Annotated in this window: 214 protein-coding genes, 3 tRNA genes, 3 pseudogenes and 1 CRISPR repeat array (2 of these 221 only partly in view); of the genes and pseudogenes, 116 read left to right on the top strand and 104 right to left on the bottom strand. The window is 64.8% G+C overall.

The window, feature by feature from the left end:
• The 5 genes from NO363_RS08880 to NO363_RS08860 form a co-directional block, all read right to left on the bottom strand.
• Positions 1–626, bottom strand: partial view of a PLP-dependent cysteine synthase family protein gene (locus NO363_RS08880; RefSeq protein WP_256684487.1) — the 5' portion only. It extends 307 nt beyond the left edge of the window; the window shows 626 of its 933 coding nt (coding positions 1–626); the start codon lies at positions 624–626; the stop codon falls past the left edge of the window.
• 40 nt (positions 627–666) lie between these two features.
• A complete protein-coding gene (locus NO363_RS08875) occupies positions 667–1701 on the bottom strand; it encodes a phosphate signaling complex PhoU family protein (RefSeq protein ID WP_256684486.1) in 1035 nt (344 codons plus the stop codon).
• A 79-nt stretch (positions 1702–1780) separates the two neighbouring features.
• Positions 1781–2857, bottom strand: coding sequence for an ATP-NAD kinase family protein (locus tag NO363_RS08870; RefSeq protein WP_256684485.1), 1077 nt, complete (start codon positions 2855–2857; stop codon positions 1781–1783).
• 191 nt (positions 2858–3048) lie between these two features.
• Positions 3049–3741, bottom strand: a complete 693-nt coding sequence (locus tag NO363_RS08865; RefSeq protein WP_256684484.1) for a competence/damage-inducible protein A — start codon at positions 3739–3741, stop codon at positions 3049–3051.
• A gap of 51 nt (positions 3742–3792) precedes the next feature.
• Positions 3793–4947, bottom strand: a complete 1155-nt coding sequence (locus NO363_RS08860; protein ID WP_256684482.1) for an NAD(P)/FAD-dependent oxidoreductase — start codon at positions 4945–4947, stop codon at positions 3793–3795.
• A gap of 141 nt (positions 4948–5088) precedes the next feature.
• Between NO363_RS08860 and NO363_RS08855 the strand changes: the two genes are divergently transcribed.
• The 4 genes from NO363_RS08855 to acs all read left to right on the top strand — a co-directional run bounded on the left by NO363_RS08855 (position 5089) and on the right by acs (position 11243).
• Positions 5089–6561: a DHH family phosphoesterase gene (locus tag NO363_RS08855; RefSeq protein ID WP_256684480.1), complete on the top strand. Its 1473-nt coding sequence runs from the start codon at positions 5089–5091 to the stop codon at positions 6559–6561.
• Between the two features lie 38 nt (positions 6562–6599).
• The gene (locus tag NO363_RS08850) at positions 6600–7403 is read left to right on the top strand and encodes a CBS pair associated ParBc domain-containing protein (RefSeq protein WP_256684479.1); all 804 of its coding nucleotides are present in this window, start codon (positions 6600–6602) and stop codon (positions 7401–7403) included.
• A 55-nt stretch (positions 7404–7458) separates the two neighbouring features.
• On the top strand, positions 7459–9159 hold the full coding sequence (locus NO363_RS08845) for an acyl-CoA mutase large subunit family protein (RefSeq protein WP_256684478.1): 1701 nt from the start codon (positions 7459–7461) through the stop codon (positions 9157–9159).
• Between the two features lie 104 nt (positions 9160–9263).
• Complete coding sequence (gene acs / locus NO363_RS08840; RefSeq protein WP_256684477.1) at positions 9264–11243, top strand: acetate--CoA ligase; 1980 nt, start codon at positions 9264–9266, stop codon at positions 11241–11243.
• A 168-nt stretch (positions 11244–11411) separates the two neighbouring features.
• Here acs and NO363_RS08835 read toward each other — a convergent pair whose 3' ends face one another.
• The 5 genes from NO363_RS08835 to NO363_RS08815 all read right to left on the bottom strand — a co-directional run bounded on the left by NO363_RS08835 (position 11412) and on the right by NO363_RS08815 (position 15233).
• Positions 11412–11783: a universal stress protein gene (locus NO363_RS08835; protein WP_256684476.1), complete on the bottom strand. Its 372-nt coding sequence runs from the start codon at positions 11781–11783 to the stop codon at positions 11412–11414.
• Between the two features lie 24 nt (positions 11784–11807).
• The gene (locus NO363_RS08830; protein ID WP_256684474.1) at positions 11808–12092 is read right to left on the bottom strand and encodes a DUF7520 family protein; all 285 of its coding nucleotides are present in this window, start codon (positions 12090–12092) and stop codon (positions 11808–11810) included.
• A 347-nt stretch (positions 12093–12439) separates the two neighbouring features.
• Entirely contained in the window at positions 12440–14221 is a 1782-nt protein-coding gene (locus NO363_RS08825; RefSeq protein ID WP_256687945.1) for a cbb3-type cytochrome c oxidase subunit I, read from the bottom strand.
• A gap of 130 nt (positions 14222–14351) precedes the next feature.
• Positions 14352–14759, bottom strand: a complete 408-nt coding sequence (locus tag NO363_RS08820; protein WP_256684473.1) for a DUF6684 family protein — start codon at positions 14757–14759, stop codon at positions 14352–14354.
• A gap of 69 nt (positions 14760–14828) precedes the next feature.
• Entirely contained in the window at positions 14829–15233 is a 405-nt protein-coding gene (locus tag NO363_RS08815) for a DUF7541 family protein (RefSeq protein ID WP_256684472.1), read from the bottom strand.
• 124 nt (positions 15234–15357) lie between these two features.
• Between NO363_RS08815 and NO363_RS08810 the strand changes: the two genes are divergently transcribed.
• A complete protein-coding gene (locus tag NO363_RS08810) occupies positions 15358–16209 on the top strand; it encodes a cytochrome c oxidase subunit 3 (RefSeq protein WP_256684471.1) in 852 nt (283 codons plus the stop codon).
• Positions 16210–16311: 102 nt separating this feature from the next.
• On the opposite strand, the gene NO363_RS08805 is transcribed toward NO363_RS08810, so the two are convergent.
• Positions 16312–17454: a CBS domain-containing protein gene (locus NO363_RS08805; protein ID WP_256684469.1), complete on the bottom strand. Its 1143-nt coding sequence runs from the start codon at positions 17452–17454 to the stop codon at positions 16312–16314.
• A 136-nt stretch (positions 17455–17590) separates the two neighbouring features.
• Here NO363_RS08805 and NO363_RS08800 point away from each other — a divergent pair, with 136 nt between their 5' ends.
• Both NO363_RS08800 and NO363_RS14195 read left to right on the top strand, forming a co-directional pair.
• Complete coding sequence (locus tag NO363_RS08800; protein WP_256687943.1) at positions 17591–17944, top strand: lycopene cyclase domain-containing protein; 354 nt, start codon at positions 17591–17593, stop codon at positions 17942–17944.
• Complete coding sequence (locus tag NO363_RS14195) at positions 17945–18241, top strand: hypothetical protein (RefSeq protein ID WP_440939883.1); 297 nt, start codon at positions 17945–17947, stop codon at positions 18239–18241.
• 291 nt (positions 18242–18532) lie between these two features.
• Here NO363_RS14195 and NO363_RS08790 read toward each other — a convergent pair whose 3' ends face one another.
• Positions 18533–19306 carry a lipoate--protein ligase family protein gene (locus NO363_RS08790; protein WP_256684467.1) on the bottom strand — a complete coding sequence of 258 codons (774 nt, stop codon included), beginning with the start codon at positions 19304–19306 and terminating at the stop codon, positions 18533–18535.
• Positions 19303–19575 (bottom strand): lipoate-protein ligase small subunit, encoded by a 273-nt coding sequence (gene lplB / locus NO363_RS08785; protein WP_256684465.1) that lies wholly within the window; start codon positions 19573–19575, stop codon positions 19303–19305. Before lplB ends, NO363_RS08790 begins: the two co-directional genes overlap by 4 nt.
• A gap of 236 nt (positions 19576–19811) precedes the next feature.
• Between lplB and NO363_RS08780 the strand changes: the two genes are divergently transcribed.
• Together NO363_RS08780 and NO363_RS08775 are read left to right on the top strand one after the other, a co-directional pair.
• Complete coding sequence (locus NO363_RS08780) at positions 19812–19991, top strand: cold-shock protein (protein ID WP_256684463.1); 180 nt, start codon at positions 19812–19814, stop codon at positions 19989–19991.
• A 133-nt stretch (positions 19992–20124) separates the two neighbouring features.
• Positions 20125–21342 carry an acyl-CoA dehydrogenase family protein gene (locus NO363_RS08775; protein WP_256684462.1) on the top strand — a complete coding sequence of 406 codons (1218 nt, stop codon included), beginning with the start codon at positions 20125–20127 and terminating at the stop codon, positions 21340–21342.
• Positions 21343–21454: 112 nt separating this feature from the next.
• On the opposite strand, the gene NO363_RS08770 is transcribed toward NO363_RS08775, so the two are convergent.
• Both NO363_RS08770 and NO363_RS08765 read right to left on the bottom strand, forming a co-directional pair.
• Positions 21455–22606, bottom strand: coding sequence for a thiolase family protein (locus tag NO363_RS08770; RefSeq protein ID WP_256684461.1), 1152 nt, complete (start codon positions 22604–22606; stop codon positions 21455–21457).
• A 231-nt stretch (positions 22607–22837) separates the two neighbouring features.
• Positions 22838–22912 (bottom strand) — tRNA-Val (locus NO363_RS08765).
• A 132-nt stretch (positions 22913–23044) separates the two neighbouring features.
• On the opposite strand from NO363_RS08765, the gene trpD reads away from it, so the two are divergent.
• From trpD to NO363_RS08735, 6 genes are all read left to right on the top strand, one after another.
• Entirely contained in the window at positions 23045–24064 is a 1020-nt protein-coding gene (gene trpD, locus NO363_RS08760) for an anthranilate phosphoribosyltransferase (RefSeq protein ID WP_256684460.1), read from the top strand.
• A complete protein-coding gene (locus NO363_RS08755; protein WP_256684459.1) occupies positions 24061–24705 on the top strand; it encodes a phosphoribosylanthranilate isomerase in 645 nt (214 codons plus the stop codon). The genes trpD and NO363_RS08755 overlap by 4 nt, the downstream gene beginning before the upstream one ends.
• A complete protein-coding gene (trpE, locus tag NO363_RS08750; RefSeq protein ID WP_256684457.1) occupies positions 24702–26303 on the top strand; it encodes an anthranilate synthase component I in 1602 nt (533 codons plus the stop codon). Before NO363_RS08755 ends, trpE begins: the two co-directional genes overlap by 4 nt.
• A complete protein-coding gene (gene trpG / locus NO363_RS08745; RefSeq protein WP_256684456.1) occupies positions 26300–26938 on the top strand; it encodes an anthranilate synthase component II in 639 nt (212 codons plus the stop codon). Before trpE ends, trpG begins: the two co-directional genes overlap by 4 nt.
• Positions 26939–26973: 35 nt before the next feature.
• A complete protein-coding gene (locus NO363_RS08740; RefSeq protein ID WP_256684454.1) occupies positions 26974–28287 on the top strand; it encodes an arylsulfotransferase family protein in 1314 nt (437 codons plus the stop codon).
• Between the two features lie 324 nt (positions 28288–28611).
• Positions 28612–31683, top strand: a complete 3072-nt coding sequence (locus tag NO363_RS08735; RefSeq protein ID WP_256684453.1) for an adenosylcobalamin-dependent ribonucleoside-diphosphate reductase — start codon at positions 28612–28614, stop codon at positions 31681–31683.
• A gap of 27 nt (positions 31684–31710) precedes the next feature.
• Here the strand turns inward: NO363_RS08735 and NO363_RS08730 are convergent, their stop codons facing one another.
• Positions 31711–33306 carry a molybdopterin-dependent oxidoreductase gene (locus tag NO363_RS08730; protein WP_256684452.1) on the bottom strand — a complete coding sequence of 532 codons (1596 nt, stop codon included), beginning with the start codon at positions 33304–33306 and terminating at the stop codon, positions 31711–31713.
• 99 nt (positions 33307–33405) lie between these two features.
• Here NO363_RS08730 and NO363_RS08725 point away from each other — a divergent pair, with 99 nt between their 5' ends.
• Entirely contained in the window at positions 33406–33528 is a 123-nt protein-coding gene (locus tag NO363_RS08725) for an HVO_2523 family zinc finger protein (protein WP_256684450.1), read from the top strand.
• Here NO363_RS08725 and NO363_RS08720 read toward each other — a convergent pair.
• Positions 33501–34169 carry a TVP38/TMEM64 family protein gene (locus NO363_RS08720; protein ID WP_256684449.1) on the bottom strand — a complete coding sequence of 223 codons (669 nt, stop codon included), beginning with the start codon at positions 34167–34169 and terminating at the stop codon, positions 33501–33503. The genes NO363_RS08725 and NO363_RS08720 overlap by 28 nt on opposite strands.
• 80 nt (positions 34170–34249) lie before the next feature.
• Between NO363_RS08720 and NO363_RS08715 the strand changes: the two genes are divergently transcribed.
• A complete protein-coding gene (locus NO363_RS08715; protein WP_256684448.1) occupies positions 34250–34603 on the top strand; it encodes a DUF5830 family protein in 354 nt (117 codons plus the stop codon).
• On the opposite strand, the gene NO363_RS08710 is transcribed toward NO363_RS08715, so the two are convergent.
• Positions 34587–35786, bottom strand: a complete 1200-nt coding sequence (locus tag NO363_RS08710) for a DUF7115 domain-containing protein (protein WP_256684447.1) — start codon at positions 35784–35786, stop codon at positions 34587–34589. The genes NO363_RS08715 and NO363_RS08710 overlap by 17 nt on opposite strands.
• Before the next feature lie 84 nt (positions 35787–35870).
• Between NO363_RS08710 and NO363_RS08705 the strand changes: the two genes are divergently transcribed.
• Positions 35871–35993, top strand: a tRNA-Met gene (locus tag NO363_RS08705).
• A gap of 148 nt (positions 35994–36141) precedes the next feature.
• On the opposite strand, the gene NO363_RS08700 is transcribed toward NO363_RS08705, so the two are convergent.
• From NO363_RS08700 to NO363_RS08690, 3 genes are all read right to left on the bottom strand, one after another.
• Complete coding sequence (locus NO363_RS08700) at positions 36142–37008, bottom strand: FxLYD domain-containing protein (protein WP_256684446.1); 867 nt, start codon at positions 37006–37008, stop codon at positions 36142–36144.
• A gap of 105 nt (positions 37009–37113) precedes the next feature.
• Entirely contained in the window at positions 37114–39321 is a 2208-nt protein-coding gene (locus tag NO363_RS08695) for an LUD domain-containing protein (protein WP_256684445.1), read from the bottom strand.
• Positions 39318–39821, bottom strand: a complete 504-nt coding sequence (locus NO363_RS08690; RefSeq protein WP_256684444.1) for an LUD domain-containing protein — start codon at positions 39819–39821, stop codon at positions 39318–39320. The genes NO363_RS08695 and NO363_RS08690 overlap by 4 nt, the downstream gene beginning before the upstream one ends.
• Before the next feature lie 168 nt (positions 39822–39989).
• Here NO363_RS08690 and NO363_RS08685 point away from each other — a divergent pair, with 168 nt between their 5' ends.
• The 4 genes from NO363_RS08685 to NO363_RS08670 all read left to right on the top strand — a co-directional run bounded on the left by NO363_RS08685 (position 39990) and on the right by NO363_RS08670 (position 45978).
• Positions 39990–43118 (top strand): FAD-binding and (Fe-S)-binding domain-containing protein, encoded by a 3129-nt coding sequence (locus tag NO363_RS08685; protein ID WP_256684443.1) that lies wholly within the window; start codon positions 39990–39992, stop codon positions 43116–43118.
• 152 nt (positions 43119–43270) lie between these two features.
• Positions 43271–45016, top strand: coding sequence for an Nramp family divalent metal transporter (locus NO363_RS08680; RefSeq protein WP_256684441.1), 1746 nt, complete (start codon positions 43271–43273; stop codon positions 45014–45016).
• Positions 45017–45055: 39 nt separating this feature from the next.
• Entirely contained in the window at positions 45056–45469 is a 414-nt protein-coding gene (locus NO363_RS08675) for a hypothetical protein (protein ID WP_256684439.1), read from the top strand.
• Positions 45466–45978, top strand: coding sequence for a hypothetical protein (locus tag NO363_RS08670; protein ID WP_256684438.1), 513 nt, complete (start codon positions 45466–45468; stop codon positions 45976–45978). Before NO363_RS08675 ends, NO363_RS08670 begins: the two co-directional genes overlap by 4 nt.
• Here the strand turns inward: NO363_RS08670 and NO363_RS08665 are convergent.
• Both NO363_RS08665 and NO363_RS08660 read right to left on the bottom strand, forming a co-directional pair.
• A complete protein-coding gene (locus NO363_RS08665) occupies positions 45975–46625 on the bottom strand; it encodes a CFI-box-CTERM domain-containing protein (protein ID WP_256684437.1) in 651 nt (216 codons plus the stop codon). The two genes, NO363_RS08670 and NO363_RS08665, sit on opposite strands and share 4 nt — an antisense overlap.
• A gap of 98 nt (positions 46626–46723) precedes the next feature.
• A complete protein-coding gene (locus tag NO363_RS08660) occupies positions 46724–46918 on the bottom strand; it encodes a hypothetical protein (protein WP_256684436.1) in 195 nt (64 codons plus the stop codon).
• Positions 46919–47029: 111 nt separating this feature from the next.
• On the opposite strand from NO363_RS08660, the gene NO363_RS08655 reads away from it, so the two are divergent.
• The 5 genes from NO363_RS08655 (at position 47030) to NO363_RS08635 (ending at position 52969) form a co-directional block, all read left to right on the top strand.
• Positions 47030–47731 (top strand): SDR family oxidoreductase, encoded by a 702-nt coding sequence (locus NO363_RS08655; RefSeq protein ID WP_256684435.1) that lies wholly within the window; start codon positions 47030–47032, stop codon positions 47729–47731.
• 65 nt (positions 47732–47796) lie between these two features.
• Positions 47797–49155 carry a sodium-dependent transporter gene (locus NO363_RS08650; protein WP_256684434.1) on the top strand — a complete coding sequence of 453 codons (1359 nt, stop codon included), beginning with the start codon at positions 47797–47799 and terminating at the stop codon, positions 49153–49155.
• Positions 49156–49227: 72 nt separating this feature from the next.
• A complete protein-coding gene (locus tag NO363_RS08645; RefSeq protein ID WP_256684433.1) occupies positions 49228–50787 on the top strand; it encodes an acyl-CoA carboxylase subunit beta in 1560 nt (519 codons plus the stop codon).
• Positions 50787–51062, top strand: a complete 276-nt coding sequence (locus NO363_RS08640; RefSeq protein ID WP_256684432.1) for a DUF8022 family protein — start codon at positions 50787–50789, stop codon at positions 51060–51062. Before NO363_RS08645 ends, NO363_RS08640 begins: the two co-directional genes overlap by 1 nt.
• A 65-nt stretch (positions 51063–51127) precedes the next feature.
• Positions 51128–52969, top strand: a complete 1842-nt coding sequence (locus NO363_RS08635) for an acetyl/propionyl/methylcrotonyl-CoA carboxylase subunit alpha (protein WP_256684431.1) — start codon at positions 51128–51130, stop codon at positions 52967–52969.
• Between the two features lie 51 nt (positions 52970–53020).
• Here the strand turns inward: NO363_RS08635 and NO363_RS08630 are convergent, their stop codons facing one another.
• On the bottom strand, positions 53021–55285 hold the full coding sequence (locus NO363_RS08630; RefSeq protein WP_256684430.1) for an NADP-dependent malic enzyme: 2265 nt from the start codon (positions 55283–55285) through the stop codon (positions 53021–53023).
• Between the two features lie 71 nt (positions 55286–55356).
• Entirely contained in the window at positions 55357–56430 is a 1074-nt protein-coding gene (locus NO363_RS08625; RefSeq protein WP_256684428.1) for a M24 family metallopeptidase, read from the bottom strand.
• 86 nt (positions 56431–56516) lie between these two features.
• Here NO363_RS08625 and NO363_RS08620 point away from each other — a divergent pair, with 86 nt between their 5' ends.
• Positions 56517–56996, top strand: coding sequence for a COX15/CtaA family protein (locus tag NO363_RS08620; RefSeq protein WP_256684427.1), 480 nt, complete (start codon positions 56517–56519; stop codon positions 56994–56996).
• Positions 56997–57116: 120 nt separating this feature from the next.
• Here NO363_RS08620 and NO363_RS08615 read toward each other — a convergent pair whose 3' ends face one another.
• Positions 57117–58589, bottom strand: a complete 1473-nt coding sequence (locus tag NO363_RS08615) for a replication factor C large subunit (RefSeq protein ID WP_256684426.1) — start codon at positions 58587–58589, stop codon at positions 57117–57119.
• 81 nt (positions 58590–58670) lie between these two features.
• Here NO363_RS08615 and NO363_RS08610 point away from each other — a divergent pair, with 81 nt between their 5' ends.
• Positions 58671–59270, top strand: a complete 600-nt coding sequence (locus tag NO363_RS08610) for a GNAT family N-acetyltransferase (protein WP_256684423.1) — start codon at positions 58671–58673, stop codon at positions 59268–59270.
• A 55-nt stretch (positions 59271–59325) separates the two neighbouring features.
• Positions 59326–59943 carry a DUF7978 family protein gene (locus NO363_RS08605; RefSeq protein WP_256684422.1) on the top strand — a complete coding sequence of 206 codons (618 nt, stop codon included), beginning with the start codon at positions 59326–59328 and terminating at the stop codon, positions 59941–59943.
• On the opposite strand, the gene NO363_RS08600 is transcribed toward NO363_RS08605, so the two are convergent.
• From NO363_RS08600 to NO363_RS08585, 4 genes are all read right to left on the bottom strand, one after another.
• A complete protein-coding gene (locus tag NO363_RS08600; RefSeq protein ID WP_256684420.1) occupies positions 59898–60383 on the bottom strand; it encodes a GNAT family N-acetyltransferase in 486 nt (161 codons plus the stop codon). The two genes, NO363_RS08605 and NO363_RS08600, sit on opposite strands and share 46 nt — an antisense overlap.
• 155 nt (positions 60384–60538) lie before the next feature.
• A complete protein-coding gene (locus tag NO363_RS08595) occupies positions 60539–61174 on the bottom strand; it encodes a PH domain-containing protein (RefSeq protein WP_256684419.1) in 636 nt (211 codons plus the stop codon).
• A gap of 2 nt (positions 61175–61176) precedes the next feature.
• Positions 61177–62505, bottom strand: a complete 1329-nt coding sequence (locus tag NO363_RS08590) for a PKD domain-containing protein (protein ID WP_256684418.1) — start codon at positions 62503–62505, stop codon at positions 61177–61179.
• Between the two features lie 131 nt (positions 62506–62636).
• Positions 62637–63269 (bottom strand): metal-dependent hydrolase, encoded by a 633-nt coding sequence (locus tag NO363_RS08585; RefSeq protein ID WP_256684417.1) that lies wholly within the window; start codon positions 63267–63269, stop codon positions 62637–62639.
• Between the two features lie 80 nt (positions 63270–63349).
• Between NO363_RS08585 and NO363_RS08580 the strand changes: the two genes are divergently transcribed.
• Positions 63350–64057: a helix-turn-helix domain-containing protein gene (locus NO363_RS08580; RefSeq protein WP_256684415.1), complete on the top strand. Its 708-nt coding sequence runs from the start codon at positions 63350–63352 to the stop codon at positions 64055–64057.
• 281 nt (positions 64058–64338) lie between these two features.
• Here NO363_RS08580 and NO363_RS08575 read toward each other — a convergent pair whose 3' ends face one another.
• The 5 genes from NO363_RS08575 to NO363_RS08555 all read right to left on the bottom strand — a co-directional run bounded on the left by NO363_RS08575 (position 64339) and on the right by NO363_RS08555 (position 74044).
• Positions 64339–65505, bottom strand: coding sequence for an ISH3 family transposase (locus tag NO363_RS08575; RefSeq protein ID WP_256684413.1), 1167 nt, complete (start codon positions 65503–65505; stop codon positions 64339–64341).
• 690 nt (positions 65506–66195) lie between these two features.
• Entirely contained in the window at positions 66196–67530 is a 1335-nt protein-coding gene (gene hmgB, locus NO363_RS08570; protein WP_256684412.1) for a hydroxymethylglutaryl-CoA synthase, read from the bottom strand.
• Positions 67531–67625: 95 nt separating this feature from the next.
• The gene (ilvA, locus tag NO363_RS08565; RefSeq protein ID WP_256684411.1) at positions 67626–68849 is read right to left on the bottom strand and encodes a threonine ammonia-lyase; all 1224 of its coding nucleotides are present in this window, start codon (positions 68847–68849) and stop codon (positions 67626–67628) included.
• 4 nt (positions 68850–68853) lie between these two features.
• On the bottom strand, positions 68854–71358 hold the full coding sequence (locus tag NO363_RS08560) for a GcvT family protein (protein ID WP_256684409.1): 2505 nt from the start codon (positions 71356–71358) through the stop codon (positions 68854–68856).
• 109 nt (positions 71359–71467) lie between these two features.
• Positions 71468–74044, bottom strand: coding sequence for a GcvT family protein (locus NO363_RS08555; RefSeq protein WP_256684408.1), 2577 nt, complete (start codon positions 74042–74044; stop codon positions 71468–71470).
• 265 nt (positions 74045–74309) lie between these two features.
• Between NO363_RS08555 and NO363_RS08550 the strand changes: the two genes are divergently transcribed.
• Positions 74310–75167, top strand: coding sequence for a methylenetetrahydrofolate reductase (locus NO363_RS08550; RefSeq protein ID WP_256684407.1), 858 nt, complete (start codon positions 74310–74312; stop codon positions 75165–75167).
• An 18-nt stretch (positions 75168–75185) separates the two neighbouring features.
• On the opposite strand, the gene NO363_RS08545 is transcribed toward NO363_RS08550, so the two are convergent.
• The gene (locus NO363_RS08545; protein ID WP_256684405.1) at positions 75186–76898 is read right to left on the bottom strand and encodes a formate--tetrahydrofolate ligase; all 1713 of its coding nucleotides are present in this window, start codon (positions 76896–76898) and stop codon (positions 75186–75188) included.
• Between the two features lie 186 nt (positions 76899–77084).
• Between NO363_RS08545 and NO363_RS08540 the strand changes: the two genes are divergently transcribed.
• The 3 genes from NO363_RS08540 to NO363_RS08530 all read left to right on the top strand — a co-directional run bounded on the left by NO363_RS08540 (position 77085) and on the right by NO363_RS08530 (position 79634).
• Positions 77085–78470, top strand: a complete 1386-nt coding sequence (locus tag NO363_RS08540) for a glycine cleavage T C-terminal barrel domain-containing protein (RefSeq protein WP_256684404.1) — start codon at positions 77085–77087, stop codon at positions 78468–78470.
• A gap of 178 nt (positions 78471–78648) precedes the next feature.
• On the top strand, positions 78649–79443 hold the full coding sequence (cas6, locus tag NO363_RS08535; RefSeq protein WP_256684403.1) for a CRISPR-associated endoribonuclease Cas6: 795 nt from the start codon (positions 78649–78651) through the stop codon (positions 79441–79443).
• Positions 79440–79634 carry a hypothetical protein gene (locus NO363_RS08530; protein ID WP_256684401.1) on the top strand — a complete coding sequence of 65 codons (195 nt, stop codon included), beginning with the start codon at positions 79440–79442 and terminating at the stop codon, positions 79632–79634. Before cas6 ends, NO363_RS08530 begins: the two co-directional genes overlap by 4 nt.
• Here NO363_RS08530 and NO363_RS08525 read toward each other — a convergent pair.
• Positions 79612–80442 (bottom strand): IS5 family transposase, encoded by an 831-nt coding sequence (locus NO363_RS08525; protein WP_256684399.1) that lies wholly within the window; start codon positions 80440–80442, stop codon positions 79612–79614. The genes NO363_RS08530 and NO363_RS08525 overlap by 23 nt on opposite strands.
• Positions 80443–80951: 509 nt before the next feature.
• On the opposite strand from NO363_RS08525, the gene cas8b reads away from it, so the two are divergent.
• A complete protein-coding gene (cas8b, locus tag NO363_RS08520; protein ID WP_256684397.1) occupies positions 80952–82535 on the top strand; it encodes a type I-B CRISPR-associated protein Cas8b/Csh1 in 1584 nt (527 codons plus the stop codon).
• A gap of 21 nt (positions 82536–82556) precedes the next feature.
• Positions 82557–83300, top strand: a pseudogene (gene cas7b, locus NO363_RS08515) (type I-B CRISPR-associated protein Cas7/Csh2); the annotation flags it as partial.
• 32 nt (positions 83301–83332) lie between these two features.
• On the opposite strand, the gene NO363_RS08510 reads toward cas7b, so the two are convergent.
• A complete protein-coding gene (locus NO363_RS08510) occupies positions 83333–84157 on the bottom strand; it encodes a transposase (protein WP_256684396.1) in 825 nt (274 codons plus the stop codon).
• Between the two features lie 95 nt (positions 84158–84252).
• Here NO363_RS08510 and NO363_RS08505 point away from each other — a divergent pair, with 95 nt between their 5' ends.
• From NO363_RS08505 to NO363_RS08475, 7 genes are all read left to right on the top strand, one after another.
• Positions 84253–84519 carry a hypothetical protein gene (locus tag NO363_RS08505; RefSeq protein WP_256684394.1) on the top strand — a complete coding sequence of 89 codons (267 nt, stop codon included), beginning with the start codon at positions 84253–84255 and terminating at the stop codon, positions 84517–84519.
• 27 nt (positions 84520–84546) lie between these two features.
• The gene (gene cas5b, locus NO363_RS08500) at positions 84547–85344 is read left to right on the top strand and encodes a type I-B CRISPR-associated protein Cas5b (RefSeq protein ID WP_256684392.1); all 798 of its coding nucleotides are present in this window, start codon (positions 84547–84549) and stop codon (positions 85342–85344) included.
• A 14-nt stretch (positions 85345–85358) separates the two neighbouring features.
• Positions 85359–88187, top strand: a complete 2829-nt coding sequence (locus NO363_RS08495; RefSeq protein WP_256684390.1) for a CRISPR-associated endonuclease Cas3'' — start codon at positions 85359–85361, stop codon at positions 88185–88187.
• A gap of 114 nt (positions 88188–88301) precedes the next feature.
• On the top strand, positions 88302–88880 hold the full coding sequence (cas4, locus tag NO363_RS08490; RefSeq protein WP_256684389.1) for a CRISPR-associated protein Cas4: 579 nt from the start codon (positions 88302–88304) through the stop codon (positions 88878–88880).
• Positions 88881–88882: 2 nt separating this feature from the next.
• Positions 88883–89878, top strand: coding sequence for a type I-B CRISPR-associated endonuclease Cas1b (gene cas1b / locus NO363_RS08485; RefSeq protein ID WP_256684388.1), 996 nt, complete (start codon positions 88883–88885; stop codon positions 89876–89878).
• Between the two features lies 1 nt (position 89879).
• A complete protein-coding gene (gene cas2 / locus NO363_RS08480) occupies positions 89880–90140 on the top strand; it encodes a CRISPR-associated endonuclease Cas2 (protein WP_256684387.1) in 261 nt (86 codons plus the stop codon).
• Between the two features lie 101 nt (positions 90141–90241).
• Positions 90242–91262: direct repeats of the CRISPR family, unit length 30 nt; unit sequence GTTTCAGACGAACCCTTGTGGGGTTGAAGC.
• A gap of 73 nt (positions 91263–91335) precedes the next feature.
• Positions 91336–92196 carry an IS5 family transposase gene (locus NO363_RS08475; protein WP_256684385.1) on the top strand — a complete coding sequence of 287 codons (861 nt, stop codon included), beginning with the start codon at positions 91336–91338 and terminating at the stop codon, positions 92194–92196.
• 109 nt (positions 92197–92305) lie between these two features.
• On the opposite strand, the gene NO363_RS08470 is transcribed toward NO363_RS08475, so the two are convergent.
• Positions 92306–94207, bottom strand: a complete 1902-nt coding sequence (locus NO363_RS08470) for a BCCT family transporter (protein ID WP_256684384.1) — start codon at positions 94205–94207, stop codon at positions 92306–92308.
• Between the two features lie 145 nt (positions 94208–94352).
• Between NO363_RS08470 and NO363_RS08465 the strand changes: the two genes are divergently transcribed.
• Both NO363_RS08465 and NO363_RS08460 read left to right on the top strand, forming a co-directional pair.
• Entirely contained in the window at positions 94353–95591 is a 1239-nt protein-coding gene (locus NO363_RS08465; protein WP_256684383.1) for an NAD-binding protein, read from the top strand.
• Between the two features lie 111 nt (positions 95592–95702).
• On the top strand, positions 95703–96152 hold the full coding sequence (locus tag NO363_RS08460) for a universal stress protein (RefSeq protein WP_256684382.1): 450 nt from the start codon (positions 95703–95705) through the stop codon (positions 96150–96152).
• Between the two features lie 43 nt (positions 96153–96195).
• Here the strand turns inward: NO363_RS08460 and NO363_RS08455 are convergent, their stop codons facing one another.
• The 5 genes from NO363_RS08455 to NO363_RS08435 all read right to left on the bottom strand — a co-directional run bounded on the left by NO363_RS08455 (position 96196) and on the right by NO363_RS08435 (position 100110).
• Positions 96196–96438 carry a hypothetical protein gene (locus NO363_RS08455; protein WP_256684380.1) on the bottom strand — a complete coding sequence of 81 codons (243 nt, stop codon included), beginning with the start codon at positions 96436–96438 and terminating at the stop codon, positions 96196–96198.
• Between the two features lie 65 nt (positions 96439–96503).
• Positions 96504–96653, bottom strand: a complete 150-nt coding sequence (locus NO363_RS08450; RefSeq protein WP_256684378.1) for a hypothetical protein — start codon at positions 96651–96653, stop codon at positions 96504–96506.
• Between the two features lie 67 nt (positions 96654–96720).
• Complete coding sequence (locus NO363_RS08445) at positions 96721–97137, bottom strand: transposase (protein WP_256684376.1); 417 nt, start codon at positions 97135–97137, stop codon at positions 96721–96723.
• 100 nt (positions 97138–97237) lie between these two features.
• Positions 97238–99022: a BCCT family transporter gene (locus tag NO363_RS08440; RefSeq protein WP_256684374.1), complete on the bottom strand. Its 1785-nt coding sequence runs from the start codon at positions 99020–99022 to the stop codon at positions 97238–97240.
• 443 nt (positions 99023–99465) lie between these two features.
• Positions 99466–100110: a helix-turn-helix domain-containing protein gene (locus tag NO363_RS08435; protein ID WP_256684372.1), complete on the bottom strand. Its 645-nt coding sequence runs from the start codon at positions 100108–100110 to the stop codon at positions 99466–99468.
• Positions 100111–100385: 275 nt separating this feature from the next.
• On the opposite strand from NO363_RS08435, the gene NO363_RS08430 reads away from it, so the two are divergent.
• Both NO363_RS08430 and NO363_RS08425 read left to right on the top strand, forming a co-directional pair.
• Positions 100386–101399, top strand: coding sequence for an ATP-binding cassette domain-containing protein (locus tag NO363_RS08430; RefSeq protein WP_256684370.1), 1014 nt, complete (start codon positions 100386–100388; stop codon positions 101397–101399).
• The gene (locus NO363_RS08425; RefSeq protein WP_256684368.1) at positions 101396–102166 is read left to right on the top strand and encodes an ABC transporter permease; all 771 of its coding nucleotides are present in this window, start codon (positions 101396–101398) and stop codon (positions 102164–102166) included. Before NO363_RS08430 ends, NO363_RS08425 begins: the two co-directional genes overlap by 4 nt.
• Before the next feature lie 77 nt (positions 102167–102243).
• Here NO363_RS08425 and NO363_RS08420 read toward each other — a convergent pair whose 3' ends face one another.
• A complete protein-coding gene (locus NO363_RS08420; protein WP_256684366.1) occupies positions 102244–104154 on the bottom strand; it encodes an ABC transporter ATP-binding protein in 1911 nt (636 codons plus the stop codon).
• A 229-nt stretch (positions 104155–104383) separates the two neighbouring features.
• Here NO363_RS08420 and NO363_RS08415 point away from each other — a divergent pair, with 229 nt between their 5' ends.
• Positions 104384–104809 carry a helix-turn-helix domain-containing protein gene (locus tag NO363_RS08415; RefSeq protein ID WP_256684364.1) on the top strand — a complete coding sequence of 142 codons (426 nt, stop codon included), beginning with the start codon at positions 104384–104386 and terminating at the stop codon, positions 104807–104809.
• A gap of 230 nt (positions 104810–105039) precedes the next feature.
• Here NO363_RS08415 and NO363_RS08410 read toward each other — a convergent pair whose 3' ends face one another.
• Positions 105040–106992: an archaea-specific SMC-related protein gene (locus tag NO363_RS08410; protein WP_256684362.1), complete on the bottom strand. Its 1953-nt coding sequence runs from the start codon at positions 106990–106992 to the stop codon at positions 105040–105042.
• A 172-nt stretch (positions 106993–107164) separates the two neighbouring features.
• Positions 107165–107821, bottom strand: a complete 657-nt coding sequence (rdfA, locus tag NO363_RS08405; RefSeq protein ID WP_256684360.1) for a rod-determining factor RdfA — start codon at positions 107819–107821, stop codon at positions 107165–107167.
• Positions 107822–108158: 337 nt separating this feature from the next.
• Here rdfA and NO363_RS08400 point away from each other — a divergent pair, with 337 nt between their 5' ends.
• A complete protein-coding gene (locus NO363_RS08400; protein ID WP_256684358.1) occupies positions 108159–108926 on the top strand; it encodes an IclR family transcriptional regulator in 768 nt (255 codons plus the stop codon).
• 171 nt (positions 108927–109097) lie between these two features.
• Here NO363_RS08400 and NO363_RS08395 read toward each other — a convergent pair whose 3' ends face one another.
• Positions 109098–110435 (bottom strand): glycerate kinase type-2 family protein, encoded by a 1338-nt coding sequence (locus NO363_RS08395; protein WP_256684356.1) that lies wholly within the window; start codon positions 110433–110435, stop codon positions 109098–109100.
• A 214-nt stretch (positions 110436–110649) separates the two neighbouring features.
• Positions 110650–112248, bottom strand: coding sequence for a thiamine pyrophosphate-requiring protein (locus NO363_RS08390; RefSeq protein ID WP_256684354.1), 1599 nt, complete (start codon positions 112246–112248; stop codon positions 110650–110652).
• Between the two features lie 146 nt (positions 112249–112394).
• Here NO363_RS08390 and ddh point away from each other — a divergent pair, with 146 nt between their 5' ends.
• Positions 112395–113333, top strand: coding sequence for a D-2-hydroxyacid dehydrogenase (gene ddh / locus NO363_RS08385; protein WP_256684352.1), 939 nt, complete (start codon positions 112395–112397; stop codon positions 113331–113333).
• A 135-nt stretch (positions 113334–113468) separates the two neighbouring features.
• Here the strand turns inward: ddh and NO363_RS08380 are convergent, their stop codons facing one another.
• Both NO363_RS08380 and NO363_RS08375 read right to left on the bottom strand, forming a co-directional pair.
• The gene (locus NO363_RS08380) at positions 113469–114533 is read right to left on the bottom strand and encodes an isocitrate/isopropylmalate dehydrogenase family protein (protein WP_256684350.1); all 1065 of its coding nucleotides are present in this window, start codon (positions 114531–114533) and stop codon (positions 113469–113471) included.
• Between the two features lie 126 nt (positions 114534–114659).
• Positions 114660–116924: an NADP-dependent malic enzyme gene (locus NO363_RS08375; RefSeq protein ID WP_256684349.1), complete on the bottom strand. Its 2265-nt coding sequence runs from the start codon at positions 116922–116924 to the stop codon at positions 114660–114662.
• A gap of 181 nt (positions 116925–117105) precedes the next feature.
• On the opposite strand from NO363_RS08375, the gene NO363_RS08370 reads away from it, so the two are divergent.
• Genes NO363_RS08370 through pyk form a run of 3 tightly spaced genes read left to right on the top strand, consistent with a single transcriptional unit; the run spans position 117106 to position 121759 of the window.
• Positions 117106–119001 carry a 2-oxoacid:acceptor oxidoreductase subunit alpha gene (locus tag NO363_RS08370; protein WP_256684348.1) on the top strand — a complete coding sequence of 632 codons (1896 nt, stop codon included), beginning with the start codon at positions 117106–117108 and terminating at the stop codon, positions 118999–119001.
• A 3-nt stretch (positions 119002–119004) separates the two neighbouring features.
• Entirely contained in the window at positions 119005–119952 is a 948-nt protein-coding gene (locus NO363_RS08365; protein ID WP_256684346.1) for a thiamine pyrophosphate-dependent enzyme, read from the top strand.
• A 52-nt stretch (positions 119953–120004) separates the two neighbouring features.
• Positions 120005–121759 carry a pyruvate kinase gene (gene pyk / locus NO363_RS08360; protein WP_256684344.1) on the top strand — a complete coding sequence of 585 codons (1755 nt, stop codon included), beginning with the start codon at positions 120005–120007 and terminating at the stop codon, positions 121757–121759.
• Between the two features lie 105 nt (positions 121760–121864).
• Here the strand turns inward: pyk and NO363_RS08355 are convergent, their stop codons facing one another.
• Positions 121865–122758 (bottom strand): NAD(P)-dependent oxidoreductase, encoded by an 894-nt coding sequence (locus tag NO363_RS08355; RefSeq protein ID WP_256684343.1) that lies wholly within the window; start codon positions 122756–122758, stop codon positions 121865–121867.
• A 171-nt stretch (positions 122759–122929) separates the two neighbouring features.
• Between NO363_RS08355 and NO363_RS08350 the strand changes: the two genes are divergently transcribed.
• Together NO363_RS08350 and NO363_RS08345 are read left to right on the top strand one after the other, a co-directional pair.
• The gene (locus NO363_RS08350; RefSeq protein WP_256684342.1) at positions 122930–124126 is read left to right on the top strand and encodes a glycosyltransferase family 2 protein; all 1197 of its coding nucleotides are present in this window, start codon (positions 122930–122932) and stop codon (positions 124124–124126) included.
• Between the two features lie 32 nt (positions 124127–124158).
• Positions 124159–124605 (top strand): peroxiredoxin, encoded by a 447-nt coding sequence (locus NO363_RS08345; protein WP_256684340.1) that lies wholly within the window; start codon positions 124159–124161, stop codon positions 124603–124605.
• 364 nt (positions 124606–124969) lie between these two features.
• Here NO363_RS08345 and NO363_RS08340 read toward each other — a convergent pair whose 3' ends face one another.
• Positions 124970–126247 carry a M20 family metallo-hydrolase gene (locus NO363_RS08340; RefSeq protein WP_256684339.1) on the bottom strand — a complete coding sequence of 426 codons (1278 nt, stop codon included), beginning with the start codon at positions 126245–126247 and terminating at the stop codon, positions 124970–124972.
• Positions 126248–126366: 119 nt separating this feature from the next.
• Entirely contained in the window at positions 126367–127731 is a 1365-nt protein-coding gene (locus NO363_RS08335; protein WP_256684338.1) for a cytosine permease, read from the bottom strand.
• Positions 127732–127922: 191 nt separating this feature from the next.
• On the opposite strand from NO363_RS08335, the gene NO363_RS08330 reads away from it, so the two are divergent.
• Positions 127923–129299, top strand: coding sequence for a dihydroorotase (locus NO363_RS08330; protein ID WP_256684337.1), 1377 nt, complete (start codon positions 127923–127925; stop codon positions 129297–129299).
• Positions 129300–129441: 142 nt separating this feature from the next.
• Here NO363_RS08330 and NO363_RS08325 read toward each other — a convergent pair whose 3' ends face one another.
• Positions 129442–129858, bottom strand: coding sequence for a DUF3830 family protein (locus tag NO363_RS08325; protein WP_256684335.1), 417 nt, complete (start codon positions 129856–129858; stop codon positions 129442–129444).
• Between the two features lie 237 nt (positions 129859–130095).
• On the opposite strand from NO363_RS08325, the gene aceB reads away from it, so the two are divergent.
• Entirely contained in the window at positions 130096–131412 is a 1317-nt protein-coding gene (aceB, locus tag NO363_RS08320; protein WP_256684333.1) for a malate synthase AceB, read from the top strand.
• A gap of 139 nt (positions 131413–131551) precedes the next feature.
• On the opposite strand, the gene NO363_RS08315 is transcribed toward aceB, so the two are convergent.
• The 6 genes from NO363_RS08315 to NO363_RS08290 form a co-directional block, all read right to left on the bottom strand.
• Positions 131552–131998 (bottom strand): universal stress protein, encoded by a 447-nt coding sequence (locus NO363_RS08315; protein WP_256684331.1) that lies wholly within the window; start codon positions 131996–131998, stop codon positions 131552–131554.
• A gap of 95 nt (positions 131999–132093) precedes the next feature.
• A complete protein-coding gene (locus NO363_RS08310) occupies positions 132094–133464 on the bottom strand; it encodes a uracil-xanthine permease family protein (RefSeq protein ID WP_256684329.1) in 1371 nt (456 codons plus the stop codon).
• A 212-nt stretch (positions 133465–133676) separates the two neighbouring features.
• The gene (gene uraH / locus NO363_RS08305; protein WP_256684326.1) at positions 133677–134027 is read right to left on the bottom strand and encodes a hydroxyisourate hydrolase; all 351 of its coding nucleotides are present in this window, start codon (positions 134025–134027) and stop codon (positions 133677–133679) included.
• A 4-nt stretch (positions 134028–134031) separates the two neighbouring features.
• Complete coding sequence (gene pucL, locus NO363_RS08300; protein ID WP_256684324.1) at positions 134032–135012, bottom strand: factor-independent urate hydroxylase; 981 nt, start codon at positions 135010–135012, stop codon at positions 134032–134034.
• 262 nt (positions 135013–135274) lie between these two features.
• A complete protein-coding gene (gene uraD, locus NO363_RS08295; RefSeq protein ID WP_256684322.1) occupies positions 135275–135778 on the bottom strand; it encodes a 2-oxo-4-hydroxy-4-carboxy-5-ureidoimidazoline decarboxylase in 504 nt (167 codons plus the stop codon).
• 849 nt (positions 135779–136627) lie between these two features.
• Entirely contained in the window at positions 136628–137386 is a 759-nt protein-coding gene (locus NO363_RS08290; protein ID WP_256684320.1) for an IclR family transcriptional regulator, read from the bottom strand.
• A 296-nt stretch (positions 137387–137682) separates the two neighbouring features.
• Between NO363_RS08290 and NO363_RS08285 the strand changes: the two genes are divergently transcribed.
• On the top strand, positions 137683–139383 hold the full coding sequence (locus tag NO363_RS08285) for a thiamine pyrophosphate-binding protein (protein ID WP_256684319.1): 1701 nt from the start codon (positions 137683–137685) through the stop codon (positions 139381–139383).
• A 49-nt stretch (positions 139384–139432) separates the two neighbouring features.
• Positions 139433–140404, top strand: coding sequence for an NAD-dependent epimerase/dehydratase family protein (locus tag NO363_RS08280; RefSeq protein WP_256684318.1), 972 nt, complete (start codon positions 139433–139435; stop codon positions 140402–140404).
• An 18-nt stretch (positions 140405–140422) separates the two neighbouring features.
• Here the strand turns inward: NO363_RS08280 and NO363_RS08275 are convergent, their stop codons facing one another.
• Complete coding sequence (locus tag NO363_RS08275; RefSeq protein ID WP_256684317.1) at positions 140423–141022, bottom strand: HD domain-containing protein; 600 nt, start codon at positions 141020–141022, stop codon at positions 140423–140425.
• Between the two features lies 1 nt (position 141023).
• Positions 141024–141758: an EthD domain-containing protein gene (locus tag NO363_RS08270; protein WP_256684316.1), complete on the bottom strand. Its 735-nt coding sequence runs from the start codon at positions 141756–141758 to the stop codon at positions 141024–141026.
• Between the two features lie 142 nt (positions 141759–141900).
• Between NO363_RS08270 and NO363_RS08265 the strand changes: the two genes are divergently transcribed.
• The gene (locus NO363_RS08265) at positions 141901–143169 is read left to right on the top strand and encodes a M24 family metallopeptidase (protein WP_256684315.1); all 1269 of its coding nucleotides are present in this window, start codon (positions 141901–141903) and stop codon (positions 143167–143169) included.
• On the opposite strand, the gene NO363_RS08260 is transcribed toward NO363_RS08265, so the two are convergent.
• Positions 143163–143849: a DNA methyltransferase gene (locus NO363_RS08260; RefSeq protein WP_256684314.1), complete on the bottom strand. Its 687-nt coding sequence runs from the start codon at positions 143847–143849 to the stop codon at positions 143163–143165. The genes NO363_RS08265 and NO363_RS08260 overlap by 7 nt on opposite strands.
• 100 nt (positions 143850–143949) lie before the next feature.
• Between NO363_RS08260 and NO363_RS08255 the strand changes: the two genes are divergently transcribed.
• The 4 genes from NO363_RS08255 (at position 143950) to NO363_RS08240 (ending at position 147966) form a co-directional block, all read left to right on the top strand.
• The gene (locus NO363_RS08255; protein ID WP_256684313.1) at positions 143950–144954 is read left to right on the top strand and encodes an LLM class flavin-dependent oxidoreductase; all 1005 of its coding nucleotides are present in this window, start codon (positions 143950–143952) and stop codon (positions 144952–144954) included.
• Positions 144955–145941: 987 nt separating this feature from the next.
• Entirely contained in the window at positions 145942–146094 is a 153-nt protein-coding gene (locus NO363_RS08250; RefSeq protein WP_256684312.1) for a hypothetical protein, read from the top strand.
• 85 nt (positions 146095–146179) lie between these two features.
• On the top strand, positions 146180–146653 hold the full coding sequence (locus tag NO363_RS08245; RefSeq protein ID WP_256684310.1) for a VOC family protein: 474 nt from the start codon (positions 146180–146182) through the stop codon (positions 146651–146653).
• A gap of 83 nt (positions 146654–146736) precedes the next feature.
• Positions 146737–147966 (top strand): amidohydrolase family protein, encoded by a 1230-nt coding sequence (locus NO363_RS08240; RefSeq protein WP_256684308.1) that lies wholly within the window; start codon positions 146737–146739, stop codon positions 147964–147966.
• Here NO363_RS08240 and NO363_RS08235 read toward each other — a convergent pair.
• A complete protein-coding gene (locus tag NO363_RS08235) occupies positions 147960–149276 on the bottom strand; it encodes a polysaccharide deacetylase family protein (RefSeq protein WP_256684307.1) in 1317 nt (438 codons plus the stop codon). The two genes, NO363_RS08240 and NO363_RS08235, sit on opposite strands and share 7 nt — an antisense overlap.
• A gap of 199 nt (positions 149277–149475) precedes the next feature.
• On the opposite strand from NO363_RS08235, the gene NO363_RS08230 reads away from it, so the two are divergent.
• Positions 149476–150399 carry a thiamine-phosphate synthase family protein gene (locus NO363_RS08230; protein ID WP_256684305.1) on the top strand — a complete coding sequence of 308 codons (924 nt, stop codon included), beginning with the start codon at positions 149476–149478 and terminating at the stop codon, positions 150397–150399.
• Positions 150400–150518: 119 nt separating this feature from the next.
• On the opposite strand, the gene NO363_RS08225 is transcribed toward NO363_RS08230, so the two are convergent.
• Positions 150519–151232 carry a ferredoxin--NADP reductase gene (locus NO363_RS08225; RefSeq protein ID WP_256684303.1) on the bottom strand — a complete coding sequence of 238 codons (714 nt, stop codon included), beginning with the start codon at positions 151230–151232 and terminating at the stop codon, positions 150519–150521.
• A gap of 160 nt (positions 151233–151392) precedes the next feature.
• On the opposite strand from NO363_RS08225, the gene NO363_RS08220 reads away from it, so the two are divergent.
• From NO363_RS08220 to NO363_RS08175, 10 genes are all read left to right on the top strand, one after another.
• Positions 151393–152001, top strand: a complete 609-nt coding sequence (locus NO363_RS08220) for a hypothetical protein (protein ID WP_256684302.1) — start codon at positions 151393–151395, stop codon at positions 151999–152001.
• A gap of 510 nt (positions 152002–152511) precedes the next feature.
• Positions 152512–152913: a high-potential iron-sulfur protein gene (locus NO363_RS08215; protein WP_256684301.1), complete on the top strand. Its 402-nt coding sequence runs from the start codon at positions 152512–152514 to the stop codon at positions 152911–152913.
• A gap of 75 nt (positions 152914–152988) precedes the next feature.
• A complete protein-coding gene (locus tag NO363_RS08210) occupies positions 152989–154275 on the top strand; it encodes a right-handed parallel beta-helix repeat-containing protein (RefSeq protein WP_256684300.1) in 1287 nt (428 codons plus the stop codon).
• A 1-nt stretch (position 154276) separates the two neighbouring features.
• Positions 154277–154768: a hypothetical protein gene (locus NO363_RS08205; RefSeq protein WP_256684297.1), complete on the top strand. Its 492-nt coding sequence runs from the start codon at positions 154277–154279 to the stop codon at positions 154766–154768.
• Positions 154769–154992: 224 nt separating this feature from the next.
• Positions 154993–155895, top strand: a complete 903-nt coding sequence (cbiB, locus tag NO363_RS08200; RefSeq protein WP_256684295.1) for an adenosylcobinamide-phosphate synthase CbiB — start codon at positions 154993–154995, stop codon at positions 155893–155895.
• Positions 155886–156632 carry an adenosylcobinamide-GDP ribazoletransferase gene (cobS, locus tag NO363_RS08195; protein WP_256684293.1) on the top strand — a complete coding sequence of 249 codons (747 nt, stop codon included), beginning with the start codon at positions 155886–155888 and terminating at the stop codon, positions 156630–156632. Before cbiB ends, cobS begins: the two co-directional genes overlap by 10 nt.
• Complete coding sequence (locus NO363_RS08190) at positions 156632–157168, top strand: NTP transferase domain-containing protein (RefSeq protein ID WP_256687940.1); 537 nt, start codon at positions 156632–156634, stop codon at positions 157166–157168. Before cobS ends, NO363_RS08190 begins: the two co-directional genes overlap by 1 nt.
• A 117-nt stretch (positions 157169–157285) precedes the next feature.
• Positions 157286–158293 (top strand): aminotransferase class I/II-fold pyridoxal phosphate-dependent enzyme, encoded by a 1008-nt coding sequence (locus tag NO363_RS08185; RefSeq protein ID WP_256684291.1) that lies wholly within the window; start codon positions 157286–157288, stop codon positions 158291–158293.
• Positions 158286–159008 (top strand): adenosylcobinamide amidohydrolase, encoded by a 723-nt coding sequence (locus NO363_RS08180; RefSeq protein ID WP_256684290.1) that lies wholly within the window; start codon positions 158286–158288, stop codon positions 159006–159008. The genes NO363_RS08185 and NO363_RS08180 overlap by 8 nt, the downstream gene beginning before the upstream one ends.
• A 47-nt stretch (positions 159009–159055) precedes the next feature.
• A complete protein-coding gene (locus tag NO363_RS08175) occupies positions 159056–159757 on the top strand; it encodes a cob(I)yrinic acid a,c-diamide adenosyltransferase (protein WP_256684289.1) in 702 nt (233 codons plus the stop codon).
• A 41-nt stretch (positions 159758–159798) separates the two neighbouring features.
• Here NO363_RS08175 and NO363_RS08170 read toward each other — a convergent pair whose 3' ends face one another.
• Complete coding sequence (locus NO363_RS08170; RefSeq protein WP_256684288.1) at positions 159799–160767, bottom strand: M48 family metallopeptidase; 969 nt, start codon at positions 160765–160767, stop codon at positions 159799–159801.
• Between the two features lie 129 nt (positions 160768–160896).
• Here NO363_RS08170 and NO363_RS08165 point away from each other — a divergent pair, with 129 nt between their 5' ends.
• From NO363_RS08165 to NO363_RS08155, 3 genes are all read left to right on the top strand, one after another.
• On the top strand, positions 160897–161481 hold the full coding sequence (locus NO363_RS08165) for an LOG family protein (protein ID WP_256684286.1): 585 nt from the start codon (positions 160897–160899) through the stop codon (positions 161479–161481).
• Positions 161482–161563: 82 nt separating this feature from the next.
• Positions 161564–161746: a hypothetical protein gene (locus tag NO363_RS08160; protein ID WP_256684284.1), complete on the top strand. Its 183-nt coding sequence runs from the start codon at positions 161564–161566 to the stop codon at positions 161744–161746.
• A gap of 2 nt (positions 161747–161748) precedes the next feature.
• Positions 161749–162861 carry a FecCD family ABC transporter permease gene (locus tag NO363_RS08155; protein ID WP_256684282.1) on the top strand — a complete coding sequence of 371 codons (1113 nt, stop codon included), beginning with the start codon at positions 161749–161751 and terminating at the stop codon, positions 162859–162861.
• Between the two features lie 53 nt (positions 162862–162914).
• Here NO363_RS08155 and NO363_RS08150 read toward each other — a convergent pair whose 3' ends face one another.
• Together NO363_RS08150 and NO363_RS08145 are read right to left on the bottom strand one after the other, a co-directional pair.
• Complete coding sequence (locus NO363_RS08150; protein WP_256684280.1) at positions 162915–163193, bottom strand: DUF7521 family protein; 279 nt, start codon at positions 163191–163193, stop codon at positions 162915–162917.
• Positions 163190–163561: a winged helix-turn-helix domain-containing protein gene (locus NO363_RS08145; RefSeq protein WP_256684278.1), complete on the bottom strand. Its 372-nt coding sequence runs from the start codon at positions 163559–163561 to the stop codon at positions 163190–163192. The genes NO363_RS08150 and NO363_RS08145 overlap by 4 nt, the downstream gene beginning before the upstream one ends.
• A 281-nt stretch (positions 163562–163842) precedes the next feature.
• Between NO363_RS08145 and NO363_RS08140 the strand changes: the two genes are divergently transcribed.
• The 3 genes from NO363_RS08140 to NO363_RS08130 are packed head-to-tail and all read left to right on the top strand — an operon-like array spanning position 163843 to position 166530.
• On the top strand, positions 163843–165264 hold the full coding sequence (locus tag NO363_RS08140) for a cytochrome ubiquinol oxidase subunit I (protein WP_256684277.1): 1422 nt from the start codon (positions 163843–163845) through the stop codon (positions 165262–165264).
• Positions 165257–166258 (top strand): cytochrome d ubiquinol oxidase subunit II, encoded by a 1002-nt coding sequence (locus tag NO363_RS08135; protein WP_256684276.1) that lies wholly within the window; start codon positions 165257–165259, stop codon positions 166256–166258. Before NO363_RS08140 ends, NO363_RS08135 begins: the two co-directional genes overlap by 8 nt.
• Entirely contained in the window at positions 166258–166530 is a 273-nt protein-coding gene (locus NO363_RS08130) for a hypothetical protein (protein ID WP_256684275.1), read from the top strand. Before NO363_RS08135 ends, NO363_RS08130 begins: the two co-directional genes overlap by 1 nt.
• A gap of 25 nt (positions 166531–166555) precedes the next feature.
• Here the strand turns inward: NO363_RS08130 and NO363_RS08125 are convergent, their stop codons facing one another.
• Complete coding sequence (locus tag NO363_RS08125) at positions 166556–167680, bottom strand: ferritin-like domain-containing protein (protein ID WP_256684274.1); 1125 nt, start codon at positions 167678–167680, stop codon at positions 166556–166558.
• A gap of 241 nt (positions 167681–167921) precedes the next feature.
• On the opposite strand from NO363_RS08125, the gene NO363_RS08120 reads away from it, so the two are divergent.
• The 4 genes from NO363_RS08120 (at position 167922) to artA (ending at position 172350) form a co-directional block, all read left to right on the top strand.
• Positions 167922–168758, top strand: a complete 837-nt coding sequence (locus NO363_RS08120; RefSeq protein ID WP_256684273.1) for an NOP5/NOP56 family protein — start codon at positions 167922–167924, stop codon at positions 168756–168758.
• Positions 168745–169374, top strand: a complete 630-nt coding sequence (locus NO363_RS08115) for a fibrillarin-like rRNA/tRNA 2'-O-methyltransferase (protein ID WP_256684272.1) — start codon at positions 168745–168747, stop codon at positions 169372–169374. The genes NO363_RS08120 and NO363_RS08115 overlap by 14 nt, the downstream gene beginning before the upstream one ends.
• 180 nt (positions 169375–169554) lie before the next feature.
• A complete protein-coding gene (locus NO363_RS08110) occupies positions 169555–171330 on the top strand; it encodes a DUF7282 domain-containing protein (protein ID WP_256684271.1) in 1776 nt (591 codons plus the stop codon).
• Between the two features lie 45 nt (positions 171331–171375).
• On the top strand, positions 171376–172350 hold the full coding sequence (artA, locus tag NO363_RS08105; protein ID WP_256684269.1) for an archaeosortase A: 975 nt from the start codon (positions 171376–171378) through the stop codon (positions 172348–172350).
• Here artA and dph5 read toward each other — a convergent pair.
• Complete coding sequence (dph5, locus tag NO363_RS08100; RefSeq protein ID WP_256684268.1) at positions 172342–173097, bottom strand: diphthine synthase; 756 nt, start codon at positions 173095–173097, stop codon at positions 172342–172344. The genes artA and dph5 overlap by 9 nt on opposite strands.
• 95 nt (positions 173098–173192) lie before the next feature.
• Between dph5 and NO363_RS08095 the strand changes: the two genes are divergently transcribed.
• Both NO363_RS08095 and NO363_RS08090 read left to right on the top strand, forming a co-directional pair.
• The gene (locus tag NO363_RS08095; protein ID WP_256684266.1) at positions 173193–174170 is read left to right on the top strand and encodes a class I SAM-dependent methyltransferase; all 978 of its coding nucleotides are present in this window, start codon (positions 173193–173195) and stop codon (positions 174168–174170) included.
• A gap of 64 nt (positions 174171–174234) precedes the next feature.
• Positions 174235–174309 (top strand) — tRNA-Thr (locus NO363_RS08090).
• 10 nt (positions 174310–174319) lie between these two features.
• Here the strand turns inward: NO363_RS08090 and NO363_RS08085 are convergent.
• Genes NO363_RS08085 through NO363_RS08065 form a run of 5 tightly spaced genes read right to left on the bottom strand, consistent with a single transcriptional unit; the run spans position 174320 to position 181356 of the window.
• Positions 174320–175738, bottom strand: coding sequence for an HPP family protein (locus NO363_RS08085; RefSeq protein ID WP_256684264.1), 1419 nt, complete (start codon positions 175736–175738; stop codon positions 174320–174322).
• 57 nt (positions 175739–175795) lie between these two features.
• Complete coding sequence (locus tag NO363_RS08080; protein WP_256684262.1) at positions 175796–177799, bottom strand: DUF2079 domain-containing protein; 2004 nt, start codon at positions 177797–177799, stop codon at positions 175796–175798.
• On the bottom strand, positions 177796–179829 hold the full coding sequence (locus NO363_RS08075) for a DUF2079 domain-containing protein (RefSeq protein ID WP_256684260.1): 2034 nt from the start codon (positions 179827–179829) through the stop codon (positions 177796–177798). Before NO363_RS08075 ends, NO363_RS08080 begins: the two co-directional genes overlap by 4 nt.
• Positions 179822–180313: a GtrA family protein gene (locus tag NO363_RS08070; protein ID WP_256684259.1), complete on the bottom strand. Its 492-nt coding sequence runs from the start codon at positions 180311–180313 to the stop codon at positions 179822–179824. Before NO363_RS08070 ends, NO363_RS08075 begins: the two co-directional genes overlap by 8 nt.
• A complete protein-coding gene (locus tag NO363_RS08065) occupies positions 180310–181356 on the bottom strand; it encodes a glycosyltransferase family 4 protein (RefSeq protein WP_256684258.1) in 1047 nt (348 codons plus the stop codon). Before NO363_RS08065 ends, NO363_RS08070 begins: the two co-directional genes overlap by 4 nt.
• Before the next feature lie 553 nt (positions 181357–181909).
• Here NO363_RS08065 and NO363_RS08060 point away from each other — a divergent pair.
• Positions 181910–183406 (top strand): MATE family efflux transporter, encoded by a 1497-nt coding sequence (locus NO363_RS08060; protein ID WP_256684256.1) that lies wholly within the window; start codon positions 181910–181912, stop codon positions 183404–183406.
• A gap of 109 nt (positions 183407–183515) precedes the next feature.
• Positions 183516–183962 (top strand): universal stress protein, encoded by a 447-nt coding sequence (locus NO363_RS08055; protein ID WP_007741681.1) that lies wholly within the window; start codon positions 183516–183518, stop codon positions 183960–183962.
• 57 nt (positions 183963–184019) lie between these two features.
• Here NO363_RS08055 and NO363_RS08050 read toward each other — a convergent pair whose 3' ends face one another.
• Complete coding sequence (locus NO363_RS08050; protein ID WP_256684255.1) at positions 184020–185354, bottom strand: MFS transporter; 1335 nt, start codon at positions 185352–185354, stop codon at positions 184020–184022.
• 536 nt (positions 185355–185890) lie between these two features.
• On the opposite strand from NO363_RS08050, the gene NO363_RS08045 reads away from it, so the two are divergent.
• The gene (locus tag NO363_RS08045) at positions 185891–187240 is read left to right on the top strand and encodes a sulfatase (RefSeq protein ID WP_256684253.1); all 1350 of its coding nucleotides are present in this window, start codon (positions 185891–185893) and stop codon (positions 187238–187240) included.
• Positions 187241–187550: 310 nt separating this feature from the next.
• Here NO363_RS08045 and NO363_RS08040 read toward each other — a convergent pair whose 3' ends face one another.
• Together NO363_RS08040 and NO363_RS08035 are read right to left on the bottom strand one after the other, a co-directional pair.
• Positions 187551–187733 carry a hypothetical protein gene (locus NO363_RS08040; RefSeq protein ID WP_256684251.1) on the bottom strand — a complete coding sequence of 61 codons (183 nt, stop codon included), beginning with the start codon at positions 187731–187733 and terminating at the stop codon, positions 187551–187553.
• A 124-nt stretch (positions 187734–187857) separates the two neighbouring features.
• Positions 187858–188658 carry a polyprenol monophosphomannose synthase gene (locus NO363_RS08035; RefSeq protein WP_256684249.1) on the bottom strand — a complete coding sequence of 267 codons (801 nt, stop codon included), beginning with the start codon at positions 188656–188658 and terminating at the stop codon, positions 187858–187860.
• Positions 188659–188786: 128 nt separating this feature from the next.
• Between NO363_RS08035 and NO363_RS08030 the strand changes: the two genes are divergently transcribed.
• Positions 188787–189326 (top strand): PH domain-containing protein, encoded by a 540-nt coding sequence (locus tag NO363_RS08030; RefSeq protein WP_256684247.1) that lies wholly within the window; start codon positions 188787–188789, stop codon positions 189324–189326.
• 1 nt (position 189327) lies between these two features.
• On the top strand, positions 189328–189570 hold the full coding sequence (locus NO363_RS08025; protein ID WP_256684245.1) for a hypothetical protein: 243 nt from the start codon (positions 189328–189330) through the stop codon (positions 189568–189570).
• A 1-nt stretch (position 189571) separates the two neighbouring features.
• On the opposite strand, the gene NO363_RS08020 is transcribed toward NO363_RS08025, so the two are convergent.
• Positions 189572–190792, bottom strand: a complete 1221-nt coding sequence (locus NO363_RS08020; protein ID WP_256684243.1) for a heme ABC transporter ATP-binding protein — start codon at positions 190790–190792, stop codon at positions 189572–189574.
• Positions 190789–191850, bottom strand: coding sequence for a vitamin B12 ABC transporter permease BtuC (gene btuC / locus NO363_RS08015; protein ID WP_256684241.1), 1062 nt, complete (start codon positions 191848–191850; stop codon positions 190789–190791). The genes NO363_RS08020 and btuC overlap by 4 nt, the downstream gene beginning before the upstream one ends.
• A gap of 61 nt (positions 191851–191911) precedes the next feature.
• On the opposite strand from btuC, the gene NO363_RS08010 reads away from it, so the two are divergent.
• The 3 genes from NO363_RS08010 to NO363_RS08000 all read left to right on the top strand — a co-directional run bounded on the left by NO363_RS08010 (position 191912) and on the right by NO363_RS08000 (position 193727).
• The gene (locus NO363_RS08010) at positions 191912–193165 is read left to right on the top strand and encodes a PGF-CTERM-anchored ABC transporter substrate-binding protein (RefSeq protein WP_256684239.1); all 1254 of its coding nucleotides are present in this window, start codon (positions 191912–191914) and stop codon (positions 193163–193165) included.
• 65 nt (positions 193166–193230) lie between these two features.
• Complete coding sequence (gene srp19, locus NO363_RS08005; protein WP_256684237.1) at positions 193231–193509, top strand: signal recognition particle subunit SRP19; 279 nt, start codon at positions 193231–193233, stop codon at positions 193507–193509.
• On the top strand, positions 193506–193727 hold the full coding sequence (locus tag NO363_RS08000) for an H/ACA ribonucleoprotein complex subunit GAR1 (protein ID WP_256684235.1): 222 nt from the start codon (positions 193506–193508) through the stop codon (positions 193725–193727). The genes srp19 and NO363_RS08000 overlap by 4 nt, the downstream gene beginning before the upstream one ends.
• Positions 193728–193729: 2 nt before the next feature.
• Here the strand turns inward: NO363_RS08000 and NO363_RS07995 are convergent, their stop codons facing one another.
• Positions 193730–194596, bottom strand: coding sequence for a YihY/virulence factor BrkB family protein (locus NO363_RS07995; protein ID WP_256684233.1), 867 nt, complete (start codon positions 194594–194596; stop codon positions 193730–193732).
• A gap of 95 nt (positions 194597–194691) precedes the next feature.
• Here NO363_RS07995 and NO363_RS07990 point away from each other — a divergent pair, with 95 nt between their 5' ends.
• Entirely contained in the window at positions 194692–195702 is a 1011-nt protein-coding gene (locus NO363_RS07990; RefSeq protein ID WP_256684231.1) for a presenilin family intramembrane aspartyl protease PSH, read from the top strand.
• Here NO363_RS07990 and NO363_RS07985 read toward each other — a convergent pair.
• The 5 genes from NO363_RS07985 to NO363_RS07965 all read right to left on the bottom strand — a co-directional run bounded on the left by NO363_RS07985 (position 195699) and on the right by NO363_RS07965 (position 199721).
• Positions 195699–197153, bottom strand: a complete 1455-nt coding sequence (locus NO363_RS07985; RefSeq protein WP_256684229.1) for an amidase — start codon at positions 197151–197153, stop codon at positions 195699–195701. The two genes, NO363_RS07990 and NO363_RS07985, sit on opposite strands and share 4 nt — an antisense overlap.
• Positions 197154–197212: 59 nt before the next feature.
• Positions 197213–198223, bottom strand: a complete 1011-nt coding sequence (locus NO363_RS07980; protein WP_256684227.1) for an ornithine cyclodeaminase family protein — start codon at positions 198221–198223, stop codon at positions 197213–197215.
• Between the two features lie 72 nt (positions 198224–198295).
• The gene (locus NO363_RS07975; protein ID WP_256684226.1) at positions 198296–198535 is read right to left on the bottom strand and encodes a DUF8015 family protein; all 240 of its coding nucleotides are present in this window, start codon (positions 198533–198535) and stop codon (positions 198296–198298) included.
• A gap of 156 nt (positions 198536–198691) precedes the next feature.
• A complete protein-coding gene (locus NO363_RS07970; RefSeq protein ID WP_256684225.1) occupies positions 198692–199108 on the bottom strand; it encodes a DUF3054 domain-containing protein in 417 nt (138 codons plus the stop codon).
• Between the two features lie 40 nt (positions 199109–199148).
• Complete coding sequence (locus NO363_RS07965; RefSeq protein WP_256684223.1) at positions 199149–199721, bottom strand: class I SAM-dependent methyltransferase; 573 nt, start codon at positions 199719–199721, stop codon at positions 199149–199151.
• A gap of 74 nt (positions 199722–199795) precedes the next feature.
• Between NO363_RS07965 and NO363_RS07960 the strand changes: the two genes are divergently transcribed.
• From NO363_RS07960 to NO363_RS07940, 5 genes are all read left to right on the top strand, one after another.
• Positions 199796–200350, top strand: coding sequence for a GNAT family N-acetyltransferase (locus NO363_RS07960; RefSeq protein ID WP_256684221.1), 555 nt, complete (start codon positions 199796–199798; stop codon positions 200348–200350).
• 356 nt (positions 200351–200706) lie between these two features.
• Positions 200707–200928: a hypothetical protein gene (locus tag NO363_RS07955; RefSeq protein WP_256684219.1), complete on the top strand. Its 222-nt coding sequence runs from the start codon at positions 200707–200709 to the stop codon at positions 200926–200928.
• A gap of 81 nt (positions 200929–201009) precedes the next feature.
• Positions 201010–201987 carry a flap endonuclease-1 gene (fen, locus tag NO363_RS07950; RefSeq protein ID WP_256684217.1) on the top strand — a complete coding sequence of 326 codons (978 nt, stop codon included), beginning with the start codon at positions 201010–201012 and terminating at the stop codon, positions 201985–201987.
• Between the two features lie 31 nt (positions 201988–202018).
• On the top strand, positions 202019–202267 hold the full coding sequence (locus tag NO363_RS07945; protein ID WP_256684215.1) for a BolA/IbaG family iron-sulfur metabolism protein: 249 nt from the start codon (positions 202019–202021) through the stop codon (positions 202265–202267).
• A gap of 53 nt (positions 202268–202320) precedes the next feature.
• A complete protein-coding gene (locus NO363_RS07940) occupies positions 202321–203730 on the top strand; it encodes a class II fumarate hydratase (RefSeq protein WP_256684213.1) in 1410 nt (469 codons plus the stop codon).
• Position 203731: 1 nt separating this feature from the next.
• Here NO363_RS07940 and NO363_RS07935 read toward each other — a convergent pair whose 3' ends face one another.
• A complete protein-coding gene (locus tag NO363_RS07935; protein WP_256684211.1) occupies positions 203732–204364 on the bottom strand; it encodes a nitroreductase family protein in 633 nt (210 codons plus the stop codon).
• A 126-nt stretch (positions 204365–204490) separates the two neighbouring features.
• Between NO363_RS07935 and NO363_RS07930 the strand changes: the two genes are divergently transcribed.
• The 9 genes from NO363_RS07930 (at position 204491) to NO363_RS07890 (ending at position 215506) form a co-directional block, all read left to right on the top strand.
• Entirely contained in the window at positions 204491–204961 is a 471-nt protein-coding gene (locus NO363_RS07930; protein ID WP_256684209.1) for a PH domain-containing protein, read from the top strand.
• The gene (locus NO363_RS07925) at positions 204958–206526 is read left to right on the top strand and encodes a PH domain-containing protein (protein WP_256684207.1); all 1569 of its coding nucleotides are present in this window, start codon (positions 204958–204960) and stop codon (positions 206524–206526) included. The genes NO363_RS07930 and NO363_RS07925 overlap by 4 nt, the downstream gene beginning before the upstream one ends.
• A gap of 358 nt (positions 206527–206884) precedes the next feature.
• Complete coding sequence (locus NO363_RS07920) at positions 206885–208570, top strand: DUF7282 domain-containing protein (protein WP_256684206.1); 1686 nt, start codon at positions 206885–206887, stop codon at positions 208568–208570.
• A gap of 113 nt (positions 208571–208683) precedes the next feature.
• On the top strand, positions 208684–210318 hold the full coding sequence (locus NO363_RS07915) for a DUF7282 domain-containing protein (RefSeq protein WP_256684205.1): 1635 nt from the start codon (positions 208684–208686) through the stop codon (positions 210316–210318).
• A gap of 433 nt (positions 210319–210751) precedes the next feature.
• Positions 210752–211345, top strand: a complete 594-nt coding sequence (locus tag NO363_RS07910) for a DUF7344 domain-containing protein (RefSeq protein ID WP_256684203.1) — start codon at positions 210752–210754, stop codon at positions 211343–211345.
• Positions 211342–211923: a hypothetical protein gene (locus tag NO363_RS07905; protein WP_256684201.1), complete on the top strand. Its 582-nt coding sequence runs from the start codon at positions 211342–211344 to the stop codon at positions 211921–211923. Before NO363_RS07910 ends, NO363_RS07905 begins: the two co-directional genes overlap by 4 nt.
• Before the next feature lie 124 nt (positions 211924–212047).
• Positions 212048–213223: a signal peptidase I gene (locus NO363_RS07900; RefSeq protein WP_256684199.1), complete on the top strand. Its 1176-nt coding sequence runs from the start codon at positions 212048–212050 to the stop codon at positions 213221–213223.
• Positions 213224–213231: 8 nt separating this feature from the next.
• Positions 213232–214764, top strand: coding sequence for a DUF5305 domain-containing protein (locus NO363_RS07895; protein WP_256684198.1), 1533 nt, complete (start codon positions 213232–213234; stop codon positions 214762–214764).
• A 334-nt stretch (positions 214765–215098) separates the two neighbouring features.
• A complete protein-coding gene (locus NO363_RS07890) occupies positions 215099–215506 on the top strand; it encodes a YqaA family protein (protein ID WP_256684197.1) in 408 nt (135 codons plus the stop codon).
• Between the two features lie 59 nt (positions 215507–215565).
• Here NO363_RS07890 and NO363_RS14155 read toward each other — a convergent pair whose 3' ends face one another.
• Positions 215566–215727, bottom strand: coding sequence for a helix-turn-helix domain-containing protein (locus tag NO363_RS14155; protein ID WP_370525593.1), 162 nt, complete (start codon positions 215725–215727; stop codon positions 215566–215568).
• 52 nt (positions 215728–215779) lie between these two features.
• Here NO363_RS14155 and NO363_RS07880 point away from each other — a divergent pair.
• A pseudogene (locus tag NO363_RS07880) lies at positions 215780–216286 on the top strand (cytochrome P450); the annotation flags it as partial.
• A gap of 99 nt (positions 216287–216385) precedes the next feature.
• Here NO363_RS07880 and NO363_RS07875 read toward each other — a convergent pair.
• The 7 genes and pseudogenes from NO363_RS07875 to NO363_RS07845 all read right to left on the bottom strand — a co-directional run bounded on the left by NO363_RS07875 (position 216386) and on the right by NO363_RS07845 (position 220033).
• Positions 216386–217276 carry a DMT family transporter gene (locus tag NO363_RS07875; protein ID WP_256684192.1) on the bottom strand — a complete coding sequence of 297 codons (891 nt, stop codon included), beginning with the start codon at positions 217274–217276 and terminating at the stop codon, positions 216386–216388.
• 42 nt (positions 217277–217318) lie between these two features.
• Positions 217319–217882 carry an FAD-dependent oxidoreductase gene (locus NO363_RS07870; protein ID WP_256684191.1) on the bottom strand — a complete coding sequence of 188 codons (564 nt, stop codon included), beginning with the start codon at positions 217880–217882 and terminating at the stop codon, positions 217319–217321.
• 65 nt (positions 217883–217947) lie between these two features.
• Positions 217948–218022 (bottom strand): annotated as a pseudogene (locus NO363_RS07865) (chorismate mutase); the annotation flags it as partial.
• 106 nt (positions 218023–218128) lie between these two features.
• Complete coding sequence (locus tag NO363_RS07860) at positions 218129–218410, bottom strand: type II toxin-antitoxin system RelE family toxin (RefSeq protein ID WP_256684189.1); 282 nt, start codon at positions 218408–218410, stop codon at positions 218129–218131.
• Positions 218403–218684, bottom strand: a complete 282-nt coding sequence (locus tag NO363_RS07855) for a ribbon-helix-helix domain-containing protein (protein ID WP_256684187.1) — start codon at positions 218682–218684, stop codon at positions 218403–218405. The genes NO363_RS07860 and NO363_RS07855 overlap by 8 nt, the downstream gene beginning before the upstream one ends.
• A 222-nt stretch (positions 218685–218906) precedes the next feature.
• Entirely contained in the window at positions 218907–219212 is a 306-nt protein-coding gene (locus NO363_RS07850) for a chorismate mutase (RefSeq protein WP_256684186.1), read from the bottom strand.
• Entirely contained in the window at positions 219170–220033 is an 864-nt protein-coding gene (locus NO363_RS07845) for a shikimate kinase (protein WP_256684185.1), read from the bottom strand. Before NO363_RS07845 ends, NO363_RS07850 begins: the two co-directional genes overlap by 43 nt.
• Before the next feature lie 84 nt (positions 220034–220117).
• Between NO363_RS07845 and NO363_RS07840 the strand changes: the two genes are divergently transcribed.
• A complete protein-coding gene (locus NO363_RS07840; RefSeq protein ID WP_256684183.1) occupies positions 220118–220537 on the top strand; it encodes a DUF5796 family protein in 420 nt (139 codons plus the stop codon).
• Here the strand turns inward: NO363_RS07840 and NO363_RS07835 are convergent.
• From NO363_RS07835 to NO363_RS07800, 8 genes are all read right to left on the bottom strand, one after another.
• Positions 220534–220896 (bottom strand): hypothetical protein, encoded by a 363-nt coding sequence (locus NO363_RS07835; RefSeq protein ID WP_256684181.1) that lies wholly within the window; start codon positions 220894–220896, stop codon positions 220534–220536. The genes NO363_RS07840 and NO363_RS07835 overlap by 4 nt on opposite strands.
• A complete protein-coding gene (locus tag NO363_RS07830) occupies positions 220896–221135 on the bottom strand; it encodes an amphi-Trp domain-containing protein (RefSeq protein WP_256684179.1) in 240 nt (79 codons plus the stop codon). The genes NO363_RS07835 and NO363_RS07830 overlap by 1 nt, the downstream gene beginning before the upstream one ends.
• A gap of 80 nt (positions 221136–221215) precedes the next feature.
• Positions 221216–222016: an enoyl-CoA hydratase/isomerase family protein gene (locus tag NO363_RS07825; RefSeq protein WP_370525592.1), complete on the bottom strand. Its 801-nt coding sequence runs from the start codon at positions 222014–222016 to the stop codon at positions 221216–221218.
• A gap of 48 nt (positions 222017–222064) precedes the next feature.
• Positions 222065–222943 (bottom strand): aminotransferase class IV, encoded by an 879-nt coding sequence (locus NO363_RS07820; RefSeq protein ID WP_256684176.1) that lies wholly within the window; start codon positions 222941–222943, stop codon positions 222065–222067.
• A complete protein-coding gene (locus NO363_RS07815; RefSeq protein WP_256684175.1) occupies positions 222940–223521 on the bottom strand; it encodes an anthranilate synthase component II in 582 nt (193 codons plus the stop codon). Before NO363_RS07815 ends, NO363_RS07820 begins: the two co-directional genes overlap by 4 nt.
• Complete coding sequence (gene pabB, locus NO363_RS07810; protein ID WP_256684174.1) at positions 223518–225008, bottom strand: aminodeoxychorismate synthase, component I; 1491 nt, start codon at positions 225006–225008, stop codon at positions 223518–223520. The genes NO363_RS07815 and pabB overlap by 4 nt, the downstream gene beginning before the upstream one ends.
• Before the next feature lie 74 nt (positions 225009–225082).
• Positions 225083–225895 carry a helix-hairpin-helix domain-containing protein gene (locus tag NO363_RS07805; RefSeq protein ID WP_256684172.1) on the bottom strand — a complete coding sequence of 271 codons (813 nt, stop codon included), beginning with the start codon at positions 225893–225895 and terminating at the stop codon, positions 225083–225085.
• Between the two features lie 98 nt (positions 225896–225993).
• Entirely contained in the window at positions 225994–226815 is an 822-nt protein-coding gene (locus NO363_RS07800) for a shikimate dehydrogenase (RefSeq protein ID WP_256684169.1), read from the bottom strand.
• Positions 226816–226905: 90 nt separating this feature from the next.
• Here NO363_RS07800 and NO363_RS07795 point away from each other — a divergent pair, with 90 nt between their 5' ends.
• The 3 genes in view from NO363_RS07795 to ftsZ are tightly spaced (at most 24 nt apart) and all read left to right on the top strand, a layout consistent with a single transcriptional unit that may run on beyond the window.
• Positions 226906–228255: a calcium:cation antiporter family protein gene (locus tag NO363_RS07795; protein ID WP_256684167.1), complete on the top strand. Its 1350-nt coding sequence runs from the start codon at positions 226906–226908 to the stop codon at positions 228253–228255.
• The gene (locus NO363_RS07790; protein WP_256684165.1) at positions 228255–229616 is read left to right on the top strand and encodes a D-aminoacyl-tRNA deacylase; all 1362 of its coding nucleotides are present in this window, start codon (positions 228255–228257) and stop codon (positions 229614–229616) included. Before NO363_RS07795 ends, NO363_RS07790 begins: the two co-directional genes overlap by 1 nt.
• A 24-nt stretch (positions 229617–229640) precedes the next feature.
• Positions 229641–230686, top strand: partial view of a cell division protein FtsZ gene (gene ftsZ / locus NO363_RS07785; protein WP_256684163.1) — the 5' portion only. Its footprint extends 82 nt past the window's final position; the window shows 1046 of its 1128 coding nt (coding positions 1–1046); its start codon is at positions 229641–229643; its stop codon lies off the right edge, out of view.

The following is a 230686-nucleotide window of genomic DNA, read 5'->3' as shown; positions in this document are numbered from 1 at the left end:
TCGACGCCGGCTTCACCGGTCGAGAGCACGGCGTTGGTGTCGGGTTCGACCGCGACGACCTCCATCTCGGGGAACTCCTCGTGCAGTCGGCTGCCGATGCCGGTGATCGTCCCGCCGGTGCCGACCCCGGCGACGAGCGCGTCCACGGTGCGCCCCTCGATCTGATCGAGGATCTCCTCGGCTGTCGTCTCGTAGTGTGCGCGCGCGTTGGCGGGGTTCTCGAACTGGCGGAGCTGGACCATCCCTTCGGCCTCGAGTTCGTCGGCACGCTCCCTCGCTTCCTCCATCTCCCCGTCGACGAGGTCGACGTCCGCGCCGTAGGCGCGCATGAGGTTGCGCCGCTCCTCGGATTTCGAGGCCGGCATCACGACCGTGAGATCGTATCCTTTCGCCGCCGCGACGACCGCGAGCCCGATGCCCGTGTTGCCGCTCGTCGGCTCGACCATGCGGTCGCCCGGTTCTAGCAAACCCTCCTCCTCGGCGGCCGCGATCATTGCCTTTGCGGGACGATCCTTCGCCGACCCGCCCGGGTTCTTCGATTCGATCTTCGCGGCGACGGTCGCGCCGGCCGGTGCGGCGACTTCCACCAGCGGCGATCCGATGGTGTCGAGAACGCTGTCGTCCATCGACCGTGATATGACGCCGGAGCCTAAACCGGTGACGGGACTATTCGATGGTCGTGTGGATCGACTCCTCGTCGAGCGCGAGGTTGGTGACGATCTCGGCGTTGCGGACGGCGTACTCGGCGGTCTTGGCGAGGCTGACGAGTACCTCGCGCACGCGCAGTAATGCCTCGTTGCTCATCTGTGGCAGGTCGTCGAGGATCTCGCTCTCGCGGTCGTTGAGCTCGGCGAACCGTTCGCGCACCTCGACGGTGCGTTCGAAGTCGCGTTCGACGGCGGCCCGCACCGCCAGTTCGGAGATCTCGTCGACGTCGTCGGTGAACTCCCTGATGCGCCGCGTCGTCGCGTCGTCGATGTCGAGCGTGTGGCCCGGCGACTCCATCGCGATCGTGGCGATGTCCTCGGCGTTGTCGGCGGTCAGCTCCAGGTTCTTGGCGATCGAGCGGTAGCCGATGAGCGGGAACCCGTCGTCCAGCCCCACCGCCCGCGCGAGCGTCGGGTTCTGGTAGGCGGTGAAGATCAGCCGCAAGAGGAGGACGAAGATCTTGTTCGCCTGTCGCTCGCGATTCAGCGCGCGCTCGGCGAAGTCGGGGTTGCCGAGCGCGAGCGCCTTCATCGCCTCGTCGCGCATCGTACTTCCCGTCGATTCGAGCCGTTCGAGCAGGTTGTCGAGCGTGAAATCCTCCGGATCGACCGAACAGCGGATGGCGATGCGCTCCGGCGTCTCCTCGATGACGCCGAGGCCCATCAGCTGGGTTTCGGCGTTGTAGACGGCGTTGATGTGCGCCGAGTCGAGGGTCCCTTCCTCGACCTCGACGTGGATGACCCGACGACCGAGGACGTACTGGGAAACGATGGCGCGTTCGAGCACGTCCGCGTCCATGTTCTCGGCGTGGATCGTCGCCCGCGACTCCTCGGTCTGTGAGGATTCGGGCATCACGGTGAGCGTCCCCTTCCCTCCAGCGCGCAGCGACACCTCGTCTCCCTTCTCGACGTCGTGTGAGCGCGCCCATTCGGCGGGCAGCGTCATCGCCAGCGTCGACGGACCGAGCCGCTGGACTTTTCGCGTTTCGACCATGCGGTCATGGTGTCCTCAATCACCTTAATCTTCACCATACCCCACTAAACAGCCCGCCGAGCCTACTAGCGATACACCCTTACACGATCTCCAGCAATCGCTGCTCGACGCGCCCGATCCTGACCTTCCGCCAGCCACGCAGTTCCTCGTCAAGCTCCCCATCCCCGGTGTCGACACGCAACACGCCGATATCGTCGAGTTTGGCTCGCGAGGCGACGATCTCGATCTCGGACGCCCGGAGCACGGCCGGCGAGAGCTGCTGGTTGCCCCGCCCGAAGACGAACCCCTGACCGCCGATCGGCGAGACCATCACGACGTTTCGCTCGCCGAGACTCCCCTCGATCTCGTCGGCGCTCCCATCGCGAACGAGCAGTTCGCCACCCTCCTCGTTCGCTCGCCAGACGTCGACGCCGAGCGGGCTGCCGTCGAAGCCGAGTTCGCGTTTGATCGCGCCGAGCGTGCTCCCCGGTCCGAGCACGTAGGTCGTGCCCGCCTCGACGTCGGCGGCGATCCCCGCCGCGAGCGTCTCGACGCTCCCTCCCGAGAGCTGTTTGCTCGACTGGAGTTCCTCGGCGACGGGAACCTCGGCGAGCCCCTTCAGTTCGCTCATCACCTCGCCCGCACGATAGGCCTCCTCGTCGATGTCGTTGACCTCGCGGGTCTCGGTGCGCTCGAAGGTCGCCGCGATCCGTCCGGCCGCGCGCGGCGAGACCGCGAACACCGACGAATAGATCTTGACGCCGGCGGGCACGCCGAGCATCGGGATTTCGTCGTCGTGCTCGTCGAGCGTCTCGGCGACGTCGACCGCGGTGCCGTCGCCGCCGACGAAGAGAACGAGATCGACGCCCGCATCGGCGAACGCCGCGACGGCGTCGCGCGTGTCGGCAGCGCTCGTCTCTCCCGAGGATTGGGTGCAAACGTCGGGCTCGAACCCGGCGTCGACGGCGATCGTCTCGCCCATCTCGCCGCCGGCGACGAGAAGTTCGACGTCCGGATCGGCGGCCAGCAGTCCGTCGAGCGCCTCGCGGGCGCGTTCCGGAGCCCGCTGTTCCGCCCCGCGCTCGCGTGCCTCCTCGACCTTGCCGTCGGTCCCTTTCAGTCCGACTCGACCGCCCATCCCGGCGATCGGGTTCACCACGAAGCCGACACGTCGCATACCGGTTCTACCGGGGTCGCCGGCAAAAGCCGTCCGACTCGAACGACCTATAGGGACGGGCCGGAAAACACGACCATGAACGCGGTGCTCCTCCAGGAAGGCGTGCAGACGGGTATCATCAACGGGGCCGGCGCGCTCGTTACGATCGCGGGACTGGTCATCGTCGCCGCGTGGTGGGCGTATCTCTACCGTTAGTCCTCGACGAGCGTGACGTGCTCGGCGAGCCAGTCGGCCGCCGCCGTGACCTCGTCCTGACTCGCGCTCTGGACCTTGAGACGGACGTGTTCGCCGGGATAGCTTCCCACGCTCACGTCGAAGCGCTCGCGTACTTCTTCGATCCTGTCGAGCAGCGCGCTCTCGGGCTCGTCGGCGTAGACGAACTCGACGGCCTCGACGGTGCCCGTGAACTCCTCGGCGACCGACGCGAACATCGCCTTCATCTCGTCGGGCACGCCCGGGAAGACGTACACCCCTTCGACGACACAGCCCGGCGCGACGCCCTCCTCGTTGTGGAGCACGCGCGCACCGCTCGGGAGATCGGTCGTGCCGGTCGCGAGATCGTCGCGCTCGTAGCCACCGTGTGCTTCGAGCCACTCGACGGCCTCGTTGTTCTCTTCGAGATCACGATCGAACGCCCGCGCGACGGCGTCCATCGTCATGTCGTCGTGGGTCGGCCCGAGCCCACCGGTGACGAGGACGGCGTCGTAGCGATCGTGGAGGCTGGCGATGGTGGCGGCGATCTCGTCGATATCGTCGGGGACGACGACCGCGCGCTCGACGTCGGCCCCTCGCTCGGTGAGGCGCGTGCCGAGCCACGAGGCATTGGTGTTGACCGTATCGCCGGCTAACAGTTCGTCACCGACGGAAACCAGCGCGACGCGCATGCCACAGGCTGGGTGGCGCGCAGTGAAAAACAGTCGGTTGATCGCCGATAGCTACATGTTCGGCCACGCGCGCGCCGCACGCAGCGTGCCGCCGACGTCACGGATCCAGCGCGTGGCGATCCCTTTCTTCAGGATCTCCGCCGCCGGCCCGCCGAAGGTGTTCATCGGAACGCCGACGACGTCGTGGGCGACGGCCTTGTCGCCGACCGAGATGACGGTGCCCTTGTCCTCGTGGGTCCACTCGGCCAGAGGCTGGCCGTGGAGCGCGCGCGCGACGTTCTCGCCGGCGACCTCGGCGGCCTGCCAGGCGGCCTGTGCGGTCGGCGGACACGGCCCGTCGGGCTGGTCGACGATCGCCGAGTCGCCGAGCGCGAACACGTGATCGTCGCTCGTTTCGAACGTCGCGTCGGCGTTGACGCGGTTGTGTTCGTTGTCGAGCTCCGCATCGTCCATCGCGTCCCGTCCGGTGATGCCACCGGTCCAGACGAACACGTCGTGGGCGAGCGACTCGCCGGATTCGAAGTGGATCTCGCCCGCTTCGGCCTGGGTGATCGGGTCGCCGGTCGCGATCTCGATGTCGAGATCGAGCAGGCGCTTTCTGAGCGCCCCTTGGAGCTCGGGATCGTTGCCCGGGAAGATCTCGTCGAGCGCCTCGACGAGCGTGATCTCGATCGGTGCGTGATGCATGTCGCGGAACTCGGCGACCTCGCCGGCGGTCTGGATGCCGGAGAGCCCGGCCCCGCCGATGGCGACCTGTGCGGGATCGTCCTCTGTCGCCTCGCGGGCGGCCTCCTTGACCTGATCGTGGATCTCGAAGGCGTCGTCGAGGCTCTTGAGCGTCAGCGAGTGCTCTTCGAGCCCGTCGATGCCGTAGTAGGCGGTCTGTGAACCGAGCGTGACGAGCGCGTAGTCGTAGGAAACCGTCGACCCGTCGTCGAGGGAGACCTCCTGGTCGTCGCAGTCGAGACCAGTGACCTCGCCCTGAATGAAGCGCGTGCTGGGCGATTTGATCGAATCGACGGGGATCGTCACGTTCTGTTGGACGCTCGGATCACGGATACAGCGATGGCTCTCGTGAAGAACGAGATGGTAATCGTTGTCGGAGACCCACACGAGATCGGTCTCCTCGTCGAGGGCGTCTTCGAGGCTCAGTATCGCGCCGGCCCCGGCATACCCAGCGCCGAGGACGACGACGGTTGCCGTCATGGCCATAATTCCGCGGTCGATCGTTACAAAGGCTTTGAAACACGATGCGACGGTGAATGGGTGTCGTATGTCGACACTCCGTCCGACAGTGTATCATCCCGCTTGCGGGGGTTTTAATCGTCGTGGCACCCAGCGGTGGGCATGGTCTCGCGGCTCGTGCTCGGCTGCGGCTCCGTCGGTCGGACGCTCGTGAGCGAGCTCGCCGACCGGCCGGGGACGGTGCTGGTCTGTTGTGCGGACGAACATCGCATCGAGACCCTTCGCAGCGACCGCGTCACGGCCCGTCTGGCCGACCCGACCGATCCCGAAACCCTCGAAGAGGTGGAGCGACCGGTCGACATCGTCGTCGTGGCCGCCGACGACCCGGCCACTAACCGAGTGGCCGCCGAACTCGCCCGCGAACACTACCCCGACGCCTTCGTCCTCGCGTACGTGGGCGAGGAACCCGCTGTCGAAACACGGTTACAGATCGAATCGATCGTCGACCGGCTCGTCGATAGGGAAGCGACCGTCGCCAGCGATCTCGTCGAGCGCATCGGCGAGGCGAGTATGCGTCCCCGACGGCTCCGGCGCGTGCTCCGCTCGATCGACGGGTCGCTCGCGGTCGTCACCCACGACAACCCTGATCCCGACGCGATCGCGAGCGCGCTCGCGCTCTGTAAGGTCGCACGGACGGTCGGCCGTGAGGCGGAGATCTGCTATTTCGGCGAGATCACCCATCAGGAGAACCGCGCGCTGATCAACGTTCTGGACGTCGAGCTCCACGAGCTCGAACCGGGTGACATCGACGACTACGGCGGGATCGCGCTCGTCGATCACTCCCGACCGGGCGTCAACGACCAACTGCCTGAGAACACTCCCGTGGACGTACTGATCGACCACCATCCACCGCGCGCGCCGGTTGAGGCACGGTTCGTCGATCTCCGGAGCGACGTGGGCGCGACGAGCACGCTGCTCGTCGAGTATCTCCGCCAGCTCGGCATCGAGATCGACGAGACCGTCGCGACCGCGCTGCTCTACGGGATCCGCGTCGACACGGACGACTTCCGACGCGAGGCTTCGACGGTGGACTTCGATGCCGCGGCCTACCTGCTCCCCTTTACCGACGAATCGGTGCTCGAACGGATCGCGACGCCGAGCATGAGTGCCGAGACGCTCGAAACGATGGCACGGGCGATCACCAACCGCGAGGTCCGCGGCTCGGTGCTCGTGAGCCACATCGAGGAGCTCCACGAACGCGATGCGCTCGCCCAATCGGCCGATCAGCTGCTCGACATCGAAGGTGTGCGGACCACGCTGGTGTACGGCATCATCGACGGGACGGTCTACTGTTCGGGGCGGACCCGCGGGGCGACCCTCGACATCGGCGAGACCTTGCGGGACGCCTTCGATCAGATCGGCAGCGGCGGCGGCCACGCCGACATGGCCGGCGCACAGATCCCGCTCGGGCTGCTCGGCGAGAACGAGGAGGCGGAGCTCTCGTCGATCGTCCACGACCTCATCGTCGAGCGCTTCTTCACCGCCATCGAATCGCGTCCCAACGCGCGCTCGGTCGGCCCGTTCGCCGACGACGAGGATGGCGACGCTGACGATGAGGAGTCGTCACGCGACTGAACGAGACGTTTTTGTCCGCTCGCGGCGACGGCTTCGCAATGAACGAAGGCAGCGACAAGCCACGGGTCGCCGACTACATGACCCGCGAGGTCGCGACCGTCTCGCCGGACGACACGGTCGCAGCGGTCGCCCGCCGCATCGCCGAAAGCGAAGAGCACAGCGGCCTGCCGGTCTGTGAGGGTCGCAACTGTATCGGCTTCGTCAGCGCCCGCGATCTCCTGCTCGCCGACGACAGCGCGCTCGTCTTCACCGTCATGAGCGACGATCTCGTCGTCGCACACCCCGACATGGCGCTCTCGGACGCCGCACGGGTCATCCTGCGATCGGGCATCCAGAAACTGCCGGTCGTCGACGACGCCGGCAACCTCACGGGGATCATCGCCAACACTGACGTCGTCCGCAGCCAGATCGAGCGCGCCACGCCCGAGAAGGTGGGCAAGCTCTCGCGCACGCTCGAGAACATCCACGGCGTCGAGACGGTCGAGGAGCGCCGGCGCGTCGCGCTCGCCGACCTGACACCCACCCAGTCGAAGGTCTATGGAGATGAACTCGAAGGCCGGAGCTACGAACTCGACCACGGGCTGACCGAACCGCTCGTCGTCATCGACAACGGGGGTGCGAAACTGCTGCTCGCCGACGGCCATCATCGGGTGAAGGCCGCCGCGCAGTCGGGGATCGAGGAGATGGACGCCTACGTGATCGTGGTCGACGAACGCGTCGAGCTCGGGATGGTTCAGACCGCACGCAACGAGGGGCTCTCGACGATCGACGACATCGCGGTCGTCGACTACGCCCACCATCCGCTCATCGAGAGCGTCGAGCGTCTCCAGAACCCCGAATGAGGCCACGTCTTCCTGCCCGGAACCTTCATTGACGACCCACGCAAAAACTGCGAGCATGTACGACGAGGAGGATCTCGAAGCGATCCGCGAGGGGAAGGACCGATGGGCCGAGGAGACCCTCGATCCCGTTCTGGAGCACCACGGCGAACGCCAGGAGAACTTCGCCACGGTCTCGAACCTCGACGTCGATCGGCTCTACACGCCCGACGACGTCGCCGACGTCGACTACGACGAGGATCTGGGCTACCCCGGCGAGGAGCCGTACACCAGGGGGGTTTACCCGACGATGTACCGTGGGCGGACGTGGACGATGCGCCAGTTCGCCGGCTTCGGCACCGCCGAAGAGACCAACGAGCGCTTTCATTACCTCGTCGACGAGGGTCAGACGGGACTGTCGACGGCGTTCGACATGCCGACGCTGATGGGGATCGACTCCGACGACGCGATGGCCGACGGCGAAGTGGGGAAAGAAGGCGTCGCGGTCGATACGCTCAGAGACATGGAGATCCTCTTCGACGGCATCGATTTGGAAGAAGTTTCGACGTCGTTCACGATCAACCCGAGCGCGCCCGTGATCTTTGCGATGTACGTCGCCCTCGCCGACAAGCGCGGGGTGCCCCGCGAGAAACTCCGGGGCACGATGCAAAACGACATGCTGAAGGAGTTCATCGCGCAGAAGGAGTGGGTCATCCCGCCCGATCCGTCGCTCGATCTCGTCACCGACACGATCGAGTTCGCCGTCGCGGAGACGCCGAAGATCAAACCCGTCTCGATCTCGGGTTACCACATCCGCGAGGCAGGTTCGACGGCGATCCAGGAGCTCGCCTTCACCCTGGCCGACGGGTTCGCCTACGTCGAGGACGCGCTCGACAGGGGATTGGACATCGACGAGTTCGCGCCGCAGCTCTCATTTTTCTTCAACTCGCACAACTCGCTGTTCGAGGAGGTCGCCAAGTTCCGGGCCGCGCGGCGCATCTACGCGAACGTGATGGACGAGTGGTACGACGCCGAGGATCCGAAATCGAAGCAGCTCAAGTTCCACACCCAGACCGCCGGCCAGAGCCTCACCGCCCAGCAACCGCTCAACAACGTCGCCCGGGTGACGGTCCAGGCGCTCGCCGGGGTGTTGGGAGGGACCCAGAGCCTCCACACCAACAGCTACGACGAGGCGCTCGCGCTCCCCTCCGAACAGGCGGTACGCGTCGCGCTCAGAACCCAGCAGATCATCGCCGAGGAGTCGGGTGCGGCGGACATCGTCGACCCTCTCGGCGGGAGTTTCGCGGTCGAGAGCCTCACCGACGAAACGGAAGAAAAGGCGATGGCCTACATCGAGGAGATCCGCGAGATGGGCGACGGCTCGGTGCGCGACGGCGTGCTCGCGGGTATCGAACAGGGCTACTTCCACCGCGAGATTCAGGACGCTTCCTTCGAGTATCAGGAGCGCGTCGAGACGGGCGAGGAAACAGTTGTGGGGGTCAACAAGTACGAGTCGGACGAGGACACCAAACCGGAGATGCTCCACGTCGACGAGGAGGTCCAGGAACGTCAGCGCGATCGCCTCGCCGAGGTGAAAGAAGAGCGCGACGACGCGGCCGTCGAGGACGCACTCGAAACGCTCGGCGAAGCGGTCGAGAGCGGTGACAACGCCATGCCGGCCATCGTCGAAGCGGTGAAGGTGGGAACGACGATGGGTGAGATCATGGAGCTGTTCGAGCGCCGTCACGGCTCCTACCGCGAGACCGTCGGTGTGACCTGATTCCGTCGCCCGATCGCCCCGCCAGCAGCCGGTTCGGCTCCGTCGCTCTCGGGATAACAATTATGTATCGTCGCGCCGTCGGCCATATTTGGGTACGACAATTTATGACAACCGATGACGAGTTGACGATCGAATCACGGCTGGCCGAACAGGAATACTTCGAGCCGCCGACCGAGTTCGTCGGACAGGCCAACATGGCTGATCCTGCGGTCTACGACCGGTTCGACGAGTTCCCCGAGGGGTTCGAGGAGTACGCCGCAATGCTCGACTGGGACGAACACTGGGACGAGGTGCTCGACGACTCGAACCCGCCCTTTTACGAGTGGTTCGTCGGCGGGAAACTGAACGCCAGCCACAACTGCATCGACCGCCATCTCGACGAGCGCAAGAACCAGACCGCACTGCTCTGGGAGGGCGAGGACGGCGAACAGCGCAACGTCAGCTATCAGGACCTCTATCGCGAGGTCAACGAGATGGCCGCCGCGCTGCGCTCGGCCGGCGTCGAGGAGGACGACATCGTCACGATCCATCTCCCGATGGTGCCGGCGCTGCCGATCACGATGCTCGCGTGCGCGCGTATCGGTGCGCCCCACAGCGTCGTCTTCGCCGGCTTCTCGGCGAGCGCGCTCGCTGAACGGGTCGACGACGCCGACTCCGATCACGTCGTCACCATCGACGGCTACTACCGCCGTGGCGACTTCCTCGACCACATCGAGAAGGCCGACGAGGCGATGGCCGAGGTCGACGGCGATCCCGACGTGCTCGCGTGGACGCGCCACGACGAGCCACAGGTCGACGTCAGCGACGGCTACACGCTCGTTTCGGAGCTTCTCGACGACCACCGTGGTGAGCGCGTCGAACCGGTCAGCCGCGACGCCGAGGACCCGCTCTTTCTCATGTACACCTCGGGAACGACGGGCCAGCCGAAGGGCTGCCAGCATCGGACGGGTGGCTATCTCGCCTACGCGACGGGCACCGCAAAGTACGACGAGGACATCAAGCCGAGCGACACCTACTGGTGTTCGGCGGATATCGGCTGGATCACCGGTCACAGCTACATCGTCTACGGGCCGCTCTCGCTCGGTACCACCTCGGTGATGTACGAGGGGACGCCCGACTATCCGCACAAGGGGCGGACGTGGGAGATCGCCGAGAAGTACGACGTGGATATCTTCCACACCTCGCCGACGGCTGTCCGCCAGTTCATGAAGTGGGGTGAGGAGGAAGTGGAGGGCTACGACTTCGACTTCCGGCACATGACGACCGTCGGCGAGCCGATCCAGCCCGAGGCGTGGCTCTGGTACTACAAGCACATCGGCGACGAGAGCGCCGTCATCGTCGACACCTGGTGGCAGACCGAAAACGGCGGGCACATGATCACGAACCTGCCGGCGATCCAGGACATGAAACCCGGCAGCGCCGGCCATCCGGCTCCCGGAATCGAACCGGCCATCCTCGACGACGCGGGCGAGGAGATCGCGCCCGAATCCGGCGAGGCGGGCAACCTCGCCATTACGCGGCCGTGGCCGGGCATGCTTCAAACCGTACACGGCGACGACGAACGGTTCATCGAGGAATACTGGGAGCGATTCTCCGATACTGACTCCGACGACCCCGCGGACTGGATCTACGAGGCGGGCGACGCGGCCGTCCAGGGAACGGATGGCTACTACCGGATCCTCGGCCGGCTCGACGACGTGATGAACGTCGCTGGCCACCGGCTGGGAACGATGGAGCTCGAAAGCGCGATCGCGGAGGTCGAGGACGTCGCCGAGGCGGCCGTCGCCGCGCGTGACGACGCCGAGAAGGGCGAGGTGCCCGATGTCTACGTCACCGTCAGGGAGGGCGTCGAGGAAACCGAAGAGCTGCGCGGGCGCATCGTCGAATCCGTCGAGGAGGGTATCGGCAAGTTCGCCCGGCCGTCGAACGTGCTCTTTGTCGACGAACTGCCGAAGACCCGCTCGGGGAAGATCATGCGTCGACTCCTCGAGGACATCTCCAACGACGAGGAGCTCGGCAACACGAGCACGCTCGCCGATCCGAGCGTGCCCGAGACGATCCGCGATCAGCTCCAGGCGGACTAAAACGACCCCACGCCACCCGATAGAGTGCGGGAATCCGGCACCGCTCGATCTCGCGGGATTCGGCCTCATGATCGACTTCCAGAGTCTCGTCGACGCTGACCTCCTTCCGGGCGAAGGCGAGGCGGCCGTACTGTCGCTCGCGTTCGGCGTCCGCGACGCGTGATTGAATCAGTGATCCGGCTCGCCCGCGACCAACACGGGCCGGTCGGCGTTGATCAGCACCGACTGTGCACCGCTGCGCAGCTGTGCCTTCCCGGCCGGCGAGCGCGTCCGACCACCGACACAGATGAGATCGGCCTCGCGCTCGGCCGCCACTTCGACGAGCGCGGTCGGTGGATCGCTGCTCACGGTCTCGACGGTGGTGTCGATATCGTGTTCGTCGAAAAACGCAGTGATCTCCGACGGGTCGGCGGAGCCATCGCCCGCCCGTACCAGCACGACAGCGAGGGAGTCCGTGGCCGCGGGCAGATCGACGATCGCGCGAGCTTTCCGCAGCGTGCGTTCGTGGTCAGTACCAGCACCCACGACGACGGTGTACATGGTCAGTGAACGAGTCGCGCCGCCTTACCGGTCTCGGTCGCCGTAGCGTCGGGAGACGAACCGAACCGCGAGCAAGAGCACGCCGAGGATGGTCGCGAGCGTCACCATCCCGTAGATCGCCAGCCCGAGCGGCGTCGGTGGCATCTCGATGAGGAAAAACAGTTTCACCGAGCGGAGCGCGTCCGGCCCGATCATCCCGAGGAGAAAGCCCATCACTCCGGCGACGCCGATAGCGACGCAGTAGATGGCGAACACGACGCTGCGGCCGCTGTAATCCGCCCGCCGTCCGTGCGTTGGGGTCTCGGACACACGACTGCTACCGCTCGCCGGAAGATTAGCCTTTTGTCCGCGTGTCCGCTATGCGCTCTATGAGCGAAAAGGAGATCCTGCTGGCGGTCCTCTCGGGCATCGCACTGTTGATGGCGGTCATGGCCGTCGTTCTCGTCGCCACCAGCTGAACCACTCCAAGCCGCCGTCGATCTCTTTTCCACGACCTGTCCATCCAAAAAAAAAAGGGTATTCGAGACGTCGCCAGTGGTGCCAGCGGACGGACGCGGCGATGGCGGCTCTCTCGATCGATAGTCGACCTTATTCAATCGTTCTGTAACATCGAAAATCACGACGACGGTCGAACGTTCGATCGGCGTGTCGAACGCCTACTCGGTGTCGGCCGACTCGTCGACGGGGTCGCCGCCATCGGTCATCGCTGTCTCCTCTTCCTCGCCGCCGTCGGCGATGGCCGTTTCGAGGCGACGTTCGTTCCAGCCCCACTCGTTGGTGAACTGGCCGGTCTCCTTGAGATCCCACGGGTCGTTGTCCTGAAGCGTCGGCGCTTCGTACCACGACTGGATCATGTTCCAGACCCAGATGATCTGGCCGACCAGTAGGATGAACGCCCCGAGCGTCGTCACCTGGTGGAGAACCTCGATTATCTGCTGGGGACCGACGCCGAAGGTGTAGGTCGCGTATCGGCGGGGCATGCCGAGATAGCCCAGCAGGAGCATGGCGAAGAAGGTGATGTTCGTCCCGATCATCGTCAGCCAGAAGTGCCACTTCGCGAGGCGTTTCTGGTACATCTTGCCGGTGATGATGGGGAACCAGTAGTAGATCCCGGCGAACACCGTGAAGGCGAGCAGTCCCATGAGGATGTAGTGGAAGTGGCCGACGATGTAGTAGGTGTCGTGCAGCACGAGGTCGATCGGGATCGCTGCGGTGAACACGCCGGTGACGCCGCCGAAGATGAAGTTCGAGACCGCACCGACACAGAACAGCATCGGTGCGGTGAGTCTGAGATTGCCGCCCCAGAGCGTCGTCGTCCAGTTGAACACCTTGACGGCGCTCGGGATGGCGATCGCGAGCGAGACGGCCTCGAAGCTCGCGCGGATGCGCGGGTCGATACCGGTCGCGAACATGTGGTGTGCCCAGACGCCGAAGGAGAGCACGCCGATGGCCAGCGTCGAGTAGACGACGAACTTGAAGCCGAACAGCTTGCGTCCGGAGAACTTCGGGAGGATGAAACTGACCAGCCCCATCGGCGGGAGCGCGAGGATATAGACCTCCGGATGGCCGAAGAACCAGAACAGATGTTGCCAGAGGATCGGCCCACCACCCTCCGCGAGGAAGAACGTCGTCCCGAAGTTACGGTCGAGCAGCAGCATGATGAGCGCGCTGCCAAGCAGCGGGAACGCGAAGAGGATCAGCCCCGACTGGGTGAGCATCGTCCAGCTGAAGATGTCGAGATTCGCCCAGTTGACGTCGCTACCACGATCGGTGAAGATGGTCGCGATGAAGTTGATCGCGCCCATCGTCGCCGAAAGCCCGGTGAAATGCAGTCCCAACAGCATGAAGTCGATACCGAGCCCGGAGACGCCGGCCTGCGTCCCGGTGCCGACACCGGCCGACAGCGGCGTGTACATGGTCCAGGCGGTCTGTGCGGGCTGAATATCGGTAAACGGCACGACGAGGAAGCCGGCCCAGACCAGCAGCGCCCCCGGCGGCAGCATCCAGAACGCGATGGCGTTGATACGTGGGAACGCCATGTCCTCGGCGTTGACGAGCAGCGGAATGAAGTAGTTCCCGAAGGCCGCGATCATCGGCGTGCCGAACAGGAACAGCATCGTGATGCCGTGGCTGGTCAGCAGTGAGTTGTAGAACTGCGAACCGATGATGGCCTCGTCGGGCGTGAGCAGCTCGGTCCGCATCAGAATGACCATGATACCACCGACGGCGAACGCGATGATGGAGTAGGTCCCGTAGAGAATCCCGATGTCCTTGTGATCGACGGTCGTCAGCCATCGGATGAGACCACTCGGCTTTTCGTTGTGCGCGTAGCCGCTCTCCTCGCCGACGGCACCACCACCGCCGGCAAGCGGCGTGTACGAACGCCAGTCCTCGATGCGGCTGAGCCAGACGGCCACGCCCGCCAGGAACAGCCCCATCAACGCTGTCAACACCAACTGCGCTTCTACCATGTCCGACCCTGTGACCTACGGGGTAAAGAATCCTTAGATTCCGGCTGCCCACACGCCGATCGCTGGACGGAAGCGGCGTCGGGCACCGACGATGGCATCAGTTCTCGTCGTCCTCGTCGCCGCCAGCGTCGTCGCGTTCCGCGTCGCTGCTCTCGTCGTTCTCGGCATCGCTTTCGGATTGGTCGTCATCGCTTTCGGGATGATCGTCGCTCACCAGCTCCTCCTCGACGCCGCTATCGAGGGTTGCGTCGCTCGCCGAGAGTTCGCCGGCGGCGGCAGCGCTCTGTTCGTCCTGTGCGACCGCCCGTCCGGAGACGAACGTGACCAGCACGAGGACGGCGAACGGGACGACCAACAGCCCGATGCTGATGGCGGTCACGAACGGGTCGAGCTCCCACGGGCTGGCGAACAGGAAGACGAGGATGAAGAACGTGAGGATCCCGAGCGGAACGATATTGACCGTGAGGTCGAGGAGCGTCTCGCGGTCGAACGTGCGCTCTGACATGATTGACCCCTTCACCCGGCCGGATAAATAGGTTGTCGGTTCCTCGGTGTCTCGTTCGGCTCTGTATCGTCAGATGGACTCGCTCTCGGCGAACCGTCCGCCCGCCCCGATGGCGATCGAGACGACGCCTGCGATCAGCAGCTCGACACCACGACCGACGATCCCGTTGGGTTGGCCGACGACGGTGGCGATCGCATCGAGCGTGACGCTGTCGAGTTGGGTCACGGTGACGAGCGCGCCGAGCACACAGAGCGCGACGCCGAGTCCCGCGAGCAGGTTCCACGGTCGGTCAGCGTAGCCCGATTCGAGCACGATGCCGGCGATGGCTCCGACGAACAGGAGCAGTCCGCCGACGGCGACCGGAAACACGTTGAACAGCAGGCCGAGCTCCGAAAACAGGAGGCCGAGCACGACGATGAGCGGCCACGGACTCGACATCCGATACTGGTCGCTCAACCCTGGCTGGTCGTCCATACCGCTCCGTGGGCTGCGACCGTAACAAACCCATCGAAACGACCGCCAGCCGTGGCGAGCAGCCGGCGGCTGGCTGCCGAGCGGTGTAAGAGGGTTTTTAATCATCGGTGTGCAACCGGCGCGTATGGGAACCGCCGACGACACGAACGAGGGGGAGGGACACCACCTCCCGGCGACCGAGGACTGGCCGCGCGGGTTCGGCGAGGCGAGCTGGTGGCCGTTCATCAGCGCTGCGGGCGCTGCCGGGCTCTATCTCGGCGCGGCGCTGTTCTTCCTTGGACACGGCGATATCGAACTCGTCCCGCCATCGGCCGGCCCGATCGTCTTCATCGCCAGCGCCGGCCTCTTTCTGTTCGGGCTGTTCGGCTGGCTCTATCACGCCTTCGTCGCCGACTACTGGTCACGCGGCACCGACAGCCACGGCGCGGGCTCGCTGCGCTTCGGCATGCTGCTGTTTCTGGGTACCGAGATCGCCACCTTCGGTGCCGGCTTCATCTACTTCTTCTTCATCCGCGTGGGCACGTGGCCACCCGGTGAACTCCCCCATCTCCTCAGTTCACTGGTACTGATCAACACGGCGCTGCTGGTCGCCAGCAGTTTCACCATCCACTTCGCCGAGATCTCGCTGCGCAAGGACAATCGCAAGGGGTTCCTCGGGCTGCTCGGCGTCACCCTTCTCCTGGGGATCGTCTTCATCGGCGGCCAGGTCTTCGAGTACTACACCTTCATCATCGAGGAAGGGTTTACCCTCACCGACGGCATCTTCGCCAGCGCCTTCTTCAGCCTCACCGGACTGCACGGGCTCCACGTCACGATGGGTGCGATCCTCCTCGGAATCGTCTTCGTGCGCGGACTCGCCGGCCAGTACACCGCCGAGCGTCACACCTCCGTGAGCACCGTCTCGATGTACTGGCACTTCGTCGACGTCGTGTGGCTGTTCCTCGTCGTCGTGCTGTACGTCGGCGGTGCGGCCTGATCGGATCGGCCAGCCGAATCGCGGTACGATCCGACGCGATACGACCGAACCACTGCTCGTTTCGTTCGATGAAAAAGAGTCGCACCGTCCGCGAGTCACCGATCAGATCTCGTTGAGCTTTCTGAGGATCTGCCCGCGGCGCTGCTCGTCGGCCCTGATCCCCTTTCGTTCGAGGACGTTGCGTTCGAGTTTGTCGAGTGCGACCCGGAAGGCGCTCTCGGCCCCGTAGCCCTCGCCGGTGCCGGCGACCTGGCCCTGGCTCGTGCGCAGGCGGATCTGACACTGGATCAACGGCGTGCCACGGAGTTTCTCCTTGTGTTTGTGGAATCGCACGTGGGCGTGGTGGACCTGCATCTCCTGGAACTTGTCGGCGACCTGCGTCACGGATTCACGGAGATCCCCACGAGTGATCGTGTCGAGCAGGTCGATGTTGGTGATCTGGACGTCCATGTGGTCCTCTTCGGTGAACGTCAGCGCCCGGAGCACGTCGGTCTTGGTGAGCACGCCGTCGATGGTGCGGTCGTCCTCGGGTGGCGTGACGACCAGCCCGTTGTAGTCGTTGTCGAGCATTCGCGACACCGCTTCGCGAACGGATTCGTCGCCCGAGATCGTCTCGACGGGCGCGCTCATCAGGTCGTAGACGGGGATATCGAGCATGCGATCGGAGTCACCCGATCGCTCGCCCTCGGTCGGCTGGTCCATGTTGCGCACGACGAAATCGACGAGATCGTGGGTCGTCGCCACGCCCGTGAGGTAGCCCGCCTCGTTCTCGACGGGGAGTCGGGAGACGCCGTGTTCGCGCAGGCGGTTGATCGCCTGGCCGACGCTGGCGTCCTCGGCGATGGTGATGACGTCGTCGGTGTGGATCTGCGAGACGACGAGCGCGTCGAGGTTGTCGAGGACGGCCTCCAGGATGGCGTCGGCGGTGACGATTCCCCAGAGGCTGTCGCCCTCGACGACCGGCGCGACTTTCGTGTTGCCCTCGACGAGCATCCGCGCGACGTCTCGCACGTCGCTCGTCCGTTTGACCTGCGGGGCCGAGCTCATCAGCGCGTTCGCCTTCGTCGAGTCCTCGACATGAGATTGCATTAGCGAGCGCTGGGTGATCACGCCGGCGTACTCGCCATCGTTGGTGACGATGAGCCCACGCGGGTTCTCCTCCTCGAAAAGCGCTCGAACCTTCCCGAGGCGCTGGTCGGCGCTCACTTCGGCGTGGTCGGTGGTTGCGATGTCGGCGATGTTCATGCTCTCACCCTCACCAGTTCAACGGCGGGGCTAATCAACACTTTGCTCATTCACACGATTTCGTGTCGTCGCCCATCGCCACAGCGCCCCAACAGTCCGACAGTTCTTGATCCCCGCGCACGTAGTGCAGGGGATGATGCTACCGGACATCGGCGTGTTCGGCCCGTACACCTATCTCGTGACCGAAGTGGTCTTCGGGACGGCCGCGCTCCTGCTGCTGGCCTACACCGGGTCGCTCAGACGGGCTGCCCGAACGGTGGTGGCGCTCTACCCGATCGCATACGTCTGGGACTGGTACACCCTCCGTGTGGGTGTCTTCGAGATCCAGCTCCGCACCGGCGTCGAGCTGTTGGGCATCCCGATCGAGGAACACATCTTCATGATCGTCGTGCCGGCGCTCGTCGTCGGTATCCACGAACTCGTCAACGAGGTGGCGACGACCGGGGAGGCGACGATGTCGGACGAACGGCGAACCGATCGCGCCGATTGAGTGAGGGGGGGGGGGGACCACGGCGAACAGGTCACGACATACGAACGCTCTCTACCACGCCGCCGCCAGCACCGCTTCGATCTCCTCGCTCGTCGGGTTCAGTTCGGCGGGCACGTTCGCCATGAAGCCGTCGTCGAGAACGGCCTCGGCGACCGCCGGGAACTCGTCCTATTCGGGACCATCGACGTCACGGAGTCGAGTCGGCAACCCGAGCGCGTCCCGGACGTCCGCGACGGCGGTCGTGATCGCGTCGGCCGTGTCGTCGGCATCGACCATGCCGAGCGCGTCGGCCAGTAAACCCCGCCGGCCGTCGACGTGCTCGAAGAGATAGTCGAGGGCGTGGGACGCGACGATGCCGTGGGCCGTCCCCTGCTGGATGGGGTTGCCTCGTGTCAGGCCGTGGCTGAGTGAATGGATCAGCGAGAGCGTGCCCGCGTCCGGCCGCGAGATGCCGTACTGGACGAGCAGGCTGCCACGAGCGAGCGCGCTTCTAATGTCACCGCTCTCGATGCATGAGCGACCGCTTCGGGTTTTACTCTCCGATTCAGGAAGTTACGGCGGTGCTGCACCGATTCTGTGCCACGAAACCTACAGACGCTTGTTCCACTCGTCCGTCCGGAACGTCGTCTCGGCACGTCGCTTCGCCGTCGTCAGTTCGTCGTCGGTCAACGATCCCTCTTCGCCACCGTAGGTGGTGCGGAACTCGTCTTTGAGGTGGTCGATGACGGCTTCACGATCCTCGGCAACGTAGTCCGCGATACGGGTGACGCGCTTCTCGGCGGACGTGACCGCTTTGTCCGAGAGTTTCTCTTCACCGATACGAAGCGTTCGGAGCATCGCCTCGATATCGAGTGCGTAGCTCATCGTGACGTGGTGAAGCACCGCGTTCGAGCGCCGGAGCTGGGCCGCACCGCCGATCTTGCCGTCTTCGTGGGCGATATCGTTGAGCGGTTCGTGAACGGCTGCCAGTCCGAGATCACGGAGTGCGTCGATCGCCCATCGGTTGAGTCGTTCGTAGCTCCGTTCGATATCGTCCGAGACTGCCGCGCGCGGGAGATAGATCGAGTAGGTGATCACCGCGCCGGGTTCGGCGTACATCGCACCGCCGCCGGTGATCCGTCGCACGACGTCGATATCGTGGTCGCGGACGTACTCGTCGGCTACCTCGTCGGCATAGGCCTGAAACCGACCGATCGGCACCGCCGGTCCCGTCCGATACCAGAAGCGGATCGTCGGTGCCATCTCGCCGTCGTCGAGACGCTCGATCAACACGTCATCGAGCGCGTGATGGGTCGGTTCGTCGTGGACGCCGTCGTCGATGATCCGCCAGTTTTCGTCGGGTGTGACTCCGGGACCGGTCATCGGTCGATCGCCTCCCGGACCGCCTCGGCGAGATGGTCGGCCGAAAAGCCGATCAGCTCTGCGTCGACCGTCTCGATCGCGTCGACCAGCTCCTGTTTCGGGACGTCCGTCGGTCGTCCCTCGATCACCCGTTCGAGCTTCTCCAGTGCCTCCGGCGGTTCGAGGAAGAAATCGCCGGTGATCGTGACCGATTCGATGGTGTCCTCGTAGGTCGCGGTCACGGTGACGAGTTTCCCGTCCGGCACTTTCACCGACCCGGTGTGTTCCATAGCTGCTCGTACGGTCGGGCATGCCGAATATCTGACCCTGATCGACACTCCGCGTTCAGAACGAGCTGTATCAGGTCCACTGCTCCGACCTTTGCCGGGTCGAACTCGTCGTTGTTCTCGTTCTGTCACTCAGAATCTACGTTCTCCATCATTCTTCATTACACCAACATCTATTTGAGGATCGGTACCATGGCTATGTACAACCAATGAATCACGAATCGCTGACAAAAGGAACGGTGAGTCACGTGAATGTCGCCAGTCAATCGGGGTTCATCGAAACTGAGGCGACGGCGAAGGACGTCCTGTTCCTTCCGAACGCTGTGCGGGATCACGTGCCCGAACTCGGGGAAGAGGTCACGTTCGAGATGGTCGAAACGAGAAACGGACCGCGTGCAGCAAAGCTTTCGCGGACGTAGTTCGCTCACCGTTCTGGATCGCACGAGTTCGTTGCTAATACCGTCGGACAGAGGCCGATCAGGTCGCGCTCCGAGCAGTGAGTCGTCGGTAGCAAGGTCTTATGTGGGATGTCGACGAACCACGTGGATACTCATGGGACGATCAGCGAGCGATTCCGGTGTCGCGTTCGATATCGACGAGGAAACCCAGCTCGTTCTCCGGAGTCTCGACGAGTTCGTGGAGCAGGAGGTCGAACCGATCGCCGAGGAGCTCGGGGAGACGCTCACGAACCCGCGACTCGGCCACGAGCCCGATGGGCGATTGACCGACGAGGTACTCGATGCGATCGGGCGCGTCCGCAAACGGAGCGCCGAGGCGGGCTACTACGCCATGAACATGCCGAGCGACGCCGGCGGTGAGGACGTGTCGGCGGTGACGTGGTATCGCGCGAACAAACGCCTCGCCGAATCCGCCGTCCCCCTGTCGAACGAGGTCCTCGCAGGGCCGGCGGGCCCGAAGCCGCTGCTCGCGGCGGCCGAGGGCGACCAGATCGAAGAGTACCTCGAACCGGCGATGTGCGCCGAGAAGACGACGGCGTTCGCTCAGACCGAACCGGGTGTGGGATCCGATTCGCCGAACATGGACACCCACGCCGACAAGGACGGTGACGAGTGGGTTCTCGACGGCACGAAACAGTGGATCACGAACGCGCCCTACGCCGACTTCATCGAGGTGTTCGCACGGACCACCCCACAGGCGGAGGCGGGCCGTCACGGCGGGATCACCTGTTTCATCGTCGAGGACGACGAGTTCGAGCTCGGACCACTCAACAACGCCGTCGGATCGGTGGGTCGACAGGCCGAGGTCCGACTCGACGACGTCCGAATCCCCGACGACCGCGTGCTCGGCGATGTCGATGCGGCGTTTTACGATGCGATGGGCTTTCTCGGCCTCGGCCGGCTAGAGATCGGTGCCCAAGCGGTCGGCAGCGCCGAGTGGCTGCTCGATCGTGCCACCGAGTTCGCCACCGACCGCGAGGCGTTCGACCGTTCGATCGGCGATTTTCAGGCGATCTCACACAAGATCGCTCGCGGGCGTGCCAACGTCTACGCCGCCGACGCTGCCGGGTTGCGATGTGCGTGGACGCTCGATGGGGGCGATCCCGCCATCGCCGAGTCGTCGATCCTGAAGTGGTTCGCAACCAACACGTTCTGGGAGATCGCCGACGACGTGGTGCAGGTCCACGGCAGCAGCGGCCTCGCGGAAGAGAACCCGTTCATGGACCGTCTCCATCAGGCACGGATCTTCCGAATCGTCGAGGGGACCGACGAGATCCAGCTCAACACCATCGCGAGCCAGTACGGCCTCTGAGTCACCGAACGGATTCGCGATTTCGGGCCGACTGTAAACACTCGGCCCGACGCCATCTCACGGGCGTCATCGTCCGTCGCCGCGTCTCCGTTTTCGATCGGAACGGACCATCTCAGACCCGTTCGATTAGCGTGGCGATCCCCTGGCCGAAGCCGATACACATCGTACACAGTCCGTACCGGCCGTCACACGCGTCGAGCTGGTAGGGCAGTTTGCCGAGGAGTGCCGCACCGGTCGCGCCGAGCGGATGGCCGTGGGCGATCGCGCCGCCCCAGACGTTCGTCCGGTTCCAGTCGGCACCCGTCTCGTCGAGCCACGCCGCGACGACCGACGCGAACGCCTCGTTGACCTCGAAGCGGTCGATGTCGGACACCGCCATGTCGTTCGCGTCGAGCAGTTCGTTCGTGGCCGGGATCGGTCCCGTGAGCATCGTCACGGGATCGACGCCGACGACGTGGCTGTCGACGATTCTGGCCATCGGCTCCCAGCCGAACCGCTCGCACGCCTCGCCGCTTGCGACCAACGTCGCCGCCGCACCATCGACGATCCCCGAGGAGTTGCCGGCGTGGATCACTCCCTCACCCTCCTCGCGAAACGCCAGCGGGAGATCGCCGAGCGTCTCGATGTCCGTCCCAGGACGCGGGTGTTCGTCCGTCTCGACGTGGGTCGTTTCCCCGTCGGGTCCCACCTCGACGGGCACTACCTGGTCGTCGTAGTGGCCGGCAGCCGCGGCGTCGGCCCAGCGGTTCTGCGAATCGACGGCGATCCCGTCGAGATCGTTTCGGGAGAACCCCCACTCCTCGGCGATCCGTTCGGCACCCTCGCCCTGGGTGGTGAGCTCGTCGAAATGCTCGAAGTAGCTGTCGGTGAGACTGCTACCGGCCGAACCCATCGGAACCCGGGTCATGTGCTCGACACCGCCTGCGACGAGAACGTCGTGGAAGCCCGCACGGATCTGGCCCGCCGCGAAGTTGATCGACTGCTGGCCCGACCCGCACATCCGGTCGAGCTGCACACCCGGCACGTCGTCGCCCCAACCGGCCACCATCGGGGCGATCCGTGCGATGTTGTTGGCCTGTTCGTCCACCGGGTCCACACAGCCGTAGATCACGTCCTCGATGTCGTCGGGTCCGGAGAACCCGTTGCGCTCTTCGAGCCGTTCCAGCGGTATCGCCGCGAGGTCCTGTGGATGGGTGTCTCGAAACGAGCCACCGTGCTTGCCGAACGGGGTCCGCACTGCGTCGACGATGTACGCTTCTTGCATGGTCTCCACTCGTTCCAAACGGGCTTATCGTTTTGGACGGTCGAACGTTACATTTCGAGGTGTGGTCGCGCCTGTCTGGATTGGGCGTCAAGCACTACACCGCCGCAACGCTCGCACAGCGATATCTCGTCGAACTTCATGGTCGGGTTCGTGGAACACATCGAGGAATTCGAACTCATCAGGAAGCTATCTATCCAGAAATCGTTCATCGAGATGTTCGCGGGAAAATAGTGGGTTCGGGCGGATTTGAACCGCCGGCCTCCTCCATGTCAAGGAGGTGTCATAACCAGCCTAGACCACGAACCCTTGCTCTACCCACTATTCCGCCGCGGGCCTAATTGAAGGTTTCGGAACGAAGGCAGGGTGTGGAATCGCCGACGGTAGATTTAAGCCGATGTACGAACTTGTGCATTACAACGCGAATCAGTACATCCTCACATGCAAGAGTACATCGCACGGGTGGCCGACGGCGAGGATCTCTCGCGATCGGCCGCGCGCACGGCGGCCACGGAGATCTTCGAAGGGGCGACCGAGGCACAGATGGGAGCGCTGCTCGCGGCGCTACGGACCAAAGGCGAAACCGAGACCGAGATCGCTGGCTTCGCCCAGGGCATGAGCGCGGCCGCACGCACGATCGAACCCGACTGCCGGCCGCTCGTCGACACCTGCGGGACGGGCGGCGACGACCACGACACGATCAACGTCTCGACGGCGAGCGCGGTCGTCGCCGCCGGCGCGGGCGTCAACGTCGCCAAACATGGCAACTACTCGGTCTCTTCCTCGTCGGGTAGCGCCGACGTGCTCCACGAGCTCGGCGTGGATATCGACGCCGAACCCACGGACGTCGAGGCGGCCATCGAGCGCCAGGGGATCGGGTTCATGCTCGCGCCGGTGTTCCACCCCGCGATGAAGGCGGTCATCGGCCCGCGCAAGGAGCTCGGCACGCGGACGATCTTCAACGTGCTCGGCCCGCTGACGAACCCGGCGGGAGCCGACGCACAGGTCGTCGGCGTCTACGATCCCGATCTCGTCCCCGTGCTCGCCCGTGCACTCGCCCAGCTCGGCGTCGATCGCGCGCTCGTCGTCCACGGCTCCGGCATGGACGAGATCTGCATCCACGGCGAGACGCGCGTTGCCGAGGTCCGGGGCACGGAGATCGAGGAGTACACGCTGACGCCCGAGAAGTTGGGTCTCGACACGGCCCCCGTCGCGGCGGTCGCTGGCGGCACGCCCCCCGAGAACGCCGCCGACCTCCGGGGGATCGTCACCGGCGAGATCGAGGGCTCAAAGCGCGGTATCGTGCTCGCGAACGCCGGCGCGGCGGTATACGTTGCCGGCATCGCCGACAGTATTCAGGACGGTGTCGAACGCGCCCGCAAGGCGATCGACGCCGGTCGCGCTCGCGAGAAACTCGCCGCGCTGCGCACGGCCGAGGCGGTCGCGGGCGAGGGACGATGACTCGTACGAAACTTTGCGGGCTGACACGCGAGCGCGATCTCGACGTCGCCATCGACGCCGGCGCGGACATGGTCGGGGTCATCTCGCGAGTCCCGATCGAGACGCCGCGCGAACTCGCGCCCGATCGCGCCGCCGCGCTCGTCGATCGGGTTCCCGAGTCGGTCACGAGCGTGCTCGTCACGATGCCCGAAACGCCGGACGAGGGCGCGGCGCTCGTCGAGCGAGTCGCGCCCGATGCGATCCAGGTCCACGGCTGCTCGCCGGCCGAGATCGAGGATCTCTCGGCACGCATCGCGGTCCCGATGATCGCCGGTGTCGATGCGGCCGACGACGGTCTCGAGGAGTACGCGACCGTCGCGGACGCGCTCGTGCTCGATTCGACCGACGAGCAGGGTGCAGGTGGTACCGGTGAGACGCACGACTGGGCACGTGCCCGGGAGATCGTCGCGAATCTCGACGCTCCCGTCCTGCTCGCCGGCGGCCTCACGCCCGAGAACGTCGCCAGCGCGGTCGAGACGGTCGCACCGTTCGGCGTGGACGTATCGAGCGGGATCGAGGACCAGCAGGGTATGGGCACCAAAGACCACGCGAAGCTCCAGAGATTCGTCGCGCGTGTCCGCGGGGAGCCGCTGCGCGTATGAGTGACGCCGCTCTGTCGCCGGGTCGCGAGCGATTCGTCGATCTGGCGAGCGATCGAGATCGTCCGGCGGTCGTACGCGCGGTCGCCCGGCTCGACGTCGACAGCGAACCGCTCGCGGCGTACGCGACGCTCGCCGACGATACTGACCACACATTCCTGCTCGAAAGCGCCGAGAAGGTCGCCTCCAGCGACCCCGACGGGGCGTTCGCGCCCACCGAAGCCGACGGCCACGCGCGCTACTCGTTCGTCGGCTACGATCCGGCGGCACTCGTCACCGTTGGCCCGGACGGCACTGAGATCGAGTGTTTCACCGAGCGATATCGGGGCGCGTTCGATAGCGACGGAGGCGACGTCCTCGACCGGCTTCGCGGCGCGCTGCCCGACGCCGACCGGGTGAACTTCCCCGACACCGATCGCCAGCAGCTCGACGGTGGACTCGTCGGCTATCTGGCCTACGATTCGGTTTACGATCTACAACTCGACGAGGTCGGGATCGATCGGCCCGATTCGTCGGTGCCCGACGCGCAGTTCGTCCTGACCACGAAAACCGTGGCGTTCGATCACGCATCCGGGGAAGTCTCGCTCGTGTTCACACCGCTCGTCCGCCCCGACGACGATCCGGCCGCCATCCACGACGCGATGGCCGCCGAGGTCGCACGCGTCCACGAGGAACTCACCGCTGCGACGGTCGATGTGGGCGGGTTCGAGCGCCGTGGGGAGACTGCTGGCTCGCGCGAAGAGTACGAGGAGTCCGTTCGGCGGGCGAAGGAACACGTCCTCGATGGCGACAGCTACCAAGTGGTGCTCTCGCGCGCCCGCGAACTGGTTGGCGAGATCGACCCACGCGGGCTGTACGCCGCCCTGCGCGAGATCAACCCCTCGCCGTACATGTATCTGCTCGAATACGGCGATCGCTCGGTGGTGGGTGCGAGCCCCGAAACGCTGGTCTCCATCCGCGGGGACGAGGTCGTCTCGAACCCGCTGGCGGGCACCTGTCCCCGGGGATCGAGCCCGGTCGAGGACCGCCGGCTCGCGGGCGAACTGCTCGCCGACGAGAAGGAGCGCGCCGAGCACACGATGCTCGTCGATCTGGCGCGCAACGACGTGCGCCGGGTGAGTCAGCCCGGCTCCGTGCGAGTCGCGGAGTTCATGACCGTGCTGAAATACTCCCACGTCCAGCATATCGAATCGACGGTCACAGGGAAGATGACGGAGGCAAACGACGCGTTCGACGCGGTGCGCGCGGCCTTCCCGATGGGCACGCTCTCGGGTGCGCCGAAGGTCCGTGCGATGGAGCTCATCGACGAGCTCGAAGCCTCCCCGCGGGGGCTGTACGGCGGCGGTGTCGGCTACTTCTCGTGGGACGGCGACGCCGACATCGCCATCACGATCCGGACGGCGCTGATCGAGCACGCCACGGAGCCGTCGGCGGTCGGTGGGGTGGGTGAAGATCGGATCACCGTGCGTGCGGGCGCGGGCGTCGTCGCCGATTCGGAGCCGGCGAGCGAGTACGACGAGACCGAGCAGAAGATCGAGGGCGTGCTCGCCGCGCTCGAACGCATCGAACGGCCGTCGATGACGCCGGAGCCCTCGCGATGACCACCGAACCGACGATCCCCACCGATGCCGCCGACCGCCCGGACGTCATGTTCGTCGACAACTTCGATTCGTTCACCTACAACCTCGTCGAGTACGTGAGCGAGCACGCGAACACCCACGTCGTGCGCAACACGGCCTCGCTCGAAGAGGTTCGCGCCGCCGACCCGGACGGGATCGTCATCAGTCCCGGGCCGGGCCATCCCGAGAATGATCGCGACGTGGGCGTCACGCTCGACGTGCTCCGGGAAGTGAGCCCCGAGATACCGACACTTGGCGTCTGTCTCGGGCTGGAAGCCGCGATCTACGCGTACGGGGGGTCGGTGGGGCGTGCGCCGGAACCGGTCCATGGAAAGGCCGTCTCGATCGATCACGACGGTCGCGGCGTGTTCGCCGATCTCGATCAGGGGTTCCAGGCAGGGCGCTATCACTCGCTGGTCGCCACCGACGTGCCCGACTGTTTCGCCGTGAGCGCGCGCACCGCCGACGGGCTCGTGATGGGGATTCGCCACGGTGAGCATCCGATCGAGTGCGTACAGTTCCACCCCGAGAGCGTACTCACGAGCGTCGGTCACGACGTCCTTCAGAACTTTGTCTCCGTGCTCGACGGCGATCGCGTTCCGAGCGCGAATCAGTAGCGTTAACCCGACCAGCCACGCAGTCGGCACAACCAATGCGTTCGCCCTCTCGCCAGCGCCTCGGTGCGCTCCTGGTGGTTCTGGCCGTCATCGTCGTCGTCGGGCCACTCGCCGTGAGCGCGGCGACCACACCGACTGCCAGCGCGGCCGACAACGATTCGACGCGCGGTGCGACGCTCGTCGGAATGCAGTCCGAAGGGGCCGTCACACAGTACGACGCGAACGGCGACGAGGTCTGGACCGAGAGCGGCGAGAACGTCGACTACTTCGACGTGACGAAACTCGACAACGGCACGGTGCTCGCGGGCTTCATCGTCGAAGGTGAGCAATCCTGCGGCGAGTACGAAGCGCCCTGCTCGCGGACGGGCTATCGACTCATCGAACCCACGCCCGAGCCACACGTCGTCAACGAGTGGTCGTTCCCGGTGTCGACGAAGCTGAACAGCGAGGTCCACGACGCGAACATCCTCCCCTCGGGCGAAGTGATCATGACCGACATGGACGCCGAGCGCGTGTTCACCATCGCGCCGAACGGCACGACCACCTGGCAGTGGAACGCCAGCAACTTCTACGACGCGCCGCCGGACGCCACCCAGACCGACTGGCTCCACATCAACGACGTCGATCCGATCGGCGGGGACAGATACATGGTCTCGGTCCGGAACGCGAACCAGCTGCTCGTCATCGAGCGCGGTGAGGGCGTCGTCGACGTGATCAACGAGGACACCGAGCGCGGCAACGACCAGAACTGCAAGGCGAACAACGGGCTCGCCGACTACAGCAACGACAGCGGTGGCGACGTGCGCTGTGGCGATCCGGAGATCATGAACCACCAGCACAACCCCCAGTATCTCGGGTCGGGAGCGATTCTCGTCGCCGACAGCGAGAACGACCGCGTGGTCGAACTCCACGAGCGCAACGGGAGCTGGGAGGTCGCGTGGGGTGTCGATTCGGCCAACGGCGTCCGCTTCGACTGGCCGCGCGACGCCGACCGCCTGCCCAACGGCAACACGCTCATCACCGATAGCCGCAACAACCGCGTCGTCGAGGTCACACCCGAGGGCGAGACCGTCTGGCACACCGACACCGGCATCTGGCCCTACGAGGCCGAACGACTCCCCTACAACGAACTGCTCAACGACGACCGGCTCCCGCGGATGAACGGCACCGGCGACACACCGACGACGAGCGGGGAGTCGCTCCCGCTGCTCGGACAGGCCCACGCCGGCCTCTCCTACGTGGTGTCGCTGCCGGTCTGGTTCCAGCCGTGGCACATCGGCGCGCTCGCCCTCGGCGTGATATTCGCGCTCGTCGGCGGCGTGCTGGTCTGGAGCGGTCGGCGACGGTAACACCCCGATCTCGAACGCACCCCTTCACGCTTCGTCTGGAACCCACCTACCATCGGCTGGTTTTTCGTGATACGACCACTTCCGCTCCGCTCTAGATACGTTTATGACCCTCCGGAAAGTAACTATGGCTGCAACCCACAACCGGTGATACCCGAGTAGTACCAACAGTATGTTCAACTGAATTTGCAAAAGATAAACTGAAGGCGGACAATTTATTTGGATGGCCATTGAACAAGGAGTTCGTCACCGAATGACCGATTTTACACCACACCGAAAGGGGAGTTTCGCCCGTCAGCGCCCGCACGCTGCCGGAGGGGACGGTCGATGAGCCGCGCGGACCGGTCGGCCGACGAGGTCGTTTTGCCCGTGAAGCGCACCGACGGCGACACGCTCGACGAGCGCCTGACCGCGAACGCCTACGAGAACATCCTGCCGGCGCGCTATCTCCGGAAGGATTCGGACGGCGAGCTCGTCGAGACCCAGGAGGATCTCTTCGAGCGCGTCGCGAAGAACGTCGCGCTGGCCGAGGCGGTCTTCGAGGCCGAGCGCACCGACACCGAGATCACTGTCACGCCCGACCAGCTGAAACCCGACCACCCGCGCCGCGACGACCTCGCGAGCGAGGTGTTCGGCAAGGGGACGACGGCCGACGACGAGGCCGCAACGGCGCTGTCGGCGTACAACGTCAACAAGTTCGCCTACGAGACCGTGGTGCCCGAGCTGCCGGCGGAGATCCGGGACCACGTCGAGGCGACCGCGCAGTCGTTCCAGGAGTCGATGGAGGAGCTGTCGTTCATCCCGAACTCGCCGACGCTGATGAACGCCGGCGACGAGCTCCAGCAGCTCTCGGCGTGTTTCGTCGATTCCCCGGCCGACGACATCGACGACATCCACGAGACCGCCAAGGAGGCCGCACAGGTCTTCCAGTCCGGCGGCGGGATGGGCTACGCGTTCTGGAAGCTCCGGCCGTACGGCGACGCCGTGGGTTCCACGGGCGGGATCGCCTCGGGGCCGATCACGTTCATGCGCACGTACGACCAGATGTGCGAGACGATCGCGCAGGGCGGCGCGCGCCGTGGCGCACAGATGGGCGTCATGCGCGTCTCGCATCCCGACGTGATCCAGTTCATCCACGCGAAGAACAAGGACGTCTCGCTGGCGCACTCGCTGCGACTCAACGATCCCGACGACTTCACGCACACGCAGTTCGTCGATGCCCTCGAAGAGGCCCGCGAGCTCATCGACGACGAGGGGAAGGTGCCCGAACACCTGCGCAACGCCGTCGAGGGCCATCTCTCGAACTTCAACATCTCCGTGGGCGTCACCGACGCCTTCATGGAGGCGCTCGAAAACGGCGAGGAGTTCACCTTCACCAATCCCCGAACCGAGGAACCGCACGTCGCCACCGCCGAGACGAAGGAGCTCTACGACTGCTACGATCTCGGCGAGCACGTCGAGGTCGGCGAGGAACTGTCGATCCCGGCCGCCGCGCTCTGGGAGCACATCGTCGACGGGGCCTATCAAAACGGTGAGCCTGGCGTCATCTATCTCGAACGAGTGAACAAGGAGCACTCCTTCGACGTCGAGGAACATCCCGACCACGAGATCCTGGCCACAAATCCCTGCGGCGAACAGCCGTTGGAGGAGTACGAAGCCTGTAACCTCGGCCACATCAACCTCTCGACGCTCGCCGCGACCGATGCACCCGACTGGCGGGTCTGGTCCGACGAGCACGCCGACGAGTACGGCAGTCAGGAGGAAGCGATGAGCGCCTACCTCGACGAGGCCATCGACTTCGACGCGTTCGATCATCGCATCGAATTAGGGACTCGGTTCCTCGAGAACGTCGTCACGATGAGCGACTTCCCGGTCGAGAAGATCGAGCAGAAAGTGCGAGAAATGCGGAAGATCGGGCTCGGCATCATGGGGCTCGCCCAGCTCTACATCCAGCTCGGCGTGCGCTACGGCTCCGAAGAAGGCAACGAGATCGCCCGCCAGCTGATGGAGCATATCAACCACGGCTCGAAGTCCACCTCCCACGAACTCGCCGAAGTTCGAGGAAGTTTCGAGGACTGGGCGGAGTCGAAGTACGCCGACCCCACCGCCTACCGTGAGTGGTTCGAGGCCCAAACCGGTGAGTCGGCTGACGACTGGGTCGATGGCTACCCCATTCGCAACCACAACACGACGACGATCGCCCCGACGGGGACGACCTCGATGGTCGGCAACACGACGGGTGGCTGTGAACCGATCTACAACGTCGCCTACTACAAGAACGTCTCCGACGACGTGCAGGGCGACGAGATGCTCGTCGAGTTCGACGACTACTTCCTCAGGGTGCTGGAGGCCAACGACATCGACGTCGACGCGGTGAAGCGCGAGGCCCAGGACCAGATGGCGGCGAACGAGTTCGACGGCGTCGAGGGGCTCGACACGGTGCCCGCGGCCATCGGCGAGCTGTTCGTCGTCACCTCGGACCTTTCGGGCATCGAGCACGCGGGCGTTCAGGTGGCCTGTCAGGCCGGAGTTGACTCGGCCATCTCGAAGACCTGTAACTTCCCGAACAGCGCCACGAAGGAGGACATGGACGAAGTCTACCGCTACATCTACGACAACGGCGGCAAGGGCGTGACGGTCTACCGCGACGGCACGCGCTCGAAGCAGGTCCTCACCACGCGGGCGGACAACGCCGAGTTCGCCGACGACGAGGAGGCCGCGGCGGTCATCGCCGAGCAGATCGAGGAGGTCTTCGGCGGGCTCGACGCGTTCCTCGACCACGAGGACGTGCGCGAGACGCTCGCGACCGAGGAGGCGTTCGACGAACCGGTTTACGCGGCGAAACAGCCCCGGCCGGACGTGCTCCACGGGATGACCCAGCGCATCGATACGGGCTACGGCAAGCTCTACGTCAACATCAACGAGGACGAGCAGGGCCGGCCGTTCGAACTGTTCGCCAACATCGGTCACTCCGGCGGGTTCACCAACTCCTTCACCGAGGCCTTGGCCAAGGTGATCTCGACCGCGCTGCGCTCGGGCGTCGCGCCCAAGGAGATCGTCGACGAGCTCGATGGCACCCGGAGTCCGAAGGTCGCCTGGGACAAGGGCGAACAGATCCAGTCGATCCCGGACGCGATCGGCACCGCGATGCGCCGGTATCTCGACGACGAGATCGAGAAGACCTATCCCCAGCAGCGCAACCTCGCCGAGATCGCCGACGACGAAGGCGCTGAACCGGAGGCCGACGGCGGCGTCGCGGCCGAATCGGACGCAACCGACGACGTCCAGAAGCTGATCGACAACGGCGAGAGCCCAGAATGTCCCTCCTGTGGGGCGTTCACGCTGTACTACTCCGAAGGCTGCAAGACCTGCGAGTCCTGTGGCTGGTCGGAGTGCTGAACTGAACGCCGCCAACCGAAAGAACCGTTATTCGACCGTTTTCGAGACCCAGCCGCTCGCGCCGCGCGGGTAGGGTCCGCTGTTTTTCTTCGGTTGCATCGTTCCGGATCCGTCGATCGCCCGGACGACGACCTCGTGTTTGCCCCCCGGCGGCTCGTAGCTGTACGCCCACTGCCGCCAGACGTCGCCCCCGAGGTTCGGTTCGAGGACGTTGGAGAGTCGCGCCTCGTTCCAGGAGGAGCCGCCGTCGGTCGAGACCTCCACTTTTCGAATGCCTCGAGTGCCGGCGTTCGCGTGGCCGGCGACCGTGATCTCGTCGTCCCCCTTGTTCGTCGCGTGGAGTTTGGCGACCGTGTTGGCGGGGCCGGTGCCGTGCCAGCCGCGTTTCTCCCAGAACCCCTTTGCCGGGCGCTCCAGGATCTCGAGTTCGTCGATCCACTTGACGTTGATCTCGCCCCAGTGGCCCGGCACCAGCAGCCGGACCGGATGGCCGTGCTTGCGCGGGAGGGGGTTGCCGTCCTTGCCGTAGGCGAGCATGCCGGTCGTCAGCGCCTCGATCGGGAACTCCTCGGCGTAGCCATCGACCGAGCGGGCCATGACGTACTTGCCCTGGAGGTTCGCCGTATCGAGCAGTTTCGACACCGGCACGCCCTCCCAGAGCGCGTTGTCCATCTTGTCGCCGTTGAGCGGGTCGCTGACGCAGCGCAGCGTCATGAATCGGAGCTCGCTTCCCATCGACGTGAGCTGATCGTAGTCGACGGTCCGCTCGTTTCCGACCGCGCCGGTCAGCGACAGCGACCAGTCGTTCGCGCTCACGTCGGGGTTGACGTTCGCCGTATCGACCTCGTAGAAATCCTCGCCGCTGACCAGCCCTTCGAGCCCCGAGATGCCGAACGAGGCCGACTCCGCCTTCGAGAGGAGTTGGCCGGCGGACGGTCCCCCGTCACTCCCGCTATCCTCGCCACCACTGCTGGCGTTGGCTCCACCGCTCACGTTCCCACCTGCGTTCGCACCGCCGGCAGCGCCCGTGCTCGCCGCCGCGGGGTCGCTCGCCTCCCCGCTGCTGCCGAGCGTGTAGCCGAGTACGCCGATCCCGAGCGTGCCGGCGAGGCTGCCGAGCATCGAGCGCCGTCCCGTCGACACTCCTTCCCGACGTTCCGTCCCGGTCGTCGTGGCGATCGCGATAGCGACCACGAGCGCGCTGGCGACGCCGGCCCCGAGCGCGGGCACGATCGCACCGGCCACAATCACCGTCGCGAGCGTGACGAGGACGCCCGTCAGTCCGATCGAGAGGGTGGCCGTGCCGAACCGGCGACCGGTGGCGAGCGCCGCGAGCGCGAGGCAGGCGAACAGCCCGCTCCCGATGGCGAGCGCGAGTAGGAGATTCACCTGCTGGCCGAGATGTTCGATCCCGAACGCCTGTCCGAACTGGGTGAGCGGCCCCTTGGCGAACGTCAGCAGCGCGGCCGGGACGTTCTGTGCAAGAACGGCGGTGATCGGTGCGACGACGAACGAGGGCGTGTAGCCCGCGAGCGCGTACGATCCGACGATGCCGGCGATGCCCGCGAACACCGCCGTCACGATCGCCGGGGCGAACGATCCGTTCGTGGAGACGTGGCTCATGCCATCAGGAGGGACGACAAGCGGATGAATCTTGACCGAACTCCGACCCAATTTCGCCCGACGGCCAAAGGTTCACCTGCGTGCCGACGAACTTCGGGCATGACCGATCGCGACCACGGCCGCCCCTGTCCGGCGTGTGGCACCGGCATGCAGCGCCGCCACTGCAAGTACGTTTGCCCACGCCACGGCATCGTCTACGACTGCTCCGATACGTTCTGGTGAGTGCGACGATCCCGGAGATACTCGTAGGCCGGGCCGGCGAGCGCGAGAACGGCGATGGCACCCGCCGCGAGCCCGAGTTCTACGCTCGCGCTCTCCAGACCAGCGACGGCGAGCGTCGAGAGCGAACTGCCCGCGAACACCGCCGCGACCGTCCACGGCACCTCGCCGGCGAGCGTACCGAGGAGATATTGCCGGAGTTCCACGCCCGACAGCCCCGCGCCGACGGAGACGGGATCGGCCGGCAGCGGTGCGAGCCGGGCAGCGGCCACGCCACGAGCGCCGCCGGTGCGTGCGAAGAACCGCTCGCCGGCGTGGCCGATCCGGCCGAGCGCGCTCGCGTCGCCCGCGTATCGGCCGAGCACGTACGGCGGTAGACAGGTGAGGAGCACGCCGGCGAGGGCGAACGGGATTCCCACGAGTCCGTAGCCGTAGCCGACCACCGCCGAACAGAGGCTCATCGGCCACGCGACGAGCGGGCGACCGAGATAGAGCCCGACGACGACCAGCGCGAAGACGAACGGGCGCGAGCGGAGCCCGGCGATCCGATCGAACAGCGCGCTCGGCGAGATCGTGAGCGCGGCGAGCGCCACCACACCCACGATGACCGCGACCCCCGCAAGACGCCGACGAGCGCGTGACACACCCGAATCTGTCTCCTGGGCGAGAAGCCCGTTTCGATCCGTTTCGCACGACGTTTAGGCGTCGGCGACCGATCGCCGCCGTGAGCGATGCCGTCGAACTCGGCGTGAGCCTCCTCGCGAACCTGGACGACGACGAACTCGCGCTCGCCGCGGCGATCGACCGGCTCGAAACCGTCACGAGCGATCCACACACGACCCGCACGATCCTCGATACGGCCGAAAAGCGCGGCATCATCGAGCGCGCGGACGGACGCATCCGCGTTCGCTCGGGTGGGTTCGTCCGGTTCGAGCGCGACGTCGTCACCAGAGAGGGCGAGTTCACCTGCCGGCGCTGTGGCGCGTCGATCATGACGGGCTACGTCATCCAGCTCGACGCCGGCGAGCACGGCCCCTTCGGCTCGTCGTGTATCAGGAAGGTTATCGGTCGTCGTTGAGGTCGGCGATCTCGGCCAGCCGTTCGAGCGTTTCCTGCTGTCGTTCGAGCAGCTCCGTCTGTCGCTCGACGTGATCGCGCAGTGCGTCGACCTCGTCTGTCAGTTGGTCCACGTCGGCAGTTCTGTTCCCGCCCTCTCCGTTTTCCGTACTGGCGGGCCTGTTATCCGGCTCGTCGTCCGTCCCACTCGATCCACGGCGCGGCTCGGACGGTTCCCGACGCGGCTCGACAGACCGCCGGTCCGGCTCGCTCGGCTGGTTCGATTCGGCCGGATCACGGTTCGGCTCGGTCGGCTCGTGGCTCGATTCGGACGCTTCGGGGATCGGCGGCTCCGTCGATTCGTCGGGCTCGAAACGGGACCGTGCTGGCTGCTCTGTCGGCTGCCCGTCGGTTTCGTCGCCGTTGCGACTGGCGGGTTCGTCCCTCGCGCCGTCGGGGTCACGAGCAGGCGTTCGGTCGGCCGATTCGGCCGGTGTCGGGTCCCCGGCCGCCCGGTCGGCTGTCTGGTCGGTGGCCGTCCGGTCGGTGGTCGTCGGTTCCGTCGTGCGCTCAGTGGCCGTCGATTCGGTCGTGCGGTCCGCGAGCTGGTCGATGCTGGCGACGCCGTGGTATGCACAGAGCGCGTCTTCGAGGGTTTCGTAGGCTTCGCGTCGGCCGTCGCCCGTGAGTTCGATATATCTGGGGCGGCCGTCGACATCGATACGGAGGTCGTCCTCGAAGCGGAGATCGGTGATCCGATCGTAGTCGTAGCTATCGTGTTCGCGGTCCCAGACGGCCTCGCCGACGGCGGTGAGCAGCCGTCGGTCGGTGACGATAAGCGTGCGATCGCCGAAACGGTAGCTCTCCTCGATCTCTTCGTCAGGATCGATGCGGTCGGTGGTCCGGAGCACGCCCGCGAGCACCGGCGGGAGGATCGTCTCGATGCGTTCGCGCGGGGCCGAGAACGCCTCGACACCGTGTTCGTATTCGAAGGCGAACGTCGCCTCGCGGCGGTCGGCCGAGACGTCGAAGCGACTGACGTCGTGAGGGAACTCCTCGATCGATTCGCTACTGAACAGACCCGCGGCGCGGTAGACGAGCGTCTTCGGTGGCGTGACGTAGACCCGGTCGTCGCCGCCGACGTTCACGCTGGTCATCCGTCGCTCGTCGGCGAGGCGCTCGCGGACGATACCGGGAACGTCCATGGTGCGACTGTGCTATCGATCGTCAAAAGACTGCCGAAGCCGAGATGGGAAGGTTAATGAACGCGAGTCCAGTACCGATCGGTAGCCCGGGTGGCTTAGCTGGACATAGCGCCGCACTCATAGGGTTTCGAGAGCGGTTTTCCCCCGAGGCTGTCGCCTCGGACCTGGGATATGCGGAGATCGTGGGTTCGGAGCCCACCCCGGGCACTCACCTTTCGTTTTTCATGCCCACAGTGACACGGTTAACCACGAGATAGTTGCCAACGAACTCAAAACACGAAGACAAAAAACTGCTAACCGCGGCTGATCTCACGCCTCATTAGTTGTACTGTCCAATATCTGTTCACCTCATTCCCTACAACGTGGTCGCATAGAGGTCGTAATCCGAGATACGAGTTGCATCCTGTGTACTGTATGCTATGTATTCGAGCGAGGTTTGCCATGATTCGCCTGCCGGAAGTTGCTCAAGGCTGTCGAGTCCATCGCCCAATGCGACACCATCACCATCGTAAAACACACAGAATACCGATGGCGAGACTGCACTGTCCGATGTGTTTTCGATACGAAGTGAGAGTGTTGGCTCCTCACCGCTATTCAGGTTCTCCTCAGCAACCTTGAGCGAATCCGGAATCCCGAGTTCAGTTTGGAACGTGTCCTCACTCGTGATCTCAATCTCGCCACGTGCTGGCTCTTTTTCATCGAGATACGGTGCGTGGACCTCCCACTGTGTTCCGGGTTTGAGGAACGCAATACTCGTCGTCGTGCTGGTGAGAATTGAGTCTTCGCTATCGTAGAATGACACTCTCGCTTCGGGGAGTCGGAGGACATCGCTACCTGTATTTTCAACCAGACCACTCATATAAATATCGGTCCCATATTGACCTTCTTCAACGACGAGTTCAGTATCAGTAACGTTGGTGCTTCCCGATCCACCGTTACCAGAGGGTGTGAGAGTGTCGGCTTCACTCATTTCGGTTCCTCCAGCGGTAGTTGGCTCCGTCGTATCTGCAGCCTCTTTCGACGTCGCTTCAGACCCACCTCCCGTTGCTGCAGTATCTGTGCTTTCACTAGTATTGCCGGTATTAGCACCGCTGCTATCGTTTGCCGTTTCACTGCTTCCGTTTCCACTACTGCTGTTGTTGCCGCTTCCGCCACCGCTACAGCCGGCGAGACCAAGGCTCGTTGCAGCACCGACCACCGCTAAATACTTCCGTCGATCCATTCTCAACGGAAAAACACGTCGGGTTGTGATAATGGTTTCGTTCGCATCAATACAGTATCGTCTTCGGGAGCGAGGAAGCTACCGTCTCAGCAAGTGGGCCGAGAGCTATCGATCGGGATCGATCAGCTGCACCGGATGCCGGCTCGGCCGCTCCAAGAGCGAATCGAGCTGTTCGAGACAGGAGGTGCCGCTCGCGACCACGGTTCGATCGCGCGCCTCTTCGTCCTGGAACTGCGCTTCGAGCTCGCTCCCGACGTCCATGCTCAATTCGTAGTATTCGCGCTTGTAGCCGAACGAGCCAGCCATCCCGCAGCACTCCGTTTCGGAGGTGAGCACGTCGTAGCCACGGTCTTCGAGAACGGCCACGGTGTGGGCTTCGAGTCCGAGGGTCCGCTGCTGGCAGTGGCTGTGGTAGGCCACGCGCTCGCCGTCGCCGGCCGGCAGTTTTCCACTACTGCCCCCGTTTTCGAGCAGGCCGTAGACGTATTCCATGATCTCGTAGCTGTTGTCGTCGAGGCGCTCGGCCGACCGATCGGGGAGGAACTTCTCGTACTCGCCGGCGAACATCGCGAGATCGGAGGGTTCGATGATGACGATATCCCGCCCGGCGTCGATGTGTTCGGCGAGATCGGCGTAGGCGTCGTGGGCGTGGCGCTCGGCCGTCGCGAGCATCCCCTGCGAGAGCGGTGCGCGCCCGCTCGATGCGACGTCGGGAACCTCGACTGCGACGCCGAGCGCTTCGAGCACCCTGACGGCGGCCTTCCCGCGCTCGACCTCGATGTAGTTCGTGTAGGCATCGGGGTAGAGCATTGCCTCGCGATCGGCGTCGGCCGGCGAGACACGCGACCCGCCGCGGGCATCGAACCATTTCCGGAGCGTCTCGCGCTCGAACTCCGGAAGGGAGCGCCGGCGATCGATACCCAGAACGCGCTCCATGAGCGCTCGCGCGGGGGCGGTCCCCGCGATCCAGTTCGACAGCGGTGCGGTTGCGCTCCCGACTTTCGCCAGGTCGGCGTAGTTGCCGAAGAAGCGCTTCTGGAGGTCCACACCGCCCGGCTCTTCGTCGGGAGTGAGTCCTTCGACGAGGAAGTCGAACTCCGTGGACTCGTTGTGGTTGATGCGATCTCGAACCACTTCGTTTATCCAGGGGATGTCGATCTTCACCGGGCAGTTGTTGACGCAGCGCGAGCAACCCGTACAGAGGTCGTTGAACTCGGCGGCGCTGTCCTGCCCGTGAACGCCGGCTTCCCAGCCCGTGGCGATCCCGCCGGAATAGGTCTCGCCGCCGAAGGCGTGGCCACCGACGTGCTGGAAGTTCGCACACGAGTTCGCACACGCGCCACACCGGATGCAGTAGAGCGTCTCGCGCAACTGATCGTCTTCGCGCATCGCCGTCCGACCGTTGTCGAGCAGCACGAGATGGAACTCGCGGTCGCCATCCGACTCCGAAAGGGGAGTGTCGGGCTCGTCGAAGTCCAGCGTCGGCGTCTCCACAGGCGGAGAAAGCATCGTGACGTACTGGGTGATCGGCTGGCCGGTCGCCGAGCGCGCGATGAGTTCGACGAACGGCTGGAGGTCAGAGAGCGTGGGGATCAACTTTTCCACCCCGGCGACAGCCACGTGCGTGTCCGGCGTCACGGCCGACTTCCGGGCGTTGCCCTCGTTGGTGACGAGCGTGATCGTCCCGCTGTCGGCGACGACGAAGTTCGCGCCGGTCATCCCCACGTCCGCATCGCGAATTCGCTCGCCGAGGTAGTCCCGGGCGAACTCGGTGAGCTCCTCGGGCGTCTCCAGGGTCTCCTCGGGATCGAACTGCTCGTTGAACAGCTCGGCGATCCCCGCGCGCGACTTGTGGATCGACGGCCCGACGATGTGCGACGGATTTTCATCTGCAACCTGGAGGACGAACTCGCCGAGGTCGGTTTCGTAGACGTCCACGCCAGCGGTTTCGAGCTGCTCGTTGACGTCGATCTCCTCGGTCGTCATCGACTTCGATTTCACGAGCGTCTCGGCGTCGCCCACCACGTTCTCGATATACTGGTTCGCGTCGGCGGCGTCCTCGGCGAGATAGACGTGTCCGCCGTTGGCCTCGACGCTTTCGGTGACCGTCTCGATCAGTTCGGGCAGTCGCTCGATGGCGTCCTCCTTGATCTCTCGGACTGTGGTCCGGAGCTCCTCGTACTCGTCGAACTCGTCGATGGCGTCGTACCGGTTCTCGTTGAAGTGGCTCGCGTTCTCGCGGACGTTCTCGCCCTCGGTGTCGAGCAGGTGACGGATGTGTGCAGCCTTCTCGCGGCGGGTGTCGGCGCTCATCGTTCGAGTACGACGACGTGCACTTCGGCGGGGCCGTGGACGCCCTCGACCATCTCGCCCATGTCGGCGGTCGCGCTCGCGCCGGTGGCGAAGACGTAACTGTCCCGCCCGGCGGCGAACTCCTCGCCGAGCCACGCGAACGCCTCGTCCATGTCGGCGTGGAGTTCCTCCTCGCGCAGGACGGCGACGTGGCGCTCCGGGTAGAGACTCACCGGCTCACTGCCCGCCGCGTCGGCTGCGACCGCGAGCGAGCCGTAGGTGGCGATGCCCGCTCCGACGGGGGTGACGCCCGTCCGTGCCGTTTCGAACTCTGTGGCCGTGGGATCGACCGTCACCGCGGTGTCGGCGAGCGAAACGTCGTCGAGACCCAGCGGAACGCCGACGGCCGGTTCGCGGATCGCGTCGTCGAGCGCCTCGGCGAACCCGTCGGCGTCGGTTCGTGTCGTGGCGACGTCCAATCCGTCGAGCGACGATTCGAACGTCGTGAGAACGTCACTCATCGTCCATCGTTCGGAACTGAGCTATATCGGCCTTTCGCGGAACTGTCGTCATGCGGTCCGATCCAGACAGCGTACGCCCGTGTCCCGACCGACTGCCACCGAGACGAATCGATCGATGGTGCATTCTCCGATGCCTGTTTACCGTCCGGGGACGAACCATGCGCCATCGTGACGACCGACTTCGCGCAGCGATCGGCCGACGACCCAGCGGACGACGCGAACTACGACTATCGCGGCGGCGCGGTCGACCGTCCGGCGCTCGTCGACGAGCTCGAAGCGCGCGTCGAGGGTGACGTTCGCTTCGACGAGTATTCACGCAACCTCTACGCGACCGACGCGAGCGCCTACGAGATACCACCCATCGGCGTCGTCTTCCCGGAATCGACCGCCGACGTCGCCGCCGTCGTCGCCTACTGTGCCGACCAGGGAATCCCGGTGCTCCCACGCGGCGGCGGAACGAGCCTCGCCGGACAGGCCGTCAACGAGGCGGTTGTGCTCGATTTCACCCGCAACATGGACGAGCTGCTCGATATGGATCTCGAATCCAGAACGGCCACCGCTCAACCGGGGATCTATCTCGCCGATATCGACGAAGCGCTCGCACCTCACGATCTCAAGTTCGCGCCCGACCCGGCCTGGGGCGACAAGAGCGCGCTCGGGGGAGCGATCGGCAACAACAGCACCGGTGCGCACTCGCTGAAATACGGCAAGACCGACGCCTACATCGAGTCCTGTGAGGTCGTGCTCGCCGACGGCACCATGACGGAGTTCGGCGAACTCACGATCGAAGAACTCCGCGAGCGCGCCGACCCCGAGGGCGATCTCGAAGCGCGCATCCACGCCGAAGTCGCCCGCATCGTCGACGAAGAGAGCGACAGGATCGAGGAAGCTTACCCCGGCCTGAAGCGCAACGTCTCGGGCTACGATCTCGACATGCTGGTCTCGGATGCGGCGGACGGCACGGTGAACCTCGCACGCCTGCTCGCCGGCAGCGAGGGAACCCTCGCGATCGTCACGGAGGCGACCGTCGCGCTCGAACCCGTCCCCGAGACGAAGGCCATCGGCCTGCTGACCTACGACTCGCTCGGCGACGCGATGGAGGACGTCGAACCGATCCTCGAACACGAACCCGCGGCCGTCGAGGTGATGGACTCTGTCCTCCTGGATCTCGCACGCGATACCAGCGAGTTCGCCGACGTCGTAGGTATGCTTCCGGAGGGAACCGATTCCGTACTACTGGTGGAGTTCTATGCCGAGTCCGATAGGGATGGAAAACAGCAGGTCGCGGATCTCGTCGCCGACCGTGTGGGAAGCGAATCGGACGCCGAGCCGAGCGATGGCGCGCACGAACTGACGGAGAAACGACGGTACGCGAACGCGGCGATGGAGGCCCACGACGCCGACACGCGCGCACAGTTCTGGAAGATGCGAAAATCCGGGCTACCGATCCTGCTCTCGCGCACCACAGACGCGAAGCACATCTCGTTCATCGAGGACTGTGCCGTTCCAGCGGAACATCTCCCTGAGTACGTCGCCGATTTCCAGGAAATCCTCGACGAACAGGGCACGTTCGCGAGCTTCTACGCACACGCCGGTCCCGGCGTGCTCCACGTTCGGCCGCTGATCGACACGAAGACCGTCGAGGGACGCGAGCGGATGGACGCCATCGCCGAGGCCGTGACCGATCTGGTGGTCGAATACGGGGGCTCGGTCTCGGGCGAACACGGCGACGGCCACGCGCGCACGAAATGGAACCGGAAGCTCTACGGCGAGGATCTCTGGGCGGCCTTTCGTGATCTCAAGTCGACGTTCGATCCCGACTGGCTCCTCAACCCGGGGCAGGTCTGTGGGCTGCCCGACGATGCCGGCGACAGCGATGCACCCAGCCCGACCGCGGATCTCCGCTTCGATTCGGAGTACGAATTCGACGCGGGCTTCGAGACCGAACTCCGCTGGGAGAACGAGAACGGCTTCCGGGGGATGACCGAGCTCTGTCACGGCTGTGGCGGCTGTCGCGGCCATCAGTCCACCACCGGCGGAACGATGTGTCCGACCTACCGCGCCGCCGAGGAGGAGATCCTCTCGACACGCGGGCGGGCGAACCTGCTGCGCGACGCGATGAGCGGCGACCTTGATGCTGGGGATGACGCAGTCGACGTCGAGTTCATGAACGAGGTGATGGATCTCTGTATCGGCTGCAAGGGCTGTGCGAACGACTGCCCGAGCGAGGTCGACATGGCGAAGATGAAGGCCGAAGTCACCAACGAGTACCACGAGCGCCACGGCGCGAGCCTGCGCGACCACCTGTTCGCGAATATCGACTCGCTCTCGGCGTTCGCCAGCCAATTCGCACCGCTGTCGAACTGGGGAACCGAACTGCCGGGCGCGCGCACCGTGCTGGAGAAGGCGGTCGGTATCGCCACGGACCGAACGCTGCCGACCTTTCACGCCGAAAGTTTCGAAGAGTGGTTCGAGGCGCGCGGCGGCGCGCAGGTGTCGGCCGCCGACGCCGACAGGAAGGTCCTGCTCTTTCCCGATACGTACACGAACTACAACCATCCGGAGGCTGGCAAGGCCGCGGTGCAAGTGCTCGAAGCCGCCGATGTCCACGTCGAACTTCCCCTCGGCGTCACCGATAGCGGTCGGCCAGCCTACTCGAAGGGGTTCGTCGGGCAGGCCCGGGATGCCGCCGAACAGAACGTCGCCGCCCTCTCGCCGCTCGTTCGCCGGGGCTGGGACGTCGTCGTGGTCGAACCCTCCGACGCCGTCATGTTCCAGTACGACTATCCGGATCTGATCCCCGCCGCCGATCGGAGCGTGCCGACGGGCACCGTCGCCGCCGGCGAGGGTGGGAAGCAACCGGCCGCCGATGGGGGCGAAAGCGATGTCGAAACCGTCGCCGACAACACCTACGGCGTCTGTGAGTATCTCGATCGGTTCCGACTTGACGAGGCGATCGGGTTCGGCGAGCGGGACGAATCGCTCACCTACCACGGCCACTGCCATCAGAAAGCCACGAAGAAGGACCACCACGCCGTGGGCGTTCTCCGGCGCGCGGGCTACGCGGTCGACGCGCTCGATTCGGGCTGCTGTGGCATGGCCGGCTCGTTTGGCTACGAATCGGAGCATCTCTCGATGAGCCGTGCCATCGCCGACGTGCTCTACGAGCAGGTCGACGAGAGCGACGGCGATCGGGTCGTCGCACCCGGCGCGTCCTGTCGGAGCCAGCTCGGTGAACACGAGGGGAGGGAGCCGCCACATCCGGTCGAGCTGGTCGCCGACGCGATCGCGGACTGAGCGCGCCGTCGATCGCGAACGGTATAGTACGCATATCAAAATCTACATTTTCCGGAACGTTTTTGATGTGACAGGATCCATGTTGACTAGTACCATGCGGCAAATACTGCCACCCCGGTGCGCGAAGCGACCGTCCATCGGTGGAGGAACGAATGACTGACGACGAGGGCGAACCTGTGGGGGAACCCGAAACCGACGGCGGCGTTTCCGGCTCGGACGTCTACGCCTCGGAAGCGGAGGGCAGGGAGTATCGTGATTCGGTCTATACGCCCGTTGACGACGATTCGTTGGAGGAGGCTCCGGCGACCAGCGAGTATCCGAAGTCGGACGGCGGTGGCGGGTTCCGCATCGCCGACCTCCCGAAGGTACCGAAGGTCTCGCACATCGTCGGACCGAGCGCCATCATGCTCGGCGCGTCGCTCGGTTCGGGCGAGACGATGTTCTGGCCGACGATCGTCGCCGAGGGGAGCTGGGGGCTCTACTGGGCGTTCTGGGTCGGCGTCATCACCCAGTTCTTCATCAACACCGAACTCCAGCGATGGGCGATCGCCACCGGCGAGAGTATCTTTCAGGGGTTCAACCGGTTGAACCGCATCTGGCCGCTCTTTTTCCTCGTCTTCGGCTTCTTCCAGATCGGCTGGCCGGGCTGGGCCGCGACCGGCTCCGAGGTGTTCGCGGCCTGGACCGGGATCGTCCCGCGGGCGGACTGGTATCTCATCGGCGTCGTCTCGATGGTGGTCATCTGGCTCTCCTATCAGGCCGGCCCGCTGGTCTACAACGTCATCGAGCGCGCACAGATCGCGCTGATGCTTCTCGCGGTGTTCATCGGCATCGTCCTCATGTTCACGCTCAACACGTTCGGCGAGTTCGCCAACCTCCCGGCCGGCGCGGTCAACTTCGGCGCGCTGCCGTCGGACGCGGACTTCGACATCGCCACCTTCCTCGGCGGGCTCGCCTACGCCGGCGCTGGTGGCTATACAAATCTCTCACAGGGCGTGTGGGCACGCGAGAAAGGCTACGGGATGGGTGCCTATCAGGGGCGGATCAAGAACCCGCTCCGTGGCTCCGGCGAGACGGAGAGCCAGGACGGCAGCTACACCTTCGAGCCGACCGACACCAACATGAAGCGCTGGCGGGCGTGGTGGAAGGTCACCCAGCGCGAACACTTCCTCACCTTCGTCGTCGGCGTGATCGTCGTCGCGACGATCGTCATGTCGATCGCCGCCCAGTACGCCGGCGGCGGCGAGTTCGGCGGCAGCGGCGTGGCGATGTGGCTCGACACCATCATCCCCGGGCTCGGCGGCGGCATCAGCGCGTGGCTGCTCTACGCACTGCTGTTCATCGCGCTGTTCAGCACGCAGTACGCCCAGATCGAGGTGTTCGTCCGCAACAGCGCCGACATCGTCTACCAGAAGATCGGTCGCAGCCGTGGCTGGAACATGAGCTACATCTTCCTCGGACTGCTCACGGTGTTCACGCTCTGGGGAATGGCGATCATCGGCTTCCAGGTCGCCCAGCCCTGGATCATCCTCGTCATCGGCGCGGCCGCCGCCGGCGTGATGATGTGGCCGTACAACGCGCTCACGATCATCCTCAACACGACACGAATGCCCGAACACACCCAACCCGGCTGGGCCAGGATCCTCGCCATGTGGTGGGCGACGGCCTTCTTCGGCTTCTTCAGCATCCTGCTCATCGGCGAGACACTCGTCACGCGCTTCGGCCTCGACGCCTTCGGCACGACCGTCACCGTCATGGGGAGCGCCCCCGGTGGCTACGTGCTCTGGCTGTTCGCGCTCGCCGTCCAGATCTACACGATGTATCGCTCCGCACGCGCGAAGATCGACGCCAGCGGCACCGTCGAGGACGCCGACGAGGCGTCGGGCTTTCTCGCCTGAGTGCCCCGACGTTTTTCCCGCTGGTCGCGTAGAGCACGCATGGCCGACACCGAAACGAGCGAACTCGACGCCCTGTTCGGCGTGCTCGTCGCCTACCGACTGCTGATCTACTTCGGTGGCTTGCTCGTCATCGGCTCGCCGCTGCTGTTCGGAGCGTTCGGCATCGAACTCGCCGGGACCGTGCGGGTCGTCCTCGTCGTCGTGACGCTCGCGGTGATGATCCTCACCTACGTCGGCGAGCGCCGCATCGGCTTCGAGGGTGCGCAGGCCACGGCCGCCGGCGAGACGTACTCGCTACGGATGCGCCTCGCGCTCGCGCTCGCCGTCGCTGGCATCGCGATCGGCGTCTACGTCGCTCTGGAAGTGAACACGGTCGCGGGGCTGCTGTTCATCGCCGGGGCGTACTGCTTCGGCTATCTCGGCTACCGCGGCGGGCTCGGGGAGGAGGCGTGAGCGACGAACTCGATCCGGCGGCCTTCGAGGAACTCCCGAGCACCGACATCGCGGTCCACACGCACGTCCACTACGGGATGGCCGGCTCGTTCCCGCTGCGCCTCGCCGATCTCTTCTTCGCCGACGACGGGCTACACATCGCCGAGTACGCCTACATCACGCCGCTGTTCGGGCTCGGGACGAGAAAGCACCGCCGCGAGTCGCGGGGCATGCAGGCGATCTACGACCATCACGGTCTCGACGAGGTGCTCCTCCAGGCTGATTCGGTCACGTGGCTCGCATACGACGCCATCGAACGCGTCCGTCTCCACGACGGCGGCCGACTCGGCCGCCCGAAACTCACTGTCTCGACCGACGAGGATTCGTACGCCTACCGTATCCACGACGAGGACTCCGAAGCACTCGCCACCGAGATCGAAAGGTGCGCCGACCGCCACGGCTTTCGCGTCGAGACCGTTTCCGGGGTGGGTTTCTCCCCGATCGAGAACGTCAGACGATTCCTTCCCTAACGGCGCTCGCGCAGTCGGATGGCGAAGTGGCCAATCGCGGCGACGGCGACCCCGACGACGTACAGCGCGACCAGCGCTCCGGTGAGGGTAGCCCGCCTGACGGGGGAAGCACGCGTCCGTCGGCGGGCGAGCGCGCCACACTTCCGGACCAGCCAGGCCACCAGTCGCGTCGTCCGTGCGTCGGGATGGCGCGCGAGCGTGGCCGCGATCGGCGGGCTCATCACATCGTAGGTCGCGACGAGCGCCCGCCCGGGGATTGATCGCGCGAGCGCGTCGTCGCGGAACCCGCGCAGCGCGTCGAGCGCCGGCCCCTCGCCGGCGGTCGCCGTCGTGATGAAACACATCGAGTGGTGCTGGGTCACTGCGACGCGACTGAGATCGTCCTTGGCGTAGCGCGTCGTCGTCCCGTCGGGAAACGACGATTCCGGCGAGACGAGAAACGCCGCCGCGGACTGTTTGAGATAGACGTCGCCGTGATCGTGGTACTCGTCGCTTCGGGTGCGGACGCTGACGTGTTTCTTCCGACCGTCGCCCACCGCGGTCGGTCCTGTTTCGGCAGTCGAACCATCGGCGGTTGTGGATTCGTCGCTGGGCGACGTGTCGTCAGCCGAACTGTCGGCGGCTTGCTCCGCGTCACCGTCGCTCATGTGTCGGGTTCATCGTCGATCCGCAAATCGTTTCGGGCACACCGGCTCCCGATCGTTCAGTCGGCGATCCACTATGTCGGTGCCGGTAGCAATCGCAGTCAGGGACGGCGCGGCGGCGCGAACAGCCGCTCCTCGATCGGCCGACCGCCCCAGCGAGCGAGATAGCCGTAGGCGAGCAACGCGAGCGCGATCCCGGCCGCGAGCGGATAGACACCGGCGATGGCGAGTTTTCCCGTCAGCAACACTGCTGCGCCGAGGATGAGATACACGAGCATCTCAGGTGGAGACAACATTGTCGCCGTTCGGACACTGAGCCGTAAAACGACGCCGTCTTCGATCGTGTGCCGTGCTCGTTTGGGTATTAGTGGCTAGCTTTATTCCGTTCGGCGACCATTCGTCGAGGCATGTCGACCGAATTCGATTTCGACGGAGAGGTAGTGCTCGTCACCGGCGCGAGCGGCGCGCTCGGCAGCGGGATCTGCGCGGCGTTCGAGGGCGCGGGCGCGACCGTCCACGCGACCGATCTCGTCACGCCCGACGATGACGACTCGCTGCTCGACGCCGACTGCGAGTTCCACGAGGCCGATCTCACCGACGAAGGCGACGTCGAACGCGTCGTGAACGACGTCGTCGACGCGGAGGGACGGCTCGACGCGCTCTGTAACATCGCCGGCACCTGGCAGGGTGGCCAACCGATCGACGAGACCGATACTGACGAGTTCGAGACGCTGTTCGACGTCAACCTCAAGACCATGTTCCTCGCGTCGAAACACGCCATCCCACAGCTCCGCGAGACCGACGGCGCGATCGTCTCCGTATCGGCGAAGTCGTCGCTGGAGGGTGGCGAGGGCGACGGCCCGTATCGTGCGGCGAAGGCCGGCGTGCGCCTGCTGACGGAGACGATCGCCGAAGAGAACCGTGGCGAGCTACGCGCGAACGCGATCATGCCGAAGACGATCGATACGCCCGCCAACCGCGAGATGCTCTCGGGCGATCCCGACGACTGGCCAACACCTGAGGAGATCGCCCCGGTCGTCTGCGCACTCTGTAGCGACGCCACAGGCGTCACGAGCGGCGCGGCCGTGCCCGTCTATGGCGAGGCTTGATTAGAGAGCCGGTCACACGCGAGCGTTTCACGAAGGTTTTTAACCGGGGCGAAACCCCCTCAGCTATGGCAGAACGTGAAACATGGGCCACGAGGGTGGGATTCATCCTCGCGGCCATCGGTAGTGCTGTCGGACTGGGCAACATCTGGCGCTTCCCGTTCCAGACCGCGTCGAACGGCGGCGCGGCGTTTCTGGTGGTCTATCTGTTGGCCGTGTTGCTCATCGGGATCCCCGTACTCCTCGCGGAGTTCGTCATCGGCCGGCGGGCCAACACCAGCGCCATCGGTGCGTTCCGGAAACTCAGCCATCCTGGCTGGTGGTTCGTCGGTGCCATCGGCGTCGTCGCGGCCTTTTGGACGCTCTCGTACTACAGCGTGATCGGCGGCTGGGTGCTCCGGTATATCGGCGGGAGCATCACGGGCGGTGCGCTCGCCGCGCCGGAGTCGTACTTCGGCGCGATCTCGGTCGGGCTCCCCTCGGTGGGAACGCACGCTATCTTCATGCTGATCACCATCGGGATCGTCGCGCTCGGCATCGAGGACGGCATCGAGCTCGCGACGAAGGTGATGGTGCCGGCCGTCGTCGTCATGCTCGTCGGCCTCGCGGCCTTCGCGGCGACGCTGCCCGGCGCGAGCGAGGGGTACGCCTTCTTCCTCAACCCGAACCTCGACACCATCATCGCCAACGCCGGCTCCGTCCTGCCCGCGGCGTTCGGCCAGGCCTTTTTCTCGCTGTCGGTCGGTTTCAGCGTGATGATAACCTACGCCTCCTATCTCGGTGAGGACGACAGCCTGCCGGTCGACGGTGTCACCATCGGCATCTCGAACACCGTCATCGGTGTTCTCGCCGGACTGGTCGTCCTCCCGCTGCTGTTCGCTCAGGGTGTTTCGCCCGACACGAGCGGTCCCGGCGCGGTGTTCGTCGCCATCCCGACGGCGCTCGCGGAGCTGCCCGGCGGCGACATCGTCGGACAGGCGGTCGGCATCGTCTTCTTCGGCGTCATCCTGATCGCGGCGCTGTCGTCGGCGATCAGCCTGCTCGAAGCCGTCGTCGCCTATCTCGTCGACAACTACGGCTTCTCGCGACTGCCGACGGCGGCGGGGATCGGCGCGGCGATCTTCCTCCTCGGGATTCCTTCGGCGTGGGAGACCGCGTGGCTCGACTGGTTCGACGGCATCGGCGTCACCCTCCTGCTGCCGACCGCCGTGCTGTTCGTCGTGCTGTTCGTCGGCTGGGTTCTCGGCCAGGACGCGATCGACGAACTCACCGACGGATCGGGCATCGGCTCGCTCGCGCCGATCTGGCTGTGGGGCATTCGGACGGTGATCCTCGCAGTGGTCGTCATCGTCGTCGCGATCAATCTCTGGGACCTGCTCGCCACGCCCGACACGGGCTACTACATCGTTCCGGGTCCCTTACGGTAATCATCGTTCATCGGAAGACCCTTTTTCGCTGCCCGACCACGCCTGGTATGCACGGCCTCGGGGGGACGACCCATGACTGACGATACCGACGCCGACCCCATCGCCGACCTCCGCGAGCGCAAGCGCGCGGCCGAGCTCGGCGGCGGCGAGGAGCGCATCGAATCCCAACACGAGAAGGGGAAGCTGACCGCCCGCGAGCGCATCGACTACTTCCTCGACGAGGACACGTTCCACGAGTTCGACCAGCTCCGCACCCACCGGAGCACGAATTTCGACATGGACGAGCGGGAAGTGCCGGGCGACGGCGTCGTCACGGGCTACGGCGAGGTCGACGGCCGGACGGTGTTCGTCTTCGCTCACGACTTCACCGTGTTCGGCGGCTCGCTGGGCGAGGTGTTCGCCCAGAAGGTCTGTAAGGTGATGGACGAGGCGATGGAGGTGGGCGCACCCATCATCGGACTCAACGACTCCGCTGGTGCGCGTATTCAGGAAGGCATCGACTCGTTGGCGGGTTACGCCGAGGTCTTCCACCGGAATCAGCAGGCCTCGGGCGTCGTCCCGCAGATATCGGCGATCATGGGTCCCTGCGCGGGTGGCGCGGTCTACTCGCCGGCGATCACCGATTTCATCTTCATGGTCGAGGAGACCAGCCACATGATGATCACCGGGCCGTCGGTCATCGAGACCGTCACCGGCGAGGAGGTCTCCTTCGAGGAGCTCGGCGGGGCGGCGGCCCACACCTCCGACAGCGGCGTCGCCCACTTCGCCGAGAGCGACGAGAAGGAGGCACTCGACGACATCAGGCGGCTGCTCTCCTATCTCCCGCAGAACAACGTCGAGGACCCGCCACGCGTCGAGCCGTGGGACGATCCCGAACGTGAGGACGAGGAGCTGCTTGATCTCGTTCCGGACTCGCCGCGCAAACCCTACGACATGACCGACGTCATCGAGCGCATCGTCGACGAGGGCTCGTTCTTCTCGGTCGCCGAGTCCTACGCCCGCAATCTCGTGACTGCCTTTGCGCGCCTCGACGGCCGATCGGTCGGTGTGGTCGCCAACCAGCCCCGATTCAACGCCGGCACGCTCGATATCGACGCCTCGCTCAAGGGCTCGCGGTTCGTCCGTTTCTGTGACGCGTTCAACATCCCGATCCTCACCTTCGTCGACGTACCCGGATTCATGCCCGGCAAGGAACAGGAATCGGGCGGGATCATCAAACACGGTGCGAAACTCCTCTACGCCTTCTCCGAGGCGACGGTGCCGCTGCTGACGACGATCACGCGGAAGGCCTACGGCGGCGCGTACGACGTGATGGCTTCGAAACACATCGAGGCGGACGTGAACTACGCGTGGCCGACCGCCGAGATCGCCGTCATGGGGCCGAAAGGCGCGGTCAACGTCCTCTACGACGACGAGCTCGCCGCGGCCGACGACACCGACGCTCGCCGCGACGAGCTGATCGACGAGTATCGCGACACCTTCGCCAACCCCTACACGGCCGCCGAGCGCGGCTTCGTCGACGACGTGATCGAACCACAGGAAACGCGCCCGACGCTGATCGAGGACCTCGAAATGCTGTCGAGCAAGCGCAAACAGACGCCGGAGCGCAAACACGGCAACATCCCGCTGTGATGGCGTCGAACCCGTCCAGAGCCGACGAGATCGCGGCAGCGCTTCCCGACGACGCCGCTGCCGACGAGGCCGCTGCCATCGCCGCCGCGATGAGCGCCCATCTCGCCGACCGCGAGCGTGCGGCGCTCGCCGACGAGGACGAGACGCCGTCGTGGACGGGCGAGCGCTGGCGGTTCGCCGGTCGGCTCCGTGCGCTCGGCGGGCGTTCCGTCCGAGTGACGCTCGATACGCCGACCGATCCCTGGAGCGCGGCCGGTCGGGCCGACAGACTGTAAGCTCGCCGACCGCTGTGAGTTCATGCGGATAGATTTATCACGGAAGTCCCGGTATTGTCGATAGAATGTTCGAGAAGGTCCTCGTCGCCAACCGCGGGGAGATCGCCGTGCGCGTGATGCGCGCCTGTGAGGAACTCGGCATCGGCACCGTCGCCGTCTACTCCGAGGCCGACAAGAACGCCGGCCACGCCAGATACGCCGACGAAGCGTACAACGTCGGCCCCGCGCGGGCCGCCGACTCGTATCTCGACGGGGCGGCGATCGTCGAGGCGGGCGAGAAGGCCGGTGCGGACGCCGTCCACCCAGGATATGGCTTCCTCGCCGAGAACGCCGACTTCGCCGCCCGCGTCGAGGACAGCGAGATGACGTGGGTCGGCCCGTCGAGCGGATCGATGGAGCAGCTCGGCGAGAAGACGAGCGCGCGAAAGGAGATGGCCGCCGCCGACGTTCCAACAGTACCGGGCACCGAGGATCCGGTCGAGTCGGCCGACGAGATCCGTGAATTCGCCGACGAGGCGGGCTATCCGGTCGCGATCAAGGCCGAGGGCGGCGGTGGCGGGCGCGGGCTGAAGGTCGTCGAGAACGAAGACGAGATCGAGGACCAGTTCGAGAGCGCTCAGCGCGAGGGCGAGGCGTATTTCGACAACTCCTCGGTCTACGTCGAGAAGTTCCTCGAATCACCGCGCCACATCGAAGTCCAGATCATCGCCGACCACCACGGCAACGTCCGCCATATCGGTGAACGGGACTGTTCACTCCAGCGCCGCCAGCAGAAGGTCATCGAGGAGGGGCCGAGTCCCGCGCTTACGGACGACCTGCGCGCCGAAATCCAGGAGGCCGCCCGGCGCGGGGCCGACGCCGCCGACTACTACAACGCCGGCACCTTCGAGTTCCTCGTCGAGGACGCCGACCGCAACGAGGACGGACTGCTCGACGAGGGCAGTAGCTTCTATTTCCTCGAAGTCAACACGCGGATCCAGGTCGAACACACCGTCTCCGAGGAACTGACCGGTATCGATATCGTGAAACAGCAGCTTCGGGTCGCGGCCGGCGCGGAGCTACCGTTCGCCCAGGACGACGTCGAACTCGACGGCCACGCGATCGAGTTCCGCATCAACGCCGAGAACGCGGCCGAGGAGTTCGCGCCCGCGACGGGCACGCTCGACACGTACGATCCGCCCGGCGGCATCGGCGTTCGCCTCGACGACGCGCTCCGACAGGGCGACGACATCGGCGGCGATTACGACTCGATGATCGCCAAGCTGATCGTCTGGGGCCAGGATCGCGAGGAGTGTCTCATTCGGAGTCGGCGCGCGCTCGCGGAGTTCGACATCGAGGGGATCACCACCATCATCCCGTTCCACCGGCTGATGCTCGACGACGAGGCGTTCGCCGCCGGCGAGCACACGACGAACTACCTCGACGAGGAGCTCGATCCCGAACGCATCGACGAGGCCCAGGAGAAGTGGGGTGCGGACGAGACCGACGGCGACGACGAGGACGAGGAGGTCACCAAGCGTGACTTCGTCGTCGAGGTCAACGACAAGCGCTTCGAGGTCAATCTCGAAGAGCACGGCGCACCGCCGGTGCAGGCGAGTTCCGGCGGGAGCGGCGGCAACACCCAACAGCTCAGCTCCGCCGGTCCGAGCGGCGGGAGCGACGACGGCGGGAGCAGTAGCGCGAGCACCGCCGAGGGCGAGCAGGTCACCGCGGAGATGCAGGGGACGATTTTGGACGTGAACGTCGCTGCGGGCGACGAGGTCGCCGCCGGTGACGTGCTCTGCGTGCTCGAAGCGATGAAGATGGAGAACGACGTCGTGGCATCCCATGGCGGCGAGGTCGTCGAGGTCGCCGCGACCGAGGGCGAATCGGTCGATATGGGCGACGTACTGGTCGTTCTCGACTGAATCCACATCGCAAAATCCCTTTCGACGGCGAAAAAATCCGCTACCGGCGGGTCAGTTCTCGATGCCGTTCTCTTGGGCGTCGACGACGGCGACGCTCGCCAGATTGACGATGTCCTTGACCTCGTCACCGCGCTGGAGAACGTGGACGGGTTTGTCCATGCCGACGAGCATGGGGCCGATGGCCTCGGCACCACCCAGTCGCTGGAGCAGTTTGTAGCCGATGTTGCCAGCCTCCAAGTTCGGGAAGACGAGGACGTTCGCGGGTTCATCGAGTTCGGAGAACTCGTAGGTCCCCTCCAACATCTCTTCGACGACGGCGGTGTCGGCCTGCATCTCACCGTCGACGGGGAACTCGACGCTGGGGTCCTTACGGAGCCTCTGTGCGGCCTCACGGGGTTTGCGGGTGCCCTCGTTGTCGACGCTGCCGAAGTCCGAATAGGACAGCAGGGCCGCTCGCGGTTCGACGTTGAACCGCCGGGCCAGCTCCGCGGTGTGTTGTGCGGTCTCGGCGAGGACGTCGGTGTCGGGGTCCTGGTTGACGGTCGCGTCGGCGCAGAAGATCACTCGATTTTTGAACGCGAGCATGTAGACACCGGCGGCGTAGTTCGCGTCGTCGGCGGTACCGACGATCTGGAGCGGCGGGCGGAGCGCGGAGGGGTAGTCGTGCATCAGCCCGGTGAGCATGGCGTCGGCGTCGCCCATCTCGACCATCACGCTGCCGAGGTAGTTCTTCTCGCGGGCGAAGTCCGCAGCCTCGGTTCTGGTGATGCCCTTGCGCTGGCGGAGCTCGTGGATCCGATCGGCGTAGGGTTCGAGGTTTGCCTCGTCAGGATCGACGATCTCCGGGTCGAAATCGAGCCCGAGCGAATCCATCGTCTCCCAGATCCGTTCGCGATCGCCGATAAGAACGGGGTGAGCGATACCCTGATCGTCGATCTGGTGGGCGGCGCGGATCATCTTCTCGTCGTCACCCTCGGCGAGGACGAGTCGTTTGGGATCGGATTTCGCTTTGTTGAGAACGACGCGCATCATCTCGCGGGACTTGCCGAGACGGGCTTCGAGCTCTTCGGTGTAGTCGTCGATATCGACGTCGGCGCGGGCAGCACCACTGTCGATGGCGGCCTGCGCGACGGCAGGCGTGATCTCGAAGAGCACCCTGGGGTCGACGGGTTTGGGGATGATGTATTCGGGACCGTACTGCAGTGGTTGGTCACCATAGGCTTTCACGACGGCATCGGGAACATCCTTGCGGGCGAGTTCGGCGAGCGCGCGGGCGGCGGCGACTTTCATCTGTTCGTTGATCTCGCTGGCGCGGACGTCGAGCGCGCCACGGAAGATGAAGGGGAATCCGAGAACGTTGTTGACCATGTTTGGGTAGTCGGAGCGCCCGGTGGCCATGATCACGGTGTCGTCGCGAGCGGCCTTGGCGTCCTCGTAGTTGATCTCGGGATCGGGGTTAGCCATCGCGAAGATGATCGGGTCGTCGGCCATCGAGCGGACCATCTCCTGGGAGACGATGCCACCGACCGAGAGCCCGACGAAGACATCGGCGTCCTCGATCGCATCCTCCAAACTCCCCTCAGGGACGTCACGAGCGAACTCGGTTTTGAACTCGTTGACGTCGCCGTGAGAAGCACGTTCCTCGGTGATGATGCCCGAGGAGTCGCACATGGTGATGTTCTCTTTCTGTGCGCCGAGCGAGAGATAGAACCGTGCGGTGGCGATCGCGCTCGCACCAGCCCCTGAGAAAACGATCTCCAGGTCTTCAAGCTCTTTCTCAGCGATGTCGCTGGCATTGAGCAGGGCAGCACCGCTGATGATGGCGGTCCCGTGCTGATCGTCGTGGAAGACGGGAATCGACATCGACTCGCGGAGGCTTTCTTCGATCTCGAAGCATTCGGGGGCTTTGATATCTTCGAGATTGATGCCGCCGAAGGTGGGCTCCATCGCCTCGACAGTCCGGATGATCTCCTGGGGATCGTCCTCGTCAAGTTCGATGTCGAAGACGTCGATGTCGGCGAACCGTTTGAACAGGACGCCCTTCCCCTCCATGACTGGTTTCGAGGCCTGCGCGCCGATGTCGCCCAATCCGAGAACGGCGGAGCCGTTGGAGACGACGCCGACCATGTTGCCTTTGGCGGTGTAGGTGTAGGCATCGTCGGGGTCGTCGTGAATGTGGTTACACGGAGTGGCGACGCCAGGCGAGTAGGCCAGCGAGAGGTCGCGCTGGGTGCTCGTGGGTTTGGTCGTCGAGATCTCGATCTTGCCGGGTGGGTCCTCGCGGTGGTAGTCGAGTGCGTCCTCGTCCAGTCCCATGTCTACCGTCACGGCCGACACCACTAAAAAACCAACCGAAACCGATATTCGACGACTGACGAACTCAGTCGTTACGGGCCGAGGTCGTGACGGACGATCGTTTCGCCATCAACCTCGATCTCGCAGGTCGGCCAGTCGCCGGTCGCCGTCAGCGTCTCCAGCCCTTCGTCGATCAGGACGGTGTCCTCGCTTTTCGCGCCCTGCACCGTCGGATTCCACGCGTACGCCATCGGTGCCTCGATCGCCGCCTCCTCGTCGGGCCTCGCCTTCCACTCCCGACCCGCAAAACCGGTGGCACCGCCTTGATGGTGGCGTGCCCACTCCTCGGGATGGTCGACGGCCGCGTAGGCGTCCTGGATCGCCCGAAAGACGTCGCTGGCGGTTCCGTCCTCCTCGGTGAATCGTTTCGTCGCCGCGATCGCTGTTGCCTCGACCTGCATGGCTGCCTCGTGGCGTGCAGCGAGCCAGTTGGGCGGATCGAGGGCGATCGTTCGCGTCGCGCTCGCGTGGAGCCCATCGCGCTGTGCGGTGATCGACACCAGTGCGTAGCCCCCGATTTCGGCCTCGGTCGGTGGGAAATGGCGGTAGTTCGGTGCGCGCTCCTCGCCACCGACGAGAAGGACCGGCGTGTCGATCCCGCGGGCGAACAGTCCCTCTTCGAGCCGTGCGGCGACCTCCCGCTCGGAATCGGATCGCCCGACGGTTCGACAGACGTCTTCGAGAACGGTCGCGGTCTCCGCCCCGAGTTCACGATAGCGCTCGATATCGGGGTCCGTGAGCGGCGTGCGGAGTCGAGTGGCGGCCACGCGCTCCGCACCGGGCACCTCGAAGTCGGCCTCGAACGGAGTTGACGACCGCTCGGCGATGGCTTCGCCCAGTGATCGTTCGTACCACGGAAACGTCCCGACGGGGACGTCATCGAGCACCTCGTTTCTGAACCGTGGTGCTTCGTTGTTGCTGGTGAGAACGTGGAGAGTGCCGTCGTAGCCGGCCGCCGCGACGCCCACACGTGCCTCGCGGTCGACGACGTTGCTCGCGCCGGTGAGCCACGCGAAGTTCGACGGGCGGGCGAACCAGATCGCCTCGCAGTCGGTTCCGGCGAGATACTCGTCGAGACGGGCGATCTTTTCCGGGTCAGTGTGCACGGTCGTCAATCGGGTGAGCGACCCAAAACGGTCGCGGCCGCGGCGAGTCGAACAGACGTAAGTACCACCGCCCCTAACCCTCGGCGATGGTTCGATTCCGCCACCTCGCTGCCGTCACGACGGGGATGACGTTCGCGCTCATCCTCCTCGGCGTGTACACCGCCGCCGCGGGCGCGGGTCTGTCCTGCGGGGCCAACTGGCCGCTCTGTAACGGCGGCGTCTTCGGGCTGTTCCCGGCGAACTGGCCGAGCTTCATCGAGTGGTTCCACCGACTCGTCGCGATGGTCACCGGCTTCATGATCCTCGGGACGACCTACGCCGCCTGGCGCGGTCACAAGAGCCGCAGAACCCGCCTCGCCAGCACGGTCGCGCTGGTCGTCCTCCCCGTCCAGATCCTGCTCGGCGGGGCGACCGTCACGACCTACACGGCGCTCGTCCAGGTGACCCACCACGCCGCCGCGCTCGTCATCTTCGCCGCGCTCGTGGCGACCACCGTCTGGGCCTACGAATCGCCCGACGAGGCCCCGACGAGCAGCGATACCACCGCCGCGACGACCGCCGACTGACGACGTTCGTTTCGTACTGTCAGTCCAGTTGCCGTGTCGTCAGCTGTTCCCACCGGGATCGAAATACCCGTGCACTGACTGCGGACAGTCGTTCTTCGCGAAACCCTTCTCGTTCCGAACTCAGGAGAAATCGCCGAGACCGGACTGGGAGTCGTCGGACTCCTCGGTGTCGTCCGCACTCTCATCGTCGGCCGTGGCTTCGTCGCTAGCCGTGTTCTCTTCGTCCGTCACGTCATTTTCGCCTGATTCGTTGGGGTCATCCGACCCGTCACTCGTGGTTCGCGTCGCACCCTCGAACGCACCTTCCGAGCCCGCGACGGCGGCCTCCTCGCCGCGTTTCGTGGCGTCCTCGACGATCGACTGGACCTTGTTGGTGTCCTCGCCGCTGCCGGTGACGAAGGCGACGTGTTCGGCGTCCATGTCGTAGCGGGTGGCCATCGCTACCGTGAGTTCGCGGTTCGTGCAGTGGTGGGTCATCGTCGATAGGAACGGCATTATCTCCCGACGAGCGCTCGCCATGCTCGTGCCGCTCGTCGTGGCGATCTGCCTGGCGATGTAGTCGCGTTTGTCGCGAGTGGCCCGCGAGCGCCCGAGTTTCGACCAGTAGCTCGGCGGGCCGTAGCGCGTCCAGCCACCCTTCGACTCCCGGCGCGAGGCGGCGACACCGGCGGTCATCGCGTCGCCCGCGTACCGCCAGTACGAGTAGTTCTGCGTGGCTCGCACGCGCCCGAGCCAGCGATCGGCGTTCGCCAGATTGTCGAAGGCGTCGGCGAGCTCCGCCCCCGCGTAGTCCTTCGGGACGTTGTCCTCGATCCAGTTGATGAGGTCGTCGGGCGTCTCGTCGACATCGTAGGACGATCGGAGCGCACCCTCGGCGTCCTCCTCCTTGATGAGCGCGTCCAGGAAATCGAAGATGCCGGTGGTTTTGTCGCGATCGCTCGTCACCACGTCGTCGGCGGTGAGTCTCTCGGTGCTCTCGGCGAGCGCCTGAAGGTCGTTGACCGCACCGCGGAGATCGCCGCTGTTGCGCTCGGCGATGGCGTCGAGCGCCTCGTCGTCGTATTCCACTTCCTCACGCCGGCAGATGTCACGGAGCACGGGGAGGATCGAGCGCGCGGAGACGTCGCGGAACTCGATCGTCTCGCAGGCGTTCCGGAGGCTCTTCGACATGTCGTAGAACTCGTTGGCGATCAGAACCATCGGCTGGCTGGCCTCCTTCACCAGCCCCGTGATGGCTCGCGAGCCGCCGCGATCGACGTTTCCGTGGAGGTTGTCGGCCTCGTCCATGATCACGAGCCGTCGGCCGGCGCTCCCGCCCGTCAGCGTCCCCGATTTCGCCGCCTCGCCCGCCACGCGCTCGACGACGGATTTCGTGCGCTGGTTCGAGGCATTGAGTTCGATCGTCGGCCAGTCCATATCGGCCGCGAGCGCGTGTGCCGCCGAGGTCTTGCCGACACCGGGTGCGCCGTGGAGGACGACCGCCTCTCGATGCTCGTCCCACGTCTCGGCCCACTCGGCGAGCGCGTCACGAGCCTTGTTGTTACCCCGGACCTCGGAGAGCGTCGACGGACGATACTTCTCGGTCCAATCCATTGACGGCGCTACGGGCGAGTCGCGTTTAGTGATTCCGGAGCACGGCCGAACGTTTTTGACACCACCGTGGGATCTCAGCACGTGTTCCCCGAACGCATCGAGACCGACAGATTGGTTCTCGAACGACTCTCGCACGAGAGCCTCGATCTATTCGAGTTCTACGAGATCTGTTCCGACGCCGACGGCGAGGAGGCGATGGCCGAAGTCACCGAATACATGCCGTGGGACCCCCACGAGACGGTCAACGAATCGAGGGAGTTCATCGACCGTTGCGAGAAACAGTGGGACGAGGGCGAGGCCGCGACCTACGTGATCCGCCCGCGCGAGGACGAGGACGGTGCCGGCGCGTTCGCCGGCGCTGGCGGGCTCACGATCGACTGGGATCGGCGCACGGGAACGCTCGGTACGTGGCTCCGCAAGCGCTTCTGGGGCCGTGGCTACTCCGGCGAGCGCGCCGCGGCGCTCATCGAACTCGCCTTCGACCGACTGGACCTGGAAGTCGTCGCCGTCACCCACCACGCGGACAACGAGAAATCACGGCACGCGGTCGAGAACTACGTCGAGGTCCACGGCGGTCGCCGTGAGGGACTACTCAGAAATTGGCTTCCATACGACGAGGAGATCGCCGACGAGTATCGCTACACCATCACGCAGGACGAATACCTGGACGCGACGGGATAAAGCGCCCGTTCGACCCGCCGGAAGCTACTTTCAGCGGGGCTTCGAGAAGCAGACGATGACCGGCGCGAGCGGTCGACTGATCGCCCGGCTCCCGTTCAGGGCGGGCGCGCTCGTCGGCGCTGCAGCCTACCTGCTCGGCTATCTCCTCACCTATCTGCTGACGATTTCGCGCGTTCGTTCCGAGCTCTCGCGAATGAACGTCGACGCGACGCTCTCGCTGCTCGGGGGGAGTGGCGTCGCACCTTGGAAGGTCACGGGCTGGTTCTTCTACGGCGCACATTTCGTCGACGTCTCGGTGACGAGCAGCGCGATGGATCTCTCGACGGACGTCGTCGAGGTGAGCGCCGGCGGCTGGCGCACGCTGCTCTTCGCCCTTCCGCCGCTACTCCTACTCGTCGCTGGCGCGCTCGCCGCCCACCGCGCCGGTGCGAGGCGTGTTTCGATCGCTGCGGCCGCGGGCGGGACGATCCTGCCGGGCTACTTCGCGCTCGCGTTCGTCGGCGTCTTCCTCACGCAGGTCACGGTGCTCATCGCGGCCGTCGGTCCGAATCTCACGCCCGCGCTCGTGGCGGGAGTCGTCTATCCGCTCGTCTTCGGCCCGCTCGGTGGTGCTGTACTCGTCGCCGTTCAAAGATCGCGGGCGCGTAGCTCGCCCCACGACTCGAACCCGTGACGGGCGTAGAGCCCGCCGGCGGGACCGTTCTCGTGATCGACGTCGAGCATGATGCGATCGAGCGGCAGCTCCTGATTGCGGGCACAGTCGTAGGCTGCCGTCATGAGCTCGTCGGCGAGATCGGTCCCGCGGGAGGATTCGCGCACGTAGAGTTCGTTCAACACTGCCGCGTCCCAGATCATCGCCAGCTCCTCGGGGAGGACGAAGACGTAGCCCGCGAGATCGTTCCCATCAGCCGCGACCGTGACGCTGTCCGGATCGCGCTCGACACACCGCCCGACCCAGTCGAGATAGCGCTCGCGGTAGTCGTCGGTGAGTTTTCCTTCGTAACTATCGGCCTTCTCATCGCCGCCGAGCGCCCCCAGTTCGTGCTCGAACCGTTCTTTGAGCTCCCACAGCCCTGCGGCATCCGTCTCCGGATCGTACGGTCGCGTCTCCATGAGCGCGCTTCGCCCACCGAGGTGTTACGTGTTCCGTCAAAGTTTCGCAGGGCGTATTCTCTATTCGGGATACGGATTTTTCGGGGTCAAGCACATGTCCAGGTTCGTTTCGACGATTGATTCACCCGGTGGTGACGTGCGATGTTCGAACCGACTTAGATCATCCGTCGCAGATCGTCTACGAAATCGCTCGAATTCTTCATGTTTTTCATCTCGATCTCTAGTGACTTGCCACCGCCACTGGCGATGTGAACGTTCCCCAACCCGACGAGCGTTTCGACGACTGATCTCCGTTCTTCGACTCCTCGAACCTTGTTCAGGGAGATCTCACGCTTGGCTAACGATAAGAATCGGTATTCACTAATCACTCGCTGGTTGGTGACGTAGTACGTCGTGAGAGAGTTCGCCCAATACGTGTAAAGGCCGCTTGAAAACAGGTACAGTCCTAGAACGAATGCCACTGTTGGATATACATATGGGCGGAATGTGAAGAGAAGCCAGTAGATCCCAACACCGAGCACGAGACCCCCGAAGAGAACCTCGACGATAGCTACCCGCTGCACGGGATGCTGAGTTGCGACGATCTCTTCACCTTCTCTGAGATTGGGTGCTTCTGGTGCAGCGCGGAGATACACGTAAAGCCCGATCAATGAGATGAAGACTCCAAACAGTATGAACGGATACGACAACTCTTCAGGAAACGAACCGCCGAACAGGTATAGGTACATACCGACCAGTAGGAACGGGACTCCCAGCAAGAAACTCCACTTCGTGTACTTTCCTCTTGCCATCGCTACTGTCCCCCGAACAGTTGAAGCAGGATCCCTATTGCCGAAGCAATGAAGCCACCGACAGTTAGGAAGAGCGGATCACCGAGGAAATTGAGTAAACCTGAATCACTGTTGGTGAGAAAGCCCCGCTCCTGTTGAGCTCTGCTCTCACCGTTCCCCACTGCCGTTCGTTCTTTCGTGCCACTGTCCTCTTGCCTCGAATCCGACGACTGGCTGGTCGATTCCTCTACCGGTTGCGCCGTATGTGTTGCAGTTGGGGTCGACTGTCTCCTCGTGTCGGCTGAATCCGCTCCAGCAGAACCAGCGTTCGGTTGGTCAGCATTTGCTTCACCTACGCTGATCTGCTTCGTGGTAGAGCCAGTCACTTCTTTGTCATCCACAACGGTCAGATTTACGGCATAGTTACCGGGCGACTCGTACGTGTACGTAGCCTGTTCTCCTTGTGCGTCAGAAATCCCGTCACCGTCGAAATCCCACTGATATTCTTCGACGACACCGTCAGAGTCCGTCGATGACGATCCGTCGAAACTGATTCGATTTCCTGCTGTGGGCTGGTTCGGTGAATGTTCGAACGATGCGTTCGGTGGCGAGTTCGTCTGACTGACCCGTCCGATATTGACCCGAGTGATTGTGTTGTTCACCGTTTCAGTTTCCCATAGGTATCCTCCATCCCATGCTACTCCGGTCGGCACGACATACGGGGATTCGAACTTCTGAACGAGTTCGCCGGACGGAGTCGATGGATCGATCTGCGCTATGTGCTCGCTATCAGAAACCCAAAGGAACCCTTTGCCCCAAGCTAAGCCACTTGTTGAACCGATTCTCCCTGCTTCAAGTGACTTGACCACTTCACCGGATTGTGGCTTGATCTTGTAAATTCCTGTCCCCGATTCACTCTCTGCAATTGTCCAGAGATTTTGTCCATCGTAAGCCAGTCCCCTACTGGAACTTCCCGGTGCCGGAATTTTCGATATCTCCTCTCCTGTCTCTGGGTCCAGTTTGTGTATGTAATTTTTCTCATCGTACGAATCAGTAACGACCCACAGACTATCGTTTGTCGCTTCAATACCACTTGGAGAATCCAATCTTGTTTCTATTGACTGTGTTATTTTCCCAGAAGTCGGATCAACTTGATATATCGTTTTTGTATTGATGTTCGAATACCATATCGAATCACCATCCCACGCCAGATTCTGCGGTCCTTCTTCATCATCGGAAATCTCGACTTGTCCAGCGATCTCGACGCTCTCCTGTCCAATGGCGACAGAAGATATAACTGAAACTCCGATCAATGTTATGAGCAGGATTCGCCTGAATGATGGTCGGTGCACGCTTGCAATTGCTGAGATGACCGCACATATGCTTTTTGAACACTACTTGCTTAATATTCTCTTGTTGCACCGATCGATCCATTCAACTCTCCATTATTCACCGTGGCGGCCACGCCCGATCAAACGATAGATCAGCGCGTCTCCCACAGCCGCACCGTGAGAACGAAACCGCTCGTCAGGAGCAACAGTAGCTGCCAGCCCGACTGTGCGACGGGAAAGATCCGCTCGACGGTGTTCGACTCCGCCCCTCTCGTGGGATCGACGCCGCTGTTGATGTGGACCTGCTCCGTCGAGCCGCGTGCGGCCTCGCCCCCGCTATTCCCGCCGAGATCGACGAACGTCTGGACGAGCCCACGGTTGTTCGAGAACACGAACTCGCCCGACAGCTCGTAGAACTGGTCGTGGAGCGGGTAGAAGAGATTCACGCCGCCGGCGACGAGATCGAGCCCGATCGACGCGAACGCGACGGCGGCGATCGAGACCCAGGCGATCCGCACTCCGCGGGCGTGCCAGCGCCGGCGGACGAACGAGCGCTTCCGTATCCGTGTGTCGTAGGCGAGCAGCGCCGCGCCGGTCAGCGGCAGGAGGAGCGTGTGGAGCACCGAACGGTGACCGCCCGGAATCAGGAAGCCGGCGACGACGTCGAGATCGGGCACGATCGTGGCCGCGAGCACGATCGCCACCGCCCGTGCGTCGAACCGATCGCCGAGCAGCCCCGCCGCGAGCAACCCAGCGAGCGCGCAGTGGACGACCGTCGATGGCACGGGTTCGGGTTCGGCGCACCGGGGAATAGCCCTTGCGGCGATGCCAGCAGGCTTTTGCGCGAAACGGGCGAGACACGGCCATGACCGAGCGCACGCGGCGGGATCTCGCCGGGAAGATCGCCGGCGATGTCGTCCTGAGCGACGACCCCGGCGCGACGATCCGCAAGTGGCGAACGGATTTCGACGTCGCCCAGACGAGGCTCGCCGACGAACTCGACGTCTCGGCGTCCGTCGTGTCGGATTACGAGAGCGGGCGACGCGAGAGTCCCGGCATCGCGATCGTCCGTCGCGTCATCGAGGCGCTGCTCGACATCGACGAGGCACGCGGCGGCGAACACCTGCGTCAGTACGCCCGCGTTCTCTCGGCAGGGTTCGAGGGTGACATCGTCCGCGACCTCCGGGAGTACCCTACGGCGATCGACACCGGGGCGTTCTACGACGCCATCGGCGCGACCGAGGTCGTCGCGGGCACCCAGCAAAGCGTCGCCGGCCACACCGTCATCAACTCCATCGAGGCGATCACGCGGCTCTCCTCCGAGGAGTTCTATCGCCTCTACGGTCAGAGCACGAATCGCGCGCTCGTCTTTACGGGTGTCACCCACGGCGAGGGCGCGCTGGTCGCGCTGCGGGTGGTCACGCCGACGCCGAGCGCGGTCGTCCTCCACGGGCTCGATCGCGACGATCTCTGGGAGCACGCGCCGACGCTCGCCCGTGCCGACGGCTTCTCGCTCGCGGTCGCCGACGGCGAACTGGAGGCGATACTCGAAACGATGGGTGATCTGCCGTAGTTGGCTGTGAACAACCACCAATACATCACATATCGCGCGAGCTAGTTCGGTTGCCAGCGGTAGTTTTTCATCTACTGGATGAGTGAAACAAGTATCAGTACCTCACAAAGCTCGCCAGTTGACTGCTTCTGAGACATGAATCTGGTGGAGAAACTAGTGCCGAGAAACTGCTGAGGAAGGCGGTTCGGCACTGAGAGCGTCAAACCTGTCGCAGTCGGCGGCGGAACGCCGCCGACGCGACGATGTTGCCACTCATCGGCCGGGCGTTCCCGGTCGGTGGATTACCGTTCGAAGCGATCGTCGGGCGGTCTGTTCGCGGGGACGGCCCGACGCACCGCGAGAGCCGTCCACGCTGCCCGGGTTACCATGTCGATGAACTCCTCGAACGACCACTTCCAGAGGCGACGCCCGCCACGGCGCGGCGTCGCCACATACTCCCAGTGGAGATACCGCCACACGTTCTGGAACAAGAGGCTGATCACGACGAACAGCAGCCGCTGTGTTGCATCACGTGTCGTGGTGGAAATCGTCGTCTTCTCCGAGAGACGGTAGCTTGATTCGATGCCGAAGCGCTTGCTGTAGTGCTGACGAGCCTGACGCGGTGTGTCGATAAACGACGCGTCGACGGCGTAGCCGTGACGCGCCACGCCATGTTCGTCGTATCGGCCGTTCTGGTAGGTGCAGTCGATGTAGACCGGGAATTCGACGGTCCACTCGTGACCGTCGAATTCTGTGGTGAGGTCGTGTTCGATGGTGCGGCTCCATCCCTGGTCAAGTTCCTCTTGGATCGCCTCGCCCCACTTCACGACCGGTGTGACGTAGGCGTAGTTGTGCGCCTGAAGCAGCGTGAGGCACTTGCCGTCGTAGAACCCGCGGTCGAGGTAGACGGCCTTGACCTCGGGGTCAAGGCCTTCGAGAACACCGAGGAACTCCGCGAGGACGGAACTGGCGGTGTCGCCGTCTTCGAGACGGCGCACCGCCAGGGTGTAGCGCTTGTTGCGCACCCGCGCGTAGAGGGTGGCATAGGCATGGAAGGCGGTGGTTCCGGCTTTGGCCTCGGAGTGGTAGAGGCCGCTTGTTTCGTCTTCATCGCCGTAGTAGGGCCGCAGGTGGAGGTCCACGACGACCTCCACCTGCTCTGGGAGATGTTCGATCACATCTCGCTGAAGGAGGAGATTACCGACGGAAGCGACGGTGTCGAAGTCGAACTTCGAGCGGAGGTGGTAGAGAATATTCGTCGCAGGAGGTGCATCCTTGCTGACGTCACAAAGCTCGGAGACAGAGGTCCCGTCGGCGCACGCGCCGACGAGGACCTCGAAGATGTCCTCGGCATCGATATCGGCATTCTCACCGAGATTTAGACTAAACGCGCCGGTGAGTGTATTGACGAGGAAATTAAGGAGCTGGTCTTCGTGTATTTCGTCGTCTGCTTGCTGCGAGTCAGGCACATCTCCAGCAAGCGGACGTTTCCACTAACCGACTTTGTGAGGTACTGAGTATGGACGGATGGCAGTGGCTTTCCAGTAGAGTGAGAAACCCCCTTGTTGCGGGTGTCGTCGTCGCCACTCTTGCATTCGCGTTCTCTTCACTGTATCTATTCCTTTGGCCCACTACCGCGGAGATCGTTATTGGAATCGGTCCAGCCATATTAGGTGGGATTGTTGTTCTCAACGCATTTTTCGTAACGGCATTCGTTTGGACTTATTTAGTGAGCGAACCCGCCTTGATCACTCGGAAACGTCTCGGCGGAGCAGGTTTGGTGGTTGATTTGTTTCGCACCTCACGCTCGGGATTGTCGTCGGCACGGCGTTCGTGCTCGGTGATGAAAACGGCTTGTTGGCGACGGGGATTCCACCCGTCTCTGAACTGCCCAATTTGGTCGGAGTCTGGGCTGCAATGTCACTAATCACAGGACTTTACAGTATCATAGCCACACTCGGTATCCCGATAATCCTATCAATCGGTGTCGGGATTGGCTTCGCCCAAATCCACAACAGCAGACAAAACCCCGAGTAACGACAAACATCCATATCATCCACAAATAGAACTACTATTTGTGTTCCTGAATCCACAAATCAGTAGTGAAAACGACCTGAGAATCCACTGAGGCACGGAGCCTATTCTGTGAACCGGAACTACTACTCGACGTAGCGGTAGGTCCGTTCGTCCATCGGGCCGGAGCCGTCGCGGACGAACTCCTCGCTCGGGGTGGTGAACGCGTCGATGTCGATCTCCTTGTCGTGGTTGTGGACGTCGTGGATCTCTTCGTACTCCGCGAAGGAGATGTCGCGGCGCTCGGCCAGCTGCTCGTCGATGTCGAGCGCGTCGATCTCCTCGGTCCACTCCTCTTGAACCGTTTCGACGTGGATCTCGGCCTGTGCGCCGCTGCCATAGGAGCCAAGCAGCAGCGATTTGCCGGTCATGTCGATCCCCGCCTCGCGGGCGCTGCGGAGCGCGCTCGCGCGGGCGACGTGGACCGAGCCGGTGTACCAGTTGCCGACGTGACGGGCGATGTCGAGCGTCGGCTCGATCGTGTCGTCGTACCACGCCGCGTACGCGTCGGTTTCCTTCAGCGCGTCCATGTAGTCGCGGACGGCGTCGCGGTACTGTGCTTCGTCGTCGAAGCCGTCGGGTCGGGGCTGTTCGCCGATCGCTGCGGTGAGGTCGGCCTCGATCTCGGTGTTACGGATCATGTGGCGGTAGCCGAGCAGCGCGGCCTTCCTGACCATGCCGGGGAACGGCGTGTGGAACGGGATATACTCGAACTGGTCGGGATGGGTCTCCTCGGCGACGCTCTCGTAGTCCTCCAGGGCTTCGCGCATCCGCGCGAGATAGACCTGGACCGAGCGCTGGCCGTCGACGCTCGGGAACTGCTGGTTCGGCTTGAGGAAGTCGGTCTCGTCGGCGCTGCCGAACCCCTGTTCGACGCTCATTTCGACGAGGTCAGGGTTCTCGGCGATGAGCATCGCCACCGCGCCCGCGCCCTGCGTCGCCTCGCCGGCGTCGCCGCGCGCGTAGAGGGCGGTGTCGGTGGCGATCACGAGCGCCGCGCGGCCGCGATTGCGCCCGGCGCGGATCCAGTTGTAGGCGTCGTCGAGGCTCTGTGTGCCCGCGATGCACGCGAACTTGCGCTCGCCCTTGTTCGCGTGGTGGAAGTCCTCGTCGTAGACCTGTTCGAGACAGCCCGCGACGTACGTCGAGACGGGTTTGGCGTTGTCGAAGGCGCTCTCGGTGGCGACGTCGATCCGGCCGATGTCGTCAGGGGTGAGCCCCTTGCGCTCCATCAGTTTGTGCGCGGCGTTCGCGCCCATCGTCACGATGTCCTCCTCGACATCGGGGAACGAACTCGCGTGGAGGCCGAGCCCCTTCGTGAACTTCTCGGGCTCCTCGTCCAGCGCGGGGGCGAGCGTCTCCGCGAGGTCGAGCCTGAGCTTTCCGGCGTGGATGGCGACCGCGTCGATGCCGACGTTCATGCGTTCAGTAAGCGGCCACGAGATATATGATTCCGTCGACTCCGTTTTCGTCGATCGTCGATCTGTCGTGGCAGCACCATCAACGATCGCTGCGATCAGGCGTTCTCGTGGCTGACCTCGTAGCCGCGATCGCGGATCGACCGGATGACGGTGCGTGCGTGGCCGGTGCCGCTGGTTTCGATCTCGAAGACGAGGTAGGCCTCGCCGACGTCGAGTTCGGGCACCGAGCGGTCGTGGCGCACGCTGCGGATGTTAGCACCGTGGCCGCCGATGATGCTCGATATCGTGTTCATCTCGCCGGGGCGGTCGGTGATGCGCACGCGCAGGCGGAGGATCTGCTCGCGGTCGGTGAGCGCGTGGATCAACACCGTGCGCAGCATCGTCATGTCGAGGTTCCCCCCGCACAGCAGCGCGAACACCGTCTCGCCCTCGACGTCGAGATCCTCACTCAGCAGGGCGGCGACCGACGCCGCGCCGGCCCCCTCGACGACCTGTTTGGCACGCTCCATGAGCAGGAGCACGGCACGGGCGATCTCGCCGTCGGTCACGGTGACGATCTCGTCGACGTGTTCCTCGATGAGCGAGAGGGTGAGCTCCGAGATCCCACCGGTGGCGATCCCGTCGGCGATGGTGTTGACCGAATCGAGCGTGACTGGAATCCCCTTGTCGAGGCTGTCCGGTACTGTGGCAGCCCCTTCGGCCTGCACGCCGACGACGCGCGTTCCCGGCGAGAGCTTGTTCATCGCGGTCGCGATGCCCGAGATCAGCCCGCCACCGCCGATCGGGACGATGACGGTGTCGACGTTGCAGTCCTCGTACATCTCGATCCCCAACGTTCCCTGTCCAGCGACGATCGCGGGGTCGTCGTAGGCGTGGACGAACGCGGTCGCCTCGTCGTCGACGAGCCCCTGAGCGTGATCCATCGCCGCCTGGAAGTCCTGACCGACGAGTTCGACCCGCGCGCCGTAGCCACGCGTCGCGTCGACTTTCGCCTGCGGGGCGGCCTTCGGCATCACGATCGTGGCGTCGATGCCGAGTGTCGTCGCCGCAAGCGCGACCCCCTGGGCGTGGTTGCCGGCGCTCGCGGCGACCACGCGATCGGTCCCCCCGTCCTCGACGAGCTGTGCGATCTTGTTGTACGCACCGCGCGTCTTGAACGAGCCGGTCCACTGGAGGTGTTCCATCTTCAGGTGGACCTCGCTGTCGGTCAGTTCGCCGAGCGAGGTGCTCCGCTCGACGGGGGTTCGTTTGACGACCGACTCGTCGTCGAGGCGCTCGCGGGCCGCCTCGATGTCGGCGAAGGTGACTGACTCGCTCATCGAACTACCCGCGCATCCGTTCCATCTCGGGGTCGAACAGCGGCTCGTCGCGCACCGTCGCGGCGTAGCGCTCGCCCTCGTAGCGCACGTCGAGCGACGTCCCCGCGTCGGCGTACTCGGTCGGCAGGTACGAGTAGACGATGCCCGCGTCGATGCTGTAGCCGTAGCCGGCGCGACAGCCGTAGCCGATCACGTCCTCACCGTCGAGGATCGGATGACCCGAATCAACGATCATTCCCGATCCATCGAGCGTGAGCGGAGTAAGCTTTCGGTCGACGCCCGCCTCGCGCGCCGCGAGCAGCGCGTCCTTCCCGATGAACTCGGTATCGGTGTCGACCGCGAAGCCGATACCCGCCTCGTCGGGCGTGTATTCGGGCGTGACGTCCGTGCCCCAGAGCCGATAGCCCTTCTCCAGACTCGCCGAGGCGAGCGCCTCCCAGCCCATCGGGACGATCCCATGCTCCTGGCCCGCTTCCCAGAGGGTGTCCCAGAGCCGCGCGCCGTACTCGGTGGGTGTGTAGATCTCCCAGCCGAGTTCGCCGGCGTAGGAGAGCCGAAGCATCGTCACTGGCAGGCTCTCCAGATAGGTTTCTTGCACCCCGTAGAACGGGAAGGCGTCGTTCGAGAGGTCCGCCTCGACGAGCGGTCCGAGCAGTTCCCGTGCTTCCGGCCCCCAGACGCCCACTCCGGAACGGCTCGAATCGTGAACCGTGATCGAGAGCGATTCGGGCGCGTGCTCGCGGATCCAGCGCGAGTGGAGCGTCGCGGAGTTGCCGCCGCCCGTCGTCAGCAGATACCGATCTTCGTCGAGCCGTGCGACGGTCAGATCCGCGAGGATGCCGCCGTCTTCGTTCAGCATCGCCGCGTACCGCATCCGTCCGACTGGGCAGTCCATGTCGTTGGTCAAGAGCTCTTGGAGGAACTCCATCGTGCCCTCGCCGGCGATCTCGATCCCGGTGAACGTCGTCATGTCGAACATCGCCACTCGATCACGGACGGCCTGGTGTTCGACGCCCTGCGCCTTCGACCAGTTGCGCGCGAGCCAGTCGGGTCTGTCGGGGACCTCGTACTCGCTCAGGAGGGACTCGTTCGTCTCGTACCACTGGGGAACTTCCCAGCCGTTGGTGTCGTAGAACTCCGCGCCGAGGTCGTCCTGTCGGTCGTAGAACGGGCTCCGGCGGAGCGCACGCTGGTCTTCGGGCTGTTCACGCGGATGGATCAGCTGGTAGACCTCCTGATACTGCTGGGCACCCCGCCCGTAGGTGAACTCCCGACTGCCGGCGTGGGGCTGAAACCGACTGATGTGGGCGGGCTCGGCGTTGACGCGCTCGCCGTCGAGCCGCGGAACTCCATTTTCCATCCACTCGGCGACGACGCTGCCGACGCCGCCAGACTGGGTGACCCAGATGGCGAGCGACCACCACAGTCCCTCGGTGTCCTCGTCCGGGCCGAGAATCGGCATTCCGTCGGGAGTGAAGCAGAACATCCCGTTCATCTCGGTCTCCCACTCGACGCCGTCGAGCGCCGGTACGAGTTCGCGTGCGGCGTCGTACGCGCTCTCGTCGTGATCGGGATGCGTGTTCTCGTAGAAGTGCTCGGCGGCGAACTCCCGGAGCGAGGGGTATTCGAGCCCGAGGTCGTCGAGTTTCTCGGGTCCGTAGATGTCCTCGGGATCGACGAGCAGCGGTTCGTGGTTGTACGATCCCACTCCATAGGAGTCGCCGTGCTGGCGGAAATACTCCGAATAATCCTGATGACGGAGGAGCGGCTGTTCGATCTCGCGCTCGGCTCCCACCAGTTCGTCGAGCGGTTCGCTCACGAGATACTGATGTGAACACGGAACCAGCGGGATGTCGGTGTCGATCATATCCCCAAAGAGCGGGCCCCAGATGTTCGTCGCCACCAGCAGCTCGTCGCATGCGATGCGGCCGTTCTCGGTGACGACCGCCTGGACCGCCCCGTCACTCGTCTCGACGTCCGTGACGAGCGTGTTGCCGTAGAATTCGTGGCCGACCTCCTGGGCGCGCTCGGCCATCTTCCGCGAGGCGTCGACCGCGTGGGCCTTGCCGTCGGTCGGGAGGTAGTAGCCACCGTGGATCACGGTCGAATCGATCTGCGGGACGCGCTCTTCGACCTCCGCGGGCGAGAGCAGTTCGCCACCGTCAAGCCCGTAGGATTGGCCCCACTCGCGCTTTCGTTTGAGGAACTTCCATCGGTCCTCGGTATAGGCGACCTCGATGCCGCCCGACATCCGGTAGCTGTCGAGATCGGAATAGAGTTCGCGCGTGTACGCGGCCAACTCCGTCATCAGTTTGCCGCCGTTGGTCTGATAGACGAGTCCGGGCGCGTGCGAGGTCGAGCCGCCAGTCTCGAACAGCGGTCCGCGATCCACGACGACGACGTCCTCGCGGCCCTGCTCGGCGAGGTGGTAGGCCGCCGAACAGCCGACGCAGCCGGCCCCCACGACGATGGTCCCGGCGCTCTCCGGCAGTGTGGTCCCTGTGCTCATGCCGTGTGGCTTCCGCCGTCGTGGGTTTAAAAGACGGGGTGGACTACCACAGCCGTTTAGTAGTCCGTCGGTGCGCGGCGACGAATCGTCGAGAAATCGACAAACATGGCTACAACAGCGGTTCGTCGCGCACCGTCGCCCCGTAGCGCTCGCCCTCGTAGAGCACGTCGACCTCGGTTCCCGGTTCGGCGAATTCGGGCGGGAGGTAGGTGTAGACGACGCAGGCCCCGACGGTGTAGCCGTATTCGGCGGCGTGGACGTAGCCGAGCACTTCGTCACCGTTGGACGTGAGAACGGGCCGGTCGGCGAGCACGACCTGCTCGGGGTCGTCGAGCGTGAGACAGGCCACTCTCCGATCGACGTCGCCCTCGGCGGCCGCCGCGATCGCTTCCTTGCCGACGAACTCCGTGTCGAGATCGACGGCCCAGCCGAGGCCCGCTTCGTAGGGGTCGTGCTCGGTGTGGAGGTCCTCGCCCCAGAGTCTGAATCCCTTCTCGATGCGGAGCGAGTCGAGCGCGCCGTTGCCGTAGGGGCGGATGTCGTACTCCGCGCCTGCCTCCATGACGTGCTCCCAAAGCGTCTCGCCGTACTCGGACGGCGTGTAGAGCTCCCAGCCGAGCTCGCCGGCGTAGGAGAGTCTGAGCGCCGTCACGGGGACGTTCTCCACGAACGTCTGCTGGCTCGTGTAGAACGGAAAGTTTTCATCCGAGAGGTCGGCGTCGATCACCTTCGAGAGGGTCTTGCGGGCGTCCGGGCCCGTACAGACCATCGCCGCCAGGCTGGAGGTGACGTCGTTGACAACTACGCTCTCGGGGGCCTGCTCGCGGACCCACGCGAGGTGGTTCTGCCCGACCTCGCGACCGGTCGTGAGCAGCAGGTATCGGTGCTCGTCGACGCGGGTCACGGTGATATCGGCGCGGACGCCGCCGGCTTCGTTACACATGAGTGTGTAGCGGATCTGTCCCACGTCGAGGTCCATGTCGTTCGTACAGAGGTTTTGGAGGAACTCGTCTACACCTGTGCCGACGAGCTCCATCTTGTTGAACGGGGTCATGTCGTGGAGCCCGACGGCCTCTCGGACGTGGAGCGACTCCGCGCCTTCGAGCGGCGACCAGAACTTGCCCTCCCAACCCTCGCGATCGGGGATCTGCTCGCCGTAGCTCTCCAAGAGATCCTCGTTGGATTCGAACCACTGTGGGGACTCCCAGCCGGCCTCGGCCCACAGCTCGGCGTCCAAATCCTGATGACTGTGATAGATCGGCGTGCGCCGGATGTCGCGCTGGTACTCGGTTCGGACCCACTTCGGATGGACGATGCTGTAGAGGTTGCGATACTCCTCGTCAGCGAGGTCACGCGTGAAGTCCCAGCTCCCCGTGTGGGGTGCGAACCGGTTGACGTCGCAGTTCCGGAGGTCGATCGGGCCGTCGGGCAGCCGCGGGACGCCGGTCTCCATCCACTCGGCGAGCGCCTTGCCCGCGCCGCCGGCGTGAGTGATCCACGTGGTGAGCCCCGTCCAGAGCCCCGGACACTCCTGGACAGGCCCCATCGTCGGCATTCCGTTCGGCGACGCGGAGTACATCCCGTTGTACTTGTAGTCCAGATCCTTCCCCGCCGTCGCCGGCAGGAGCTCGTCGCTCGCGGTTCGGGGAGCCTTCTCCTGGCGATCGGGGTGGGTAGCGTTCTCGAAGAACTCCTCGGTGAACTCGTGGATCGACGCCTGATTGCCGCCGTCCTCGTCGTTCCCACCCAATTCCTCCGGATCGGGCACGACCGGCTCGTGGTTGTACGAGCCGATCCCGTAGCGGTCCCCGTGCGTTCGGAAGTACATCGCGTTGTCCTGGTCCCGCAGTATCGGTCGGTCGGGGTCCTGGAGGAGCACCTCGCTCTTGTCGCCGGAGACCGACTTGTAGTTCTCGTAGACCGGATCGTCGGTGACGTCCTGTTCTCGCCCGTCGAGTTCGGCGAGCGGTTCGGTCATCGTGTACTGGTGTTCGACCGGTGCGACCGGGAGATGGACGTCGAGTTTCTCGCTCAGCTGGCGCGCCCAGATGTTGGTCGCTACCACGACCTCATTGCACTCGACGCGACCGTTCTCGGTGACGATCCCCTGTACTCCCTCACCGTCGGCCTCGATGTCCTCGACTTTCGTGTGGCCGACGAACTCCGCGCCCATCGCCTCCGCTTGCTCGGCGAGCGCCGCACACGCACGAACACCCGATGCCTGTCCGTCCGTCGGCGAGTAGTAGCCGCCCTGGATGGCGTCGGGATCCACGAGCGGGAGCTTTTCCGCGACTTCCTCGGGGCTCAGGAGCTGCGGATCGGGCACGCCCCACGCTTTCGCCCACTCGACCCGCCGTTGGAGGTAGTCCATCCGCTCGTCGCTGCGCGCGACCTCGATCCCGCCGGTTTCGTTGTAGATCGCTTTCCCGTCGTCGCGCTCCAGACCGGAGTACAACTTCCGGCTGTAGGTGGCGAATTTCGAGAGCACCTTCGGCTCGTCGGTCTGGAACATGATCCCCGGCGCGTGTGTCGAGGAGCCGCCGGTGGTCGGCAGCGGGCCCCGGTCGAGTACCAGAACATCTTCCCGACCCAGTTCGGCGAGGTGATAGGCCGTGCTACAGCCGACGATGCCCGCGCCGATGACGACGGTTCCGGCTGCGTCGGGCAGCCCGTTGGCATGACTCATGGCTGCCGTTTCGATCTCGGCCGGGGATATTCATTCTTCGCCCTCACTGCTACTCCTGTTTATCCGGGATCGTCCGACCGACGACTGATTCCTATGTTCGGTACGAATCGCGTGATTCGACTGCCGACCCCGACTTATACCGTTTCGGTTGTGCCGGCCAAGAGCTAAACGTGCGATACTGCTATTCTCTCACAATGTTTGCGTTCGAGGCGGGGCGAGACGCGTCCGAAACGCACTCCGTGGTTTCGGGAGGTACGGACGATCCATGTCGGTGACGCGCCAGTCGGGAGAGACCGATGGCGTCGCGCAACTCCTTGACGATCCGCGATTCGAGCTGATGCCGTTCGACAGCTTCGCGGACGAGATGGATGAGCTTCCCACGGGCGCGACGATCGCCATCACGACCTCGCCGCAGCTGGGGCTCGATGCGACCGTCGAGTGGGCCGAGACGGCCGCCGCTCGCGGGTTCGACGTCAGCCCACACATCGCCGCGCGCTACGTCCGCGACGTCGACCATCTGGACGAAATCACTCGGCGGCTCACCGACGCCGGCGTCACCGATATCTTCGTTCCCGGCGGCGACCGCGAGGAGCCGATCGGCGAGTTCGATTCGGCGTACGCCCTTCTCGACGCGCTCGACGGACTCGATCACGAGTTCGAGGAGATCGGCATCACGGGCTACCCGGAGGGCCACGAGTTCCTCGACGACGACACGCTCGCCGACGCGATGGCGAAGAAAGCACCCTACGCGACCTACATCGTGACACAGCTCTGTTACGATCCCGAGGCCGTCGTCGAGTGGGTCGAGGGTGTGAGGGATAGGGGCGTCGAGCTCCCCATCGAGGTCGGCATTCCTGGTGTGATGAAGTACGACAAACTGCTGAGCATCTCGCGGAAGGTCGGTGTCGGCGACTCGGTGAATTTCCTCAAGAAAACGACCGGAATCACGGGGTTCATCCGCGAACTCGTCGGTTCGCGTGGCAGATACACCCCCGACGATCTCGTCGAGGGGCTCGCGCCGTACGCCGACGATCCCGACTACGATATTCAGGGATTGCACGTCTACACTTTCAACCGGACCGAGGACACCGAGTCGTGGCGCTACGGCGTTCTCGACGAGTGACGCGATCGGCCGACCACTTCAGAACAGTCCGGAGACCGTTCCCTCGGCGTCGATATCCATGTCGGCAGCGGCAGGGTCGGACGGCAGCCCCGGTAGCGTCAGCACGTCGCTGGTGAGGGCGACGAGAAAGCCCGCGCCGGCGGAGGGGTAGATCTCTTGAATCTCGAGTTCCCAGCCGGTGGGGACGCCCTTCTTCTCGGCATTGTCGCTGAGCGAGTGGAAGGTCTTCGAAATCACGATCGGGACATCCTCGAAGCCGAGGTCATTCATTCGATCGATGTCGTCGCGTGCACCGCTCTGGAATGAGACGGATTCCGCACCGTAGATCTCGGTGGCGATCGTCTCGATCTTCTCCGGTATTGGGGCGTCGGCCTCGTAGAGATAGTCGAACGTCTCGTCGTTCGTTTCGATGGCGGTCATGAGCTTCTCGGCGAGGTCGGTCCCGCCCGCGCCGCCCTCCTCGAATACCGTCGATTCGGCGGCCTCGATCCCGAGGTCCTCCCGGCAGTGATCCAGTACGACGTCGACTTCCTCGTCGGTGTCGCCGGGGAAGCGGTTGAGCGCCACGACGACTGGGACGCCGAACTGCTGGAGGTTTTCGACGTGGGCATCGAGATTTTCGATCCCGGCCTCGACCGCTTCGGGGTCGGGTTCGTCGAGCGCGTCGAGATCGGCGGGCCACATGTCCTTGCCATGGTATTTGAGCGCACGGACAGAGGCTACCACCGTGACCGCCGCCGGTTCCATGTCGCCCAGACGGCAGACGACGTCCATGAATTTCTCGGCACCCAGATCCGAGCCGAAGCCCGCCTCGGTGACGAGATAGTCCGAGAGTTTCCGGGCGGCGTCGTCGGCGATCAGCGAGTTCGTCCCGTGGGCGATGTTGGCGAACGGACCGCCGTGAACGAACGCCGGCGTTCCCTCGACAGTTTGAACGATGTTGGGTTTGAGCGCGTCCTTCAGCAGGATGGTGACCGCACCGGTAGCTTCGATGTCGTCGGCGGTGACCGGGTCGCCGTCCTCGTCGTAGGCGACGATGATTCGGCCGACGCGTTCCTTGAGATCGGCGAGGTCGTCGGCGAGACAGAGCACGGCCATCATCTCGGAGGCCGCCGTGAGGATGAACCCGTCCTCGCGAGGGACGCCCGTGACCTCGCCGCCGAGACCCACGACGGTCTCGCGGAGCACGCGGTCGTTCATGTCCATCGCACGGGGCCATTGGACCTGATTGACGGCGATCCCCAGCTCGTTTCCCTGTTTGATATGGTTGTCGAGCATCGTCGAGACGAGGTTGTGCGCCGACGTGAGCGCGTGGAGATCGCCGGTGAAGTGGAGGTTGATCTCCTCCATCGGCAGTACCTGGGAGTAGCCACCGCCGGCCGCGCCGCCCTTGACGCCGAAGACCGGGCCGAGCGAGGGCTCGCGGATGGCCGCCAGTGCGTTCTCGCCGAGCTGGTTGAACGCCTGACTCAGTCCTACGGTGGTGACGGTCTTGCCCTCGCCCATCGGCGTCGGCGTCATCCCCGTGACGAGGATTACGTCACCATCCTCACGGTCGGATTCCCGGAGTCGCTCGATGGCGTCGTAGGTGAGCTTCGCCGTGTCGTCGCCGTGGAGCTCGAGGTCGTCGGCGGCGAGGCCGAGCGGTTCGACGATCTCGGTGATGTGGTCGGTGTCGACGTCCTGGGCGATCTCGTAGTCCGTCGGCAGGCCGTCTTCGGATGGTGACATGTCGATTCGAGTTCGTCCGACCGTCGCTTCAAGGTTCGTGTTCGGTGCGTGCTATCTTTTTACGTCCCGATGGCGCGTGCGAGCCCGAAATCCCGGCCGGCGAGGCGGTGCGAATCGTTCACGAACATAAATGGGTGTCTCGTTTAACTGGTCGATTTAGGCACCCATCGATCGTAGGGAAAGGGGATGTCCGAGAACGAGCCACCGAAAACGGACGGAGCGGAGCATCCGAACCACCCGAACGTCGATCAGTCGGATCGAACGGTGCCACGAAACCTGCGCCAGTCGGGCGACCCCGGCATCGAGATGCTGGTCTCGACGCGCGTTCGCAAGTCGCCCTTCTTCCACAAGTCCTTCGACGAGGAGGGTGCGTGGCGCGCGACGGTCTACAACCGCCTCTACCATCCCCGCGGGCTGGTCGAACCCGAAGATGGCGGTGCGATGGCCGAGTACGACGCCCTCGTCAACCGGGTCACGCTGTGGGACGTCGCCGTCGAGCGCCAGATCCGCGTCGCGGGGCCCGACGCCGAGGCGTTCGTCAACCGCGTCATCACCCGAGACGCGACCGAGATCGAGACAATGCACGGCAAGTACGTCATCCTCTGCAACGAGGACGGCGGCATCCTGAACGACCCGGTGTTGCTACGGCCCGGCGACGACGAGTTCTGGTTCTCGATCTCCGATTCGACTCTGATGCAGTGGCTCCAGGGTGTGAACGTCGGCGAGAACTACGACGTCGCGATCGACGAGATCGACGTCGCACCGATGCAGATCCAGGGGCCGCTCTCCGAGGACGTGATGGTCGAGGTCGTCGGCGAGGAGGTTTCGGAAATCCCCTACTACGGGCTGATGGAAGCCGAGGTCAACGGCTGTGACGTGCTCGTGAGCCAGACGGGCTTCTCCGGCGAGAAGGGCTTCGAGATCTACGTGAAGGACGCGATGGCAAACGCCGAGGCCGTCTGGGATCCGGTTCTCGAAACGGTGAAGGACCACGGCGGAATGCAGATCGCGCCGGGCCACCACCGGCGGATCGCGGCGGGTATCCTCTCGTGGGGCCAGGACATGGATCACGAGACTTCGCCGTTCCAGGTCAATCTCGGCTATCAGGTGCCCGACGAGACCGACGTCGACTACATCGGCAAAGAAGAACTCGAACGCCAGCAAGAACAGGTCGAGAACGGCGAGTATCCCTTCACGCACAAGCTGATCGGGCTGAAGATGGCCGGCGAGCCGATCCGTGACTACGCACCCGACTTCTGGCTCGTCTCGGATCCCGAGACGGGCGAGGAGTGTGGCTACGTCACCTCGCCGTGGTACAGCCCAGAACTGGAAACCAACATCGCGCTCGCGCACGTCCCGGCGGAAAAACTGCGCGAGCTCGACGCACCGCTCGACGACAGCATCTACGATGCCGACGCCGATATCGAGTTCGAGGTGCATCTCCCCGACGAGTACGCCGAGGAACCCGGTGAGCCGGTCTACGCGACCGTCTCCGAGGTGCCGTTCCAGGAGTCCGTGAACCCGAGCGCGCGCGAGCAGGCCAAGCTGAACGCCAGCCGGGCCGACGAGTAGCCACCTCGCGGCACGATCGTCGTTTTTCACCACGCATCCTTCGCCACGACTGGGCTCTAGTGAGCGGCGGACCACTTTCACCACGGTCTGAATATCTTTATTACAGGGACCATTCAATGCTGGTCCATGCCGACTGGTGGCGGATCATGATTCGGCGATATCGATCGGGGGGATACGGGTGCGGGTGTTAGCCAGATTGCGCGTGCGCGCGGACGCTGCCTACGACAACGCCTACCATCACAAACTCCGGGGACGGCTCTGGCGTGCGCTGGAGGGCACCGAGTTCGAGGAGCGCCACGACGGGAACGACCCGCCGGGGTTCACCTACTCGAACCCATTCCCGCCGGGCGATATGGAGGAGGGTGACGAGCGCACGCTGTTGGTCGCCTCGCCCCACGAGGAACTGTTGACCCACGTCGCGCGCGATCTCCGGACGGAGCCGGAGCTCAATATCGGCGAGATGCCCTACCGGGTCGAGGATCTCTCGGCGCTCGCACCCGACGTGGGGGAGCCGGGCTCTTCGGGCGTGATCGAGACCGGCACGGGAGTAGTGGTGCGGATTCCGCCGTGGCGACGCGAGGAGTACGGGATCGAGGGCGATTACGGCGACAACGCGACGTTCTGGCGGCCGGAGATGACGATGGAACCGTTCCGCAACCAGATCGTGGCGAACCTCGACAAGAAACACGGTCGGTTCGCGCCCGACCATCTACCCGGCCCGAGCGATCGCGACGGCGAACTGTTCGAGAGCTACGAACTGATCAAGACGTTCGCGCTCCCGGTGACGGTAACCGAGGGCGAGGAGATGACCTACGTCGTGAGCAAGTGGCGACTCGGCTATCGGGTGCGCGACGACCATCATCGTCGGCATCTGAATCTCGCACTGGATTGTGGCATCGGCGAGCGCAACTCGCTAGGCTTCGGATTCGTGAACATCACCGAGAAAACACCACCTCGGATGGAATCGACATGAGTGGCCCCACGCGCGAGGACTTCGCCGACGCCATCGCGGACTACTGGCACGACCGACCACCGGCCAGCCTGGAGGACGTCATGGCGCTGTACGGCGTGCTGGCTGTGGCCGAAAGCGGTGGGTCTCTGTATGGAACGGCTCTGTTGAATCGCCATAAGGCGATGGAATTCACTGTTTCACTGCTCGTTTGATGTTGTAGACGATACACATCAGGGCAATCTCTCGAAACTCACGGAACCAGGTACGCGCTCGCACGGCGTAGCCGAGCGAGCGCTTGACGGCCGAATTCACGGTTTCGGTCATCGACCGCTGTGCGTAGAGATCCGCGTCGATTCGGGCGTTATGGGCGTGGTCGTACGGTGCGCGGATGCAGTGCTTGATGAGCGGGCGGATCTCGAGTTCACGCAGCCGTTCGCGGAGAGCGGTCTTGTCGTAGCCTTTGTCCGCAGTGAGAGTCCGCAGATCGCCCGCATTCCGGCGGGCGATCTGCTCGCAGAGGTCGGCGTCACTTCCTTTGAGTGTGGTCGAACAGTGAACGTCGAGGACGGCTTGGGATTCTGTATCGACGAGTTTCGTGACTTTAAGCGTCTGCACGCGGTAGTTCGTGCGCTGGCAGTAGTGGCGGCTTGCGCGGTCTCGGTCGTAGAACGTGGCGTCGAGAGCAGCGTGTTTGGACGGATCGTGCAACTGCGCCGACTGGCGCAGTAGCACTCGACAGAGGCTCATCTCGATTCGGTCGAGTGCTTTACACAACGTCGACGGTGCAGGGAGATCGGCCGCGTCAAGGCCGATCTCCCGGGTTATTTGTGGCATCTCCTTCAGCAGATCGATGGTCATGCGGTAGGACGTATCGAGGTAAATCCGGAGACAATGCAGGGAAACGAGGGCGTAATCGGCGAATCCGCCGCCACCGTTCGGGGCGGCGGATTCGCTTCCATCGCCAGTAACTCTTTGTGCGACCAAGACGCATCGCTCGGTGAAGCGAGAGATTTGGGTCATGGACAACGCAAGTCTCTCGCTTCAATGCCTTTGATCTAGCGACCGATCCCGACGCCGTCTAGTGATTCAACAGAGCCTATGGAACACCAAGCAAACTCGATCCATTCGTCGACGATGGACGGCTCATCGTTATCGACGTGGATCTAACTGGTGTGGAACCCGCGTACGTTGACCTTAACGTCGATGCGCTGCGCGCGGACGATGTTCCGCGGCTTGCCTATTCACACAAGTCCTCGGGACAGGGGTCAAAGTATAGCATCACCCAGATAGGCTCAAAGACGGGAAATGATGCAAGTGGTGTAACCGATACCCAGTATGGTCCTCTTGGAAAGCTGGCTGGTTGGCCAACCCAGGATAGCATACAGACACTAACCGGGGAAGGTAGCCACCCAGATGGTTGGATCATTGAACGGCTTGCAGAGATTTTCGACAAGGACGGCGAGCCGTTAGAACGGATCAGCAACGACATCGAGTCGTTGCTATCCGTCGATGATTCCGTTCCGACAGTGATGACCGTTCGCTGTCGAATCGACGGATCGAACCTCGAAATCTCGGATGCCGATGACGTGCGACGGTTCTGGCCTGCCGACCTCGACGTACTCGACACGGCGATGCGTCGATACGCGACGGCCAACGCGACGGACAAGAACATCGACTCCGGTCCCGCCTCCGAAGGCGAAGCGGTCGGCGTCGTGACCGGTGAGATGGAACGGGTCGTCGGTACACCCGAGAGCCCGCTGGGAATCTTCTCGGTCAAGCATCCGGACGCACAGCCAGGTCTCCGACGCGATCAATCGTGGCGGAACTATCCGGTCAGCGACGATGTCGCGATGTTGTTCAGCAAGGGCCAGGATCTCATCGATCGATGTGTCTTCCGTCGCGGCGGGACGGAGACGTACGCGATACCGTACTTTGCGGGAGAGTTCACGCCACTGAAAGCCGAGACACTATACCGAGCCGTCCAATCGCTCGATCCCGACAGCGATCACACGGACGCGTCGAACGCTCCGATGGCTCGGGTCACGTATCAAATCCAGGAGAACGAAGACGAAGAAATTCGGGATCTCGGCGAACGTGAGCTCCGTTTCTACACGGTATCGCTCCCGATCAGCGACGACAAGAACGTCATCGCCGAGGAGCCAGCCGCGACCGTCTACTGGGTTTCCGAGCTCGCGGCGGCGCTCGTGGACACGGTTCACGGCCCGACACTTGATCCCGAGGCAGGAGGGTTCGCCGAGTACGACAACTGGGATCTGCTCGATTTGCCCGACGAGACGGACACCGCACGGAACGTCGCGTTCGGTCGGATCGTCGGCCACGAGTTCACCGACGCTGCATTCGCCTACCGCGACGAGGCTGGCGACGACTTCCGCCGCGTCGTCGACCACCGACTCATTGCCGGGACGCCGCTCGATGCGTCGATGCTGTTCGAGGAGTACATGCAGCGCTTCGGCGACGAGTTCGACGGCGACGATCCGGTTCCACACCAGGTGGTCGTACAGCAACTCATCCACCTCGAATCACTGTCGCGTGCAGGCCTGCTCGACGGCCTCGACGCGCCAGTCGAACCTGCTGATACACACACTATGACACATACCATCGACGACACGGACACCGACCTCTCGGACCTCGCGGCCATCCGCGAGTACCGACTCGAATCGTTCCTCGACCGACCGCTGTTCATCGAAAACGACGAGCGAAGAGCCACCGCACTCGCGGGCGTGCTCGTCGGCCAGGTGAGTTGGCACCAGGAGCACACGCGCGATATCGGTCGTCCGCTCGACTCGAAAACGCGCGGCGACCAACTCACGAAAAACGGTCTCGAACACGCAGTGAAGTCGGCACTGGAACAAGCGAAGGTGTACGCGTTCGATTCGGAGTACGACTCCGACATCCTGTTCCCGGAGACAGTAGACCGGTTGCTCGATACGACCAAGCAGATGCCAACCGACTGGGACATCGACAAGCGCGACCTCCAGTTCGCCTATGTCCTCGGTCACGCACACGGTCGTCGGTCGATGCCGAACGCGTTCGACCTCCAGGAGACCAATGACGGTTCATCCGATACGACCGCCGAAGCGCCCGCGAACTAATCCAACACACGACATCCACCCATGACGCTCAACCGATCCGAGATGCTGTTCGTCTACGACGCACAGGACTGCAATCCAAATGGCAACCCCATCGGCGACAATCGACCGCGGCGTGACCCGGACACGGGGAAGGGAATCATCACCGACGTCCGTCTCAAGCGCTACCTCCGGGATCAGTTGCTTGACGACGGCTTCGACATCTACGTGAAGAAACTCGACGGCGATGCCCGACCTCGAACGACGCTCGCGCTGGACGTCCTCGAAGAGGTCGACGACGCCGACGATATTGAGGATATCGAGGACATCGGCGAACGATTCCTCGATACAGCGACTGACGTCCGGTACTTCGGCGCGACGCTCAGTTTCGAGTCTAGCGACGAGGAGGAAGACGAACGACTCCGCCAAGCACTCAGTAGCGCACTACCAAGTCAGTACCAGGGGCCGGTGCAATTCCTTCCGGCGAAGTCGCTGAACGAGGTCGAGGACAACGAGGAGTACGACTCGCTCACCAGCGTCATTTCCACCGGTGAGGAGGCACGACAGGGTGGTTTCGACCTCGACGACAAGCGCATCAAGTACGGCATCTACCCATTCTGGGGACTCGTGGACAACAATGGTGCAGAGGCGACGAACCTCACCGAAGAGGACGTCAAGCGGCTCGATTCGCTGTGCTGGCGCGCACTGAAAAACCAGACGACCTCCCGCTCGAAACTCGGGCAAGCGCCGCGCCTGTACGTGCGTCCGGAATACGAGGCAGAGAACTACTGCTCTATTGAAAATGCGGTACGGGAGTACGATCATAGCGTCTTGGCGAGTTTCTTGATATTGTTGAGCGCGAACAGAAGAACGATCTCACGAAACTGGCGATACCAGAATCGCGAACGCAGGGCGGAGTCCTGCGTTCGCTTGACCGTCGAATAAGACGTCTCGGACATCCATCGCTGGGTGTAGCCCTTCGCTCGGATGAGCGCGTTATTCGCAACGGCCATCGGTCTCGATCCTTGATGGTGAACAAGGTACTCAACGTCTAACGCAGCGATTTCGTATTCGGTGTGCCAGTCTTGGAACCCGTTGTCAGCAGCGACTGACCGCAGGTCGTCCGCGTTCCTGCGGACGACCCGCGGGCCAGCCTTCGTGTCGTGTTCACGCTCAATACAGCAATGGACGTCCAGCACTGCAAGCGACTCTGTATCGGTCAGCGTCGTCGCCTTGATCGTCTTGACGGTGCGGCCGCTTCGCTGGAGATAGTACTGAGAGGCCTGCTTGCGTTCGAAGAACGTACTGTCCAGTGCCACATGACCAGATTGGCGGAGTTGCTGCGCCGAAGTGCGCAGCAACGCCCGCCAGACGTACATCGCGTACCGATCAATCGAATGGTAGAACGTGGTCGGATCAGGCAGCGCGTCTGTATGGAGTCCGAGGAGATCGCACACCTCAGGCATGAGACCGATCCGATCAACAAGTTCGGTGAAGGTGTGGCCTTCTTCCTTCCGAATACAGTGAGCGACGATGTGCGCCTCGCGGGGAAGCCCGCCTGATTCGGGCTTCCCCGCGTGCTTCCCCAACGCTTGTTTCGCTACGCGTAGTGCCTTCTCAACGAAGTCGAGGAGAACGATTGCCATATCCGACTCTTCGGCTTCATCTCCTCAAACCAATACCGAACAATCCCGACGCCGTGTGTCGTTTTCAATAGAGCAAGAACTACCACGTTGGTGGATTGCAGAACCTCGTCTCGCTATCAGCGGAGAGCGAGGAGCCGCTCCGCTCGATACGGGATGTCGTCCTCGACGTGACCGACCTCGTGGACGCACTGAAGAACGCACGAGACCGTATCGAGACGATCCATGTTGTTGGGGACGAGTATCTCACGCTCGAATGCGATGAAACGACGTGCAAGGCGAGCGATTTCGGTGATGTACTCGATTCCGAGGGACACAGTGTCGAGCCAATCGATGTTCTCGGCGAGCGTGACCTCGCGGAGTGACCGGCAACGTTCTATCAGCTCCCACTAATGTCACCAACCATCGACGCCAACGGTGTTCCCGACAAGTGTCTCTCGTTGACGGTGCGGTCGGCGTGGGGTCACTTCAAGCGTGTCGGTCGTAGCGTCACGAAGCAAACCTACCGGATACCACCGCGGACCACCGTCGCGGGACTGCTCGCGGCTATCGTCGGCAGCGACCGCGACTCCTACTACGACGTGTTCGCCGCCGACACGTCCGCAATCGCCATTACCGCGCTCACGGACCTGCGAACCGTAAACATTCCGACGACAGGACTGGGGACCGACCCGGATCAGTCAGTCACGAGAACAGCTGGAAGCCGTCGAAGTTACGCGCTCACATATCAGGATACCGGCGGCGACCGCCAACTGCACGCATACGAGGTGCTCGCCGATCCGGCGTACCGGATCGACGTAGCGCTCGAAGACGAGGACTACTACGAGACGCTTCAAGACCATCTCGTTAGTGGCACATCGCATTATCCACCGAGCCTCGGAAAATCGGAGTACCTCTGTTCGATTGAGGACGTCGAAGTAGATGTCGTACCATCGTCCGTCGAGCAGCGTGATCAGTACGATATCGACTCCATCGTGCCGATATCGCTCTCGGAAGCAATCCCTCAGAGTAGGGTCACGTACCGTATCGAGCGCTCTCCTGCCGTGATGGAGGCGACGCCCGGTGGGCGGCGGACTACCCGCTTCGATGACTACGTCCACACCCAGGCGGCGGACGCGAACGTTCGGGTAGCGTCCTCCGCGGAGGTAACGCCGGTCAACGTCGACGGTCGAACGGTCGTCTTTCGATAACACTTCTCAGCACTATGGAACTACCACTTATTTCCCACCCCGCGTCCGACGAAGAGGAGCGTCATCACCCATCGGAGCAGACAACCGAAGAAAGACATTTGTTGCTCACTGCTCACAGCACCGTCGTTCCCGAGCGAGCAACGACACTGTTCGACGATTCCTCCGAACGGGAACGAAACCTCTGGGCGGCAGCGACGATGCACGACTTTGGAAAGGCGACGCCGCAGTTTCAGGCGTATATCCGGCCAGAGGAGACGCACACCGGCCCCGATGCCGAGAAGAATCACGCACGCCTCGGAGCACTCGCAACGTGGTTCGTTCTAGATCGCATCGGTGCATCCGAACGTGACCGTCTCGCCGCAACCCTCGCAGTCGCACGACACCATCAGGCGTTGCCGAATGCTGCCGAGTACACGGCGGAAACACTCGCGGAAGCGTTCGATGGCGACGTGATCCGTGCGCAACTTGATGCTATCGACGAGACGTGGCCCGACGGCGCGGACGAGTTCTTCGGAATGGCAACTTCTAACACAGACCTCTCGCCGGGCACGTCGTTGTCGTGGAATGGATTCTACGAGTGGGCGTGCAACGGTGTGGTTCTCGACGACCTGTACGCCCTAGCGACCGAGGAAGAGTTGACTGGCCGACGCTCGTCGTCGGCGCATCTGCCCTCGGAACTGTACGATCGAACGCTTCACTACTGGGCGTCGCTCACGCTCGCGGACAAGAGCCACGCCATGATCATCCCGGACGAGGAACTGTTCGGGTTCGAGACGCTCGACAAGGAAACCCTCGAAGACCACATCGCCGAGTTGCGAGCCACACCGTCGAACGACGAACGTGTGGCGGCGCTGAACGACGAACGCGAGCGGGCACGCCGTCAAGCGACTCGGGGAGTTCACGAGTGGCTTGACGGTGACGCTTCCTCCATCGCAACGCTGACCCTGCCGACGGGGTTGGGAAAGACATTCACCGGTCTGTCCGGTGGATTCGAGGCGCGCGATATCCTCGATTCGCGGGACGATAGAGGGCATCCACGACCCCTGATCTACGCGCTTCCGTACACGAGCATCATCGAGCAGATGCGCGAACTCTTCGAGGACCCGGACCTCTGGGGTGCCGACCCGACGCGATCGGCGCTCACCGTCCACCATTACCTCAGCGAGACGGTAGTCGTTCACGGTGAGCACGCGGAATCGGACGTCGACGACACGGACGGCGACGAGCAAGCGGGACTACTGGGCGAGGCGTGGCGGGACGGAACGATCCTGACGACGTTCGTCCAGTTGTTCGAGAGTCTGACCGGCCCATCGAATCGTCAGGGATTGAAACTTCCGGCGCTCGATTCCGCGCTCGTCATCCTCGACGAGCCACAGGCCATCCCGAAGGACTGGTGGGATGCGATCCCGCGACTGCTCGACACGCTGACCAGCGAGTTCGACGCGCGGGTCATCTCGATGACGGCGACGCAACCATCGGTGCTCCGCGAGTTAGATACCGTGTCACTCCTCAGAACTGGCCGGGATCACGAGCCGGACGACTGCGAGATGTGTCGTCAACGGGTGGACTACGACACGAAACTTCCACCGGCAACGGAGACCGATTATTTCGATCGTGCCGAACGGGTTCGATACACGCTTGACGAGACGGCGCTCGCTCATCGACTCGATGCCGAGACCACGTTCATGGGCTACGAGGACGCCACGACGCGCATCCTTGACCGGATCGGTGACGAGGGATCGGCGCTTGCAGTCTGCAACACGATCGGGAGTTCGGCACAGCTCACCGAGACTATCGCCGAAACTCCCGACTGCGTCCATCTCGGCCCCGTCGTTCGAGACCGTCTCGAAGCGGAGAATGTCGATGCGTCGGAGCCGACAATCTCCTCGAAAGCACTCGCCCGGAGCGTCCTCGCTTCCGCGGGGCTCACACCACCTGAAGACGAAAATGATTCGTGGACGACATCAGGAGACGCACCGCTGTTCGTCCTGACGTTCAATTCTAGGTATCGACCGTTCGACCGCCGGGTTCTCATCCGCCTGGTGGAACATCTCTCGACAGCACCGGTTCGTTTCGCTTGCGTCTCGACGCAGGCGATCGAGGCAGGCGTCGACGTGAGTTTCGAAACGGTGTTCCGTGACATCGCGCCACTCGACAGCATCGTTCAGGCCGCTGGACGCTGTAATCGATCGTACGAGTGGGGACGTAATGGCGGTCGTGTCGTCGTCTGGACGCTCGCGGACCCAGAGGAGGAGACGCCCGCGACGCCAACCGAGACACCACCCGCAGAGTACGTCTACGAACGGAGGTCACAAGACGCCGGAATCCCAGGACATCTCCGGCTCATCTCGGACGTCCTTGCTGATGTCAGTGCGACGCAGGATATTGCCGATGTGGAAATCTCCCGGCACGCTGTCGATGCGTACTTCGAGGCGCTTGCGGAGAAATCCGTGGCGAGCACGGAAATCCGTGACCACATCGACACCGCGAAGGCGCGCTGGCTCTCGCGCCGATCACTGATCGGCGGCTACGAAACCGTGGACGTACTCGTCGCGGTGACTGACGCCGACATTGAGCGACTCGACGACATCACCGAAGCGTTCACGATCAACGAGCGGTGGGGATACTCGAAGCTTGACGATGCGTCACAGTTGCGAGTTTCTCTTCCGGTACGGACGATGGATGAGGCACCTGCTATCCCGCGGATCGATCACCGAGAACGGGACGAGGACGGTGCTCAGGTGTTTCGATACACGGGCGAGAGTGGAATCGAATACGGACTCGAATCCGGTGGTCTCCGGGGAACCGATGACGCCCTCGCTGGGCGATTCACGGTGATATGATGGTTTCGATGGCTTGCCGTATTGTCGGAGACGGGGGTAGAGAGGAGGTCTCGATGTGGGTGGGTTCAGAGCCGAGAACGGGGATCGGATCAAGCGACGTTTCGGTACTCGAATATGAGCGATAACTCGATTGAGACTGGCGAGGACGAGAGCGACCTCATTCAGGAGTTCATCGAGCGCGAGCAATCGCCCCACCGTGACCCGCTCGTCCGCGTTACCGGCCTCATGGTCCAGTACTACCACGTCTGCAAGCGCGAACTCTGGTTTTCATCACGTGGTATCGACATCGACCGCGATGCGGCGAACATCCGGCGAGGGACGCATATCGACGAGACGAGCTACCGCGACAAGCGCAAATCGTTCCAGATCAACGGGCGAATCGCACTCGACGTGCTCGACTCCGGCGAGGTGATGGAGGTGAAGGCGTCCTCGACGCTCGAAACGCCGGCCCGGATGCAGCTGTTGTACTACCTCTGGTATCTCGACCGGATTCTCGATATCGAGCGCGACGGCGTGCTGGCGTATCCAGCCGAACGGAAACGCGAGGACGTGACACTGACCGAGGAGAACGCTGCGGCAGTCGAGGAGACCATCGGTGGTATCGTTGAGGTCGTGGAGGCCGACGCGCCGCCGGAATTGGAGAAGAAATCGTACTGCGATGCCTGCCTGTATCAGGACATCTGCTGGTTGTAATCATGCCCAAGGACAATCATCACGTCTTCGCCGATGGCGATCTCTCGCGCAGCGAGGGAACGCTCAGAATCGACACCCTCGATGGTGAAACAAAGCATCTTCCCGTCGAAAGCGTCGGGACGCTGTACCTCCACGGACAGATCACGTTCAACACGCGGGCGCTCGGCCTGCTCAACGAGCACGGCGTGCCGGTTCACGTCTTCGGTTGGAAGGACCACTATCGCGGATCGTACCTTCCAAAGCGCGACCATCTCTCGGGCAACACCGTCGTCGAGCAGGTTCGAGCGTACGACGACGCTGAGCGACGTCTCGGCATCGCACGATCGCTGATCGCCGCCAGTATCCACAACATGCGCGCGAACCTCGTCTACTACGATTCGCGTGGACGCTCGTTCGAGGATGCACTCGACCGGCTCGCCGACCTGAAGACCGAGGCCACCGAATGCGAGGATGTCGACACGCTGCGTGGCGTCGAGGCGACGGCTCGAAAGACGTACTACAGCTGTTTCGACGAGATACTGCGCGAACCGTTCACGCTCGGGCGACGAGAGTACAACCCGCCGACCAACGAGACGAACGCGCTCATCTCCTTTCTCAACTCGATGGTCTATACCACCTCGGTTTCCGCGATCAGGAAGACCGCACTCGATCCCACCGTCGGGTTCATGCACGAACCCGGCGAGCGCCGGTTCACCCTCTCGCTCGATATCGCGGATATCTACAAGCCTATCCTCGCCGATCGGGTGTTGTTCCGGCTGGTGAACCGCCAGCAACTGGGGCTGGACGACTTCGAGACCGATCTCGACGGCTGTCTCCTCACCGAGGACGGACGATTGACCGTGCTTGGGGAATACGAGGACACGCTTGATCGCACGGTCGAGCACCCTCGACTCAAGCGGAAGGTCAGCTACAAGACGCTCGTCCAGACCGACGTGTACAGCCTGAAAAAGCACATCCTGACGGGCGAGCCGTATCGTCCGACCGAGCGGTGGTGGTAGCGTGTTCGTCCTCGTGACCTACGACGTGCCAGCAGAACGGACGCACGTCTATCGAAAGCTCCTCCGAAAACGACTCGAACATCTCCAGCAGTCAGTGTTTCACGGTGACATCACCGAAGGACAACTCGTCGGGATCAAACAGGAGATCGATGCCGTTCTCATTCCCGAGGACTCCGTGTACATCTTTGAAGCTGATGTCTCAGCCGCCGTCGAGTGTACGGTTCTGGGTGATAGCGACGAGCCGGGCAGCCGATTTACCTGATTATCCATCGACCCCCCGATCGTTTACCGAAATCGATAGTCGACGGAAACACTAAGTCAACAGCGGTCAATAGCGGCTCTGTGTCCCGTATTTCGGCACATGTTTCAGACGAACCCTTGTGGGGTTGAAGCAAAAACTCCACGACGACGCTGGGATGCGATTTTCGCGTTTCAGACGAACCCTTGTGGGGTTGAAGCGGCGTCAGCCAGCCCGCCGAAGTGTGGTCGTCGGTGTTTCAGACGAACCCTTGTGGGGTTGAAGCCCCCGCAGCCCGCTGTCAAACTTCACATCGTCCTGAGTTTCAGACGAACCCTTGTGGGGTTGAAGCGACCGTCGCGCGACGTTCGTGTCGGACGGCACCGGTTTCAGACGAACCCTTGTGGGGTTGAAGCAGATCGTCGAGATGTTTGCGCGTGCCGATCATGGCCTGGTTTCAGACGAACCCTTGTGGGGTTGAAGCGTGTCGATGAGCGTGTGCTTGCGCTCCTCGTGGCCGGTTTCAGACGAACCCTTGTGGGGTTGAAGCCATCTGCTCGCCGCTGGCCTCGCGGATGAGCTGTGTCGTTTCAGACGAACCCTTGTGGGGTTGAAGCGATGTGAGCGGTTCGCGGCCATACGATGCGTATCGTTTCAGACGAACCCTTGTGGGGTTGAAGCAGGCAAACTCCACCGGGTCGATGCTCTCGACGGTCGCGTTTCAGACGAACCCTTGTGGGGTTGAAGCGACCAGGGGCAGATCGTTGTCAACCGGAAGGGCAAAGTTTCAGACGAACCCTTGTGGGGTTGAAGCGAACGGTCTGACTGTCGCGCCGCTCACCGGCGACCACGGTTTCAGACGAACCCTTGTGGGGTTGAAGCACGTTCGCGGCCGGCGAGACCGACGTCGCCGGCGAGTTTCAGACGAACCCTTGTGGGGTTGAAGCGCGGCTCCGTGGTGTACGAAGCCTTGAGGTGGCCCGTGTTTCAGACGACTCCTTGTGGGGTTGAAGCCTCTTTGAACGGAGTTTCAAGTTTATCAAGACCGAGGTTTCAGACGAACCCTTGTGGGGTTGAAGCGGCTCCTCCACGACGGGCGTGCCGTGGTATCGCGAGGTTTCAGACGAACCCTTGTGGGGTTGAAGGGCCGTGTTTAATCGCTAGACAACGTCGGATCAGGTCGCCAGAGTGACGGAGTTGAAGCGGAAGACGGCGAAGTATGTCAACGCAAATCTTCCGCTTCACCGAACGTGTTGTCTTCGCCGTCAAAAGGGTTGCCGATGATTGGGACGAACCCGCCGCCCCGGAAGGTGGCGGCGGGTTCACCGATGCAGCGATGATATCCATCCACTGTCTCCGGATTTATCTCGATACAACCTACCGGATGACGATCGATGTGTTGACGGAAATGCCACGAATATCGCGGGAGATCGGCCTTGAGCCGGCCGATCTCCCGCATCCATCGACGTTATGTCTCGCTTTCGATAGAATTGAGATGGCGGTCTGTCGAACACTTCTCCAGCAGTCTGCGCAGTTTCATAACACTGGGCCGATCGGAGCGATCGACGCTACGTTCTTCGAGCGCTCGCCTGCGAGCCGCTCGTACTGCAACAAGACGAAATACGAGGTACAGGGCCTCAAAGCCACGAAACTTGTCGATGCAGAAACAAACGTCATCCTCGATTTGCACTGTACGACCACCAGAGAAGGAAGTGACGCCGACATCTGCATGCAACTCGCCCGCCGGCAGGCGGACGAGTTGCAGATCCTCACTGCTGACAAAGGCTACGACTGCACGTGGCTGCGTGAGTACCTCCGTGAGGATCTTGACCTCCGACCGTTGATCAAGCACTGCATCAACAAGCCCTACGATCACGCCCACAACGCCCGAATTGACGACGATCTCTACCACCAGCGCTCCATGTCAGAAACCGTCTTCTCCTCGGTCAAGCGCTCGCTGGGCGTCGCCCTGCGAGCGCGGACATGGTATCGAGAATTTCGTGAGATCGCGTTGATGTGTGCGGTGTACAACATCAAGCAGGCCGCAAAACAGGAAATTCCACTTCCGTCATGCGATTAAACACGGCCGGTTGAAGCGACAAGCTCCAAATCACGGTCGGCGGCAACTCACTCGGTTTCAGACGAACCCTCGTGGGGTTGAACCCGACTGACATGCGATACAATGGACGTCACTTCTCGCGCCGGAGCACTTCGCTCGGTCCACCGATCCCGTGATCGCCGACGGGCGAGCGGGCCTTGTCGAGCAGCGACGGATGGCCGCTCTCGTCGCGGCGGAAGGCGACGGTCAGACCGATCAGTGCGACCACCGACAGCACGGCGAACGGACCGCCGGTCAGCACCGCGACGGTTTTGAGAGCGTTGCCGCCACCGACGAGCAGTACGGCCACGGCGACGATCCCTTGGAGAACGCCCCAGAAGACGATCGAGCCGGTCGTGGGTGCGACGTCGGGCTTGGTCGCGAGAATCGAGACGACGAGCGTCGAGGTGTCCGCGGAGGTGACGATGAAGACGATGATGAGCGCGAGAAAGACGAACAGCAGCAGTTGGCCGAGCGGGAGCGCCGCGAGCAGCGGGAAGCCGGCGACGGCCTCGGAGCCGCCCGCGCGCTCGATGGTGGCGAGGATGTCGACGGTGCCCGATCGCTGGAGCGACAGCGACGTGCTGCCGAGCAGGACGAACCAGACGACCGTCGCGAGCGAGGTGGCGACGCCGCCCGTGAGGACTACCGTTCGGACTCGCCGCCCCTTCGAGAGCGCTGCGAGGAACAGTCCGGCAAAGGGTGCCCACGAGAACCACCACGACCAGTTCCAGACCGTCCACTCGGCGACCCAGTCGGCGGCGATAAACCCGTTACCGAGATAGAGACTCATCGGGACGAACTCGGCGACGTACGTTCCGACGGCGGCGAGCCCGGTATCGACCATCGCCGATCGTGGACCGACGCCGACCAGCAGCGCCGCGAAGACCACGAAGAGCACAACGGTGACGCCCGCGAGCCGCCGAATGCCACGTTCGACGCCGCTTTCGGCCGAGACGACGGTGATGATCGTCAGTCCGGCGACAAACAGGACGGGGCCGAGCGCACCATAGGTAACGCCCCACTGGTAGTTGCTGCCCGCGAGGAACTGCTGGCCGACGAGCGCGACGGAGGTGGCGACGCCGCCGATCGTCGCGAACACCGCGAGGACGTCCACGAGTTTGGCCCAGTAGCCGTCGAGCCCATCGACCCCGAGAAACGGCGTCAGGATCGTCGAGACACGCAGCGGTGCGCCCCGCTGGTAGGCGAAGTACGCGATCGGTACGCCAATGACGAGGTAGGCGCTCCAGGCCGAGAAGCCGTAGTGAAAGAGCGCGTAGGCGAGTCCACCGACCGCAGCGCCGCCGGATCGCGCCGGTACGTCGACGAACGGCGGCGGTGCCCGGTAGTGAAAGAGTGCCTCGGCGGGTCCCCAGAAGACGATGCCCGCGGCGATACCCGCGGTGAAGAACATGGCGAAGTACGTCGGGTAGGTGTACGTCGGGTTCGCGTCCGGGCCGCCGAGTCTGACCTCGCCCCAAGGGCCGACGAGCAGGTAGAGACAGTAGCAGACCGCGAGGAACATCGCTCCGAGGAACAGCGCGCCGAACTCGTGGAGCAGGATGCCCTCGACGGCACCGACGACGGCCTGCATCTCCGTCGGGACGGCGAACCAGGCCACGAAGAAGAGCACGAACGCCGTCACCGGCACGCCGAACGTGATCGGATCCTGTTGGGAGAGAAATCCCTGGACCCGTGTGAACAGTCCTCTCGCCGTGTCGCCCCAGCCGGACCGACGGACCCGGAGCAGGTACGGCGTTCGCGAGCCCGCGTCGCCGTCGCTCCCGTCGTCGAGCGGGAGCAAGGCGAGGTAGGCCAGTCCGGAGCCGAAAAACAGCAGCGAGACGACGAGCCAGCTCTCGCCGGCGACGACCGAGCCGACGAACGACGGGAAGAAAAAGCCCGCAGCAACGATCGCGCCCGAGAGCACACACAGCGGGACCAGCAGCCGCCGGACGGCCGCCTCCACCGCACCGCCATCATGAATGCTCATACCTCACATGGTGGCGACAAGCACGCATAATCCTGTCGCCGTATCGGGTAGGACGCGAGCGACGCGTTTCCGGTAGATCGCTGTTCCGTGGATCGATGCTGACAGCGCGGGAGTTTTTATGTATCGCCGACCACTCGTCTGTGGGATGGCGAGCGATTCCCCCGAAACGGAGCTCGACTCGGCGCTCCGCGAGCTGTTCTATCGGAGCGATCGGGTGCCGTTCATCCACTGGCGGCGATTCTCGGGGGCGAAAACCGCAGTTCTGTTGGTCGGCACCGTCGCCGTTCTCGCGTTCGTCACTGGCCTCTCCCATCTCAGCAAGGGGGCGGCGGCGTTCGACGGGCCGCTCGCGCCGCTGTTTCCCGCCGGGGTGGCCGAGGTGGTGTTGCTCTCGGGGCTGCTCCTCGCGTTCGTCCTCGGCGGCGTCGCGGTCGGATTGCAGCGTCGCAAGCGGCTCGCGTGGTATGGCGCACTGGTCGTGCTCCCGCTGTCGTCGCTGGTGGCGCTGGTGACGGCGGAGCCGACTGATGCACTCCTGTTCGTGCTGCCGCTCCTCACGTTGCCGATCGTCGTTCGCAACCGCTACGCGTTCGATCGACGGATCGAGCTCTCGGCGTTTCAGACCGCCGCCATTGTCGCGTTCGTCGCGGGCCAGCTGTACGGCACGCTCGGTGCGTACGCGCTTCGCCGGCAGTTCGATGGCATCGAGACGTTGATCGACGCCCTCTACTACGTCGTCGTCACAGGGACGACGGTCGGCTACGGCGATGCGACGCCGGCGACGCAGGGGGCGAAACTGTTTACGGTCTCGGCGATCATCATCGGGGCGGGCACGTTCGCCGTCGCGTCGGGCTCGCTCGTCGTCCCGGCGCTCGAATCACGGCTGAGTGCCGCGTTCGGAACCATGACCGCAACGGAGCTCTCGCTGCTCGACGATCACGTGCTGGTGCTCGGCTACGGCGACCTCACCGAATCGCTGCTCGACGAGCTGGTGGCGACGAGCGATGTCGTCGTGGTGACCCCGGAGACGGAAACGGCCGCCGAACTCGACGAGATGGATGTCAACGTACTGACGGCAGACCCGACCGACGAGCAGTCGCTGCTCGACGCCGGTATCGAGACGGCCAGCGGCGTCGTCGCTGCGACGAACGACGACGCACAGGACACGCTCGCGGTACTCGCCGCCCGCCAGGCCAATCCCGAGATCCGGGTCGTCGCGGTCGCAAGCGACCATCGCCACGCCGACAAACTCGAACGCGTCGGTGCTGACGACGTGATCAGTCCCTCAGTCATCGTTGGCCGCCGACTCGGGCGTTCGGTCCGTGGCGAGAGCGTGGATGACGACGCGGCGATCGCCACGGACGACGAGGCTGGGTCGACGTAACCGTCGAGACAACCGGCGACGGATCGAGCTCTGTCGTGTCGTATCGGCAGCTATTTCATGCAAAACGCTATGTGTTCCGCCGCTGAACGTCCGCGGAGAGGTGACCAAGGGATGTACGACCGGATCCTCGTCCCGACGGACGGAAGCGACGAGGCCAGGAAGGCTGCCGAACACGGTATCGAACTCGCGACCGCGCTCGGGGCGACGGTCCATACGCTGTACGTCATGGATCTCCCGGGTGTGCCACGGACCCTTTCGCTCAGGGACGACGAGGAGGAGATCCGTGAGGAGTACGAACGGTACGGCGAGCGCGTTACGAGCGAGGTCAGTGACATGGCGAGCGAGGCCGGCGTCGAGTGCGTCGCCGAACTCAGAAGCGGCACGCCACACGAGGAGATCGTCAAATACGCCGACGTCGAGGGGATCGATGCCATCGTGATGGGCACGGGCTATCAGGGTCGGCTCGGCGCGCTGCTCGGCACCATCGTCGAGAAGGTCGTCCGGACGGCGACCGTGCCGGTGATCTCGACGAAGATGACCGAGATCGAATCACGGCCGTAGCATCCGCCAGGCCGTCAGCCCTGGTCGTTCCGAACCGGTCGTCTCAGGAAAGCGCCACGTCGACCGCGTCCCTGTCGTAGCCGAGCCACACGCTGAGGAGACACGAGACGATCAGGAGCAGTGCCGGCAGCCCCAACAGGAGCGTGGCGACCGCGCCGATCACCGTCAGCACGCCGGTCCAGACGAGAACGCCGATCCCGGCGAGCGTCGTGACTGTCGTGATCGCGATACCGAAGGTGAACGCCTCCGCCGCGGCGGGGCCCGGTGTGTGACGTATGGCGGACATCGTCCGAAGCTACGAACAAGGGTAGTATGAATGGCACGATCGCGCTCGCCATCGTCCGGTGACAGCTACACCCACCGTTCCCTGAAGTAGATGATGATGCTCGCGCTCAGAAACAGTCCACCGGCCAGTCCGAACTTCCCGGCGGTCATGAGGACCATTGCACCCACCATCGCCGCGACCGCCGCGATCGCCAACACCGCCGCGAGTACGTTCATCGTCGCTGATCGTCGGTGGCCGGCCGGGTAAACCTTCCTCGATCCGTCCGGATCGTTCCGCGGGCCATCAGAAATGTTCGTACTCCCAGTGGTAGCGACAGCGCTCACACGTCGCCCATTCGGGCACGTCGACCGCGTTCGGATGGCGGTTGCCGTGTTCCATTCGCGTGCGACAGACGGGACACTGGAGATAGAGTAGTTCCAGGGCGGCGAACTCCTCGGCGTCGAACTCGCCGACACACCGTGGGCAGTCGATCGTCTCGATCGAGCGTGACTGGCGGATCTCGCTATCACATCGTGGGCAGTTCACCACGGCGGGCGGTCGGTTCGCCCAGCCGATGTCGCCGTCGACCGTCGTGGTCTGGGCTTCGGGGATCGACAGCGTGAAGTTCTTCAGCTCGTCGTCGGCTCGAAGCGGCTCGATCAGCTGATGGCCGATCCATCTGACCGTATCGACGGCGGTTCGTGCGATGTCCCTGGCCATTGTCGCTGCTAGACGTACGGTAGCATGAACCAATAGGTTGACGTTCGAGGCGAATCGTGTGAGTGGGTTGGCTCCGCGAAATGGCATGAATCGGTGGTGTTCAGTCGTCCGTCGTCGTGTCACTGCTGTCCGAGATATCCGTCACGACGTCGCCACCGGAGGAGTCCACCGCGACGTCCTCGCGATCGCTGATCTCCTCGATATGGCCCCTGAACTCCTCCGATTCCAGGATCTCGTACTCGTTTCTGAGCCCGAGATAAACCGTGTAGCACATCAACAGCAGGATGACCGTGAAGGGGAGGGCGGTCGAGATGGCTGCCGCCTGCAACGCCGTCAGACCGCCACCCCAGAGCAACACTGCCGCGACGACGCCTTCGAGGCTCGCCCAGAACACGCGCTGGGTTCGGGGCACGTCGTGTTTGCCGCCCGAGGTCAGGTGGTCGATCACTAGCGAACCCGAGTCCGACGACGTGACGAAGAACGTGATCACGAGCAACGTGGCGAGCAAGCCGCTCACGGCTCCGAGCGGGAACTGCTCCAGTAGCGAGAACATGGCGACGGTCTGGCCGAGTTCGTTGTAGGCCGCGAGCGCCTGTCCGTTGCCGTACAGCGAGTTGAACAGCGCGCTCCCGCCGAACGCCGAGAGCCAGACGGCAGAGAACAGCGTCGGCAGGACGAGCACGCCCACTACGAACTCCCGGACCGTGCGGCCCTTCGAGATGCGGGCGATGAACATCCCGACGAACGGCGACCACGCGATCCACCAGCCCCAGTAGAAGACGGTCCAGTCGCCAACGGTTGTGGCGAGCGAAGAGGCTCCCCCCGCACCGATGGCACCGGTGAAGAACGTCAGCGAGAGGAAGTTGCCGATGTACGCTCCGAGCCCCTGCGAGAACGTCCCCGCGATGTAGAGCGTCGGTCCGACGATGAGCAGGAACCCAAGCAGCGCGAACATCAGGTAGAGGTTGACCGTACTCAGGCGCTTGACGCCACCGTCGAGCCCGGCCGCGACCGACAGCACCGCGATGGCGGTGATGCCCACGATGAGGGCGATCTGTGGCAGTGTGCCGGTGGGGACGTCCATGACTCCGAGCATGTTGCTCCCGAACACGTACGAGAGCCCGGTGTTCACCTGTGCAACGCCGAGACCGAGCGAGGTACACAGACCGAAGAGCGTGGCGAACACCGACACGAGGTCGATGACGTGACCCGGCCAGCCGTAGATGCGCTCGCCCAGCAGCGGCCAGAAGATCGACCGGAACGTCAGCGGGAGCCCGCGATTGAACGAGAAGAAGGCCAACCCGAGACCGACCAGTCCGTAGATGGCCCACGGCGAGAGCCCCCAATGGAAGATGGTCTGTGCCATCGCCGCCGCCCCCGCCGCCCCCGTCTCGGCTTCGGCACCGAAGAAGACCGGTGGGCTACCGAAGTAGAGCATCGGTTCGGCGACGCTGTAAAACATGAGCCCGATACCCATGCCGGCGCTGAACAGCATTGCCATCCAGGAGAAGGTGCTGAACTCCTTTTCGGCCTCGACGCCGCCGATCCTGATCGATCCGTACTTGCTGAACGTGAAATAGAGGATCGTGAACAGGAAGACGTTCACCGCGATGATGTAGAACCAGCCGAACGTCGACTCCAGAAACGTCCTGAGGCCCACGAAGACGGTGCTGGCCTGTTCTTGCCCCATGAGGAGCGTGATCGCGATGAACAGTCCGATGAGCAGCAGCGCACCGGGGAAGACGATCGGATGGACGTCGAATCGACCCCCCAGTAACTGCTTGTTGGTATCCCCCGGCTCCCGTTCGGAGTCGGGGTGGAACAGTTCGACCTGCAGCCCCTCCGACATCTCGCCCGTCGCTTCGTCGTGTTCGGCGTCAGCCATCTTCGGTCTCCGGACGATGCTCGTGGTCGGTTCGATTCGATTCGCATCCGTGTACTGTCATCATGTTGTTGTGATCCGCTCGTCGGTGGCTGTGTTCGGTTCGATCCAGCGTGTCTCGCCGGCAGTCGAGCGGTCCGCCGACGCGGCCCACTTCCGTGACTGCCGACTACACTGTGCTATCGGATCGCATAGCTGTTCTTCGCAAGCTACCGTATAAACCTTTCCTCCCATAGCCGGCCACTATTATAATGAACGTTCGTATCAGAGCCTGCCGCCTGCATCGAAGCCGGGGCGGCCGACGGCGAATGCGTCCGTTGCGCGCTCTCTTCGAACCACCCCAATATTTATGTTACCGTGGACCGTGGTGATTTCGGTTCGTCCTGGTAGCTGCATCGATCGGTGACGATCGGGTTCGCCCTCTCCCCGGTCGTGGGTCGGTTCAGTCACTCCTCGGTGAGTGTGGTTTCGATGAGTGCAGCCGTCCCACGGCGGATGCGGCCGCCGACGGCCGTCGGCGAGATGTCGAGCTGCTCGGCCAGCTCTTCGAGCGAGCTCGTGCGCGGCTCCTCGAAGTAGCCCTCCTCGTAGGCCGTCACCAGCGCGTCGAGCTGCGGGTCGGTCAGCGCCGTTAGCTCCGCGTCGACCCAGGACTGGTCGCGAAACAGCCGCTGGAGCTCGAACGTGATCCCTGTTTCCTGACAGTACTCCCAGAGCTGCGAGAGCGCCTCGCGATCCTCGAACTGGAGACGGACGGTCCAGCCGGTGCCGTCGCTGGTCGCATCGCGCATCAGCCCGCCGAGTTCGATCGTCTTCGGCGATAGCAGTAGCGTCTCCGGAGTGTGTTCCAGCCGATAGACGGTCCCCGAATCGGCGTCGTTCACCTGCATCCACTCGACGACGGTGTGGTCACGCTCGATGGCCGCTTCGAACGCTTGCCCGCCGTTCTCGACGTAGAAGAAGAACAGTCCCGTGTCCGGATCCGTCACCGACTGCGACATGACGCGGATCCGTACGTCGGGACACTCACGGATCGTCGGCGACAGTGCGAGATCCTCGTGGGCGATGTGGACGATAGCGATGAGACTCATCGGTTCGCACCCGGTGGGTCGGGTCGGCCTCGGCGTACCATTCGTGTGCGTGGATAGCGGTCACACGGTAGTTAAATATGTGGGTCGCTACCACCCATCTCTCGATCGTCGAAATCGTCCAGCCAGCGGTGGTCATCCGTTCGCACCCCGAGTCGCTCTCGGCCGATGAAGGAGGCGAGGGATCGGCGAGACGACGGCCATCGACTGCGTCTCGACGCCGCAGCGGATCGAGACAACGGTCTTATGAGAACTGAACAGTCAGTTAACGACGATCGATGGATGCAATCCGAGTCGAGGGGTTGACGAAGGAGTTCGACGCGGTGACGGCGGTCGACGACCTGTCGTTCGCGGTCGAACAGGGCGAGATATTCGGGCTGCTCGGTCCGAACGGCGCGGGCAAGTCGACACTGATCAACATGCTCGTGACGCTGCTCGATTCGACGTCGGGCACCGCGCGCGTCAACGGCTACGATATCGACGACGAGACCGGCGACGTGCGCGACAGTCTCGGCATCGTCTTCCAGGAACCGGCGGTCGACGAGGAGCTGACCGGAGCCGAGAACCTCGCCTTTCACGCACGGATGTACGGCAAGCGAAAGACCGAGCGCGAGCAACGCATCCCCGAGGTGCTCGAACTCGTCGATCTCGCCGACGAGGCGGATCAACCCGTCGAGAGCTACTCGGGCGGGATGCAGCGCCGCCTCGAGATCGGCCGCGGGCTGATGCACGAGCCCGCGGTGCTCTTCCTCGACGAACCGACGACCGGGCTGGACGCGCGCACCCGCCGGGATACGTGGGAATACATCCAGCGGCTCAACGAGCAATCCGACGTGACGATCATCATCACGACCCACTATATGGACGAGGCGGATTTCCTTTGCGAGCGCGTCGCGATCATGGATCACGGCGAGATCGTCGCGGTCGACAGCCCCGAGAGCCTCAAGGACTCGCTCGGCGGCGACGTCGTCACGCTCGGCCTGGCGAACTCCTCCCGGGAACTGTTCGCCCGCCTCGACGAGCAGTCCTGGGTGCGCGAGCACACCGAGACCGAGGAGGGCGTCTCGGTCACGATGGCTCACGGCGATACGCGGGTCGCCGACCTCGTCCGCCTCGCCGATGAGGCAGGCGCGGCCATCGCCTCGGTCGACCTCCGGAAGCCAACCCTCGAAAACGTCTTCCTCTCGCTGACCGGCAGCACCATCAGCGAGCGCGAGGCGAGCGCCACCGACCGGCGTGAGGACGACAGCGAGGACCGTACGACGGCCGAGGCCGCGGAGGTCGCCGAATGAGCCTCGTCGACCCGCTCGGTATCTACGGGCTCTGGCTCCGCGACGTCAAGCGATTCCTGCGGACACCCTCACAGATCATCGGCTCGCTGACGTTCCCGCTGATGTTCCTGCTCTTTCTCGGCTTCGGCTTCAGCGGCGCGGCCATTCCCGGTCTCCCCGAAGGCGTCGACTATCTCCAGTATCTCGTCCCCGGCATCATGGGGTTCACCATGCTGCTCGGTGCCTCGTTCGCGGGGCTGGCGATCCTCTCGGACCAGGACGTCGGTTTCCTCAAGGAGATCCTCGTCGCGCCGGTGAGTCGCACCTCGATCGTGCTCGGTCGGATCGCCGGCGGCTCGACGACGGCCATCGTCCAGGCCGTCCTGATCCTCGTGCTCTCGATCCCGCTCGGCTTCGAGCTCGCGGGCTGGCTGTCGATCCCGCTGGCGGCGGTCTTCCTGCTTCTCATCGCGATCACCTTCGTCGGCTTCGGCATCGCGCTGGCCTCGCAGTTCTCCGACAGCGAGGGATTCAGCCTGATCGTCCAGTTCATCGTCTTTCCGCTCTTTTTCCTCTCGGGCGCGATCTACCCCATCGAGGGGCTTCCCGGCCCGGTGCAGTATCTCGCGCTGATCAACCCTCTGACCTACGGCGTCGACGGGCTTCGGGCCGCGCTGGTCGGTGCCTCGACGTACTCGCCGCTGCTCGATTTCGGCGCGCTCGTCGTCTCCTCGATCGTGATGGTCTCGGTCGGTGCGTATCTGTTCGAGCGCGTCGAGACCGTCTGAACCGACCGAACGACACTTTCTTCCCGCCGTCTCGAACGAGGCGGTGGGCTGCCGTTGTACCCCTCCTCTTTCCGCTCTCAGTCGTCGTCCGCTTCGACGACCCGCTCGGGCGTCCGCTCGGACTGTGCCTGCCAGAGCTCGGTGTAGGCGCTGTCGGCCGCGAGCAGCTCCTCGTGGCTTCCGCGTTCGGTGATGGCCCCGTCCTCGATCACGACGATGCGGTCGGCGTCCCGGATCGTCGAGAGCCGGTGGGCGATGACGAACGCCGTCCGGTCGGCGGTGAGCCGTGCGAGACTCTCCTGGATCCGCTCTTCGGTCTCGGTGTCGACGTCGGAGGTGGCCTCGTCGAGGACGATGATCGCGGGATCGTTGAGCAACGCACGAGCGATGGCGAGGCGCTGGCGCTGGCCGCCCGAGAGCTTCACGCCCCGCTCGCCGATCTGTGTGTCGTAGCCCTCTGGCAGATCGCTGACGAACTCGTGGGCCTCGGCGGCCCTCGCGGCCGCACGCACGCGCTCGTCGAGCCCCGCACCGTCCATCGTCCGTTCGAGCGCCCCGTCGGTGCCGTACGCGATGTTCTCGGCCACCGTTCCCGAGAACAGGTACGGGTTCTGCTCGACGATCCCGACCGCCTCGCGCAGCGCTTCCAGATCGTACTCGCGGACGTCGGTGTTATCGACGCGCACCGCGCCCCCGTCGACGTCGTAGAACCGGGGGATGAGTTTCAGCAGCGTCGATTTGCCCGCGCCGGTGGCACCGACGAGCCCGATCGTCTCACCGGGGTCAACGTCGAGCGAGAGCCCGTCGATGACCGGCTCGCCGTCGTCGTAGCCGAAAGTGACGTCGTCGAAGTTCACCGCGCCGTCGACGTGCTCGGGGACGTGACCGTCCGCGGGCGAGGTGATCGCGGGTTCGTGACTCAGCACGCCGAAGACGCGCTCGGCGCTCGATTTGGCGAGCTGGTACTTGTTGGCCGTCTTGCCGATCCGGCGCATCGGCGAGTAGAGCCGTCTGATGTAGAGGAAGACGCCGGCGAACGCGCCGACGGAGATCGCACCGGGAGCGCCCACGATGACGTCGCGCCCGCCGACGTAGAGCACGGCGACGAACACGACGCCGGTGAGCACGCGGAGCGCGGAGAAGAACGCACGACGGATCTTGATCGCACCCACCTGCTCGTCGTGGTAGCGCTCGCTCTGTGCGGCGACGCGCCCGCGCTCGAACTCGTAACGGTTGAACGATTTGATCACCGGCGCACCGCCCAGGTTGTTCTCCAGGCGGGTGTTGAGCCGCGCGACCGTCTCGCGGATCGCGCGGTAGCGCGGTTCGACCCAGCGGAGGAAGGCACCGCTCGCGATCCCGATGAGGGGGACGGGCGCGAGCGCGATGAGTGCCAGCGTCGGCGACTGGATGAAGAGGATGGTCCCGATCCCGCCGACGACGGCGATCACGCGGATGATCTGGCGGAGCTCGGTGTTGAGAAACCGTTCCAACCTGTTGATGTCGCTGTTGAGGATCGACAGCATCCCGCCCGTCTGATGGTTGGCGAAAAAGCCCATCGAGAGGTGTTGCATGTGGTCGTAGGCGTCGTTGCGGAGGTCGCGCTGGATCTTCTGGGCCATCGACTGGAGCAGGTAGCGCGAGACGAACCGCGTCACCGACCGAATCAGATAAGCGAGCGCCGCGATGGCGACCAGCCGTTCGAGGAGCGCGAGCCGTGCCGCCTGCCCGGTGATGGTCCCGCCCGGCAGTAGCCCAGCCTGTACCAGCAGTCCCGATCCGCCGGCCGAACTGTCGATGAGGTTGATCGCCGCGGCGACGATCAGCGGCGGGACGAGCCGTGCGAACCGTGTCAGCAGCGAGGCACCCACGCCGACGCTCAGGCGCTTCCAGTAGGGGATCGCATACCGAAGGAGACCGACCATTGGATTGCCCGTGACCTCGTCACGGATCTCCTCGAACCCCCCGAGTTCCTCCTCCGACGACATTGTCGACACCAGCGGACGAACGCTCAAGAGGCCGTTCATTCGACATGACCTCGTTCCCTCGATCGCTGCTCGCTCCGTCGCCAGGATAGTGGCAAATACCCACGATTCCATCCGACCGCTCACTGCCGACTCGCACCAGAGAGTGTGATAGGAACAAGAAACTTTCCACTCGATATCAGAAACGAACAAAAGTACATGGATTTTTGTCGTCCGCGGCGTCATCGCCCACATGGACAAGCTCGCCGACGTCGATATCGAGGCGTTGCAGGCCGCTCTCGCGGACGCTTCGGGGACGAAGGCCGTGAAACGGTTGATGGTCGCGCTCGCGTACGCCGACGGCGTCAGCGTCGAAACCGTGAGCGCGCGCTACGATATCCCGCGTGCGACCGTCTACTCCTGGCTCGACCGGTTCGAACAGCAGTCGATCGCCGAGGCGATCACGGACGACTCCCGACCGGGACGCCCGGCGAAACTCGATCGCTCGCAACGACGGCAGCTGGCGGCCGATCTGGCCCGATCACCCGCCGAACTGGGCTACGATTCGGCCGAATGGACGCCCGAACGGGTACGGAATCACATCGAACAGAAGTACGACATCAGCTACTCGCTGGGCCACGTCCGTCGATTGTTGCAGGAATCCTCGGCTGGAACATGAACGGCCAGTCGTCTCGGTGCCGTTCTACTTCTCCTTTCTTGTTTGTGGAGTCAGAACGGTCAATATTATAGTTACTTCTATTTAGAGCGCGATACGATCGTTCGTGTTTTCACAGGTGTTCGGTGCTGTTCGCTTCATCATCGTCGATCGTCAGCAGCGATTCATCACAGTCGCCGATAGTGTGCACGATCGTAGGAGCGTTTTCCCGATTCGAGACTCGATGATCGACGTCAGATCTCGGTCACGCGCTCGTAGTCGTCGTCGAGGGCGGCGGCGTCGTCGGGGAGGAGCGCGACAACGAGATAGTCGGGATATTCGGCGAAGTAGTCGACGAGCCGGGCGATGCGGTCCGAATCCACTGCTTCGAGCGAGTCGAGCAGCATCACCGGCACGGTCTCGTGGAGGTCGTGGACGAGATAGCCCGCGAGCGCGAACACCAGTCCCGTGACCTCGCGCTCGCTCTCAGAGAGGTGGTCGATCGTGTCCTCGTAGGCGGTCCCCGACTGCGTGGTGCGCACGACGTGGAGCTCGAAGACGCTTTTGTCGACCTTCCGACGGCCCTCGCGGACGGTCTGCTCGACGCGCTCGATCCAGATCCGCTCGATGTTCTCGTAGTCGAGCAGATCGAGCACGGTCGCCATGTGGTCGTTGAACCCCTCCACGGCCTCGGTCTCGATGCGTTCGATGCGCGTGCGTAGCTCTTCGAGCTCTTCTTGGGCGTCGGCGCGCCGATCTTCGAGCTGATCGCGCTCGTCGAGGCGCTCCTCGACGTCGGCGATCTCCGCGACGACCTCCTCACGATCGCCTTCGAGGCGGCCGACCTCGAATTCGAGTTGGTTGGCCTCCTTGTGCAGATCGAGCAGTTCGGTGTACTCCTCGTTTTCGAGCTGCTCGACCTCGGCTTCGAGGGTTTCGATCTCGTCGGTCAGCGCGTCGCGCTCGGCGGCGAGATCGTCGAGGGTGGTCTCGTGGTCGTCGAGTTCGCCCTCGATCCGGTCGAGGCGTCGTTCGAGCCGATCGCGCTGCTGTTGTTTCTCGTCGAGCGCGTTCCGGTCGGCGACGAGCTCGTCGAGTTGCTCACGGACGTCGTTGACGTCGTCGAGGGTCTCCTGGCGGAGGCTGCGCAGGCGATCGAGTGTGGCCTCGATCTCGTTGGTCTCGACGTCGCTGCCGCAGGTCCAGCAGGTGACGGCCTCGTCGGCGACCAGCTGATCGGTGACCGAATCGTCCCCGCCAGGTGACCCCTCGTTGAGGGAATCGAGGCGGCCAACGTCGTCGCCATCGAGCATGTCCTCGTTGAACTGGACGATGCTCTGGAGTTCGGAGAGTTCGCTTTCAAGGCTGCTCTCGCGCTCGCGCAACCGTTCGATCTCGGCGTCGAGTTCGCTTCGCTCGCCGGCGGGCGCGTCGGGGAGTTCGTCGTAGTCGGCTTCGAGCTCGGCGCGTTCGTCGTGGAGGGCGTCGACGCTCTCCTCGTGGGTGTCGATGTCGTAGCGGACGTCTTCGAGCTCCGAACGTGTCCGGCGTAGTTCGTCGAGCGTGTCTTCGAGCTCGGCTTTCTCCTCGCGGGTTTCGTCGACGTCGCGATCGGCGTCGTCGAGTTCGGCCTCCTTCGCTTCGAGTGCGTCACGCTTCTCCGCGATCTGTTCGTCGAGGCGGCGACGCTTCGCTTCGAGGTCTGGGAGATCGTCTTGGAGTGTGTCGAGTTCGTCCAGTTGATCGTCGAGTTCGCGGCGGCGGTCCTCCAGTTCGCTGATCTCGGTGCGGATGACGTCGGTGTCGATCGGGCGCATGATGAGATCGCGGAGGTCATCGCTGCGGGCGACCGCGCGGCGGGCTTCGTTCGATTCGAGGAGGAAGGCGAACAGGTCGGCGACGGTCGGATCGTCGAGGTAGGGCTCGCCGCCGGTGGCAACGACGCCGTTCTCGCGCGTGAGCGTGCGCGTGTACGTGTCGTCGCCAATCGAGAGCTCGACGGTCCCTTCGTCGGCGTCACCTTTGAGCGAGACGCTGTCACTACCGAGCCCGGCCATCACGGCCTGAAGCAGCGACGTGCGATTGGTGGCGTTGCGGCCGGTGAGAACGGTCACGCCCGCGGCGGTTTCGACGTCGGTACGGTCGATACCGCCGACGTTCTCGACGTGGATATGAATGTCCCGTTCAGCGAGTTCTTCGGCACTCATTGGTCGAGTTCGTAACGCCATGTATAAAAAAGTGACTGCCGACGGCTGCAACCGTGGGATCGTGGTCGGAGCAACACGCGCCGTGCCGGCGTTCTGCCCATCCGACGATTCGAAACGCTGAGAAAGGGATTGGTGGACGACAGGTCAGCAAGCTATGACAGAATGACTGCTGTCATGGCTGACTGTCGGACGAGTCGATCGTGCATTCGCAGCCGCCACGATCGAACAGCTCCGTCACCTGATACTGCGCGCCGCAGTCCTCACAGAGGACGCGCACGTCGATGAGCACGTTGAACGCACCGAGCGTGATGCGGCCGGTGTTGCGCAGTCGTTCGATTTTGCTCTCGACGATCGTCGTCATGCGCCGTCTGAGTCGCCGGACGTTCGTGGTTTCGGTCTCGACCGGGTCGTCGTGGCTCGACGAGTAGCTCACGTCGCGATAGCTCGTCAGATAGGTGTGGATGGCTTGCCGCGAGACGAAATCCGCCGTCAGTTGATCGACGTCGACCCCGTGCTGTTCGAGTCGATTGATGGCCTGGACGGCGGCCCCGCTGCTCACGTCCTCGTCGGTCAACAGTCGATAGAGGTTCGCCTGCTCGCCGTCGAGCGTATCTACCGAGGCGTCCCGCAGGACACGGGCGAGCAGCTCCCGGTTGAAGTAGTCCGCCAGCTCGCGCAGGCTCTTGCGCTCGGTCGCCTCGCCCGTCCAATATTCGACGAGTTCGTCGCCCAGCCCCACGAGTTCGTACCGTTGCAGCACCCGTACGACCTTGCTGTTCGAATCGCTACCCGCATCGTCGCTACTGTCCGGGTCGTTCGCGTCGGTCATCGATGTCGCTACAACGGCGACCGATAAAAACTCCTTGCTCGTCCGCCGCATATCGTCTCGGTTTAGCCGTGGTGTTATCCAGCATCCGAAACCATCCCGATTGCTCGGTCAGCGATCGGCGCTCGATTCCACATTTCGAAACGGGATTCGTCAAACGACGAGTCGGACGAACCGCTGACACCGATCGCGCTGCACCGATATCGAAGGAAACAACGCTCTCGTCGCCCATCATCTGACGATCCGTTCTCACGACCGTCTCGATTCGGCCACCGCTACACGCTCAGCGAAAGAACAATCGTTTTACGTTGTGATCGATGCGTTCTCATGTGATGAACGCATGAAGCTGGAGGACGAAACGACCGTGAAGACGACGACGAAATCGCTCCGGATCGTCGAGTTCGTCCACGAGCACAACGGGGCGGGGATCACCGAGATCGCCGACCAGTTGGAACTCTCGAAGAGCACGGTGTACAAACACCTCAGAACGCTCGAACAGGAGCGCTACGTCTACAAGGGCGACGGCGACGTCTACTACGTCGGACTGCGATTCCTGAGTCTCGGGGTGGGCGCGCGCCGACGGCGACGGATCTACGAGACGGCCAAACCGGAGATCCAGCGCCTCGCCGAGGAGTCCGGCGAGATGGCGAACCTCCTGGTCGAGGAGCACGGCCGCGGCATCTTCCTCTATCGGGCCGACAGCAGCCGCGCGGTAAACCTCGATACGCACGCCGGCCGCGAGGTCTATCTCCACACGACGGCGATGGGCAAGGCGATCCTCGCCTGTCTCCCCGAACGCCGCGTGAACGAGATCATCGACCGACACGGGCTCCCGGAGATGACCGAACACACGATCACCGACCGCGAACTCCTGTTCGAGGATCTCGATACGATCGCCGAGCAGGGTTGGGCGGTCGATCGCGAGGAGCGGTTGAAGGGGCTCTGCTGTGTCGCCACGGCGATCACCGACCCCGACGACACGCCGCTCGGCGCGATCAGTGTCTCCGGCCCGCGCAGCCGGCTGAAGGACGGCAAGCTCGTCGACGAACTGCCGGAGCTGATCCTCAACATCAAGAACGTCATCGAACTCAACGTCGCCTACGAGTGACTCTTCTCCTCCGTCATCCCAGCCCTGATTTCTCAATGAGTTAGCATCCGAGCACAGCAGTCGTTCGCTTGAACGAAACAATCGTTGAGCATAGCGCAACGCCATTCCGACGAATCGGATACGTCTCGAAAACAGAGACGGGTGAGAACGACAAAAGGGAACCCCGGTTTCTCAGCGCGTGTCGCTGCTCTCGCCGACCACCAGCACACGGAGATCGTTGACGTTGGTGCCCGTCTTGCCGGTGTCGACGACCAGTCCGCGTTCGGCGAGATACGGGTAGACGTCGTTGGCCGCCAGCGCTGCCCGCGCCCGCCGTTCGTCGTCGAGTGCGTCACGATCGGCGATCGCGCCGGCGACGTCGCTCGCGCCGTCCTTGCCGTCGGTGTCGACGCTGGCAACCACCACGTCCGCCGACGTGCTGGTGAGTGCGCCGCTGAGGACGAACTCCTGGTTGGGGCCGCCCGAGCCGTCGCCGTCCAGCGTCACCGTCGTCTCGCCGCCCGAGAGCAGCACTGCCGGCGGTGAGACGGGGTTTCCAGTCGCGAGCGCTTCGTCAGCGATCGCGGCGTGCGTCTTCGCCGCCTCGCGTGCCTCGCCTTCGACCTGTGAGGAGAGGATCACCGGCGTGTAGCCGTGCTCCTCGGCAACCGACCGTGCTGCCGCCAGCGCGGTGAACCCGTTGGCGAGCATGTGGAGCTCGGTCCGCTCGAACGCCGGATCGTCGGCGGTCGGGGTCTCCGATCGCTCGCCGTCGCCGTTTTCGAGCCGTTCTACGATCGCCGCCGAGGGTCGAATGTCGTACCGATCGAGTACGTCGCGTGCGTCGGCGTACGTCGATTCATCCGGAACGGTCGGCCCGCTGGCGATGATGCTCGGATCGTCGCCGACGACGTCGCTGAGCACGAGACTGTGGACGGTCGCTGGTGCCGCCGCCGCGGCGAGCCGTCCGCCCTTGATCGCCGAGAGGTGTTTCCGCACGGCGTTGATCTCGTGGATCGTCGCGCCGCTCGACAGCAGGTCGTCGGTCAGCGACTGCAGTTCGGCGAGCGAGACGCCATCGACGGGTGCCGGCAGGAGCGCGCTGCCGCCTCCCGAGATCAGACAGAGGACGAGCGTCTCAGCGGTCGCGTCGTCGGCGAGCGAGAGCACGCGCCGTGCGCCCTCCTCGCCGGCCTCGTTCGGCGTCGGATGCGACCCCTCGACGACCGCGATCCGATCGGTCTCCTGGGGATCGTTCGTGACGACGACGCCGTCGGTGAGCCGGTCGCCGAGCACGTCTTCGATGACGTTCGCCATCTGTGCGGCGGCCTTCCCGCCACCGACGACCACGACCTCTCGATAGTCGTCGAGATCGACGGTCGCGTCGCCGATCGTCCGTGTCGATCCGTCGCGGTCGAGCGCCTCGCTCATCACGCGTGTCGGCTGCGTCGCCTCGATACCCGCCGCGATGCAGTCGAGGGCGGTCTCGTGGGCGGGCGTTTCCGCGAGCTCCTCCCGGTTTCGTATCATCGGTGTTTCTCCCCGTTCCAATGGCCTATGCGATCCATGCTCCCTCCTGCTCGCCCGGAGTGCTGTCTCGGCGACTGACTGCCATGCGATGGCGTTTCGCCCCCGTGTATAAAAATCGTCGGTAGCCGACGCGATACAGCCATCGCGGGTGTCGCTCTCCTTATCGTGAGCGCTGTGAATAATCGAAAACCGCTCGAATCGCTGTTCGACCCGCTCAGAAGATCGACTTGTCGGTCTCTTTGGCGGTGAGGAACTCGAGGAGGACGGGCGTGCCTTCCTCGGTCTTCTGGACACCGCGCTCGATCGCGTCGCTGATCTCGTCGGGGTCCTCGATGCGCTCGCCGTAGCCGCCGAGCGACTCGGCGAAGTCGGCGTAGTGACCCGAGAACTCGGTGTCGTAGGAGGCCATCTCGAAGTTGTTGAGCACGACCTCGATGATCGGGATCTCCTCGCGGGCGGCGGTCTCGAAGTCCATGCCGGTCATGCCGATCGCGCCGTCGCCCATGATGTGGACACAGGTCTTCTCCGGACGGATGAGCTTCGCGCCCATCATGAGGCCGAGCCCGTAGCCGAGCTGGGTCGTCTTCCCCCAGCCGACGTACGAGAGCGGCTCCGTGACCTCGAAGAACGGGGCCATGAAGTCGCGTGCGTTACCGGCGTCGTGAGTGACGATCGACTCCTCTTTGTCGAGCGCCTTGTCGAACTCGTGGACGACGCGGTAGGGGTTGATCGGCGTCTCGTCGGAGGTGAGTTTCGGCCGCCACTCCTCGAGCCACTCCTCACGAACCGATTCGATCTCCTGGACGATGTCGTCGCGACGACCGCGCGAGCCGTCGACGCGACCCTCGACGACGTCGTTGAGCGCTTCGAGCGTCAGCTTCGCGTCGCCGACGAGCGAGTACTCCGAGGACACATCTTTATCGATGTCGCCCGCGTCGAGCGTCGAGTGGATGACCGTCTTGTCGTCGGGGACGGTGATGCCGTAGGCGGTGTCGGTGAAACTACAGCCGACGCCGAAGACGACGTCACACTCCTGCAGGAAGTGGTGGAGCTGACCGGGCTCGCTCTTGCTGCCGGCACCGATCGAGAGCGGGTGGTCCTCCGGGAAGGCGCTCTTGCCGTTGAGGCTCGTTGCAACCGGGACTTCGAGCGTCTCCGCGAGCTCCTTGAGCGGCTCCCAGGCCTTCGCGTAGTGAACGCCCTGGCCGGCGTAGAGGATCGGGTTCTCGGCTTCGAGCAGGACGTCGGCGACCTCCTCGACGCCGTCGGGGTCGGGTCCGGAACGGTCCGTACTCGTCGGCGTGTAATCGAACTCCTCGACGTCCATGCCGAAGACGTCCTTCGGGACCTCGACGACCGACGGCCGTTGACGACCGTTCCGGGCCGCGTTGAACGCGCGCCGCATCGTGTCGTCGACGGCGTCGGGGTCGGTGAGCTGTTCGCAGGTCTTGCTGACAGGTTGGTAGGTGAGGAACGAGTTGAACCGGGGATCGACGTCGGTGTCGGCCAAGTCGTAGCCCGCCGGGATTGCGACGAGTGGTGCCGATTCCGTGTACGACTGCGCGACGCCCCCGACGGAGTTCTCCGTGCCGGGGCCGTGCTGGCAGGCGAAGGCCGCGATGTTATCGCCCGAGGAGACGCGCCCGATGCCGTCGGCCATGTGCAGCGCGGTGCGCTCCTGCCGTGTGATGATCGTGCGGACGCCCGCGTCCTCCGCCGAACCGGTGTCGAACAGTGGGTTGCTCGGGAATCCGAACAGATACTCTACGCCCTCCGCTTTCAGCACTTCCGCAATAGATTCGTTAACGTTCATGCTAGTACTCCATCGGTCGATGGACATCTACGACACAACCCGGGGTGCTCATAAGTTTGTCGCATAGTGAGGTTATTCACCCGTCCTGTCAGTGATCGTTCCAACAGAGTCAAATGACGCGCTCGCGTTCGGACGCCTGTTCAGCGATGACCGACGACACCGACCTGCAACGGCTCTGCGTTCACGAATCGATCGGCAACAAGATCCCGAAGGAGGGGTTCGTCGAGGCGTTCGACGACCTCTCGATCCCCGTCGAACTCGTCGGCGACGACGAGAGCTACGACGAAAGCGACGCGGTCGCCTCGTTCAAACCCCGCCCCGAGTTCCTGGATGCCGGCTGGGTGCACGTCATCCGTGCGGGCTACGACGCGTTCGACACCGACGAGTACGAGGCGACCGGCACGCCGCTAACCAACAGCACGGGAATTCATGGAACGACCGTCGGCGAGATCACCGTCGGCTACATGCTCTCGCTCGCTCGCATGCTCCACGTCTACCGCGATCACCAGGACGACAACGACTGGTACGAACCCGACTACCAGCGCCCCTTCACCGTCGAGAACGAGCGCCTGTGCGTCGTCGGTCTCGGCACGCTCGGTCAGGGGATCGCCACGCGTGCGGACGCGCTCGGGATGGACGTCGTCGGCGTCCGTCGCTCCCAGGAGTCGGTCCCGGGTGTCTCCGAGGTATACCACCCGGACGATCTCCACGAGGCCATCGACGACGCCCGCTTCGTCGCGGTCGCCGTCCCGCACACGCCGTCGACGGAGGGGATGATCAGCACCGACGAACTGGCAACGATGCGCGACGATGCCTACCTCGTCAACGTCGCCCGCGGCCCGATCGTCGATCAGGACGCGCTGGTCGACGCGATCGACGCCGGAACGATCGCCGGCGCGGGTCTCGATGTCTTCGAGACCGAACCCCTCCCCGAGGAGTCGCCACTGTGGGACTTCGAGGAGGTCATCATCTCGCCCCACCGCGGATCGGCGACGAACCGCTACCACCTCGACATCGCCGAACTGGTCGCCGAGAACGTCCGTCGATACCAGGACGGCGAGTCGCTGAGGAACCGCGTCGCCTGATCCGACGGCGCTCTATCGGCACACGCTGCACTTTTTTCGAGAAGCGTCACACCGACAGCCGCGTGAAATCCGCAAGAGCCGACGATAGCCGCGACTCGTCGAAGACCGATCGTCGAAAAAGTGTGATTGGAAGCTCTACAGTCGGTCGCTGAGGTCGGAGACGACGTCGACGGTCTTCGCGTCGCCGCCGAGGTCGGGCGTGCGCGGTGCGGACTCGTCGGCGAGCTGTGCCTCGACGGCGTTCCAGAGGTCGTCGGCGGCGGCTTCCTTGCCGTCGCCGAGATACTCGAACATCATCGCGCCGGTGAGAACCGATGCGAGCGGGTTGGCGATCCCCTGGCCGACGATGTCGGGCGCGCTGCCGTGGACCGGCTCGAACATGTCGGGGTAGTCGTTCTCCTCGTTGATGTTGCCCGAGGGTGCGAGTCCGAGACTGCCGGTGATGATCGCCGCGATGTCCGTGGAGATATCCCCGAATAGATTCGAGGCGACGACGACGTCGAATTCCTCGGGCCGGCGAACCAGATCCATCGAGGCGCGGTCGACGAGCAGGCTGTCGACCTCGACCTCGGGGAAGTCCTCCGAGACCTCCTTGACGATATCGTCCCAGAAGACCATCGAGTGGGCCTGTGCGTTCGATTTAGTGATCGAGGTGAGATGGCCCTCGCGCTCGGTCGCCGCTTCGAAGGCGCTGCGGACGATGCGCTCGGTGCCCTTCCGGGTGAACAGACCGGACTGGACGGCGACCTCGTTGCTGAAGCCGCGGTGTTCGCGACCGCCGACGTTCGCGTACTCGCCCTCGGTGTTCTCGCGGTAGACGACGAGATCGATGTCGCCGGCCCCGTAGCCCCGAAGCGGGCTCTCGATGCCCTCGAACAGTTTGTTCGGGCGCTTGCAGATGTACTGGTCGAAGCCCTTCCGGATCGGAAGGAGAAGTCCGTTGAGCGTCACGTGGTCGGGGACCTCGGGGTGGCCGACGGCACCGAGGAAGATCGAATCGGCCGACTCGATCCGATCAAGTCCGTCGTCGGGCATCATCGCACCCTCGTCCAGATAGCGCTCGGTGCCCCAGTCGTAGGTCGATCGTTCGAGCTGGAAGTCGTGTTTCTCCGCGACGGTGTCGAGCACTTCCATCGCGGCGCTCGTGACTTCGGTGCCGATACCGTCGCCCGGAATGACGGCGATGTCGTACGTCTCCATGCACGCCCGTATCGCGCTCGATTGTAAATAACTGGCGATGTCGACGACCACCGCGATAGCACCGACGGCGGGTATTCAGTCGTCACCGACGCACAGTCAGACGGTCCCAAATCAGCCCGTATCAGTTCACTCGCCGATGCTGTTCTCTTGCGCATCGACGACGGCAACGCTGGCGAGATTGACGATATCCTTGACCTCGTCACCGCGCTGGAGGACGTGAACGGGTTTGTCCATACCCACCAACATGGGGCCGATGGCCTCGGCACCGCCGAGGCGCTGGAGGAGTTTGTAGCCGATGTTGCCCGCCTCCAAGTTCGGGAAGACGAGGACGTTCGCGGGTTCGTCCAACTCCGAGAAGTCGTAGGTTCCCTCCAGCATCTCCTCGACGACGGCGGTGTCGGCCTGCATCTCGCCGTCGACGGGGAACTCCACGGACGAGTCTTCTCGAAGCTTCCGTGCGGCGTCGCGTGGTTCGCGTGTTCCTTCGTTGTCGACGCTGCCGAAGTCCGAGTACGACAGCAGCGCCGCCCGCGGTTCGACGTTGAACCGCCGAGCCAGCTCCGCGGTGTGCTCGGTGACTTCGGCGAGCACGTCCGCATCGGGCTCCTGATTGACGGTCGCGTCGGCGCAGAAGACGACGCGATTCTTGAACGCGAGCAGGTAGACGCCGGCCGCGTAGTTCGCGTCGTCGGCGGTGCCGACGATCTGCAATGGGGGTCGGAGCGCGGATGGGTAGTCGTGCGTCAGCCCGGTTAGCATGGCGTCGGCGTCGCCCATCTCGACCATCACGCTGCCGAGATGGTTCTCGTCGCGTAGGAGGTCTTCGGCCTCACGTCGGGTAACGCCCTTGCGCTGGCGCAGCTCGACCAGTCGCTCGGCGTAGGGATCGAGATTGATCTCGTCGGGATCGACGATCTCGGGATCGAACGCCAGCCCGAGCGAATTCATCGTGTCGGTGATGACTCCCTGATCGCCAATGAGAACGGGGTGGGCGATGCCCTGATCGTCGATTTGGTGGGCGGCGCGGATCATCTTCTCGTCGTCGCCCTCGGCGAGCACCAACCGTTTGGGCTCGGATTTGGCCTTGTTCAACACAACGCGCATCATCTCGCGGGATTTGCCGAGACGGGCTTCGAGTTCCTCGGTGTAGTCGTCGATATCGATGTCGGCACGAGCAGCGCCACTGTCGATGGCGGCCTGCGCGACGGCGGGCGTGATCTCGAACAGAACCCTGGGGTCGACGGGTTTGGGGATGATGTATTCGGGGCCGTACTGGAGGGGCTGATCGCCGTAGGCCTTCACGACGGCATCGGGAACGTCCTTGCGAGCGAGCTCGGCGATCGCACGGGCGGCGGCGACTTTCATCTGTTCGTTGATCTCGCTGGCGCGGACGTCGAGCGCGCCACGGAAGATGAAGGGGAATCCGAGAACGTTGTTGACCATGTTTGGGTAGTCGGAGCGCCCGGTGGCCATGATCACGGTGTCGTCGCGAGCGGCCTTGGCATCCTCGTAATTGATCTCGGGATCGGGGTTAGCCATCGCGAAGATGATCGGGTCGTCGGCCATCGAGCGGACCATCTCCTGGGAGACGATGCCACCGACCGACAACCCGACGAAGACATCGGCGTCCTCGATGGCGTCTTCGAGATTCCCCTCAGGAACGTCACGGGCAAATTCGGTTTTGAACTCGTTGACGTCGCCGTGAGAAGCACGTTCCTCGGTGATGATGCCCGAGGAATCGCACATGGTGATGTTCTCTTTCTGTGCGCCGAGCGAGAGATAGAACCGTGCGGTGGCGATCGCGCTCGCACCAGCCCCTGAGAAAACGATCTCCAGGTCTTCAAGCTCTTTCTCAGCGATGTCGCTGGCATTGAGCAGGGCAGCACCGCTGATGATGGCGGTCCCGTGCTGATCGTCGTGGAAGACGGGAATCGACATCGACTCGCGGAGTTGCTCCTCGATCTCGAAGCATTCGGGGGCTTTGATATCTTCGAGATTGATGCCGCCGAAGGTGGGCTCCATCGCCTCGACAGTCCGGATGATCTCCTGGGGATCGTCCTCGTCAAGTTCGATGTCGAAGACGTCGATGTCGGCGAACCGTTTGAACAGGACGCCCTTCCCCTCCATGACTGGTTTCGAGGCCTGCGCGCCGATGTCGCCCAATCCGAGAACGGCGGAGCCGTTGGAGACGACGCCGACCATGTTGCCTTTGGCGGTGTAGGTGTAGGCATCGTCGGGGTCGTCGTGAATGTGGTTACACGGAGTGGCGACGCCAGGCGAGTAGGCCAGCGAGAGGTCGCGCTGGGTGCTCGTGGGTTTGGTCGTCGAGATCTCGATCTTGCCGGGTGGGTCCTCGCGGTGGTAGTCGAGTGCGTCCTCGTCCAGTCCCATGTCCATCGAACACGTCTGAACAGTAAAAGGATACTCATTGCGGCGGCAATTCGCCCGAATCGGCTTCCCGACCGAGGTCCCGAATCGGCGATTGTCATCATCAACATATGACAACAGATGACAACGCTTTAGTTTCGTTGCTCGGGAGGTAGCAGCAGTTGAACCACTCTGGTGGAACCATATGACAGGAGAAGAACTCATCTGGCGGATCGCGGGCGGTTCCGGTGACGGGATCGACTCGACGAGCCAGAACTTCACGAAGGCGCTGATGCGCACGGGGCTGGACGTATTCACACACAGACATTACCCATCGCGGATCCGCGGTGGCCACACCTACGTGGAGGTGCGAGCGGCTGACCACGCAGTGAAATCGCGCGGCGACGGCTACGATTTCCTGCTGGCACTCGGTGACAGTTTCGCCCGGAACCCGCAGGACGGCGAGGCCTACTATGGAAATGAAGAAGTCAAACCGCTGACGGAGAACCTCGACGAGTTGCGCGAGGGCGGGGTAATCGTCTACGACGAGGGGCTGCTCGACACCGACGAGGTCGAGGACTTCGACGAGCGCGTCGAGGAAAACGACTGGCACGTCTACCCGCTCGACCTCCGAAGCCTCGCACGCGAGCACGGCCGCGAGATCATGCGTAACACGGCCGGCGTGGCCGCCACCGCGGCGCTGATCGACATGGACACGGAGATCTTCGAGGAGCTGATGGCCGACACGATGAGCGGCGAGATGCTCGAAACCAACGTGGAAGTGCTCGAGGAGGCTCACGCCGAAGTCAGCGAGATGGAGTTCACGCACGATCTCGAAGTGCCTACCGGGAGCCACAACGAAGAGCAGGTGCTGTTGAACGGGAGTCACTCGGTCGCGTACGGTGCGATCGACGAGGGCTGCCGGTTCATCGCGGGTTATCCGATGACACCGTGGACGGACGTGTTCACGATCATGACCCAGCACTTGCCCTCCATTGGAGGGATCTCCGAGCAGGTCGAAGACGAGATCGCGGCGGCATCGCTGGCGATCGGTGCCTCCCACGCGGGTGTCAAGGCGATGTCCGGTTCCTCGGGCGGCGGGTTCGCACTGATGTCCGAACCGCTCGGACTGGCGGAGATGACCGAGACACCGCTCGTCCTCGTGGAAGCGATGCGCGCGGGCCCCTCGACGGGGATGCCGACCAAACCCGAGCAGGGCGACCTCGAGCACATCCTCTACACGAGCCAGGGCGACTCCAATCGTGTCGTCTTCGCCCCTGGGACGGTCGCGGAGGCCTACGAGCAGTCCCGGGAAGCGTTCCGGGTGGCCTACGAGTATCAGATTCCGGTCGTGATCGTGATCGACCAGAAGCTGTCGGGTGAACTCGCGAGCGTGCCGGCGAGCCACTTCGATCGCGAGCCCAATCCCGACTTGGGAAGCGTGCTTTCGGAAGAGGAGATCGCCGAGGCACCCCACCACGCGTCGGGGACGTTCAACCGGTTCCGGCACGACCCCGAAGACGGCGTGAGCCCGCGGAGCATTCCCGGCCAGAAGGACGGTCGGTTCCTGGCGACGGGCAACGAACACACCCCGCAGGGCCACATCGAGGAAAGTCCGGACAATCGCGTCGCGCAGGTCGACCGGCGCACGCGCAAACTCGAATCCATCCGCAGCGACTTGGATGACAAAGAGCATTCGAACCAGACGTATTACGGGCCAGAAGACGCCGAGCACGGCATCCTGGTCTGGGGCAGCCAGCAGGGTAGCGTCGAGGAGGCCGTCGACCGCCTCAACGAACAGGGCGAGTCGGTCAAGATGCTGGGCGTGAGCGACCTGATGCCCTACCCCAAGGAGGACGTGACGGCATTCCTCGAGTCGGTCGACGAATGCCTGGTCGTCGAGATGAACATCACCGCCCAGTTCCGGGGATTGACCCAGAAGGAGCTGGGGAGGTTCGGCGAGAAGATGTCGAGTCTGCTGAAGTACAACGGCAACCCGTTCGAGCCGGCGGAGGTCGTCGAGGGGTTCGACATCCAGGTGAACGGTGGCGACGAACCGCCGACGGCACAGACGCGGATCGAACCCGCGGCAGGTGATTAAGACATGAGCAAATCATTCAGTGCGATCGGACAGGCGGCACAGGGCGAGGAGATCGATCGGGAGGCGTTCACGCCGGGGATCGAACCGCAGGCGACGTGGTGTCCGGGCTGTGGAGACTTCAGTGTCCTGAAGGCGCTCAAAGGTGCGATGCCCGAAGTCGGGCGCACGCCCGACGAGACGCTTCTCGTCACCGGCATCGGCTGTTCGGGCAAACTGAACAGCTACTTCGAGTCGTACGGGATGCACTCGATCCACGGGCGGTCGCTGCCGATCGCCCGCGCGGCGAAACTCGCGAACCCAGGATTAGAGGTAATCGCGGCGGGTGGCGACGGCGATGGGTACGGCATCGGCGGCAACCACTTCATGCACACCGCCCGCGAGAACCACGACATGACCTACATCGTGTTCAACAACGAGATCTTCGGGCTGACGAAGGGCCAGACCTCCCCGACGAGCCCGAAGGGTCACGAGTCGAAGACCCAGCCCCACGGCTCGGCGAAAGATCCTATTCGACCACTATCGCTGGCGCTGACGTCGGGGGCCTCCTACATCGCCCGGACGGCGGCGGTGAACCCGCGGCAGGCGACGGAGATCCTGACCGAAGCGATCGAACACGACGGGTTCGCCCACGTGGACTTCCTGACGCAGTGTCCGACCTGGAACAAGGACGCCAAACAGTACGTCCCCTACACGGACGTTCAGGACTCCGAGGAGTTCGACTTCGACGTGCACGACCGTCAGGAAGCAGCCGAGATGATGCACGAGACCGAGGACAAACTCTACGAGGGCGAGGTGCTCACCGGTCGGTTCTACATCGACGAGGAGCGCCGGTCGTACGGTGAGGAGAAGCGCTCGACGGGTGAGATGTCCGAGGAGCCGCTGGCCGAGCGCTACTTCGACGCGGAGGCAGACTGGGAGCGCAGTTACGACCTCCTCGACGCCCACAAGTAGCGCCCGCCGTCGACAGTTCTTTTATGTCCGCGCCGATAGCTGCCGGTAGAGTATGCCAACGAGAAACACGAAGATCGTCTGTACGCTCGGGCCGGCGACCGCCGAGCAGCCGACGATCGAACGACTCATCGAGAACGGGATGTCGGTCGCGCGGCTCAACGCGAGCCACGGCACCACCGAGAACCGCGCCGACCTCATCGAGACGGTGCGCGCAGCGAGCTCTGCCGTCGGCCGGTCGGTTGCGGTCATGCTCGACCTGCCCGGCCCGGAGATCCGCACCGCGCCGCTCGACGAACCGATCGAACTCGAAACCGGCACCGAGGTCCGCCTCTCGGAGGGCGAGACCGCGACTCCCGAGGCGGTCGGCGTCTCGACCAGCATCGGTGCCGTGAGCCCCGGCGATCGCGTACTGCTCGACGACGGCCGCATCGAGACGGTCGTCAGCCGCGTCGAGGGCGAGACCGTCGTCGTCGACGTCGAGAGCGGCGGAACTCTCGGCGGACAGAAGGGGGTCAACGTGCCGGGCGTCGATCTCGATCTCGAATCCGTCACCGAGCAGGATCGCCAGGAACTGACGCTGGCGGCCGACTACGACGTGGATTTCGTCGCGGCGAGTTTCGTCCGTGACGCCGAGGACATCTACGCGGTCAACGAGGCTCTGGAGAATCAGGGTGCGGACGTGCCCGTCGTCGCCAAGATCGAGCGCGCCGGCGCGGTCGAGCATCTCGACGGCATCATCGAATCGACCTACGGCGTGATGGTTGCCCGGGGCGATCTCGGCGTCGAGTGTCCGATGGAGGAGGTACCCCTGATCCAGAAGCGGATCATCCAGAAATGTCGTGCGGCGGGCGTCCCGGTGATCACGGCGACCGAGATGTTGGATTCGATGACCCATGCACGCAGACCGACGCGCGCCGAGGCCACCGACGTGGCGAACGCGGTGCTCGACGGTACCGACGCGGTCATGCTCTCGGGCGAGACGGCCGTCGGCGACCATCCGGCACGCGTCGTCGACGCGATGTCGACGATCGTCGGCGAGGTCGAAGCCAGCGAGGAGTACGCCGAGCGCAACGAACAGACCGTGCCGAAACCCGGCAGCGCCAGAACGGACGTGCTCGCCCGCTCCGCGCGCTATCTCGCCCGCGATATCGACGCGGCGGCGATCGTCGCGGCGACCGAATCGGGATACACGGCGCTCAAAGCAGCCAAATACCGCCCCGACGTGCCGGTGATCGCCGTGACCCCGTCGCGGCAGGTCTGTCGCCATCTCGCGCTCTCGGCGGGGGTCGTTCCCCAGTTCGCGCCGCTCACCGAGCGCGAGAAGAGCACGGACGTCGTGGTGCAGAACGCCGTCCAGACGGCGGTCGACGCCGGTGTCGTCGCCAGCGGCGACAGCGTGGTCGTTCTCGCCGGGCTGATGACCGATCTCGAGGAGGCGAACACGACGAACATGCTCAAGATCCACGTCGCCGCCGACATCGTCGCCTCCGGACGCTCGATCGTCGAGGGCGTCGCCACCGGACCGCTCCACCACGCGGAGCACGGAGATCTCACGTCGGTCCCCGACGGCAGCGTGCTGACGCTACCGACCGACTTCGATGACGAGTTCACCGGCGATCCCTCGTCGCTCGCCGGTATCATCAGCGGGCACAAGGGCGTCACGGGCTATCCGGCGATCGTCGCCCGCGAGCTCGGCATCCCGATGATCGGCGGGGTCGATCTCGGCGATCTCTCGGAGGACGTGACGGTGACGCTCGATGCCGAGCGCGGCGTCGTCTACGAAGGGGACATCACCAGTACGCGATAGACCGCTTTCGGCCTTCAAAACCGACCGGCGACTCCACTGGTCGTCGCATCGACTTTCGGTCGAATCACTGCCAAATCAAAAACGAGCTATCTTTCCTCTCGTCGCTCAGTCGACGCGCGCTTCTTCGCCCGCCAGGTCCTCGATGATCTGCATCACGCCGGAGTTGTCGTCGTCGCCCCGACCGGTCGTCTCCATCGATTTGTAGAGTTCGTGGGCGATCTCGGTCTGGGGCATCGGCGCGCCGAAGGCCTCGCCGGCGTCGGTCGCGATGCGGAGATCCTTGTACTGATAGGAGGCGAAGAAGCCCGGATCGAAGTCCCCCTCGATCATCGACGGTGCGCGGTTGTCGAGCGTCCAGCAGCCCGCCGCACCGCCGCTGATCGCCTCGACGACCGCGTCGAGATCCGCACCGGCTTTCTGGGCGAAAACGAGCGCCTCGCTCACGCCGACCATCTGGGCGGCGACGACGATCTGGTTGCAGGCCTTCGTCGTCTGTCCGGCCCCGCTCGGCCCGCAGTGGGTGACGGTCTCGCCCATCGCCGCGAGCAGTTCCTCGTTGGCGTCGAAGACGTCCTCGTCGCCGCCGACCATGATCGAGAGCGTGCCGTCGATGGCACCCTCCTCGCCGCCGCTGATCGGCGCGTCGAGCATCTCCGCGCCAGCGTCCTCGATTGCCGCGGCGAGCTCCTCGGTGACGGTCGGCGAGATCGTCGACATGTCGATCACGGTCATCCCTTCGCTCAGCCCGGCGAGGATGCCGTCGTCGTCGCGGACGATCGACTCGACGACCGGCGAGTCCGGAAGGCAGGTGATCACGATGTCGACCTGCTCGGCGACCGCTTGGGGGGAGTCGGCAGCCTCGCCGCCGTAGTCGACGAGTTCGTCGACCGGCTCCTGCGAGCGGTTGTGGCCCACGACGTCGTAGTCCGCGTCGACGAGGTTCTTCGACATCGGGAGCCCCATGATACCCAGACCGACGAAACCGATTGTTTCGGCCATTACGTTGCACGCTCGCAGCCAGTCAGTAAAATCCATCGGTCCGCGCGTCGCGCGGATAGCGGTTCGGCGATCGGATCGACAACACTGTTCTCACTCGGCATGAGTGATCATCAGTAGCGGTGAGCCGGTCGATCACGGGCTTCATGACGCGTGACGCCATCGGCCGCCACGATGAGTCCCTGGTTCGCGTTCGCCGTCTCGACCGTCCTCTGGACAGTCACGCTGCTGTTCTGTGGCGTGGGACTGTTCTGGCTGTACGAAGTGCTCGTCCTCACGCGCCCGCCGGACGACCAGCCGCTTGAACACGGCCCGGACGACGTGCAGGTGCGCATCCTCACGATCGACGCCGAGGACGTCGTCCAGCGAACGGTCGATTCGCTGCCGTCCACACTCACCGATCGACACGTGATCGCCGAGGAGCCGATCGCGATCGACGGCGCGGAGGTCCACGTCGTCCCCGAATCGTTCTCCTGCGAGGCGGTCCGGAAGAGCCGTGCGACCGAGTGGGCCCGCCAGGCGCTGTCGTGTGATCGGGAGTACGTCCTCTATCTCGACGAGGACAGCCTCGTCGGCGAGTTCAGAGGGCTTCCCGACGCGGACGTCGTCCAGTTCACCGAACGACCTCGCCGGACGAACTCGTGGCTCGCCTACCTCGCGGACGTCTATCGGATGGGCGCACAGATCGAACAGCGGGCGTTCCACCGCCTCCGCATTCCCCTGTTCGCGTGGGGCGGCGGGATCGCCGTCCGACACTCGCTCGAACAGGAGATCACGTGGGATCGTCCGACGCTCGTCGAGGACACTGCCTTCCTCTGGCAGGCCGCCCGGAACACGGCCGTCTCGTACGCGCTCAGCCCGGACAGTTTCGCCAATCAGGCACCGCCGAGCCTCGGCGAGATCTTCCAGCAGCGCCGGCGCTGGGCCGCCGGCAACCACCAGGAAGCCAATAATCTCCCGCTGCGATACCGACTGCTGGCGAAGCACCGATCATACGCGTGGGCGGTCTCGCCGATCGTCCCGTTCATCGCGCTGTTCGCTGCCATGGGCGGTCTCCATCTCGTCTATGGGCTGCTCCTCCAAATCGTCTATGGGCTGCTCCTCCAAATCGTCTCGTTTACGCTCGGCCTGCTGATGGTCGTCCGATTCGTCCTCGGTCTTCGTCATTACGAGCAACTCACGCTGCGCTCGCTCCCGTTGGTCGCGCTCGTTCCCCTGGCCGCGCTCGTCCACTCGGTCGGGGCCACCGCCGGGCTGGTCGCGCCGCCGGACGATTTCCACGTGACCGAGAAGGCCACCGATTCGTCCTCGACTGACCGTGCCGACTCGTCGCCGACGCCGGCCGCCGGACGCAGCGAGGACGCGTCGTAAGCATTATCAGCGTCTCGCCGATATTCGGAGCCATGCCACAGGTAGGCCAGACGGCACCGGCGTTCAGTCTGCAGAATCAGGACGGCGAGTCGGTTTCGCTCTCGGAGTTCGAGGGCCAGCGCGTCGTCCTCTACTTCTACCCGAAGGCGGGGACGGAGGGCTGCACTATCGAGGCGAACAACTTCGGCGACGCATTCGACGAGTTCGAGCGCCACGACGTGCCGGTGCTCGGCGTCTCGATGGATTCGGTCGCGGATCTCGCGGCGTTCCGCGACGACGAGGAGCTCCCGTTCACGCTGCTGAGCGACGAGGACGGTACCGTCGCCGAGAAATACGACTCCGCCGGCGACGGCACCGCGCTCCGCAACACCTTCGTCATCGGCCCGAACGGCGATATCGAGGCTGTCTACGAGGACGTCTCGCCGGGCGAGCACGCCGAGCAGGTGCTTGACGACGTCGCCGAGCACGAAGTGGCGTAGAGCCGCGAGACGATCCATCGACACTCGTGTTTTTCGACGAGCAAGATCGGTAGCATCCTGTCCGACCTCATGTAGCATAACGGATACGTATTGGCACCGGTCGTCGACGAGGCGACCGTTCGGACCGCAGTGTGGCACTGACTTACGAACTGATGGGGGGACGATCGTCGCTTCCCGCTGGTGACCGACCGTTCTCGGCACCGGGCTGTCCGAGATCGGCCTTGCCGTCGGCGGCGACGGGGCGTCGGTGACGGCGCTCATCGAGCAGATGTTGCGGCCGATAGCGCCGAGAGTCAGTGATCGGTAAGCCGTTCTCGCGCCGCTGTTTGCTGGTGGTTTCGGACGGAGAAGTCGAGACGAACTGTCAGGCCGACCGCGCGAGCCGGGCGATACCGCCGGTCAGCACGCGGGTCGCGGTCGCACAGCTCTCCCAGTCGGTCCATTCGAGCGGGTTGTGCGAGATGCCGTCGCGCGAGGGAGCGAAGATCATCCCCGAGTCGGTGACTTTCGCGACGTGCATCGTGTCGTGGCCGGCACCCGAGTGGAGTTCCATCGTCGAAACACCGCTCTCGGCGGCTGCCTCGTCGAGTGCGGACGTACAGCGATCGCTCATGTCGATCGGCGCGATGTCGTAGGGACGCTCGAACGTGGTGTCGACACCGCGTTCGGCTTCGAGGCGTGCGAGGCTCGCCTCGACCTCACCGACGATCGTCTCCATCGATTCGTAGTCGACGTCACGGATGTCGATCCCCAGTTCGGCGCGTCCGGGAACGACGTTGACCGCGTTCGGGCTGATATCGAGCTGGCCGACCGTGCCGACGACGCTGTCGCCTTTCTCGGCGACGACGTCCTCGGTTGCCTGCTCGACGTCGAGAACCAGTTCGCTCGCCGCCGCGAGCGCGTCCGTCCGATCCTTCATCGCCGCACAGCCTGCGTGGTTCGCCTCGCCATCGATCTCGACCGAACATCGGATCGTCCCGGTGATCGAGGTGACGATCCCCACGGGAACGTTCGCGTTTTCGAGCCGCTTGCTCTGCTCGACGTGGACTTCGAGCCAGGAATCCCACGCGCTCGCGTCGAGCCGGCCGGAGCCCTTCGCACCGATCTCGTTTAGAGCCTCATCGAGCGAGATGCCGTCGTGATCTTCGAGCGCGAGCGCGTCATCGACCGATCGCTGTCCGGTCGCCACCGCCGAGCCGAGAACGCCGTTCGAGAAGCGCGTCCCCTCCTCTTCGGTGAAGCAGACGACCTCGACCGGCCGTTCGAGATCGGCATCGGACTCCTGGAGCGCACGGACGGCTTCGAGGGCGCTGTAGACGCCCAGCACGCCGTCGAAGATGCCGCCTTCGGGCACCGAGTCGAGATGGCTCCCCGCGGCGACCGCGGCCGCGTCCGGGTCGGCACCGTCGGGCACCCAGCGACCGGCGATGTTGCCGACCGAGTCGGTCCGGACGTCGAGGCCGGCGTCCTCCAGTCGCTCGATGAAGTACTCGCGTACCTGTTTGTTCGCCTTCGTTCCCGGCAGCACCGTCCGTCCGTGACCTTCGCCGATCGAGATCGCGCCGTACTCGCCGTTCGTCTCGATGTCGTCGCGCAGTCGATCCTCGTCGACGTAGCGGGACGACTCTGCTGTTGCGTTCATGGTTCGCGTGTCGCTAAACCGTGATCCGGCTTGAATGTGTGGATTGTCGCGCTGATTCGCCGGAGCAACGTGCCGAAGCCGGCGTCGGAAACGGGGGAATCAGCGGGGCTGTCGGTGGGTCAGTCGGCCGTCGGTGCTGGCGATTCCGAGAGATATTCGGTGGTGCGCTCGTCGAGATCGAACTTCCGGAGGACGACGTAGGTGGCGAAGCCGACCGGGAGCCCGACCATCCAGGAGAAATCGAGCAGCGCGATGCTCGCGAGCGAGCCGACGAGCACGCTCGCCAGCGCCGTGACCGAGAACCCCCTGATGAACCAGAACTTCGAGTCGCGGCTCTTGTCGTAGAGCGACGGGATCGAGGCGTTACCCGAACGGAAGACCCAGTAGTCGGCCAGCAACACGCCGAGCACCGGCCCCAGCGGGACGGCGTAGGCGTTGATCATCAGGAAGTAGATGCCGCCCTCCGAGGAGAACAGCACCCACGGGAAGGTCACGACCGAGAGCACGCTCGTGATGATGAGCCCGCGCTCCCACGTGGTCCCGATGGCGTCCTGAAGCACGTGGACGGTCGGGATGAGGTTGAGCGTCAGGTTCGAGGAGGTTTGTGCGGCGAGGACGAACACCATCACCGCGACGCCGACGGTCGGGTTCGGAGCCACGTCCATGATGGCGAACACCGGGTTCTGGGTGTTCGTCGTGATCGACGTGCCGAAGATGACGCCCACGAGCGCCATGTAGAGCATCGCCGGGGCGACCCCGAGCAGGTGGCCCAAGATATGGTTCCAGGAGCCACGTTTCTTCTCCAGATGGCGACTGAGATCGGCCGCGTTGAGCGCGCCCGTCATCGCCGTCCCGACGTGGGCCGCGACGATCGTGAGGAAGGGCAGTCCCCACGTCCCGCCGTACTCGATCGACTGCGTCGAGATGCCCTGCTTCGAGACGACCGTGAACAGCGTGTACGCGAGCAGCACGATGATGACGCCGGCGGCGATCGAGTCGAACCACTTGATCGAACTGATGCCGCCCCACGCGAGGGCGATGTTCAACAGCAAGAACAGCACGAAGTAGAGCCGGAGGTTGCCGACACCCCACAGCGTCTGCGTGATGCTCTGGATCGCCAGCGCACCGATCCAGTTGCCGATGCCGAGCCAGATGACCGCCGGCAACATGCGAACGACGTTCGGGATGATCGCCCCACGGGTGCCGAACGCAGCTCGGGCCTGGGCGACGAACGGGATCCCCTTGTCGTAGCCCCAGCGACCGTTGAGCACGAAGAAGACCGCCGACGTCACCGCACCGATGGCCATCGCGACCGCGGCCTGCACCACGTTCAGCGGTCCCTGCGGGTAGACGGCGAAAAACGCCGTCGCGAACCCCTGGACGATGATGAACGACGCCCACCAGACCGGGATGTAGTGCGAGAGGCTCATCGAGCGCTCGTCGTCCGGGATCGGTTCCAATCCTTCCGAACTCGATTCTGTCATGGTCGCTCCTCGTATGCCATTGCGTACCGTATATCGAGAAGACAAGTGACATATTCTCCGCTGGATTTCAAGAGAAACTCTCAAGAAAAATTTTGAAGCACTATTCAGTTCGAACTTCTGCACTCGATTCGACCCTCTAGCGGAATCGAACAGCCAAACGGTTTTACGTTGCTGGGTAGAATCGGTGGTCGATGCCGGTTGATACAGTAATTTCGAACGGGACCATCGTGACGAGCGAGAGCGTTTTCGATGGTGCCATCGCGATCGACGACGGAACCATCGTCGGCGTTGGCGACGAGGAGACGCTGCCAGAGGCCTCGACCACGATCGACGCGTCGGACCGCCTCGTGATGCCTGGCGTCGTCGACCCGCACACTCACATCGACGACCACGTCTCGCTCGACAGCTACGAATCGGCGACCAGCGCCGCCGCGCTCGGCGGCGTGACGTCGCTCATCGACTTCGGCTGGCAGGCGTACGTCAGCGAGGACAGCGCCTGGGACGAGGAGAGTACGATCCGGGAGGGTGTCGAGCGCAAGCGCGAAAAGGCCGAGAATCCGGTGATCGACTTCAGCCTCCACGGCGGCTTCCTACGCGAGGGCGAGGATGCCTTCGACGAGCTCGAGGGGCTGATCGAGGACGGTATCACTTCGTTCAAGATGTACAGCACCTACGAGTTCGGTCTCTCGCACGGCTATATCCGCCGAGTGTTCGACGAGCTGGCGGATCTCGACGCCGTTGGGGTCGTCCACACCGAGGACCACAGCGTCTGTGAGTCGCTCACCAAGGAGTTCCGGGAAGCCGGACGGGACGATCCCCGCTGGCTCGCCGAGGCGCGACCGGATTACGCCGAGGCGATGGCCGCCGACGATGTCGCCAGACTCGCCAGCGAGACCGGCGCACAGTACTACGGCTTCCACACGTCCTCCCGAAAGGCGGCGGATGCGCTCGCACGCTACCAGCGCGACGGAAGCAACATCCGTGGTGAGGCCTGCGTCCACCACACTACGCTGACGAAGGAGCTCTTCGACGAGATGGGCAACCTGCCGGAGCTGACGCCGCCGTTGCGGACCAGCGACGACAACGACGCCCTGTTTGAGCATCTCCGCGAGGGTGCGCTGAGTGTCGTCTCGACCGATCACGTCGCACAGACGCGCGAGCGAAAGGAGACCACCGAGTGGTGGGAGGACCCGTTCGGGGCCAACGGACTGCAGGCGAGTCTCGCGGTGTTCCACGACGAGGCGGTGAACCGACGCGGCTTCTCGTACCCGTTCCTCGTCCGGACGATGTGTACGAACCCGGCACGGACGTTTGGCTTCGCCGAGAAGGGCACGCTCGATCCCGGCACCGACGCCGACATCGTCCTGTTCGACCCGAACGAGAGCTACACGATCACTGCCGAAGACAACGCTTCGGTCGCCGACTACTCGATCTACGAGGGTCGCGACGTGACCGGGCGCGCAAAAACGACGCTCGTCCGCGGCGAGGTCGTCGCCGACGACGGCGAGATCGTCGAGACCGGTCGTGGCGAGTTCGTCCCGCGCGAACGACCAGACTGGAGCGTCTAAGTCGAACAGCGTTGCTGACGTGTGTCGCCGATTCGATCTTGCTATCGATCACGAGCGTCGGCCGTAGTTATCGAATCGTACCGAGAGACGGACCGACGGCTGAGTGCTGTCGGTCGAAAAAGTGATCGGGACTTCGGCCCGGTTAGACTTCGCGGATGGTGATGTCTTTCTGACCGTTCTTGAGCGTGTCCTGTTCGAGCTCGTAGAGCTCCTGCTGGGTCGCGTCGAGGTTCGCGACGTGGTTGCCAGCGAGTTCGCCGGCCGGGCTCTTGAAGCACGTCGAGCCACACGGGACGAGGATCTCCTTCTCGTTGCGGTAGCCCGGGTAGAGCAGGATGTCGCCGCGCGAGGGGTACACAGTATGATTCTCGCGGGGAACCTCCGGCAGCTCGATCTCGTCGATGTTGACCCACGTCGCGTGCCCGCTCCAGCGGACGTGCATCAGATCCGATTCGAGCGGCAGGAAGTCGCGCATGGCCTTGACCGATTCCGGTGCCTCGTCTTCGAGCAGCTCGGCCGTGTAGACGTCGCCATCGATGTCGAATTCCAGTTCTCCCATATCTCTGGAACCAACCGCCCCTCTGATAAGGATTGTGAATCGCTGTGACTGACTTCCGACGGATCGGGAGACGGACGTCGATCACGGACGATATTCCACGACGACGGTTCGTTCGACGATATCGAAACTTACAGGTACTGCTCGAACCACATGATAATTGCAAGATGACTGTCACGGGCCGTCCGATGCTGGACAGTTTTCGAGCCACTGGTTACAGAGATGACCACTGATACACAGATGACAGGGAACACTCACGACAAGCGACTCCACGAGCGGCAGTTCGTGCGGACGTTTTTCACCTCGCCGACGGCGGTCGAAGGCGAGGAGGATTCGGCGAAGATGATCCGCAGCGCGAGCCAACTCCGTGGAATGCAGGCACCGGACGTGTGGGTGCCGGACAACGAGGACGCGACGGCACCGTCGATGCGCGACGAGGGAGCGGCGAACATCGTCGAAGTGCTCTCGGAGAACGGGGCGGAGTTCCCCGGCGAGATCCACCCGCGGGTGGTCTGGCATCGCGACAGCCCCGAGACGCGCCATCAGGGGCTCAAGCGCATGCTGTCGATCGCCGACCCCGAGAAAGGAGCCGTCGAGCACCTCGACGGGTTCGTGATCCCGGAAGTGGGTGGGATCGACGACTGGAAGAAGGCCGACGAGTTCGTCACGATCGTCGAGCACGAGCACGGCCTCGAAGAAGGCTCACTGGCGATGTCGGTGATCGTCGAGTCGGGTGCCGCCGAACTCGCGATGGGCGAGCTGCGCGAAGAGATGGGCAAACCCACAAACAACCTCGAACGGCTGTTCATGCTCGTCGACGGCGAGGTCGACTACACGAAGGACATGCGCGCGATCACGCCGACAGGCAATCTGCCGGCGTGGCCGGAGCTGCGCCACAACACCTCGCGCGGTGCGAGTGCGGCGGGTCTGATCTCGGTCGACGGTCCCTACGACGACATCCGCGACGTCGAGGGCTACCGCGAGCGCATGACCGCCAACCAGGCCAAGGGGATGCTCGGCATCTGGTCGCTGACTCCCGGCCAGGTCGTCGAAGCGAACACGTCGGGCCTGCCGCCGGCGACGGGGTCGTGGCTGCTCGACGACGGTAGCCAGCAGGTCGCCCTCAAAAACGAGGACGGCAAAGAGGTCTACACGGGCGACCGACTCTCGCTCTCCGAAGACGGCGACGGCTACGTGCTGACGGTCGGCAGCGACGAGCGCCATCTCGACGAGGAGGAACTCAGCGAGGAACTGCTCGGCATGGTCGAGTACGTGCCGAGCATGGACGACATCGTCGACTCCATGGAGCAGTTCGAGGAAGCTCGTGATGCGGGAACGGGTGCGATCGCGATGGAGCGTGCCGCAACCATCGAGATCGACGGTATCTCGGTCGACGTCGCCAACGACCGGATGTGGGACGAGGCGACCTATCAGGCGTCGATGACGCCCGTGAGCCTCTTCCAGGACGTCTACGAACACCGTCCGGACCAGCACGACGACCTCGAGGAGCTCTACAGCCCCGACGTCGTCGAGCGGGCCACCAACGTCGGTAACTGATCGGCCCGGCTTTCTTCTTCGTTCGCGATTTTTCTTCACACGGTCGGCCGATATGGTCTCAGAGAATCTTCGTACTACGGATGACTGGGTGACTATCTGTTCGATTCGTCTCGATGAGACGTAGGCCGCGCGGTTCGATTCAGTCCGTACGGATCGTCACGGTGCCGTCGAACTTGAGCAGGACCGACTGGGCGAGATCGCCGAAGAGTGCTTTCCCCGTCGGTGAGCGTTTTCGGCCGCTGATGAAGATGTGGTCGCAGTCGCGCTCGTGGGCGAGCTCGAGGATCTGTTCTTCCTTGTCGCCGAGCATGCCGACGGCCTCGTACTCGACGTCGAGGCCCTCGAACATCTCGGTGCCGATATCCTCGGCGAACCGTCGTGCACCCTCGCGCGCTCGTTTGCCGCCGTAGCCGACGTTTCGTTCGGGGATGTCGGCCATCGAGGTGGCGTACTCGCTGAACTGCTCCTCGGTCGTGACGTGGAGCAAGAACAGCTCGGCCCCGACGCCTTCGGCGAGCTCGCCGGCTTCTCGCACGAGTTCCTTCGTCGATTCGGTTCCTTCGACGACCACGAGCGCTCGTTGCATGCTACGTGATCCGGGAGATGGGATGGTAAATCTACCGGTGGTGTCGTTATTTAAAATAACTGATTGCTTTGGACCGATATCGCGATCGTCGTCGATCAGTCGTTGACGTCCGTGGCGGCGACGTCCTTTTCGGGCGAACTGTCGACGGGGTTCGACTGTGGGAGGAGGGCATTGAGGATGAGTGCGGCGAACCCGCCCATGACGACGCCCGAACCCATCAGCGGCTGGACCACTTCGGGGAGGTTCTGGACGAGTTCGGGGCGGAAGGTGACGCCCAGTCCGAGCGAGGCTGCGGCGGCGATGATGGTCGTGTTGCGCTGGGTGAGCGAGACTTCGCGGTGGATGATGTTGAGGCCGCTGGTGAAGATCTGTGCGAAGAGGATGAGCGTCCCGCCACCGAGGACGGGATCGGGCACCGTCGTGATGATCGCACCGATCTTCGGGATGAACCCACCGACGAGGAGGATCACACCGCCGATACCGACGATGAATCGGCTGGCGACGCCGGTGAAACTGATCAGGCCGACGTTCTGTGCAAAGGAAGTGTTCGGGAACGCGCCGAAGATCGCTGCGATGCCACTCATGACGCCGTCGCCGAGCAGCCCACCGCGGATCTGTTTGTTCGAAGCGTTCCGCCCCGTCTCGGAGACGATTGCCGAAATGTTGCCGATGGTTTCCATCGCGACGATGACGTACACGGCTGAGATGGCGATGATCGCCCCCGGATCGAACGCGATGCCGAATTTCAATGGGATCGGGACCGCGAACCAGCCCGCATCCGCAACCGGTGCGAAATCGACCATGCCGAGGAACACCGCGACGACGTAGCCCAAGAGGATACCGAAGAACACGCTCGCGATGCGGAGGATCCCACGGAAAAACTGGTTCAGCGCCAGAATCACCAGGAAGACGAGCGCGGCGACACCGAGATTCATCAGCGAGGCGTAGCCCGCCGCACCCGGGCCGGAGGACGCGCCGGCGGCGTAGTCGATCCCCGTGGGGATGAGCGTCAGGCCGATGAGCATCACGACGATACCGTTGACCAGCGGTGGAAACAGTGGCTTGAACCGTTCGTAGTTCGCTCCGATGAAGGTCTGAAGGAGCGAGCCGACGAGCGCCGCGCCGAATATCGTCGCCAGTCCGGCGTTGTCGGCGATGAGCTGCAGCGTGCCGAGGAACGCGAAGCTCGTCCCCATCATGATCGGGAGTTTCGCGCCGACGGGGCCGGCGGGATAGGCCTGGATCACGCTCGCGACACCCGCGACGATGAGTGCCATCTGGACGAGGAACGTCGTCTCCCCGGTCGCGAGCCCGATCGCCGATGCCATGATGAGTGGCACCGCGATGTTCCCGAGCACCATCGCGAGCACGTGCTGGAACGCCAACGGGATCGCTTCCCCGAGTGGTGGCTTTTCCTCTATGTCGTAAACGACGTTCGACGCGCTGGTTTCATCTGACTGTGTCATACATTCCCTGACCATGAGTCCCGCTTACGACCACTTAACAATGATGATTTTCACGGATACGCGTTCGATCGACCGTTATCTATATGGAACGTACCCAACGGATAGATGGCCACTGACCTCCGTCTGTCACCATCGGCGAGCATGGGGTAACGCCGGTACTATCGGACTGTGTCATCGAAAACGCGACCGGTCGGCAGGTCGCGACCGCGTCGTTAGCTGCCGCGATACGTCGTGTAGCCGCCGGGCGAGAGCAGTAGTGGCACGTGGTAGTGCTCGTCGGGCTCCTCGATGACGAACCGGACCGGAACCGTCTCCAGGAACGTCGATCCCGTTTCGCTGCGGCGGTAGTAGTCACCGACGTCGAACTGGAGCTGGTACGTTCCAGCTTCCATCTCGTCGGGTGTCAGGAGTGGCTCGTCGAGGCGACCGTCGTCGTTGGTCGTCCCGTCGGCGATCGTTTCGGCGTCGCCGTCGGAATCCAGCCGCTGGAGCGTCACCGTGACGCCCTCGGCGGGTCCCTCCCGGCTCGTGTCGAGTACGTGCGTCGTGAGCTCTGCGGCCATCTGTTTACTGTTCTTCGAGGTCGTCGCGATCCATCGAGAACTGCTGGTAGCCGGTCGGTCGGGCCGGCTCGCGCAGCACTCTGACGTCCTCGTCGCCGTCGATCTCCTCGCGAACGGCGATCCAGGTCTGGTTGTTGGCCTCGAAGTTGACCGATTCGAGCTGCGGGAACCGTTCGAGAACGCGCAGGCCGACCTGGTAGATGAGGTCCTGGATCGACTGCGAGTAGATCTCGTCGAACATGACGTGGGCGATATCGCGGACCTGCTCGGGGGCGACGTAGCGCTGGGGCTCCTCGCCGAGACAGTCTTCCGGATCCTCGTAGTTCCAGAAGATGTCCATCGAGACGTACAGTGTGCGATCCTCGCGCTCGGGCAGGGTCGTGTGCTCGTCCTGGACGTAGTCCGTGAACGAGCTGCCCTTCACCTTGACCAGCTGCAGGTCGGTGATGCCGCTGTTCTGCTCTTCGATCTGCGGGCCGTCGTCGCCGCGGGTGAGGTAGACCTCGCCGAAGCCGGACTCGTTCTGCGAGACGCGGAAGACGAGATCGCTCGGCTCGAAGTCGCCGTCGTCGGTGGGGACGTCGAGCTCGTCGAAGGGGATCTGGTCGGCCGACAGCTGGATCGCCTCGATCTGGGGGTACTGGTCGAGGAACTCACGGCCCGTGAAGTCGAGGAACCCCTCGACCGTCGCGCCGTCGTACTCGCCCAGCTGGTACTGGACGAAGTTCTTCATCGTGTCCGTCGCGACCAGGTCGGTGTTGTCGGCTTCCTTGAAGTTCTTGAAGAACTTGTCGCCCTCGAGTCGGACGCGAACATCCAGACCGAGCAGCGTGTTGTCGCGACCGTCGAACGACGATTCCGGGATCGTCCGGACGTTTTCGAGCGGCGACGCGTAGGTTCGGTAGATACCGATCTTTTCCTTCCCGTAGTTCATCAGCCGTTCGCCCTCCTCGGGTTCGGGCTCACGGTGTTTGTTGGTCGTCATACGCAGTTGTGTGGTTATGCCACCCACTACAAAAGCTTTTATACTCGATTCATCATGAGGTTTAGGCGTTTCGCTGACCGATCCGAACCAGTGTGAGGCGATCCGAATCGCCCATCTCGACGGCCTGTCACGCGCTTCTCGATCGGCACTGTCGGGAATCGAACGTAACGGGCGGCCCGATGGACGCATCGGCGAGTAAAACGAGCGCGTTCCCCTCCCCGTAACTTGCTCGGGCCCTCGCGACCCGTGCGCGAACGGTTTCCTAGTCTTCCACCATGTCGTCGAGGCGGAGCCGTGCGATCTCGTGGACCTCGTCGAGGGCGGTTCGGAACTCCTCGTCGGTGGTGTGTTCGACGCGTTCCTCCATCGCGCTGCGGATCGTCTCGGGCGACTCGTCGTTCACCGACATGATGAACGGGAAGCCGAATTTCTCCTGATACCGATCGTTCAGTCGCTGAAACGCCTCGTACTGTTCCGGCGTGAGTTGGTCGAGCCCGGCGGACGCCTGCTCCTGCTCGGAGGCGTCGGTCATCTCGGTCTGCTCACCGAGATCGGGATGGGCTTTGAGCAGTTCCCGGGTGCGCTCCTCCGAGGCCTCCTCGACGGTCGCCTCGAAGGTCTCCTGCAGATCACTGACCGACGAGAACGGCTGTGCCGACCGGCTCCGCTCGGCCACCCATGGCGACGTCTCGTAGACGCTGCCGAAACGGTCCACGAACGCGTCCTCGTCGAGCTGATTCGCTTCCTCCAGAGTGAGTTCGGCCATGACTGCTGCCCGTCGGCTCGCCGGCCAGTTAAAACTCTCCCTTCACCAGCGAACGACGGGAGCGACATACTACAGTCCTCGCACGCGTATGGGCACTGGCGTTTCCGCTTCCGACATTCACCTTCGGTTTGTAACCATGATGATGTCTCATTTCGAAACACGCGTTTTCATACCGAACTATCGTCCAGAACCGTCGCTATCGTACATCCGATTCGGCGTGTCGAGATCCCCTTTCGCGTGCTATCTCTTTCCCACGATCTCTTTGGACGTGTCGTGGCGAGTCGAAAAAAGCGAATCACGCCGACGAAGCTCTCGAACCTGATTTTTCGATCGTTCGAACATACCGCCTCGTGAGTGATGGCGACGCCGATACGGATCGCTTTCTGCACGACGACGTGGCTGGGGAACCAACTATCAGTTCAGATAACCTTCTTTTCGGAAATCGAAACACCGGCTGTGCCAGCCGAGCCACGTCCCGCTCAGTTTCGGATGCTGTTCGTCCCCATGAACCAACACGTATCACGGCTGTTCACGCCTGTTCGACAACGATCGTGGACTATACTATCGCGGATCGATCCCCGCCATCGACCGTTTTCGGTTGGGATGACTCCCTCGACGCTGTTTCCACTGTTCGAAGCCGGGTCGTACTCCGAGAACGTGGAGGTACAACCGTGGAAGACACGGGATGGCCTTTTCATATCCCACACCTACTATGACAGCATGACTATCGTCATAGAAGATCGAACGCCACCGGGTGGGGAGAGAAATCGTTCCATCGCTCGGCGTTTCGCGGCGACGTCACAGCCGTCATCGACGTCTGCGGGACATCGGATGTCTGCACCGGCTTGGCTATCCGTACGAGAGGTTTATCTCGATTTCGTTGACTGCACCGAGGAGCAGTTCCGGAAATTCCTCCGTCAGCGTCTCGCCCGCTAGACGGTTGGCCGGTCCGGAGATGCTGAGCGCGCCGATGGCAACGCCGTGGTCGTCGGTGATCGGCGCACCGACCGCATATAGGCCCGGAATGGACTCTTCTCGGTTGAACGCGTAGCCCCGCTCCCGGATTCGTTCGAGATGCTCGAACAGTTCGTCGCCGTCGGTGATCGTGTCGTCGGTGCGAGTGGGCAATCCGTAGCGTTCGACGATGTCGCCGACGTGTTCGGGCGGACGGTGGGCGAGGATCGCCTTGCCGGCCGCGTGCTGGTGGAGATAGCCGATATCGCCCTCGCGGCTGTCGGTGCGGACGGATCGCGCCCCGCTCGCGCCGTAGAGGTGGATACTGCGCCCGTTCTCGGCGGTCATACACCATACCTTCTCGCCGGTCCGCTCCGCCAGTTCGTCGACTTTCGCGTGCGCCTCGTGATACAGCGGCCGCCCGTCTCGCGCGTCGAGACCGAGATCGAGGAATCGGAGTCCGAGCGAGTAGCCTCCGTCCTCGACGAGATAGCCACGCTGCACCAGCGTTCCGAGATGGCGATGGACGGTGCTTTTCGCCCGATCGAGATCGGCGGCGATCTCGCTCACGCCGGCATCGTCGTACTCAGCGACGTATTCGACTATCTCGAACGCCGTCTCGACCGTCGTCACCGGGTTGGCCACCTCGTGCATGCTTGCTACTGTATCTCATTCGAGTTAGTTCTGTTCCCGTGAGCGAAACAGGCATTCGGATGATCGGTGATCGCCTTCGTCCATCATTGTGGCTGTTCCCGACAGTTTTCCACGCCCGACGATTCACCGCTGGAGCTGTTCAACCCGAGGACAATACGGATTACCATTCCGACCGATAGAACGAAGTCGTTCCGTGCAGAGTTTGGCGTACTGCCACACGCACCGGTGTCGATCCGGTTTCGCGAGCGCGACACACTCACCGACTCGGTGCCCGCTGTGGACAGTCATTCCCAGCTATGACAACTGTCAGTACGGAACTCGTCCGGACGCTGGAACGCCTTGACGTCGAGTATCTCTTCGGCTATCCCGGGGGGCGAGCCATCGAACTCCTCGAAGCGGTCGCCGAGTCGGAGATCGAAGTCGTGCGCCCGCGCGACGAGCGCGAGGCGAGCGTGATGGCCGAGATGTACGGCCGCCTCCACCGCAAACCGGGCGTTCTCACCGGTCAAGGGCCCTGGATCGGCTCGATCGGCGCGATCGGACAGTTAGAAGCACGGCTCGGCTCCTCGCCGATGGTTGTACTCACCGAAGCCTCCGAACGCGGCGAGTATTCGACGCTCGCGCCCTACCAGCAGGCCCGCGGCGACTACGGCGGGTTCGCACTGCCGAAGATCCTGGACGGGATCACCAAGGAGTGGTGGTTCCCCCGAACGCCGAAAGAAACCCTCAGAACGACGCAACTCGCGTTCAAACATACGACCGCGGGCCGGCCCGGACCGACGGCCGTGATCCTCGACGGCGACGCTGTCACCGCCGAGGTTCCCGATACCGACGAGCCACCGGCGCTCTGGTCGCCCGAAGTACAGGTCAGAAACTGGGAGTCACGCCCCACGACGACCGACGTCGAGCGCGCGGCCGAACACCTCGCCACGGCCGAGCGACCGGTGGTCATCGCGGGCAACGGCGTCCACGCGGCGGGAGCCTACGACGAACTCGAAACCGTCGCCGAGCGTTACGAGGCGGTGGTGACGACCTCCTATCTCGGGAAATCGACCATCGCCGAGATCCACCCGCTCGCTGCGGGCGTCATCGGTTCGTTCGGTCACGAGGGCGCAAATCAGGCCGTGAGCGAAGCCGACACGCTGCTGGTGGTCGGTTGTCGGCTGAATCCGATGGACACCAACTGGGGGGCCGAATCGTTCGTTCGCCCTGACGAACAGACGATCATTCACGCCGACATCGATAGCCGCAACGCGGGCTGGGTTTACCCCGCCGATGTCGGCTTGATTGGGGATGCGAAGGAGAGTCTGCGCGCGCTCGATCGTGCCGCTGAGGCGTACTCACCGGACAACGACTGGGCACGCGAACGCGCCCGCGATGCTCGCGAGTCGTTCCGGGTAGCCGAATGCGACTCCGACGCCGAACCGATCAAACCACAGCGAGCGGTCGCCGCGATCGACGAAATCGTCGACGGGAGCACGCTCGTCACTGCCGATTCGGGCAACAACCGGTTCTGGTTGCTGAATCACCTCCAGACGCCCGCACGGCGAACGTATTTCGGCAGCGGCGGCGTCGGCGGGATGGGCTGGGCCGGTCCAGCGGCCGTTTCCGCGGCCATCACCACCGACAGGGATGTCGTCGCGGTCGCAGGCGATGGTGGCTTCGCGATGACGATGACCTGCGTCGAGACTGCGGTCGAGTACGGCGTCGCGCCGACGTTCGTCGTCCTCAACGATACGAGTCTCGGGATGGTCCGTCAGATGGACGATGCGATCCCCGGCGTGGAGTTCCACGATACCGACTTCGTCCGAGTCGCCGAGGGGTTCGGCGCGGAGGGAACGCGCGTACGCTCGCCCGGGAATCTCGACGAGACGCTTGCTGCGGCGAAGGCGGCCGACGTCCCCACGGTGGTCGACGTGCGTATCGACCCCGACGAAGAGATGGCTGAGAGTCTCCAGTCGTCGTTCTACGAGTCGGTCGGCGGCCTCCACGAGTAGTTCTGGGGCGGCGCAACGCTTTTGCTGAACTCGTGCGACTGTCGAGGGGATGGGAGCCAACGAGACCGTCCTCGTCACTGGTGGCACCGGCTTCATCGGCGCGTACGTCGCGCGCTCGCTCGTCGAGCACGGTCACGAAGTGATCGCCTACGACCGCTCGACGGACCCGCGAATCCTCGAGAAACTCGACGTCGCCGATCGGGTCACGATCCGCCGTGGCGACGTGAGCGACCCCACGGACGTCGTGAACGCGGTCGCCGAGACCGGCGCGAGTCGAATCGTCCATCTCGCCGCACTGCTGACGAACGCGGCGGAATCGAACCCGCGCGCCGCCCTCGACGTCAACGTGCAGGGGACGAGCAACGTCTTCGAGGCGGCGCGCGCCCTCGATCACGTCGAGCGCGTCGCGTGGGCCTCATCGGCGGCGATCTACGCTCCGCCCGCGAACTACGACGACGGCGGCGACTGGTGGGTCACCGAGGACGATCTCGTCGCCCCCGATACGCTCTACGGCGCGACCAAGGAGTACAACGAGCATCAGGCGCGCGTCTATCACGAAGCGTACGGCGTCGAGCACGTCGCCATCCGACCCACGGTCGCGTACGGTCCCTTCCGCGAGACCGGTGGGTCGGCCTTCCTCGCGGATATCGTCGAGAAACCCGCCGTCGGCGAGGCCGTCGCCGTCGACTACGGTGACCAAGAGATCGACTGGCAGCACGTCGAGGACATCGCCCAGGCCTTTCGGCTGGCGGCGTTCACCCCAGAGGAGGATCTCTCACAGCGAATCTACAACGTCCGGGGCGAACTCGCCTCGATCCGTGATGCCGCCGATACGGTCCGGGAAATCCTCCCCGATGCGGATATCGAGGTCAGTGACGATGGCGAACTGCCGTGGACCCAGCGCCTCGATATGAGCGCCTTCCGGGAAGACACGGGATACGAGGTCGAACACGATCTCGAGGCCGGCTTTCGCCAATATATCGACGTGCTGCGCGAGGAGAGCGGGCTCGATCCGCTGTAACGCGGTCGTTTCGCTGGCTCAGTCCGTCGTCTGGCTGTACTGCTCGACCCATTTCTTGAGGCTGATGCCCATTGCGGACTGGGTGATGGCGTTCGAAGAGGCGGCGTTGGCGCTCTTGACGAGTTCGGCTTCCAGAGTACGTTCGGGCACTTCGCCGAGGAAGTGTGGGATCGCACGCTGAACAGTGATGGGGACGCCCACCTCGTGAGCGAGCGCGTAGCCCGAGATCGAGTGGGGAATCACCCCGGAGGCGTAGCGCTCGCGATCCGTTCCCGCGAGCAGTTCACTATCCACGTGATCGACGTATTCGTAGCATTTCCCGACGTCGTGGAGCAGGCAGGCCGCGACGACCACGTCGACGTTGGGCTCGGCGTCGTGGAAATCGCGCTGAACCCGTGCCGATTCGAGCGCGATCTTCGTCACGCCGCGGACGTGCTCGACGTTCGAGACCTCGTGGATGTTCCACGCGTACGGGATGTCGCCGATCTCCCGCCAGCCACCGCGTTCGAGGCCGAGAATCCATGCTTCAACGACTCGTTCGCGGAGATCGTCGCTCGCGATCCGATCGAGTTCCGGAAACGCCTCCTGAACCAGTTCCTCGTAATCCGTCTCGTCCATCTCAGTAGCCTTCGACGTCGTCGATCTCGTCCTTCCAGACTTTCTCCTCGCCGATGAAGCGGGGCCGACGATCGATGTCTAAGAAGTTGTCCACGTCCCTTCGGGCCTCCGCCGCAACCTCCCGCGTCGGGTCGTAGTCACGACTTCCCTCACTGCCGAGCGCTTGGTGGAGGTCGTCGAGCGATTCGAAATAGAGTTCGGCGACGCCATCGAACTCGGCGTTGTCGGGATCGGTGGGATAGACGGTCTGGTAGCGAACGACGCCCTCGATGTCCTTCGCCAGCGGTGAGTGGGTCTCCTCCCAGTGTTCGCGAAACTCGTCGTGGTTCATCCCATCCTTGCGAACGAGGAACGCCGAGTGTTTGTAGAGTTCATCAGTATCTCCGTCGATCTCGTCCTTCCAGACTTTCTCCTCGCCGATGAATCTGGGTCGGCGATCGATATCGAGGAAATTGTTTACGTCCTCGCGTGCCTCCGCTGCAATCTCTCGGGTGGGGTCGTAATCCCGATCTCCTTCGCTGCCGAGCGCCTCGTGGAGATCGTCGAGCGATTCGAAGTAGAGTTCGGCGAGGCCGTCGAACTCGGCGGTGTCGGGATCGGTAGGATAGACCGTTTGATAGCGAACGACGCCTTCAATGTCCTTCGCCAGCGGCGAGTGGATCTCTTCCCAGTGTTCGCGAAACGCGTCGTACTCCATCCCGTCCTTACGGACGAGCAATGCGACGTGTTTGTACATCTCGTTCGTGGTTCGTCGGCTTGTGCGATAAATCATCGGGGCGGTCGGTGTGAAGAGGGGCTGGAGGAACGGGGGTCGCCGTGGTGTGTCGTAGCTTGCCGAAACAACGGGATTTATCTGTCGACTGGCGGAGGACTTCGGTATGTACGAGCGCGATTTCATGGAAGGGACGCGGGGGACTCAAGCTGTGGACTGGGAGGAGCGCATCGACGTCAAACGTCTGCGTGAGGAACGCTACGAGAAGGCCCTGGAGCGACTGGCGGACTCGGAGCTCGGCTCGATGCTGCTGGTCTCGGACCCGAACATCCGGTACGTCACCGGGCTCGCGATGACCGGCGGGAGCGGGGCGGACCACTACACGCTCCTCACCGAGAACGGCGACGTAATCCACTGGGACACCGCCGATCACGCCTCGAACCAGCTGTTCAACTGTCCCTGGCTTGACGACATCCGCTACGCCGCGCCGGGGCTGGGCAACGTCCCGCGCGCGTCGGGCCGCGACTCCGCGCGCGAGTTCCTGACCGAAAAGATGGCGAGTCTCGTGCAGGAAGCGATGGCAGAGTACGGTGTCGCGAAGGAACCGATGGGTCTCGACGTCGGCAATGCAGGACTGATCGACGCTTTCGAATCGGGCAGCGTCGAGGTCCGCACGAAGGAATGCGTCGACTTGATGCACGATGCCCGAAAAACCAAGACGAGCGACGAGATCGAGTGTCTGCGGATGGTGGCGGCGATCTGTGAGGCAGGGTTCCAGCAAATAACCGAATCGGCTCGACCCGGCAAGCGCGAATCGGAGGTCTGGGGCGATGCAGTGCGCGAACTCTGGCGACACGGCGCGATGGCCCAAGGTGGCTACGTGACCAGCGGACCGAACACGTGGCCGAAACATCAGGCCAACACTACTGACAGAGCGATTCGACCGGGCGACATCGTATATGCCGACTTCTACAACGTCGGCTACCTCGGCTATCGCTCGTGTTACTACCGCACCTTCTCGATGGGCGAACCCACCCAGGCCCAGCGGGATGCCTACGAGACCGCCCGGGACAACCTCTACGACGTGCTCGAACGGATCGAACCGGGTGCGACGACCGACGAGATCGCCCAAGGGTTTCCGGACATGGCGGGCGAGCACGCCGACTGGTACGACGCCGACGAACACTGGCAGATGACGACGAACCACTGGGCGCACGGATTGGGCCTCCAACTCTACGAGGTGCCCCTGATCTGGCGCGGGCTCTCGCCCGACCATCCCATCGAGATCGAGGAGGGGATGACGATGGCCGTCGAGACGATGGAGCCGGCCGACCGCCAGGGCGTGCGCGTCGAGGAGATGGTCGTCGTCCGCGAGAACGGTGTCGAGATCCTGAGCCAGTGGCCAGTCGAGGAGATCACCCGCATCGACTACTGATTCGGCGCATCGAAGACGAGGCAGTAGCTGTGATCGTAGCCGTACCCGTAAACGCCGCCCTCGGGGTCGTCAGAGTATCTCTCGTCCTCGTTCTCCCAGCCGACGACGACCTCGCCGCGGAACTCGAACGTCGCTGCGACGGCATCCGCCACGTCCCACGCCAGCGTGGTCACTCTCCCGTCGTGTTTCATGTTGGCGACGTCGACGAGCACCGTCCCATCGGGAACGACGATTTCGCCGACGTGGGCGAACACCGTTTCGATCGCATCGAGATATTCCTCGTACGTCGTCTCGCTCTCATCGTCGTAGTTCGCCAGCGGATCGACGTCCATCGATTCGACCATATACGGCGGCGAGGTGAAACAGCAGTCGATCGCCGGAACGTCGTGCGATGGGAGATCGAGCGCGCTCGCGTGAACGACACGTTCCGGATGATCGATCCGTTCCTCGATGTGCGTGACCCGCTCGCGTTCGTACTCGATGCCGTAGACTTCCCGTCCCAACCGTTCGCCGACGGCGAGCGTGGTGCCGAACCCGGCGAACGGATCGAGCACCACGGCATCCGGAGCGGTGTGCTCGGTCAGGAAATGTGCCACGTACGACGGTGGCGTGCGGGGATCACCGTCGGCGGACGACGGGAGCGCCGTCGGTTTCTCGTAGGGTAGCGTCAGGAACGTCATGGCCAAAGATCAGCAGCGGTGTCCATCAGCCGTTCGGTATCGCGTTCGTCGGACAGTCATCCGGGGATAGTGCTTTGAGGCCCGGGTGCACAGTTCCGCTATGAAGCTCGGGACCGGACTGTTCACCGGCCAGCGGCGACCCGACGACGACCGCTCGATGAGCGAGCTCTACGACGAGATCCTCACGCTCGGGCGAGCGATCGACGACGCGGGTCTCGACAGCGCGTGGGTCTCCGAACACCACTTCGCCGAGGACGGCTATCTCTCTGGAACGATGCCGACGCTCGGCGCGCTCGCGGCCGTGACAGACGAGATCGAGATCGGGACGTGCATCGCGCTCGCGCCCCTCTACGATGGCGTTCGGCTGGCCGAGGACGCGGCGACAGTCGATCTGCTTGCCGATGGTCGGTTGACGCTCGGGCTCGCCATCGGCTCGAACCCCGACGAGTTCGAGCAGTTCGGCGTCCCGCGCGAGGAACGCGCCGAACGCCTCGCCGATCAGGTGAACCTCCTACGAGCGGCGTGGTCCGCCGGTCCACTCGACTACGACGCCGACTTCCACGACATCACTCCCGACGTGAGCGTGACGCCGAAACCCGACGGGGGTGTGCCGATACTGCTCGGCGGTGCGGCCAAACCGGCTGTCCGCCGTGCCGCCCGGACTGCCGACGCGTGGTGTGCCCCCTCGAAACTCCCTCTTTCAGGCATCGAAAAGCGCGTCGACGACATCCGTAAGGTCCGCGAGAAGGAGGGAATCGACGGCGAGTTCACGGTGTACGCGCTCGTCCACGGTTGGGTCGACGAGTCGCGCGAGGCGGCATGGGAAACGATGAAACCCGGCTACTTCTACCTCCAGCGGCGCTACGCCGAAATCTTCTCCGGCGAATCGGTCGACGAACTCTCCGCCGAGCGAAAGCAGGAATTGAAAGAAAACGCGGTATTCGGTACAACCGAACAGGTCGCGACAGAGTTAGAGCGATACCGTGCGGCCACGGGCGACGACACTCATATCATCTTTCGCACCTATCATCCCGGTATCGGCACCGATGCGATGGTCGATTGTATCGATCGGCTCGGTACCGAGGTCGCGCCGATGCTTCGGTGAATGGGGGTTCGGTCGCCGTTCCCGAGGATCTTGGCCGGCACGTCGCTCGCCTCGGGTGCTTTCACAGTCCGTGAGATCGAATTCCGTTCTTTCGACGAACATCGATACGATCTGTCGATTCCACCTCCACTCTCGGCCTCTGTATTCGATATCCATCGACGACAGGCTGGTGATCACGCGTACGAAAGAACTGCGTCGGCTCTTCCGTGTCGTCACGGGTCCACGACGGGGTGGTGCCCGAACCGATCACTGGCCTTCGGAAACAAACCTGGAGGACACATGTAGACCGTTGTTTCTACGGTATCTCCGACGGAATATAGAGACCATCTATGACGATCTGTATACACTATCGAGGTAATATCGAATATCTGATTGTTGATTGGGGATCGTTGAAATGGATAGGAAAACGGACCCGTCCTCCGATCGGCGGCTCGAACGCCGCCGTCTCCGGGTCCGGAGCTTGAAACGATGTACGTCGATGCCGTCACCGCGGACCCCCGGTTCACGAACGTGACGCTCCGCCTTATACCCCTGAATTTGGCGTTCAAGACGGCCAACTGTCTGAACAGAAGTGGTTGGTGGAGAACAAAAGCTATAAATTAGTGCAGACTAAAAATACTCTTAGGAGGTATAAATTACAATCCGGACCAGTGGAGTGGTGGAGCTACGCGATGGGGCGATCCGTCGTGTGCTCCCGACGTAATGGTACTCTCCGTTGCTACACGCCCGCCCTGGTGAGTTCCTGTATCCACTTGGGCCATGGGCATTGGTGATTCTACTATGCCACTTGCGGGATTTTCGACACACTGCGGACGAAACGTCGATCCCGTCACCACCGTCGCGAGCGAATACTTACCATATCTGCTATGGTATTCACTGAATGACAAATATATGATATAAAATGTGACGTTTCAAGGATCGATCCGCGGAGCCATCGATCCCGTCGAAGCCAGCGCGTTCAAGTGACGGTGCGTCGTTGACTGTCGCGTGACCGTCGATCTCGTCATCGCGAATGGCACCCTGGTAACACCCGATCGACTGCTCGACAGCGCCATCGCCATCGACGATGGCGAGATCGTCGCCGATCCCGGCTACGGCGAGTTCGTCGCCCGCGAGCGACCCGACTGGGATGCCGAGTAGGAACCGCCCTCGCCTTCCTCGATCGTCGATCCGGGCGAATCCATCAAGCGCAACCGATTAGTCACCGTTTGGCAGAGATACCACGATGGATTCGATAGCGTTCACTCACGCGAGCATCTCCGCGCACGACCTCGCGGAAGCGGTCCGGTTCTACACCGACGTGTTCGGCATGGAGCGCATCCCGTCGCCCGATCTGCCCGTCCCGGTCGAGTGGCTCCAGTGTGGCGACAAACAGCTCCACCTGTTCGAGCGGCAGGTCGAAGCGCCCGAATACCACCACTTCGCCGTCCACGTCGACGACTTCGAGCGCGTCTACCGCATTGCCCTGGAACGCGACCTCTTCGACGAGTATGCCGCTGACGGCGTGCCGGCGATCTACGAACTCCCCGATGGTGTACTCCAGACGTACATCCGCGATCCGAGCGGCAACCTGGTCGAAGTTGATCGTCCCGACACGAAGGGGCTGGATTCGGAGATCGCGGCGGCCGTGGAGAAACGCTCGGAGACCGTCTCCCAGTCCGAGGAAGGACTCCGATCGTCGCTCTATACGGATTCCTGACGGCTTCATTCGACCGAACCTCGATCACATGCAGCCGCGATTGTGATCCCACGATTGATGCGGGCGCTCCACCATCCACAAGCATGGATTCCTCGCCGACACTCGTCGTCCGCAACGCCCTTCTTCCGGAAAACGACGCATCCGTCGACATCGCGATCGACGACGACCGAATCGCGGCGATCTGCCCGGCAATCGACGGAGAGGGAGAGACCGAACTCGATGCCGAGAGAAACCTCGTCTCGCCGGGGTTCGTCGACGCACACGTCCATCTCGATATGGCGTTCTCGGCGTCTGGCGACCGCCGCCCGCGATACAATGAGGGCGGGGCCGATCGGGCGGAGACGATCGAGCGCACGGCGACGTACTTCGCCGAGGCGGACCACGACGAGCTCGTGGCGAACGCTCGCCGCGCGGCCGATCAGGCGATCGCCAACGGCATTCTCCACCTCAGAACGCACGCCTACGTCGACGGGACGGTCGGGACGGACGTCGTCGAGGCGATCTCGGCGGTTCGAGAGACGATCGGCGACCGTCTCGATATCGAGATCGTCGCGTTCCCGCAGTACGGCGTCCGCCGCGACGAGGGCTCGGTTGAAGCCGTCCGTGCGGCGCTTGACACCGGGGCCGATCTCGTCGGCGGGCTCGATCCCGCGACGTTCAACGACGATCGCGAGGGGACGATCGCCACGTGGTTCGAAATCGCTACCGATCACGACGCCGACCTCGACGTCCACATCCACGAGCGCGGCACGACCGGGATGCGGACGCTCCGCCATCTCGCCGAGGCGACGATCGAACGCGATTACGAGGGCCGAGTCACGGCGAGTCACGCGTACGCGCTCGGCGACGCTGCGAGCGATCAGGCACCCAATTGGGAGGGACGACTTGGCGACGCGATGGAGACGTTCGCGGCGGCCGAACTCGATTTCATCACTTGCTATCAGAGCACGCCACGGGGCATGCCGATCCGCCGGTTCCACGATGCGGGGCTCACGATGGCCCACGGCACCGATCAGGTCCACGACCTCTGGGGTGCTCACGGTAACGTCGACGCGCTCGAAGCGATGCTCGTCGAGTCGCTCACACTCGATGGCTACGCGACGAATCGGGGATTACGCTCTCTCTGGAACCTCGTCACTGAACAGGGTGGGACGATTCTGGATCTCGACGATTACGCGCTCGCCGAGGGAGCCCCGGCGAACCTCGTCGTCCATCACGGGCCGTCGCCGGAGTGGGCGATCACGTCCAACCGGACGCCGCGATACGTCGTGAGCGCGGGCGAGGTCGTCGCCCGTGACGGAACCCTTCAGTAGGGCTGTGCGTCCGCGAGCGCCGACGGCAAGACGACATCCACGTCCGCCTGCTCGATGTAGTGGAGTTCGTCGCGAAACGCCGCGGTCGACAGCCGGGCTTGCCCGATCGTGTGGAACATGACGGTCGTGACGCCGCCGAACCCGGCAGCCATGTCCACGGCCTGTCGCACCTCTTCCGGGTTGTCCCCGTTGACCCGGGGAACCCACGCCGGTTCGGTGATCGCCCACGGGGCCGGCGAGGAGCCGCCGCCGAACGCCAGTTCGTGGAACTCGCCGACCATGTCGAGCACGCCTTCGTCGAAGTCACCGAACGGCCAGATCAACGTCTCACCGCCGCTGTCGAACCCTTCGTCGATGAGCCACCGTTGCGAGCGTTCGATGGCCTCCCGTTGTCGTTTCCGCGACAGCGTCGGTAGTGGTGCTTCCTCGAACTGGGGATGCGAAGCCATCTCCCAGCCGTCGTCGGCCATCGTGTGGAGCTGGGAGCGGGTCGCGCGGATCTCGTTGCCGACGAACCACGGAATCACGCCGACGACACCGGGATAGCCGAACTCGTCCATGATCGGCTTGGCCGTGTCGAACTGCGTGTGGTGACCGTCGTCGAACGTGAGGATTACCGCACCGCGCCGCTGTGACAGTTTCCGGAGGCGCGGCGCGCCCACGCGCAGCGTGAGCGATTTCTCGTCGCCAGTGTACGCTCTGATCACCAGCCCGCGGACGTCGGTCAGATCGGGCGCGCCAGTGACCGACGACGGCGCGAAATCGACCCGCACGGTCCCCTCCTTTCGCTTGAGATAGCGCTCCATCGAGAGGCGGTTGTCCGCATCCGGTGCGAGCAGCTGGAGCTCGATCGTCTCCTCGGCCGCGCGATCGAGACGGATGCCGAACGACAGCGCCGAACTCGTCAGATCGATCGGCCGATCGAACGAGGCCCGCATCGCCGTACGATCGACGCGTACCGGCGAGACGAGCTCGACGCCCGTGTCGCCGCCCGGGCCGTGCCAGTCGGTTGACGAAACCGATCCGTTGGTCGCCGTCCACTCGCCGATCCCGGAATCGGCCGACAGCGGCGTGCCGCTCGCCCACGCTGTCCGCCGCAGCTTGGAGCCGGGATCGTCACGATCCGTCCCGCTCGTCCGCCCCCGACTCCGGTTCTCGGTGGTGGTCGACGGCTGCTGGCGGTCGGTCTCGTTTGGTTGGTCGTCGTTCGGTCCGGCCGTCGAACCGAGAATGGTCGTACAGCCCGACCCCAGCGCGGTCGCGGCGGCACCGAGCATCGTCAGCAGTCGTCGCCGGCCGGGGTCAGTCACTCAACGATGTTCTCTCGAACGCAGTATATGGGCTTTGGTCTCTCGCCGGCTAAATCAACGGTGACGGGACAGAAGAGCGAAATTATTGCTTCTGCACACAACGGCTGGGGCGAATCGATGAACCCGCCGACGACGGCATCCGATCATCGACGGACGGTGATGACCACGATTTATACACGCCGTCGTCCGACGATGCCGCATGTCACTGCGCCTCCCGAGCGAGATCGTGGTCGAGCGGTTCCTCCCGACCGCTCGGTCGATGCTGGCGAGCGAACTCGCCGAGCGCGATTTCACTCAACAGGAGATCGCCGATCGACTGGGCGTGACTCAGGCCGCCGTCAGCAAGTCCCTCGGCGGCGACGGCGCTGTCGAGGAGCGGTTTCGCGAGAACGAGCGGATGCAGGCGACGATGGCGCGGATCGCCGACGGGTTCGCCGCCGACACGATGAGCGGTTACGAGGCGCTCGCAGAACTGCTCGAACTGATCCGTGCGTTCGAGGATCGCGGCCCCATCTGTGCCGTCCACGAGGAGGAGATGCCGGCGCTCGACGGTCTCGGCTGCGATCTCTGCGTCCGCGGGAGCGACGACGGCGTGCTCGCCGAACGCGACGTCCTCAGAACCGTCCGCACCGCCGTGCGACGGGTGACGAACACGCCGGAGATCGCCGCCCACGTCCCGAAAGTCGGCACGAACGTCGCCACGGCGCTGCCGGAGGCGACCGACGCGACCGCGGTCGCGGCCGTTCCCGGACGCGTCCACGCGGTCGGCGGGCGGGTACTCGTTCCGGCACAGCCCGAGTTCGGGGCCTCACAGCACGTCGCCGAGACCCTGCTCGCCGCGATGGCGATCGATCCCTCGATCCGAGGTGCGCTCAACCTCGCCACCTCCGATGCTCTTCTCGCGGCGGCCGAGGAACACGATATCGATCCCCTGCGATTCGACGCGGACTACGAGAACCGCGCCGAGCACCTCCGCGAGCGCTTTCGCGAGCGCGGGGCAGTCCCGCGGCTCATCTATCACGAAGGCGCGTTCGGCATCGAACCCGTGACCTACCTCCTCGGCGCGGATGCGATCGAGGCTGCCGCGCTCGCCGGCGATCTCGTCGCAGCTGCCGATGGCTGATGGAGCCGACGGTGCGTCCTGATCGACCACCGGGGTCCTGCGAGAACCCGTCGCCGGTTCGGTAAGCACCGTGATGCCGAGCGGGAATCGTGGACTCGTCCGGTCGGTGAGGCGCTTGCTCAGTCTTCGACCTCGCCGTCTTCCCAGCCCTCGGAGAACACCCGATCGTCGTCGACGCCCAGTTCGTCGAGTTCGTCCTTCGTGTCGACGACCATCCCCGGGACGCCACAGACGTAGAAATCCCTGTCGAGGTCGTCGAGACGGTCGTCGAGGTGATCCTGAACGTAGCCGGTCGGGCCCGCCCACTCCTCGTCGGAGAGCGAGTAGACGACGGACAGCTCGTCGTGTTCGGCCGCGAGCTGGTCGAGCGTCTCGCGGTACATGACGTTCTCCTGGTTCTTCTCGCCGTAGAAGAAGTGGGCCTCGCCGGTGCCGACTTCGAGATACTGTTTCAGCATGGCTATCATCGGCGTGATACCCGTCCCCGTTGAGACGAAGACGACGTCCCTGTCGGTGTCGCGAAGGGTGAGGTTGCCGCCGAGCTCGCCGAGCGTGATCGTGTCGCCGACCTCGCGCTCGTGCATGTAGACCGAGGCGGTGCCATCGTCGTAGCGCTTGATCGCGAGCGTGATCCGGTCGTTGCCCGGCGTGTTCGTCGCCGTGTACGGACGGACGACCTGTTCGTCCTCGTCGTCGTCCGGCTCGTCGCGCTCGAAACGGACGGTCGTATGCTGGCCGGGGTCGAAGTCGAACGTTTCCTCGGCCTCGACCACGAACTGTTTCACCCGCGGTGTCATCCGGTGGATCGACGTGATTGTCGCCTCGAAGGGCATGTGCACGGGTCGGCCGCGACCGTCCTAAACGGACGGCTTGCAGTATTTTGTGACGATCACGTCGCCGGATCCGATCGTCGAATCACCCGCCTGCCGCCACGTCCATTGTCTGAACTGTTCAGGCCAGTACCATTAAGTTGATGTCGGACACGGGAGGGGTATGGCAACAGTAGCTGAACCGACGTCGTCCGTCGAGGAGATCCGGTTCGTCGTGGGGGCTGCGGGGTCGCGCTACGCGCTCGCCGCCGCGGGATCAATCCTCGGACTTCCCGTGCTTGCCTTTCTCTCCGGGAGCGAAACGCTGCTGTTCTACGTTCACGTCAGCCTCGGGGCCTTTTGGTTCGGACTCGACTACTTCTTCCGGTACGTGATGGCTCCCGCGCTCGACCGGGCCGGTCCCGAGACGGCCGCCGCGGTCATCCCGCATCTCACGCCGAAGATCATGGTCGTCGGCGAGTCGCTGACGGTCGGGACGATCGGGTCGGGAATCGCGCTCGCGTACCGCCTCGACTACTGGGCCTCGCCGACGATCTATCTCTGGGGTGCGCTCGCCGTGACGGGCGTGATGCTCCTCATCGCGTTCGGCCCGCTGCACTCGCTGCAGACCGCGATGCTCGTCGAACTGGCCTCGTCCGATCCCGACGGTGGACGCGTCGGGCAGCTGAACAACCGTGCGCTGCGCTGGCTCATGGGGATGACCGGTCTCATGCTCGTCGTCATCGCCATGATGACCGGTCTTCGTGGACTCTTGCCGGCTGCCGGTGGCTGAACGACGCACGCAGTTGTATCGGGAGAAAAATCCGTCCCCTTGATGGGGGACGGGACGCCCGCGGTGGCTTACGGGCCGGGTGTCGGCGACGGGTCGCCGCCACCGTTCAGGATGCGGTCGATCACCTCGTTGAGATCCGGCGCTCTCCCCGTACCGGAGCCGTCCCGGCGCTGTCGTAGAGGCATGACTAGTCCCTCCACATGACAGTAGATCACACGGTGGGATAACGGTTGGGATGGGACGCGACAAACCGACCCGAATCCGGGCCTGAACTGTGGTTCGATCGACTGTACGAAACGTTTTCATCGGTGGGCTGTCATTCACACCCACAGATGCGCTCAGTGTCCGTCGAGAGAACGGCCGGAAAAAACATCGCTACTGTTCCGAGCCGGCGTTCGTGCCGGGATCGAGCGAAACGAGCGAGAGGGTGCCCGACGACCACTCGTCGACGGCCATCGTCGAATCCACACGGGATCGATTCGATGGGGTACACGAGGGGTGAGCTCCGGCATGGACGATAGACGGACGTTCCTCCGGCTGATCGGCGGGGGATCGACCGCCGTGCTTGCCGGCTGTTTGGGATCCGACGCGGGCCAGTCCGACAATGGGGACGCGACCACTGCCGACGGCGGTGCCTCGACCACCACCGCTCGTACCGGTGGAACGACGAACAGCTCCGTGCCGGCACGCTACGAGACGGCGACGGGTCTCAGCGATCGCCAGCGCGATCCGTCGTCGCTCACCGCCAAGGACACCGTCGCCTACCAGTCGTCCCCGAAGGATGGGCAGGGCTGTTCCGGCTGCCAACATTTCATCCCGGCGAAAGGCGACGACGAGCTCGGTGCCTGCGTGCTGGTCGAGGGACGTATCCATCCCGACGGCTGGTGCAAACTCTTCTCACCCACCGGCTAGCAGTCGCCGTTCGCCGGCTGTATCAGGCGAACTATTATCATCGTTCGACGGTGAACTGTATGGTTAGTGGTAGCGATGACCGATGACACGAAACGACACCGACGCGAGGTCCTGAAACTCGGGGCTGCAGCGGGTGCGACGGGGACGGTCGGTCTCGGGCGGATGGCCGTCGGCGCGGGCGATACCCACACCACTCCGGCGGCACTTCCCGATCGCGACCCGCCACGCGAGTACGAGAACTATCGGACGCGCCGCGTTCCGGAGGATCACGACACGATCCAGGCGGCGGTTTCGGCGGCGAACCCTCACGATCTCGTGCTCGTCGGCCCGGGACGCTACACCGAGGAGGTCCGGGTGCTCGACACGCCGAACATCACGATCCGTGGGCGCGACCGGAACCGCGTCGTCCTCGACGGCGAGGGGACGCGGTACAACGGGATCATCGCGCTGGCCGACGGCGTGGTGATGGAGAACCTGACCGCGACGGGCTATGCGTACAACGCTTTCTACTGGACCGGCGTCGATGGCTATCGGGGGAGCTATCTCACTGCGGTCAACAACGGCGATTACGGCCTGTACGCGTTCGATTCGGTCAACGGTCGCTTCGAGCACTCGTACGCGGCCGGCCATCCAGACTCGGGCTTCTACATTGGTCAGTCGAACCCCTCGCACGCACGCGTCGAGAACGTCGTCGCCGAGCGCAACGGGATCGGCTACTCCGGCACCAACGCCGGCGGCAATCTCGTTCTCAGGAACTCGGTGTGGCGGCACAACATGGGCGGCATCGTTCCGAACACGCTCGATTCGGAGGCGCTCGCGCCGCAGTCAGCCATGCGCATCGAAAACAACGAGGTCTACGACAACAACAACGCCGACGCGCCGGCGAAGGCGTTCGGCTACGCGGCCTTCGGCACCGGGATCAACGTCGCCGGCGGGCGGGACAACGAGATCGTCGACAACGACGTCACCGGCCACGTCAACTTCGGCATCGGTGCCATCCCGATGATCGACGCGAACCTCTGGCGACCGGGCGGCAACCGTGTCCACGACAATCGCGTCGCGGATTCCGGCCGGGCCGATCTCGCGCTCGGTGCACCCGTCCGCGACGGCAACCGCTTCGCGAACAACGACGTCTCGTCGTCCCGTCCGGGTAGCCTCACCGACGACGGCATGCTCGGTGATCTCATGACCGGCGTCGGCGACCCGTGGCTGACGCTCTCGCTCGGCAAGCAGTATCTCCAGGCTGAACTCGGCGAGTATCCCCGCGGCGACTGGCGCGACGGCCCCGATCCACCCGAGCGAAAACCGATGCCGAACCCCGAACGCCCGCCGCGCGAGGCCGTCGGGCCACGGAGGGGCTGAGATGGCGAGCGATAGCCGAACCGACGACGCTGGCGGGCGCTCACGAGCGGTTCGTCGTCTCGTCGGCGGCCAGCGTCATTCGGCCCGCACCACCGCTCTTGCCGTCGTTCTCGCGCTGCTCTGTGGCGTGTACGCCGCGTGGTTGCTGGCGGATTTCGGGCTTCGCTGGCCCGCTCTGCTCGCCGTCGCGGTACTGACTGGTGTGTTCTTTTACTCCCGGCGGACGCCGGCAGCGATGCTCGCGAGTGGGTTCTACGGCCTTGCCGTCCTCGTCGCGCTGACGCCGATCGTCCTCGATCTCGCGTTCGTGCTCGCCGCCGACGGCTACGGCGTCACCCCGTGGCCGTTCGTCCTCTCGCTCGCCGATCTCGTCTTCCTCGGCGTGTTCGTCGTCCTCGCGCTGGTGCTGTCGGCCATCGGTTTCGTCATCGGCCGTCGGTTCGACGCCGGCACCGATACTGACAGCGAGGACGCCGCCGTCTCGGAGGGCTGAACGGCGGGACAGCCATCCTCGACCGCGACAACCGAGCCGGTGGTGTCCTGCTGCCACGCGATGCCCACCGATCGTCTGACAGTCGAACGCAACTGTGCGACCCCAGCAGACACATATTTACCCGGCGCACTGCCACCGTTCGACCAGACGACGATGTCAGACGTCGCCCCGGACCCACGCGTTCGACCGTCACACGCCGATCGACCGGGTTGGTCGGGAGGACGATGGGGACGGTAGCGGTGGCGGCGCTCGGAACCGCAGTCGCGCTCGACCTCGTTTTCGAGGAGTTTCCGCGGCGAATCCATCCGGTTGCGTTGTTCGGACGGCTCGTCGGCCGGTTCGATCGGTCGTGGTCCCATCCGCGGGCGGTCGGCGCGGTCGTCGCCCTCGTTCTACCGCTCGGGGCGGCCGCGATCGGCGGCGGGCTCACGGCGCTCTCTGACTCCGTCCATCCACTCGTCGGTGGACTGATCGCGGCGCTCGCGCTGTTCGCGACGACGAGCCTCCGGATGCTGCTCTCGGTCGCCGCCGACGTCGTCGGAACGATCGAGAGCGATCCCGAAGGAGCCCGGACGGCGATCCGGGGGCTCGTCGGCCGCGACACGACGGAGCTCTCGGCGGGCGAACTCCGCAGTGGGGTCGTCGAGAGCATCGCCGAGAACCTCGCCGACGGCCTTCTCGCACCGCTCCTCGCCTTCGCGCTCGGGGTGCAGCTCTCGCTCCCGGTGGCTGTTGCCGCCGCGATCTGGGTGAAGGCGGTCAACACGCTCGATTCGATGCTCGGCTACCGCTCGAAGCCGGTCGGCTGGGCGAGCGCCCGTCTCGACGACGCCGTCATGTGGCTCCCGGCCCGACTGAGTGCCGTGCTCGTCGCGCTCGCCGGCGGTTCGCCGACCGCGCTCGCCCGCGCGCGCCGATGGCACGGTGAGCCGTCCTCGCCGAACTCCGGCTGGCCGATGGCGGCGATGGCCGCGGTGCTCGACGTCGAACTCCGCAAGCCCGACGCCTACGTGTTGAACCCGAATGCTGGGCTCCCGACGACGGCGGACGCGCGCCGCGGACTGCGAGTGATTGCCGTTGCGGGAGCGGTGGCGGTGCTGCTCACGGGGGTGGCTGCATGGTTCTGAGGGCGCTCCGGGGTGCGCTCGGATTCCTCTCGCGGCTCCCCGTCGGCCACGACGGCGATTCCTGGGAGGCGTTCCGCGCCACGCCAGCGAGCATGCCGCTCGCGGGCTACGTCGTCGGCGCGCTCCTCGCGCTCCCGATCGCACTCCCGGGACCAGCGCCGACGATCGCGTTCGCCTTCGTCGTCACCGTCTATCTTCTCACGGGGATCAACCACATGGATGGCGTCATCGATCTCGGCGACGCGCTCGTCGTGCACGGCGGACCGGACGAGCGCCGCGCGGTGCTGAAGGACACCGACGTCGGCGCTGGCGGTGCGCTCGCGGTCGCGGTCGTGATCGCCGGACTTCTCACGGCCGGACTCGCGCTCGCGACGCTCCCGCTGCGGGCCGTGCTGCTCGTCGTCATTGCCGAGGTCGGGGCGAAGTTCGGGATGGCGCTGCTCGTCTGTTTCGGCGCGGCACCCCACGACGGTCTCGGCGCAGCGCTCACCGGGCGCTCCGGGCCGCGCTCGGCACCGCTCGTCGTCGCGAGCGCCGTTCCGGCAGCGATCCTGACGTGGCCGCGGATCGAGATCGCCGGCACGATGCTTCTCGCGGCCGCGCTCGTCGCGCTCGGCTCCCTTTGCCTGGCACGGACGGCTCTCGGCGGGGTGAACGGCGACGTCCTCGGCGCGACGAACGAGATCGTTCGCATCGTCGCACTGCACGTGGGGGTGGTCGCGTGGACGCACTGGTGATGTGTGGCGGTCGCGGCACGCGACTCGACAGCGACGTCGAGAAGCCGCTCTTTCGGATCGGTGGTCGGTCGATGCTCGATCGCGTGCGCGGGGCGCTCGCCGACAGCCGCATCGAGTCGATTCGGTACGTGGCCTCGCCGCACGCACCACGTACGCGGGAGTATCTCGATCAAGACGCCATCGAGGCCCCCGGCGAGGGCTACGTCGCCGATCTCCAGTACGCGCTCGAACGGAGCGATTCACCGGTGCTCACCGTCGCGACCGATCTCCCACTGCTCGACGGCAGCGCCGTCGATCGTGTGCTCGATCGCCACGATACCGGCTCGCTCACGGTCGCCGTCCCCGCTGCGTGCAAACGACGACTGGGTGTCAGTGTCGAAACGACGATGGACGTCGACGGCGAAACGGTCGCACCGTCCGGAGTCAATATCGTCGGAGAGGTCGAAGGAAATCGGACGACTGTGATCGACGACGAGCGGTTCGCGGTCAACGTGAACCACCCGAGCGATGCCGCGGTCGCGGAGACACTACTGTAATGAACACGACAGCCACGATGCCGAACGATCGACGAACCGCCGAGCGAACCGCGATCATCGAGAGCAAATCGGATGATAACGGTGGCAATCGTCGCGGCCGCAGTCGGGAGGAACGACGTGCAGCCTGAGACGGTGCGGGAGGTCGGCCGGGAGCCACACGGCAGCAGCGACGATCCCGCCATCGTCGATTTCAGCGCGAACACCAACCCTCGTGTCCCGGACGGGATCGAGGCGATCTATCGCGAGGCGTTCGCCGATGCGCGCTCGTATCCGGCCGAACCGCCCGGGGAGTATCGCGCGACGGCGGCCGCCTACGTCGGTTGCGAGCCGGCGCAGGTGATCCCGACGCCGGGCGGGCTCGCCGCGATTCGAGCGACAATCTCGCTCGCGATCGAGCCGGGCGAGTCGGCGCTCGTTCCGTATCCCAGTTTCGCCGAGTACGGGCGCGAGATGCGTCTACACGGCGGCGAGCCGGAGTGCGTCCCGCAAGCGGAACTGCTCGACGCCGATCCGACCGATCACGCGCTGGCCGTCGTCTGCAACCCGAACAACCCGACCGGCAACGCCTACGATCCCGACCGACTCGACGCGTTCGCCGAGCGCTGCCGGGCCGCCGGGACGACGCTGCTCGTTGACGAGGCGTTCCTCGGCTTCACCGACCGACCGTCGCTCGCGGGCCGCGAGGGGGTCGTCGTCGCGCGCTCGCTCACCAAACTGTTCGGATTGCCCGGCCTCCGCGCCGGTTTCGCGGTCGCGACGGGTACGTTCGGCGCGGCGCTACGGAACGCCCGGCGAACCTGGAACATGGGTGTGCCGGCGCTCGCGACCGGTTCGTTCTGCATGGCTCGGGACGAGTTCGTCGCCGATACCCGCGAGCGAGTGCGTGCCGAGCGCGAGCGGATGACGAAGGCATTCGGATCGAAATTCGACGTCCACCCCTCCGACGCACCGTTCGTCCTGCTCGATGTCGGCGATCGCTCGGTCGACGGGCTGCTGGATCGAGCGCGCGAGCACGGGCTCGCGATCCGCGACGCCACCACCTTCCGCGGGCTCGACTCGCACGTCCGCGTCGCCGTGCGACTCCCCGAGGAAAACGATCGTTTGCTGGAGGCGCTCGGTGTTTGAGGCGACGACGGCCGACGGCGTGTTCGGCCTCCGCATGCCGGACGCACGCTGGCTCTCGACGGGCTGGAACGGCGGGTTTTCACGGGCCGATGCCGCCTACAACGTCAGCGTGCCCGAGGGCTGGGAGCGGACGGATGTCGATGATTACGTCGAAGAGCGCCGGGAACGAGCCGGGTTCGACATAGCCGGTCCGGCGTTGCTGACCGGCGTCGAACTGCAACACCTCCGGGGTGCGCGGCTCGATTCCGTCGTGGCGTACGCGACCGTCGGGCTGTCGAACCCCGCGGCGCTGCCGACGACACCGATCGAGGTAATCGACGAGCCAAACAACGAATCGGTCGATGGACTGACCGACGAATCACCGCCCGTCGGCACGGTGAACCTCGTCGTCGCCACGACCCGTAATCTGGAGCGGGCGACGCTCGCGAGCCTCCTCGGCACCGTCGTCGAGGCGAAGACGGCGACGCTGCTGCCGACAACTGGGTTTTCGGGAACGACGAGCGATGCAGTGATCGTCGGCAGCGACACTGCGGGCGAGCCGGCGTCGTTCGCGGGCAGCGCGACCGCGGTCGGTGCCGCCGCGCGGGCGTGTGTTCGCGACGCGATCCGGGCGAGTTTTCGCTCGCGATACGCCGATCGAGAGGTTCCAGGATCGGTCGCCGATGCCGATCACGGCGTCGTGACCGATCGCCGTGCGGACGTCTTCGAGCTCTGAACCGAGACGAGCAGAACCGTTAGGGAGGCGGCCCGCACACGAGAGCCATGAGCGATGGCGAAATCGGCGATGGCGATCGCGAGGCACAGCACAGACGGACGCCGGGGCGTGGGGTGTCACCGGCCGCCGAACCCATCGAGCCGGCAGCGCCCGACGAGTTCGGACTGGTCCAGGTCTGGTGGGGCGACGGGAAGGGGAAGACGACGGCGGCGCTGGGGATGGGGTTCCGGGCGGCCGGTCACGGCTACCGGGTCCACATGCTCCAGTTCATGAAGGGCGGGGCCGCGAGCGTCGAGGCGACGCGCGGCGAGTACAACGCCATCGCCGCGATCGAGGGGTTCAGCTACGAGAATTCGGGCCACTACGGCTGGCACGGCTTCCTGGACGGATCGGCCGACGACGAACACGCCGCGCGAGCACGCGGTGCGCTCGAACGCGCCCGCGAACTGCTCGCCGGGGCTGACGACGCCGATCTGTCGTCACCGCTCGCGCTCGATGGGCCGGCGGAGGACGGCGTTCACATGCTCGTCCTGGACGAGATCCTGTACGCAGCGAATCAAGGGCTCATCGAACCCGCGGAAGTCGCCTCGCTCGTCGAATCGAAGCCCGACGCGCTCGAACTCGTCCTCACGGGTGGTCACGAGGAACCGGCCTACGTCGCCGATCGTGCCGATCTCGTCACGAACGTCCGCAAGGAGAAACATCCGTTCGACGCGGGCCATCGCGCCAGGAAGGGCACCGAATACTGACAGCGAACACCCTCTTAGCTCGATTTCCATTCCGCTGGCGATCAGTCGATATCCACGCGATGCCACTGGGTCGAGCCGTCGCTCCCGGCGGCGTTCGCGGCCTCGTGAACGCGCTCGACGCGTTCGTCGGTCGGCGGGTGGCTCGCGAGCGCCCGTTCGGTCGGCGAGCGTTCGGTCTCCCGATCGCGCGACGGCAGCAGCCAGCCGAGCAGTCCCCGGTCGGGTTCGTTCGCCCGCTGGATCTTCTGCAGCGCTCGCGCGAGCGCGAGCGGGTCGTCGAGCACCGCCACCGCCCGCCGGTCGGCCGCGTACTCGCGACGGCGCGCGTACGCCTGGAGGGCGAGCGTCGGCGCGGCGAGCAGGCTCTTCACCAGTCGTTGCATGCCGCTCCGCAGCCCGCTACCCACGCTGTCGGGGCCCCGCACCGGCCGGCCGACGATCAGCGAGAGCCCCCAGCCGATCAGCGATATCACGACCATGAGCGGGACGAGCACCACGAGGAGGAGCGACGTCACCGTCCGTAGCAGACTCGTCGCCAGCGTCCGCAGCAGGCTGTCGTAGCCTTCGAGATGCGCGAACTCGTGGGCGAGCACGCCTTCGAGTTCGGCCGGCGTCAGGAGCCGCACGAGCGACTGATCGACGACGAGCGTGTCGCTACCGAGCGCGAACGCGTTCGGCTGGCCGAGCCGTCCGAGATAGATCTCCGGGCGGTCGATCTCCATGCGCCGGGCCAGGCGATCGACGCTCGCGTGGACCTGCGGCGCACGTGCCTGCGTAAGCGGGGCCACGTCGAGGCGCGAGAGCAGGCGTTTCGAGTTCGTCCGATAGCCGAGATAGCCGAAGAGGAGCGCGAGCCCGACGGCGACGACCAGCATCGAGGGGAGCGCACCGTCCGCGAGCAGCGCACCGAACAGCTCCGAGCCGACGAGGACACCGATGCCGGCGAGGGCGAGCAGCCACACCCCCGCCAGCACAGCGACCCCGCGCGGGCGACGGGACGACACTGACATGCCTCTCAGTACGTACTGCGCACGCAAAACAGTTACCGAGTGTGGGTGTGCGAAGCGTGTCTGCGTGCACAGGAAGGAGATGGCGACCCGGATCACACGCTACTTCGCCGTGCGGCGAGGAGGCGAAATATGGATCGGATCTGTGTCTACTGCGGGTCGAGTAGCGGCGCGCGATCGGCCTACCAAGAGGCGGCCGTGAGCCTCGGGCGGACGCTTGCCGAGCGCGATCTCGGGCTCGTCTACGGCGGGGGTGACGTCGGACTGATGGGGACGGTCGCCGACGCGACGCTCGAAGCGGGCGGCGAGGCCCACGGCGTCATCCCCGACGGCCTCCGCGAGCGCGAGATCGCCCACGAGGGGCTCACCGAGCTCGACGTCGTCGGTTCGATGCACGATCGCAAACGGCGGATGGTCGATCTGGCCGACGGGTTCGTCGCTCTCCCCGGCGGCTACGGCACGCTCGAGGAGTTCATGGAAGTGCTCACCTGGACGCAGCTCGGTCTCCACGCGAACCCCTGCGGGCTCCTCGACGTCGCGGACTACTATGCGGAGCTGGCGACGTTCTTCGACCACCAGCGCGAGGAGGGGTTCGTGAGCGCCGATCACCGCTCGATCGTCCTGATCGAGGACGAGCCCGACGAACTGCTCGATCGGTTCGCCGACTACGAGGCACCGCCGCTGAAGAACGTCCTAGATAGTCCCGACGAGACCTGATCGCTTCTTCCCTGTCCACTGGTGGCTCCCGGATCAATCGAGGAACGAAACCGATATATGATTTTAGGCTGGCCTAATTCACATGCAACGCGAACCGGAGACACACGGAGAGCCGGCGCAGGTCGGCGAGAGAGCCACAGTAGGAGTCGATTCCGACCCGGGTGCGACACGATGGCTACATCCATCTCTCCCCGCCGAAAACGAACTCGTCGATCGTGATCCAAGAACCGCTGCCGAGCATATCCCCGCCACGGCGGGGCGCTGATCGTGGCAAGCGAATCCACCACAGAAACCACTCGCTCCGCGCGCGAGCGCTGGCTCGGCTGGATCGACGGCTCGCTGCTCGCGCTCGTCGTCGCGAGCGTCGCCATCGTCGTCGTGGCCGGTCTGCTCCAGGTGAGCTTCGGCGCGTACTCGATGTCGATCACGGAGGCCTGGCAAGCGGTGTTCGATCCCGACGTCCTGCTGAACCCGCAGGCGCTCGAAGCGTTCTTCCTCGGCGGCGAGATCCCCGAGATGGGACGGCAGAGCCTGATCGTCTGGAACATCCGCCTGCCGCGCGTGCTCGTGGGCGCGTTCGTCGGAATGAACCTCGCCGTCTCGGGTGCGATCTTCCAGGCCGTCACCAGAAACGAACTGGCGAGCCCGTTCATCCTCGGCGTCTCGTCGGGTGCAGGGTTGATGATCCTGCTCACGCTCGTCGTGTTCTCGGGGCTGTCGGCTGTCCTGCCGCTGATCGCGGCCGTCGGCGGTGCGGTCGCCTTCCTGATCGTCTATCTCATCGCGTGGAAGAACGGCACTTCGCCGATCCGGCTCGTTCTCGCGGGCGTGATCGTTAGCACGGTCTTCCAGTCGCTGCAGACGGGACTGTTCTTTTTCGCCGACGATCTCGGGGTAGTTCAGAGCGCGATCGCCTGGACGACCGGCTCGCTCACGGGCACCGACTGGGAACAGGTCCGGATGGTGCTGCCGTGGACCGTCGTCGCGATGGTGCTGGCGCTGGTCAGTGCTCGACAGCTGAACGTCCTCCTGCTCGGTGAGAGCACCGCGAGATCGCTCGGCATGAGCGTCGAGAAAGTCAGATTCGCGCTCTCGGGTGTGGCGGTTCTCGCCGCGGCCGCGAGCATCGCTGCCGCGGGAATCGTCGGGTTCGTGGGATTGATTGTTCCGCATATGGTCCGGAACATCGTCGGGAGCGACTACAAGAAACTCGTCGTCGGCTGTCTGTTCGTCGGACCGGCGCTGATGGTCGCCGCCGACGTCGGCGCACGGCTCCTGTTGAGCCCGGTCCAGATCCCGGTCGGCATCGTCACCGGGCTAGTCGGCGGGCCCTACTTCCTCTATCTGATGCGCAAACAGGACAGCCTGGGCGCGATCTAAGCCTACTTCGTTCTACTATCGTCAACGGATCCCTGTGACCGGATTCGGTGGACTCACTCGACGTAGAGCGAGTAGACGATCGCCCCGAAGCCGAGCGCCGTCAGGACGCTGTTGATTAGGACCCCGGAACGGAGCCCGACGCCGAGCAGCTGGTGAGCGATCCCTGCGAGCAGCGCCCCGACGGTGACGATTCCGAAACCGACCGCGAGCGCGCGGAGCGACGGCGAGCCGGTCCGACGGTGGGCCTTGTAGGCGATGTAGGCGATGGCGGTGCCTAGAACGAAGATGACGGTCTTGCTCACGACGATCGCGATCGACAGCGCCTGGCTCACAGCTCGTCACCCATCTCGGACCACATATCGGCGAGGCGCTCGTCGACGGTGTGTGTCGGCCGATCGACCGTCACGTCGACCCCGTCGTCGGTGATGGCGACGTCCAGTCCATCGGCGTCGCGCTGGTAGCGCGTGATGCGCCCCCGTTCGGGATGGACGTCGTGGAACTCGCGGACGAGCGTGGCCCGGCTCACGAGATCCAGCTTGCGGTACACCGTCGATTCGGCGATGTCACAGGCATCGCTGAGTTCCTTTGCGGTCATGGGTTGGGAGGCCTCTCGGAGAATGGCTCGGCAGTCGGGATCGTCGAGCGCGTCGAGGACGACCTGCACCGGCGTGTCCCCGTCGTCCATCGGTGCAGGTCCCATTGTCGATCCGTGACCCGCGGCCGGAATAGGCTGCCCGATTCGACGATCCGGATGGGGGTTCGTCCGCATCGAATTGATATCCCTGGCGTAAAGTGTAATGCTTGTGCACTCGACTCACGACAGCGCCCGTCTCGTTTCCCACGGAATGGGAATCGCCCGTCAGTTGACCCCCCTGTATCACCAACTGTCGATCATGAACGCGTCTCGGACCGCCCCCACGTGGGGATCATCGACCAGCGACCGCCGACACGCCTCGACGCCGCAACCGCGGGTGAACCACCGTGGTTGATCCGGTCATCGCGAGCCGCCTCCAGTTCGCGCTCACCACCATCGTCCACATCATCTTCCCGGTGGTGAGTATGGGGCTCGCACCGTTCCTCGTCTACTTCACGTGGAAGGAAATCCGAACGGGGAAAGCCATCTACGAGCAGCTCCGGCGGTTCTGGACGAAGATCTTCGCCGTGAGCTTCGCCGTCGGCACGGTCACGGGGCTGGTGCTCGAATTCGAGTTCGGCACCAACTTCGCGGCCTTCTCGACGATCGCCGGCGAGCTGTTCGGCGGCCCGCTCGCGCTCGAAGGGATGATGGCGTTCATGCTCGAAGCCACCTTCCTCGGGATCTTCGTCTTCGGGCGCGAGCGCGTCTCGAACCTGGTCTATTTCGTTTCGAGCGTCGCCGTCGGCCTCGGAACCTGGCTGTCGGCGACCTGGATCCTGATCGCCAACTCCTGGATGCAGACCCCGCGGGGGTTCGAGATGGTGATGGAGAACGGCCAGTCGGTCGTCAACCTCGTCGATCCGATCGCTGCCTACCTCAACCCCCGCTTCCCGTGGATGTTCGTCCACATGCAGAACGCCGCCGTCGAGTCCGTCGCGCTCCTGATGGCCGGCATCGCGGCCTACTACGTCTTCCGCCATCACGTCCGGGAGAACCCGATCGACCATCCCGAGTTCTGGGAGAAGACGCTCAAGATCGCCCTCGTCGTCCTGCTCGTCACGGCCCCGATCCAGGCGATCCAGGGTGACGCCTACGGCCGCCACGTCGCCGACACCCAGCCCCAGAAGTTCGCCGCGATGGAGGCGGTCTGGGAGACCGAATCCTACGTCCCCGAGTACATCGTCGCCGTGCCGACGAACGTCGACGACCTGTTCGACCCGCGGGCGAAGGAGCTGTTCGGCATCGGCATCCCCGGAATGGCGTCGTGGCTCGCCAGCGGTGGGAACGCGGAGGCGACGATACGCGGGCTGGAGTCCTTCCAGACGGAAGCGCCACCCGTCGCGATCGTCTTCTGGGCATTTCGCATCATGGTCGCGCTCGGCTTCTGGTTCATCCTGCTCGCGCTCTGGGGGGCCTACCGCTGGTGGCGCGGTGAGCTGCTGGAGGACGATCTGCTCCACAAGGCACTGATGGGCTCGTCGCTGCTCGGCTTCCTCGCCGTCGAGGTCGGCTGGATCGTCACCGAGGTTGGCCGCCAGCCGTGGGTGATCCAGGGCGTGCTGAAGACCACCGACGGCGTCTCGCCCGGCCTGACGGGTACCGAAGCGACGTTCACGCTGGCCGGCTTCGCCGGCGGCTACGCGCTCCTGCTGATCCTCTACACCTACGTCGTCGTCCGACTCGTCAGGAGCGGTCCGCCGACCCGCGACGAACTCGCCGCAGTCGAATCGCCGACGACGGAGGAGGCGGTGAGCGTCGATGACTGAGCTCGGCATGCTCGCGAGTGAGCCGCTGTTCGGCCTGCCGCTCGCCGAGCTGTGGTTCGGGCTCGTCTTCTTCATCTTCGGGACCTTTCTCTTCCTCGACGGGTTCGACTTCGGCGTCGGTATCCTGTTCGCGACCAGGGACAGTAAACACGAGAAGGAGCGACTGCTCGACGCCATCGGGCCGTTCTGGGACGGCAACGAGGTCTGGCTGGTCGTCTTCGGCGGGGCGCTGTTCGCAGCGTTTCCGTCGATCTACGCGAACCTGTTCAGCCGGCACTACCTGCTGATGTTCGCCATTCTCGCCGCGCTCGGACTGCGCGGGCTCGCCCCCGAGATGTACGAACAGCGTGACGACGCGACCTGGAAGACGTGGTGGGGCCGGGCGTTCGTCGTCGGGAGCCTCACAACGCCGTTCCTGATCGGCCTGTTCGCAGCGAACTGGCTGCTCGGCGCGACGACGATCGTCACGCTCCCGGGCATCGTCGTCGGGTTCGCCGTCGTCGCGCTGACGGTCGTCGACGGCGTCGCCTTCCTCCGACTGAAGACGCGCGGCGAACTGCGCGAGAGCCTCGCGACCGACGGCTATCGTGCCCTCGCCGCCTATCTCGCGCTCGTCGTGATCGCACTCGGCGCGCTCTACGCGACGACACCTGGACTGCGTTCGGCGCTCCTCTCGCCGCTCGTCGTCGGGCTGGTCGTCGCCACGCTCGTGTTGGCTGGCGGGTACGCGCTCGCGACTGCGCGCGACCGCTACTATCTCGCGTTCGTCGCCGTGGCGGGGCTCGTCTTCAGCCTCGTGGGCGTCGTCGCCGGATCGATGTACCCGCTGATCGACCGGGCGAGCGGTCTCACCGTCGAGGACGCCATCGTCTCGACGCTGCCGCTCAACGTCATGACAATCGGTGCCGGACTCCTGCTCCCGCTGATCTTCGTCTACTTCGGCGTGCTCTACTCGGTGTTCAGCGGTCCGATCGAGGCGGGTGAGTCCTACTGATGGATCACGACGAACGAGTCACTGCCGATGGTTCCCAAACCGAGGAGTCGTCACTCGACGACTCGTCGAGTCCGAACCTGCTCTCTCGGATCCTGGTGACGTGGATCGAACTCACCGTCGTCGCGATCACCGGCGGGCTGGCTGGGGCGTCGATCGGTGGCCCGGTGGGGTTCATCCTCTCGCTCGCCACGACGCTGCTCACCGTCGCGATCGTGTTCCACAACGTGAACGAACTCGTCAAAGAATGGCTACGGTTCGGGCAGGGCGCGTGACCCTGCTATCGGTGTCGTGGCGCGCTCACTCGACGGTGATCGACGCGTCGTCGACGACCGCCTCCCCGTCCTGCGTGTAGGCTCCGTCCGCCTCGCCGCCCGAGGTGAGGAAGTCGTAGGTGCCGTTGCCGTTAGTGTCCTTGTGGGGCATGGCGATCAGCGTCTGGTCTCCCTGCAGGCTCGACTGGTCGTAATCGCCGCCGGGGACCTCGGCGTAGAGCGGGATCTCGATGTCCATCGCCGTACCGGCGTCGTAGGCATCGGAGACGCCGATGACGCTGCCCGCGACGTTGCCGTCGAGCAGGCTGCTGTCGTGGATGGCGACGAAGCCGCCGTCGGGCAACGCGGCCGAGGCGACCGTGACGCTCGATCCGTCCGAACTCTGGTCGTCGAACGTCGCCGACGCCATCTCGGGTGCGTCCTCCTCACTGACGATGAACTGCTTGGCGATCGGCAGGACTTCGTCCATCGTCCGCGCGGGGTTGAACGCGTTGGGCGCGGGCCGCTGGAGGTTCAGCAGCTGGAAGTAGGTCTGGTGGTTGGCTTCCACGCTGTGGATCGACAGCGCTGGCGGGATGATGTCCGGGTTCGAGATGAGCGGTGCCGCGCCGGCGTAGGCGGAGACGCCGACGGCTTCGAGGCGGTCGGCGACAGCGACGAACTCGGTGATCGACGAGTACGGGAACTCGTAGTTCGCCGGCTCGACGGGTGTGCCGCCGAGGTCGTTGATCGTCTTGCTGAGCGCGTCGACGTGGGCCTCCTCGTGATCGCGGACGTCCTGGATCTGCTGATAGACCGAATACTGCAGCGTCTCCCGGTCGAAGTAGTTCGCGACCTCCGAGCGCTCGACCTCGCTCTCCGAATAATTGTCGAGGAAGTCGTTGTAGTAGGCTGCCTCCAGATGTTCGAGCGTGAGCGCGTAGTTCAGGACGTCGACGTCGCTGACGTCGTCACCGCCACTACCGCTGTCGCCGCTGCCGTCGTTGGCGGCCGCGACGCCGCTGCCGACCGCGCCGAGTGCGGCCGTGCCGACGCCGACCTTCGCCGCATCGCCCATGAACCCGCGCCGCGAGCGTAGTTGATCGCTTACCTGTCCAACGAAATCGAGAACGCCGTCCGAATCCTCTCGGATAGTATCGTCATCTGTCATGGTATTCTCGTGCGTCGCCGCACGGACTATTCTTCGCCGACTTCCCTTATGAACGTATGCCAGAAACACACCCAAATTCGTTCGTGTTCCATCAGTAGAACGTATCTCGCCGGTACCGACGACCAATGCACGTTGTACGGTAATCGTCGGTGTACGCCACCATGCGCTCGACGATCCGTGGGTCGTTGTTCGACGTGGCACGTACCGGACCCCTTTTCGCTGCCGGTCGGTTACGGCGGCCATGAGCGAGGGATGGTTCGCCGGTCTCGCGGCCGATCAGGTGGGCGTAGAGCGCGTTCGCGAGGGGAGCGCCGACGCACCGGATACATGGCCCGACCGGGCGATCGAGGCGGGCTTTGCCACGAGCGAGGAGGCGTACTACGACCGCCTGCACGAGGCGACGACCGCGGCGGCCCGTACGGCGATGGAAGAACGCGAGCGCGCCGACGATCAGCAGGTGATCCACGCCGTGCGCGCGATGGATGACGCCGGACGGATGGCGAACGAACTCGCCGAACGCGTCGCCGAGTGGGCCGGCAGCCGCGACGCCGAATCGGGGACGGGACTCGACTACTGTCGGGAGCTCGCCGCCACCGAACCCGCTGAGCCGGCCGACGAACGACTGGTTTCGATCGCCGAACGGGCGATCGAACTCGACGACGAACGCGACGCGCTCGAACGGTACGTCGAACGGGTGATCAGGAGCGCCGCGCCGAACCTCGCGGCACTCGCCGGACCGACGCTCGCGGCACGGCTGCTCGCACTCGCCGGCGGACTCGATTCGCTGGCGAAGACGTCGAGCAGCACGGTGCAGGTCCTCGGCGCGGAGGAGGCACTCTTCGCCCACCTTCGCGGGCAGGCCCCCTCACCGAAACACGGCGTCATCTACGTCCACGAGTACGTTCGCGGCACGCGCCCCGAGAAACGCGGCTCGGCGGCGCGCGCACTCGCCGGCAAGCTCACGATCGCCGCACGGATCGACCACTACGCCGGCGACCGCAGACCGTCGCTCGAAGCCGATCTCGACGAACGTATGCGGCGGATCCGTACCGGTGGGGAGGACGATGGCGCTGCCTGACGGGGTGCAGTACCGCGCTATTGATGGCGAGGAGCGCCTCGCCACCCGAGGCGAAGCGGTCTACGGCGAACCGGTTGCCGACGGCTGGCGGGCGTGGGACGCCCACCGCTCGAAGCTCGGCGCGATGTACGAACTCGGAATGGAGCCGGGGCTCGCAGCCGGCGATCGCGTGCTCTACCTTGGCGCGGCCAACGGTACGACCGCTAGCCACGTCGCCGACGTCGCCGGCCCGACCTACGCCGTCGAGTTCGCCGCCCGGCCGATGCGCGATCTCTTGTCGGTCGCCGAGACGCGGGGGAACCTGTTTCCACTGCTCAAGGACGCCCGGAAACCCGAAACATACGCGCACGTCGTCGAGGACGGTCTCGATCTGCTCGTCCAGGACGTCGCGACGCGCGGACAGGCACGGGTCGCGCGGGCGAACCGACGGTTCCTCCGCGACGACGGACGCCTGTACGCGTCGATCAAAGCCAGAAGCGAGGACGCGACGCGCGAGCCGGACGACGTCTTCGCCGACGCGCTCGACGATCTCCGCGAGGGGTACGAGATCCTCGACAGCCGCCGGCTCGACCCGTTCCACGCCGACCACCTCGCGGTCGTCGCCACCCCACGCTGAGCGATCGATGTCGCCGGACGGCGCGCCCGCCACCACAAAGCACTTATAAGGGGAGTCTATCCTTTCAGCCATACGCCGAGCAACGATGCCAGGTCAGCATGCCCGCTTCCGGTCAGCACACTGGAACCCCTCGATAGCCCATCCCGTATCGTCGACGAGTACGGAGTACCGACAGCGTGCGTGGCGACCGTGAACGACCGCCCCGGACTCATCCTCGTGGTGGTCGTGGTTCTCGCCGCGTTCGTCGGTGCGATGCCAGCGGCGGCACAGGATGTCGGCAATGCGACCGACCGCCCGACGGCATCGTTCAATCAGTCGACGGTGACCGAACAGCGCGGCGACATCGCCGCGATCGAACTCGATCTCTCCGGGACGACGAACGCGACCGTCTCGGTCGGCAGCGAGGCGGTCAACTACGCGGCGAACGTCACCGTCAACGACAGTAACGGTGACGGGCGTGTGACGCTGTTGATGAACACGTACATCGCCGGTCTGGACACCGACAACCCGGTGTACGGAGCCACCGCGGGCGATGCGGTCGTCGGCACGAACCGATCGACCGCCCCGCTCGATAGCCCGCTGGAGACGAGTCAGTACAACCTCTCGGTGGCGGTCGACGACCGGCGGACCGACACGGCCACGCTCGCGCTCACCGAGCGCACGGCCGGCGAGCTCATCACCTGGACCGCACCAGCGGCGACCTTCGACAACGCGACGAACGCGAGCGAGGTCGCCGCCGCCGTCGACAACGGCCGCATCACCGCCTCCGATTCGGTCGCCGTCGGCGACGTGTCAGTCAATCAGGTCAAGCTCTCGGGGGTCTACGGCGCGCTCGCGGTCTCGAACGTCACGGAACTGCTCCGCAGTGGCGCGCTCGATTTCAGCATGGTGCAGACGAACCCGTCGACGAACCGCCCGCCGAAACGCCTCGATCTGAACCGAAGCCTCGCGAACGACTCGATCCGCGTGGTGCCCGACCCGCGCAACGACGTGCTCTACGTCAACGTCGATACGAGGGCGGCAGTGTTCGACAACGGAACGCTCTCGGCCGGCGATCGCTTCGAGAGCACGCTCGCCATCGACGGCGAGAGCACGCTCGCGGACGCCGACGAGTCGGTGAGTGCGAACGTCACGTTCGTCGGCACCGAGGTCGGTCTCGCCGACCCGTCGCTGGTCGCCGGTCCGAACCAGACCATCTCGGGCACGACGAGCGTCGCGCCCGGTAGCGAGGTGACGGTCCGCATCCAACGCAACGGCAGCAGTTCGATCGTCAAGACCAACACGACGCGGGTGAAGCCGAACGGCTCGTTCGACACCTCGTTCAACCTCTCGTCGGTCGCGCCCCGGAGCACGGTCACCGTGCGGGCCGAGGGGCCGCTCGGCACCGGTGACCGGATGAACACGACCGTCGGTCCGTATCGGCCGGGCGGCCCGCCCAACGGCACCGCAGCGCTCGCGGTCCCCGACCAGACCACCACCGGCGAAACGGTGACGATCAGGAACGCGACGCTGCCCGACGGCGGCTTCGTCGTGGTCCACGCGGCGAACGCCTCGTCGGACCCGCTGGGAAGCGTCCTCGGCGCGTCGAGCTACCTCGAAAACGGCACCACCGAGAACGTCACCGTCTCGCTCTCCGAGCCGCTGGCCGAAGACACGCGCGTCGTCGTGATGGCCCATACCGACAGCAACGACAATCAGGTGTACGACTTCAGCAGCTCCAACGGAGGCGAGGACGGGCCGTACACCGCCAATGGTAGCGCCGTCACCACGGGCGCGCGGTTGACGATCGTCGAGACGACGACCGTCGAAACGACCACCGCCGACACCGCGTCGGGAACCACGGCAGCGACGGCGACCGGTACGAACGGGACGACCGACGGGAGCGGTCCCGGGTTCGGGATCGTCGCCGCGCTGCTCGCGCTCTCGCTGGCCGGGCTGGCGTGGCGGCGGCACTGAGGCCAACGGCAAAACCTATACTGCCGATCGTCGTAGGGTCGACAAATGATCGACGGGCTGCTCGCCGCTCTCGCGTGGTTCGGCCAGTTCTCCGATCCGCTGGCGTGGCTGTCCGTGCTCGCCTTCAGCGCCGGTGGCGTGCTCTCGTGGCGCGACAGCCGCTTCGCCCGGTCGGTGACAGTCGCCGCGTGGCTGCTGTTCGCCGTCTTCTGGCTCTCGGTGTTCCATCACTTCGCGTTCGTCCAGAAGAGCTTCATCGAGGGGATCGGGGTGCTCGTGGCAATTCCGGCGAGCATGTATGCGGGCCTCCTGCTCGCCCGTGGCCGCGACTCGTTGTTCGTGCTCTCGCGGGCGATCGCCGCGATGGGTATCATCTTCTTCCCGTTCGAGACGATCACCGCGCTCCAGCAATTCCTCATCGAGAGCGTGACGAGCCAGACCGCCTTCTTGATGGAACTCATCGGCGCGGAGCCGACGGTCGTCTCGGGTGCGATGGTGCCGGACGGGACCTATCCCGCCTATCAGAGCACGTTCTGGTTCGCCGACGGCGGCCACACGATCACCTACACCATCCTGATTGCCTGCACGGGCATCGGCAGCATGGCCATCTTCGGCGGGCTGATCGCTGCGACGTCGGCCCCGCTCTCGCGCAAGTTCCGCGCGCTCGCCGTCTCGATCCCGGTGATCTACGCGCTGAACCTCGTCCGCAACGTCCTCATCGGACTCGGCTTCGGCCTCCAGAAGTTCCACGTCTTTCCCGACGTCGTGATGGGGCTGTTCGGCGCGAGCGATCCCTACAAGGTCTCGTATTTCGTCGTCGATCGGATCCTCGCCCAGAGCCTCTCGGTGCTGGCGCTCGTCGCCATCACGTGGGTCGTCGTCCGCGAACTGCCCGAGATCATGGTCGTCATCGAGGACGTGCTGTTCATGGCCACCGGCACGGAGTACGACCTCCAGGATGCGCTCGGGACGACGGTTCGCGCCGACGGTGGCGTCACCGAAACCGACAGTTCAGAGTAGCTCGGGCGGTGCGTCCGCGAGCGCTTCGAGCGCGTCGCGTTCGAGGTGATGGAGTTCACCCGGAAGCACGAGCAGGTGGAGTGGGTCGCCGAACGCACCCTCCGCGAGCGCAGACAGTCGGTCGGCGACCACGAGCGGATCGGGACTGCCGGCACGGGCAACGACCACTCCCAACCCGTCGATTTCGGGTGCGAGCCGCGCAGCGGCGACATCGGCGCTCATGTATCGCCCCTCGGCAGCCTTGATATCGAGATAGCAGAGCGTGTGGAGCCCGCGCTCGCGGTTGGCTTCGATCGTTTCGACGACGCTTTCGGGTATCGGCCGATCACGGTAGGCGAAGGGGATCGTCGTCGCCTTGCCGAAGCGGTAGTTCTGGAGGCCAGTGAGCGAGCCCGCGGCGGTCTGGGCGGTCGTTCCGTGGATGATGCGTGTCTCGATGTCGCGTTCGTGGGCACGAAGCCGGAGGTCAGTGTGTGTCGTCGAGACCATCGGATCACCGGCGACGAGAAACACTGCCGAACCCGCTTCGGCCGCATCTAGGACCGGTGCCGGCTCCTGTTCGACGCCCGCTCGATCGCGGACGTCGATGGCGACCCCGTGATGGGTTTCGAGTTCCTCAATCGTGGTCCCGACGAGCCGGCTGGTGTAGAACTCGGCGAAGACACGATCGGCGTCCCGGAGCGCTTCCCGGCCCTCGACCGTGATCGAGCGCTTGTCGTAGAGACCGAGCCCGACGAAGGTGAGCATGGCCCGCCTCGGGCGGCAGGCGGATTAAACGACTCGCACCGTCGGTCATCGCATCGAAACGCCACGCTTAGGCCGGCCCGGCGGCGACTGCGGGCATGGAACTGCCGTGCGTCCGCGCCGCGCGCGAGAACGGCGAAGCCGTGCGGGCGGCACTCGCCGAGCGCGACCTCGTCGATCGCGACCACGAGATCACCGTCGTCGATGGGAAGATCTTCATCCCCGTCACCGACAGCGAAGCGGTTCCCGACGAGTACGCGGTCGTCACGCACGACGCACCGGCACGCGAGACGCAGGACATGCCCGCCGATATCCTCGGGTTCGAGCCGACCTACGAGCGCCTCGGCGACGTCGTGCTCGTCGACGAGGCCGATCCCGAACGCGCCGAGCGGATCGCGGCGGCGGTGATGGAGTCGGCGCTTCCCGTCGAGACGGTGCTGAACCGTGCCTCGAAGGTCACCGGCGAGTTCCGCACCCGCGAGTGGGACCACCTCGCCGGCGGCAGCACCGAAACCGTCCATCGCGAGTACGGCTGCGAGTTCGCCCTCGACATCGCCGAGGTGTATTTCTCGCCTCGGCTGGCGACCGAGCGCCACCGTGTGACCGAGAAAATCGCGGCGGGCGAGCGAGTGGTCGACATGTTCGCCGGTGTCGGCCCGTTCGCGATCCCGGCGGCCAAGCGCGGGGCGGAAGTCGTCGCCGTCGATCTGAATCCGGTGGCCGTCGACTATCTTCGCGAGAACGCGCGGCGCAACGACGTCGCGGAGCGAATCATGGCCATCGAGGGCGACGTGCGCACGGTCGCCGAGGAGTACGAGGGCTGGGCCGACCGGCTCGTGATGAACCTGCCCCACAGCGCCGACGAGTTCCTCGATGCGGCGGTGCGCCTCGCGAGCGACGACTGCCTGCTCCACTACTACGACATCCAGCACGAGTCGGATCCCTACGGGCCCGGCGAGCGCGCGATCCGCGCGGCCGCCGAGGAGCACGAGGTCACGATCGAGAGCCGTCAGTCGGTGCGCTCGTACGCGCCCCACGAGCTGAACGTCTGCCTCGACGTGCGACTCCGTGCCTGATCGATGGCAGTCGATCACGGCGATTCGCAACGATTATACCGTTCGTCGGCGCAGTTGGAAGCAGGCCGGTGTAGCTCAGACTGGCTAGAGCGAATCCTTCGTAAGGATTAGGCCGAGGGTTCAAATCCCCCCACCGGCTTCCTCGATTTCTACTCCCGTTCGAGCGGCCGGTAACGCCGATCGACGATGGCGACGTCACACTCGATATCGTGGAGGCGCTGGAAGGTCGCCGGCGAGAGCAGCCGCGAGACGGCGCTGCGGTCGGCGCTCGCGCCGAGCATGAGGAGGTTCTGACGCGACGAGGCGTCGGCGAGGAACTCCTCGATCGGGCCGTGAGCGACGCGGGTTTCGATCCGCTCGGAGAACGTCTCGACGAGTTCGGCGAGCATGCTCTCGGCGTCGCGGCGTTCGTACTCGCTGTCGATGCAGTGACAGAGGCTCACCTTGCCCGACCGGCCGGTGAGCCGGCAGGCGAAATCGAGCATGCTGTGGGCGACGTCGCTCGCGCGCCGGACGGAGACGAGCACCCGCGACCAGTCGGTGCGGCCGTCGGCCGAACGGTGGGCGATCACGTCCATGTCGGTCCGGAAGAGCGAGGTGACGAACGAGGCGGTGCGGCCGTCGGCGCGCTCGTACGGCGTCACGATGAGATCGCAGTTGGCCTCGCGGGCGGCACCGAGCGCCGTCGTCGCGGGTGATTCCGCCCCGCGCTCGATGACGACCACTTCGCAGGGCACGTCCATCGTCTCCTCGATCCGCTCGGCGTACGATTCCAGATGGCTGGCGTGGGTCTTCGTCGCCGTCGATACTTCCATGTCCGTCCCGCCGTCGGTGGCGACGTCCTCGGGCGACTCGACGATATCGAGCAGAACGACCTTCCCGGCGTCGTGGGCGGCGGCGATGCGCGCGCCGAAGGACGCGGTCGCGTCGGCGTGATCGCCGCGCATCGGCACGAGGACGTGGTCGTCACCCTTGGTCGACTGGTAGAGATAGCGCGCCCGGTGGCGGTAGACACGCCGATGCCAGAGGACGAACACGCCAGCGACGAGCAGGCTCGACACGGCGATGCTGAGTACGTAGCTGAACCCCGGTGCGTCGTCGACGACCGCGAGCAGCGCCGTCGAGAACGCCGCGGGCTCCTCGATGCTGAACGCCCACGTCGCCGCGCCCGTGAGCAACATCGCGAGCGCCGCGCTGGGAGCGTGGATCGATCCGGGACCGCCGGCGTAGAACAGCCAGCCCGTCAGCTCGATGGCGAGCCAGCCACACAGCGCGCCGACGGTCAGCCCCGCGACGAACCGTAGCGGCGACGAGTAGCGCTCCTCGGGGTGGGCGAAGAGTAGGTATGCCCCGGAGGCCAGCGGCGGGAAGAGCAGAAAGGAGAGGTTCGTCGTGTTCGCAACGAGCGTCACCAGCCCGACCAGCAGCGGGACGAACAGCACGACCGACAGATGGACGAGGTTTCGCGTGCTCTCCAGCCAGCGGCGGAACTCGTGGAACTCCCGCCGCTCGAACCGCCGCGAGCGCGACACGACGGCTCGGCAGTACGCTCGCACTTCCTCGCGCATACTCACTCCTCGGTGCTTGGACGAAAAACAGCTTCCGCATTCGATACGGCCGAACCGTCAGTTCGCGCCCCTACTGCTGTTCGGCCCCGAGGCCGACTGGACGGTGACGTTTTCGAGCGCGAGCCGTCCCGCGCCGCCGGCCTGCGAGGCGCGGAACTCGACGTTCGAGTGCATCCGATCGAGCGTGAACGGGACGGTGACCGTTTCGAGGCCGTCAGTGTCCGTGACGTTCTGGCTCGCGACCGGTCTGGGCGTGGTGCCCGCGGCGACCTCGAGGTTCGCGACCGGCTGCTCGCCGGCACTGGTCGCGTTGACCCGGAAGGTCGCCACGTACTCGCCGGGCGGCAACATCGTGCCCGGACCGTACCAGTAGTAGGTGCTCTCACCGCCGCCGGAGCCGACTAGCTGGCCGTCGATCCGCAGCGCGTCGTTCGGGATGAAGTCGTCCAGCTCGTACGTGCGCGGCTCGACGGTGTAGTTCCCGCGGATTCCGTCGGGTGAGCCGTTGTAGCCACGTTTGAACACCCATACCTCGTCGTCGTAGCGCGCGAGTCCGTACTCTTTTCCGAACTGCTCGGCGTAGGTCGTCCTGACCGGCTGCGCCCACTCGACGCCCTGCGTTTCGAGCTTCGTATCGAGGAGGATATACTCGGGTGTCGGCTTCTGGTTGTTGCGCTGATACCGGTAGAACAGCGTCCGGTTGGCGCTGAAGGTCGCGTTCGGTCGCTCGGCGACGTGGGGGAAGACGTCGTTCTGCGTGAGCAGCGAGGCGTTGTCGGGCACCGTGTCGATGCCCTCCTCCAGCATCTCCGTGTGGTCGTTCGTGCCTGGCACGGCGTTTTTCTCCGCGCCGATGGCGACCCCGACTGCGAGGTTCACCACTAGCACGAGCGCGAGCAGTCCCGACAACACCGTTCGTGCCGAGGCACGCGCGCTCTCGGTGTCGACGATCTCGCTGGTGTCGATGCGTGCGAGCACGCGCACCGCGCCGATGTAGACGAACGGCAGCAGGTAGAGCGGGTAGTGTGCGCCGAAGGTGTAGTAGACGTCGCGGCCGGCGAACACCCACGCGAAGCCGATGAAGGGGATCAGCGACCCGAGCGTGAGCTCGTCGGCGACCGCGAGGAAGAGCACGGGCAGGAGGAGGAGTACGAGATAGACCACCTTGTCGAAGATCGCGACCGAGACCGAGTCGATGATGAGCTCGGGATTGCCGAGCACGATCGTGACCAGCTGCCCGATCCCCACTCGCGACCCTTCGACGAACGGCTGAAGCGGGGCCGCGATCACGTCCGTCGGCAGCCCCGAGGCATCCGTGTACTGGCCGATGGCCCACCCCGAGATCATCCGCACGGCCACGAGGATGCCGAACGCGATGCCGATGTACGGGGCCTCGCGCCGGAGTCGGCCCCCGCGAAACGAGACCACGACGAGCCCGACGAGGAAGCCGCCGACGAGGATTGTCGTGAACTCGTTGGTGAACAGCACGAGCGTGAGGAAGGCGAGGAAGGCGATGTAGCGCCGTTCGGAGTAGGTGTAGTAGGCCGCGAAGATCAGCAGGGGCAGGAGGATCTGCTCCTGGAAGTCGAACAGCCACGCCGACCAGAGAAACGGGTTGAGCGCGTACGAGGCCGTCAGCAGCCCTGCGAGCCGGTCGCTCTCGATGTGGCTGCGCGCGAGGATCCAGAGCATCGGCACGCTCGCAGCGAGCAGCCCCGACTTGATCACGAGCAGCGTGTACGGCGACGGGACGAGCGCGTAGATCGGTAGGAAGGCCAGCAGCGTCGCCGTGAAGTGACCGCCCCAGTAGGAGCTCTCGGGGCCGCGGACGGTGTATTTGCCCTGTTCGAGAAAGCCCTGGCCGTGCAGGGTGCTCTCGAACATGTGGATGTAGCTGCCGAAGTCAGCGCCCGTGAGCCAGAAGCTCCGGTAGAGCAGGGAGAGGTAGATCGAGAAACCCACGAACAGCGCCAGCGCGAGCGCGAGGACGTACCACGTCGGGCTGGAGCGCTCGGGGAGGTAGTCGCCGACGGTCGCGGCGACCCGGTCGGTCGTGCTCATGCACTCCCCGCCGAGGCATTCGTAGTAGCGTTTTTCGATTCGTAGCTCACGCGCACCCCGTCGAGCGCGATCCGGCCCGACCCCTCACGGATCCCGCGGAACTCGACGTCGGTGGTCGTCTCGTCGATGGTGAAGTCGACGGTGACGTTCCGCCAGCCGTCCGTCGACGTGACGGACTCGCTGGCGATGCGGCCGTGATCGTCGCCACCGGCGACGTCGACCGTCACGACGGGATCGGAACCGCTCCCCGAGGCGTTGACCCGGAAGGTCGCGGTGTAGCTACCCGGTGTAAGCGTGTCGTAGGGCCCGAACCAGAGGTAGTCCCCAGCCGAGCCGTTGTCGCTCACGATCGTCCCGTCCATGCGCTCGCCGGTACCCGTCGCCATGCTCGCGGCGTCGTAGTGGCGCGCACCGGGGTCGGACTGGGTGATGCCGCGGACGGGACCATCGTAACCACGCTTGAAGATCTGAATTCCCTCCTGATACCGATAGAGGCCGTACTCGTCGCCGAGGCGATCGGCATAGGTCTGCTGGACGGCCCGCGCCCACGGCGCGTTCGGGTTGAGCTGCGTATCGAGCAGCAGATACTCGGGTGTGACGTTCTGCCAGCGCTTCTCGTAGGCACTGAACGTCCCCGGACTCACGATGAACGAGGCGTTCGGGCGCGTCGCCACGTGGGGGTAGATGTCGTTCTGGGCGATGAGCGAGGCGTCCTCGGGGATCGAGTCGATGGCCGTGTCGAGCGTCTCCTGGTGATCCTCGTCGGCCGGCGGTGGCACGGCGAGATGGCCGCCGCCGGAGGCCGCACCGCTGACGAGACAGAGCACGAGCACCGCCGAAACCAATCCGGCGAGCGTCGACCGCGAGGGCCACCGCAGCGCGTCGAAGCGACCCGAGAGCCGGCGGAGGGCGTGGATCGCGCCGATGTAGACGAACGGGAGCAGGTAGAGCGGGTAATGTGCACCGAACTCGAAATAGACCGCCTTGGCCTCACCGGTGAACACCCACGCGAAGCCGAGATACGGCGCGAGCGCCGCCAGCGAGAGCTCGTCGAACAGCGCGAGAAAGGCCACCGGTAGCATGAACGCGACGAAGAAGAGCAGTTTGTCCGCGACCGCGAACGTCGCCGAATCGATCAGTAGCATGGGGTTCGCGAGGACTGTCATCGCGAGATCGACGATCGAGACGCGCCCCATGCCCTGGATGAACGGCTGGAGCGGTTCGGCGACCACGTAGGTCGGCAGGCCGCCGAAGACGCTGTAGTAGTCGATGGCGGCGCTCGATGCGACGCGCGCGACGACGACGAGCACGCCCGCACCGAGGATCATCGGGCCGCGTTTCCTGAGTCGGCCGGCGATCGCCGCGGCGACGAACAGCCCGCCGATGAAGCCGATCGTGGGGAAGACGACGAACTCGTTGGTGAACAGTACGAGCGCGAGAAAGCCCAGAAACAGCAGCCGGCGGTCCTTTTGATAGCAGTAGTAGGCGGCGAAGAGGAAGGGCGGTATCAGCACCTGTTCCTGGAAGTCGAACGACCACGCCGACCAGAGAAACGGGTTGAACGCGTACGAGACGGTCACGACGCCCGCGAGGCGGTCGCTGTCGAGGCGGTCGCGCGCGAGCAGCCAGAGCACCACCACCGACGCCGCGAGCACGAACGATTTGGCGACCAGCAGCGTGTACACCGACGGAACGAGCGCGAACAGCGGCAGGAACAGCAGGAGGGTGAGCGAGAAGTGTGCCCCCCAGTACGAGCCGGAGGGATGGCTCGCGCGATATTTCCCGTGCTGGAGCCAACCCTCGCCGTCGAGCGTGCTCGAAAACATGTGGGTGTAGGCCCCGAGATCGGCCCCCGTCGTCTCGAAGCGGGCGTGCATCAGCGCCGTGTAGATCGAGAAGCCCACGAACAGCGCCAGCGCGAGCGCGAGGACGTACCACGTCGGGCTGCCGCGCTCGGGGAGGCTGTCGAGTACGCGATCGGAAAGCGAATCGCTCGTACCGATCGAAAGCGATTCCGTGAGCCTACTCACGCTTGTCCTCACCGAGATAGCGCTTGACCGTCTCGAACGACATCGACGAGCCGTCCGAACTCCAGACCCACTTCTCGCTCGCGCCGAACCCCCAGAGCACGCCGACTCCGATGCGGAGGATGTTCGAGATCGAGGGGTTGATATGCAGGAGATCGACGAAGACGATCAACGCGACGGTGCCGATCCCGACGCCGACGACCCGCGTCGCACCGTATTTGAGCCCGCGCCAGAGCCACTGACCGATGCCGGCGGTACCGTTCTCGCGCCACGTCCAGCTGTCGTTCATGATGTAGTTGGCGAAGATGCTCACCGCACTGCCGAGCAGGCCGGCGACGATATACTGGAGACCAACGGCCTCGTAGGTGAGCAGGAACACGCCTTGGTTGATGACGATTCCCATGACGCCCACGAGGAGATATTTGAAGAGTCGCTTGTTCTGCGGGTCGAACAGCGAGCGCTCGCTGAGTTCGTCGAGAACGCTCATGCGCGTACCTCCGTCCGGGTTGCGCCGTTCTCGCTCTTGGTCGGCGGCGAGAGGAGCAACTGCTTGAGTCGAGAGTAGACCTCCTCGAAGCCGTGGGATTCACCCTCTTCTCGCGCGCGACGACAGCGCTCCTCGTAGCCGTCGTCGTGTCGCCACTCGCCGTGGATGCGAGCGATCGCGTGGGCCAGCCCACGCGGGGTTTCGGCCTGGAGGACGGCCTCGTTCTCGCGGACGTGTGTCGAGAGCGGTGTCGTCACGACGGGGGTGCCCGACGCGCAGGCCTCGTTGATCACCATGCTGTCGGTGTCGACGCGCGCCGGATGGAGGACGACGTGGGCACGTGCGTAGGCGTCGGCGAGTTCGTCCTCGGTGAGGAAGCCGAGACCGTCCACGTCGCCCGCTCCGTCGCCGGTCGTCACGACGTGGACGTCGTCGGGGAGCCGCTCGGCCACGGCCTGGATCGTGTCCCAGCCCTTCTCGCGGATGTGGGCGGCGGTCGTGAGCACGGTGAACTCGTCGGCGCGCTCGTCGCGATCGGGGCTGAACTGCTCGATGTCGACGAAGTTCGGGATATGTACCGTGTTCGCGTGGGGCGAATCGTAGGCCGGCGTGACCGAGTGGACGACGTCGAAGCGCGAGAGATCGCGCTTGCCGAGCAGCCGGTAGAGCAACTTCGTCGCCGTCGGCACCAGGCCATAATGGGCCTCGTAGAGCTTCTCGGAGACGTAGACCCACGAGTGGATGCCCGCGATGCGCGTGTCGCCGCCCGAGAAGAACAGCTCGGAGAAGGGGTTGTAGAAGACGTAGGCCGTGTCGAACCCGGAGAGGTCGTGGTGCCAGGCCTCGCGGTAGGGAACCTGAGAATCGAGCACCTCGCGGACGTCGACGCGGCGCTCGCCGCCGGGGGCGTAGGGGAGCGCGCGCACCGAGACGTCGACGCCGTCGGCTGCAAGCCGATTGGCGAGCGCGCAGACCCACTTCTCGCCCCCGCGGTAGTGTTCGACCGAGAGGTGCGGACAGAGTGCGATTCGCGTCCCCGTCATCTCAAGGTCGTAGCGAGGTCGCCGGGTTTGTTCGAGGCGAGCGACCGCGCGGGGACCGTTCGCGCGAGGGACAATTCATTAGGGAAACGAACCGACCCCGACCAATTAAGTATTACCTATCGGACTCGATGCATGTGTCGCGTCCACAACCCGGACGCCACGAGATAGTCTTCGACCTGCTACCGTGGTCGATACTGTCTGATAGAGCTGGTCGAGCCGAATAATGCGATGATCCGTCCGTGGACGAGAAGAGACAGAAGCTTTTTAACCGAACGGTTAGTTGTATCGACAACGGCTGACTGTACGGTCAGCACTTGACGACTATGACTGACGAGACGATCACCGATATCACGGATGCCACCTCTCGCACGCTGTATGAGTGCGGTACTGGTGCGTTGCGGACGCGAATCACGACGTCCACGAACAGCACGAACGACACGATCATCACGACGGTTCGACCGGAGACTATCCACCGCGTCGGTCACGAAACCGCGACACGCGGAGCTCCCGGCTCCGCCAATCACATCTCCGTCAATCGAGGAGTTGTCACCGAGTGAGCCTCCGAAGCCGTCTCGGCGGCCTGTTCAAGTCCCGCGAGGAGTTCGATCTCACGTCGGGCAGCATCGGCAAGCCGCTGTTCTATCTCTCCCTGCCGATCATCGTGCAGAACCTCTTCCAGACCGCCTACAATCTGGGTGATACGTTCTGGCTCGGGCAGTACGATACGACCGCACTGGCCGCGATCAGTTTCGCGTTCCCGATGGTGTTCCTGCTGATCTCGCTCGCGCTCGGGCTCTCGGTCGCGGGCAGCGTGCTCGTCGCCCAGTACACCGGAGCCGGGGAGGAACGGAGAGCCGAGTACGCCGCCTCCCAGACGGTCATCTACGCAGTGGTGGCCTCGCTCGCTCTCGGCGCGGTCGGCTACTTCTTCGTCGACGAGTTGCTCGCGTTGCTCGGTGCCGGGCCCGAGATCGCGCCGCTGGTGAAACAGTACATGCAGGTGTACACGATCGGTCTCGTGGCCGTCTTCGGCTTCGCCGTCTTCATGTCGCTGATGCGCGGCTACGGCGACACGCTCACCCCGATGTACGTGATGGCGGGCTCGGTCGTCATCAACATCGTGCTCGACCCGATCCTCATCTTCGGCTTCCAGGACAACCCGCTGTTCGGGTTGCTCGGCGCTCGTGGCCTCGAAACGTGGCTGTTCGGCCTCACAGGCTACACCGGCTCCGGGATCGCCGGAGCCGCGATCGCGACGGTGTTCGCCCGGGCGCTCGCGTTCGGGGTCGGTCTCATCGTCATGTTCCGCGGCAATCGCGGCGTCAAGATCAGGTTACGACAGATGGTGCCCAGTCTCTCGTTCGCGCGCAAGGTCGTCGACATCGGCGTTCCGGCCTCGGTGGAGGGGACGGCGCGCTCGCTGTCGATCAACCTGCTGTTGGTCGTCATCGCCGCGTTTCCCGAATCGGTCGTCGCCGCCTACGGGATCGGGACGCGGATCTTCTCGGTGATCTTCCTGCCGGCGCTCGCGGTCTCGCAGGGCGTCGAAACGATGACCGGGCAGAACATCGGCGCTGGCAAACTCGATCGCGCCGCGGAGACGAACAACTTCGGCGCTCGCGCCATGCTCGTCGGCCTGACCCTCCTCGGCGCGCTCGTTCTGATCGCCCCCGAACCGATTGCCGCTGTCTTCACCGACGATCCCGCAGTCGTCGCCCAGAGCGCGACCTTCCTCCGCTACTCCGCCCTCTCGTTCGGATTCATCGGCGTCATGCGGGCGTACACCGGCGGATTCCGGGGTGCGGGGAAGACGATGGTCGCGGCGGCGATCTCGCTCATTTCGCTCGGGCTCGTCCGGCTGCCGATCGCGTGGCTCGGAGCGGCAGCGCTGGGCACCATCGGTCTCTGGATCGCGTTCCCGATCTCGAACCTCGCGGGCGGGATCGTGGCGTATCTCTGGTTCAAGCGTGGAACCTGGCGCGAACAGGACCTCACCGAATCGAACGCCGGCGCGGACGTGGCGGGAGCGGAGACATCGATGGACGACTGAACCGACGGTTCGGGACCGTTGCAACCACTCGGACGACGTCAGCTGGTACGAACCAGTTGTGACCAACGTTATACCGTGTCGCCGAATATTTTCGCACAGGCCGACTACGATGTTCGATCGAATACTCCTCCCGACCGACGGTAGCGATCCGACCGAATCAGCGGTGACGATGGCGCTCGGACTCGCCGAAACGCACGACGCGACGCTCCACGTGCTCTTCGTCGTCGATCCACCTACGTCAGTTACTGGTGTCGGTGACGGCTTCTCGGGGCTGGACAACTTGCTCGATGCGCTCGAAGAGGAGGGTCACAGCACGACCGACGAGATCGCCACACAGGCGAGCGAGCGCGACATCGAGACGACGGCGGCCGTCAGGCGGGGGAACCCACACGACGACATCCTCTCGTACGCGGACGAAGCCGATGTCGACGTGATCGTCATGGGAACCCACGGTCGAACGGGTGTCAAACGGGCGCTGTTGGGAAGCGTGACCGAGGACGTCGTCCGTCATTCCGCGATCCCGGTTCTCACCGTGCATCGCGATCCCGACGAATAGCCCGCTTTCGATTCGATTTGGTATCACCACTGGGATTTTTCGACCGGTTCGACGGGGTCAGTGAAGTGCTGCTTCGTCCGTGGATTCGTCGGGCTCGGAGATGACGTACTTCAGTGCGATGGCAATCCCGACACAGAGCAGGCTGAGGACGACGAAGACACCGAACCCGCGTGCGTAGCCGATCTCACCGTACGCGTCCGCGAAGTAGCCCATCAGTGGCAGGATGACGAGCGTGCCCCCGCCGCCGATGCCGCTGATCCAGCCCGACGCCCCGCCGACGGCCTCCGGGACGAACTTCGGCACCAGTTCGAACACCGCGGCGTTGGCGATCCCCATGCCGGTTCCCAGCACCATCATGCCGACGATCGCCGGCCAGAACCCGGTGACGACGGTCATGATCGCGCTGCCGAGCGCCATGATCGCGAAACTGATGATGGCGACGATCTCGCCACCGAACCTGTCGCTGATGCTGCCGGCGGGCACGCGGATGAGCGATCCGTAGGCGATGAAGAGCCCGGCCAGAAACCCCGCCGTCGCGAGCGACAGCTCGTGGAACTGTGCCCAGTAGGTGGGGAACCAGGCCGACAGGGACGTGAATCCACCGCCGAAGGAGACCGTGTAGAGGAAGACGAGAATCCACGTACGACGGTTTTTCGCGGACGTCTTCAGCGAGTCCCACGCGCCTCCCGACGGGAAGATGTCCTGTCCGAGATCGTCGGCGATCCGTCTCGATTCCTCCGGATCGGTGCCCTGTTTGCGGAGCTGGAAGTAGTAGGGATCGACGGCGTACAGCGCATAGATGACGGTAGCGACGAGCATGAAGACCAGCCAGATCGTGTAGCTCCCGGTCAACCCCACGAGCCCGATGAGCACCGGGAGCCCGAGGGTGATCATCCCCGGGCCGATGTTCCCGATCCCGGCGAACGCACCGAGCGCGAACCCCTGTTTGTCGCTCGGATACCAGTAGGAGGTCTGTGAGGTCCCGACCGAGAAGGTCGCGCCGCCGGCACCCGCGAGCAGTCCGAAGAGGACCAGCAGCGGATAGAGACTCATGTCGAAGTTCTCGGGATAGGTGAAAAACAGCGTCACGACCAGTCCACCGGTCCCGACGAGCGTCGACGCCATGAGGATGAGAAACGGTTTCTTCCCGCCGACGTCGTCCACCCAGGCACCGAAGGGGATCCTGAGGACCGCTTTGCTGAGATGTGGGGAGGACAGCAGGAGTCCGTGGAAGATGCCGGTAAGGGCCAGCTGGTCCTCCAGAATGGGTCCTGCAGCGCCATAGAAGACGATCGTCGTGAGGCCGGCGAAGAAGACGAACGTCGACAGTGCCAGCCCTCGTCTCGGCGTTCCCGTTACCCCGTACTCGTCGGCTGCGTGGGCATCGCTCATTACGTGGATGCCTCGTCCCCTCGGCGTATGTACTATACGAATTCTCCTCGCCCGTACCCCGTGAAAACAATTTGATGAGTGGCCCTCGCGGCGGATCACGGATTGTGGTTCTCGACCAGAACTGCGAACGAATCCCCCGATCGATGGGCAGTCGTTAGCGATTCCCGACTGAATTCGTCAGACGATATCAGTCGCGATAGTTCCGCAGCGCGATCCAGCCGGCGGCGATCGCGCAGACGGCCCCGACGACGAACGCGACGGGTTGGCCGGACGCGCCTCACTCCCAGCCCAGGGCCGTCGAGCCGAACAGCGCAACTGCCACCGCGAGCAGTCCGATGGCGGTGCCGATCGTCGATGTATCGCGCTCGAAGAGTGATGCCATAGCGGAACTATCAGTAGCATCGACATAACTGTTCGCCGTGCCTGCTCGGTTTCGCTGACGAACGGGCGGGGTCGGTGGGGGAAGGAGAGCCGACGGGGACGAGCGTCGAGACGAATGGCAAAACAAATGGCCGGGCGTGTAGTGGTGACGACCAATGAAGACGCTGCTGTTGACCATCGACGCGTGGCGCGCCTCGCATGCCTCGTTCGCGCCCGATGCGGTAGGCGATCACACGCCGAACCTCGCAGCGCTCGCCGAGGAGGGGACGGTCTTCTCGCAGGCCGTGAGTCACGGTCCGGCGACACCCTACGCCTTCCCGTCCGTGTTCACCTCGACGCTCCCGCTCGATTACGGTGGCTACGAGCAGCTGAGCGACGAGCGGACACTGGTGAGCGAGGCGCTCCAGGACGCGGGCTGGAGCGCCGCGGGCGTCCACGCGAACCCGTGGCTCGGCGAGAAATACGGCTACGGCCGTGGCTACGACATCTACCGCGACGTCGGCGAGTTCGGCCTCCCCGGACTGGAGCGGGGCCGGCAGTTCCTGCTCGACAACTTCTCGCTCGATAGCCCCGTCTATCGGGCGGCACAGTCGCTCTATCGCACGGTCCAGGAACCGTTGCGGATGCTCGGCGGTGGCGACGCGGCCGAGATCGAGGTGGCGCGCGAGGCGCTCGAAAAGTCGAGCGACGAGACGTTCGTCTGGACGCATCTGCTCGAACCCCACGCGCCGTACACGCCGCCGAAGCGCCATCGCGAGGCCGTCGGCGTGCCAGAAACCGACGCGACGCCCTCCCAGCTCGTCACGCGCGCCCAGCACAGCCCCGAGGAGTTCACCGAACGCGAGCGCGAAGTCATCCGTGGGCTCTACGCCGCCTCGGTCCGCCACGCCGACGAGAAGGTCGGCACGCTCCTTGACGCGGTGGACGACGACACCCTCGTGATCGTCTCCGCCGATCACGGCGAGGCGCTATTCGAGCACGGCCAGGTCGGCCACGAGCCGGCGCTGTACGACGAGCTCACGCACGTCCCGCTCCTGGTCCGTCCGCCGGGCGGCGCGGTAGAGGGGCTGGTCGAGACGCAGGTGCGCCACATCGACATCGCGCCGACGATCCTGGATTACGCCGACGCCGAACGGCCGGATTCCTACCGCGGGCGCTCGCTCCGGCCGGCCGTCGAGGGCGAGGGGATCGACGACGAGATGGCCATTTCGGAGGTCGCTTCCTCGGCGACCGAACCCGGTCGGCTCGCGCCCGACGAACTCCAGGTCGCGGTGCGCACGCCCGAGCGAAAGCTCATCCACGCTAACGGTGAGGTGCTGGCGTTCGATCTCCGGGACGATCCCGAGGAGCGCGAGCCGATCACCGACCCGGTCGGCGACGACTGGGACGATCTCCGAACGGTGCTCGACGACCGGCTGGCGACCATCGATATCGGCGAGAGCGAGGGTGTCGATCGCGACGAGGAGGTCCAGGAGCGCCTGCGGAACCTCGGCTATATCGACTGAATGGGTTGCGGCTGTGCGGTGCGGCGGCAGTGCAGTCCTGGCGGATGAAGGGCGAACGAGCGGCGGGCGGCGCGAACGAAGTGATGCGCCGCCGTGCGAACGGCGAACGGGGTGAGCCGTGAGCAGCGAGTGAGGGCTTCGGCGGTGCTGTGCGGTAGCTGTTGGGAAGATATCGATGTCCGCGCGAGTGTAACGAGCGCGGTTCACCGCTTGCGCGGTTTGCGAGCGGGCGTTTTTAGTCCAGGTTTTTGGAGAGGGTTTGACCGAGCGCCGCAGGCGCGAGGGAGGACCCTCTCTAAAAAAGTGGGTGTTAGAGACTCCACTGCGGGTCGAGCGGCTCCCAGGTGATGGGATCGACCTCGACCGGGCTGAGCCCCGTGTGATCGTGACACGGCGCTCCAGGAACCGATACTTCGTGGAGACACGGCCCGTCCTCGGTGGGGCGAGCGCAGACCGGTGTCCCCTCGTTGGTAGGGCAGACGGTGCTTGCCATACCTGAACATAGAGCGACTGCAGGATGGCCTTGGGGCCTGCGCATGCTCGCCGTATATATCGGGGTGTGTGATCGTTTCGAATCGGGTGACGGCGTGGGTGTCGACCGTCGATCCGTTCTGACCTCAGTTCGTGTCGGGGCTGCGCCGGAGCTGATAGATGTGTTCGAGAAATTCCCAGTATTCGTCGGCGCTGAGCTTCGACTCGCCGCGTTCGCGTTCGGTGAACACGTAGGGAATCTCGACGACGCGCTCGTAATCGCACTTCATCAGGACTTCGAGCAGGATCTTGTAGCCGGTGGGTGCGAGCGCGACGTCGTCGATGAGTTCGCGTCGAATGGCGAAGAAGCCGCTCATTGGGTCGGCGATCTGCCGAGTTGGCGGCAGGGCGAGTTTGGTGATCGCCATCGCGCCGCGGCTGACGAGCCGCCGGAAGCGCGACCAGTTCTCGACGCCGCCGCCGTCGACGTGGCGGCTGCCGATGGCGATGTCGGCCCCGTCGTCGAACGCCGCGATGAGCTCGGGGAGCTTCTCGGGTGGATGCTGGAGGTCGGCATCGATGACCGCACAGCACTCGTAGCTGGCCTCGTCGAAGCCCCGGGAGACGGCGGTTGCAAGTCCCGACTCCTCAGTGCGGCGCACGATGCGGACCGTCTCGGCGTCCGCGTAGGAGTCGGCGACGAGCTGCCAGGTCTTGTCCGGCGAGTCGTCGTCGACGACGACGATCTCGAAGCGGTAGTCGGCGAGGGCGTCGCGACAGCGCTCGACGACGCGCTCGATGTTCTCGCGCTCGTTGTACGTCGGGATGATGATGGAGACCGAGCGCCCGCGGCTCGCCGTCGCCTGCTCCTCGCGGCTGCTGTGGTGCGTTCCCGATCCGCTGTCGGGGGCGATTCCGCGGCCGCGTTGGCTGGGGCGGTCGGTCACGATGATTCCTCTCCACGCCCGGGGCTAAAAACCGTTAGCACTTCGGACGCGCCCTCGCTACGCGTTGACAGCCCGTCGACGGCCCGCGGACACAACCTGTAAGTCACTGCTCGTCCAGGAATCAGGGGATGAGTTCGGCAGCCGCAGCGAGCGACTGGGTACATCTGACGGGTGAGGAGCGCGTGCTCTGGGCCGGCATGCCGAGCCTCTATCCGGCGATCCCCACGTTCGTGGTCGCGTTCGTGCTGAGCATTCTCGGCGTCTGGCTCTTCCGCGACGGATCGCTCCCTCTGCTTCCGTCGTGGCTCGCGCTCGTGCTCGTCCCGTTCGGTGCGCTCGCTGCCGTGTGGGCGTATCTCTCGCGCTGGAGCACGCGCTACGTGTTCACGACCAAGGCGATCTACGAGAAACGTGGCGTGCTCTCGCGAACGGTCACGCAGATCCGTTTCGACCGCATCCAGAACACCGCCTTCGAGCAGTCGATCGTCGAGCGTACCCTCTCGTACGGCGACATCGAGGTCTACACCGCGGGCACCGGCGGGGTGAACCTCTCGCTGCGCGACGTGCCCGATCCCAAACGTGTGAACGCGCTCGTGACGACCCGCCTCGGCGAGACCGCCCGCGCGAAGCGACCGGACCGTTCGACCGACGAGCGTCCAACGGTGTAGCATGGTCGACGAACGGTGGCTTGGCCTGCGGCCGCGAACGGCGACGCGACTGCTCGTCATCGTGATCGTCTTTCTCGGGCTGTTCGTCCAGTTTCGCGAACCGCTCGCGACGCTCGCGGGACTGCTCCTCGATGGTGTTTCCGGGCGTGAACTGACGCTCGTGTTGCTCGCATTGCTCTCGGCGCTCGTCCCGCTGCTGATCGCCACCGCGATCGCCGACGCGCTCTACGACCGGTTCGGCTGAGTCAGTCGTCGGCCGGCGTCTCCAGCCGTCGCGGCTCGCCATCGAGTCGTGCCTCGACGCCCGTGACCAACTCCCCGATATCGGTGACGCGTGCGGTCTCGATATCCGTTGTGCGCTCGTCAACGATTGCCTCGCCGACAGCTTCTCGGACGACGACCAGCCGTCGAGCGTGCTCGGCGAGCGCACGGTTGGTTTCGTCCGTGCCGGCGAGCACGGTGCAGTCGGCCGCCTGCACCGACTGGGAAGCTTCTCGACGAACAGCTCCGTCGACCGGTGCGAACGGCGCTGCCGTGACAGTATCGACGTCGTGTGCGCGGGCGGTGTCGAGCGCTCGGTCGTCGTCCGGCAGGACGCCCGCCGAGACGGAAAATCCAGCCGTCGCGAGCGCGGCGATCGCACGGGAAGCGGTGTGACCGCCACCCAGAACGTGGACGTGTGCGTCGCGATCGGGCCGGCTCTCCGTGACGGTGACGTCGGGCGTTCCGGTGACTGGATGGTTCGTCACCGTCGCCTCGGTCCCGAAGGCGTGCTCGACGTGCTCCTCGGCGAGTACCGACTCCGGCGTGCCGGTCGCGAGGAGTTCGCCGTCGGCGACGAGCGCCAGCCGGTCACAGAAGCGTGCGGCCAGCGAGAGGTCGTGAATCGCACAGAGCGCTGCGCGATCCTCGGCGACGAACTCGCGGGCCAGCGAGAGGATCCGCACCTGGTGATCGATGTCGAGGCTGGCGGTCGGTTCATCGAGCAGGAGCGCGTCCGGGTCCTGACAGAGTGCGCGGGCGACGACGACGCGCTGGCGCTCGCCGCCGCTCACCGCGTCGATCGATCGGTCGGCGAAGCGCGCGACGTCGGTGCGTTCCATCGCTCGCTCGGCGTGCTCGCGGTCGGTTGGAGAGACGCGCTCGAAGCGCGAGCGGTAGGGTGTCCGTCCCATCGCCACCACGTCGCGGACGGGGAAGGCAAAGGAGAGGCTCGTCTCTTGCGGGACGGTCGCCACCTGACGAGCGAGCGCACGCGCCGAGAGTTCGGTCACGTCGTCGCCGTCGACGGTGACGCGGCCCGCCGTCGGTTCGAGCAGCCCGTTGATCGTCCCTAGGAGCGTGCTCTTGCCTGCGCCGTTCGGCCCGACCAGCCCGACGAGCTCGCCCCGATCGACGGTAAGGTTCACGTCCGAAAGGGCCTGGACGTCGCCGAAGGCAATCGAGAGGTCTTCGACGTCGATCACAGCGCGTGCACCTCCCGACGGCGGAGCAAGTAGAGGAAGAAGGGCGCGCCGACCGCCGCCGTCACGATCCCCACGGGGAGTTCTGCGGGCCCCGATCGTGCGAGCGTGTCCGCGGTGACGAGGAAAACGCTCCCTGCGAGCGCGCTCGTCGGGAGTAGGATTCGGTGGTCGGGACCGACGAGCAGCCGCATCACGTGGGGAACGACGAGCCCGACGAAGCCGATGACGCCCGAGACCGCGACCGCACCGGCGGTCAGCACGCTCGACAGGGCCAGGAGAACGCGCTTGCTGCGTTCGACCTCGATGCCGAGCGAGTGGGCTTCGTTCTCGCCGAGCAGGAGCACGTTGAGATCGCGCGTATAGGTCACCAGCACGGCGAAGACGACGATCGCGACCGGCAGCGTCGTCGTCACGTCGTCCCAGCCGGCGTTGTGGAGGTGGCCCATCAGCCAGTAGGTCACTCGTTCGAGGCTCTCGCCGGCGTTGATGAGCAGATAGGAGATGACCGCCCCCAGGAAGGTCTGTACCGCGACGCCCGCGAGTAGGAGGGTGGCGACGGGCGTCCGTCCGCTCTCGGTGGCGATGAGATACACCCCGAAGGCGGCGATCAGCGCGCCAGCGAACGCCGCTCCCTGGAGCCCGAGGGCGAACGGGGTGGCGATGGGGAGGACGATCCAGGCGACCGCACCCGTCGCCGCCCCCGTCGAGACGCCGATGATCGAGGGATCGGCCATCGGATTTCTGAAGAACCCCTGCATCACCGTCCCGGACGCGCCGAGGGCGAAGCCAACGACCGCCGCGAGCGTGATCCGGGGCAGGCGGAGGTCCATGACGATCGTGCGGGCGGTCTCGGGGACCGTGAACGAGAGCGAGGGGAGCGCATCGAGAATGACTCGCGCCACGATGCCGTACTCGATGCCGACCGGTCCGAGCGTCGCGCTCGCGAGGACGACCCCGACTAGTGCGAGCGCGAGACCGGCCGACCACGCGAGCGCGCGCGAACCGACCGTCCAGCGGGCGTCCGACCGCGCCGCGGCCGTCGCCCCCTCACCATCCATGAACCCAACTGCGCTTGGGTTAGATAAGTATTTATTGCATAGCACCGCAGGAGGGGAGTGTATGCTCTCGAAGACAGCGAGTGCGGTGATGATATTACTAGTGGTGGTCGCCGGTATCGGACCGGCCGCGGCGTCGCCGGCCGCGCTTGGATCGCAGCCGGCACAGACGGCGAGCTGTTCGTTCCCGGTGACGGCGACCGACGCGACGGGGACCGACGTCACCGTCGACGAGGAGCCCGAACGGATCGTCACGCTCCAGCCGAGCGCGGCACAGACGCTCTGGGAGATCGGTGCGCGCGACAAGGTGGTCGGCGTCTCCAAGTACGCCAGCTATCTCGACGGGGCCGAGAGCCGGACGAACATCTCCGGTGCGGGCCAGCAGTTCGTCAACGTCGAAAAGGTCGCGGGTCTCGAGCCCGACCTCGTGCTCGCGCCGAACACCATCCCGAACGAGACGGTTGACACGCTGCGCAACGCCGGTCTGACCGTCTTCAAGTTCGAGTTCGCGGACTCGTTCTCGGACATCTCCTCGAAGACGAATCAAACGGGCCAGCTTGTCGGGGCGTGTGACGAAGCCGAACGCACCGTCTCCGAGATGGAAACACGCGTCGGCGCGATCCGGCAGGCGATCGGCAACGAGTCCGCACCGGGCGCGCTCTACCTCCAGACCGGCAGTTTCGTGCCCGGCAACGGCACGTTCATCGGTGACGTTCTCACGACCGGCGGCGCGGAGAACCTCGCCGCGAGCGAGGGGATCGAGGGCTATCAGAAGATCAGTTCCGAGGTCGTCGCCAGTCGGAACGTCGAGTGGATCGTCACGTCGGACCGCTCGATCGTCCCCGACGAGGCTCCCTGGTCCGAGACGACCGCCGTCCAGCGAAATCAGACGCTCGTCGTGAACGGTAGCTACATCAGCGAGCCGGCACCGCGGGTGATCCTCCCGCTGACCGAGATCGCCCGCAACCTCCATCCCGAGGCGATCCAGTCGGCGAACCTCTCCGAGACGTCCATCGGACAGGCGAACCGTAGCACGAACGCGACGACCGCACAGCCGATCGCGGCCGACGGCGGCACCGTGACGACGAGTGCTGACGACGCTGCGACGAGCGCCGATGACGGCGCGACGGCAGCCGCGACCGACGGCAGCGGTGCAGCCGACGACGCAACCGACGCGGCCGGCGATGCGACCGACGCTGCCGCGACCGACGCCGCCGCGAACGCCACCACGACGAGTTCGGGGAGCGGTCCCGGCTTCGGCGTGACGATGGCGGTCGTCGTGCTGCTCGGCGCGGCGCTGCTCGCCCGGCGGACGTAACGAGCGACTCGATCGGTGCGGCCCGGTTGCAAGCGGTTTAATTCCCCGGGTGGCGAACGGCGGGCATGGTCGAGAACGTCATCTGGCCGGCCTATCTCGATGCGTCACTGAGTCGCAACGAGGGCCGGCGCGTCCCCAGTACCGTCGCCGTCCCGGAACCGACCGTCGACGAGATCGCCAGCGCGGCCGGCCAAGTCGGCTACGACGTGGCGATCGAACGCGAGAAGACCTATCCGCGCGAGTACGAATCCAGGGGGCGCGTGCTCATCAAGGACGCCGACGACGATGGCAAATCCGATCTGCTCCAGGCGATCGCAGCCTACGTCAGCGCGCTCCGCGAATGAAACGCGCTGGCGAGGTCGTCGGCGTGGCACAGGGGATGGCGATCGTCCACGCGCCCGACGAGAGCCATCCCGCTATCGGAACGCGACTGCTCGAACAGGACCTCTCGACCGCGGGCCAGGTCGTCGACGTGTTCGGCCCCGTCGAGCGGCCCTATCTCTCCGTCGATACGACGAACGGGCCGGCGGCGCTGCTCGGCGAACGACTGTACAGCGATTGAGTTCACCAGCGCCAGCGGCCGGACTCGCCGGATGGTTCGAACGCAAGCGGCGCGTCGAACGGTTCGTCCTCGTCGCCGAAACGGTCGGAACGCCCGGCGAGGACGACGTTGACGACCGCACCGAACAGGAGGACGACGCAGCTGTAGTAGAGCCAGATGAGCACCAGCAGGACGCCGCCGACGATGCCGTAGGCGGCGTAGCGGCCCGCGTAGGCGACGTAGAACTGGAAGACGAACTCCGTGAGTGCCCAGCCGAGCGCCGCGACGACGGTTCCGGGGACGACCTCGCGCACCGAGACGTCGACGTCGGGGACGAAGTAGTAGAGCGGCAGGAAGGTCACGGAGAGGCCGACGATCAACAGGAGCGTGCCGAACCGTTCGACGGTCGGCAGGATCGGGACGACCGCGAGCACGCCGCCGACGAGCACGACGGTGCCGACCGCAAGCCCGACGGCGACGAGGACGACGATCGCGTCCCGGAGCTGTTCGAGAAGCGATTTCGCCTCGGCGACCCCGTAGACCGCGTCGAAGGCGATGTCGAGCCCACGAAAGAGTTTGAGCGCGCTCCACAGCAGCGTGACGAGACCGAGCGCCGAGGCCCCGGTCTGGCCGGACGGATCGGTGAGCACGTCGGCGAGCACCTCGCGCGCGCTGTCGGTGAGCGTCGATTCGAGCAGCCCCGTGACCTCCCTGGCGAACGCCTCGCCGCCGACGACCGAGGCGGCGACGAACGAAAGGATGAACAGTGGAATCAGCGAGAGGAAGGCGTAGAACGCCAGGCTCCCCGCCATGAACGTGAGGTGGTTCTCGGTCGTTTCGGCGATCATCGCCCGCAGTGCGACGACCGGACGCGACGAACGGAGATTCATGCAACCCTCGTACAAGGGAAGGGTTGCCGACGCCTAACTCTTCGCCTTCGCCGACACAACGAAACCCCGAAGGTCGCGCCCGGGGTTCGTGGGATATGCACCAGCGCACGCGAGCGATCGCGGCCAGCGGGGCCACGATCGTCATCTTTCTCCTCGTTCAGGCGGGCGCGGTCGCGCTCGCCGGCCCCTTTGAGAGCGCGGGCTATCGCGCCGTCGAGAACCCGTCGAACCCGACCAACAGCATCGCCTACATCGGCGCGATCCTCGTCGCGACGGCGGCGATGCTCGCGGTCATCAAGTTCGACCTCGACTGGCTGCTGCGCGGGTTCGTCATCCTTTCGAGTGGGCTCATCTCCCTGTACGTCTTCTCGGTTCTCGCCCCGCCGCTCTCGATCGTCGTGGGTGGCGTCGCGATCAACCCGCTCGCGATCGGCCCCGCGATCGTGCTCGCGCTCGCCCTCTTGCTCTATCCCGAGTGGTACGTCATCGACGCCGCGGGCGTCGTCATGGGTGCGGGCGCGGCGGGCATCTTCGGCATCAGTTTCGGCCTCCTGCCGGCGATCGTCCTGCTCACAGTTCTCGCGGTCTACGACGCGATCTCTGTCTACGGTACCGAGCACATGCTCGCGCTCGCCGACGGCGTGCTCGATCTCAAACTCCCCGTCGTGCTGGTGATCCCGCTCACGCTCTCCTACTCCTTTCTCGACGACGCGCCGGCGACCGACGGCGGGGACGAACAGAAGTCCGTCGAAGCCGACGGTGGCGACGCCGACGAGACGAGCGCCGACCGCCCGGACGCCGACGACCGCGACGTCTTCTTCGTCGGCCTCGGCGACGCGGTGATGCCGGCCGTGCTGGTCGCGAGCGCCGCCGTCTTCGCGCCTGCCGAACCCCTGTTCGCCGGTTTCGCGCTCTCGCTACCGGCGCTCACGGCGATGGTCGGCACGGTCTGCGGGCTGGTCGTTCTGCTCTCGCTCGTGATGAAGGGCCGCGCACACGCCGGCCTGCCGCTCCTGAACGGCGGCGCGATCGGTGGCTATCTCGTCGGTGCGCTCCTCTCGGGAATCCCGATCGTCCGCGCGCTCGGCCTCGGGCCGTATCTCTAACTCTCCTCGCCTGGTGGGTAGGCGTCCTGCCACGGCCGCACGCGTTCGAGCGCGGCGCTCGCGGCGAGCACCGTCTCCTCGGAGTGGCGACGACCGACAATCTGGAGGCCGACCGGCAGCCCGTCGACGAACCCTGCCGGGATCGACGCGACCGGGTGGCCCGTGAGGTTGAACGGCCACGTGAGACACCAGTCGACGACCGGGTTGGCGACCGATTCGCCGTCGATCTCGCTTGGACCGTCACGGCCGTGCTCGAACGGTGGGACCGCGGTGGTCGCGCTGACGAGCAGGTCGTGCTCCGCGAAGATCGACTCGACGGCGTCGTAGAAGGCAGTTCGCGGTCGTTCGGCCTGCTTGTAACCGAGCGCGTCCGAATCCTCGCCGATGGAAACCAGCGTCGCCGTCGAGGGCATGAGCTGCTCGCGGTCGTCCTCCCCGATCCGCCCGTCGGCTTCGAGTCCGTCGACGAGTGCGGCGAACAGCACCGTGGTCTGCTGCGTGAACGCGTATCGCAACTCCGATAGCGTGCCCTCGTAGGATGGATCAGCGTGCTCAATCTGTCCGACGACGCCCGCGAGATCGTCCACTGCGTCGTCGAGTTCCTCTCGAACGCGGTCGGCGACGTCGAACAGTCCGAGATCGGGGCTGTACGCCACGGAGAGTCCGTCGGTCGCCCGATCGGTGGCCGCGCGGTAGTCGGTCGTGGGCGCGGGCAGACTGTACGGATCGCTCGGGTGCGGTCCCGAGAGCACGTCGAGCGCGACGGCAGCGTCCTCGACTGTTCGTGCGAGCGGGCCGCTGCTCGAAAACGGCGTCGCCATGCCGAAGGCGTCCGGTCTGAGTGCGTTCGGCACCCGACCGAACGAGGGTTTGATGCCGTAGATGCCGCAGTTGGCGGCCGGAACCCGGATCGAGCCGCCGGTGTCGGAACCCTGTGCGAACGCCGCCAGCCCGTCGGCCACCGCCGCCGCGCTCCCGCCCGACGATCCTCCTGAAGTTCGTTCGGGATCGAACGGCGTCCCCGTCCGGCCGTGGAGCGGGTTCTCGGTGACGAGTTTGTGGCCGAACTCGGGCGCGTTCGTCGTCCCGAGCACGATCGCCCCGGCGCGTTCGAGCCGTTCGGTGACGACCGCGCTCTCGTCGGGGACGAACTCGCCGACCGCCGCCGAGCCCATCGTCGCCGGCACGCCCGCCTTGAATCCGAACAGGTCCTTTAGCGCGATCGGCACGCCCGCGAGCGGCCCGGGATCCTCGCCGCGGTCGATCGCCGCCTCGATCTCCCGGGCGCGCTCGCGGGCCTCCTCTTCGATGACCGTGACGTAGGCGTTGGTCACGTCGTTGCGCTCGGCGATGCGATCGAGATAGGCGTCGACGACGGTGACCGGCGAGCGCTCGTCGATTCTGATCTCCTCGGCGAGCCCTGCTGCCGACGCGAACGGAACCTCTGGCATACCGTCCCCTCTCCCGCCGGTGATTTGTCTCTTTCCCCGTCCCCGGTGTCGGGCGCGGTCTACTCGCCGGTGAGCGCCTCGCTCGCCAGGGCGAACTCGAGTTCAGTACCCAGATCCTGCTCGCGCGCCTTCTCGTAGAGCATGTACGCGGAAGCGACGGTCTCGATGCCTGTCCCGCCGGAATCGAAGACGGTGATCTCGTCGTCCGATTCGCGACCCGGCACTTCGCCGGCGACGACCTCGCCGAGTTCGCCGTGGACGTCGTCCTCGCTCACGACGCCCTCCTCGACGGCGTTGATGAACGAGCCGGCGTCGTCCATGACGCGCTCGCGCAGGTCGGGCACGTATTTCGCGCGTTCGATCGTCGTCGCGTCGAGTTCGTGTTTCACGTCGTCGTACTGACCCATCGCGGTGACGTGCGTGCCGTCTTCGAGCACGTCACCGTCGAAGACCGGTTCTGAACTGTTCGTCGCGGTGATGACGACGTCCGCATCCTCGACGGCGGCGGCGCTGGAGGCGACGGCCGCGACGCTCGCCGAGAGCTCCTTGTTCATCGACGCGGCGAACGCTTCTCGGTGGTCGGTCGTCGGCGAGTAGATGCTGACCGTCTCGAACTCGCGGACCGTGGCGGTCGCCCGGAGCTGACCGCGTGCCTGCGCGCCGCTGCCGATGATCGCGAGCGTCGTGGCGTCCTCGCGTGCGAGCGCGTCGACGCCGGTCGCGCCGGTCGCACCCGTCTTGAAGGGGTTGAAGCTCGCGCCGTCGAGTAAGGCAAGCAGCGCGCCCGATTCCGCGTCGAACAGCGGGAGCACGAACTGCGCGTCCCGTCGACCGAACCCCGCCGCGTACATGTAGCCACCCATCGCGCCCGTCTCGGGGAGAACGGCGCTGTAACCGGTGAACATCCCCGGCGGTTCCTCGTTCATGAGCTTCGTGCGCAGCGCCGCGGGTGCGCCCTCGCCACGCTGGCGGTAGCCCTCGCGCACCGCGGCGACGTACTCCGTCGGCGTCGCGAGCCCGGCACACTCCTCGCTCGTCAGAAACAGGGTTCCATCGGTGTCGTCGGCCATATCCCGGCAACGCGCGGCGAGCGCTTATGGCTGGTGGCTCGTGAAAACCGGAAAACGGGAGAGAAGACGGATTCAGTCGGCGGAGTTGATCTGGCTGTCCGGGGTGGCGTTGACGGTCTGAGAGGTGGGCTGCGGTGCGGCCGACGCGCCGGGGGCACGAACGAACATGCCATGGCCGATGAGCGCGACGGCGACGCTTGCGGCGATCGGGACCGCGAGCGTGAATGAGACGCCGACGGCGGCGAGAACCGTAGTGATCCCACCCAGTGCAAGCGGGATGAGCCCGAGCAAGAGATCGTAGTACTGAGTCATTATACATCATTGTAGGAGAGGGACCCACATAAGTGTTTCCCATAGGTGGGGTGTGGGCGAGGGATACGAACGCAGCTATTTACCAGTATTACACCTATAAGTTATGTAGCTGTGGGATTGCCCATGATGGAGAATTATCGACGGATACAGCGCTCCTCAGCGGCTGAGATAGCCGATCGCGGCTCGCCACGGGACGAGCAACACGAGCCCGACGCCGAGCGAGACGAACATGAACGTCACCGCGAAGTCGCCGTGGAACGTCGCCGTGGCGCGCAGTGCCTGTCCGACGAGCACTGCGCCGATCCACGCGAGCGCGGTCCGGACGACACCGCTGCGCAGCGACCGGTAGATCCGCGGCGCGTACACGCCAGCGAGCACGGACGCGATCGCCCAGCCGATGAGGAAGGGGAGCGCGGTCCCGACGACCCGCCCCGGCTGGGCGAGGAGGTCGTAGCCGTGCTGGAGCTCGCCGATACCGACGAAGAGGAACACGAGCGCGATGTCGCCGACAGCGATGGCGAGCGTCCGCGGCGAGGCGTCGACGCGCGTTCGCAGCGATGCGGCGGTGCTCATGTACATGTCTCGGAGTGCGCGCGGTATGTAGGGCTCGCTTTCACCGCTTGACACCCGCGACGGTGAACCCGAACCCGCGATCCGGGATCGCGGCGTCGAGTCCCGTGCGCTCGACCGCCCTGGCGAGCTCCTCGGGCGTGAAGAACTCCGAGTCGAATCCGACGATGTGCTCGCCGGCGGCCAGCGCCTGGCCGCGGACGGTCGCACGGTTGAACTCCCGACAGACGACCACGCCGCCGGGCCGAAGCACCCGCTCGGCCTCGGCGAGCGCACCGGCTCGGTCGCTGATGTGGTGGAGCGCGTCGACGATGACGACCGCATCCACGCTGTCGTCGGCGACCGGCAGCGTCGCTCCGTCGCCCTGGACGCAGTCGAGCCCGACTCGCCGCGCCTCGGCGAGCATCTCCGCCGCAGCGTCGACGACGACGCATTCCGGGCTGTCGAGAACGCGCGCCGCGCGTCCCGTCCCGCCACCGACGTCGAGGGCGCGTTCGATCTCCCGATCGGCGAGGGCGAGTCCCGCCCGGAGCGCGCGCTCGTTGGTCGCGGGCGAGAACCGCTCGTAGTAGCGCGCGGCCCGCTCGAAGAGCGCGACGTCGCCCGGCGTGTGCATGACTCCTCCTCGCATCGGCCGGCGCTTAAATCGTCCGGCGCAGGGTCTATCCCGATCCGCCGTCGAAGTCGGGCATGGAGTACGCGGTCTGTGGCTGGCCGGCCGACGAGCCGACGCTCCGGCTCGACTACCGCGAGTTCGCCTACGCCGGGAAGTTCGTTATGTCATCGACCGGCAAGGCCGTCGTCCGCGACGCGCGCGACGAAACCGACGGCAAGTGGGACGACGGGATCGTCGCGGCGGTCGCGTTCAACGAGGATCGCACCGACCCCGACACGCTCTGGTTTCGCTACATCACCGTGCGCGCCGACCGCCGCGGTAACGGCATCGGCCCGCGTCTCGCGGTCTTCACCGCCGAACACGCGCTCGCCCGCGGCTACGACCGCCTCCGGATCGCGGTCAACAACCCCTTCGCTTACGAGGCGCTCCACAAGGCCGGTTTCGGCTACACGGGGCGAGAGACCGGCCTCGCCGAACTCGTCCTCGAACGCCCCGGCGATCGCTCGCGGGCGACCTACCAGTCGGGTCTCGACGTCTATCGCGAGCGCGATCTCACCGAGAGCGAGGTGGCGTTTCTGGAATCGCACATCGGGGACGACCCGCCGTCGGTGATCGCTGCGCCGGACTAATCGCTCATTTCTGACCGGAGATGATCCGATTGTGCCACATTCAGCAGAAGCTGTAACGACTTCGTCCAAACGAATTCTGGCCTACACGAGAGATCGCAACTGCCCCGCACGAACCACATACCACCCCAACCGATTCACTCGTGGTTCGAAAATCTCCGATTTCCGTCATCACGAAAGGCGCTCCGCGCCTTTCGAACGACTCCCTTCGGTTGCTCACTCATCCCTCGCGCAGTGTTCGCGTCGGTGTTTACTTCGTTCGCACACGAGCGCGAGCGCGCGCCACCGTTCGAATCCAGCCGAGGATTCTACGGTTGGCAGGGAAAGACGTATATCCCGATCGAACACAGCGAAACGAGATGTCGCCGAATTCGTCGGGAATCGAGGGGTTGCTCGGCTCGCTCCGTCGCGCGCTGCTTGGCGGATTACTCGGGATCATCGCGATCGTCTCGATCGGTATCACGCTACGAGCGCTGCCGTCCGGTGAGTATCTCGTGGGTGTAGGAGCGGCCGTTCTCGCCGTCGGTACCGTCGCGTGGATCGTCTCCCTGTTCGTCACGGGTTATCGGAGCGCAGCATAGCGGTTTTCGTGCCCGCTGGCACGTCCTGAGAGAACGCCGGTAGTCGGGGGATTCAAACGCTGCTCTCGCTTACGGAGGGCAATGGGAAATGCAGACCTCCGCCAGCTCGCGGCCATCGAGCCGATCGAGTTCTCCGAGCTCGCCGGCGCGACGGTGGCGATCGACGCGCACAACTGGCTCTACCGGTATCTCACCACCACCGTCAAGTGGACCAGCGACGCGGTCTACACGACCGCCGCGGGCGAGGAGGTCGCGAACCTGGTCGGCATCGTTCAGGGGCTGCCCAAGTTCTTCGAGCACGACATCACCCCGGTGATGGTCTTCGACGGCGGCGTCACCGATCTGAAGACCGACGAGATCGAGCAGCGACGCGAGCAGCGGGAGAAAGCCGAACAGCGAGCCGAGAAAGCGCGCGAGGCGGGCGACGCCGTCGAGGCCGCTCGGCTCGAATCGCGCACGCAGCGCCTGACCGACACCATTCACGAGACGACGCGCGAACTCCTCGACCTCCTCGACGTCCCGATCGTGGAAGCGCCGGCCGAGGGCGAGGCGCAGGCCGCCCACATGGCCCGCACAGGTATCGTCGATTACGCCGGTAGCGAGGACTACGACACACTGCTGTTCGGCGCGCCGCGCACGCTCCGCGATCTCACCAGCAAGGGCGATCCCGAGTGCATGGCACTCGACGCGACTCTCAACGAGCACGATCTCACGTGGGAACAGCTCGTCGATGTCGGCATTCTCTGCGGAACGGACTTCAACGACGGCGTGTCGGGCGTCGGACCGAAGACGGCCGTCAAACTCGTCGGCGAGCACGGCGATCTCTGGGCGGTGCTCGAAGCCGAGGACGCCTACATCGAGAACGCCGATCTCGTCCGCGAACTGTTCGTGAATCCCGACGTCACCGACACTGATTTCGACCCCGATATCGAGCCGGATCTCGACGCCGCCCGCGCGTACGTGACCGACGAATGGGAGATCCCCGGAAGCGAGGTCGAGCGCGGGTTCGAGCGTATCCAGGAGAGCGTCGTCCAGTCGGGACTCGACCGCTGGACGTGAGGGTTTTACCACGGCCGCACTCCTCTCGGGTATGGACACGGCCGACGTCGAGCGACTCATCGAGAACGACATCGAGAACGCCGAGGCGACCGTCACCCGGCCCCGCGGGGTCGAGGACGACCATCTCGCCGCGGTGGTCGTCGCGCCAGCGTTCGAGGACGAGAGCGTTCTGGACCAGCACGAGCGCGTCTACGACGCCCTCGGCGACCACATGACGACCGACATCCACGCGCTCGAACTGACGACCCACACGCCGGAGGAGTACGCCGCCGAGGAGTGAGAGTGCCGCCGGTTCCCGTGAGTTTTATCCACCCCGGCGCGAAGCGGACGTGCATGAGCGATGATTACAGAACGGAGTCCGATAGCCTCGGCGAGATGGAGGTCCCCGCGGAGGCCTACTGGGGCGCACAGACCCAGCGCGCCGTCGAGAACTTCCCCATCTCGGGGATCACCTTCGATCGGCGGTTCATCCGCGCGCTCGGCACGGTGAAGAAGGCCGCCGCACAGGCCAACCGCGAGCTCGGCCTCGTCGACGAGGACACCGCCGACGCCATCGTCGACGCCGCCGAGGAGGTCATCAACGGCGAGCACGACAGCCAGTTCCCCGTCGACGTCTTCCAGACCGGGTCGGGCACCTCGACGAACATGAACGCCAACGAGGTCATCGCCAACCGTGCGAGCGAGCTTCAGGGTGCGGAGGTCGGCTCCGAGGCTGTGCACCCGAACGACGACGTGAACTTCGGCCAGTCCTCGAACGACGTGATCCCGACCGCGATGCACGTCGCTACGCTCGAAGCGATCCAGCGCGACCTCGTGCCCGCGCTCGAAACCCTGCGGGCGGCCCTCGGCGAGAAGGAAGCCGAGTTCGACACGGTCGTCAAAACTGGGCGCACACACCTCCAGGACGCGACGCCCGTCAGACTGGGCCAGGAGTTCGGTGGCTACCGCACCCAGATCGACAAGGGTATCTCACGGGTGAGTCGCACCACTCGAAACCTCTCGGAGCTCGCCCTCGGTGGCACCGCGGTGGGCACGGGATTGAACACCCATCCGGAGTTCCCCGAACTCGCCGCCGACTACATCTCCAGCGAAACTGGATTGCCCTTCGAGGAGGCGACCGACCACTTCGAGGCCCAGGCCGCCCACGACGCGATGGCCGAGGCCCACGGCGCGCTGCGCACCGTCTCGGGCTCGATGCACAAGATCGCCAACGATCTCAGACTGCTGGCCTCGGGTCCCCGGAACGGCATCGGCGAGATCGACCAGCCGGAGAACCAGCCGGGTTCGTCGATCATGCCGGGGAAGATCAACCCCGTCGTCGCCGAGGCCGTGAATCAAGTCCATATCCAGGTCGTCGGCAACGATGCCGCCGTCACCACCGGCGCGGAGAACGGCCAGATCGACCTCAATCTCTACAAACCCGTCATCGCCTACAACACGCTCCAGTCGATCGAACTGCTCGCGAACGCGAGCGAGGCATTCGCCGAGAAGTTCGTCGACAACCTCGAAGCCAATCGCGAGCGCTGCGAGGAGCAAGTCGAGCGCAGCATGGCGCTCGCCACCGCGCTCAACGCCCACATCGGCTACGACGACGCGAGCACGGTCGCCAAGGACGCTCTGAAGCAGAACAAAACGGTCCGCGAGATCGTCGTCGACGACGGCTATCTCGACGAGGGTGAAGCTGCGGAGGTCCTCGATGCGGGCGCGATGACCGAGCGCGGGATTCCGGGTCGCGAGGAGTAGCTCAGTTCGGCGTGAACTCGCCGGCGAAGACGATCTCGTCGAGCGGCTTGCGCTGGTTCGGCTGCTCGTCGTCGGGTGCACTGCTCTCGTCGTGGACGCCGACGGCGGCCATCGCCTCGACGGCGTACTCGTCGGTGAGGTCGAACAGCTCGCGTGCGCCGTCGTAATCGAACCCCTGCATTCCGTGGACGACGAGCCCGCGGCGTGCACCCTCCAGAGCGAGGTTCTCCCACGCTGCGCCGGTGTCGAACGAGTGGGTCGGCGCGTGCTCGCCGTTGTGGTCGAATGTCGTCTTCGAGAGCACGACCACGAGCGCCGCGGCGTCGTTCGCCCACTGACGGTTGCCCTCGGCGAGTAGCTCCGTGAACGCCGCCCAGCGATCGTCGTCGGGCGTCGCGTAGACGAACCGCCAGTGCTGGTTGTTGTACGAGGAGGGTGCCCAGCGTGCGGCCTCGAACAGCGCGAGCAGTTCGTCCTCGGCCAGTTGCTCGCCGGTCATCGTCCGCGGCGACCAGCGGTTGACCAACAGCGGGTCGACGTCGTAGTTCGGGTCACGGTTATCGGCCACGGCCGATCGCAGTCCGTCGCTCGTCGAGCCAGCACCAGTGATGTCGGGATCGCTCGTCCGTTGCATCGTATCGCCCGACGTAGCCGCTACGCACGGACAAACCCACCGATAGCGCTCCGTCGGTTCGACGAGCGGATCGACACCGCCCGCGGGAGGCGGCGGTTTATGTGGGGAGGGGCCGGTGTTCGTCGCATGGAGCGGCTCGATTCGCGCGTCAGGATCGTCTGGCTCGCGAGCGCGCTCGTCGGTGGTCTGATCGGCGGCGCGCTCGTGGGTGCAGCCGGACGCTTTTTCTTCGACAGTGGCCTCTGGGTCGTCCCCGTCGCGTTCGTCGTTCTCGCGGTTCTCGGAGCGGGCTACGAGCTCGCCCGCTATCGGATCTGGCGGTTCGCGATCGAGGACGACGCCGTTACACTCGAACGGGGCGTCCTCACCCGCGTGACGTCGGTGGTACCGTTCGTCCGCGTCCAGCACGTCGACACCCAGCGCGGGCCGATCGAGCGCCTCGCCGGCCTGTCGAGTGTCGTGGTCTACACCGCCGGCTCGCGCGGTGCTGACATCACTATTCCAGGACTCGCGCCCGAGCGCGCCGACGCCATCAGGGAACGACTGCGCCGGCTCGCCATCGAGAGCGAACCGGGCGAGCCGGAGGACGCGGTGTGAAACTCCACCCGCTCTCGCTGGTCTTCCGGGCGCTCCCGCGCGGCGTCCAGCTCGGCTCGTTCGGCTTCTTTGCCGTCACGGTGGCGACCACGATGGTGGCGGCAGTACCCGGCTGGTTCGCCCTCACCGTCGTAGCGACGATCGGTGGCTTCCTCGCCGGTGTCGGCTACGAACTGCTCTACTATCGCCGATTCGAGTACGAACTCACGGCCGACACGCTCGATATCGGTTCGGGCGTGGTTTCGCGGCGTGAGCGAGAGATCCCGATCAGGCGGGTACAGAACGTCGATATCTCGCGGGGGATCGTCCAGCGCGCGCTCTCGATCGCAGCTGTTGGCATCGAGACCGCCGGCGGCGGCGAGACGGAGGCCGACCTCCGCTACGTGAGCTACGAGGAGGCCAAACGCCTCCAGCACGACATCCGACGGCGCAAGCGCGGCGCGAGCGACGAACCGACGGCTGCCGACGAAGGCGAGAGCGAGGCCCAGGGCGAACTGCTGTTCGCGCTCACACACCGGAACCTCGCCGTGCTGGGGCTGGTTGCCCCCGACCTCCGGGCACTCCTGCCGGTGCTCTTCTTCGCCGTCCCCACCCTTGGCGTCTCGATCCCCGACCTGCTCGCCGAGAGCGGTGCGTTCGGCGTCGGGCCACGTGGGGCGGCGCTCGCGATCGTTTCCTGGATCGGGACGGCCGCCGTGACCGCCGCGCGCTACTACGAGTTCCGCCTCACTCGCTTCGGGGACGAACTCCGCTACGAGCGCGGCCTGCTCTCGCGCTACGACGGCTCGATCCCGATCGACAAGATCCAGCAGATCGACGTCAGGGAGAACGTCCTGATGCGCCGGCTCGGCTACGGCTCGCTCGCCGTCGAGACCGCGGGTTACACACCCGGTGAAGGCCCTTCGGGCGGATCGGAGGCGGCGATCCCGCTGGCCGAACGCGAGCGCGTGCTCGCCTTCGCGCGCTCGATCGACGGATTTGCCTTCGACGACCCGGGCTTCTCCCGTCCACCTCGCCGCGCTCGACGGCGCTACGCCGTCCGCTACGCGCTCGTGATCGCCCTCGTCACGGGCGTGCTGTACGCGCTGCGCGCCGGGCTCGCGACGGCCGTCGTCGGTCGTTCGCTCGGCGGCTGGAGCGCCCTCCTCGAGTTCTGGTATGTCCCACTGCTCGCCCTGGCTCTCGTCCCGTTCGCCGCCCACTACAAGTGGCGCAGTCGTGGCTACGACGTGGGAGCGGAACACGTCCTGACGCGCAACGGATTCTGGCGGCGCACGATCGCCGTCGTGCCCGCCTACCGCGTTCAGACGGTGATCCAGACCGCGACGCCGTTCCAGCGCTGGCGATCGCTCGCGAGCGTCGCTATCGATACCGCCGGCTCGCTGTCGGTGACCGATCGCGGCGCACGTGCGGTCGATTTCGACGCGGGCGAGGCGACAACCCTCCGCGAGACGGTCCGCCGACGGCTCGATGAGAGCCTCGCGCTGCGCCGCGACGTTTCGACCACGAACGATCCAGCCGACGACGTGCCGGATCGAGTGAGTGGCGACGAAGACCACGCGTGAACGAATCCCTCTTTCGCCGGTCGGAACGTCGCTGTGGTCCATTCATAGGTCAGCCATCTCCGACCGCTGTATGCCTTGTCCGACGCGAACGTTCCATACTACACGCAGCCTCGATCAAGAATTTCAACGATCCACCAGAAGTATAATCGACATATTTTGCGCTACATCTAAGGACTTCATAGCGATAGATTTATTAATCAAATAGATAGCCAATGAACCAATGAACAACAGAGTCGTGATATGGCTCGTGGTTGGTGGACTCGTTCTGTCGACCGTTGGGGCGGGTGCGTTCGTCTCCACGAACGGCGAGAATGGGATTCACCGAGACAACGAAAGCCAGTCGAGCGAGACGAAACCCATGAGTATCGAGAACGTCAGCGTTCTCGATCGGAAGAACGATCGCCTCAGACTCGCGATCTCGTTTCGCGGTGCGTTCGATCGCGAACAATTGAGCGATTCACTCGTGGACGCCGTCGATGACGCGGCTATCAGGGCGAGCAGCATGGAGATCGCCAGTGTCGAGAACCACGTGGCGACGGTCGTGGTCGCGACTGGTGGCGATGCGAGCTCGCAGGCGGCAGCCAGTCGAATCGAACAGTTGCTACAGCAGTCGAATCGAACCCAACCGTCCGGTGACGAGCGTACGAGCGAGAGTTCGGACCCGAACGCGACGTACTATCAGATCGACTTCGTGCGCGGTGATCCGATCGAGAACCTCCGTGGACCCGAGGGGACCTACACCAACGGCAATCTGATCCGCTTCGCCCACGGGAGCGCCATGGATGGGATCACTCGCCGCTCGGAGGGCGAGTTCACGACGAATCGGACGCTCGCACGGTGTGTCGAGAGCCGGGAGATCGCAGTCGACGACGGAATCGCACACGTGACGTTCAGCGTTGCGGAGGGCTGTGGGCCGTTCGAACTGACGCTCGCAAGCTACACCAAGCCTGGGCCGGTCTGGTCGCCCGAGACCGAACCGCTCCAGGAGTTCGTCGGGGCCGATACACGAACCTTCGAGCCGGGTGGTTCCTACACGCTCCGCGTCGATCTCCCGCCCAGCAGCGACACGGTCGCGACGGAAACGGTAGACCGGACCGATACCACCTCGACACCGCCGACGACCGAAACGGAACCGAGGACGGCGACTGCGTCGGCGACAGCCGTTACGGAACAGACCGCGACGGCAACCGAGATCCCAGAACGGACTGCGACATCGACCACGACGTCGGGATCGAACGCGACACCGACCGAGACGCCGGAGTCGACCGAAACAGCAACGCCCACTCCGGAATCGGTCGGAACCGAAACGTCAACCGCGACATCGACACCGACCGCAACCCCGACATCGACTGCGACTTCCACATCGACTGCGACCCCGACACCAACGCCAACATCGACGGCGACTTCCACACCGACCGCGACCCCGACGCCAACGCCGACCGAGACGCCGGGAACACCGGACGACGAGCAGCCCAGTATCACGTTCCGTAATCAGCCGTCACAGGACGGATCGTCAGTCGAAGTGATGGCGTCGACGACCGACAACGAAAACGGTGGGTTCGTGGCGATCTACAACGCCAGTAGTCTCGACGAGATCGACGACACCCCGATCGGCATCTCGGAACTCGGTACAGGCACGACCGAGAACGTCATGATCGATGTCGAGCCGCAACTCGACTCCGTGCAGACGCTCACGGCCGTCCTCATCGACGACACGGACGGCAACGGGCAGTACAGTCAAGAGATAGACATGGCAGCTCTCGGCGCGAACGGCGAGCCCGTGAGCGAGTCCGCGAGGGTGGTCGTCCCTGTGCAGGAAACGCCGACCCCGACCGAGACGCCGGGTCCGACCGACACGGCAACGCCCACTCCGACACCGACGACCGACAATGGGACACCGTTCCCGTCCGGACCTGCCACGACGAACACGGCGGCCAATCGGCCATCCGACACGGAAACGACCGGATCATCCACCGAATCCACGACGGTGAACTCGTCGTCCACGGTAACGAACACGACCGTCGAGTCGTCGGTAAGCGGTTAACGGCGTTCGAACGATCCGAAACCATTATATCTCAGTTCGCGTTTGACGAATTAATACGCTGCTGGACATGGCTCAATACGCTGGCTCCGAGCGTCATGTCCTGGTGAGTTGCCATGTTTGAACGTCACAGTCGAGTCGTGTTGGTCGCGGTCGTCTGTCTCTCCATCGGGATCGTGTCGCTTCCTGCTCTCGATCCGGTGGGCGATGTAGACGCCACGATCGGCGATGCTCGACAGTTCCAGCAGAACGGTACTGGCGTCGCCACCGGGAGTCAGAACGATAGTGTCGCATCGAACGTCTCGGTCATGCTCGACAATCAAACCACCACTGGAACGACCGCACGGATACGTTCGGTCACGCTTCCCGAGCCCGGTTTCGTGACGATACACAATCGCTCGTATCGATCGACCGGCAACGAATCCGGCACGAGCATCGTCGGGGTTTCGTCGTTTCTCGATGCCGGGAAACACGAGAACGTCACGGTCGTGTTTCGACGACTGCTCGAAGCGAACCAGACGCTCACCGCCGTCGTGCACCGGGATAGCAACGGGAACGGGAACTTCGATTACGCGAGCGCGAACGGTTTCGTCGATACTGCATTCGGTGTCAATGGAACGCCCGTCTCCGACAGCGGGGTCGCGACGATCCAACGACTTCCGCGATCGGGTGTCGGCAACGCGTTCGACGACCGACCGACGAGTCCATCGGTCACGATCGAAAATCAGACGGCGATCAACGACCGGATCACCGTCGATTCGGTCAGACTCCCGATCTATAGCTGGATCGTCGTTCACAACAGCAGCTATGACGTCTCCTCGCCGTCCACGGCGACGATCATCGGCAGGACAAAGCGAGTACGGATCGGCACGTTCCGAAACATCACCATCGAACTCTACGACGTTCCGGGTCGCAATTTCGATCGATACCGACCCAACGAATCCGAACGGCTGTACGTAAGTCTCTATCGTGACACGAACAGAAACGGGGAGTTCGACTTCCGGAACCTATCGCACGGGACCGACACCCCGTATCTGAACGAGAGCGGTGTCCCTCTCGTCACACGCGTTCGGGTCAACAACACTGGCACTCCCGGGAATGAGACGGCAGTGGCATCTCCCGAACGGCCACCAACGACGGCAATGCTCGAACCGACCAGCGCAAGCGGCGTTGGGCGGCGAGCAACGACCGACCGATCCGGTGGCGAAGCAGGGGCAAGCGGTGACGATTCCGGCGCTGGTAGCGGAAGCGGCGGTCTCGTCGGACTCTTCGCCATCGGTAGCATCGTCGCGGTACTCGTCATTGGATGGGTCGCCGCTGGACGATCCCGGACCTCGGACGACAGCGACGTCAGCGCGTTGCAACAGGAACTGGCGCGGATTCGGATGGCTGTCAGTCGACACGGGGTGGATATGCGAGCGTACGGGATCCCGGTGGAGTGGCGGACACTCGAAATCGATCTCTCGGCGGACGATTCGGCGGAGCGACGGAGCGCTGTCGAAGCACTTGCCGCCATCGACGGACTGGATCTGGCCGCGATGGATGGTGAGACGCCTGATGATGCCGACAGGGAATTCGTCCATCGAAGCATGACCATCAGCCTCCCACGCGAGACCGTCGAGCGGGCGGAAGACGCTGCGGCGGAGGGCGATAAGCGTTCGCAGGAGGTGATCGCGACGCTGCGACGGGTTCTGAGCGCGTACTATCCCGACGCGGTTCGTGCAACGTCGGATACGTACGGAGATGCCTGAGCGCTACCCTTGGTGCACGACTTCGGGACAGTACTGGATTCTTCACGGTTAAAACCTATGTCTCCTAATATTAGTTATCTCATCATCTGCCTGCGGGCGTCGACCCACTATCGGTGTCGATCAGCTTACCGGGGAGTTCATTCAGTATTTTTGCCTGATATTGCTCGGAAGACGCGATAGTCGGCCCGATTTAATCATCCTACAGCCAGCACCTCCAGCGCTACCCACGTAGTATTGGCCCGCTTGATGGACCATCACGCTCGGCCCGACATCAATCAAGCAGGGCTTGATGCGTTCCATCTGCGTCGCAACGATTGGAAATACAATACTACTATCGGAAAATTTAATATGATACTCAAAAATCGTCGAATCACACTCGCTATAAATGAAGAGGTGTCGGGAACAGTTCGAAAGACGAGTCGCATCCATACATATGAACGGACAACGCGTGCAGGCGAGATCTGACGACACATCGGCGAGAAACGAAGGAGAACTGACGCGGGACGAACGGTTCCAGCTTCTCGGCAGTCAGCGACGCCGATGGGTGCTCAGATATCTCAAACACGAAGGACGGACGGAGCTCGGTGAGCTTGCGGAGCAGATCGCTGCGTGGGAGAACGGCACGACCGTCGAGCGGGTGGCCTATCAACAGCGCAAACGAACGTACACCGCGCTGCAGCAGACCCATCTCCCGACGCTCGCCGAGGCAGGGGTCATCGAGTTCGAGGCCGATCGCGGTGTGGTCGAAGCGACCGAGAGAGCGCGGACGCTCGATCTCTATCTGGAAATCGTTGCCGACCGCGATATCCCATGGAGCAGCTACTATCTCGGAATCGGTGTGTTGAGCTGCGTCCTGGTCGGTCTCGTGGCGGTCGGCGGTGATTTCTTCGTGACGATTCCGAACCTCGGCTTGGCGGCACTCATCGGACTCACGCTCACGCTCTCCGCGGCCGTCCACACCTACCAATCGCATTTGATGCGAGTCGATCGCGCGGACGTCCCGCCGGAGGTGGATCGAGACCCATGAGCCGCACATGGGTGAAATACGTCGGTGTGGTGCTCATCGTCGGTGGGCTGGTGCTCTCGACCGCGGGCGTCGGCGCGTTCAGCACAGTCGAGGCGAACCGACAGCTGTTCGTCGGCGTTGGTGGGGAATCGAGCTCGTATCTCGGCATTTCGGCGTCCGGGGCGACGGTGGCCACCAACGGGAGCAACGACGGGGTGGGTACGAACACGGCTCGTCCCCACGAGGGACGAACGGCGTCGTCCACGGTCGTTCTCGGGGCGGTGACGAACTACTTCCCGGCGGAGCTCGATACCATCGATTCCAGCGTATCGAAAACATCTAGGGGAGTAGCCGTGAGCGATATCCACGTGCGGGACCTTCCCCTCGAATCCGGCGCACGCACGAGTCTGATGGCCACCGTCGACTGTGGGGGCGTGTCGCACGGTACGGTGACGATCTCGTTCGAAGCCACGGGGACGGACACCCGTGCCACGGCCGAGCGGACGATGCCCGTTACGTGTGTGAACCGAACGTCGTCGTCACCGTCGAACCCGTCGCGACCGCTGTCTCCACAGCGGGTGGGTGGCGGTTCGACATGAGTTCGAACTGCGCTGTCGTCGGTGGACTCGGTCCACGAAACGAGCAGCCGGTGTCGATCCGGAGCCGAAACGAGGCCGAAACGCGGGGCGACCGAACCGACGGTCGTCGGACGGGGGCGATGTAGTGGTTCGGTACCGTCTCGGAACGGTGATGCAGGCGATCGTCGTTCTCGTTCTCGTGGCTATCGTCGCGGGACAGCTCATCGGCCAGCCGGTGTTGGTAACCTATGTCACCAGCGACAGCATGGCCCCGACGATCGCGACCGGTGACGGCTATCTCGTGCTTCCATCCGTGGTCGCTGGATCGGTCGAGAAGGGTGACATCGTCGTCTTCAACGCCAAGACGCTCCACGGCGGGAAAGGCGGGCTCACGACACATCGCGTGGTCGGCGAGACCGAACAGGGGTTCCTCACGAAGGGGGATAACAACCCCTTTACCGACCAATCGGGCGGTGAGCCGCCGGTCAAGCCCGTACAGGTCGTCGGACAGGCCGTTTCGGTCGGTGGTGGGCCGGTCGTGATCCCGTCTCTCGGGACAGCGCTTACAGCCATTCGCGACGCGATGACGGGCGCGCAGCGGTGGCTGGCGATCAAACTGGGCATGCGGTCGCTGCTCGGGACGCGTGGACTGGCCTATCTACTGCTCGGTGTGGGTGGGGTGCTCTACGCGGGCAGCGTTGTCGCAGAGCGGCGTGGCTCCGGATCGCGACGGCGTTCCCGACGTCGCAGCCGTAGACGTGGTGGCTTTCTCCCGCGACGAATCCCGAGGCTCTGGATCGCGCTCGTGCTTGGATGTCTCCTCGTCGCATCGCTGACTGTGACGATGACCGTCGCCGGCGGGGTGCAGGAGTTCGGCGTCGTCAGCGCCGAGCAGGACTCGCCGGAAGCGACGATCGTTCCCGCGGGACAGTCCGAACGACTCGATTACAGCGTTCCGAACGACGGTGTCGTCCCCATCGTGGCGTACGTCGATCCAGCCAGCACCGGCGTCGACACGCCGGGTGATGGTGTTCTCGTCGAACCCGGCGAACGGGCGACCGTCGGGGTTGAACTCTCCGTCCCACCGACGACCGGCTACTACCCGCGCTACGTCGTCGAGCATCGATATCTCGCCGTCCTGCCGCAGTCGTGGATTCATGGGCTCTATCTCGTCCATCCATGGCTTCCCGTCGTGGTCATCGATGCGCTGGTTCTCGGTGGCTTCGTCGCAGTCGCTGTACCGATCGTCGGTCGCGGAACGATCAGGACAGACACGAATCGGAATCCGATCGTGCGCCGCATCAAGCGGTTTCTCAGGTGATACAAGCGATGACCTCAGATCGACGAACACGGATCAAGATACTGCTCGACGAGCATTTCCTTGCGATCGTGCTCGTGCTCGCCGTCGTTGCAGCCGGCGGCGCGTGGGCGACGTACACCACCGCGGCCGCTCCAGGCACGCACGTCGAACAGCGCGACGTCGCATCGTGGGGCGTCACCGGTAACTTCAACCACAGCGCAGCGGTCGTCAACGAGACGCCCATCTCCGAACGCGGAGCGGTGCGCGCCGGTCAGCGCTTTTACTTCACGAACCCGATGCCGGTGTTGGACGGTCGATTCCGGTTTCGGGTCGTGGGGCCGGTCGAAAACGCGGTGGTGACGACGCAGGCGACGCTCGTCAACTACGCCGTCCAGACCAGGTCCGGAACCGGCGGCCGGTCCGGAGTCCGAAGCCAACCCGTTGCCGGCAATGAATCGAGACCACGAAACCGGTCCGAACGACGATTGTGGGAGCTCACGGCACCGCTCACGACTGACCGAACGCGGGTCGGGGCGGATGGCACGGCGAACACCACGTTTTCGGTCGACGTCAGTGACATACGAGAGCGGACCCGAGCCATCGATCAGGCGCTTGGGCCGATCTCTCGCGTGTCCGACGATCGAACGTCGATCGCCGTCACGGTGCGGGTCAACGGGACCGTGGCCGGGGAGCGCGTGGGTCGGTCGTTCGACTACACGTTGCCGATCAACAGCTCACAGGGATATTACGCCGTCTATCCCCCGGAAACACCGGCGACGACGCAGTTCAGCGTCACACGCCCGATGACGGTCGAAAACGACTACGGATCGCTGGTGGTTTTTGCCTCGCTCGCCGGACTGTTCGCTCCGCTGGTCGCGCTGGCTGGCCTCCTCTATGGCCGAGCGAACGACTGGTTTGAGGTGTCCCAATCCGATCGCGCCGAGATACAGCGCGCGACGCTCCGCTCCGAGTTCGCGGGGTGGATCACGACCGGAACGGTGCCCGCCGAGGACGACCGAACCGTGATCACGGTCGATTCGTTGGAAGGGTTGGTCGATGTCGCCATCGACTCCGATCGACGCATCGTCGAGGACGGCGACACCGGCACGTACGTTGTCCTCGACGGCGACGTTCGGTATCGGTTCGTCCCCGATTGGACGACCGATGCGTCAAAATCCACACTCGACGGTCGTGGCGACGGTGAAATCCCATCGAACGCGAGCACGGGCGACGGTATGGACGCGACCGCAAGTACACCTGCGAAATCGGCTGATAGGGACGACGGAGAGGTACAACCGACCGCAGTCGTTGAACTCTCCGGCCCGCCGGCTGTGGATGAGGGACGACCCGATCCCGACTCCGCTACCGACGAACGATCGGGCGCTCCGTCGAGGATGATCGACCGACTCCAGTCCGCCATCGGGTCGGCAATCGGCCGATCGACCGTGCGACGGGATGGTTCTGAGGCAATGGAAGAACACGAAGAGACGTCGACCGGAGCCGAGGAACCGTCCGAGACGGAACCATCATCCAGTGTAGACGACAAACGAGACGAGCAGTAACTGGATGTCGACGGCGAGATCGCCGAAATCGGATTCGCGACGACATCCGAACTCGATCCCGTCTTCGATGCGACCGCGAGCTGCAATCGTCGCGAAGTCGGGGAGCTTTTCATCGGCGCTACGCGAACCGAACGGTAGTGTCACTGCTTGCGTTGTTGGATGGAATTCGTCTCTCACGCGAGTTTTTCATCTCGCTGGGGCCGCTCGGGGTGTTCGCGGTGGCGTTTCTGGAGTTCTTCCTGTTGCCGGTGCCGCCGGATCTGGTGCTCGTCCCCTCACGGTCGTCAGCCCGGAGTTCGGTCCGATCTACGCGGCTCTCGCGACCGCTGGTTCGGTGAGCGCGGGGCTCGTCGGCTACACTGTCGGGCGCAAGGGCGGTCGGCGGGTGCTCGAATCGCGCTTTTCCAGCGAACGTGTCGGGCAGGCCGAAGCGTACGTTCGGGAGTACGGGTTCGCCGTCCTGTTCGTCGGCGCGTTCGCACCGATTCCCGAGGGCTACGAACTGCTCTCGGTCGCTGCGGGCGTCTTCGGCCTGCGTCCGCGGACGTATCTCCTCGCGTCGATCGTGGGACGTGGCGGCCGGTACGTCCTGGAAGCCGGGCTGGCGATCGCTGCTGGCGAGGCCGCGCGCTCGCTGACCGAAGTCGAACTCTACGCGATCATCGGCGTCGTGTCCGTCGTGATCGTCGGTGCGTACCTGCTTCGGGATCGGTGGCTGCTCGATGGATGGGACACCTCCTGATCCCGAATCACTCGGCGAGCGAATCGAATTCTCGTGAGACGGCCACCGATCGATGGTGATCAACCGGAGCCGCCGCGATCCGTTCCGGTGGGTGCTGTTGCGTGATCGTTCGCGTACGCGGTCATCACACGGCGCTCGATCCGCTGTAGGCGATCACCGATGGTTCCCGCAGTGACACCGACACGATCGGCGAGTTCCCGCTGGGTCGTCTCCCGGGGCACCTCGTAGTAGCCCTCGTCGATCGCGAGCGCGAGCAGTGCGGCTTGCTCGTCGGTCAACAGTGAGGATTCGGTGCTCGACGGCGAGCGCCCCACGATGAGCGATCTCTCCGAACTCACCTACACCGAGAAGGTGGTTCAGGAGTCGATGCGGCTCTTCCCGCCGGTCCCGGGCATCGTGCGCGAGGCCACGGAGGCCGACCAGATCGGCGACTACACCATCCCGGCGGGCGCGAACGTCTTCCTGAACCAGTGGGTCGTCCACCGTGACTCGCGGTGGTACGACGATCCGCTGGCGTTCGAGCCCGAACGCTGGACGGAGGAGTTCCAGCGCTCGCTCCCCCATCTGGCCTACTTCCCGTTCTCAGCCGGCCCGCGCCGGTGTATCGGCGATCGGTTCGCGATGCTCGAAGCCCGCCTCATCCTCGCGATGGTCTATCAGCGCTACCACCTCGAACTCGCCTCCGACCGAAACATCGAGGTGATCCCAACGGTGACCTCCCGGCCCAAAGAGGAGATCCTGATGGGGATCCATCGCCGCGACCGATCCGACCACCCCTGAGAACGATCAGGGAGAGAGGATTGCTGAACGCCGGCACGCACGCTTTTGTGGGCGGTTCGATTCTTGCGGGGGTTCCGTCGACGACTGCTCAGTCGACGATCACGCCCGTGCGGTGACGGTGATGCCGAGCAGGATGACCGCCCCGCCGACGACGGTGAGGGCGCTCGGCACCTCGCCGAGCAGGAGTGCGAGCAGCGCGCTGCCGATCGGCTCGCCGAGCAGCGAGACGCTGACGACGCTCGACTCGAGGTGGGCGAGCGCCCAGTTCAACACCGTGTGACCGAAGATCCCCGGACCGATCGCCATGCCGGCGAAGAGCAGCCACTCGCTCGCGGGGTAGTCCGTGAGCGCCGCGCCGTCGGCGAGCACGAGCGCGAGGAGGACGATCGCACAGACCGAGTAGACGACGATGACGTACGGGATCAGGGGAATCCGCTGGCGGAGCGAGCGCCCGGCGAGCACGTATCCCGCCGCACAGACCGCGCCGACGAGCGCCAAGGCATTGCCGTAGAGCGGGGCCGAACCGGCGACCGCGCCGGTGAGTGAATCGCCGATCGACAATGTCGCGATGCCGACCAGCGCGAGCGCCATGCCCGCGATCGTCCGCCGGGTGACGTGCTCGGCGAGCAGCCAGGACGCGCCGATCGCGACGAACAGCACCTGTGACTGGACGATGGTGACGGAGGCGGCGACGCTGGTGAATTCGAGGCTCTCGAACCAGGACGCGAAGTGGATGGCGAGCGCGACCCCGCCCGCTCCCGCGACGAGCCAGTCGCGGACCGTCAGCCGCGAGAACGCGTCGCGGTGGCGCACGACGGCGAACGGCACGAGCAGGAGGGTGGTGAAGAGAACACGATAGAACGCCTTCACGATGCTCGGCGCGGTGCTGAACCGGACGAGGATCGCGCTCGTACTCACGGCGACGACGGCGATCGCGAGCGCGGCGAACGGCGGCGTCGCGCGTTCGATACGACCGAAAACGTTGCTCACGGCGATCCGACGGCGAGCGGGTGCTTACCGCTTGTGATCGCCCTATTCGGCGTCGGCCGGCACGTCGAAGTCGTGGAAATGCTCGCCCTTCTCCTTCGTGAGGATGTTGAGCGCCGCGGCCGCGCCGTCGCCCGCCGAGATGACCGCCTGCCACTCCTCGGCGCGCACCATCGCACCCGTCGCGTAGGCGTCGGCCACCGTCGTCTCCATTGTGACGTCGACGTCGACGATGTCCTCGTCGGTGAACGCACAGCCCATTTCGTCGGCGAGGTCGCGATCGGCACCCGTCGCCAGGATCACGTAGCTCGCCTCGTGATCGCCGTCCTCCGTCGAGACGGTGAAACTGTCACCGTTTTCCGAGACGTCCGTGACCTGTGTGCCCTGGTGGCGATCGACGCCGAACTCGTCGACCTGTTCGCGGGCGCCGTCCACGAACGCCGAGCCGTCCTCGCTCTCGATGCCCAGGTAGTTGAACAGGTGGGCTTTGTGCATCCAGGTATCGTCGGTGTCGAACGCGATCGTTTCGAGATCGTTCTTCGCGGTGAACAGCGCCGCGCTGAGTCCGGCCGGTCCGCCACCGACGACTGCGACATCTGTCTCTGTCATCGACGCTGGCTACGACCGCGACCGTGATAAATAGTGGTGACGGCTGCTCGCGATGTGGGACGACTTCACCGCGACTCGCGCTGTTCGACCTTGTTGAGTTCGATCAGCAGCCGAAACATCGTTTTCACGAGGTTATCGTCAATACTAAGAACGCTTGAATTGTTTCTCCAACCTCATATTATATTATTTAAATCTCGAACTGAAGTTACGTATTTTGCCGATACTACCGTCTTCTTCGGTGTACGATCAGTCGTCGGCAGTGTACGCTCCATCTCGGCGCTTGATTCGGGCAACCGCCATACGTTGTTCATTCCGGCGAAACGTTACGGCGAGCCGAAACTCCCCGACACGTATCTTCTTGCGTGGACTGTTCTGGAGTGGTTCACCGTACTCCGGTGGGTCGCGCCACGGCGAATCGGTGATCTCGTTGAGTTTATCGAGTATCCGGTCCTGTTCGTGAGGGCCGAGCGCGGCGAGATCATCCTGGGCCTTCGGAGCGAGTTCCCACGTCCACTCACCCTCACTCATCGCCGTCCGTCCCGAACTTCTCACGGGCCTCCTCGGCACTCATCGTCCGCCCCTCGCCGATGTCCTCCTCTGCTTGGAGGAGCGCGACGAGTTCATCGCGATCGAACGTGGGGAACTCGGTGGCGTCGCGCAGAGTGTAGCGTATGAACTCGCTTCGACTGTTGAAGCCCCGTCCCTGCCACGTACTGTCTATCTCGTCGAGGAAAGACTGCGTGAGTTTGAAATTCACCGTGACTATCTCGTCGCCGTTATCCCTAGTAGTCGCTTCGGACATACGTACGTATTACGTTTGTCTTACCAAAGTCGTTTCGACGGTTTGCACTCGGAAGTACGAGCGCAGTCGAATGGACGACCGCCGAATCACCTCAGTGACGAGCAAAATGTCCGTCGCGTACCGAGGTCATGCCTTTTCGGGCGTCTAACGAGGACTCGATAACGCGATGTTTCGATCGACAACGTAATCGCTGCAGGATCGTCGAACGCGAAACACGAATCGTTATCTCGACTCGCGCTGTTCGACCTTGTTGAGCTCGATCAGCAGCCGGAACATCGCCTTCACGAGGTTATCGTCGACATCGAAGCGCTGAGCGTTCTCGCCGGCCCGATCCATTACGCGCTGTTCCTGGGATTCGTCGGTCGTCGGCAGCCCCTGTTCGCGTTTGACCTCGGCGATGGCGTCGGCGACGTAGGTGCGTTGAGCGATGTGCTCGACGATCTCGCGGTCGATCGTCTGGATCTCCTCGCGCAGCTCGTCGAGGCTCATTCCGTCCGTGCGCCGTCGGTCCGACTCGTCGTCAGCCATGTATCCCCATCGTACTCGCTCCACGCCTCTTGTACCTTCGTTAGTCGATCGCGCTCGCCGACCGCGACGTAGCTCGGCCCGGTGCCCGACAGCGAGACGCCCGCAACGTGTTCGAGCGCCGCCATCGCCGGCGCGGTCGGAAAGTCGAGCGCCGCACAGAACGCCAGCCCGTTGACCGTCATCGCGCGCTCGTAGGTCCCTGCGAGCGCTTGCTCGGTCGCGACCTCGACGACCGGCGCGACGCGCTCGCAGCGCGCTACGTCGGCATCGGCGCTGAACGCACGCTCGTCGGGTGTCCACACCAGCACGTCCCAATCGGCCGTTCCGCGCGCGAGGAGTTCGTCGGTCGTGTTGTCGGTGACGGTGACGCCGCCGAGCATGCTCGCGCTCGCGTCGTCGAACGCACCTGTCACCGTGACGCCCACGTCGCGGGCGGCGCGCACGCCGAGCCTGGCGGCGTTCTCGTACGAGAGCGCACCGCTTTCGCCGACGGTCACCCCGAGCGCGTCGCAGGTCGCCAGCACCGTGGCGTTGGCTGCGGTGCTCGAACTCTTGAGCCCGGCAGCCATCGGCACCTCGCTCTCGGTTTCGACCCACCCACCCTGGCCGTCGCCGTACTGCTCGACGACGAGTTCGACGCAGCGCTCGATGAGGCGCGTGTCGGCGTCGGGCACACCGGCGATCGTCCCGGTCACGTCGCCATTGCTCGAGAGCTCGACCGTTGCAGTCGTCTCGCGGTCGATGGCGAACGCACTCCCCCTGCCGGTGGCGAGTGCGTTGATCACTGTGCCGGCTGCCGGCGCGCTCGCGCGTCCGTCCATGCCGGCGAGTTCACCCCAGTGGCCTTACCGATAGCGGTCCGCGCGGAACACGCCGTTTTTGCCGTAGAGTCCAGTAGTCCTCCCATGAGCTACCACAGCGAGCATTCGCCCGACACGCTGTCGATCGATCTCACGGAGGCGGGCATCGCCGTCGAGTACACCGACGGCCGCGAGGCGTTCTATCACGGCGTTCCGGCGAAAGTCGAGGAAAGCCACACGACCGCTCCAGCAAAGGAGGTCCACGTTCTCGTCACCGATCCCACCGAGACCGAGGGCGTGCTCGTCTACGTCAACGACCGGACAACCGTCGACGAGATCATCACCGAGACCGGCGTCGGGCGCGTGCTCGTCGACGACGGCGAGGAGACGACCCTCTTTCCGGGCGTGAGCGTGCGTGCGGAGGGCCATCGCGTCACCGTCGCGGCCGACCCGGAGACGGCTCGCGGGCGCGTGTTCGTCTTCGAGGAGGACGAGCGAAGCGAGCGCAGCGTCGAGATCGTTTAGATGCCGGGCACGCCGAGCGCGTCAGGTGTGATGAGCCCGAGCGTCGCGAGCACGTAGACCACGACGAAGACCACGAGCCACGCGACAAAGCCGATGCCGGCGGCGGTGATCCAGCCACCCGGATAGCGCCAGTTGATGACGCCGATCCAGACGACGAGCGCGAGCAGCGCGCCGAGAACGGGGATGAAGCCGACGAAGAAACTCACGATCCCCCACGCGACCGCGCCGAGCAGGGCCGTGAGGGCGGCGTTGCCGTAGCCGACGTCCCGATCGGCGACGAGGCGCACGCCGGCATAGATGCCGACCGTCCCGAGGAGCAGGCTGACGAGGAAGATGACGAGACTGTCGAGGATCGCCATTATTTCCCCCTCCAGTCCATCTTGATCGTCACCGACTCACGACTCCCCCGGAGGATCGACGAGCGCTCGCGCACGCCGACCTCGAAGCCGAGCGAGTCGCGCGGGTGGAGCGTGATCGTCTTGTTGTCGATGTCGATGTGGAATTCCTCGTCGGATTCCAGCTCGTCAGCAATTTCCCGCAGGCGCTCGGCGGCCTCGGCACGGTCGAGTTTCTCCTCGCTGATGTTCTTTTCTGCCATACTCTTGATAGGGCTGGATTTCAATTAAGGGTTGTGCCTGAAACGACGGTAATCGATACTGAAACCGGAGGTTCAGGCCTCTACTTCCCGACGAACGTTGGATCGTACTCGTCGTCGGCGAACGCGCGTGCGCCCTCCTCGTGATCGTCGGTTTCGAGCAGCGTCCCGAAGATCCGCCGATCGTATTTCCGCCCCTCACTAAGGCCGACCTCGACGCTCACGTTGCCCGAATCCTTGATCGCGCGGACGGCGAGCGGCGGCTTGTCGGCGATCGTTTCGACGAACCCCTCGACCTCGTCGGCGAACGCCTCGTCGTCGTAGACGTGATTGACGATCCCCTCGTCGGCAGCGCGTTCGGCCTCGACGTGCTCGCCGGTCATGGCGAGTTCCTTCGCGAACGCGGGCCCCGCCAGCCGCGAGACGTACTGGACGCCGCCGGCACCGGGCAACAGTCCGAGATCGACCTCCGGAAAGCCCAACCGACTCGACTCGCTGGCGAGACGGAGATCGCAGGCCAGCGCGAGTTCAAGCCCGCCGCCGAGACAGTAGCCGTCGATCTTCGCCACCACCGGAGCCGAGAATTCGCCGATCGCAGCGCGCAGCCCGTGAGCGTCGAAGGCCGCCGGCGACGCATCAGCAAATCCGGTGACGTCCGCACCGGCACAGAACGCCTTCTCGCCGGCTCCCTCGATCACGACCGCACGCACCGCGACGCCCTCCGCCTTGCTGTCGCGCTCTTCGAGCAGTTCGAGACCGGTCTCGATATCGGCGCGCATACGCCCGTTCATCGCGTTCAGCGCATCCGGCCGGTTCAGCGTCAGCGTGCCGACGCCCCGTTCCTCGTCGAACGCCACGATCACCGCGTCGAGTTCCTCGTGCATGCCGCTCACATCGGCGGACGGGATGAAGACACTGCCGGTCATACACGATCAATCGTCGTAGTGGCGCTGCTCGACGTACTCGTCGAACAGCCGTGTCAGGAGTTCCGTGACCGGCCCCGCGCCGACCGCGATGCCGTCGGCGCGCTCGATCGGCCGCAGTTCCCACGTCGAGTTGGTGAGGAAGGCCTCGTCGGCGCTGCGGACGTCCGCCGGCACGTACTCACCTGTCTCGACCGGAAAGCGCTCGTCGGCGGCGAGATCGAGGACGACCGAACGCGTCACGCCGGGGAGGATCGGGCCGTCGAGGCTCGGCGTCTTGAGCGTCCCGTCCTCGACGAAGAAGACGTTGCTCGTCGTCCCCTCGACCAGCTTCCCGTCCATGTCCCGGAGCAGCGCCTCGTCGGCGCGGTACTGCTCGGTCGCCGCGCGTTCGAGTTCGAGGCGTGCGAGAACGCCGCCGAGGTAGTTGTGCGTCTTCGCGTCGGCGGGGAGCGCGACGTCGGGCGCGCGGCGCGTCTTGACGATCTGGACCGTCGCCGGCTCCGTCCAGACCGACTCGCCATCGACGCCACCGCGGGAGAGTTCGCCGATCTGGATGACGACCGTCGGCTCGGTCGCCTCTCCAGGAGCGAGCCCACGCGACTGAACGCCCCGCGAGACGGTCAGTCTGAGGTAGGCCTCGGGGAGTTCGTTCGCCGCGATCGTCTCTCGGGCGCGCTCGTGGAGATCGTCGGGCACGGCGTCGGCGAAGCCCAGTCGCTCGGCGCTGTCGTGGAGCCGGTTCTCGTGGACTGCCCACTCGAAAATTCGGCCGCCGTAGACGCGCACCGTCTCGAAGACGGCGTCACCGTACAGAAACCCGCGATCGCGGACGCTCACCGTAGCCTCGTCCTCGGGTACGATCTCGCCGTTCACGTGGTATTTCATGGCTTTCCTCCGTTCGCGCAGCGCTCGCAGAACGCGCGGACGAGGTCCGTGCCGCTCTCGGTGAGGATGCTCTCGGGGTGGAACTGGACGCCGATGTGCGGCTTCACGGTGTGGCGCACGCCCATCACGACCCGGCGTTCGTCGTCGGTGGCGGCGCAGGCGTCGAGGGTTTCCGGGAGATCGTCGCGCTCGACCGCGAGCGAGTGGTAGCGCCCGGCAACAAGGGGGTTCGGCAGGTCGGCGAAGACCCCGCGGCCGTCGTGGCCGATACGCGAGGGCTTGCCGTGGATCACGTCCGGCGCGTGGCCGACTGGCGCGCCTGCCGCCGCACAGAGCGCCTGAAGCCCGAGGCAGACCCCCAGCGTCGGGTAGTCGAGCTCGGCGAACACCGCCATCGAGACGCCCGCCTCTTCCGGCGTTCCAGGACCAGGCGAGACGACGACCCCGTCGGGGTCGAGTTCGTGGATTCCGTCGACCGTGATCGCGTCGTTGCGCCGGACGCACACCTCGTCGTGGACGCCGACGTACTGGACGAGGTTGTAGACGAACGAGTCGTAGTTGTCGATGACCAGAATCACTGCTCGACCCCCTCACGGTCCGCGATCGTCACGTCGGCGTCGAGCGCCCGCGAGAGCGCGTCGACGAGACCGCCGGCCTTGGCGAGCGTCTCGTCGTATTCGCGTTCGGGCTCCGAGTCGTGGACGATGCCCGCGCCGACGCGCAGCGAGTACTCCCCATCGCGCCGGACGAGCGTTCGGATGAGGATGTTGAACGTCGCGCGCTCGTCGAGCCCGACGATGCCGAGGCTCCCGGTGTAGGGCCCGCGGCGCGAGCGCTCGACTTCGTCGATGATCGCCATCGTGCGCGGTTTCGGCGCGCCGGTGATCGTCCCGCCGGGGAAGACGGCCGCGAGCACGTCGGCGAGGCTCGTCCCTTCGCGAAGACGACCGTCGACGATCGAGACCAGATGCATCACCGACGAGTACCGATCGACGCGCCGGTAATCGCTCACCGTCACCGAGCCGTACTCGCAAACCTTCCCGAGATCGTTCCGTTCGAGATCGACGAGCATGGCGTGTTCGGCGCGCTCCTTCTCGTCCGCGAGGAGGTCGTCTTCGAGCTCGCGGTCCGCGGCGTTCGTCTCCCCACGCGGTCGGGTGCCCGCGATCGGCTCGGTCGTCACCGCTCTTCCCTCGCGCTCACAGAGGAGTTCGGGGCTCGCGCTCACGAGATCGACGTCCGGGAACTCGACCAGCGCCGAGTAGGGTGCCGGGTTCACGGTCCGGAGGGCGGCGAAGAGCTCGACGGGATGGACGGTCGCGGGCGCGCTCAGGCGCTGGGAGACGTTCGCCTGGAACGTCTCACCGTCGCGGATCCGTTCTCTCACCGTCGCAACGCGCTCGGCGAACGCCTCGCGCGAACAGTCGCTCTCGAAGCGGATCGAACCTGCCGCTCTCGTCGCTTCCTCGACTGACGGATCGCCCTCGTGAACGGCACGAACCAGCGCGAGCGCGCGCTCGCGACCCGTCTCGTACAGCTCGTCGATCGCCGCAACCGACCGGTTCTCGCCGTCGACGCGCGGACAGGCGGTCACGCGGAGCGTCGTCGTCGTCTCGCCGCGGGGCTCCTCCCAGGCGGCGAGGCGGTCGTAGAAGCCGATCTGTGCGCGTGGGAACCCCCGATCGTCGATCGTCGTCGCTGGCAGCGATTCGAGCTCGCGGGCGACGTCGTACGAGAGCCAGCCGATGGCACCGCACGGGTAGGGAACGTCACAGCCGGCACGGTTCAACTGCTCGTCGGTCTGGTCGTCGATCGCGTCGAACGCACCTTCGCCATCCGCTTCGACGGTCCGGAACGCGCGCGGCTCGACGCCGAAATAACCCCAGCCCGACTGCCCGCCCGAAGTCTCCAGAAAGACGCCGCCCTCGTCGGTTCGCGCACGCCGGTAGGCCGCGAACGGGTCCCGGACCGTGGTCCGTACCTCGACCGGAACGCGACACGCGCCCGGTGCATTCCGGACGGCCTCGCGGAACGATTCACGGGACGTGACGACGGTCCGGTCCATTGCATCGAGAACGCACCCGCATGATCAACGGTGTTGTGGTTCGGTTCGCCAGGTGGCCATCCACACGAAATGAGCTACTGTCGGCGGGCCTTCGCGCGTTCGCTCCAGCGTTCGACCCGGCTCTCGGCGACGTCGACCTCGTCGGCGACCGTTTCAGGGTCGGCGTCGGCGAGATCAGCGATGTTCTCGATGCCTGCCTCGCCGAGCCGATCGGCGTAGGACGGGCCGATCCCCTTCAGCGCGTCGACGTCGTTGTCGGCGGCGTCGTCGCCCGGGTCCGCGTCGGTCGGCCCGGCGGCCTCGGCGTCCTCGGCCGCCGAGATCGACTCGTTGGTCTCCTCGGTGATCGAGCCCGTCGAACCGCTCGCGTCGCTGCCCGCCGCGGCGGCCTCGTCGGCGGTACCGTCGCCGTCTCCCACGTCGTCGGCTTCCGATTCGTCGTCCTCGGCTTCGCCGCCGTCGTCGGTCTCGTCTCCCTCGACAGGTTCGATCTCCTCGTCGTCGGTCGGGCCGACCGCCTCGCCGGGCTCGGCGGCACCCTCGGAACCGTCCTCCTCGGTCATCGAACCGGTCGAGGCGGCCGCGTCGCCGCCGGCCGCTGCCGACTCGTTCGCGTCGGCGTCCCCTTCGATGGGGGAGTCGTCGTTCTCGGTGGACGCCGATCCCGTGACCTCACCGGGTTCGGCACCGCCCTCGGCGTTTTCGTCGACGATCGATGCGGTCGAACCGGCAGCGTCGCCGCCGGCGGCTGCCGGTTCGTCGGTATCGGTTCCCTTGACGGCGTCCTCGGAGTCCGTCGTCGGTGTCGACCGCGAGCGCTCGCGGCGATCCTCCGACCGACCGTCGTCCAGACCGAGCAGCGATTTGATGGTATCGAGCAGCGTCATGGCCGCTCCTACCATCCCCGGGGTTAAATATACTGTCGGACGGAAGTCCGAAAAAGGACGATGCCGGTCGCGTTGGCGGTTCGATAGTTCTTCAGTCGTCAGTCCGAGCCACCGTCGTCCGACGCGAGCCGTTCCCGAAGCACCTCGTTCATCGTCTCGACGGGGGCCGTACGCTCGGTCCACCGCTCGAAGGCCGCCACGCCCTGGTAGAGCAGCATCCACGCGCCGTCGATCGTTGTCGCCCCCGTGGCGGCAGCCTCGCGGAGCAATCGCGTCTCGATCGGCGAATAGACCGCGTCGAGAACGGCGAGATCGCCGTGCAACGCTTCGGAGTCGACGGGTGAGACGTCCCCGTCCATCCCGACGCTCGTGGCGTTCACCAGGACGTCGGCGTCCGCGAGGAGTTCGTCGAGTTCGTCGAGACCGTGGCCTGTCGCACCGTCGATCTCGCTGGCGAGTTCGCGGGCGCGCTCGGCGGTCCGGTTGGCGATGGCGACCGCCATTCCTTCGTCGGCAAGCGCGAACGCCGCCGCACGGCCCGCCCCACCCGCGCCGACGACGACCGCCCGCCCGGAGAGCGACACGTCGTGATGGGCGAACGCGCGCGTGACGCCGATTGCGTCGGTGTTGTAGCCAGTTAGTCGTTCTCCGCCGAAATCGAGCGTGTTGACCGCGCCGATCCGTGCCGCAAGCGTGTCCGGTTCGCAGTAGTCGCGCACGTCGCGCTTGAACGGGATCGTGACGTTCAGCCCCTGGATCCCGAGCGCGCGAGCACCGTCGATGGCCGCCGCGAGATCGTCGGGATCGGGTTCGAAGGTGACGTACCGCGCGTCGATCCCCAGTTCGCGGTAGGCCGCCTCGTGTAGCGGCGGCGACAGCGAATGCTCGACCGGCGAGCCGACGAGTCCGAACACCTGCATGGGCGTCAATCACGACCCGGGGGCGATAAGCGGGCCGGTCCGCGCAGCCCACAGCAAAAGAGATAGGTACGTGCCTCGCTCGGTTCGACCATGTTCGACCGTTTACGCCATCCGCTCGTCGCCGTCGCGGCGGCGCTCTTGCTGACCGTTCCGTTCCTCGGGCTGTTCGTCTCACACGGCCTCCATCTCTCCCCGGAGCCACCGGGTGCGAACATCACGCCGGCGATGGCGGTGCTCGCCGGCGGAGCGGCCATCCTCGGCGCGTCGTTCCTGCTCGCGTGGGCCGCCGAGACGGCCGAAAAAGACGTCCCGACCGCCTTCGCCATCGCCGTGCTGGCGGTGCTCGCGGTCGCGCCCGAGTACGCCGTCGACGCCCTCTACGCATGGCAGGCCGGCTCCGGCCAGAGCGGGGCGGCACAGCTGGCCATCGCCAACATGACCGGCGCGAACCGCATCCTGATCGGCATCGGCTGGGCGGGCATCGCACTCTTCACCGTCTATCGCGCCAAGCGCCTCGGCGACGAGGCCGTCGAATACCGGTCGGGGTTCCTGGCCGACGTCGTCACGCTCGATCACGGGATCGCCCTCGAGATCGCCTTCCTGCTCGCCGCGACGGCGTTCGCGTTTTTCGTCCCGCTCGGCGGCACCATCGGCATTCTCGACACCGTCGTTCTCCTCGGACTCTACGTGCTCTACATCGCCATCGTCATCCGGGGCGACGTCGAGGAACCGGAAGAAAACGTCGGCGTCCCGGCGTACTTTCAGGCGTATTCGAAAGTTCCGCGCATCGCGGTCGTGCTCTTCCTGTTCGCCTTCTCCGGCGTGCTCATCTACATCGCCGTCCATCCCTTCGCCACGGGTCTCGAACGGCTCGGGCTCCAGTACGGCATCCCCGAATTCTTCATGATCCAGTGGCTCGCACCGCTGGCCTCCGAGAGCCCGGAGCTCATCGTCGTCGCCTATCTCGTCAACAAGGCGCGCTCGACGGCCGGGTTCAACGCGCTCATCTCCTCGAAGCTCAACCAGTGGACGCTGCTGATCGGGACGCTCGCGGTCGTCTTCTCGATCGCCGCCGGCCACATCGGCGGGCTGCCGATCGACGAGAAGCAGGTCGCCGAGATCTGGATCACGGCCGCCCAGAGCCTCTTCGCCATCGGCATCCTCTCGAACTTCGAGATCTCCGTCCGCGAGGCGATCGGGCTGCTCGTCCTGTTCGCCTCGCAGGTCCTCGCCGAGTTCTACGTCATCCAGACGATGAGCGCACAGGCGGCGAACGAGGTCTCGATCCTCATCCTCCACGGCTACACCGTCGTCTACGTCGTGCTCGGGCTCGCGCTGTTCGTCCGCCACCGCGAGAGCCTGCGCGAACTGCTCGGCCGCACGGTGACGAACGCTCGCGAGGCGATCGGTGGCTCCGGCCAGCCGGAGCGTGCCGACTGATGGCCGGGTCGCTCGCCATCGTCGTCAGCCGGGCCGACGCGGCCTCGACGAACATCGCCGCCCGGCTCCGCGAGTGCATCGACTGGGAGCACGATACGGACGATTCCCGCCCCGACGCCGAGGGCGGCGGGACCGTCTACCGCGCACCGGGGATCGAGCTGCGCGAGTTCGACGCACTCCACCTCGATCTCGTGAACGTCGCCGAAACGTTCACCGACCCGCGGCTGATCGTCTTCGCCTCGAAACACGCCGGCGACACCGGTCGATTCCTCACCGCCCACCACACGGGCAACTTCGGCCCCGCCGAGGCCGGTGGGGAGGAAGGGGAATTCGCCGAAGCGGCACCGAACGCCCATTCGGCGGTGCTCGACGCGCTCGCAGACTACGCACCCGCGAACTACGACGTCGGCACGGAGTGCACCCACCACGGCCCCACCGACGTCGGTGCACCGTCGCTGTTCGTCGAACTGGGCAGCGCCGAATCGGAGTGGGACGATCCCGAGGGCGCACGCGCGGTCGCCCGTGCCATCCTGGACCTGCGCGAGGTCCCTCCCGATCGCGAGCGCCAGATCGTGGGGTTCGGCGGTGGCCACTACGTCCCGCGCTTCGAGCGCGTCGTTCGCGAGACCGACTGGGCCGTCGGTCACATCGGCGCGGGCTGGGCGCTCGACGCGATGGGAGCCATCGACGAGAACGTGATCCGCCGCGCCTTCGAGCGAAGCGGTGCCGAGCGCGCGCTCGTCGAGGGTGTGCGACCCGCGCTCGAAGACACGATCACGGAGCTCGGCTACGAACTCGTGAGCGAGACGTGGCTGCGCGAAACGACAGGCATCCCGCTCGATACCGCAGCAGCAGCCGAGCGGCGGGTCACGACCGTCGACGACGGACTCCGATTCGGCGCACCCGCGGCGGAGACGTCGGTCGAGAACGTCGAGCGCTGGACGCTGCCGAGTGCCCTCCTCGCCGAGGTGGAAGGGATCGATGCCGAGAGGGTGCGCGAGAGCGTCGAGCGCCACGCGCTCGCGTTCGAGACCGAACAGTCGGGCACGCGCCTTGGCGAGCGCGCGCTGCTCGACGACGCCGGACGGACATCGGTCATCGACGCGCTCGTCGCTCTCCTGGACGAGAAATACGAGACGGTCGAGCGGGTGGAAGGAGCGGTCGTCGCGCACGAGCGGGCGTTCTCGCCGGTGAAGGCGCGGACGCTCGACGTTCCCGAAGGACCGAAATTCGGCCGTCTCGCCGACGGTGAACCCGTGGCCGTCGACGGGCGGACCATCGAACCGATGGCCGTCCACGAGAAGCGCGAGCGGCGCTTTCCGCTCGACGGCGCTGCGAGCGGAAAGGGGAAAGATAAATAGGCGGCCTCCGCCACTCGAAGACAAATGGATTCGATCATCGAGGACGCCATCGACGAGGCCGAAAACGGCCACGACGAGGACGAGCGGCCAGCGGGCGAGCGCGACGCGGGAGCGATGACAAACGAGGAGCTCGCGGGCGTCGTCGAGGAACTCAAGACACAGATCACGGTGATCGGCTGTGGCGGGGCCGGCTCGAACACCGTCACCAGAATGGCGAAGGAGGGCATCCACGGCGCGAAGCTCGTCGCGGCCAACACGGACGCCCAGCATCTCGTCGAACAGGTGCAGGCCGACACGAAGATCCTGATGGGCCGTGACAAGACCGGCGGGCGCGGTGCCGGCTCGGTGCCCAAGATCGGCGAGGAGGCCGCCCGCGAGACGATCGGCGACATCACCGAGACGATCGAGGGCTCGGACATGGTGTTCGTCACGGCGGGTCTCGGCGGCGGGACGGGAACGGGCGCGGCCCCGGTCGTCGCCCAGGCCGCCCAGGAGGCCGGCGCGCTCACCATCGCCATCGCCACGATCCCCTTCACCGCGGAGGGCGAGCGCCGGCGCGCGAACGCCGACGCAGGGCTCGAACGACTCCGCGCGGTCTCGGATACCGTCATCGTCGTCCCGAACGACCGCCTGCTCGAATACGCGCCGAACCTCCCGCTGCAGGACGCCTTCACCATCTGTGATCGCGTGCTGATGCGCTCGGTGAAGGGGATGACCGAACTCATCACCAAACCCGGCCTGGTCAACGTGGACTTCGCTGACGTTCGCACCGTGATGGAGAACGGTGGCGTCGCGATGATCGGGCTCGGCGAATCCGACTCGGAGAACAAGGCGCGCGATTCGATCCAGTCGGCGCTGCGCTCGCCCCTCCTCGACGTGGAGTTCAAGGGTGCCAGCTCGGCGCTCGTCAACGTCGTCGGCGGTCCGGACATGTCGATCGAGGAGGCCGAGGGCGTCGTCGAGGAGCTCTACGACCGGATCGACCCCGACGCGCGCATCATCTGGGGCGCGTCCGTCGACGAGAGCTTCTCCGGGAAGATGGAGACGATGATCGTCGTCACGGGCGTCGA

The organism is Halococcus qingdaonensis (genome assembly GCF_024508235.1).
In the GTDB taxonomy this organism is placed as follows: Archaea; Halobacteriota; Halobacteria; order Halobacteriales; family Halococcaceae; genus Halococcus; species Halococcus qingdaonensis.
Note: the sequence above shows the minus strand (reverse complement) of the source record. Positions and strands in the feature narration are given on the sequence as shown.

Excerpts from the sequence above, each read along its gene's own strand:
- NO363_RS08345 (WP_256684340.1), top strand. The coding sequence starts at position 124,159 with ATGCCACAGGTAGGCCAGACGGCACCGGCGTTCAGTCTGCAGAATCAG.
- NO363_RS08170 (WP_256684288.1), bottom strand. The coding sequence starts at position 160,767 with ATGTCAGTGTCGTCCCGTCGCCCGCGCGGGGTCGCTGTGCTGGCGGGG.
- NO363_RS08230 (WP_256684305.1), top strand. The coding sequence starts at position 149,476 with ATGTCACTGCGCCTCCCGAGCGAGATCGTGGTCGAGCGGTTCCTCCCG.
- NO363_RS08290 (WP_256684320.1), bottom strand. The coding sequence starts at position 137,386 with ATGCACGAGGTGGCCAACCCGGTGACGACGGTCGAGACGGCGTTCGAG.
- NO363_RS08410 (WP_256684362.1), bottom strand. The coding sequence starts at position 106,992 with ATGAGTGCCGAAGAACTCGCTGAACGGGACATTCATATCCACGTCGAG.
- NO363_RS08315 (WP_256684331.1), bottom strand. The coding sequence starts at position 131,998 with ATGCAACGAGCGCTCGTGGTCGTCGAAGGAACCGAATCGACGAAGGAA.
- NO363_RS08775 (WP_256684462.1), top strand. The coding sequence starts at position 20,125 with ATGGGACGATCAGCGAGCGATTCCGGTGTCGCGTTCGATATCGACGAG.
- NO363_RS08190 (WP_256687940.1), top strand. The coding sequence starts at position 156,632 with ATGTGTGGCGGTCGCGGCACGCGACTCGACAGCGACGTCGAGAAGCCG.
- NO363_RS08845 (WP_256684478.1), top strand. The coding sequence starts at position 7,459 with ATGTACGACGAGGAGGATCTCGAAGCGATCCGCGAGGGGAAGGACCGA.
- NO363_RS08285 (WP_256684319.1), top strand. The coding sequence starts at position 137,683 with ATGACAACTGTCAGTACGGAACTCGTCCGGACGCTGGAACGCCTTGAC.
- NO363_RS08855 (WP_256684480.1), top strand. The coding sequence starts at position 5,089 with ATGGTCTCGCGGCTCGTGCTCGGCTGCGGCTCCGTCGGTCGGACGCTC.
- NO363_RS08770 (WP_256684461.1), bottom strand. The coding sequence starts at position 22,606 with ATGCAAGAAGCGTACATCGTCGACGCAGTGCGGACCCCGTTCGGCAAG.
- NO363_RS08645 (WP_256684433.1), top strand. The coding sequence starts at position 49,228 with ATGACTGACGATACCGACGCCGACCCCATCGCCGACCTCCGCGAGCGC.
- NO363_RS07800 (WP_256684169.1), bottom strand. The coding sequence starts at position 226,815 with ATGCAGGTGTTCGGACTCGTCGGCTCGCCGGTCGAGCATTCGCTGTCG.
- NO363_RS08260 (WP_256684314.1), bottom strand. The coding sequence starts at position 143,849 with ATGACGTTCCTGACGCTACCCTACGAGAAACCGACGGCGCTCCCGTCG.
- NO363_RS07850 (WP_256684186.1), bottom strand. The coding sequence starts at position 219,212 with ATGGCTGACGACGAGTCGGACCGACGGCGCACGGACGGAATGAGCCTC.
- NO363_RS07965 (WP_256684223.1), bottom strand. The coding sequence starts at position 199,721 with ATGCACACGCCGGGCGACGTCGCGCTCTTCGAGCGGGCCGCGCGCTAC.
- NO363_RS08070 (WP_256684259.1), bottom strand. The coding sequence starts at position 180,313 with ATGAGCGTTCTCGACGAACTCAGCGAGCGCTCGCTGTTCGACCCGCAG.
- NO363_RS08400 (WP_256684358.1), top strand. The coding sequence starts at position 108,159 with ATGAAGCTGGAGGACGAAACGACCGTGAAGACGACGACGAAATCGCTC.
- NO363_RS08395 (WP_256684356.1), bottom strand. The coding sequence starts at position 110,435 with ATGATACGAAACCGGGAGGAGCTCGCGGAAACGCCCGCCCACGAGACC.
- aceB (WP_256684333.1), top strand. The coding sequence starts at position 130,096 with ATGACAGGGAACACTCACGACAAGCGACTCCACGAGCGGCAGTTCGTG.
- NO363_RS08700 (WP_256684446.1), bottom strand. The coding sequence starts at position 37,008 with ATGGATCGACGGAAGTATTTAGCGGTGGTCGGTGCTGCAACGAGCCTT.
- NO363_RS07905 (WP_256684201.1), top strand. The coding sequence starts at position 211,342 with ATGAGCCGCACATGGGTGAAATACGTCGGTGTGGTGCTCATCGTCGGT.
- NO363_RS08730 (WP_256684452.1), bottom strand. The coding sequence starts at position 33,306 with ATGAGCCACGTCTCCACGAACGGATCGTTCGCCCCGGCGATCGTGACG.
- NO363_RS07915 (WP_256684205.1), top strand. The coding sequence starts at position 208,684 with ATGTTTGAACGTCACAGTCGAGTCGTGTTGGTCGCGGTCGTCTGTCTC.
- NO363_RS08530 (WP_256684401.1), top strand. The coding sequence starts at position 79,440 with ATGAGTGGCCCCACGCGCGAGGACTTCGCCGACGCCATCGCGGACTAC.
- NO363_RS07795 (WP_256684167.1), top strand. The coding sequence starts at position 226,906 with ATGTTCGACCGTTTACGCCATCCGCTCGTCGCCGTCGCGGCGGCGCTC.
- NO363_RS08510 (WP_256684396.1), bottom strand. The coding sequence starts at position 84,157 with ATGGCAATCGTTCTCCTCGACTTCGTTGAGAAGGCACTACGCGTAGCG.
- NO363_RS08655 (WP_256684435.1), top strand. The coding sequence starts at position 47,030 with ATGTCGACCGAATTCGATTTCGACGGAGAGGTAGTGCTCGTCACCGGC.
- NO363_RS07970 (WP_256684225.1), bottom strand. The coding sequence starts at position 199,108 with ATGAGCACCGCCGCATCGCTGCGAACGCGCGTCGACGCCTCGCCGCGG.
- NO363_RS08800 (WP_256687943.1), top strand. The coding sequence starts at position 17,591 with ATGCTACCGGACATCGGCGTGTTCGGCCCGTACACCTATCTCGTGACC.
- trpD (WP_256684460.1), top strand. The coding sequence starts at position 23,045 with ATGCAAGAGTACATCGCACGGGTGGCCGACGGCGAGGATCTCTCGCGA.
- NO363_RS08545 (WP_256684405.1), bottom strand. The coding sequence starts at position 76,898 with ATGTCACCATCCGAAGACGGCCTGCCGACGGACTACGAGATCGCCCAG.
- NO363_RS07945 (WP_256684215.1), top strand. The coding sequence starts at position 202,019 with ATGGACACGGCCGACGTCGAGCGACTCATCGAGAACGACATCGAGAAC.
- NO363_RS08380 (WP_256684350.1), bottom strand. The coding sequence starts at position 114,533 with ATGGAGACGTACGACATCGCCGTCATTCCGGGCGACGGTATCGGCACC.
- NO363_RS07840 (WP_256684183.1), top strand. The coding sequence starts at position 220,118 with ATGAGCTACCACAGCGAGCATTCGCCCGACACGCTGTCGATCGATCTC.
- NO363_RS07870 (WP_256684191.1), bottom strand. The coding sequence starts at position 217,882 with ATGACAGAGACAGATGTCGCAGTCGTCGGTGGCGGACCGGCCGGACTC.
- NO363_RS08425 (WP_256684368.1), top strand. The coding sequence starts at position 101,396 with ATGAGCCTCGTCGACCCGCTCGGTATCTACGGGCTCTGGCTCCGCGAC.
- NO363_RS07895 (WP_256684198.1), top strand. The coding sequence starts at position 213,232 with ATGACCTCAGATCGACGAACACGGATCAAGATACTGCTCGACGAGCAT.
- NO363_RS08690 (WP_256684444.1), bottom strand. The coding sequence starts at position 39,821 with ATGAGTGACGTTCTCACGACGTTCGAATCGTCGCTCGACGGATTGGAC.
- NO363_RS08120 (WP_256684273.1), top strand. The coding sequence starts at position 167,922 with ATGAGCGAGGGATGGTTCGCCGGTCTCGCGGCCGATCAGGTGGGCGTA.
- NO363_RS08835 (WP_256684476.1), bottom strand. The coding sequence starts at position 11,783 with ATGTACACCGTCGTCGTGGGTGCTGGTACTGACCACGAACGCACGCTG.
- NO363_RS08210 (WP_256684300.1), top strand. The coding sequence starts at position 152,989 with ATGACCGATGACACGAAACGACACCGACGCGAGGTCCTGAAACTCGGG.
- cas1b (WP_256684388.1), top strand. The coding sequence starts at position 88,883 with ATGCCCAAGGACAATCATCACGTCTTCGCCGATGGCGATCTCTCGCGC.
- NO363_RS08415 (WP_256684364.1), top strand. The coding sequence starts at position 104,384 with ATGGACAAGCTCGCCGACGTCGATATCGAGGCGTTGCAGGCCGCTCTC.
- NO363_RS08335 (WP_256684338.1), bottom strand. The coding sequence starts at position 127,731 with ATGACAGAATCGAGTTCGGAAGGATTGGAACCGATCCCGGACGACGAG.
- NO363_RS08025 (WP_256684245.1), top strand. The coding sequence starts at position 189,328 with ATGGTCGACGAACGGTGGCTTGGCCTGCGGCCGCGAACGGCGACGCGA.
- NO363_RS08115 (WP_256684272.1), top strand. The coding sequence starts at position 168,745 with ATGGCGCTGCCTGACGGGGTGCAGTACCGCGCTATTGATGGCGAGGAG.
- NO363_RS08095 (WP_256684266.1), top strand. The coding sequence starts at position 173,193 with ATGGAACTGCCGTGCGTCCGCGCCGCGCGCGAGAACGGCGAAGCCGTG.
- NO363_RS08460 (WP_256684382.1), top strand. The coding sequence starts at position 95,703 with ATGTACGACCGGATCCTCGTCCCGACGGACGGAAGCGACGAGGCCAGG.
- NO363_RS08790 (WP_256684467.1), bottom strand. The coding sequence starts at position 19,306 with ATGACCGGTCCCGGAGTCACACCCGACGAAAACTGGCGGATCATCGAC.
- NO363_RS07985 (WP_256684229.1), bottom strand. The coding sequence starts at position 197,153 with ATGCCAGAGGTTCCGTTCGCGTCGGCAGCAGGGCTCGCCGAGGAGATC.
- NO363_RS07935 (WP_256684211.1), bottom strand. The coding sequence starts at position 204,364 with ATGCAACGGACGAGCGATCCCGACATCACTGGTGCTGGCTCGACGAGC.
- NO363_RS07855 (WP_256684187.1), bottom strand. The coding sequence starts at position 218,684 with ATGTCCGAAGCGACTACTAGGGATAACGGCGACGAGATAGTCACGGTG.
- NO363_RS08175 (WP_256684289.1), top strand. The coding sequence starts at position 159,056 with ATGAGCGATGGCGAAATCGGCGATGGCGATCGCGAGGCACAGCACAGA.
- NO363_RS08695 (WP_256684445.1), bottom strand. The coding sequence starts at position 39,321 with ATGAGCGCCGACACCCGCCGCGAGAAGGCTGCACACATCCGTCACCTG.
- NO363_RS08205 (WP_256684297.1), top strand. The coding sequence starts at position 154,277 with ATGGCGAGCGATAGCCGAACCGACGACGCTGGCGGGCGCTCACGAGCG.
- NO363_RS08620 (WP_256684427.1), top strand. The coding sequence starts at position 56,517 with ATGGTTCGATTCCGCCACCTCGCTGCCGTCACGACGGGGATGACGTTC.
- NO363_RS07790 (WP_256684165.1), top strand. The coding sequence starts at position 228,255 with ATGGCCGGGTCGCTCGCCATCGTCGTCAGCCGGGCCGACGCGGCCTCG.
- NO363_RS08275 (WP_256684317.1), bottom strand. The coding sequence starts at position 141,022 with ATGGACGAGACGGATTACGAGGAACTGGTTCAGGAGGCGTTTCCGGAA.
- NO363_RS07860 (WP_256684189.1), bottom strand. The coding sequence starts at position 218,410 with ATGAGTGAGGGTGAGTGGACGTGGGAACTCGCTCCGAAGGCCCAGGAT.
- cas4 (WP_256684389.1), top strand. The coding sequence starts at position 88,302 with ATGAGCGATAACTCGATTGAGACTGGCGAGGACGAGAGCGACCTCATT.
- NO363_RS08470 (WP_256684384.1), bottom strand. The coding sequence starts at position 94,207 with ATGAGCATTCATGATGGCGGTGCGGTGGAGGCGGCCGTCCGGCGGCTG.
- NO363_RS07805 (WP_256684172.1), bottom strand. The coding sequence starts at position 225,895 with ATGACGCTGCTCGATACCATCAAATCGCTGCTCGGTCTGGACGACGGT.
- NO363_RS07990 (WP_256684231.1), top strand. The coding sequence starts at position 194,692 with ATGCACCAGCGCACGCGAGCGATCGCGGCCAGCGGGGCCACGATCGTC.
- NO363_RS08875 (WP_256684486.1), bottom strand. The coding sequence starts at position 1,701 with ATGGTCGAAACGCGAAAAGTCCAGCGGCTCGGTCCGTCGACGCTGGCG.
- NO363_RS08665 (WP_256684437.1), bottom strand. The coding sequence starts at position 46,625 with ATGAGCGACGGTGACGCGGAGCAAGCCGCCGACAGTTCGGCTGACGAC.
- NO363_RS08555 (WP_256684408.1), bottom strand. The coding sequence starts at position 74,044 with ATGAGTCATGCCAACGGGCTGCCCGACGCAGCCGGAACCGTCGTCATC.
- artA (WP_256684269.1), top strand. The coding sequence starts at position 171,376 with ATGATCGACGGGCTGCTCGCCGCTCTCGCGTGGTTCGGCCAGTTCTCC.
- NO363_RS08240 (WP_256684308.1), top strand. The coding sequence starts at position 146,737 with ATGGATTCCTCGCCGACACTCGTCGTCCGCAACGCCCTTCTTCCGGAA.
- NO363_RS08475 (WP_256684385.1), top strand. The coding sequence starts at position 91,336 with ATGTCAACGCAAATCTTCCGCTTCACCGAACGTGTTGTCTTCGCCGTC.
- NO363_RS07920 (WP_256684206.1), top strand. The coding sequence starts at position 206,885 with ATGAGTATCGAGAACGTCAGCGTTCTCGATCGGAAGAACGATCGCCTC.
- NO363_RS08390 (WP_256684354.1), bottom strand. The coding sequence starts at position 112,248 with ATGAACGTTAACGAATCTATTGCGGAAGTGCTGAAAGCGGAGGGCGTA.
- NO363_RS08145 (WP_256684278.1), bottom strand. The coding sequence starts at position 163,561 with ATGGGACCTGCACCGATGGACGACGGGGACACGCCGGTGCAGGTCGTC.
- cobS (WP_256684293.1), top strand. The coding sequence starts at position 155,886 with ATGGTTCTGAGGGCGCTCCGGGGTGCGCTCGGATTCCTCTCGCGGCTC.
- NO363_RS08130 (WP_256684275.1), top strand. The coding sequence starts at position 166,258 with ATGGATCACGACGAACGAGTCACTGCCGATGGTTCCCAAACCGAGGAG.
- NO363_RS08310 (WP_256684329.1), bottom strand. The coding sequence starts at position 133,464 with ATGACACAGTCAGATGAAACCAGCGCGTCGAACGTCGTTTACGACATA.
- NO363_RS07940 (WP_256684213.1), top strand. The coding sequence starts at position 202,321 with ATGAGCGATGATTACAGAACGGAGTCCGATAGCCTCGGCGAGATGGAG.
- NO363_RS08365 (WP_256684346.1), top strand. The coding sequence starts at position 119,005 with ATGAGCAAATCATTCAGTGCGATCGGACAGGCGGCACAGGGCGAGGAG.
- NO363_RS08525 (WP_256684399.1), bottom strand. The coding sequence starts at position 80,442 with ATGACCCAAATCTCTCGCTTCACCGAGCGATGCGTCTTGGTCGCACAA.
- NO363_RS08040 (WP_256684251.1), bottom strand. The coding sequence starts at position 187,733 with ATGGCAAGCACCGTCTGCCCTACCAACGAGGGGACACCGGTCTGCGCT.
- NO363_RS08595 (WP_256684419.1), bottom strand. The coding sequence starts at position 61,174 with ATGGCAAGAGGAAAGTACACGAAGTGGAGTTTCTTGCTGGGAGTCCCG.
- NO363_RS08660 (WP_256684436.1), bottom strand. The coding sequence starts at position 46,918 with ATGTTGTCTCCACCTGAGATGCTCGTGTATCTCATCCTCGGCGCAGCA.
- dph5 (WP_256684268.1), bottom strand. The coding sequence starts at position 173,097 with ATGCTCACCTTCGTCGGGCTCGGTCTCTACGACAAGCGCTCGATCACG.
- NO363_RS08600 (WP_256684420.1), bottom strand. The coding sequence starts at position 60,383 with ATGGAGACGCGACCGTACGATCCGGAGACGGATGCCGCAGGGCTGTGG.
- cbiB (WP_256684295.1), top strand. The coding sequence starts at position 154,993 with ATGGGGACGGTAGCGGTGGCGGCGCTCGGAACCGCAGTCGCGCTCGAC.
- lplB (WP_256684465.1), bottom strand. The coding sequence starts at position 19,575 with ATGGAACACACCGGGTCGGTGAAAGTGCCGGACGGGAAACTCGTCACC.
- NO363_RS08085 (WP_256684264.1), bottom strand. The coding sequence starts at position 175,738 with ATGCGCGAGGAAGTGCGAGCGTACTGCCGAGCCGTCGTGTCGCGCTCG.
- NO363_RS07910 (WP_256684203.1), top strand. The coding sequence starts at position 210,752 with ATGAACGGACAACGCGTGCAGGCGAGATCTGACGACACATCGGCGAGA.
- NO363_RS08820 (WP_256684473.1), bottom strand. The coding sequence starts at position 14,759 with ATGTCAGAGCGCACGTTCGACCGCGAGACGCTCCTCGACCTCACGGTC.
- NO363_RS08165 (WP_256684286.1), top strand. The coding sequence starts at position 160,897 with ATGGATCGGATCTGTGTCTACTGCGGGTCGAGTAGCGGCGCGCGATCG.
- btuC (WP_256684241.1), bottom strand. The coding sequence starts at position 191,850 with ATGGATGGTGAGGGGGCGACGGCCGCGGCGCGGTCGGACGCCCGCTGG.
- NO363_RS08825 (WP_256687945.1), bottom strand. The coding sequence starts at position 14,221 with ATGGGGCTGTTCCTGGCGGGCGTGGCCGTCTGGCTCAGCCGCATCGAG.
- NO363_RS08135 (WP_256684276.1), top strand. The coding sequence starts at position 165,257 with ATGACTGAGCTCGGCATGCTCGCGAGTGAGCCGCTGTTCGGCCTGCCG.
- hmgB (WP_256684412.1), bottom strand. The coding sequence starts at position 67,530 with ATGAACGTCGGCATCGACGCGGTCGCCATCCACGCCGGAAAGCTCAGG.
- NO363_RS08680 (WP_256684441.1), top strand. The coding sequence starts at position 43,271 with ATGACTGACGACGAGGGCGAACCTGTGGGGGAACCCGAAACCGACGGC.
- pucL (WP_256684324.1), bottom strand. The coding sequence starts at position 135,012 with ATGACGACCAACAAACACCGTGAGCCCGAACCCGAGGAGGGCGAACGG.
- NO363_RS08675 (WP_256684439.1), top strand. The coding sequence starts at position 45,056 with ATGGCCGACACCGAAACGAGCGAACTCGACGCCCTGTTCGGCGTGCTC.
- acs (WP_256684477.1), top strand. The coding sequence starts at position 9,264 with ATGACAACCGATGACGAGTTGACGATCGAATCACGGCTGGCCGAACAG.
- NO363_RS07980 (WP_256684227.1), bottom strand. The coding sequence starts at position 198,223 with ATGGCCGACGACACCGATGGAACCCTGTTTCTGACGAGCGAGGAGTGT.
- cas5b (WP_256684392.1), top strand. The coding sequence starts at position 84,547 with ATGTCACCAACCATCGACGCCAACGGTGTTCCCGACAAGTGTCTCTCG.
- NO363_RS08860 (WP_256684482.1), bottom strand. The coding sequence starts at position 4,947 with ATGACGGCAACCGTCGTCGTCCTCGGCGCTGGGTATGCCGGGGCCGGC.
- ilvA (WP_256684411.1), bottom strand. The coding sequence starts at position 68,849 with ATGAGCGAGTCAGTCACCTTCGCCGACATCGAGGCGGCCCGCGAGCGC.
- NO363_RS08000 (WP_256684235.1), top strand. The coding sequence starts at position 193,506 with ATGAAACGCGCTGGCGAGGTCGTCGGCGTGGCACAGGGGATGGCGATC.
- NO363_RS08225 (WP_256684303.1), bottom strand. The coding sequence starts at position 151,232 with ATGCCCTTCGAGGCGACAATCACGTCGATCCACCGGATGACACCGCGG.
- cas8b (WP_256684397.1), top strand. The coding sequence starts at position 80,952 with ATGACCGTTCGCTGTCGAATCGACGGATCGAACCTCGAAATCTCGGAT.
- NO363_RS08465 (WP_256684383.1), top strand. The coding sequence starts at position 94,353 with ATGGCGAGCGATTCCCCCGAAACGGAGCTCGACTCGGCGCTCCGCGAG.
- pabB (WP_256684174.1), bottom strand. The coding sequence starts at position 225,008 with ATGGACCGGACCGTCGTCACGTCCCGTGAATCGTTCCGCGAGGCCGTC.
- NO363_RS07820 (WP_256684176.1), bottom strand. The coding sequence starts at position 222,943 with ATGAAATACCACGTGAACGGCGAGATCGTACCCGAGGACGAGGCTACG.
- NO363_RS08245 (WP_256684310.1), top strand. The coding sequence starts at position 146,180 with ATGGATTCGATAGCGTTCACTCACGCGAGCATCTCCGCGCACGACCTC.
- NO363_RS08340 (WP_256684339.1), bottom strand. The coding sequence starts at position 126,247 with ATGAACGCAACAGCAGAGTCGTCCCGCTACGTCGACGAGGATCGACTG.
- NO363_RS08450 (WP_256684378.1), bottom strand. The coding sequence starts at position 96,653 with ATGAACGTACTCGCGGCGGTGTTGGCGATCGCGGCGGTCGCGGCGATG.
- NO363_RS08635 (WP_256684431.1), top strand. The coding sequence starts at position 51,128 with ATGTTCGAGAAGGTCCTCGTCGCCAACCGCGGGGAGATCGCCGTGCGC.
- NO363_RS08375 (WP_256684349.1), bottom strand. The coding sequence starts at position 116,924 with ATGGGACTGGACGAGGACGCACTCGACTACCACCGCGAGGACCCACCC.
- NO363_RS08580 (WP_256684415.1), top strand. The coding sequence starts at position 63,350 with ATGACCGAGCGCACGCGGCGGGATCTCGCCGGGAAGATCGCCGGCGAT.
- NO363_RS08650 (WP_256684434.1), top strand. The coding sequence starts at position 47,797 with ATGGCAGAACGTGAAACATGGGCCACGAGGGTGGGATTCATCCTCGCG.
- NO363_RS07960 (WP_256684221.1), top strand. The coding sequence starts at position 199,796 with ATGGAGTACGCGGTCTGTGGCTGGCCGGCCGACGAGCCGACGCTCCGG.
- NO363_RS08125 (WP_256684274.1), bottom strand. The coding sequence starts at position 167,680 with ATGACAGATGACGATACTATCCGAGAGGATTCGGACGGCGTTCTCGAT.
- uraD (WP_256684322.1), bottom strand. The coding sequence starts at position 135,778 with ATGGCCGAACTCACTCTGGAGGAAGCGAATCAGCTCGACGAGGACGCG.
- NO363_RS08430 (WP_256684370.1), top strand. The coding sequence starts at position 100,386 with ATGGATGCAATCCGAGTCGAGGGGTTGACGAAGGAGTTCGACGCGGTG.
- NO363_RS08740 (WP_256684454.1), top strand. The coding sequence starts at position 26,974 with ATGCGTTCGCCCTCTCGCCAGCGCCTCGGTGCGCTCCTGGTGGTTCTG.
- NO363_RS08420 (WP_256684366.1), bottom strand. The coding sequence starts at position 104,154 with ATGTCGTCGGAGGAGGAACTCGGGGGGTTCGAGGAGATCCGTGACGAG.
- NO363_RS08735 (WP_256684453.1), top strand. The coding sequence starts at position 28,612 with ATGAGCCGCGCGGACCGGTCGGCCGACGAGGTCGTTTTGCCCGTGAAG.
- NO363_RS07825 (WP_370525592.1), bottom strand. The coding sequence starts at position 222,016 with ATGCACGAGGAACTCGACGCGGTGATCGTGGCGTTCGACGAGGAACGG.
- NO363_RS08445 (WP_256684376.1), bottom strand. The coding sequence starts at position 97,137 with ATGGCCAGGGACATCGCACGAACCGCCGTCGATACGGTCAGATGGATC.
- NO363_RS08640 (WP_256684432.1), top strand. The coding sequence starts at position 50,787 with ATGGCGTCGAACCCGTCCAGAGCCGACGAGATCGCGGCAGCGCTTCCC.
- NO363_RS07830 (WP_256684179.1), bottom strand. The coding sequence starts at position 221,135 with ATGGCAGAAAAGAACATCAGCGAGGAGAAACTCGACCGTGCCGAGGCC.
- NO363_RS08080 (WP_256684262.1), bottom strand. The coding sequence starts at position 177,799 with ATGAGCACGACCGACCGGGTCGCCGCGACCGTCGGCGACTACCTCCCC.
- NO363_RS08495 (WP_256684390.1), top strand. The coding sequence starts at position 85,359 with ATGGAACTACCACTTATTTCCCACCCCGCGTCCGACGAAGAGGAGCGT.
- uraH (WP_256684326.1), bottom strand. The coding sequence starts at position 134,027 with ATGGCCGCAGAGCTCACGACGCACGTACTCGACACGAGCCGGGAGGGA.
- NO363_RS08030 (WP_256684247.1), top strand. The coding sequence starts at position 188,787 with ATGAGTTCGGCAGCCGCAGCGAGCGACTGGGTACATCTGACGGGTGAG.
- NO363_RS07845 (WP_256684185.1), bottom strand. The coding sequence starts at position 220,033 with ATGGACGGACGCGCGAGCGCGCCGGCAGCCGGCACAGTGATCAACGCA.
- NO363_RS08755 (WP_256684459.1), top strand. The coding sequence starts at position 24,061 with ATGACTCGTACGAAACTTTGCGGGCTGACACGCGAGCGCGATCTCGAC.
- NO363_RS08055 (WP_007741681.1), top strand. The coding sequence starts at position 183,516 with ATGTTCGATCGAATACTCCTCCCGACCGACGGTAGCGATCCGACCGAA.
- NO363_RS07955 (WP_256684219.1), top strand. The coding sequence starts at position 200,707 with ATGTCGCCGAATTCGTCGGGAATCGAGGGGTTGCTCGGCTCGCTCCGT.
- NO363_RS08435 (WP_256684372.1), bottom strand. The coding sequence starts at position 100,110 with ATGAGTCTCATCGCTATCGTCCACATCGCCCACGAGGATCTCGCACTG.
- NO363_RS08050 (WP_256684255.1), bottom strand. The coding sequence starts at position 185,354 with ATGAGCGATGCCCACGCAGCCGACGAGTACGGGGTAACGGGAACGCCG.
- NO363_RS08805 (WP_256684469.1), bottom strand. The coding sequence starts at position 17,454 with ATGAACATCGCCGACATCGCAACCACCGACCACGCCGAAGTGAGCGCC.
- NO363_RS07835 (WP_256684181.1), bottom strand. The coding sequence starts at position 220,896 with ATGGCGATCCTCGACAGTCTCGTCATCTTCCTCGTCAGCCTGCTCCTC.
- NO363_RS08850 (WP_256684479.1), top strand. The coding sequence starts at position 6,600 with ATGAACGAAGGCAGCGACAAGCCACGGGTCGCCGACTACATGACCCGC.
- NO363_RS08455 (WP_256684380.1), bottom strand. The coding sequence starts at position 96,438 with ATGTCCGCCATACGTCACACACCGGGCCCCGCCGCGGCGGAGGCGTTC.
- NO363_RS08540 (WP_256684404.1), top strand. The coding sequence starts at position 77,085 with ATGTCCGAGAACGAGCCACCGAAAACGGACGGAGCGGAGCATCCGAAC.
- rdfA (WP_256684360.1), bottom strand. The coding sequence starts at position 107,821 with ATGACCGACGCGAACGACCCGGACAGTAGCGACGATGCGGGTAGCGAT.
- NO363_RS08265 (WP_256684315.1), top strand. The coding sequence starts at position 141,901 with ATGTACGAGCGCGATTTCATGGAAGGGACGCGGGGGACTCAAGCTGTG.
- NO363_RS08870 (WP_256684485.1), bottom strand. The coding sequence starts at position 2,857 with ATGCGACGTGTCGGCTTCGTGGTGAACCCGATCGCCGGGATGGGCGGT.
- ddh (WP_256684352.1), top strand. The coding sequence starts at position 112,395 with ATGACCGACGACACCGACCTGCAACGGCTCTGCGTTCACGAATCGATC.
- NO363_RS08280 (WP_256684318.1), top strand. The coding sequence starts at position 139,433 with ATGGGAGCCAACGAGACCGTCCTCGTCACTGGTGGCACCGGCTTCATC.
- NO363_RS08560 (WP_256684409.1), bottom strand. The coding sequence starts at position 71,358 with ATGAGCACAGGGACCACACTGCCGGAGAGCGCCGGGACCATCGTCGTG.
- NO363_RS08215 (WP_256684301.1), top strand. The coding sequence starts at position 152,512 with ATGGACGATAGACGGACGTTCCTCCGGCTGATCGGCGGGGGATCGACC.
- NO363_RS08370 (WP_256684348.1), top strand. The coding sequence starts at position 117,106 with ATGACAGGAGAAGAACTCATCTGGCGGATCGCGGGCGGTTCCGGTGAC.
- NO363_RS07995 (WP_256684233.1), bottom strand. The coding sequence starts at position 194,596 with ATGAATCTCCGTTCGTCGCGTCCGGTCGTCGCACTGCGGGCGATGATC.
- NO363_RS08045 (WP_256684253.1), top strand. The coding sequence starts at position 185,891 with ATGAAGACGCTGCTGTTGACCATCGACGCGTGGCGCGCCTCGCATGCC.
- NO363_RS08255 (WP_256684313.1), top strand. The coding sequence starts at position 143,950 with ATGAAGCTCGGGACCGGACTGTTCACCGGCCAGCGGCGACCCGACGAC.
- srp19 (WP_256684237.1), top strand. The coding sequence starts at position 193,231 with ATGGTCGAGAACGTCATCTGGCCGGCCTATCTCGATGCGTCACTGAGT.
- NO363_RS08710 (WP_256684447.1), bottom strand. The coding sequence starts at position 35,786 with ATGGACGTTCCCGGTATCGTCCGCGAGCGCCTCGCCGACGAGCGACGG.
- NO363_RS07930 (WP_256684209.1), top strand. The coding sequence starts at position 204,491 with ATGGAGCGGCTCGATTCGCGCGTCAGGATCGTCTGGCTCGCGAGCGCG.
- NO363_RS08270 (WP_256684316.1), bottom strand. The coding sequence starts at position 141,758 with ATGTACAAACACGTCGCATTGCTCGTCCGTAAGGACGGGATGGAGTAC.
- NO363_RS08865 (WP_256684484.1), bottom strand. The coding sequence starts at position 3,741 with ATGCGCGTCGCGCTGGTTTCCGTCGGTGACGAACTGTTAGCCGGCGAT.
- NO363_RS08160 (WP_256684284.1), top strand. The coding sequence starts at position 161,564 with ATGCAACGCGAACCGGAGACACACGGAGAGCCGGCGCAGGTCGGCGAG.
- NO363_RS08220 (WP_256684302.1), top strand. The coding sequence starts at position 151,393 with ATGGCAACAGTAGCTGAACCGACGTCGTCCGTCGAGGAGATCCGGTTC.
- NO363_RS08355 (WP_256684343.1), bottom strand. The coding sequence starts at position 122,758 with ATGGCCGAAACAATCGGTTTCGTCGGTCTGGGTATCATGGGGCTCCCG.
- fen (WP_256684217.1), top strand. The coding sequence starts at position 201,010 with ATGGGAAATGCAGACCTCCGCCAGCTCGCGGCCATCGAGCCGATCGAG.
- NO363_RS08010 (WP_256684239.1), top strand. The coding sequence starts at position 191,912 with ATGCTCTCGAAGACAGCGAGTGCGGTGATGATATTACTAGTGGTGGTC.
- NO363_RS08550 (WP_256684407.1), top strand. The coding sequence starts at position 74,310 with ATGTCGGTGACGCGCCAGTCGGGAGAGACCGATGGCGTCGCGCAACTC.
- NO363_RS08065 (WP_256684258.1), bottom strand. The coding sequence starts at position 181,356 with ATGACGGGGACGCGAATCGCACTCTGTCCGCACCTCTCGGTCGAACAC.
- NO363_RS08630 (WP_256684430.1), bottom strand. The coding sequence starts at position 55,285 with ATGGGACTGGACGAGGACGCACTCGACTACCACCGCGAGGACCCACCC.
- pyk (WP_256684344.1), top strand. The coding sequence starts at position 120,005 with ATGCCAACGAGAAACACGAAGATCGTCTGTACGCTCGGGCCGGCGACC.
- NO363_RS07975 (WP_256684226.1), bottom strand. The coding sequence starts at position 198,535 with ATGACTCAGTACTACGATCTCTTGCTCGGGCTCATCCCGCTTGCACTG.
- NO363_RS08725 (WP_256684450.1), top strand. The coding sequence starts at position 33,406 with ATGACCGATCGCGACCACGGCCGCCCCTGTCCGGCGTGTGGCACCGGC.
- NO363_RS08605 (WP_256684422.1), top strand. The coding sequence starts at position 59,326 with ATGACCGGCGCGAGCGGTCGACTGATCGCCCGGCTCCCGTTCAGGGCG.
- NO363_RS08815 (WP_256684472.1), bottom strand. The coding sequence starts at position 15,233 with ATGGACGACCAGCCAGGGTTGAGCGACCAGTATCGGATGTCGAGTCCG.
- trpG (WP_256684456.1), top strand. The coding sequence starts at position 26,300 with ATGACCACCGAACCGACGATCCCCACCGATGCCGCCGACCGCCCGGAC.
- NO363_RS08325 (WP_256684335.1), bottom strand. The coding sequence starts at position 129,858 with ATGGGAGAACTGGAATTCGACATCGATGGCGACGTCTACACGGCCGAG.
- NO363_RS08350 (WP_256684342.1), top strand. The coding sequence starts at position 122,930 with ATGAGTCCCTGGTTCGCGTTCGCCGTCTCGACCGTCCTCTGGACAGTC.
- NO363_RS08810 (WP_256684471.1), top strand. The coding sequence starts at position 15,358 with ATGGGAACCGCCGACGACACGAACGAGGGGGAGGGACACCACCTCCCG.
- NO363_RS08440 (WP_256684374.1), bottom strand. The coding sequence starts at position 99,022 with ATGGCTGACGCCGAACACGACGAAGCGACGGGCGAGATGTCGGAGGGG.
- NO363_RS08330 (WP_256684337.1), top strand. The coding sequence starts at position 127,923 with ATGCCGGTTGATACAGTAATTTCGAACGGGACCATCGTGACGAGCGAG.
- trpE (WP_256684457.1), top strand. The coding sequence starts at position 24,702 with ATGAGTGACGCCGCTCTGTCGCCGGGTCGCGAGCGATTCGTCGATCTG.
- NO363_RS08615 (WP_256684426.1), bottom strand. The coding sequence starts at position 58,589 with ATGGATTGGACCGAGAAGTATCGTCCGTCGACGCTCTCCGAGGTCCGG.